At 60.0% G+C, this 228,195-nt stretch carries 218 protein-coding genes, 5 tRNA genes, 1 pseudogene and 1 riboswitch (1 of these 225 only partly in view); of the genes and pseudogenes, 82 read left to right on the top strand and 142 right to left on the bottom strand.

Going from position 1 to position 228,195, the window contains the following annotated elements:
• Both CFBP4996_RS01120 and CFBP4996_RS01115 read right to left on the bottom strand, forming a co-directional pair.
• A protein-coding gene (locus CFBP4996_RS01120) for a carbohydrate ABC transporter permease (RefSeq protein ID WP_004432574.1) crosses the window boundary here: on the bottom strand, positions 1-579 show its 5' portion. 435 nt of this gene lie to the left of the window's left edge; 579 of the gene's 1,014 nt are visible here — the first part of the coding sequence; it begins with the start codon at positions 577-579; its stop codon lies off the left edge, out of view.
• Between the two features lie 105 nt (positions 580-684).
• Positions 685-2,046 carry an ABC transporter substrate-binding protein gene (locus CFBP4996_RS01115; RefSeq protein ID WP_020812904.1) on the bottom strand — a complete coding sequence of 454 codons (1,362 nt, stop codon included), beginning with the start codon at positions 2,044-2,046 and terminating at the stop codon, positions 685-687.
• Positions 2,047-2,320: 274 nt separating this feature from the next.
• On the opposite strand from CFBP4996_RS01115, the gene CFBP4996_RS01110 reads away from it, so the two are divergent.
• Complete coding sequence (locus tag CFBP4996_RS01110; protein WP_080852676.1) at positions 2,321-3,346, top strand: LacI family DNA-binding transcriptional regulator; 1,026 nt, start codon at positions 2,321-2,323, stop codon at positions 3,344-3,346.
• Positions 3,347-3,542: 196 nt separating this feature from the next.
• On the opposite strand, the gene CFBP4996_RS01105 is transcribed toward CFBP4996_RS01110, so the two are convergent.
• From CFBP4996_RS01105 to motA, 29 genes are all read right to left on the bottom strand, one after another.
• Positions 3,543-4,442, bottom strand: a complete 900-nt coding sequence (locus CFBP4996_RS01105; protein ID WP_080852677.1) for a bifunctional methylenetetrahydrofolate dehydrogenase/methenyltetrahydrofolate cyclohydrolase — start codon at positions 4,440-4,442, stop codon at positions 3,543-3,545.
• 77 nt (positions 4,443-4,519) lie between these two features.
• Positions 4,520-6,295: a GumC domain-containing protein gene (locus CFBP4996_RS01100; RefSeq protein WP_080852678.1), complete on the bottom strand. Its 1,776-nt coding sequence runs from the start codon at positions 6,293-6,295 to the stop codon at positions 4,520-4,522.
• Between the two features lie 114 nt (positions 6,296-6,409).
• Positions 6,410-7,084, bottom strand: coding sequence for a WecB/TagA/CpsF family glycosyltransferase (locus tag CFBP4996_RS01095; RefSeq protein WP_080852679.1), 675 nt, complete (start codon positions 7,082-7,084; stop codon positions 6,410-6,412).
• Between the two features lie 201 nt (positions 7,085-7,285).
• Positions 7,286-7,819 carry a flagellar basal body-associated FliL family protein gene (locus tag CFBP4996_RS01090; protein WP_080852680.1) on the bottom strand — a complete coding sequence of 178 codons (534 nt, stop codon included), beginning with the start codon at positions 7,817-7,819 and terminating at the stop codon, positions 7,286-7,288.
• The gene (locus tag CFBP4996_RS01085) at positions 7,819-8,187 is read right to left on the bottom strand and encodes a hypothetical protein (protein ID WP_026363659.1); all 369 of its coding nucleotides are present in this window, start codon (positions 8,185-8,187) and stop codon (positions 7,819-7,821) included. The genes CFBP4996_RS01090 and CFBP4996_RS01085 overlap by 1 nt, the downstream gene beginning before the upstream one ends.
• A 29-nt stretch (positions 8,188-8,216) precedes the next feature.
• Positions 8,217-8,774 (bottom strand): rod-binding protein, encoded by a 558-nt coding sequence (locus CFBP4996_RS01080; protein ID WP_035236043.1) that lies wholly within the window; start codon positions 8,772-8,774, stop codon positions 8,217-8,219.
• A 115-nt stretch (positions 8,775-8,889) separates the two neighbouring features.
• Positions 8,890-9,309 carry a hypothetical protein gene (locus CFBP4996_RS01075; protein WP_004432556.1) on the bottom strand — a complete coding sequence of 140 codons (420 nt, stop codon included), beginning with the start codon at positions 9,307-9,309 and terminating at the stop codon, positions 8,890-8,892.
• Positions 9,310-9,323: 14 nt separating this feature from the next.
• Positions 9,324-10,079: a flagellar biosynthetic protein FliR gene (gene fliR / locus CFBP4996_RS01070; protein ID WP_004432553.1), complete on the bottom strand. Its 756-nt coding sequence runs from the start codon at positions 10,077-10,079 to the stop codon at positions 9,324-9,326.
• Complete coding sequence (flhA, locus tag CFBP4996_RS01065; protein WP_004432552.1) at positions 10,076-12,163, bottom strand: flagellar biosynthesis protein FlhA; 2,088 nt, start codon at positions 12,161-12,163, stop codon at positions 10,076-10,078. Before flhA ends, fliR begins: the two co-directional genes overlap by 4 nt.
• A gap of 157 nt (positions 12,164-12,320) precedes the next feature.
• Positions 12,321-12,587, bottom strand: a complete 267-nt coding sequence (gene fliQ / locus CFBP4996_RS01060) for a flagellar biosynthesis protein FliQ (protein WP_003503352.1) — start codon at positions 12,585-12,587, stop codon at positions 12,321-12,323.
• 48 nt (positions 12,588-12,635) lie between these two features.
• Positions 12,636-13,106: a flagellar hook assembly protein FlgD gene (flgD, locus tag CFBP4996_RS01055; protein ID WP_080852681.1), complete on the bottom strand. Its 471-nt coding sequence runs from the start codon at positions 13,104-13,106 to the stop codon at positions 12,636-12,638.
• Positions 13,097-13,546 (bottom strand): flagellar biosynthesis repressor FlbT, encoded by a 450-nt coding sequence (flbT, locus tag CFBP4996_RS01050; protein ID WP_004432543.1) that lies wholly within the window; start codon positions 13,544-13,546, stop codon positions 13,097-13,099. The genes flgD and flbT overlap by 10 nt, the downstream gene beginning before the upstream one ends.
• Positions 13,543-13,887 (bottom strand): flagellar biosynthesis regulator FlaF, encoded by a 345-nt coding sequence (gene flaF / locus CFBP4996_RS01045; protein ID WP_004432537.1) that lies wholly within the window; start codon positions 13,885-13,887, stop codon positions 13,543-13,545. The genes flbT and flaF overlap by 4 nt, the downstream gene beginning before the upstream one ends.
• A gap of 34 nt (positions 13,888-13,921) precedes the next feature.
• A complete protein-coding gene (locus CFBP4996_RS01040; RefSeq protein ID WP_004432535.1) occupies positions 13,922-15,025 on the bottom strand; it encodes a flagellar hook-associated family protein in 1,104 nt (367 codons plus the stop codon).
• A gap of 3 nt (positions 15,026-15,028) precedes the next feature.
• A complete protein-coding gene (gene flgK, locus CFBP4996_RS01035; RefSeq protein WP_080852682.1) occupies positions 15,029-16,507 on the bottom strand; it encodes a flagellar hook-associated protein FlgK in 1,479 nt (492 codons plus the stop codon).
• 22 nt (positions 16,508-16,529) lie between these two features.
• On the bottom strand, positions 16,530-17,810 hold the full coding sequence (locus tag CFBP4996_RS01030) for a flagellar hook protein FlgE (protein ID WP_080852683.1): 1,281 nt from the start codon (positions 17,808-17,810) through the stop codon (positions 16,530-16,532).
• A 105-nt stretch (positions 17,811-17,915) separates the two neighbouring features.
• Entirely contained in the window at positions 17,916-18,587 is a 672-nt protein-coding gene (locus CFBP4996_RS01025; RefSeq protein ID WP_004432529.1) for a response regulator transcription factor, read from the bottom strand.
• 282 nt (positions 18,588-18,869) lie between these two features.
• Positions 18,870-19,436, bottom strand: a complete 567-nt coding sequence (locus tag CFBP4996_RS01020) for a lytic transglycosylase domain-containing protein (protein ID WP_035236040.1) — start codon at positions 19,434-19,436, stop codon at positions 18,870-18,872.
• On the bottom strand, positions 19,384-20,745 hold the full coding sequence (gene fliK, locus CFBP4996_RS01015) for a flagellar hook-length control protein FliK (RefSeq protein ID WP_080852684.1): 1,362 nt from the start codon (positions 20,743-20,745) through the stop codon (positions 19,384-19,386). The genes CFBP4996_RS01020 and fliK overlap by 53 nt, the downstream gene beginning before the upstream one ends.
• On the bottom strand, positions 20,742-22,019 hold the full coding sequence (motC, locus tag CFBP4996_RS01010; protein ID WP_080852685.1) for a chemotaxis protein MotC: 1,278 nt from the start codon (positions 22,017-22,019) through the stop codon (positions 20,742-20,744). Before motC ends, fliK begins: the two co-directional genes overlap by 4 nt.
• Positions 22,016-23,323: a MotB family protein gene (locus CFBP4996_RS01005; RefSeq protein ID WP_080852686.1), complete on the bottom strand. Its 1,308-nt coding sequence runs from the start codon at positions 23,321-23,323 to the stop codon at positions 22,016-22,018. The genes motC and CFBP4996_RS01005 overlap by 4 nt, the downstream gene beginning before the upstream one ends.
• The gene (locus CFBP4996_RS01000; protein ID WP_080853251.1) at positions 23,320-23,976 is read right to left on the bottom strand and encodes a hypothetical protein; all 657 of its coding nucleotides are present in this window, start codon (positions 23,974-23,976) and stop codon (positions 23,320-23,322) included. The genes CFBP4996_RS01005 and CFBP4996_RS01000 overlap by 4 nt, the downstream gene beginning before the upstream one ends.
• Positions 23,977-24,289: 313 nt before the next feature.
• Positions 24,290-25,582: a flagellin N-terminal helical domain-containing protein gene (locus tag CFBP4996_RS00995; RefSeq protein WP_080852687.1), complete on the bottom strand. Its 1,293-nt coding sequence runs from the start codon at positions 25,580-25,582 to the stop codon at positions 24,290-24,292.
• A gap of 308 nt (positions 25,583-25,890) precedes the next feature.
• Entirely contained in the window at positions 25,891-26,328 is a 438-nt protein-coding gene (locus CFBP4996_RS00990; protein ID WP_004432518.1) for a BspJ family T4SS effector nucleomodulin, read from the bottom strand.
• Between the two features lie 5 nt (positions 26,329-26,333).
• Positions 26,334-27,416 carry a flagellar biosynthesis protein FlhB gene (flhB, locus tag CFBP4996_RS00985; RefSeq protein WP_004432517.1) on the bottom strand — a complete coding sequence of 361 codons (1,083 nt, stop codon included), beginning with the start codon at positions 27,414-27,416 and terminating at the stop codon, positions 26,334-26,336.
• A 128-nt stretch (positions 27,417-27,544) separates the two neighbouring features.
• Positions 27,545-28,588 (bottom strand): flagellar motor switch protein FliG, encoded by a 1,044-nt coding sequence (gene fliG, locus CFBP4996_RS00980; RefSeq protein WP_020811423.1) that lies wholly within the window; start codon positions 28,586-28,588, stop codon positions 27,545-27,547.
• A 27-nt stretch (positions 28,589-28,615) separates the two neighbouring features.
• Positions 28,616-29,155, bottom strand: coding sequence for a flagellar motor switch protein FliN (fliN, locus tag CFBP4996_RS00975; RefSeq protein ID WP_080852688.1), 540 nt, complete (start codon positions 29,153-29,155; stop codon positions 28,616-28,618).
• 64 nt (positions 29,156-29,219) lie between these two features.
• The gene (locus CFBP4996_RS00970; protein ID WP_035263931.1) at positions 29,220-30,179 is read right to left on the bottom strand and encodes a FliM/FliN family flagellar motor switch protein; all 960 of its coding nucleotides are present in this window, start codon (positions 30,177-30,179) and stop codon (positions 29,220-29,222) included.
• On the bottom strand, positions 30,176-31,048 hold the full coding sequence (gene motA, locus CFBP4996_RS00965; RefSeq protein WP_004432509.1) for a flagellar motor stator protein MotA: 873 nt from the start codon (positions 31,046-31,048) through the stop codon (positions 30,176-30,178). The genes CFBP4996_RS00970 and motA overlap by 4 nt, the downstream gene beginning before the upstream one ends.
• Positions 31,049-31,234: 186 nt before the next feature.
• Between motA and CFBP4996_RS00960 the strand changes: the two genes are divergently transcribed.
• The 17 genes and pseudogenes from CFBP4996_RS00960 (at position 31,235) to CFBP4996_RS00880 (ending at position 44,846) form a co-directional block, all read left to right on the top strand.
• On the top strand, positions 31,235-32,014 hold the full coding sequence (locus CFBP4996_RS00960) for a DUF1217 domain-containing protein (RefSeq protein WP_121490281.1): 780 nt from the start codon (positions 31,235-31,237) through the stop codon (positions 32,012-32,014).
• Between the two features lies 1 nt (position 32,015).
• Positions 32,016-32,750, top strand: a complete 735-nt coding sequence (gene flgF / locus CFBP4996_RS00955) for a flagellar basal-body rod protein FlgF (RefSeq protein WP_004432506.1) — start codon at positions 32,016-32,018, stop codon at positions 32,748-32,750.
• Positions 32,751-32,761: 11 nt separating this feature from the next.
• On the top strand, positions 32,762-34,168 hold the full coding sequence (gene fliI / locus CFBP4996_RS00950; protein ID WP_080852689.1) for a flagellar protein export ATPase FliI: 1,407 nt from the start codon (positions 32,762-32,764) through the stop codon (positions 34,166-34,168).
• Positions 34,169-34,210: 42 nt separating this feature from the next.
• Positions 34,211-34,735 carry a hypothetical protein gene (locus CFBP4996_RS00945; protein ID WP_233283552.1) on the top strand — a complete coding sequence of 175 codons (525 nt, stop codon included), beginning with the start codon at positions 34,211-34,213 and terminating at the stop codon, positions 34,733-34,735.
• A gap of 171 nt (positions 34,736-34,906) precedes the next feature.
• A complete protein-coding gene (flgB, locus tag CFBP4996_RS00940; RefSeq protein ID WP_004432502.1) occupies positions 34,907-35,299 on the top strand; it encodes a flagellar basal body rod protein FlgB in 393 nt (130 codons plus the stop codon).
• Positions 35,300-35,302: 3 nt separating this feature from the next.
• On the top strand, positions 35,303-35,722 hold the full coding sequence (gene flgC / locus CFBP4996_RS00935) for a flagellar basal body rod protein FlgC (protein WP_004432501.1): 420 nt from the start codon (positions 35,303-35,305) through the stop codon (positions 35,720-35,722).
• Positions 35,719-36,054, top strand: a complete 336-nt coding sequence (fliE, locus tag CFBP4996_RS00930) for a flagellar hook-basal body complex protein FliE (protein WP_020811276.1) — start codon at positions 35,719-35,721, stop codon at positions 36,052-36,054. Before flgC ends, fliE begins: the two co-directional genes overlap by 4 nt.
• An 18-nt stretch (positions 36,055-36,072) precedes the next feature.
• Positions 36,073-36,861: a flagellar basal-body rod protein FlgG gene (flgG, locus tag CFBP4996_RS00925; RefSeq protein ID WP_004432499.1), complete on the top strand. Its 789-nt coding sequence runs from the start codon at positions 36,073-36,075 to the stop codon at positions 36,859-36,861.
• Between the two features lie 20 nt (positions 36,862-36,881).
• Positions 36,882-37,370, top strand: coding sequence for a flagellar basal body P-ring formation chaperone FlgA (flgA, locus tag CFBP4996_RS00920; RefSeq protein WP_059760559.1), 489 nt, complete (start codon positions 36,882-36,884; stop codon positions 37,368-37,370).
• A gap of 71 nt (positions 37,371-37,441) precedes the next feature.
• A pseudogene (locus tag CFBP4996_RS00915) lies at positions 37,442-38,488 on the top strand (flagellar basal body P-ring protein FlgI); the annotation flags it as partial.
• Positions 38,485-39,021 carry a MotE family protein gene (locus CFBP4996_RS00910; RefSeq protein ID WP_004432496.1) on the top strand — a complete coding sequence of 179 codons (537 nt, stop codon included), beginning with the start codon at positions 38,485-38,487 and terminating at the stop codon, positions 39,019-39,021. The pseudogene CFBP4996_RS00915 and the gene CFBP4996_RS00910, both read left to right, overlap by 4 nt.
• A complete protein-coding gene (gene flgH, locus CFBP4996_RS00905) occupies positions 39,018-39,737 on the top strand; it encodes a flagellar basal body L-ring protein FlgH (RefSeq protein WP_020810646.1) in 720 nt (239 codons plus the stop codon). Before CFBP4996_RS00910 ends, flgH begins: the two co-directional genes overlap by 4 nt.
• Positions 39,738-39,765: 28 nt before the next feature.
• The gene (locus tag CFBP4996_RS00900; RefSeq protein WP_080852691.1) at positions 39,766-40,266 is read left to right on the top strand and encodes a flagellar basal body-associated FliL family protein; all 501 of its coding nucleotides are present in this window, start codon (positions 39,766-39,768) and stop codon (positions 40,264-40,266) included.
• The gene (gene fliP / locus CFBP4996_RS00895) at positions 40,263-41,000 is read left to right on the top strand and encodes a flagellar type III secretion system pore protein FliP (protein WP_004439940.1); all 738 of its coding nucleotides are present in this window, start codon (positions 40,263-40,265) and stop codon (positions 40,998-41,000) included. The genes CFBP4996_RS00900 and fliP overlap by 4 nt, the downstream gene beginning before the upstream one ends.
• A gap of 372 nt (positions 41,001-41,372) precedes the next feature.
• Positions 41,373-42,293 carry a flagellin N-terminal helical domain-containing protein gene (locus CFBP4996_RS00890; protein WP_020810649.1) on the top strand — a complete coding sequence of 307 codons (921 nt, stop codon included), beginning with the start codon at positions 41,373-41,375 and terminating at the stop codon, positions 42,291-42,293.
• A 408-nt stretch (positions 42,294-42,701) separates the two neighbouring features.
• Positions 42,702-43,664, top strand: a complete 963-nt coding sequence (locus tag CFBP4996_RS00885; RefSeq protein WP_020810650.1) for a flagellin N-terminal helical domain-containing protein — start codon at positions 42,702-42,704, stop codon at positions 43,662-43,664.
• 240 nt (positions 43,665-43,904) lie between these two features.
• A complete protein-coding gene (locus CFBP4996_RS00880) occupies positions 43,905-44,846 on the top strand; it encodes a flagellin N-terminal helical domain-containing protein (protein WP_059760551.1) in 942 nt (313 codons plus the stop codon).
• Positions 44,847-45,033: 187 nt separating this feature from the next.
• Here the strand turns inward: CFBP4996_RS00880 and CFBP4996_RS00875 are convergent.
• Positions 45,034-45,108: transfer RNA gene (locus CFBP4996_RS00875), tRNA-Thr, on the bottom strand.
• Between the two features lie 155 nt (positions 45,109-45,263).
• On the opposite strand from CFBP4996_RS00875, the gene CFBP4996_RS00870 reads away from it, so the two are divergent.
• The 10 genes from CFBP4996_RS00870 (at position 45,264) to CFBP4996_RS00825 (ending at position 52,115) form a co-directional block, all read left to right on the top strand.
• On the top strand, positions 45,264-45,530 hold the full coding sequence (locus CFBP4996_RS00870; protein WP_080852692.1) for a hypothetical protein: 267 nt from the start codon (positions 45,264-45,266) through the stop codon (positions 45,528-45,530).
• Positions 45,531-45,633: 103 nt separating this feature from the next.
• Entirely contained in the window at positions 45,634-46,926 is a 1,293-nt protein-coding gene (murA, locus tag CFBP4996_RS00865) for a UDP-N-acetylglucosamine 1-carboxyvinyltransferase (protein ID WP_004432483.1), read from the top strand.
• A gap of 114 nt (positions 46,927-47,040) precedes the next feature.
• Positions 47,041-47,481, top strand: a complete 441-nt coding sequence (locus CFBP4996_RS00860) for a DUF2948 family protein (protein ID WP_004432481.1) — start codon at positions 47,041-47,043, stop codon at positions 47,479-47,481.
• 133 nt (positions 47,482-47,614) lie between these two features.
• Complete coding sequence (gene hisD / locus CFBP4996_RS00855) at positions 47,615-48,913, top strand: histidinol dehydrogenase (protein WP_080852693.1); 1,299 nt, start codon at positions 47,615-47,617, stop codon at positions 48,911-48,913.
• Positions 48,914-48,916: 3 nt separating this feature from the next.
• On the top strand, positions 48,917-49,390 hold the full coding sequence (locus CFBP4996_RS00850) for a UPF0262 family protein (RefSeq protein WP_004432477.1): 474 nt from the start codon (positions 48,917-48,919) through the stop codon (positions 49,388-49,390).
• A 2-nt stretch (positions 49,391-49,392) separates the two neighbouring features.
• Positions 49,393-49,881, top strand: a complete 489-nt coding sequence (locus tag CFBP4996_RS00845; protein WP_004432476.1) for an arsenate-mycothiol transferase ArsC — start codon at positions 49,393-49,395, stop codon at positions 49,879-49,881.
• Between the two features lie 143 nt (positions 49,882-50,024).
• Entirely contained in the window at positions 50,025-50,243 is a 219-nt protein-coding gene (gene infA / locus CFBP4996_RS00840) for a translation initiation factor IF-1 (RefSeq protein WP_003503453.1), read from the top strand.
• 33 nt (positions 50,244-50,276) lie between these two features.
• The gene (locus CFBP4996_RS00835) at positions 50,277-50,900 is read left to right on the top strand and encodes a Maf-like protein (RefSeq protein ID WP_020010410.1); all 624 of its coding nucleotides are present in this window, start codon (positions 50,277-50,279) and stop codon (positions 50,898-50,900) included.
• A 3-nt stretch (positions 50,901-50,903) separates the two neighbouring features.
• Positions 50,904-51,131 (top strand): DNA gyrase inhibitor YacG, encoded by a 228-nt coding sequence (yacG, locus tag CFBP4996_RS00830; RefSeq protein ID WP_065654468.1) that lies wholly within the window; start codon positions 50,904-50,906, stop codon positions 51,129-51,131.
• Between the two features lie 150 nt (positions 51,132-51,281).
• Complete coding sequence (locus tag CFBP4996_RS00825) at positions 51,282-52,115, top strand: DUF6030 family protein (protein ID WP_162935932.1); 834 nt, start codon at positions 51,282-51,284, stop codon at positions 52,113-52,115.
• A 12-nt stretch (positions 52,116-52,127) separates the two neighbouring features.
• Here the strand turns inward: CFBP4996_RS00825 and galE are convergent, their stop codons facing one another.
• The 3 genes from galE to mscL form a co-directional block, all read right to left on the bottom strand.
• A complete protein-coding gene (gene galE / locus CFBP4996_RS00820) occupies positions 52,128-53,159 on the bottom strand; it encodes a UDP-glucose 4-epimerase GalE (protein ID WP_080852694.1) in 1,032 nt (343 codons plus the stop codon).
• 327 nt (positions 53,160-53,486) lie between these two features.
• Positions 53,487-54,653 (bottom strand): pyridoxal phosphate-dependent aminotransferase, encoded by a 1,167-nt coding sequence (locus CFBP4996_RS00815; protein WP_035262781.1) that lies wholly within the window; start codon positions 54,651-54,653, stop codon positions 53,487-53,489.
• Positions 54,654-54,807: 154 nt separating this feature from the next.
• Positions 54,808-55,236: a large conductance mechanosensitive channel protein MscL gene (mscL, locus tag CFBP4996_RS00810; RefSeq protein WP_003522754.1), complete on the bottom strand. Its 429-nt coding sequence runs from the start codon at positions 55,234-55,236 to the stop codon at positions 54,808-54,810.
• A gap of 219 nt (positions 55,237-55,455) precedes the next feature.
• On the opposite strand from mscL, the gene CFBP4996_RS00805 reads away from it, so the two are divergent.
• A complete protein-coding gene (locus CFBP4996_RS00805; protein ID WP_080852695.1) occupies positions 55,456-58,965 on the top strand; it encodes a PAS domain-containing hybrid sensor histidine kinase/response regulator in 3,510 nt (1,169 codons plus the stop codon).
• A 55-nt stretch (positions 58,966-59,020) separates the two neighbouring features.
• Here CFBP4996_RS00805 and CFBP4996_RS00800 read toward each other — a convergent pair whose 3' ends face one another.
• The 13 genes from CFBP4996_RS00800 to CFBP4996_RS00740 form a co-directional block, all read right to left on the bottom strand.
• Positions 59,021-60,868, bottom strand: a complete 1,848-nt coding sequence (locus CFBP4996_RS00800) for a methyl-accepting chemotaxis protein (RefSeq protein WP_003522757.1) — start codon at positions 60,866-60,868, stop codon at positions 59,021-59,023.
• Positions 60,869-61,011: 143 nt separating this feature from the next.
• Positions 61,012-61,713 (bottom strand): transcriptional regulator VisR, encoded by a 702-nt coding sequence (gene visR / locus CFBP4996_RS00795; RefSeq protein WP_003522758.1) that lies wholly within the window; start codon positions 61,711-61,713, stop codon positions 61,012-61,014.
• Positions 61,714-61,766: 53 nt separating this feature from the next.
• The gene (gene visN, locus CFBP4996_RS00790) at positions 61,767-62,498 is read right to left on the bottom strand and encodes a transcriptional regulator VisN (protein WP_035262791.1); all 732 of its coding nucleotides are present in this window, start codon (positions 62,496-62,498) and stop codon (positions 61,767-61,769) included.
• A gap of 370 nt (positions 62,499-62,868) precedes the next feature.
• Positions 62,869-64,551, bottom strand: coding sequence for a flagellar basal-body MS-ring/collar protein FliF (gene fliF, locus CFBP4996_RS00785; protein ID WP_035262795.1), 1,683 nt, complete (start codon positions 64,549-64,551; stop codon positions 62,869-62,871).
• A 129-nt stretch (positions 64,552-64,680) separates the two neighbouring features.
• Positions 64,681-65,064 carry a chemotaxis protein CheT gene (gene cheT, locus CFBP4996_RS00780; RefSeq protein ID WP_035262798.1) on the bottom strand — a complete coding sequence of 128 codons (384 nt, stop codon included), beginning with the start codon at positions 65,062-65,064 and terminating at the stop codon, positions 64,681-64,683.
• Between the two features lie 14 nt (positions 65,065-65,078).
• Positions 65,079-65,624 carry a chemoreceptor glutamine deamidase CheD gene (cheD, locus tag CFBP4996_RS00775; RefSeq protein WP_003522762.1) on the bottom strand — a complete coding sequence of 182 codons (546 nt, stop codon included), beginning with the start codon at positions 65,622-65,624 and terminating at the stop codon, positions 65,079-65,081.
• Entirely contained in the window at positions 65,621-66,010 is a 390-nt protein-coding gene (cheY2, locus tag CFBP4996_RS00770; RefSeq protein WP_003503467.1) for a chemotaxis response regulator CheY2, read from the bottom strand. The genes cheD and cheY2 overlap by 4 nt, the downstream gene beginning before the upstream one ends.
• The gene (gene cheB / locus CFBP4996_RS00765; RefSeq protein ID WP_003522763.1) at positions 66,010-67,065 is read right to left on the bottom strand and encodes a protein-glutamate O-methylesterase CheB; all 1,056 of its coding nucleotides are present in this window, start codon (positions 67,063-67,065) and stop codon (positions 66,010-66,012) included. The genes cheY2 and cheB overlap by 1 nt, the downstream gene beginning before the upstream one ends.
• Complete coding sequence (gene cheR, locus CFBP4996_RS00760; RefSeq protein WP_003522764.1) at positions 67,062-67,970, bottom strand: protein-glutamate O-methyltransferase CheR; 909 nt, start codon at positions 67,968-67,970, stop codon at positions 67,062-67,064. The genes cheB and cheR overlap by 4 nt, the downstream gene beginning before the upstream one ends.
• A 13-nt stretch (positions 67,971-67,983) precedes the next feature.
• Positions 67,984-70,251, bottom strand: coding sequence for a chemotaxis protein CheA (locus CFBP4996_RS00755; RefSeq protein ID WP_080852696.1), 2,268 nt, complete (start codon positions 70,249-70,251; stop codon positions 67,984-67,986).
• 16 nt (positions 70,252-70,267) lie between these two features.
• Positions 70,268-70,633, bottom strand: a complete 366-nt coding sequence (gene cheY1 / locus CFBP4996_RS00750) for a chemotaxis response regulator CheY1 (protein WP_003493773.1) — start codon at positions 70,631-70,633, stop codon at positions 70,268-70,270.
• Complete coding sequence (locus tag CFBP4996_RS00745) at positions 70,630-70,929, bottom strand: STAS domain-containing protein (RefSeq protein WP_003493771.1); 300 nt, start codon at positions 70,927-70,929, stop codon at positions 70,630-70,632. The genes cheY1 and CFBP4996_RS00745 overlap by 4 nt, the downstream gene beginning before the upstream one ends.
• Positions 70,929-72,536 (bottom strand): globin-coupled sensor protein, encoded by a 1,608-nt coding sequence (locus CFBP4996_RS00740; protein WP_432431186.1) that lies wholly within the window; start codon positions 72,534-72,536, stop codon positions 70,929-70,931. The genes CFBP4996_RS00745 and CFBP4996_RS00740 overlap by 1 nt, the downstream gene beginning before the upstream one ends.
• Positions 72,537-73,041: 505 nt before the next feature.
• Here CFBP4996_RS00740 and CFBP4996_RS00735 point away from each other — a divergent pair.
• From CFBP4996_RS00735 to mnhG, 7 genes are all read left to right on the top strand, one after another.
• Entirely contained in the window at positions 73,042-73,419 is a 378-nt protein-coding gene (locus CFBP4996_RS00735; RefSeq protein ID WP_080852698.1) for a hypothetical protein, read from the top strand.
• 106 nt (positions 73,420-73,525) lie between these two features.
• Positions 73,526-76,444, top strand: a complete 2,919-nt coding sequence (locus CFBP4996_RS00730) for a monovalent cation/H+ antiporter subunit A (protein WP_080852699.1) — start codon at positions 73,526-73,528, stop codon at positions 76,442-76,444.
• Positions 76,444-76,779, top strand: a complete 336-nt coding sequence (locus CFBP4996_RS00725; RefSeq protein WP_020810384.1) for a Na+/H+ antiporter subunit C — start codon at positions 76,444-76,446, stop codon at positions 76,777-76,779. The genes CFBP4996_RS00730 and CFBP4996_RS00725 overlap by 1 nt, the downstream gene beginning before the upstream one ends.
• On the top strand, positions 76,776-78,422 hold the full coding sequence (locus CFBP4996_RS00720; protein ID WP_035239397.1) for a monovalent cation/H+ antiporter subunit D: 1,647 nt from the start codon (positions 76,776-76,778) through the stop codon (positions 78,420-78,422). Before CFBP4996_RS00725 ends, CFBP4996_RS00720 begins: the two co-directional genes overlap by 4 nt.
• On the top strand, positions 78,419-78,907 hold the full coding sequence (locus CFBP4996_RS00715; RefSeq protein WP_003522771.1) for a Na+/H+ antiporter subunit E: 489 nt from the start codon (positions 78,419-78,421) through the stop codon (positions 78,905-78,907). The genes CFBP4996_RS00720 and CFBP4996_RS00715 overlap by 4 nt, the downstream gene beginning before the upstream one ends.
• Entirely contained in the window at positions 78,904-79,185 is a 282-nt protein-coding gene (locus CFBP4996_RS00710) for a K+/H+ antiporter subunit F (RefSeq protein ID WP_078051276.1), read from the top strand. Before CFBP4996_RS00715 ends, CFBP4996_RS00710 begins: the two co-directional genes overlap by 4 nt.
• A complete protein-coding gene (gene mnhG, locus CFBP4996_RS00705; RefSeq protein ID WP_080852700.1) occupies positions 79,182-79,526 on the top strand; it encodes a monovalent cation/H(+) antiporter subunit G in 345 nt (114 codons plus the stop codon). The genes CFBP4996_RS00710 and mnhG overlap by 4 nt, the downstream gene beginning before the upstream one ends.
• Position 79,527: 1 nt before the next feature.
• Here mnhG and CFBP4996_RS00700 read toward each other — a convergent pair whose 3' ends face one another.
• Positions 79,528-79,806 carry a hypothetical protein gene (locus tag CFBP4996_RS00700; protein WP_137396223.1) on the bottom strand — a complete coding sequence of 93 codons (279 nt, stop codon included), beginning with the start codon at positions 79,804-79,806 and terminating at the stop codon, positions 79,528-79,530.
• Positions 79,807-79,908: 102 nt separating this feature from the next.
• Here CFBP4996_RS00700 and CFBP4996_RS00695 point away from each other — a divergent pair, with 102 nt between their 5' ends.
• Complete coding sequence (locus CFBP4996_RS00695; protein WP_020810388.1) at positions 79,909-80,169, top strand: helix-turn-helix domain-containing protein; 261 nt, start codon at positions 79,909-79,911, stop codon at positions 80,167-80,169.
• On the opposite strand, the gene CFBP4996_RS00690 is transcribed toward CFBP4996_RS00695, so the two are convergent.
• The 6 genes from CFBP4996_RS00690 to CFBP4996_RS00665 form a co-directional block, all read right to left on the bottom strand.
• Positions 80,170-80,760, bottom strand: coding sequence for an alpha-ketoglutarate-dependent dioxygenase AlkB (locus CFBP4996_RS00690; RefSeq protein WP_080852702.1), 591 nt, complete (start codon positions 80,758-80,760; stop codon positions 80,170-80,172).
• 160 nt (positions 80,761-80,920) lie between these two features.
• A tRNA-Phe gene (locus CFBP4996_RS00685) sits at positions 80,921-80,996 on the bottom strand.
• Positions 80,997-81,234: 238 nt separating this feature from the next.
• Positions 81,235-81,660: a hypothetical protein gene (locus CFBP4996_RS00680; RefSeq protein ID WP_080852703.1), complete on the bottom strand. Its 426-nt coding sequence runs from the start codon at positions 81,658-81,660 to the stop codon at positions 81,235-81,237.
• Between the two features lie 155 nt (positions 81,661-81,815).
• Positions 81,816-84,032, bottom strand: coding sequence for a 3-hydroxyacyl-CoA dehydrogenase NAD-binding domain-containing protein (locus tag CFBP4996_RS00675; protein WP_080852704.1), 2,217 nt, complete (start codon positions 84,030-84,032; stop codon positions 81,816-81,818).
• Between the two features lie 254 nt (positions 84,033-84,286).
• On the bottom strand, positions 84,287-85,495 hold the full coding sequence (locus tag CFBP4996_RS00670) for an acetyl-CoA C-acetyltransferase (RefSeq protein WP_080852706.1): 1,209 nt from the start codon (positions 85,493-85,495) through the stop codon (positions 84,287-84,289).
• Positions 85,496-85,532: 37 nt separating this feature from the next.
• Complete coding sequence (locus CFBP4996_RS00665) at positions 85,533-87,329, bottom strand: acyl-CoA dehydrogenase C-terminal domain-containing protein (RefSeq protein WP_059760512.1); 1,797 nt, start codon at positions 87,327-87,329, stop codon at positions 85,533-85,535.
• Between the two features lie 377 nt (positions 87,330-87,706).
• Between CFBP4996_RS00665 and podJ the strand changes: the two genes are divergently transcribed.
• From podJ to CFBP4996_RS00645, 4 genes are all read left to right on the top strand, one after another.
• Positions 87,707-91,441 carry a cell division protein PodJ gene (podJ, locus tag CFBP4996_RS00660; protein WP_080852707.1) on the top strand — a complete coding sequence of 1,245 codons (3,735 nt, stop codon included), beginning with the start codon at positions 87,707-87,709 and terminating at the stop codon, positions 91,439-91,441.
• A 262-nt stretch (positions 91,442-91,703) separates the two neighbouring features.
• Positions 91,704-92,630 (top strand): sulfite exporter TauE/SafE family protein, encoded by a 927-nt coding sequence (locus CFBP4996_RS00655; RefSeq protein WP_003522786.1) that lies wholly within the window; start codon positions 91,704-91,706, stop codon positions 92,628-92,630.
• A complete protein-coding gene (locus tag CFBP4996_RS00650) occupies positions 92,627-93,454 on the top strand; it encodes a TIGR02186 family protein (protein WP_035265149.1) in 828 nt (275 codons plus the stop codon). Before CFBP4996_RS00655 ends, CFBP4996_RS00650 begins: the two co-directional genes overlap by 4 nt.
• 160 nt (positions 93,455-93,614) lie before the next feature.
• Positions 93,615-94,052 carry a universal stress protein gene (locus CFBP4996_RS00645; RefSeq protein WP_003522788.1) on the top strand — a complete coding sequence of 146 codons (438 nt, stop codon included), beginning with the start codon at positions 93,615-93,617 and terminating at the stop codon, positions 94,050-94,052.
• Between the two features lie 50 nt (positions 94,053-94,102).
• On the opposite strand, the gene pdeM is transcribed toward CFBP4996_RS00645, so the two are convergent.
• Positions 94,103-94,831 carry a ligase-associated DNA damage response endonuclease PdeM gene (gene pdeM, locus CFBP4996_RS00640; RefSeq protein WP_065654494.1) on the bottom strand — a complete coding sequence of 243 codons (729 nt, stop codon included), beginning with the start codon at positions 94,829-94,831 and terminating at the stop codon, positions 94,103-94,105.
• Between the two features lie 34 nt (positions 94,832-94,865).
• Entirely contained in the window at positions 94,866-97,385 is a 2,520-nt protein-coding gene (locus CFBP4996_RS00635; RefSeq protein WP_080852708.1) for a ligase-associated DNA damage response DEXH box helicase, read from the bottom strand.
• A gap of 121 nt (positions 97,386-97,506) precedes the next feature.
• Here CFBP4996_RS00635 and CFBP4996_RS00630 point away from each other — a divergent pair, with 121 nt between their 5' ends.
• Together CFBP4996_RS00630 and CFBP4996_RS00625 are read left to right on the top strand one after the other, a co-directional pair.
• The gene (locus CFBP4996_RS00630) at positions 97,507-98,010 is read left to right on the top strand and encodes an RrF2 family transcriptional regulator (RefSeq protein ID WP_003519926.1); all 504 of its coding nucleotides are present in this window, start codon (positions 97,507-97,509) and stop codon (positions 98,008-98,010) included.
• A 97-nt stretch (positions 98,011-98,107) separates the two neighbouring features.
• Positions 98,108-98,569 (top strand): carboxymuconolactone decarboxylase family protein, encoded by a 462-nt coding sequence (locus CFBP4996_RS00625; protein WP_003493743.1) that lies wholly within the window; start codon positions 98,108-98,110, stop codon positions 98,567-98,569.
• A 26-nt stretch (positions 98,570-98,595) separates the two neighbouring features.
• On the opposite strand, the gene CFBP4996_RS00620 is transcribed toward CFBP4996_RS00625, so the two are convergent.
• From CFBP4996_RS00620 to CFBP4996_RS00610, 3 genes are all read right to left on the bottom strand, one after another.
• Positions 98,596-99,237, bottom strand: a complete 642-nt coding sequence (locus tag CFBP4996_RS00620) for a YitT family protein (protein ID WP_080852709.1) — start codon at positions 99,235-99,237, stop codon at positions 98,596-98,598.
• A 72-nt stretch (positions 99,238-99,309) separates the two neighbouring features.
• A complete protein-coding gene (locus CFBP4996_RS00615; protein ID WP_065654497.1) occupies positions 99,310-99,921 on the bottom strand; it encodes a YitT family protein in 612 nt (203 codons plus the stop codon).
• A 134-nt stretch (positions 99,922-100,055) separates the two neighbouring features.
• Positions 100,056-100,997: a class I SAM-dependent methyltransferase gene (locus CFBP4996_RS00610; RefSeq protein ID WP_162935933.1), complete on the bottom strand. Its 942-nt coding sequence runs from the start codon at positions 100,995-100,997 to the stop codon at positions 100,056-100,058.
• Between the two features lie 168 nt (positions 100,998-101,165).
• On the opposite strand from CFBP4996_RS00610, the gene CFBP4996_RS00605 reads away from it, so the two are divergent.
• Both CFBP4996_RS00605 and CFBP4996_RS00600 read left to right on the top strand, forming a co-directional pair.
• Positions 101,166-101,432 (top strand): DUF6460 domain-containing protein, encoded by a 267-nt coding sequence (locus tag CFBP4996_RS00605; RefSeq protein WP_003493739.1) that lies wholly within the window; start codon positions 101,166-101,168, stop codon positions 101,430-101,432.
• A 1-nt stretch (position 101,433) separates the two neighbouring features.
• Entirely contained in the window at positions 101,434-101,931 is a 498-nt protein-coding gene (locus CFBP4996_RS00600; RefSeq protein ID WP_003519931.1) for a CAP domain-containing protein, read from the top strand.
• A gap of 195 nt (positions 101,932-102,126) precedes the next feature.
• Here CFBP4996_RS00600 and CFBP4996_RS00595 read toward each other — a convergent pair whose 3' ends face one another.
• Both CFBP4996_RS00595 and CFBP4996_RS00590 read right to left on the bottom strand, forming a co-directional pair.
• Entirely contained in the window at positions 102,127-103,218 is a 1,092-nt protein-coding gene (locus tag CFBP4996_RS00595; protein ID WP_080852710.1) for a quinone-dependent dihydroorotate dehydrogenase, read from the bottom strand.
• Positions 103,218-103,571, bottom strand: coding sequence for a DUF952 domain-containing protein (locus CFBP4996_RS00590; protein ID WP_059759483.1), 354 nt, complete (start codon positions 103,569-103,571; stop codon positions 103,218-103,220). Before CFBP4996_RS00590 ends, CFBP4996_RS00595 begins: the two co-directional genes overlap by 1 nt.
• Before the next feature lie 243 nt (positions 103,572-103,814).
• On the opposite strand from CFBP4996_RS00590, the gene CFBP4996_RS00585 reads away from it, so the two are divergent.
• Together CFBP4996_RS00585 and CFBP4996_RS00580 are read left to right on the top strand one after the other, a co-directional pair.
• Complete coding sequence (locus tag CFBP4996_RS00585) at positions 103,815-104,465, top strand: response regulator (RefSeq protein WP_035265127.1); 651 nt, start codon at positions 103,815-103,817, stop codon at positions 104,463-104,465.
• A gap of 112 nt (positions 104,466-104,577) precedes the next feature.
• Entirely contained in the window at positions 104,578-105,228 is a 651-nt protein-coding gene (locus tag CFBP4996_RS00580) for a S24 family peptidase (RefSeq protein WP_003519935.1), read from the top strand.
• Positions 105,229-105,283: 55 nt separating this feature from the next.
• Here the strand turns inward: CFBP4996_RS00580 and CFBP4996_RS00575 are convergent, their stop codons facing one another.
• Positions 105,284-106,036: a polysaccharide deacetylase family protein gene (locus CFBP4996_RS00575; protein WP_080852711.1), complete on the bottom strand. Its 753-nt coding sequence runs from the start codon at positions 106,034-106,036 to the stop codon at positions 105,284-105,286.
• Positions 106,037-106,062: 26 nt separating this feature from the next.
• Positions 106,063-107,358 (bottom strand): Wzy-type polysaccharide biosynthesis protein UppY, encoded by a 1,296-nt coding sequence (gene uppY / locus CFBP4996_RS00570; RefSeq protein WP_080853255.1) that lies wholly within the window; start codon positions 107,356-107,358, stop codon positions 106,063-106,065.
• 287 nt (positions 107,359-107,645) lie between these two features.
• Here uppY and uppX point away from each other — a divergent pair, with 287 nt between their 5' ends.
• Positions 107,646-108,938, top strand: coding sequence for a Wzx-type polysaccharide biosynthesis protein UppX (uppX, locus tag CFBP4996_RS00565; protein ID WP_162935998.1), 1,293 nt, complete (start codon positions 107,646-107,648; stop codon positions 108,936-108,938).
• 37 nt (positions 108,939-108,975) lie between these two features.
• On the opposite strand, the gene CFBP4996_RS00560 is transcribed toward uppX, so the two are convergent.
• Entirely contained in the window at positions 108,976-109,737 is a 762-nt protein-coding gene (locus CFBP4996_RS00560; RefSeq protein ID WP_035265120.1) for a transporter substrate-binding domain-containing protein, read from the bottom strand.
• 170 nt (positions 109,738-109,907) lie between these two features.
• Between CFBP4996_RS00560 and CFBP4996_RS00555 the strand changes: the two genes are divergently transcribed.
• Positions 109,908-111,839, top strand: a complete 1,932-nt coding sequence (locus tag CFBP4996_RS00555) for a glycosyltransferase family 2 protein (protein ID WP_162935935.1) — start codon at positions 109,908-109,910, stop codon at positions 111,837-111,839.
• 212 nt (positions 111,840-112,051) lie between these two features.
• On the opposite strand, the gene CFBP4996_RS00550 is transcribed toward CFBP4996_RS00555, so the two are convergent.
• The 4 genes from CFBP4996_RS00550 to CFBP4996_RS00535 form a co-directional block, all read right to left on the bottom strand.
• Positions 112,052-112,345, bottom strand: a complete 294-nt coding sequence (locus tag CFBP4996_RS00550; RefSeq protein WP_003519942.1) for a hypothetical protein — start codon at positions 112,343-112,345, stop codon at positions 112,052-112,054.
• Between the two features lie 52 nt (positions 112,346-112,397).
• On the bottom strand, positions 112,398-113,123 hold the full coding sequence (aqpZ, locus tag CFBP4996_RS00545) for an aquaporin Z (protein ID WP_080852712.1): 726 nt from the start codon (positions 113,121-113,123) through the stop codon (positions 112,398-112,400).
• Positions 113,124-113,262: 139 nt separating this feature from the next.
• Positions 113,263-113,336: transfer RNA gene (locus tag CFBP4996_RS00540), tRNA-Gly, on the bottom strand.
• Between the two features lie 56 nt (positions 113,337-113,392).
• Positions 113,393-114,490, bottom strand: a complete 1,098-nt coding sequence (locus CFBP4996_RS00535) for a 2'-deoxycytidine 5'-triphosphate deaminase (protein ID WP_080818826.1) — start codon at positions 114,488-114,490, stop codon at positions 113,393-113,395.
• A gap of 73 nt (positions 114,491-114,563) precedes the next feature.
• Positions 114,564-114,642, top strand: a riboswitch (SAM riboswitch).
• Between the two features lie 43 nt (positions 114,643-114,685).
• On the opposite strand from CFBP4996_RS00535, the gene CFBP4996_RS00530 reads away from it, so the two are divergent.
• Positions 114,686-115,870, top strand: a complete 1,185-nt coding sequence (locus CFBP4996_RS00530) for an O-succinylhomoserine sulfhydrylase (RefSeq protein WP_080852713.1) — start codon at positions 114,686-114,688, stop codon at positions 115,868-115,870.
• Between the two features lie 233 nt (positions 115,871-116,103).
• Positions 116,104-116,496, top strand: coding sequence for a Co2+/Mg2+ efflux facilitator ApaG/CorD (gene apaG / locus CFBP4996_RS00525; RefSeq protein WP_003503545.1), 393 nt, complete (start codon positions 116,104-116,106; stop codon positions 116,494-116,496).
• A gap of 49 nt (positions 116,497-116,545) precedes the next feature.
• Here the strand turns inward: apaG and CFBP4996_RS00520 are convergent, their stop codons facing one another.
• From CFBP4996_RS00520 to CFBP4996_RS00510, 3 genes are all read right to left on the bottom strand, one after another.
• Positions 116,546-117,535, bottom strand: coding sequence for an Hsp33 family molecular chaperone (locus CFBP4996_RS00520; protein WP_080852714.1), 990 nt, complete (start codon positions 117,533-117,535; stop codon positions 116,546-116,548).
• A gap of 242 nt (positions 117,536-117,777) precedes the next feature.
• The gene (gene argF, locus CFBP4996_RS00515; RefSeq protein WP_003519982.1) at positions 117,778-118,695 is read right to left on the bottom strand and encodes an ornithine carbamoyltransferase; all 918 of its coding nucleotides are present in this window, start codon (positions 118,693-118,695) and stop codon (positions 117,778-117,780) included.
• A gap of 57 nt (positions 118,696-118,752) precedes the next feature.
• Entirely contained in the window at positions 118,753-119,952 is a 1,200-nt protein-coding gene (locus tag CFBP4996_RS00510) for an aspartate aminotransferase family protein (protein ID WP_080852715.1), read from the bottom strand.
• A gap of 431 nt (positions 119,953-120,383) precedes the next feature.
• Here CFBP4996_RS00510 and CFBP4996_RS00505 point away from each other — a divergent pair, with 431 nt between their 5' ends.
• Positions 120,384-120,917 (top strand): GcrA family cell cycle regulator, encoded by a 534-nt coding sequence (locus CFBP4996_RS00505; RefSeq protein ID WP_003519984.1) that lies wholly within the window; start codon positions 120,384-120,386, stop codon positions 120,915-120,917.
• A 380-nt stretch (positions 120,918-121,297) separates the two neighbouring features.
• Here CFBP4996_RS00505 and phoB read toward each other — a convergent pair whose 3' ends face one another.
• The 7 genes from phoB to phoR all read right to left on the bottom strand — a co-directional run bounded on the left by phoB (position 121,298) and on the right by phoR (position 129,232).
• Positions 121,298-121,981, bottom strand: a complete 684-nt coding sequence (phoB, locus tag CFBP4996_RS00500) for a phosphate regulon transcriptional regulator PhoB (RefSeq protein WP_003493692.1) — start codon at positions 121,979-121,981, stop codon at positions 121,298-121,300.
• A gap of 30 nt (positions 121,982-122,011) precedes the next feature.
• A complete protein-coding gene (phoU, locus tag CFBP4996_RS00495; protein WP_003519985.1) occupies positions 122,012-122,737 on the bottom strand; it encodes a phosphate signaling complex protein PhoU in 726 nt (241 codons plus the stop codon).
• 96 nt (positions 122,738-122,833) lie between these two features.
• Complete coding sequence (pstB, locus tag CFBP4996_RS00490) at positions 122,834-123,649, bottom strand: phosphate ABC transporter ATP-binding protein PstB (protein ID WP_003519986.1); 816 nt, start codon at positions 123,647-123,649, stop codon at positions 122,834-122,836.
• A 14-nt stretch (positions 123,650-123,663) separates the two neighbouring features.
• Positions 123,664-124,986, bottom strand: a complete 1,323-nt coding sequence (pstA, locus tag CFBP4996_RS00485; protein ID WP_080852716.1) for a phosphate ABC transporter permease PstA — start codon at positions 124,984-124,986, stop codon at positions 123,664-123,666.
• The gene (pstC, locus tag CFBP4996_RS00480; RefSeq protein ID WP_003519988.1) at positions 124,983-126,467 is read right to left on the bottom strand and encodes a phosphate ABC transporter permease subunit PstC; all 1,485 of its coding nucleotides are present in this window, start codon (positions 126,465-126,467) and stop codon (positions 124,983-124,985) included. Before pstC ends, pstA begins: the two co-directional genes overlap by 4 nt.
• Positions 126,468-126,730: 263 nt before the next feature.
• On the bottom strand, positions 126,731-127,765 hold the full coding sequence (locus CFBP4996_RS00475) for a substrate-binding domain-containing protein (RefSeq protein WP_035265067.1): 1,035 nt from the start codon (positions 127,763-127,765) through the stop codon (positions 126,731-126,733).
• A gap of 195 nt (positions 127,766-127,960) precedes the next feature.
• Positions 127,961-129,232 carry a phosphate regulon sensor histidine kinase PhoR gene (gene phoR, locus CFBP4996_RS00470; RefSeq protein WP_080852717.1) on the bottom strand — a complete coding sequence of 424 codons (1,272 nt, stop codon included), beginning with the start codon at positions 129,230-129,232 and terminating at the stop codon, positions 127,961-127,963.
• Between the two features lie 233 nt (positions 129,233-129,465).
• Between phoR and ppk2 the strand changes: the two genes are divergently transcribed.
• A complete protein-coding gene (gene ppk2 / locus CFBP4996_RS00465) occupies positions 129,466-130,347 on the top strand; it encodes a polyphosphate kinase 2 (RefSeq protein ID WP_080852718.1) in 882 nt (293 codons plus the stop codon).
• 48 nt (positions 130,348-130,395) lie between these two features.
• On the opposite strand, the gene CFBP4996_RS00460 is transcribed toward ppk2, so the two are convergent.
• Positions 130,396-131,541: a hypothetical protein gene (locus CFBP4996_RS00460; RefSeq protein WP_080852719.1), complete on the bottom strand. Its 1,146-nt coding sequence runs from the start codon at positions 131,539-131,541 to the stop codon at positions 130,396-130,398.
• A gap of 255 nt (positions 131,542-131,796) precedes the next feature.
• On the opposite strand from CFBP4996_RS00460, the gene CFBP4996_RS00455 reads away from it, so the two are divergent.
• From CFBP4996_RS00455 to CFBP4996_RS00440, 4 genes are all read left to right on the top strand, one after another.
• Positions 131,797-132,759 (top strand): NAD(P)H-dependent flavin oxidoreductase, encoded by a 963-nt coding sequence (locus CFBP4996_RS00455; protein ID WP_080852720.1) that lies wholly within the window; start codon positions 131,797-131,799, stop codon positions 132,757-132,759.
• 136 nt (positions 132,760-132,895) lie between these two features.
• Positions 132,896-132,971, top strand: a tRNA-Thr gene (locus CFBP4996_RS00450).
• A gap of 821 nt (positions 132,972-133,792) precedes the next feature.
• Positions 133,793-133,951, top strand: a complete 159-nt coding sequence (locus tag CFBP4996_RS00445; RefSeq protein ID WP_080852721.1) for a YqaE/Pmp3 family membrane protein — start codon at positions 133,793-133,795, stop codon at positions 133,949-133,951.
• A gap of 317 nt (positions 133,952-134,268) precedes the next feature.
• The gene (locus CFBP4996_RS00440; protein WP_003519998.1) at positions 134,269-134,511 is read left to right on the top strand and encodes a DUF982 domain-containing protein; all 243 of its coding nucleotides are present in this window, start codon (positions 134,269-134,271) and stop codon (positions 134,509-134,511) included.
• A gap of 95 nt (positions 134,512-134,606) precedes the next feature.
• On the opposite strand, the gene CFBP4996_RS00435 is transcribed toward CFBP4996_RS00440, so the two are convergent.
• From CFBP4996_RS00435 to CFBP4996_RS00410, 6 genes are all read right to left on the bottom strand, one after another.
• Entirely contained in the window at positions 134,607-134,999 is a 393-nt protein-coding gene (locus CFBP4996_RS00435; protein ID WP_065654852.1) for a PRC-barrel domain-containing protein, read from the bottom strand.
• A gap of 130 nt (positions 135,000-135,129) precedes the next feature.
• Positions 135,130-136,011, bottom strand: a complete 882-nt coding sequence (locus CFBP4996_RS00430) for a helix-turn-helix transcriptional regulator (RefSeq protein WP_020810555.1) — start codon at positions 136,009-136,011, stop codon at positions 135,130-135,132.
• Between the two features lie 109 nt (positions 136,012-136,120).
• Complete coding sequence (locus CFBP4996_RS00425) at positions 136,121-138,292, bottom strand: TonB-dependent siderophore receptor (RefSeq protein ID WP_233283551.1); 2,172 nt, start codon at positions 138,290-138,292, stop codon at positions 136,121-136,123.
• A gap of 197 nt (positions 138,293-138,489) precedes the next feature.
• Positions 138,490-140,166 carry an ABC transporter permease gene (locus CFBP4996_RS00420; RefSeq protein WP_080852723.1) on the bottom strand — a complete coding sequence of 559 codons (1,677 nt, stop codon included), beginning with the start codon at positions 140,164-140,166 and terminating at the stop codon, positions 138,490-138,492.
• 73 nt (positions 140,167-140,239) lie between these two features.
• Positions 140,240-141,256 (bottom strand): extracellular solute-binding protein, encoded by a 1,017-nt coding sequence (locus CFBP4996_RS00415; RefSeq protein ID WP_080852724.1) that lies wholly within the window; start codon positions 141,254-141,256, stop codon positions 140,240-140,242.
• 149 nt (positions 141,257-141,405) lie between these two features.
• The gene (locus tag CFBP4996_RS00410) at positions 141,406-142,461 is read right to left on the bottom strand and encodes an ABC transporter ATP-binding protein (RefSeq protein ID WP_080852725.1); all 1,056 of its coding nucleotides are present in this window, start codon (positions 142,459-142,461) and stop codon (positions 141,406-141,408) included.
• 359 nt (positions 142,462-142,820) lie between these two features.
• On the opposite strand from CFBP4996_RS00410, the gene CFBP4996_RS00405 reads away from it, so the two are divergent.
• The 3 genes from CFBP4996_RS00405 to CFBP4996_RS00395 all read left to right on the top strand — a co-directional run bounded on the left by CFBP4996_RS00405 (position 142,821) and on the right by CFBP4996_RS00395 (position 147,260).
• Positions 142,821-144,533 carry a long-chain fatty acid--CoA ligase gene (locus tag CFBP4996_RS00405; RefSeq protein ID WP_080852726.1) on the top strand — a complete coding sequence of 571 codons (1,713 nt, stop codon included), beginning with the start codon at positions 142,821-142,823 and terminating at the stop codon, positions 144,531-144,533.
• Positions 144,534-144,672: 139 nt separating this feature from the next.
• On the top strand, positions 144,673-146,298 hold the full coding sequence (gene pgi, locus CFBP4996_RS00400; RefSeq protein WP_080852727.1) for a glucose-6-phosphate isomerase: 1,626 nt from the start codon (positions 144,673-144,675) through the stop codon (positions 146,296-146,298).
• Positions 146,299-146,387: 89 nt separating this feature from the next.
• Entirely contained in the window at positions 146,388-147,260 is an 873-nt protein-coding gene (locus tag CFBP4996_RS00395) for a Rossmann-fold NAD(P)-binding domain-containing protein (RefSeq protein ID WP_080852728.1), read from the top strand.
• 15 nt (positions 147,261-147,275) lie between these two features.
• Here CFBP4996_RS00395 and CFBP4996_RS00390 read toward each other — a convergent pair whose 3' ends face one another.
• The 17 genes from CFBP4996_RS00390 to CFBP4996_RS00310 all read right to left on the bottom strand — a co-directional run bounded on the left by CFBP4996_RS00390 (position 147,276) and on the right by CFBP4996_RS00310 (position 166,903).
• Complete coding sequence (locus CFBP4996_RS00390) at positions 147,276-148,004, bottom strand: esterase family protein (protein ID WP_080852729.1); 729 nt, start codon at positions 148,002-148,004, stop codon at positions 147,276-147,278.
• Positions 148,001-148,966: an acetylxylan esterase gene (locus tag CFBP4996_RS00385; protein WP_035219842.1), complete on the bottom strand. Its 966-nt coding sequence runs from the start codon at positions 148,964-148,966 to the stop codon at positions 148,001-148,003. The genes CFBP4996_RS00390 and CFBP4996_RS00385 overlap by 4 nt, the downstream gene beginning before the upstream one ends.
• A 124-nt stretch (positions 148,967-149,090) precedes the next feature.
• Positions 149,091-150,017: a carbohydrate kinase family protein gene (locus tag CFBP4996_RS00380; RefSeq protein WP_080852730.1), complete on the bottom strand. Its 927-nt coding sequence runs from the start codon at positions 150,015-150,017 to the stop codon at positions 149,091-149,093.
• A gap of 100 nt (positions 150,018-150,117) precedes the next feature.
• Positions 150,118-150,816: an orotate phosphoribosyltransferase gene (locus CFBP4996_RS00375; RefSeq protein ID WP_003520012.1), complete on the bottom strand. Its 699-nt coding sequence runs from the start codon at positions 150,814-150,816 to the stop codon at positions 150,118-150,120.
• Positions 150,817-150,983: 167 nt separating this feature from the next.
• The gene (gene pyrC, locus CFBP4996_RS00370) at positions 150,984-152,021 is read right to left on the bottom strand and encodes a dihydroorotase (protein ID WP_080852731.1); all 1,038 of its coding nucleotides are present in this window, start codon (positions 152,019-152,021) and stop codon (positions 150,984-150,986) included.
• Between the two features lie 113 nt (positions 152,022-152,134).
• On the bottom strand, positions 152,135-153,172 hold the full coding sequence (locus CFBP4996_RS00365; protein ID WP_003520015.1) for a 4-hydroxyproline epimerase: 1,038 nt from the start codon (positions 153,170-153,172) through the stop codon (positions 152,135-152,137).
• Positions 153,173-153,300: 128 nt separating this feature from the next.
• Complete coding sequence (locus CFBP4996_RS00360; protein WP_080852732.1) at positions 153,301-154,623, bottom strand: alpha/beta hydrolase; 1,323 nt, start codon at positions 154,621-154,623, stop codon at positions 153,301-153,303.
• Between the two features lie 186 nt (positions 154,624-154,809).
• Positions 154,810-156,306 carry a succinyl-CoA:acetate CoA-transferase ScpC gene (locus CFBP4996_RS00355; protein ID WP_080852733.1) on the bottom strand — a complete coding sequence of 499 codons (1,497 nt, stop codon included), beginning with the start codon at positions 156,304-156,306 and terminating at the stop codon, positions 154,810-154,812.
• Positions 156,307-156,596: 290 nt separating this feature from the next.
• The gene (locus CFBP4996_RS00350) at positions 156,597-157,397 is read right to left on the bottom strand and encodes a phosphodiesterase (protein ID WP_003520021.1); all 801 of its coding nucleotides are present in this window, start codon (positions 157,395-157,397) and stop codon (positions 156,597-156,599) included.
• A gap of 66 nt (positions 157,398-157,463) precedes the next feature.
• A complete protein-coding gene (locus CFBP4996_RS00345; protein ID WP_003503651.1) occupies positions 157,464-158,756 on the bottom strand; it encodes an ABC transporter substrate-binding protein in 1,293 nt (430 codons plus the stop codon).
• 42 nt (positions 158,757-158,798) lie between these two features.
• Entirely contained in the window at positions 158,799-159,620 is an 822-nt protein-coding gene (locus tag CFBP4996_RS00340; RefSeq protein ID WP_003520023.1) for a carbohydrate ABC transporter permease, read from the bottom strand.
• Positions 159,620-160,546: a carbohydrate ABC transporter permease gene (locus CFBP4996_RS00335; RefSeq protein WP_003520025.1), complete on the bottom strand. Its 927-nt coding sequence runs from the start codon at positions 160,544-160,546 to the stop codon at positions 159,620-159,622. Before CFBP4996_RS00335 ends, CFBP4996_RS00340 begins: the two co-directional genes overlap by 1 nt.
• Positions 160,543-161,688, bottom strand: coding sequence for an ABC transporter ATP-binding protein (locus CFBP4996_RS00330; RefSeq protein WP_020811732.1), 1,146 nt, complete (start codon positions 161,686-161,688; stop codon positions 160,543-160,545). Before CFBP4996_RS00330 ends, CFBP4996_RS00335 begins: the two co-directional genes overlap by 4 nt.
• A gap of 216 nt (positions 161,689-161,904) precedes the next feature.
• Positions 161,905-162,717, bottom strand: coding sequence for a class I SAM-dependent methyltransferase (locus CFBP4996_RS00325; RefSeq protein ID WP_080852734.1), 813 nt, complete (start codon positions 162,715-162,717; stop codon positions 161,905-161,907).
• A 174-nt stretch (positions 162,718-162,891) separates the two neighbouring features.
• Positions 162,892-162,968, bottom strand: a tRNA-Arg gene (locus CFBP4996_RS00320).
• Between the two features lie 217 nt (positions 162,969-163,185).
• Positions 163,186-164,604 carry an ATP-binding protein gene (locus tag CFBP4996_RS00315; protein ID WP_162935999.1) on the bottom strand — a complete coding sequence of 473 codons (1,419 nt, stop codon included), beginning with the start codon at positions 164,602-164,604 and terminating at the stop codon, positions 163,186-163,188.
• A 250-nt stretch (positions 164,605-164,854) separates the two neighbouring features.
• On the bottom strand, positions 164,855-166,903 hold the full coding sequence (locus CFBP4996_RS00310; RefSeq protein ID WP_059759392.1) for a methyl-accepting chemotaxis protein: 2,049 nt from the start codon (positions 166,901-166,903) through the stop codon (positions 164,855-164,857).
• Between the two features lie 351 nt (positions 166,904-167,254).
• On the opposite strand from CFBP4996_RS00310, the gene rpmH reads away from it, so the two are divergent.
• Genes rpmH through yihA form a run of 4 tightly spaced genes read left to right on the top strand, consistent with a single transcriptional unit; the run spans position 167,255 to position 170,267 of the window.
• Entirely contained in the window at positions 167,255-167,392 is a 138-nt protein-coding gene (gene rpmH / locus CFBP4996_RS00305) for a 50S ribosomal protein L34 (RefSeq protein ID WP_003493611.1), read from the top strand.
• Between the two features lie 36 nt (positions 167,393-167,428).
• Positions 167,429-167,812, top strand: a complete 384-nt coding sequence (gene rnpA / locus CFBP4996_RS00300; RefSeq protein ID WP_003520031.1) for a ribonuclease P protein component — start codon at positions 167,429-167,431, stop codon at positions 167,810-167,812.
• The gene (gene yidC, locus CFBP4996_RS00295) at positions 167,812-169,617 is read left to right on the top strand and encodes a membrane protein insertase YidC (RefSeq protein ID WP_080852736.1); all 1,806 of its coding nucleotides are present in this window, start codon (positions 167,812-167,814) and stop codon (positions 169,615-169,617) included. Before rnpA ends, yidC begins: the two co-directional genes overlap by 1 nt.
• Positions 169,614-170,267, top strand: a complete 654-nt coding sequence (gene yihA / locus CFBP4996_RS00290; protein WP_035263945.1) for a ribosome biogenesis GTP-binding protein YihA/YsxC — start codon at positions 169,614-169,616, stop codon at positions 170,265-170,267. Before yidC ends, yihA begins: the two co-directional genes overlap by 4 nt.
• Positions 170,268-170,279: 12 nt before the next feature.
• Here yihA and CFBP4996_RS00285 read toward each other — a convergent pair whose 3' ends face one another.
• Positions 170,280-170,657 (bottom strand): hypothetical protein, encoded by a 378-nt coding sequence (locus CFBP4996_RS00285; protein WP_020812283.1) that lies wholly within the window; start codon positions 170,655-170,657, stop codon positions 170,280-170,282.
• Positions 170,658-170,928: 271 nt separating this feature from the next.
• On the opposite strand from CFBP4996_RS00285, the gene argB reads away from it, so the two are divergent.
• A complete protein-coding gene (gene argB, locus CFBP4996_RS00280) occupies positions 170,929-171,813 on the top strand; it encodes an acetylglutamate kinase (RefSeq protein WP_003503698.1) in 885 nt (294 codons plus the stop codon).
• A 49-nt stretch (positions 171,814-171,862) separates the two neighbouring features.
• On the opposite strand, the gene CFBP4996_RS00275 is transcribed toward argB, so the two are convergent.
• On the bottom strand, positions 171,863-172,780 hold the full coding sequence (locus CFBP4996_RS00275; protein WP_031234346.1) for an EamA family transporter: 918 nt from the start codon (positions 172,778-172,780) through the stop codon (positions 171,863-171,865).
• A 106-nt stretch (positions 172,781-172,886) separates the two neighbouring features.
• Here CFBP4996_RS00275 and CFBP4996_RS00270 point away from each other — a divergent pair, with 106 nt between their 5' ends.
• Positions 172,887-173,600, top strand: a complete 714-nt coding sequence (locus CFBP4996_RS00270; RefSeq protein ID WP_035263943.1) for a pyrimidine 5'-nucleotidase — start codon at positions 172,887-172,889, stop codon at positions 173,598-173,600.
• Positions 173,601-173,700: 100 nt separating this feature from the next.
• Positions 173,701-174,318, top strand: a complete 618-nt coding sequence (locus tag CFBP4996_RS00265; RefSeq protein ID WP_035263941.1) for an EF-hand domain-containing protein — start codon at positions 173,701-173,703, stop codon at positions 174,316-174,318.
• Positions 174,319-174,359: 41 nt separating this feature from the next.
• Here CFBP4996_RS00265 and CFBP4996_RS00260 read toward each other — a convergent pair whose 3' ends face one another.
• Together CFBP4996_RS00260 and CFBP4996_RS00255 are read right to left on the bottom strand one after the other, a co-directional pair.
• The gene (locus CFBP4996_RS00260) at positions 174,360-174,617 is read right to left on the bottom strand and encodes a BQ00720 family protein (protein WP_003520040.1); all 258 of its coding nucleotides are present in this window, start codon (positions 174,615-174,617) and stop codon (positions 174,360-174,362) included.
• Between the two features lie 56 nt (positions 174,618-174,673).
• On the bottom strand, positions 174,674-175,099 hold the full coding sequence (locus CFBP4996_RS00255; protein ID WP_080791469.1) for an Hsp20 family protein: 426 nt from the start codon (positions 175,097-175,099) through the stop codon (positions 174,674-174,676).
• Between the two features lie 206 nt (positions 175,100-175,305).
• On the opposite strand from CFBP4996_RS00255, the gene CFBP4996_RS00250 reads away from it, so the two are divergent.
• On the top strand, positions 175,306-176,250 hold the full coding sequence (locus tag CFBP4996_RS00250; protein WP_080852737.1) for a nucleoside hydrolase: 945 nt from the start codon (positions 175,306-175,308) through the stop codon (positions 176,248-176,250).
• 71 nt (positions 176,251-176,321) lie between these two features.
• On the opposite strand, the gene CFBP4996_RS00245 is transcribed toward CFBP4996_RS00250, so the two are convergent.
• On the bottom strand, positions 176,322-178,655 hold the full coding sequence (locus CFBP4996_RS00245; RefSeq protein ID WP_080853259.1) for a methyl-accepting chemotaxis protein: 2,334 nt from the start codon (positions 178,653-178,655) through the stop codon (positions 176,322-176,324).
• Positions 178,656-178,821: 166 nt separating this feature from the next.
• Positions 178,822-179,688 (bottom strand): LOG family protein, encoded by an 867-nt coding sequence (locus CFBP4996_RS00240; protein ID WP_003520044.1) that lies wholly within the window; start codon positions 179,686-179,688, stop codon positions 178,822-178,824.
• Between the two features lie 138 nt (positions 179,689-179,826).
• On the opposite strand from CFBP4996_RS00240, the gene dapD reads away from it, so the two are divergent.
• Genes dapD through CFBP4996_RS00225 form a run of 3 tightly spaced genes read left to right on the top strand, consistent with a single transcriptional unit; the run spans position 179,827 to position 182,473 of the window.
• Entirely contained in the window at positions 179,827-180,681 is an 855-nt protein-coding gene (dapD, locus tag CFBP4996_RS00235) for a 2,3,4,5-tetrahydropyridine-2,6-dicarboxylate N-succinyltransferase (protein ID WP_059759385.1), read from the top strand.
• 15 nt (positions 180,682-180,696) lie between these two features.
• The gene (gene dapE, locus CFBP4996_RS00230; protein ID WP_003520046.1) at positions 180,697-181,893 is read left to right on the top strand and encodes a succinyl-diaminopimelate desuccinylase; all 1,197 of its coding nucleotides are present in this window, start codon (positions 180,697-180,699) and stop codon (positions 181,891-181,893) included.
• Complete coding sequence (locus CFBP4996_RS00225; protein ID WP_003520047.1) at positions 181,877-182,473, top strand: hypothetical protein; 597 nt, start codon at positions 181,877-181,879, stop codon at positions 182,471-182,473. Before dapE ends, CFBP4996_RS00225 begins: the two co-directional genes overlap by 17 nt.
• A 22-nt stretch (positions 182,474-182,495) precedes the next feature.
• On the opposite strand, the gene truA is transcribed toward CFBP4996_RS00225, so the two are convergent.
• From truA to def, 3 genes are read right to left on the bottom strand one after another with little or no spacing between them, the layout of a single operon-like run.
• On the bottom strand, positions 182,496-183,299 hold the full coding sequence (gene truA / locus CFBP4996_RS00220) for a tRNA pseudouridine(38-40) synthase TruA (RefSeq protein WP_080852738.1): 804 nt from the start codon (positions 183,297-183,299) through the stop codon (positions 182,496-182,498).
• Positions 183,299-184,234, bottom strand: a complete 936-nt coding sequence (gene fmt / locus CFBP4996_RS00215; RefSeq protein ID WP_080852739.1) for a methionyl-tRNA formyltransferase — start codon at positions 184,232-184,234, stop codon at positions 183,299-183,301. Before fmt ends, truA begins: the two co-directional genes overlap by 1 nt.
• Positions 184,235-184,279: 45 nt before the next feature.
• A complete protein-coding gene (gene def, locus CFBP4996_RS00210; protein ID WP_003503724.1) occupies positions 184,280-184,792 on the bottom strand; it encodes a peptide deformylase in 513 nt (170 codons plus the stop codon).
• A gap of 148 nt (positions 184,793-184,940) precedes the next feature.
• Between def and CFBP4996_RS00205 the strand changes: the two genes are divergently transcribed.
• Complete coding sequence (locus CFBP4996_RS00205; RefSeq protein WP_162935936.1) at positions 184,941-186,134, top strand: DNA recombination protein RmuC; 1,194 nt, start codon at positions 184,941-184,943, stop codon at positions 186,132-186,134.
• 53 nt (positions 186,135-186,187) lie between these two features.
• Complete coding sequence (locus CFBP4996_RS00200; protein WP_080853260.1) at positions 186,188-187,087, top strand: ribokinase; 900 nt, start codon at positions 186,188-186,190, stop codon at positions 187,085-187,087.
• A gap of 12 nt (positions 187,088-187,099) precedes the next feature.
• Here CFBP4996_RS00200 and trmB read toward each other — a convergent pair whose 3' ends face one another.
• From trmB to sppA, 27 genes are all read right to left on the bottom strand, one after another.
• Positions 187,100-187,798: a tRNA (guanosine(46)-N7)-methyltransferase TrmB gene (gene trmB / locus CFBP4996_RS00195; protein ID WP_080852741.1), complete on the bottom strand. Its 699-nt coding sequence runs from the start codon at positions 187,796-187,798 to the stop codon at positions 187,100-187,102.
• A 171-nt stretch (positions 187,799-187,969) separates the two neighbouring features.
• On the bottom strand, positions 187,970-189,232 hold the full coding sequence (gene metK, locus CFBP4996_RS00190) for a methionine adenosyltransferase (RefSeq protein WP_003520054.1): 1,263 nt from the start codon (positions 189,230-189,232) through the stop codon (positions 187,970-187,972).
• A gap of 190 nt (positions 189,233-189,422) precedes the next feature.
• On the bottom strand, positions 189,423-189,842 hold the full coding sequence (locus CFBP4996_RS00185; protein ID WP_003520055.1) for a helix-turn-helix domain-containing protein: 420 nt from the start codon (positions 189,840-189,842) through the stop codon (positions 189,423-189,425).
• Between the two features lie 133 nt (positions 189,843-189,975).
• Positions 189,976-191,565 carry an apolipoprotein N-acyltransferase gene (lnt, locus tag CFBP4996_RS00180; RefSeq protein WP_080852742.1) on the bottom strand — a complete coding sequence of 530 codons (1,590 nt, stop codon included), beginning with the start codon at positions 191,563-191,565 and terminating at the stop codon, positions 189,976-189,978.
• A gap of 222 nt (positions 191,566-191,787) precedes the next feature.
• A complete protein-coding gene (locus tag CFBP4996_RS00175; RefSeq protein ID WP_080852743.1) occupies positions 191,788-192,933 on the bottom strand; it encodes a hemolysin family protein in 1,146 nt (381 codons plus the stop codon).
• A gap of 15 nt (positions 192,934-192,948) precedes the next feature.
• Positions 192,949-193,455 carry an rRNA maturation RNase YbeY gene (ybeY, locus tag CFBP4996_RS00170; RefSeq protein WP_080852744.1) on the bottom strand — a complete coding sequence of 169 codons (507 nt, stop codon included), beginning with the start codon at positions 193,453-193,455 and terminating at the stop codon, positions 192,949-192,951.
• Positions 193,456-193,464: 9 nt separating this feature from the next.
• Positions 193,465-194,520, bottom strand: a complete 1,056-nt coding sequence (locus CFBP4996_RS00165) for a PhoH family protein (RefSeq protein WP_080818056.1) — start codon at positions 194,518-194,520, stop codon at positions 193,465-193,467.
• Positions 194,521-194,560: 40 nt separating this feature from the next.
• Complete coding sequence (miaB, locus tag CFBP4996_RS00160; protein ID WP_162935937.1) at positions 194,561-195,964, bottom strand: tRNA (N6-isopentenyl adenosine(37)-C2)-methylthiotransferase MiaB; 1,404 nt, start codon at positions 195,962-195,964, stop codon at positions 194,561-194,563.
• A 65-nt stretch (positions 195,965-196,029) separates the two neighbouring features.
• Positions 196,030-196,824: a lyso-ornithine lipid O-acyltransferase gene (olsA, locus tag CFBP4996_RS00155; RefSeq protein WP_059759361.1), complete on the bottom strand. Its 795-nt coding sequence runs from the start codon at positions 196,822-196,824 to the stop codon at positions 196,030-196,032.
• A gap of 30 nt (positions 196,825-196,854) precedes the next feature.
• Positions 196,855-197,283 carry a Fur family transcriptional regulator gene (locus CFBP4996_RS00150; protein ID WP_003503749.1) on the bottom strand — a complete coding sequence of 143 codons (429 nt, stop codon included), beginning with the start codon at positions 197,281-197,283 and terminating at the stop codon, positions 196,855-196,857.
• A gap of 64 nt (positions 197,284-197,347) precedes the next feature.
• Complete coding sequence (locus tag CFBP4996_RS00145; RefSeq protein ID WP_059759360.1) at positions 197,348-197,842, bottom strand: GNAT family N-acetyltransferase; 495 nt, start codon at positions 197,840-197,842, stop codon at positions 197,348-197,350.
• A gap of 52 nt (positions 197,843-197,894) precedes the next feature.
• Positions 197,895-198,563, bottom strand: a complete 669-nt coding sequence (gene tsaB / locus CFBP4996_RS00140; protein ID WP_080852745.1) for a tRNA (adenosine(37)-N6)-threonylcarbamoyltransferase complex dimerization subunit type 1 TsaB — start codon at positions 198,561-198,563, stop codon at positions 197,895-197,897.
• Between the two features lie 21 nt (positions 198,564-198,584).
• Positions 198,585-199,148, bottom strand: a complete 564-nt coding sequence (locus tag CFBP4996_RS00135) for a NifU family protein (RefSeq protein ID WP_020812436.1) — start codon at positions 199,146-199,148, stop codon at positions 198,585-198,587.
• 238 nt (positions 199,149-199,386) lie between these two features.
• On the bottom strand, positions 199,387-199,878 hold the full coding sequence (locus CFBP4996_RS00130) for a universal stress protein (protein WP_035219209.1): 492 nt from the start codon (positions 199,876-199,878) through the stop codon (positions 199,387-199,389).
• A 114-nt stretch (positions 199,879-199,992) separates the two neighbouring features.
• Positions 199,993-201,057: a tryptophan--tRNA ligase gene (trpS, locus tag CFBP4996_RS00125; protein ID WP_080852746.1), complete on the bottom strand. Its 1,065-nt coding sequence runs from the start codon at positions 201,055-201,057 to the stop codon at positions 199,993-199,995.
• A 103-nt stretch (positions 201,058-201,160) separates the two neighbouring features.
• Positions 201,161-201,565 (bottom strand): VOC family protein, encoded by a 405-nt coding sequence (locus CFBP4996_RS00120; protein WP_080852747.1) that lies wholly within the window; start codon positions 201,563-201,565, stop codon positions 201,161-201,163.
• Complete coding sequence (gene murJ, locus CFBP4996_RS00115) at positions 201,565-203,154, bottom strand: murein biosynthesis integral membrane protein MurJ (RefSeq protein ID WP_080852748.1); 1,590 nt, start codon at positions 203,152-203,154, stop codon at positions 201,565-201,567. Before murJ ends, CFBP4996_RS00120 begins: the two co-directional genes overlap by 1 nt.
• A 4-nt stretch (positions 203,155-203,158) precedes the next feature.
• Positions 203,159-205,987 carry a [protein-PII] uridylyltransferase gene (locus CFBP4996_RS00110; RefSeq protein ID WP_080852749.1) on the bottom strand — a complete coding sequence of 943 codons (2,829 nt, stop codon included), beginning with the start codon at positions 205,985-205,987 and terminating at the stop codon, positions 203,159-203,161.
• 96 nt (positions 205,988-206,083) lie between these two features.
• On the bottom strand, positions 206,084-208,735 hold the full coding sequence (gene mutS / locus CFBP4996_RS00105; RefSeq protein WP_080852750.1) for a DNA mismatch repair protein MutS: 2,652 nt from the start codon (positions 208,733-208,735) through the stop codon (positions 206,084-206,086).
• A gap of 190 nt (positions 208,736-208,925) precedes the next feature.
• Positions 208,926-209,807 carry a l-ornithine N(alpha)-acyltransferase gene (olsB, locus tag CFBP4996_RS00100; protein ID WP_080852751.1) on the bottom strand — a complete coding sequence of 294 codons (882 nt, stop codon included), beginning with the start codon at positions 209,805-209,807 and terminating at the stop codon, positions 208,926-208,928.
• Between the two features lie 94 nt (positions 209,808-209,901).
• Entirely contained in the window at positions 209,902-212,148 is a 2,247-nt protein-coding gene (locus tag CFBP4996_RS00095; protein ID WP_080852752.1) for a hybrid sensor histidine kinase/response regulator, read from the bottom strand.
• 55 nt (positions 212,149-212,203) lie between these two features.
• Positions 212,204-212,692 (bottom strand): signal peptidase II, encoded by a 489-nt coding sequence (lspA, locus tag CFBP4996_RS00090; RefSeq protein ID WP_003520075.1) that lies wholly within the window; start codon positions 212,690-212,692, stop codon positions 212,204-212,206.
• Complete coding sequence (locus tag CFBP4996_RS00085; protein WP_080852753.1) at positions 212,692-213,552, bottom strand: TrmH family RNA methyltransferase; 861 nt, start codon at positions 213,550-213,552, stop codon at positions 212,692-212,694. The genes lspA and CFBP4996_RS00085 overlap by 1 nt, the downstream gene beginning before the upstream one ends.
• Entirely contained in the window at positions 213,549-214,682 is a 1,134-nt protein-coding gene (locus tag CFBP4996_RS00080) for a class I SAM-dependent methyltransferase (protein WP_121490304.1), read from the bottom strand. Before CFBP4996_RS00080 ends, CFBP4996_RS00085 begins: the two co-directional genes overlap by 4 nt.
• Before the next feature lie 92 nt (positions 214,683-214,774).
• Positions 214,775-215,116, bottom strand: coding sequence for a LapA family protein (locus tag CFBP4996_RS00075; protein ID WP_162927450.1), 342 nt, complete (start codon positions 215,114-215,116; stop codon positions 214,775-214,777).
• Between the two features lie 62 nt (positions 215,117-215,178).
• Positions 215,179-215,481, bottom strand: a complete 303-nt coding sequence (locus CFBP4996_RS00070; RefSeq protein ID WP_003493505.1) for an integration host factor subunit beta — start codon at positions 215,479-215,481, stop codon at positions 215,179-215,181.
• 26 nt (positions 215,482-215,507) lie between these two features.
• Positions 215,508-216,461, bottom strand: a complete 954-nt coding sequence (sppA, locus tag CFBP4996_RS00065) for a signal peptide peptidase SppA (protein WP_003520081.1) — start codon at positions 216,459-216,461, stop codon at positions 215,508-215,510.
• A gap of 234 nt (positions 216,462-216,695) precedes the next feature.
• Between sppA and lptC the strand changes: the two genes are divergently transcribed.
• The 6 genes from lptC (at position 216,696) to ptsN (ending at position 221,925) form a co-directional block, all read left to right on the top strand.
• On the top strand, positions 216,696-217,361 hold the full coding sequence (gene lptC, locus CFBP4996_RS00060; RefSeq protein ID WP_059759327.1) for an LPS export ABC transporter periplasmic protein LptC: 666 nt from the start codon (positions 216,696-216,698) through the stop codon (positions 217,359-217,361).
• Between the two features lie 13 nt (positions 217,362-217,374).
• The gene (locus CFBP4996_RS00055) at positions 217,375-217,938 is read left to right on the top strand and encodes an LptA/OstA family protein (protein ID WP_003503784.1); all 564 of its coding nucleotides are present in this window, start codon (positions 217,375-217,377) and stop codon (positions 217,936-217,938) included.
• A gap of 9 nt (positions 217,939-217,947) precedes the next feature.
• Positions 217,948-218,757 carry an LPS export ABC transporter ATP-binding protein gene (gene lptB / locus CFBP4996_RS00050; protein WP_003520083.1) on the top strand — a complete coding sequence of 270 codons (810 nt, stop codon included), beginning with the start codon at positions 217,948-217,950 and terminating at the stop codon, positions 218,755-218,757.
• A 266-nt stretch (positions 218,758-219,023) separates the two neighbouring features.
• Positions 219,024-220,574: an RNA polymerase factor sigma-54 gene (gene rpoN, locus CFBP4996_RS00045; RefSeq protein ID WP_080852755.1), complete on the top strand. Its 1,551-nt coding sequence runs from the start codon at positions 219,024-219,026 to the stop codon at positions 220,572-220,574.
• A gap of 234 nt (positions 220,575-220,808) precedes the next feature.
• Positions 220,809-221,381 carry a ribosome hibernation-promoting factor, HPF/YfiA family gene (gene hpf / locus CFBP4996_RS00040; protein ID WP_003520085.1) on the top strand — a complete coding sequence of 191 codons (573 nt, stop codon included), beginning with the start codon at positions 220,809-220,811 and terminating at the stop codon, positions 221,379-221,381.
• An 82-nt stretch (positions 221,382-221,463) separates the two neighbouring features.
• Positions 221,464-221,925 (top strand): PTS IIA-like nitrogen regulatory protein PtsN, encoded by a 462-nt coding sequence (gene ptsN, locus CFBP4996_RS00035; RefSeq protein WP_003503792.1) that lies wholly within the window; start codon positions 221,464-221,466, stop codon positions 221,923-221,925.
• An 81-nt stretch (positions 221,926-222,006) separates the two neighbouring features.
• Here ptsN and grpE read toward each other — a convergent pair whose 3' ends face one another.
• Together grpE and hrcA are read right to left on the bottom strand one after the other, a co-directional pair.
• Complete coding sequence (grpE, locus tag CFBP4996_RS00030; RefSeq protein ID WP_080852756.1) at positions 222,007-222,642, bottom strand: nucleotide exchange factor GrpE; 636 nt, start codon at positions 222,640-222,642, stop codon at positions 222,007-222,009.
• Between the two features lie 112 nt (positions 222,643-222,754).
• On the bottom strand, positions 222,755-223,846 hold the full coding sequence (gene hrcA, locus CFBP4996_RS00025; RefSeq protein WP_020811203.1) for a heat-inducible transcriptional repressor HrcA: 1,092 nt from the start codon (positions 223,844-223,846) through the stop codon (positions 222,755-222,757).
• A 135-nt stretch (positions 223,847-223,981) separates the two neighbouring features.
• Between hrcA and rph the strand changes: the two genes are divergently transcribed.
• The 3 genes from rph to hemW are packed head-to-tail and all read left to right on the top strand — an operon-like array spanning position 223,982 to position 226,565.
• The gene (rph, locus tag CFBP4996_RS00020) at positions 223,982-224,698 is read left to right on the top strand and encodes a ribonuclease PH (RefSeq protein ID WP_003503798.1); all 717 of its coding nucleotides are present in this window, start codon (positions 223,982-223,984) and stop codon (positions 224,696-224,698) included.
• 17 nt (positions 224,699-224,715) lie between these two features.
• Positions 224,716-225,360 (top strand): RdgB/HAM1 family non-canonical purine NTP pyrophosphatase, encoded by a 645-nt coding sequence (rdgB, locus tag CFBP4996_RS00015; RefSeq protein ID WP_080852757.1) that lies wholly within the window; start codon positions 224,716-224,718, stop codon positions 225,358-225,360.
• A 5-nt stretch (positions 225,361-225,365) separates the two neighbouring features.
• The gene (hemW, locus tag CFBP4996_RS00010) at positions 225,366-226,565 is read left to right on the top strand and encodes a radical SAM family heme chaperone HemW (protein WP_059759503.1); all 1,200 of its coding nucleotides are present in this window, start codon (positions 225,366-225,368) and stop codon (positions 226,563-226,565) included.
• A gap of 70 nt (positions 226,566-226,635) precedes the next feature.
• On the opposite strand, the gene dnaA is transcribed toward hemW, so the two are convergent.
• Positions 226,636-228,195: a chromosomal replication initiator protein DnaA gene (gene dnaA, locus CFBP4996_RS00005; protein WP_035236627.1), complete on the bottom strand. Its 1,560-nt coding sequence runs from the start codon at positions 228,193-228,195 to the stop codon at positions 226,636-226,638.

Below are 228,195 nucleotides of genomic sequence, written 5' to 3'. Positions count from 1 at the left end.
GACCTCGGGATTGCCGCCGAAAAACTCGACGATGGCGTTCAAGAGGCCGATCTGCACCTGCCCTTCGGCGCGGTATTCATAGATGAATTTCCAGATGACGGAGGCGCCGACGAAGGAGATCGCCATCGGCATGAAGACGATGGATTTGGCGATGTTGCCCCACCAGATGCGGTCGGTCATGACGGCGATGACGAGGCCGAAGAAGGTGCAGGCGGCCGGCACGACGGCGAGCCAGAGGATATTGTTGAAGATCGACTGGCGGAAACCGGCATCGAAAAACGCCCAGCGATAATTGGCGAGGCCGACGAATTCGCTGCCGGTCCTGTCATAGAAAGACAGGATCAGCGTGGCGATGACGGGGTAGACCAGATAGACCAGCAGGAGGATCAAAGCCGGGCCGATGAACAGCCAGGGCCGGACCGCCGCGCGGCGATTGAGGTTGCGGGATGCCTGCAGCACGTCTCCCGAGCGGACCGGAAAGATCGCCTGAAGCACCTTGTCGGATAGCCAGTAATAGGCAGCGCAGGCAAAGACCCCCGCCACCATCACGCCGATGGCCGAAACGAGTTGTTGAGCCATGTTCCCTCCCTTGATCCTCTCCGCGCCGCGCTGATTTATGCGGTCGTCGGGGCAGCGCCGTTGGTAAGGGCCCGGCAGCAAACCGCCGGGCCTGATCCGATATCTTTACTTCAGGCCGTCCCAGGCCTTCTGGATATCGCTCGCGACCTGATCGGCGGACTTGCCACCGACGAAATCGATCATGCCGGTCCAGAATGCGCCGGCACCGATCTTGCCGGGCATGAGGTCGGAACCATCGAAGCCGAAGCTTGTCGCGGTCGTCAGGATTTCGCCCTGTCGCTTCATCTGCTCATTGGCATAGGCATCGACATTCACACCCTTATAAGGGGTCAGGAAGCTGGACTGAGCCATCCAGACTTCATGGGCGATCGGCGTTTGCAGGAATTCGACGAAAGCCTTGGCAGCCGGCGCTTCCTTGGTGATGGTGACCAGCGTGCCGGCGCCGAGAACCGGCTTGCCGAGGTCAGGCTTGGACGCGTAAGTCGGCATGTAGAAGAAATCCGCATCCGTGCCCACTTTGGTGCCTTCCGGGAAGAAGGACGGAATGAACGACGCCTGATGGTGCAGGTAGCACTTCGGCGGAATGTCGAAGAGGCCCTTGGGGCTGTCGCGGAAATCGGTGGAGGCCACGGCCGCGACGCCGCCGCTCACATATTTTTCGTTCTTGGCGAATTTCCCGAATTCGTTGATCGCTTCGACCACGGCCGGATCGGTGAATTTGACCTCGTTGGTCGTCCATTTCTGGTAGACGTCGAGCGGCTGCGTGCGCAGCATCAGGTCTTCCACCCAGTCCGTCGCCGGCCAGCCGGTTGCCCCGCCGGAACCGAGGCCGATGCACCACGGTGTGCCGCCATCGGCAACGATCTGGTCCGTCAGCTTGAACAGGTCTTCCATGCTCTCGGGCACCTTGTAGCCCGCTTCCTCGAAGTTCTCAGGCACGTACCAGACGAGCGACTTCACGTCCGCCTTGAAGGGGAAGGCGAAATAGGCCTTGTTGCCGTCCTTGCCCTTGTAGCTGCCGAGATCGACCCAGGACTGGCCCGCGCCGTAGTTCTCCTTGACCCAGTCGGCGGTCTTGTCGCCGAGCGGCACGAGGAAGCCCTTGGCGGCCAGATCGGCGAGAAGGCCGGGCTGCGGCAGGATGGCGATATTGGGTGGCGAGCCCGCCTGCGTGTCGATGACGATTTGCTGCTCGTAGTTTTCCGACGAGGAATAACGGACATTCACGCCGGTCGCATCGGCGAAATAGGCGAGCACCGACTGGAACAGGGCCTCGTCTTCACCGCGCCACGGGCCGAAAATCGTCAGCGTCTGGCCTTTCAGATCGGCATGAGCCGCCTTGAAGTCCTCGTAGCTTTTCCAGTTGAACTTGGCGTCGCCGCCGGGTGCAAACTTCAGGTCGGCGGCAAAGGCCGCACCGGACAGCAAAGCCATGACGGCAGCCGTCGCCAAAAGAGTCTTCTGCATGTGATTTACCTCCCATCACATAAAAGGCTCAAAGCGTCCTCTCCAATCAAAGCGCTTTGGCTGCCTATTCATCTCATTGTCATCAAGACGGAGTCAAGAGGCTCTTTCTGCGGAAACGTTGCAGCGCCTTATGAATAGTCATATTTAATTCGGAAGGCGGCTATCCTTTTCGATTGAGAAATGCGGTGGAGGCTGGTAAAAATCTAAAGCGCTTTGGGAATTGAGGAGAGGCTTTGCCGTATTCTCGGGCGCGCGCATGGAGGAAATGAGAGACATGAACCTGAAACAGTTGTCGCAACTGCTTGGCATTTCGCAGACGACCATCAGCAGGGCGCTCAACGGCTATCCGGAAGTCAGCGCCGAAACGCGCCGCCGCGTCATGGAGGCTGCTGAAAAGACGGGATACCGCCCGAATGCGGCAGCGCAACGGCTGGCGACAGGCAAAGTCGGCTCCATCGGGCTTGTCATGCCGATTGGCGAACACCATCGTTCCGACGTGCATTTCGGCGAATTCCTGAGCGGTCTCGGTGAGGAAGCATCGCGCAGCGGCTTTCATCTCGTGATCATGCCGACCGAGCCGGAAAAGGAGCGCGAAGCCCTGCGGGGGCTTGCCGCAAGCGGCAGCGTCGATGGCATCTATCTCGCCTATATGAAGAAGAACGACCCGCGCATCGCCATGATGCAGTCGCTCTCCCTGCCCTTCCTCGTGCATGGCCGCTCCGTCGGCGTGGAAGAGGATTATCCCTATCTCGACGTGGACAACGAGGGCGCGTTCCGTGATGCGACCCAGCTTCTCCTCCAGCTTGGCCACACGCGGATCGGACTTCTGAACGGCCCGGAGGGTTATGATTTCACCTATCGACGCTGTCTCGGGGTGGAAAAGGCGCTTTCGGCAAATGGCCTGACATTGCATGCGAACAACAAGCGACACAGCAGCATGACCGACGAGGAAGGTTATCTCGGCATGGAAGCGTTGCTGTCACGCCCGGAAAAACCGACCGCCATTCTCTGCGCCAGTACCGCGCTTGCGCTCGGCGCGATCCGTTCGCTCAACCAGCGCGGCTTGAAACCCGGCAAGGACATTTCGCTGATCGCCCATGACGACGTGCTGCCGCTTTTGAAGCCCGATAATTTTTCCGTGCCGCTCACCACCACCCGCTCGTCGCTCCGGGCGGCGGGGGTGCGCGTGGGCCAGCGCCTGATCAACCGGATCAAATTCAACCAAACGGAACCCCATCAGGAACTCTGGAAGGCGGAACTTGTGGTGCGCGCTTCGACGGGGCCGGCTCCGAAAACGTAGAGGCTGGCCTCCATCCCCCGGCCATCATACCGGCCTTGAGCCGGTATCCAGCCAGCCCAAGTCCTTGGGCTGAAAAGAGTCGTCTCGCCGCGCAGACGCGCGTCGGCTGGATTCCGGCTCAAGGCCGGAATGACGGAAGTTAGGGCGCAGCGCACAAAAATCGCTGTGCCGTGTAGTTCGATTGAACGCGACAGGCTTAAAACTTCGGCGCGGCCTGTCCCTGCGCGCGATGGGCGGCGATGACGGTGTTGGCCATCAGCATGGCGATCGTCATCGGGCCGACACCGCCGGGTACGGGCGTGATGGCGGCGGCAACGGCGCTCGCCTCCTCATAGGCGACATCGCCCACCAGCTTCGACTTGCCTTCACCTTTTTCCGGCGCGGGGATGCGGTTGATGCCGACATCGATGACGGTCGCGCCCGATTTCACCCAGTCGCCCTTCACCATTGCGGCGCGACCGACCGCCGCGACGAGAATATCCGCCGTCTTGCAGATGCCGGCCAGATCCTTGGTGCGTGAATGCGCCATGGTCACCGTGGCATTGGCATTCAGCAGAAGCTGGCCCATGGGCTTGCCGAACAGGTTCGAGCGGCCGATGACCACGGCGTTGAGGCCGGAAAGGTCTTCGCCATGAATGCCGCGTACCAGAAGCATGGCGCCGGCAGGCGTGCAGGAAATGAGACCGGTGGCGAGATCGCCGGTCGCGAGCTTACCGGCATTCAGCACGCTCAAGCCATCCACATCCTTCTCGGGCAGGATCGACTGGATGATCTCATCGGAATTGAAGTGTTTCGGCAGGGGAAGCTGCACGAGAATGCCGTGAATGGAAGCGTCGGCGTTCAATTCGCCGACCAGCTTGAGGAGTGCGACCTGCGTGGTTTCCTCCGGCAGCGTGTGCTGGATGGAGTTGAAACCGCATTGCTTGGCCATCTTGCTCTTGGAGTTCACGTAAGCGTGGCTGGCCGGATCGTTTCCGACGATGACAACCGCGAGACCGGGCTTCACGCCCTTTTCCGCCTCAAGCGCTTCTGCCGATTTGCGGACCGCCTCCGTTACCGAAGCCGCCTTCGCCTTCCCGTCAATCACAACTGCCATGCGTCCTGCTCCTGCTGGGTTACGTAGGCTCCGTATGGTGCCCCCTTCGCAGGAATGCAAGCGAAAATGCGGCGTTTTCAGGCTGTTTTGCGGTAGTCTTCGCGGCGATCGGCGTAATCGGCAAGACGCTCTCTCAGGAACGCCAGTTCGCGTCGCAATTCCATCAGTTCCTCAGCTTCGGCCTGGGCATGGTCGAAGTCCCCGGCAAGGGCTTCGGCCAGAAGCGGTGGAAGTCCGGAAGAGGCCGGATCAGCACTCCTGACCGTGCGGTTGCCCATCAGGACCTGCCGCACGCGCTCGTCCAGCGGCATGTCGTCGTCGTCATTGACGGCCTCGCCGTAATAATCGGCAAAGCCGTCTTCCTCCGGCTCGATGTTGTCCTCTGCGGCAAGATCCTGCAGATCGTCGAACACAGCCGGCTCGATCGGTTCGAATTCGGAAATCTGCAGAGACTCGACCGACGGCTCGACGGAGGATGGAAGTTGCGCACCCTCTTCGATGAGCAATGCGCCCTCCTCTTCCTCGTCATGGCGACGGTAGCTCAGGAGATAGAGACTGCCCAGCAGGCCGATCAATGCGCCGCCGCCCGCCAGCATGGCGGCCTGCGTCAGATCGCGGGTCAACTCGCCGGGTGCGGCCTTCTTCGCCAAACGGGTTTCGACCGCGGGCGTGGCGGATGCGGAGAGGTCGCGGCGTTCGCTTGCCTCCAGATAGACATTTCGCGCCGTTTCCAGTTCACCCTGCAATCTGGAGAATTCGCCGGGGGCGACACCGAGTTCGTTCAGGCGGCCGAGATACTTCTTTTGCTCGCCATTGGCGGTCGCGATCTCCTGAGAGATACGCTTTTCATCCGCCCGCAGGCCTTCCAGCAATTGCCGCAATGCGGGGGCGGCAAGCGCCTGTGCGGCATCCACCGCATTCTGGGCGGCGATGCGGCGGGGGTGTTTCGGGCCGTAATCGACCGAAACCGCGGCAAGCGCCATGCTGGCGGTCGAATGCTTCTGCCTGATATCCTCAAGCGCCGAAAAACCCACGCCGGCCGGCAAAGGCTTCGCAAAGACATCATTGGGCTTCAGCGCCGAAGCCGCCGTCATATCGGCCTGAATGGACAATTGCTGCCGGGTGGTTCGCGCCAGACTGTCGTTTACGTCGCGCAGCTGCTGTTCGAGTTGCTGCGCCTCGGCCATCACGGCGTCACCGTGGCGCATCTGGAAACCGTTCAGCGCGGCTTCCGCCTCATCGAGCCTTGTCCGCGCCCTCTCCGTCTCGCGCATGGCGGGCGTCATGGTGCCGGCCTTGCCATCGGCGATCACGCGCATCGAAAGATAATCGGTCAGCCGCATGGCGGTTTCCGGCGTTGCGGCCTTGCCGGTCACGATCAGCGTATTTTCATCCGGGGTCAGTTCCAGCCGGATCGCTTCGCCCACCGCACCGTTCAGCGCCTCACGCTCGGACAGCGGACGCGCATCCGCGCCGGTCAGAAGGTCGAAAAGCAGGCCAAGCTCGCCCTGATTGCGAACCCCGACCATATCGGCGGACTTCAGCTTGAGATCGGCGGTTATACGGTCGAGCCCGGAGGGTGAAAGCAGGGTACGACGCGCCATCGCGAGAAAACGGGCAGCATCGGGGGCATCGTAAGCGGTCTGGGAGACCTCGATCCGGGCCTGCGAAACATAACCGCGAAAGCCCGAATCGACGAGCAGAAGCGGAAGGGCAGCCCCGGCAACGGTGGCGGCGGCGATGCAGCCGGACGTCAGGAGACGCCGACAATGTCTGCGCCATTGCGATACGGGCGCAGCGACATCATCCTCGTCAGGGCGGATCGCCATCATGTCCGGATTGTCATCAACCATCTGAAGCCGTCTGCCGCCCTCGGTGCCGCCCGTAACGGGCGACTGTCAAAACCTTACGAGAGGTTAAAGGATCGTGGCAAACAAATGGTTAACGCAACGCCTGCGAGAACGGCCTCAGCTCTTGCCGAGCGCGATGTGCCAGGGTTCGGCGCAGAGGCTGTAGAGCCAGCTCATGTGAAGCTTGCGGAAAATTTCAGGCATGCCGGCCACTTCCGACGACAGGACCTTGAACAGCGGGCCAACCGCGATGGTGACCCGCGCATTCTCGCGGCTGACGGTGCGGTGCAGCCATGTCTCCTGGTTTTCCTTCAACATTCCCGCCAGCAGAACATCCACCTTAACGCCCGATGCATCGCGGTTCAGCATGACGAAATCGTGCCAGGGCGCATGCGCCCGCAACCTGGCAAGAACCTCACCGATCTGCGCGGCATCATCTCCCGCCACACCGATGCGCTTCGGCACGGCCATATAGGTGAGAAGCGCCATCACAAAGGCGACGCCATCGATGGGCGCAGGCAGAGGCTCACCATTATCGCTGCGCGCGGCGGTCCTCATTGCCTTGCCCTGCGGCAGAAGCAGGCAGCTTTCCAGAATTTGCCGGTAGGCGTTGTCCTTGAGCGAAAGCTTCGCCTTCTCGATGGTGAGAAAGGACAGCATCGTGTGCCCTTCACAGGCAGACGCCCTGCCGCTGACCAATTCCAGCGCCCCATTCCAGTCGAGATCACAGACGCGCAGTCCGTGGATATTCCGTTGCGATTCCGGCCGCGCGAAACCTGACGCGAAACTCATTACCAACCCCCAAATGCCAAACCCATCGCCACCGATCCGAGACATGGCCTGCGGGATGGTGGTTCATGGGCTTGTTATACAGGTGCAGGTTGAATTTAGCTTGAAAGCAATCTCTAGAATGCCTGGGGATACGGCAAGAGACAATTAACCAGAAGGATCTCCGCATCCCCTATCCGGCCGACGCCCCTCGCCAGCTGGTCGTCAGTGGCTTGGCGCCGCTTCTTTCCCGGCTTCAGCCTTCTCGCCCTCGACGAGCTTGACCGAGCGGGGCGTGCCATTGCCGTTCTGCTCGCGGATGTCGGCTTTCGACAGATAATCGAGCTGTTCGATCAGCACGTCCTCGACCACCTCGTCATCGAGCCTCTTGTTCAGCCCCTCGCGGATGCGCTGCTTGAAGGCTTCGGGATCGAAGGTGGAAATATTGGATATATTGACCATGGAAGAACCCGCAAGCAGCGTGAACAGTTCATCGGTCATCAGCTGCGTTGCCGGCAGCTCGATCTTCGCCATCTTGGTCTTGTCGACGCGCAGCGAAATACGGCTGAGGAAATAGCCGTTCACCCCGCCATCATTGATGACGGGGATCGTGATGCTTTCGCCCTTGACCAGTTGCAGATTGGCCTTTTTTGCCCCCGCCTCATCCGGCGCGGGCGCCGTCGCCAACTGGACGGAGAAATACACCGCGCCGAGCGTGACGGCGCAAACCCAGACGCCGGTGAGAAGAAGCTTCAACATCAGGAGGCTGCGCCGTACATGAACTGTTCCTGCGAATAGGTGCCGTCCGTATCGGCTTCCTGGATCGCGTTCTTCAAGAGGTCCGCGACCGCGCGGACCGCATTCAGATGCGCCTCGACGCGGCTGGCATTGGTGGCGAGCTTGGACTTGATGCCCTTGACCTGCTCCATGTAACCGGCAGCGATTTCCTCGCGCGGGGTATCGCGGAACAGCATCGTCAGCTCATAGAGGCAACGGCTCTTGTGGGCGTTGGAGACCTTGAAGTCGAACTGGGGGTCCTTACCGATATTGTCGTTCTCGTTGTCGATGATCATCTCAAGGCGGCCGAGAACGGATTGGATACGGTGGTCGTTCGACATAAGGTCCATGCTTGTCTCCTCGTTAGGGTTTTTCATTCTCAAGCCTCGTCCGTTTTCTCATTGGAAACGCCGAGGACCTGCCGCTCGAACTCCGCCACCATCCGAATTGCAGCATTATTGTCTTTTTCATTCATCGATACGTCGGTAATGCCTTTGCTTTCAGCCTTCCGAAGCGCATCCTTGTAAGCCTGTTCCGCGATGCCGACGCCGCCATTTCTGGAAATCGTGTCGGCAAACTGTTCGGCCATCATGCTCTTCCAGATCTCGCCGGCATTGCCCTTGCCGTAGACTTCCTCGCTGTCTTTCGGCAGCATGTTGGCCACGAAGGTCTGGAGCACCGAGGCTTCATATTTGCGGTATGTTTCCGGGATTTCGGTGCGGGCCGCGCGAATATTGGTGTCGCCGAGACCAGCCTTCGAGGAGGCGCCATCCAGCATCTCGACCGCGGCGCCAAAGCCCTTGCCGGCATCGGCAAGGCTGGTTGCGGCAAAAGCCGCCTTGTTCGCCTTGAGTTTTTCCTGGGCGACCTGAACTTCCTGGGGGTCCGCAGCGCGAACCACATCCATCACCAGATCACTTATCACCGATATCGCCACGTCCAGATCTCCCGAGCTGACGAATGGGCGGCACAGAAAGCCGGCGCATCCGCTCAATCAAGAAACATCGCCGGAGACGTCCTCAAAAACGCCCGCGATGCAACAATGGGACAGACTATGGATCGCCAACCTTGCTGGAGGCTGGTGTGTGGGAAACATTCGTAATTTCTAACAAATCATAGATTGCATTATCGTCGGCCTCGCGGTCCTCAAGATCGCGCGCAAGGTGCATCCTGTCCTCCAGCCGGTCAGCCTTGGTCTTTTCCTTCAGCACCTTGTTTTCCTGAAATTGCTGAACGCCTTCAAGCTGGCGGTCCTGGACGACGAGACGGCCGTAGCGGTCCGAATAGTGCCGGGAGAATGTCTGATGCACCGGTTCCATGGAACTCATGGCTTCCAGCACGTTCTCCATGGATTGCGCAACTTCCGCCCGTGTGCGGGTGGTATCAGCCAGTTCCACCTCGGCCATTTTTTCCATGTGCCGCTGGACTGTCACCAGACGCTTGAGTTTGGCCGAGCGCTTGTCCGAAGCCATCGCATTTCCCCCGATCAAAAGCCGATGAAGACCGGCCCGAAACCATCCACGAATTGGCGGATGAGGGCCGCAATCGACAAATAGAGCATGAAAAGACCACCCGCGAGAACGAAGGGTGTCGAGATAAAGAAGACCGGAATCTGCGGCGCGAGCTTGTTGATGAGACCGACCGCGACGTTGAACATCAAGCCGTAAATCACGAAGGGGCTGGCAAGACGCAGCATGATCGAAAAAGAGGCCCTGAGCGTGTCGGTCAGCGTAATCAGCATCTTCTGGCCGCTGATCAGCGCGCCGACCGGCGTGGCGGTGTAGGAATCCACCAGCGCCTTGAGGACGATATGGTGGAAATCGAATATGAACAGCACCAGCAGGCCGCCGAAGGTGATGAAGTTGGATATCTGGTTTTCCTGCACGTCTTCTATGACATCGGCACCGCCCGGCGCACTGAGACCGATGGAAGCGCCGATGAGCGCACCGGTGAACTGGAAACCGAGGGTGTAGAACCGCGCGATCAGGCCATACATCGAACCGATGACGACCTCGGTAAAGATGAGACCGACGACCGTGCCCTGGCTCGCGCCGGAAACTTTCGGATAGATCGTGTCCCACAGCACGGGCAGAAGCGCCATGGACACCGCGACGCACAGAAGCATGCGAATCTGCGGCGAAATGCGCGAGCTTGAAAAGCCTGGCATGGTCATGAAGCATGCGCCGATACGGCAGATGGCAAGGAACAATGCAATGATTGTCCCCTGCGGGTCGGTTATCATGAAATGGCGCCCAGAATCTTGATCTCGAGACCCTTGGCCAGTTCCACATGCGAAAGAACCGGCAGGGTCGCAAAGAGTCGCTCGATAATCATGCGCACATAGGACCGCGTTTCCGGCGAGGTTACAAGGACAAAGGGTAGCCCGCGATCCATGAATTCACGGATAACTTTGGATGCCTGCTCGGAAAACTCCTCGAGATGGCGGGGATCGATGTCGAATTCGACGATTTCGCCCTTCTGGTCGCGCTTCAGCGCCTGGTGGAAGACCATGTCCCACTTGTTGCCGAGGCGCAGGACGCGCAACACGCCATTGTCGGCAAGATCGCCGCAGAGCTGCTGCGACATGCGTACCCGCACATGTTCGACAATCTGTTCCGTCTTGCGCACATGCGGCGCAAGTTCGGCGACCGCTTCGAGAATGAGATGCAGGTTGCGGATCGATACGCGTTCGGCGAGCAGCAGTTTCAGCACCGCCTGCAGGCCGGAATAGGACATGTGCGACGAGCAAATCTCGTCGGCCAGCTTCTTGTATTCGGGATCGAGCCTGTCGATGAGGATTTTGACGTCCTTGTAGGACAGGAGCTGCGGCAGGTTGTTGCGGATGACTTCGCTCAGATGCGTCAGCACCACGGAGACATTGTCGATCGGATGGAAGCCTTCGCGCTTCAGATCCTCGGTGAAGGTTTCGAGAATCGAGACGGCGGGCATGCCGAAAGCGGGTTCGCGGATTTCGTCGCCGGGAATGCTCGGCTTGCGCCCTGCCCCGGTCACGACAAGAACGTCGCCGACGCGCAGGTTGCTGGACGCGATGGTCGTGCCGTGAACGCGGATCTGATAGGCCTTTTCCGGGATCATGATGTCGTCGGAAACCTTGATCTCGGGTACGACGAAACCGTATTGGGTCGCGAATTTCTTGCGCATCTTGCCGACACGGAAGGCCAGTTCCTGATGCGCCCCGAGAAGGCGGGTGGAAACCTGCTTGCCGAGCGCCAGTTCGATCTCGGCCGTCTTCAGCACCTGCTTGACCGAATCCTTTTCCGCCTCGGTGGTCTGGAGAACCTTGTTCTCCTCTTCCTGACGCCGCAGCGCGCTTTCGGCCTCCGCCTGGCGCGGAATATACCAGCTGCCGAAGGCCATGATGCCGCCGAGGAAGATGAAGGGCAGGAAGGGAAGGCCCGGAATGATGGCGAGCAGTCCCATCAGCATGGCCGAGACCATCAGCGCGCGCGGATAACCGCTGAGCTGATTGACGACCGCCTGGTCCGTCGAGCCGGCGGTGCCGCCGCGCGAGACCAGAAGGCCGGCTGCCAGCGATACGATCAGGGCCGGGATCTGCGAGACGATACCGTCACCGACCGAAAGCTTGACGAAAACGTCGGCCGCTTCGCCGATGGGCATGCCGTGGCGGAAATAACCGATGATGATGCCGCCGAAAATATTGATCGCGGTGATGATGAGGCCGGCAATGGCGTCGCCACGCACGAATTTCGAGGCGCCGTCCATCGAACCGAAGAAGGAGCTTTCCTCTTCCAGCTCACGGCGGCGGCGCTGCGCTTCCTTTTCGTCGATGATGCCGGCGGACAAATCCGCATCGATCGACATCTGCTTGCCGGGAATGGCGTCCAGCGTGAAACGCGCGCCGACTTCGGCGATACGCGTCGCACCCTTGGTGATGACGATGAAGTTGACGGTAATCAGGATCAGGAAGACGATCAGACCGATCACGAAATCGCCGGACATGACGAGGCTGGAGAAGCCCGCAATCACGCCGCCCGCCGCCGTCGGCCCTTCATTGCCGTGGGAAAGGATAACGCGTGTCGTCGCGATGTTCAGCGACAGGCGGATCATCGTCGCGATCAGCAGCACGGTCGGGAAGGACGAGAAATCCAGCGGTCGCTGAATCCAGAGCGCCACCATGAGGATGAGGACCGAAAGCGCAATCGAAAAGGCCAGCCCGATATCCACCAGCATGACCGGAATGGGCAGGAAGAGAACGCAGAGGATCGCCACGATGCCCAGTGCGAAACCGATGTCACGCGTGCTCGGACTGACCTTGGGCAGGGAGATGACTGGTGGTTGCGCCATAAATTCGTCCTGTCTCTTCATGAGAAGGGCGACGGAAAAGCCGTCGCACGGTTCCGTAGCAACGGTTTTCGAAAAGCGCACGCAATTCGGCCCGATGCTTTCCGCCTATCCCTAGCGGCTGAAGCTTGCGCGAAGGTGGCATCTGCAGCGGACGGCGTCAGAAGCCGGACTGGATGCGGGAAAAGACGAGATTGGAAAAGAGCGATATCTGCGCGCCCACGAAGGGGGCGGCGACGCCGAGCACGAGCATGATCGTGACGATCTTGGGAACGAAGGTCAGCGTCATTTCCTGAACCTGGGTCAGGGCCTGAATGAAGGCGATGACGACACCGACGATCATGGCGGCGAGAACCGCGGGACCGGCCGCGACGAGAACCGTCCAGACAGCCGCCTGCATGATGTCAAGCGCATCGGCCTCGTTCATCGTCGCATCCTCAATCCGGAAAGGCGGCGTCATGCCGCCTCTTCAATGTCAGGAACCGGTCGCGCTATCCGAATCGGTTCCGTTATCAGATGTACTCGTAATCGGGCCGTTGGAGAAGGTCACGCCGGCCTGCAGCAGCACCTTGTCACCAGCTTCGGTGATGGCGACAACGCCGTCCGAATAGACCTCGACTTCCTTCACCACGCCGGTGACGGTGTCGTCGGCGCTCTTGACCGTCTTGCCGACCAGATCGGAGGCGCGCGTCAGGGCTTCCGCCTGCAGCATGCTCTTCAGATGGGTGTTGGTCTTGATGGTCTGCTCGACCTGCGAGAAGCTTGCGAGCTGCGACATCTGCTCGCCGGCATCCATCGGGCTGGTCGGATCCTGGTTCTTCATCTGGGCGATGAGGAGCTTCAGGAAGCTGTCGTAGTTCAGCGACGCCGCGCTGCTGTCGGAGCTGCTCGCCCCGGCATTGGCCCAGGGATTTGACGCTGCCGAAGTGACTGCATCTACCGCCATGGTGCGATCTCCTTGCGAATCTGTTCGATCGTTGCGGGGGTCATTTCCTGATTGTTGAGGATTTTCTCCTCGATCGGATAGAGACCGCGAATGGCCTTCAGCGCTTCGAAAGCCTTGCCCGAGGCAACCAGCCCGTCGATCCGCTTGAGTTCCGCCAGAACCTCGTCATGCTGGAAGCAGTTCAGCAGCATGCTGACCGACTTGCGGAACATGTTGGTGGACTGTTCGCGCCCTTCCGGGTTGATGAGGATCATCTGCGCGATGAAATAAAGCTGCCTCAGCGGCGTCGTCGCCTGATCGGGCTGCAGAACGTGGTTTTCAAGCAGGAACGTGACATCGTTCAGGAATTCGAGCGCCACCTTGCGATCCACACGCAGAACCGCGCCGTTGATAAAAATCTTTTCGCCCGATTTCAGCGAAATCCGAAGTGTACTTTTCATTTCAGTCCATCCCTGATGATGGTTGTCACGTCAATTATGCCCTGGAAATTCGTCGACTGACGTTTCCGGATCAGTTCGCACTCTTTCAATATCCAGATCGCGATGGAAATCAGATTGGCCCTGAGCTCCATGGCAAGCTGGTTGTCGGGTTGCTTGAGATCTTCAATGAAGCGGATCCAGACCCGTCGAGTGTAAAAAAGCGCTTCGATCGTGTGGCGCTGCGAAGAGGAATCCCTTGCCTCCACCAGAAGGTCGATCGATTTTGTCAACGCCTGCCGCTCGCGATCCTTCGCGTTGGCGACACCATCCTCCATGATTTCGGCGTAGGAAAACTGGTACATTCATGTATCCTTTATCTGCCGCCACCCCTGTTCATCAGAGGTAGTTCACCAGACTCATTTTTTGCAGACGCGACGTGAGGCTGTATGCGATTTCAATCTGCTGCTGCAGCAGATCGAGGCGGGTCTTCGCCTCGTAGGTATCGATCCCCTCAATATCCAGCAGATGCGTTTCGATGATCTTCTTCTGGGCTGCCAGCGAATCATTGGCCTTCGAAACGCGGCTTTCGGAAAGGCCGAGTTGGCTTTGCTGCTGGTTCAGGCCACTGATGGCGGTGCCGATATTGGTCACCGACTTGGTCGCCACCATTTCGCGAACGCCGCTATCCACCTTTTCGTCGAGGAAGGTCATCGCCGTCATCGCCGTCAGTGCAAAATAACGCATGCCCTGCGAATTGCTGTTGCTGGAGGTTTCCACGACCTCGTTCTGGCTGATGCGGCTCGTCATGTTGGTGTCGCTCGCCTTGGAGCCGAAGGTCGTCCAGAAATCGTAGTTCTGGCCGGCCGTCAGGCTGCTATGGGGCGGGTTCGTTACCGTCGTGGTGCCGTTGAACACACCTTCGATATGGGTCATGAAGGCTTCGGCCTGGGTCTTGGACAGGCCGGTGATATCGCCAACCGCCGGCGTCTGCGCCGCCATGAATGCGTTCAGCTCGGTCTCATAGGCTTCCTTCAGGGTAGACCCTTCAGCGAAATAGTCATCGACGGGCTTCACATCCGTATTGATGCCGGAGAACAGAAACTCGCCGTTGACCGCCGTATTGGCGAAGCTGGTGAAATTGTTGAAGGCATTCGAGATGGTTTTGGCGACCGTCGTCAGCGTCGGCGCTTCGCTGCTGGTGTTGGGGACAAGAACCTTCTGAATTTCCTGTGCGGCCTGCGCCATGCCGTCCAGCGCCGTCTGCGAGGATTTGAGGCGTTGCGTTGCAATCGAATTGACGCTGACCAGCGAGGTAATGCGGTCGATATCGCGATTGAGATCGAGGCTGCGGGCGGTGTTGGCGCCCAGCGTCACGCCGAGATCGGCATGCTTGCCCGTCGTCAGCTCGGTATTGAGATTGGTCATCTCGAGCTGAGCCTTGAGGATGGTGCTGCGCATGCTGTTCTGCATCGCCAGCGATGAAATGAATGACGTTTTCATCGTTTACCTCACCATGTCCATCAGGGACTTGAGCATTTCGTCAACGGTCGTCACCAGTTTGGTCGCGGCCTTGTAGGATTGCTCGATATCCATGAGCAGCGACAGTTCCTCGTCCAGGCTGACCGCCGTATTGTTCGAATAGGACGTGGCGGAGCGCTCATAAAGCGCGCTTTTCGCTTCGTTGGCAGAAGTCGCGCCGGAACGTTCCTGTTCGAGCCACCCCATCGAGTTGGTGCCGTATTTCAGGATGCTGGTATTCGTATCGATACGTGTCGACGCGGCAAAATTCATGGGCGCGTCGAAAGCAGTAACATAGCTGCGGATCAGCTCGGAGAAACCGGTTCCCCCCGACGCTGCGGTATTGATCACGTAATCGGTACCGTTGATACCGCCGTCACGCAACAATTCCGGATTGCCACCTTTGGAAATAATTAACGCCGGGTTGACGGTAATGCTGGCCGCGAGCCCGGGAGAGACAATCCCGTCTGCCGGAATGGTCGTCGCCGCCGGCGAGCCGTAGGTGAAGAGACCCGGCATATCCGGCAGGCCGCTGGTCGCGTCGGCCGGCTTTTCCGCAAACATGGTGATGAGGCCGCGGGCGATTTCGTCGAGCTGGCTCTGCATCGTCGGCGCCAGATCGTCACGAATCTGCATCAGGCCCTGAAGCGAGCCCTCAGACGTCGTGTTGCTGCCGCTTCCTGCCTTCAGCGCTACGCCATCGACATAGATTGCGTTGCCCGTGGTCGTCGCATCAAAGCCCGGCTGCGTCTTGAAGGTGACGCTGCGCGGCACGATTTCGAACAGCGTCGCGCCATCCGTCGTATAAAGCGCCACATCGTTGTTGGGACGATTGACGACATTGATGCCGATGATGGAGGAAATATCCTTCAGAAGCGTCTCGCGCTGATCGAGAGCGTCGCTTGGATCGCCGCCGATCGCCGTCTGCGCCTTGACCTCGTTATTGGCTTCCTCGAACTTCGCAAGCAGCCCGTTCAGCTTGTCGACCTGAAGGGCGATTTCCTTGTCGGCGCGCAGACGCATCGCCTGCAATTCGCTCGAGGCCTTGTTCAGGGAACTGGCGACATCGGTGGCCGAGGTGACGGCCGTGGCGGCCAGAGCGGCATCGCTCGGCTTGGCGGCGTAAGCGTCCAGGCTCTTCAGCAGTTCCTTCATATAGGTGGCCGGCGAACTCTCATAATCGTTGCCGCCGAAAATGCTCTTCATTTCCTCAAGACCGGTCAGAACCGTGCTCTGGCCGGAAGCGAGAGAAGAGCTGGAAATCGTCTGCCTGAGAAGACTTTCATTCTGGGCACGGCCGTTGGAGACGATACTCGCTCCAGCCATGGTCGTGCCGAGAATGGCGGTTCGCTTGACGTAGTTAGCATTGCCGACATTGGCAATGTTCTTGGAGGTAACGTCCGTCTGCTTACCTGTATTATTGAAAATCGACTGCGCAGTATTCATTGCTGACGTGAGCGACATTCATCTGTCCTCGTGAGAAGTATTATCTCTTCAGATTGATCAGGACGTCCATCAAATCCGATCCAGTCTGGAAGACTTTCGAATTCGCTGTGTAGATACGCTGGGATTCAATCATGTCGGTGAGTTCGCTGGCGATATCGACGTTCGAGCCTTCCAGCGCGCCCTTCTGGATGTAACCGAAGCTGCCCGACTGCGGGAAGCCGATGGTGACGACACCCGACTCGTTGCTCGGCAGATAGACGTTACCGTTCTGCGGGCTGAGATTGTCGACGCTCGGCACCGTGGCCAGCGCCAGCTGGTAAATGTTGCGGCGACCGCCATCCTGATAGACCGCCGTTACCACGCCATCCTTGCCGATTTCCACATCCTTGATCTGGCTCGGGCCATTGCCGTCCAGAACTGCAGTGCCAGGCGTAAACTTGGTCGAGAACTGCGTCATTTCAGAGAGGTCGATGTTGATCGCCTGCGCCACGCCGCTGACCTGATCATTGATCGTAATCGAATTATCCGAAGTGGTGGTGAGCTTGTTGGTCGCAGGATCGAATGTCAGCGTGACACTTTCCTGAACAAGGTCCGATGCTGGCGTAGCCGTATAGGGGAAACCGCCATTCGTCGACTGATCCTGACGATAAACCGCTACTTCCCAGGTATTGTCGCCGGTCTTGGTATAGTAGAAATCGTAAAGCACCTTAGCGCCACCGCTATCGAATGCCGTAAGCGAGGTCTTATTACCGAACGTCGCAGTTGCGGAGTTGGTGCTTGGAAGCGATGCCGCCGCCACAGCCGTATCGTCACGGTTAAGATTGGCCGGGAAGCTGCCCTGCGTGGAGGGCGATGCCGTCAGGCCGAAATTATTGACGTTGATGGCTTCAAGACCCGTGAAGCCGTTGACGACAGCCGCCGGCGGGTTGGAACCGTAGGGATAACCCATCAGCTGGAAGCCAGCCGCGTTTTCCAGATACCCTTCCGAGTTCTTCACGAAAGAGCCGGCGCGGGTGAGGTAGGGCGTGCCTGCACCGTCCTGAACCACGAAGAAGCCGTTGCCCTGAATGGCAAGGTCGGTGCTCGAGGTGGTGTAGGAGAGGTTGCCCTGCTCCGAAATGCTGTAGCGAACGTTGGACTGCACGCCGCCGGACGCATAGCTGCCCGACGAGGAGGGCAGAACGAGCGAGGAGAACGACGTCGATGCGCGCTTGTAGCCGGTGGTGCTTGCGTTGGCGATGTTGTCGCCCACGGTCCCCAGCTTGTTCGCCTGTGCATTCATGCCGGACACACCGGTTCGCATAGTGCCGAAAATACTCATTCAAAAACCCTCGTGGTCATCTTTCAGGGAGAAGGTAAAGCGTTTGGCTTGCGTGAAGCTGTCGGAAATACCGCGTTTGAAAAAGACCACGCGGGTCAATGAAAATCATTGCCAATCAATGCTGTAGCCGAGGAAACGTTTGGAATCGACCGGATCGTAGCCAAGCTTCTTGCGCAGCTTCTTGCGCAGCTTGCTGATGTGGCTTTCGACGACGTTTTCTTCGACGTCGTCATCGAAGATGCCGTAGATGGCATTGAAAATCTGCGCCTTGGAAACGCGGCGTCCGCGATTGGCGATCAAATATTCGAGGATGCGGCGCTCACGGCGCGGCAAGGGGAACACTTCACCACCCACTTCCGGGTCGCGGCCATCGGAGAAAACCCGGATCGGTCCAGCATCGGTGAAATTCGAGATGACCTGCAATCGGCGACGGATCGCCGCCGCACGTGCAAGAATTTCACGGGGGTGTACCGGCTTGCGCACGACGTCGTCTACGCCGCTGTCGAAAAGCGCCAGCGTCGATTCCAGCGAGGGCTGGTCGCTGACCGCGATCACCGGGGCCGTCGTGCGATCCCTGATCGCCTTCGGCAAAGAAAAGCTCCGGTCGCCCTGGCCGATCAGGAAGGCTTCTACAGCCGCAAGATCGCTTTCCGCCGCCGTCGAGACCCACTCCCCGAATTCGACCGGATCGAAGCCGGTCGAGGGAATGCCCTCACGCCCAAATAGAGATGTATAGCCGTCTTTAACGAGCTCGCGCTCATCAACCACTACGATCATTCGTCCGCCTCCGAATCAGTGTGGTGTTTTCCAATGTGGCATTGGTACGAATCGGGCGATTCAGGGACAACTGTAGGAAATCATCGATAGATATTAATAATTGATTAACCATTTTGTGCCGATTTGATCTATATATAGTGGGCATTAACCATACATGGCACAAAATTTTTGTGTAGAAATTTCAAAATTCCGAAAAAACCGCTTGAAATGCCTTTTTTCGATCAATCTATCGCCACATTTCGAAATACGAGTCCTGCGGCGCCTGAAAACAATTTCAGGTTGTCAACCGTCGCAGAAATTTTTCGCGTTGGCGGTCCATTTCCCGTAGCCCGTCGCCACCAGATTGGCGATGACACGGCAGACATATTTCTTCTGCGCCGGATCATTGTTGGGGCCGGCATGATAGCGGGCGACCGCCATGGTCCAGGTTTCATGCCTGTTGTGAAGGTTGCGCAGGAACATGGCGGCATATTCCACATTGCGGCGCGGATCGAACATTTCCCGCGCGGATGCGAAGTTTTCGCCATGGAAATAATGATTTATCTGCATGCATCCGAGGTCGATCAGCTTGGCGCCGTTGCGCTTCGCCGCCTCAAAAGTGGTCAAAGCCTCCTCTGTGGAGGAGGCAAATACCGGTTTTCCCTCGATATTCATGGCGTTGGGGTCGAGACGCCCCTTGCGGCCCGTTTCGGTCAGCCCCACCGAATAGAGAATTCCCTCCGGCACGCCATATTTGCGGGCCGCCGACTGGATCTCTCTTTCACAGACACCTGACGTTGCCGAAGCGGACGCGTTTTCAGAGGTAGACGCCATTGTCAGCAGAAGAGCGGGCAGAGCCAAGAGCGCCATCCATGCCTTCATTATGCACCCCCAAATTATCACCATTGCCTTGCCGGTCGCCCCGTGCTCCGGACTCGTCACGGTTGCGCCCGGCGGCGGCCTGCTGGCCCTGCTGCTGCGCCTGCTGATTTTGCTGATTGTTGCCTTGTGTGCCCGTTTGGTCACTCTTGTCGGAAGAAGCGATGCTGATGGTGATGTTATCGACCGTCAGACCCTGCGCCTTGAGGCCATCGAGGATGCTCTTGCTGTCTTCCTGGAGCTTTTTATAGGCCGCAACACTCTCCACCGTCATGTGAACGGCAAGCTCGTCACCGGCAAGACGCAGCGACATTGTCACCGATCCAAGCTCGATCGGCGTCATGTGCAGCTTCAGCGTATGGACGACCTTGCCGGTGCTGCTCTGGGCCGCCGCATTGGAGAGCGACGAACCGGGCTGCATGGCGCTCACCCATTCCGGATCGTTGACGATCAGGCCGGTCAGGGCCGACGCGTTGGTCGAGGGCGCCAGGCCGATGAACCGCCGCGAATCGAGAACCGTTATGGTATCGGCCGCCTTGCCGGTGCTTTCGCGTGCATCGAACTCGACACGGCCTTCACGCTGAACGGTGCTCATATCCAGAGCCCGGGCCACGCCTGAGCGCGGAGACGAAAAACGGAATGCCGAGGCATCGCCCTCGTTTTCCGAAGCAGAACCCGCCTCGTTACCGGCCGGTGCGATCCCTGTCGGCATGTCCTTGACCGAATGTTCGACCTTACCCCGGACAGGCTCAGCACGGTCTGATTTCACCGTGTCGGCCTTGCCGGCAATCGCCTGGGCAATTTCCTCAAGCGGTGTCTTGGCCGTCGCCATATCGGCGGCATTGGCCGTCACGAGCTGCAGTTCCGCCAGCTTCGGATCGATCGTATCGTCCGTCACCTCGGCGTCCTTGTCGGCGTCGTCCTTGAGCTTCTTGCCGGGCTTGCCGTTTTCCGGCGTTGTGCGGGCCGTTTTCACGGCGTTTTGAAACTCGGCCACCGTCTCCTGGGCACGACCTTCGCCGGCATGCTCGTTGACGATCACATTGAGAAATGTTGCGGGCCGCTTGACCGGGACATCCATCTTTTCCGCCTCGCCATCGGGCTGCGCCTGCTGTTCTTCAGCCGGGTTCTCGTCCTGCTGATGCCGCGAATGCAGCGCCTGCGGCGGGCGCTCGTCCCGAACCGTGGAAAGCGCATCGCCGAAACTGCCGCCCTTGGCGTCGTCCCTGGCATTGGCGCTGCCGGCGCGCGGATCGGATGGCGGCGCATTCACTATCGCGTTGATGGTTGCGTCGATCATGGTGCCCCCTCGCCTTTCTTCAACAGGCTGTCGATTTCATCGAGCTTGCTGCGACCGCTCGTCACGAGTTGCCGCACGTTGTCGCCCTCATCGTCAGCCTTCTGGGTTTCGACCCGCCATATGCTCCTTGCATCGGCAGCGTTCGCTTCGTTTTCGGGCGCATTCCGCCCGGTGTCCTTCGTGGCCGCAGTGTCGGCCTCGACGCCGGACTGCGGGGAAGGAGGACGAACCACCTGCTCGGCAATCGCTCTTGCCGCGTCCCGCAAGGCCCTGTCCCTATCCGAAAGCTGCGCTTCGGGAATCTGCCCTATTGTCTCGATTGCGCTCACCACATCGGGCGTGCCGATGTTGGAAAGGCTTTCATAGAGATTTGCCTGTACTTCCGGCTCACCCGGCAGCGCAGGAGACAGCGCCTTCGCCCTCAAAGCCGCCATGCGCGCCAGCGAATCCTTGCCGCTGATCGCCGCGAGGCGGGAAAGCCGCAGATAGGCTTCCTTCTGCCTCTCGGTATCCATCATGGCGAAGGTTTCCTGTATCGCCTCCTCGCCGATGGAATCGGCGCGCTTGACCACCAGCGAGACCAGAAGGTCCGCAAACTGGCTGGCATAGGGCGAATGCAGGAAACGCCGCGCATAACGCTGCGCATAATCGACGCCGCGTGCCGCATCGCCATCCTCGACCGCGATGGCGAGCGAACGGCGCAATGCGGCTTCCTCGACGATGGTGCCCGGCGCTTCGAGCCGGGCGATATCGTAAAAACCAAGCGCCGCCAACGGATCGCGCGGGATCGTCACATTGCCGCCGATCAGCGCCAGATAAGCGCCGATCCGCTTGCCGCGATATTCCGGCACCATGGCCGCAATGCTCTGCGCGACCAGCGTTCCCTTGCCGGAGAGGTATTTGCGCAGGATATCGGCAACGCGGCTGTCGAAATTGCCATCCACATCGCGCGCGACCAGCAGTTCCAGCGTGGCCGGATTGCCGCCGCTCATCGCATAGATAAGCGCCGCATCGACATTGCGCGGATCCTTGAAGATCGCCGAAGGCGCGCTCTTCAGCCGCTCATCGATGGTCTGGAGTAGAAACCGCTGCATTTCCGAAGCGGAATGGTCGCCCATGGCGACCGAATCCTGCACGAATTGCAGGGAGCGCAGCATGGCATAGGGCATGAGATTGTCTTGCGACTGCGAAAACGCCCTGCCCGGCTCGGAGCCGAGCCCGCAAAGCGTTGCCGCAAGAAGAAGCCAGCGTTTCGAGGTTTTCGTCACACTCACCCCCGATCGGCCTCAAGCAGAATTTCGATGCGGCGGTTGGCGTCCGCCAAAGGGTCCGCCGGCACCTGCAATCTGCGGTCCGCAAAACCCGAGACCTGCTTTACCCGCTCTTCCGACAGGCCGCCGCGCACCAGCATGTAATAGGCGCTGTGAGCGCGATCCATGGAAAGCCGCCAGTTGTCATTGGCCTCGCCCTTGAACTGCCGCCCGTCGGTATGGCCGCGTATCACCACGCTGCCGCCGCGCTCCTGAAGCAGTTTGCCGATTTTCTCCATGGCCAGAACCATTTCACGCCGGGGAACGGCCGATCCGATGTTGAACATCGGCGTTTCCGTCTGGTCGGAAATGGTGAGCAGCAATCCGCCTTCGGCCGGCGTCACCACCAGACCTTCGGAAAGCTTGCCGGTAATGCCGGATATCTGCTTCTCGATCTTCTCGCGCAGCGTGTCGGCCTTTTCCCAGTCGGCGTCGCTGGCCTTTTGCTCTGCATCGCTCGCCTGGCGCGGCTCGTCCGGCTTTGGCTGCGCGAGCGCTGCCTGCTCGGCGGCATCCGGGCGCTGCTGCGGCACAACGGCGGCGACTTCCATCGGTTTTCCGTCTTCCGCCTTGTCGGCCGGTGTCTCGGACGCCTTGAGCGCGACCGCCTGAGCGTTTTCGGCCGCATCCTCCTGCTTGTTCTCGGCGAGTTGCTGCTGTTCAACCGGTTTCTGCGGCTGATCGGCGCGGGTGATTTTCACCTGCTGGGTCCAGAAATCGGGATCGAACGGATCGCGATAGGCTTCACCGCCGCTTGCGCCCGTCGCCGGGCCGGAATCGGCGGCGCCGCCCTCGCCCTTGGCGCTGACATTGGCCTGCTGGCCCACCTGCTGGGCGATTTCCGCCAGCACGGAATAGGGATTTTCGAAAAAGTCCGCTTCGGAAAAGTTCGACTGTTCACCGGTCTGCGAGGTCAGGTCTTCGCCTGTCGCCGCGGCCGAGCCTTTGGTGACCTTTTCCGCCTGGATGTTGGACTGGTCCTTCTTCTGGACGCCCTCTTCCTTGTCCACCGGCTTTTCCAGCCCCTTGGACGAGGGTTTCTCATCGGACAGCTTGATCGGGTTGAAATAGCTGGCGACCGAGGCCTTGGTTTCCTCATTGGCGGCATTGACCAGCCACATGACGAGGAAGAACGCCATCATCGCCGTCATGAAGTCGGCATAGGCGATTTTCCACGCACCGCCATGGGCGCCGTCATGACCGCCCTTGTGGCGCTTGACGATGATGATCTCGTTTTTACCGTGGTGGTGATTTTCGCCTTCACTCATTTCATCACCTTGCGAAGACTGGACGCCCAGGCGGACATGCGCGTCACGAACACGCTTTCACCCAACTCGACGGAAAGATCGATATCGGTGGTCTCGGTAAATTTCATCGTTTCTTCTTCAAAGCCCGGCTGCGTCTTCAGCCGCTCGAACAAATCTTTCGGGCCTTTCACGACAAGCGTGACCCCTTCTCCGTCCGGCATCGCGCTACGCACCACATCCGCCAGCGCCGAGACCGCCTTGAGCGACAGCTTTTCCGTCAGGACCGGAGCAAGGATATTGGCGGTCTGTTCGCTGAGATTGGCCGCAATCGCGTCGATACCCTCGCGCAGACCATGGGACAGGGAGGCCGCGATTTCTTCGAGGTGCCCCGAACGCAGGGCCTCCAGCTCGGCCGCATGGGCAGCGATCAGCTCTTCCCGCTCCGCCTGCATCTTCTCGGTGATCTCGCGGGTAGCATCTTCGCGGCCGCGGTCATAGGCCGCCTTTTTCTCGCTCTCCACATCGACGGGAGCAAATTCGTCGAAACCGGAAGCGCCATCGGCAAAACCGGACAAGAAATCTGTATCGGCCAACGGGTCGCCGAAGGCCTGCGCCGCCGGTTGCGGTTGCGCTTCACCGAAGTCCTTGAGAAACCGTGCAATGGACGCGCTCATGCCTGCCCCCGGCAAAACAGGAAAAAGGGGCCAGACATGTTTCGTTGCCCGCGCGAATCGCAAAAGCCTCGCCGCATTTCCGGACGGAAAACCGGGATCCACTTTTCCTGGAAATGCTCTAAGCCGTTTGGCGGCACCACCGTCATCCTTGCTACCCTGCCCGTCTCTTCCACGTTTCCCGGCCGGATCACGCCATGCGATCCGCCCCATATTGACCCGACGTTAGGTGTTCAAACTTGTGCGAGGATGAAGGCGGGCTCGATCAGGAAGCCTGCGCCCTTTCATCCCCGCGCGCCCACGCCGGCCAGACCCGTTACTTGAAGAGCTGGAGGATATTTTCCGCATTGGCGTTGGCGATGGAGAGCGCCTGGATGCCGAGCTGCTGCTGCGTTTGCAGCGCCTTCAGCCTGGTCGATTCCTCGTTCATGTCGGCATCGACGAGACGGCCGATGCCCTTGTCGATCACATCCATCAGGCTGGAAACGAAGTTATCCTGCATGCTGATGCGGCTCTGCAGCGAACCCAGGCTGGAAGCCGTGCTGGTCATCGCCTCAAGCTGCCCGTCGACGAAGGACATCATCATGTCGATGGCGTCTGCGTCGGTATAGGTCGTGCCGCCGCCGGCAAAACCGCCCATGGCCGCGGCAACGATATCGAGATTGCCGAGATCGAGGGTGGAGACGGAAAAGCCGAGGGAACGATCGGCGGAAGCCGCTCCGCTGCTGGTATCGTAAAACCAGTCGTTGCTGCTGGTGTCGCGATAGGCGGGAGAAACGGTGATGCCGCCGCTCGACGGATCCGTCCCCGTCACCTTGACCCATACATTTTCGGCAAGGCGGAGATAATTGGCGGTGCCGTCGCTATAGACATTCGGATCCGTATTCGTATCCGTCGTCGCGGCATTCAGCGCGCCGATTTCTGCATCGGTTAGCTTCGGCACGACAAAACCCGCCTCCGTCGCCGTGCCGGCGGTCGTCGACGTCTGGGTGACTTCATATTCCGTCTTGCTGACGAAAACGGCGTTTTTGTCGAGAATACCGAGCTTTCCGCCACTGAGGTCGAAAAGCACGGTGCTGCTGTCGAGCGTGTAGTCAACGGTCGTGACCCCGACATTGCCCGAGCCTGTGCGGGTGAAGGATGCAACGACCTTTTTGGTGATCGATTCTTCAACCGGCGGCGTGCCACCGTTGCTGATACTGGCCTGCAGCCAGTTTTCACCCGAGAAGGAGGCCGATTCGGAGATGCTCTTCAGCTGTTCCTGAAGCTGCTTGATTTCATCCTGAATCTTGCTGCGGTCGGCGCCCACGCCATAGGCGGCAACGAGCTTGGCCTTGATCTGCTTGACGACCTCGATCGTGCTTTCAAGCGCGTCATAGGCGGTGTCGACCTTGGCGGCGCCCAGACCCAAAGCATCCTGCACGGCCGAAAGCGCATTATTGTCGGAGCGCATCGTCGTTGCAATGGACCAGTAGGCCGCGTTGTCCGCCGCAGTCTCGACACGATAGCCGGAGGACACGCGCGCCTGCGTCGTTTCCAGATTCTTGTCGATCATCCGCAGGGTTTGCAGCGCGGCCATTGCCGCCGCATTGGTCAAAATGCTGGTCATGGGGTCCACCCAACTCAAAATTTAAGAAAAAATCCGGCGCTGTGCCGACAACGAGCAGGGGCATCATGCGCATCGGCAATGGCCTGAACCGACCACCGCGACCTGCCGTTCGTTAACAAATCGTTAATGCGATAGGTAACAAACAACGAGACTGATTTGCAAGGCGTTCCTCGCTTTCGCAGCCGGGTTTCGCATAAACCGGCAGGCTTCAGGCAAGCTCGGGTTAAAACGCACCGGAACGAGGCCGTTGCGCCCGCGATTTCGGCGCGCGCAACGGACATGACGGAAATAGGGAGCGGGTAATCCGGTTAAGCCGCTTCGCCCTGACGGGTGGGCACGAATCGGGCAGCCGTCAGGCTTTGACGAAGAAACTCGGTGTTCTCGTCCGGATTTTCGGAAGGGTTCTGAAACGAGACGTGATTGATCTCAATCGCCGCATGTTCGTTGGCGAGCGTCAATCGCGCATAGACCGTGGCGCCCTTCGGCTTCAGTTCGAGATCGAGGACGATCTCCGGCGCGCCTTCCCATTCGAGCTTATATTCGCCGCCGGCGCCGAAATTGATCGTACCGGGATGATAATAAAGCTCCGCAGCCGATGAAACGAGGTCGGCGATACTGCCGTAGCACTCGAATCGGAGCAGCGAAATCAGGTCGGCCGGGTCTAACAATCGAAGTTCGGTGGCGATCGGGTTGATCGCCTCTGCGACGATCATTTCCCGCTGTTCGGAATAGGCGGATTTTTTCATTGGTTTTATTGAACCCGTATTTTCGATGACTTCATGGCGTAAACCCGGTGAACGAGCTCAGCCACAGCCTTGTAAAAGACTGGTGGAATCACACTATCTACCGAGACTTGCGCAAACATGGAGCGTGCAAGCGGCGGGTCTTCAAAAACGGGGATATTGTTTTCTTCCGCAATCTCGCGGATTTTCAATGCGATAAGGTCCTGACCCTTGGCGACAACAACAGGTGCGTCGCCTTCTTCGCGAACATAACGCAGCGCCACCGCAAAGTGTGTCGGGTTGGCGATGACGAGTGTGGCGCGCGGCACGTTGTTGATCATGCGGCGGCGGGCGCGGTCGCGGGCGATGGAGCGCTGGCGGGATTTGACCACGGGGTCGCCCTGCGACTGTTTGTATTCTTCCTTCACCTCATGCTTCGTCATCTTCAGCTGGCTGAACCAGTGGTGGCGCGTCCACAAAACGTCGACGGCGGCAAGCAGCGCGGTCGAAAGCAGAATCACGACCATCATCTTTTTGACGATCTCGACCACCCGGACGAAAATCACCTGCGGATCGGAGAACATCAGATCGATGAGGCTGTAAAAATCGCCACGCAGGGCAAGGAACATGATGACCGAGACGATCATGATCTTGAATACGGATTTGCCGAATTCAACGAAACCCTGCTTGCTGTAGATGCGCGTGAAGCCCTTCGCCGGCGAGACGCGCGACCATTGCGGACGCACCCGCTCAAGCACCGGCGACGGCAGGTTCTGGAAAAACGACGAAGCAAGCCCGAAGACGATGAACATGATCATCGCCGGCATGAGCAGATAGGCCATCGAGGTGCCGAGAAAATACAATAGCGACAGGGCATCCGGCCGGGTGCTGAGGTCCCACTGTTCGGGCTGGCCGAACAGGTCCTTCAATGTGACGCCAAGACGACCGGCGCCATCGGGCAGGAAGAAAACCAGGTAACAGTAAAAGGCAAGCGACGAGGCAAAGATCGGCACTTCGCGGGAAAAGGGAAGATTGCCCTTTTCCGCCGCATCGCGGAGTTTTTTCTCCGTCGGGGCTTCTGTTTTACTGTCCTTGTCCTGATCGTCTGCCAAGGCACGTCCCCGGGATCAAAAAAAGGCCCGCCGATCACGGCAGGCCGTCATTCCCGAAACTAGCGTCCGTGACCGGCCATCGCAATGGCCGCTTTCGCCGTAAGGACGGGTTATCAACCGGCTTCCGCTCAAGCGGCGGCCGGTTGTTCCTCCGCGGAGGCTTCCTTCAGCTGGATCTGGCCGGAATTGGCCAGCCGGATCGCTTCCTGCGCGACGGCGCGGCGTGCAATCGCCACTTCGCGGGTGTTGATCGAGGCCTGCGGCACCGCAAGGTCCGATTCGATCATGCGGCGCTGGCGCGGGCTGATGCTGGAGAGCACGCATTCCTTGATTTCCATCGTGGCGCCGCGCAGCGCCATCGTCAGAACATCGGCCGAAACATCGTTGAGCAGCAGGACGCGGCTGCGCTGCGGCATGAACATGAGGTCGTCGAAGAGGAAGATCTTCGGCTTGACCTTGTTGGCGGCTTCCTTGCTGAGCGTCTCGAGCGAGCTGAGCAGCGTATCGACCTGCGGCTTGTCCAGTTCGTTCATCAGATCGGCAACCTTCGTGGAACCGCCGGCATTGCGCTCGGCTTCGATTTCGTTGATGAGGTTGACCACACGCTTCTCGATGATCTGGGCAGCCGTGGGGCTGACTTCCTTCATGTTGACGGTGCGGTTCATGATATCGGCGCGCTGCTCTTCCGGAATGGTCAGGAGAACCTTCGCACCGAAGGACGAGGGCAGCATGGAGAGAATATAAGCGATGGTCTGCGGATGTTCGCGCAGCAGGAACTTACCGACGAATTCCGGCTCGGCTTCCTGCAGGCGGTCCCAGATCGATGCTTCATAGGCCTGGAAGGCGGCGCGGCGTCCGAGAAGGCTGTCCACCTCTTCAGGGGTCAGGCCTTCTTCGAGAATGCTCTCGATTGCCTTGGCATTGTCCATCAGACCCGTTCCTTCGGTGAACAGGTCCTCGAACTCGGCTACGATCTGGGCAAGCTCATCGGGAGGAATGACGCGCAGGGTCTGGGCCGAGGAAATGATCATCTGCAATTCGTGCTGCGTGAAAAATTTGAGCAGCTTGCCGGCGACGCCCTTGCCCATGGCAAGAAGCACCGCGGCCGCCTTGTCGGCCTGAGACAACGGCTTCCCTGCCAGGGGGTTACCGAAATCCTCGAAGTCCATCATGGTCTTTCCTCTCCGTCCCCACAGGGATCAGGCTTTTCGCGTACTCAGTACTTCAATCAATTTTACGCCGAAGCGCGTATCGTCGTCTTCCAGAACCGTTATTTCACCGCGCGCAATACGGCGGCCATTCACCATGATTTCGACCGGCTCCCCGATCTTGCGGTCGAGTGCGATCGTCGCTCCTTCTTCAAGGCTCATCAGCCCCGAAACGAGCATTCTGCTGGTGCCGAGAACGATCTGGACATCGATCGGGATGTCCATGATCATTTCCATGTTTTCGGACAATCCGCTGCCAAGCGGCGCCTTCACGCCCGCAACCTGCGGGGCGGCGACAAAATCATCCATCCCAAAATCGGCCGTTCCGCCACCGAAAGCGGAAAGGTCGGTATCCGTCGAAACCTCGTCCGTGCTTCCGAAATCGCCGAAGTCGCCGAAATCGGAGAGCGAACCTTCCGCATCCGTCTTGAGGACGCCACGCAGATCGCCGATAGCCTGGTCGAGGTCGCCGCCGTCTTCAAACGACGGCAGCGCCGCATCATCGGTCACAGGTGTTTTCTTCGTAGCCATGCGCTGATTATTCCCTTTGAAACTTGCGTCAACCTGCCCAAATCCCCGAAGGCCGGGCAGGATTTTAACCCATCAAATGTCGTAAGATCTCGTCGTCCGTGCTGACATTGTTCTTCACCCGAACCATGTAGCGGTCGCCGGACTTGCCGAATTCGCAATTATAGAGCTTGGAACCGTTGGCGCTGACCTCGACGCCGATATCGTCCTGCTTCAGAGACTGGAACGGAATGACATCGCCGGCCACCAGCTTCGAGATCGTCCGCAGCGTCAGCGTTTCGAGCTTGATGCGCGCCTCGAGCGTGACCTGCGATCGCTTCACCTGCTCCGAAATCATCTCCATCCATTCCTCCTGTTTCTTCAGCGCCTGGGCTGAAGCCTTTGGGGCAACGATGGAGGTCTTGAGCAGGGGTCGCTGCGGCACGATCAGCGAGAATTCCGACGATACCTTGCCGATATCGATCTTCAGGCGGATGGTCACACCGTAAAGGCCGGCGATCATCTCGTCGAAGGCGCTTTTACCGTTGGAATTGAAGGGCGGATCGATGGCCGCCTCAAAACCGCCCGGCGCGTTGACACCGGAGCGCAGGACACCCGCGATGCGGCCAAGAACCATGGCCGCGAGGTCGAGTTCGATATGGGACAGGCTGCGCTCGTCCGGTTCGCCGATCATGTCCGGCGACGCGCCCAGCATGCGCTCCATGAGCGCGATGACGAAGCCGTTGCCGACCGTCATCATGAAATTGGGGCACCAGTTGCGCAGGGAACAATCGGCAACCGCGACATTGCGCCCGACATTGGCGATGAGGTCGGTCATCAGTCCCGATTCGGAGCCGACATATTCCACGTCGATCGCGATGCCGGTTTCGCTGTGGAAGATATCAGGCAGGAATTCGCTGTAGAGATGGCCGATATCGGAACCGATCTTGGCAATCGTCTTGCGGTCGGACAACCCACCCGTCAATTTTGCGAGAAGGGCGGTGTCGATGGCGGGTGCTTGTTGCGCTGCAGCTTTTGCCATCGTCATGCCGCCTTGTTTTCGCCGCCGGGGTTCATCATCTCCTGCTCGACGGCGTCAATCGACGGCCGCTCGTAGTTGGAGATGGTTTTGCGGCCGTATTCGAGCGCGACCTGCGGCACCGAGCCGTTCATGTAGGCGATCAGCGTCTGCTTGACGATGATGTAGAGGCGATGCTGCTTGGTGCGGACGATCTTGACCTGCGACGCCAGCGGGTTGCAGATCGAATAGGACAGGATGATACCGAGCATGGTGCCGACGAGTGCGGCGCCGATCAGGCCGCCCAGCACTTCCGGCGATTCGTTGATCTTGCCCATGGCCTTGATGACGCCGAGAACCGCCGCGACGATACCGATGGCGGGGAAAGAATCGCCCATGGTGGTGATCGCGTGATAGGGCTTCAGCTTGTCGTTCAGGATGGTCTCGATTTCCTCATCCATCAGCGCCTCGATTTCGTGGCTGCGGGCGTTGCCGATAATGATGAGGCGGACGTAGTCACAGATGAACGAGGTCAGTTCCTTGTTTTTCAGAACCGAGGGCGCGCTCTGGAAGATCGAGGATTCTTCCGGATTGTCGATATGGGCCTCGATCTCGTTGCGCGATTTCGTGCGCAGATCGCGCATCAGCGAATAAAGCACGCCGAGCACGTCGAGATAGTTTCGCTCCTTCGGGACCGAATGCTTGAAGGCCTCGCCGAGCGCCTTGCCCGAATCCTTCACGACCTTCATGGGGTTCGCCATGATGAAGCCGCCGAGACCGGCGCCGCCAATGATCATCAATTCGAACGGCTGAATCAGCACGTCCAGATGACCGCCCATCGCCATATAGCCGCCGATGATGCAGCCGAAGGTGATTATAAGTCCAATTACAATATTCATTGATCGACCACGCCCGAACAGTGTTCCATGCCGCCATGTCTAAAAAATGTGGCTTGCGTGAACCTGTCCGCAAAGCCTCTCCCGCGCTCCCGCCTCCAGCCAGTTTCGCACAAGCAAGCCACGGCACTATGCCGGCAAAGGCGGACGTGCGCCTTGAGATCGGGATCAAACGAGAGCGGCGGTTCAGTGACTTCCACCTACACCAGCTACAGACTGATCAGTCAGGATATCGGCAAATCGCTTGAGCGGGTGTCGGAGCAGCCCGACGTGGCGCGCGAGACCGAATATTACCGCGCGAAGATCGGCGATGTGAAATCCATCGACGACTTCATGGCCGATACGCGCCTTTACAATTACGCGCTGAAGGCCCACGGGCTCGAGGACATGGCCTATGCCAAGGCCTTCATCCGCAAGGTGCTGACGGAAGGCACCTCGGACAAGGACGCCTTCGCCAACAAGCTTTCCGACAGCCGCTATGCGGATTTTGCGAAGTCGCTGGATTTTGCCAGCCTCGGTGCGGCGGCGACCGCCACCGAGGCCGCCAAATCGGGCGTCATCGGCAAATACACCCGCCAGACGCTGGAACAGGAAGCGGGCGACGACAATAACGGCGTCCGGCTCGCCCTTTATTTCGAACGCAAAGCGTCAACCATCACATCCGGCCTCGACTTTCTGGCCGACGATGCGCTCGCGCAGGTGTTTCGCACGGCCTACAACCTTCCCGACGAGTTTGCCGCCGCCGATGTCGACAAACAGGCGGCGCTCATCGAAAAAACCATCGATATCAAGGATCTGCAGGATCCCGAAAAGGTCGGAAAGCTGCTCGAGCGTTTCACCATCATGTGGGAAATGCAAAACCCCTCGACGACCTATGATCCTCTCGCCGTTTTCGGCTCCTCCAGCGGCTACGGCATTTCCCCCGACCTGCTGATCTCCATCAACTCCCTGAAACTCGGAGGCAAATGATATGCAATCCGGACTATACGTCGCCCTGTCCTCGCAGATCGCGCTGGAGCGCCGTCTCACCACCATTTCCGACAATATGGCGAATGTGAACACGGTCGGCTTCCGCGGCTCCGAAGTGAAATTCGACGAAATGGTCGCCAAGAACCACAATGACATGAATGCCCGGGTGGCCTTCGTTTCGCAGGGCAACGACTATCTTTCCACCCGTCAGGGCGCTTTCGAGCAGACCGGCAATTCCTTCGATTTCGCCATCAAGGGCGACGCCTGGTTTTCGCTGGATACGCCCGACGGCCAGATTCTGACCCGCGACGGCCGTTTCACCATGCGTCCGGACGGCGCGCTCATCTCCTCGAACGGTTATCCCGTTCTCGATGCCGGCGGCGGTCCGATCCAGCTCAATCCGAATGGCGGCCCGATCACCGTCGGTCTCGACGGCGCCATCCGGCAGAACGAAAACATCGTCGCTACCCTCGGTATCTTCCAGGCGGATTTCTCGCAAGGGTTCCTGCGTCATCCCAATAGCGGCGTGAAGCCGGTGGCCCAGCCGGTTCCGGTGGTCAACAATCATGAAGTCGGCGTCGTTCAGGGCTATCTCGAACAGTCGAACGTCAACGGCATTTCCCAGATGACCCAGCTCATCCAGGTCAACCGCGCCTTTGAAAGCATCTCCTCGCTGATGCGCGATACCGAATCGACCTTCGGCGAAGGCATCAAGACGCTTGGCGGCGCGCGTTGAGGAACTGAGTAATGACAATGCCGGAATCCATGCTCTCGGCTGACGCCATTTCACCGAAGCTCGCACAGCTCGCCAGCCTTGCCGGGCATTATGCCGATCCGGAGTTTTCGGTGGCGCATGGCGGGCATGTCCGCACCATCGCCGCCGGGCACTATACGGTTTCAGGCCTGTCACGGCATGTGCGGCTCGGAGAATTCGTCGCCCATCGCAGCGCGACCGGCATTCATCTCGGCGAAGTGGTGCGTGTGGAACCGGACATCTGCTATGTCTGCCCCATCGAGCCCGGCGAGCCGATCGGCATTCACGACACCGTCATCCGCAAGGGCGCTTTCCGCGTCTCGCCCGACGACAGCTGGTGCGGACGCACCATCAATGCGCTCGGCGAACCTATCGACGGCCAGGGGCCGCTGGCCTCCGGCATCGAGCGCCGTTCGATTTCCAACAATGCGCCGCCCTCGATGACGCGCAAGCGGGTGGAAACGCCTTTCAAGACCGGTGTGCGGGCAATCGATATCTTCTCGCCGCTTTGCCTCGGCCAGCGCCTCGGCATTTTTGCCGGTTCCGGTGTGGGCAAATCCACGCTGCTGTCGATGCTCGCCAAGGCAGACGCCTTCGACAAGGTGGTGATTGCGCTTGTCGGCGAACGCGGCCGTGAAGTGCGCGAATTCATCGAAGACACGATGGGCGAGAATATGAGCAAGTCCATCGCCGTCGTTGCGACAAGCGATGAAAGCCCGATGCTGCGCAAGATGGCGCCGCTTTCCGCCGTCACCATCGCCGAACATTTTCGCGATCAGGGCGACAATGTCCTTCTCATCATCGACAGCGTGACGCGCTTTGCCCACGCGATCCGCGAAGTGGCGGTCGCTTCGGGAGAGCCTCCGGTGGCGCGCGGCTATCCCGCCTCGGTATTCACCGAACTGCCGCGCCTTCTGGAGCGGGCGGGACCGGGTGCGGAAGGCACCGGCACCATCACCGCCATCGTCTCCATTCTGGTGGATGGCGACAATCACAACGATCCGATTGCCGATTCGACCCGCGGTATTCTCGATGGCCATATCGTGCTCGACCGCAGCCTTGCCGAAGAAGGTCGTTACCCGCCGATCAATCCGCTCGCCTCGATCTCGCGTCTCGCCAAGAAGGCCTGGACACCGGATCAGGAAAAGCTGGTGTCGCGCCTCAAGGCGCTGGTGCATCGCTTCGAGGAAACGCGCGATCTTCGCCTCATCGGCGGTTATCGGCCCGGCACCGATCCTGATCTCGACATGGCGGTGAAGCAGGTTCCGATCATCTATGAAACGCTGAAACAGCTGCCGAGCGAACCGGCGGCGCCGGATGCCTATGCCGATCTGGCGACCGCATTGCGCGGTGGAGCACAGAATGGCCAGCCCCAGGTAAACCCGAGAATGAGAGGCTGACCCGTGAACAAGAAGCGGAACGACACTAGCCACGATGAAGACGTGCTGCCCAGGCCCGTTTTCTTTACGCCTGACCGTATTCTCGCATGGACGGGCATCGGGCTTGCCGCTGCAGCGGCCTTTTTCCCCTGGTACGTGTTTTTCAACGAAGAAAAATTCGGCATGAAGGTGGCGGGCGGCGACCGCACCCGCGATCTGCCCCATACCGGCCCACGGGAAGTCTTCAGCGTTTCGCCAATGGCCATGACCAACCGCAACAAGGAAGACACCCCGCCGCCGGCGGAGCTGCCCGACATGTTGACGACGGCGACCGTGAACGCAGGCGGCAAGGAAAAACAGAACAATCTGGCAGCCGGGATCGAGGATCAGCCTTTCCCCGGCCAGACCTCCTTCCGTCTGCTGCATGTTTCCAACGGGCGCGCCCTGATCGAGGACGGTTCGGGCATGTATATGGTGAGGGTCGGCTCTACCCTGCCGGACAATGCGTTGCTGACGAAGATCGAGCAGCGCAATGGCGAATGGCTGATAGAGACGTCTTCCGGGAAAACCTATCGCCCTGAAAAATAGAAGATCTTTCTCTGGTTCAAAAGGCGCGCCGCATCTGCCGGCGCGCCTTTTTTGTTTTGGGCAGGCCGCATCCATATCCGCGTCTTGCGTCGTTCCGCGCCTTCTCCCCTCTCCGCAAGTCTGACGCAAGATTAGCCCCGTAGGTTCGGGCCATACGAGATGGAGAAGTCTATGCAACCGATTCAACTGTTCGATCTGGCATCCCGCCAAGCGGAATGGCTGAGCGTGCGGCAGGAAGTCGTGGCGACCAACATCGCCAACGCCAACACACCCAAGTTCCGCGCCAAGGATGTCAGCCCTTTCGAAGCGGTCATGCAGGCCACCAGCCAGCAGGTCGGCATGGCGAGGACCAACCCTGCCCACTTCGGCGAGAGCACCCTCAGCGACAATATCGCGGTGCGCGACAACCCGGTCAATAACGAGATCGGCATGCAGGAATCGGGCAATTCGGTCGCGCTTGCGGAAGAAATGACCAAGACCGGCGAGATCAAGCGGCAGTATGAGCTGAACGCCAATCTCGTCAAATCCTTCCATCGCATGATGCTGATGACGGTTAAGAGGTAAGCCATGGATCCCTTGAGTGCGGCGAGCAAGATTGCCGGCAGCGGCCTGGAAGTGCAGTCCACACGACTGCGCATCGTCTCCGAAAACATCGCCAACGCCAGATCGACCGGCGACACCCCCGGCGCCGACCCCTATCGCCGCAAGACCATCACTTTCGGTTCCGAGCTCGACCGCGTCAGCGGCGTGGAGCGCGTAACGGTGAAGAAGCTCGGCGTCGACCGTGGCGATTTCGTCAACGAGTACGATCCCGGCAACCCGGCCGCCGACAGCAACGGCATGGTGAAGATGCCGAACGTCAACATCCTGATCGAAATGGCGGACATGCGCGAAGCAAACCGCAGCTACGACGCCAATCTTCAGGTCATCCGCCAGACACGCGACCTCGTCGCCTCCACAATCGACCTTCTGAAGGCATCGCAATGATCGACGGTATCAAGCAAGTCAGTTCCCTTTCGCTCACCCGCGGCGCAAGCGGCATTTCCTCACTGACGGAAAGCGTTTTCGGCAGCGAGCAGACGACGCCCGCCCAGCAGACGGGCGCAAGCTTCGCCAGCGTTCTCGGCAATATCTCGGTGGATGCGATGAACAATCTTAAGAAGGCGGAAGTCGCTTCCTTCGAAGGCATTCAGGGCAAGGCGAATACGCGTGAAGTGGTCGATGCCATGCTTTCGGCCGAACAGTCGCTGCAGACCGCCATCGCGCTCCGAGACAAGATCGTGTCGGCCTATCTCGACATTACCAAGATGCAGATCTAGCCCAGCAGGAATATTGACATGAGAGCTCTTGCCATCGCTGCCACCGGTATGGACGCCCAGCAGACCAATCTGGAAGTCATCGCCAACAACATCGCCAATATCAACACCACCGGTTACAAGCGCGCGCGTGCGGAGTTCACCGATCTTCTTTACCAGACCGAGCGCATGCAGGGCGTGCCGAACCGCGCTAACCAGGCGATCGTGCCCGAAGGCGCAAATATCGGCCTCGGCGTGCAGACCTCGGCCGTGCGCAACATCCACACCCAGGGCAACCTGATCGAGACGGGCAACAAGCTGGATGTCGCGATTATCGGCCAGGGCTGGTTCCAGATCGAGGCGGCGGACGGTTCGACGCTCTACAGCCGCGCCGGCGCCTTCAACAAGAATGCCGACGGCAATCTGGTGACGATCGATGGCTATAACGTCATTCCGAACATCAATATCCCGACCGACGCGCAGGACATCACCGTTACCCGCACGGGACAGGTGACCGCCCGTATCGGCAATGCCACGGAATTCACCGAACTCGGCCAGCTCACCATCGCCAACTTCGCCAACGAAGCCGGCCTGAAGCCACTTGGCGACAACCTTTTCGCCCAGACGCCGGCCTCCGGCGACGCGGTGATCGGCGTGCCTGACGATCCGAGCTACGGCTACATCAAGCAGTCCTATCTCGAAGGCTCGAACGTCGACGCCGTCAAGGAAATCACCGACCTGATCACGGCGCAGCGCGCCTACGAGATGAATTCCAAGGTCATCACCACTGCTGACGAAATGGCTTCGATTGTCAGCAAGAACCTGAAGTAAGAGCGGAAAGGCAGGCGAACATGAGGTTTGGCCGGAAACATAGCAGCAGCAGAACGGCGCTCGTCCGTATATGCCTTGCGTCTGCCTTTTCACTGGGCGCCCTGACGCCCGCTCTTGCCCAGGCGCCGATGGCGCTGGTTCCCACCCGCACGATCTATCCGGGCGAGACGATCACGCCCGAACAGGTGAAGCCGGTGGAAGTGACCAATCCCAATATTTCCTCGGGTTATGCGAGCGATATCAGCGAAGTGGAAGGCATGATCTCCAAGCAGACCCTGCTTCCCGGACGCACGATCCCCGTTGCCGCCCTGCGCGAACCCTCGCTTGTGGTGCGCGGCACCAGCGTCAAACTCGTCTTCACCATCGGCAACATGACGCTGATGGCTTCGGGAACGCCGATGACCGACGGCTCGCTCGGCGAAATCGTGCGGGTGCGCAACATCGATTCCGGCGTCATCGTCAACGGCACGGTCATGAAGGACGGAACCATTCAGGTGATGGCGAAATGAGAGTGCTTCGTATCCTGGCCGCGGCCATTCTGTTTTCGGCCCAGCCCTTCCTTTCCGTTCCGGCAGTGCACGCGGACACATCCCGCATCAAGGATATCGCATCGCTGCAGGCGGGGCGTGACAACCAGCTGATCGGTTACGGTCTCGTGGTCGGCCTGCAGGGCACGGGCGACAGTCTGCGCTCCTCGCCGTTTACCGAACAATCCATGCGCGCGATGCTGCAGAATCTCGGCATCACCACGCAGGGCGGCCAGTCGAACGCCAAGAACATCGCCGCCGTGATGGTGACGACCAATCTGCCGCCCTTCGCCAGCCCCGGCAGCCGTGTCGACGTGACGGTCAGCTCGCTGGGCGACGCCTCTTCGCTGCGCGGCGGCACGCTCATCATGACCTCGCTTTCCGGCGCTGACGGGCAGATTTACGCGGTCGCCCAGGGTGCGCTGATCGTCAACGGCTTTTCGGCGCAGGGCGATGCCGCGACGCTGACGCAGGGCGTCACCACCTCCGCCCGCGTGCCGAACGGCGCGATCATCGAGCGGGAGCTGCCGTCCAAGTTCAAGGATTCGGTCAATCTGGTCCTTCAGCTGCGCAATCCCGATTTTTCGACGGCGGTGCGCGTCGCCGATGTCGTCAACGCCTTTGCGCGCGCCCGTTATGGCGATCCCATCGCCGAACCGCGCGATTCGCAGGAAATTGCGGTGCAGAAGCCCCGTGTCGCGGATCTCACCCGGCTGATGGCGGAAATCGAAAACCTGACCGTGGAAACGGATACGCCGGCCAAGGTCGTCATTAACGAGCGCACCGGCACGATCGTCATCGGCGCGGATGTGCGCATTTCCCGCGTCGCCGTCAGCTACGGAACGCTGACCGTGCAGGTGACGGAATCGCCGCAGGTCATCCAGCCGGCGCCATTCTCGCGCGGCCAGACGGCCGTGCAGCCGCAGACGGATATCATGGCATTGCAGGAAGGCAGCAAGGTCGCCATCGTCGAAGGGCCTGACCTTCGCACGCTGGTTGCCGGTCTCAACAGCATCGGGCTCAAGGCGGACGGTATCATCGCCATTCTGCAAGGCATCAAATCCGCCGGCGCCCTTCAGGCGGAGCTTGTGCTGCAATGATGGAAACCCGGAAGAACAACGCTTTCCCGAATGGTCTTGTCCGCTTCGCGGCCGTCGCCTCGCTGCTTTTCCTGCTTCCCGCTGCTGGCGCCGAAAGCCAGCAGAACGTGGTTTCGGAACTCAGCACGCAGGATGAAATCCAGAAATTCTGCACCAACATCGCCGATGCGGCCCGCGACCAGCGCTATCTGCTGCAAAAGCAGGAGCTGGAAAAGCTGCAGTCCGACGTCAACGAGCGCATTGCCGTGCTGGAAGACCGCAAGGCGGAATATGAGGATTGGCTGGCCCGCCGCGAACACTTCCTCAATCAGGCGAAAAGCAATCTCGTCGATATCTACAAGACGATGAAGGCCGATGCCGCCGCACCCCAGCTCGAAAAGATGCATGTGGAAATAGCGGCCGCCATCATCATGCAGCTGCCCCCGCGCCAGTCGGGCCTCATCCTTAGCGAGATGGATGCGCAGAAGGCCGCTGTCGTCGCCGGCATCATGTCGCAGGCAACCGATAAAAACACTTCGAAGGATCCTTCATGAGCACGCGTCGTCTTCCGGCCCTCCTCCTGCCGCTCGCCTTGCTTGCCGGCTGCCAGAACAACCAGACCCTGAAGGAAATCGGCAACGCACCCGCGATGAGCCCGATCGGCAGCGGCCTGCAATTCAGCCAGACGCCGCAAATGGGCATGTATCCGAAGCAGCCGAAGCACATGGCGAGCGGCTATTCGCTGTGGAGCGACAGCCAGGGCGCCCTGTTCAAGGATCTGCGCGCCCTCAACATCGGCGACATCCTGACCGTCAACATCCAGATCAACGACAAGGCCGATTTCGACAACGAGACCGAGCGCAACCGCACCAATTCCAGCGGTTTGAACTGGAAGGCGGATGCGCAGGTGTTCGGCTGGAACCCGAAGGCCGATTCCAGCATCAATTACGGTTCAGACACCGACACCCAGGCAAAGGGCAAGACCAAGCGGTCTGAAAAGCTGACGCTGCTGGTGGCCGCCGTGGTGACCGGCATTCTGGAAAACGGCAACCTCATCATCAGCGGTTCGCAGGAAGTGCGCGTGAACCACGAAATCCGCATCCTCAATGTCGGCGGTATCGTCAGGCCGCAGGATGTGGATGCACAGAACATGATCTCCTACGAGCGCATCGCAGAAGCGCGCATCTCCTATGGCGGTCGCGGACGTCTGACGGAAGTGCAGCAGCCCCCGGTCGGGCAACAGGTCGTCGACCTGTTCTCGCCGCTCTGACCTCGGCACACGGGAACGGGACTGACCCATGGAAAACGAACAGGCTGAGGGCAAGAAAAAATCCTCCCCTCTGGTCATGACCATCGCAGGCGTTGCGATCCTCACCCTGCTCGGCGCGGGCGGCGGCTGGCTGGTGGGCGACATGATCGCGCCGAAGATCGCCGGCGCGGAGGCGCATGCCCCGACTGCCGCCGGCGGACATGGCGAGAAAAAGGAAGAGGGGATCGAGAAAATCTCGGCCGAGGCGAACGGCATCGTCCAGCTCGATCCCATTACCACCAACCTCGCCTATCCCTCGACGAACTGGGTGCGGCTGGAAGTGGCGCTGATGTTCAAGGGGCCGGTCGAGGTGGGTCTGGCGGAAGATATCCACCAGGACATCATGGCCTATGTCCGCACCGTTTCCCTTCAGCAGCTGGAAGGGCCGCGCGGCTTTCAATATCTTAAGGATGACATTCAGGAACGAGTTGACCTGCGCTCTCAAGGGCGCGTATCCAAGGTCATGTTCCGGACCTTTGTCATCGAATGATTCGATTTCTTGTAACCATCGCCGTCCTCCTTGCCTTGCCGGGCCTTGCCAATGCCCAGCAATTTCCGTCCGATCTGTTCAACACGCAGATAGACGGCTCCGTCGCGGCATGGATCATCCGCACCTTCGGCCTGTTGACGGTTCTCTCGGTCGCGCCGGGCATCCTGATCATGGTCACGAGCTTTCCGCGCTTCGTGATCGCCTTTTCGATCCTGCGCTCCGGCATGGGACTGGCCTCTACCCCGTCCAACATGATCCTGCTGTCGATGGCGATGTTCATGACCTTCTACGTCATGTCGCCCACCTTCGACAAAGCCTGGACCGACGGCGTCCAGCCGCTTTTGCAGAACCAGATCAACGAACAGCAGGCCGTGCAGCGCATCGCGGAACCCTTCCGCACCTTCATGAACGCCAATACGCGTGACAAGGATCTGAAGCTTTTCGTGGATATCGCCCGCGAGCGCGGCCAGGAAGTGATGACCGACAATGTCGTCGATTACCGCGTGCTCGTTCCGGCCTTCATGCTGTCGGAAATCCGGCGCGGTTTCGAGATCGGTTTCCTGATCATCCTGCCGTTTCTAGTCATCGATCTGATTGTCGCCACCATCACCATGGCGATGGGCATGATGATGCTGCCGCCGACCTCGATTTCCCTACCGTTCAAGATCCTGTTCTTCGTGCTGATCGACGGCTGGAACCTGCTGGTCGGCAGTCTCGTCAGATCGTTCAACTGACGGCCTCTGTGCCTGATTGACACCCGTTAACTCTGTTTTTTAACCCCGCGTGCCCAGACACGCGGGTTTTGCGCGTTTTTACGCTTTGGTTACCAGTTTTTCTGGCGACTTGGTAACTATCTTTTTAAATAAAAAAATTACCATTTAACTAAATCAAAAAGTAACCATAAGTATTTTCCAATATTTCTTGGCCGCCAAATTAATAATTGGGCAATTTTTCGCTGCGAATTTCTTTCTACACGCAGCGGGTTTGGTTTCTGAAACTAAGCATTTCCGAACCGAGTGGCATGAAGCCGAAACGTTGCGACCGGTAATACCAAACCCGGTATGTCCCCACTCCAGTATCTCGTAAAAACAAGGGACACATTTATTATGGCAAGCATTCTCACCAACACCAACGCAATGGCCGCTCTCTCGACCCTGCGTTCCATCGCTTCCGACCTGTCGACCACGCAGGACCGCATTTCTTCCGGCCTGAAGGTTGGTTCGGCTTCGGACAACGCTGCTTACTGGTCGATCGCGACCACCATGCGTTCCGACAACAAGGCTCTCGGCGCAGTATCTGACGCACTGGGCATGGGCGCTGCCAAGGTTGACACCGCATCTGCCGGTATGGAAGCCGCTATCGATGTTGTCACCCAGATCAAGGCCAAGGTCGTTGCCGCAAAGGAAGAAGGCGTCGACAAGACCAAGATTCAGGAAGAAGTTACCCAGCTTCTCGATCAGCTGAAGTCGATCGGCACGGGCGCTTCGTTCAACGGTGAAAACTGGCTCGTTTCCACCGCCAACGCCACCAAGACGGTCGTATCCGGCTTCGTCCGTGACGACAACGGCAATGTCAGCGTCAAGACGACGGACTACGCGCTGGATGCATCGTCCATGCTCTATACCGAAGCGACGCCGGGCACGATCGATGCCAACTCCGGTATCCTGAACGCTACCGGTGCAACCACCACCGTCGGCGCCAAGACCTACACCCAGATTTCCGTTCTCGACCTCAACGTCGGCACCGATGACCTGGACAACGCTCTTTACTCCGTTGAAACGGCCCTGACGAAGATGACCAGCGCCGGCGCCAAGCTCGGCTCGCTGTCTGCACGTATCGACCTGCAGACCGACTTCGCCGACAAGCTGTCCGACTCCATCGAAAAGGGTGTTGGCCGCCTCGTCGACGCCGACATGAACGAAGAGTCCACCAAGCTGAAGGCTCTGCAGACGCAGCAGCAGCTGGCAATTCAGGCTCTGTCGATCGCCAACAGCGACTCGCAGAACATCCTGTCGCTCTTCCGCTAAGAGCTGAACTTCTCATAGCCCTTCGGGGCTGGGGGACCCATTTTCTTCCCACATGCATTCGGGGGCTGACCAAATGCATATCCGGGCAGAAAGCATAAAGGTTCGATAGGCTGAATCGAACCGAATGCACCAGACAGGCCGCATCCCGAATAAGGATGCGGCCTTATCTTTTTTTTAAATATTTCGGGATACGCGCGCGCACGCGCGAGAGTTGTAATTTTGAATTTTCATAATGCTGATTTTCTTTTCCCGCTTATCAATTCATTAACCAAACTGGCGTTACCTAAGCTCATCGAAACGGCGAGCTAACGTTAAAAATCAGCCAGTTAGCAGGCATGATGCTGTGCGCCGTTCCCGGTGAAACCGGAATGTCCCTTCTTTAATCAGCCATTCAAGGGGCACACTACTATGACGAGCATTATTACCAATGTCGCAGCAATGTCTGCGCTCCAGACTCTGCGCACCATCGGCCAGAACATGGAATCCACCCAGGCACGCGTTTCCTCCGGCCTCCGCGTTGGCGAAGCTGCTGACAATGCTGCCTACTGGTCGATCGCGACCACCATGCGCTCCGACAACATGGCGCTTTCCTCGGTTTCCGACGCTCTCGGCCTCGGCGCCGCCAAGGTAGACACCGCTTCTGCCGGCATGGAATCGGCAATCGAAGTCGTTAAGGAAATCAAGGCAAAGCTGGTCACGGCAACTGAAGAAGGCGTCGACCGCACCAAGGTTCAGGAAGAAATCGATCAGCTGCAGAACCAGCTCGTATCGATCGCACAGGGCGCATCCTTCTACGGCGAAAACTGGCTCGTAGGCGCGTCGACCCTCGGCGCTACCACGCCCGGCACGGACCCGGACAAGTCGGTCGTTGCTGGCTTCGTTCGCTCCACCGGCGGTGCCGTTAACGTCACGACCACGAAATACGCCCTCGACAGCACCGCTACCGGCAACACTCTTTTCGGTTCGGTTGACTCCGCAGGCGTCCCCGATACGACCGGCATCCTCGGCACGACCGGAACGTTCACGACCGTCGCCGCCCAGTCCGTCTACACACTGGACATCACCCAGTATGCAGCCGCAGACCGCGCCACCAACATGGCCGAAGCACTGACGCTGGTTGAAAACTCCCTGAAGGCAATGACCAGCGCCGCAGCCAAGCTCGGCTCGCTCTCCATGCGTATCGGCCTGCAGGAAGACTTCGCTTCCAAGCTGTCCGACTCCATCGACAAGGGCATCGGCCGCCTCGTGGACGCTGACATGAACGAAGAGTCCACCCGCCTCAAGGCCCTGCAGACCCAGCAGCAGCTCGGCGTTCAGGCTCTCTCGATCGCCAACAGCAACTCCGAAAGCATCCTGTCGCTCTTCCGTTAATCGAAGACCGAAAGCGAAAAAATCAACCGCGCCGAAAGGCGCGGTTTTTGTTTGTGCAATTGACTGCAAAATTCATAAATTTCTTGATTAAGACTTCATTAACCAAATCACCGCTAAATCAAGCCATCGAAACGACTCGTTAACCAAGACGAAAAAGAGGTTAACAGGCATCACGCCGCGTTGTCGTTTCCGGCGATCCCGGAATGTCCCTTCCCATTTAGCCAGCTCAGAGGGGCAATTATGACAAGTATTCTGACAAACACCGCCGCCATGTCGGCGCTTCAGACCCTGCGTGCGATCAGCGGCCAGCTCGAAGACACCCAATCCAGAGTTTCTTCCGGGCTGCGCGTTAAAACGGCTTCCGACAATGCCGCTTACTGGTCGATCGCGACCACCATGCGTTCGGACAACATGGCCCTTTCCGCGGTTCAGGATGCACTGGGACTGGGTGCCGCGAAGATCGATGTCGCTTATTCCGCAATGGAAAGCGCCGTCGAAGTCGTGAAAGAAATCAAATCGAAAATCGTCGCGGCAACCGAAGAGGGCGTCGACAAGACGAAGATCCAGGAAGAAATCGACCAGCTGAAAAAGCAGCTGGAATCGATTGCGCAGGGCGCATCTTTCAGCGGTGAAAACTGGTTGCTGGGCACCGGCGCAAAGACCGTCGTTTCCGGCTTTGTCCGTGACGGCAGTGGTTCCGTCAACGTTACGAAAACCGACTATACGCTTATCGATACGACGACCGCGACAGAAACACCCAATGTGATTTTTGGACTGACCGGCACGCCCGCAACGCTCGACACCACAAAAGGCATCATCGGAGAGGCCGGCGTAGCCTCGGGCATTTCCGTATGGGACATCGATCTCAAACTTTTCGATAGTGCAACGCCCCCGACCTACACGATCGGCAATCTTCTCACCGATGTCGAAACCGCGTTTCAGTCGCTCAGCAGCGCATCTTCCGCCCTCGGCTCCATCAAGATGCGCATCGGCCTGCAGGAAGACTTCATCTCCAAGCTCACCGACTCCATCGACAGCGGCATCGGCCGCCTGGTGGATGCGGACATGAACGAAGAATCAACACGCCTCAAGGCATTGCAGACACAGCAGCAGCTGGGCATCCAGTCGCTTTCCATCGCCAATACCAGTTCCGAAAATATCCTGTCGCTATTCCGTCAGTAAGCGGCGCCCGATGGCTACGGGCGGTTTCGTCCCGCTCTGGCAGCAACAGAATATTCGGATATGGAAACCGCGCTTCGCAAGGGGCGCGGTTTTCCATTTGCCGCTAACTGCGTGGCGCGCGCATGCATCAAACGCCACAGGCGATCGGTTCAACAACCGCGTAAGCATTTGAAATTTTGGAGAGAAATGGTGCTGCTAGAGAGATTTGAACTCTCGGCCTCTCCCTTACCAAGGGAGTGCTCTACCCCTGAGCTATAGCAGCATCCGGTGCCGAAGCGTTTGCTTCAGCATCAAGCGTGGCGGCCTATTGCCATAGGTTTTTGACGAGCGCAAGTCGCAAAACGATATTCTTCATCAAGCGGGGCAAAAAAGCGTGCCCCCTGTTGAAAAATACATTTTTCAGATATTGCTGAATCTATGAACGAACATCATGACAAACAGGCAAAGGCAGCGGTTTCCGCCGGCGCTTCCGCGGAAGCATCCGCCTCGGTGGCCGATGGCAAGCCGCAGGCGGGGCCCGGCGAAAAGGCGCGACAGCGCGAGGCGGAACGCAAGGCGCGGGCGGCCAAGAAGCTTCGTGAAAATCTTTTAAAGCGCAAACAGCAGGTTCGTGCGCGCCGTGCCGGCGAAGAGGACGAGACGATTGGCCTGCCTGCCGCAAAAACGGACGAATCATCCTCATAGAGAATTCACCAAGCATAAATTGAAACGCCGCGGAAATTCGTCTAAGGACGCGCCTTTCCGCAAGGCACGATAAAGAAAGGCGGGCACAGGCCCGTAGGGACGCATGGATCGCATCAGAATTACGGGTGGCAACAAGCTAAACGGCATCATTCCCATCTCCGGCGCCAAAAACGCCGCCTTGCCGTTGATGATCGCATCGCTTCTGACCAGCGACACGCTGACGCTCGAAAACGTGCCGCATCTGGCGGACGTGGAGCAGCTCATCCGCATTCTCGGCAATCACGGCGTCGATATTTCCGTCAACGGTCGCCGCGAAAGCCAGGGCGAAGCCTATTCCCGCACCGTGCACTTCACCTGCCGCACCATTGTCGATACCACCGCACCTTACGAGCTGGTTTCCAAGATGCGCGCAAGCTTCTGGGTCATCGGTCCGCTTCTGGCGCGTGAGGGCCGCGCCCGCGTTTCCCTGCCCGGCGGCTGCGCCATCGGCACGCGCCCGGTCGACCTGTTCATCGAGGGCCTCGAGGCGCTCGGCGCAACGATGGAGATCGATGGCGGCTACATCAACGCCACAGCGCCCAAGGGCGGCCTGATCGGCGCGGTTTACACCTTCCCGAAAGTTTCCGTCGGCGCGACGCATGTGATGCTGATGGCCGCAAGCCTTGCCCGCGGCACCACCGTCATCCACAATGCCGCCCGCGAACCGGAAGTGGTGGATCTGGCGCAATGCCTGATCGCCATGGGCGCGAAGATCGAAGGCGCCGGCACCTCCACCATCACCATCGAAGGCGTCACCTCGCTTTCCGGCGCGCGCCACCGCGTTCTGCCGGATCGTATCGAGACCGGCACCTATGCCATGGCGGTGGCAATGACCGGCGGCGATGTGGTGCTGGAAGGCACGCGCGCAGCGCTGCTCGACAACGCGCTCGACACGCTCAGACTTGCGGGCGCGACGATCAGTGAGACGGAGACAGGCCTTCGCGTCGTGCGCAACGGCAACGGCATCCAGCCGGTCGATATCGTCACCGAGCCCTTCCCCGGCTTCCCCACCGACCTGCAGGCGCAGTTCATGGCGCTGATGACCCGTTCGCAGGGTGTTTCGCATATCACCGAAACCATCTTTGAAAACCGCTTCATGCATGTGCAGGAACTCGCCCGTCTCGGTGCGAAGATTTCGCTTTCCGGCCAGATGGCCCGCATCGAGGGCGTCTCCCGCCTGAAGGGCGCGCCTGTCATGGCGACCGACCTGCGCGCTTCCGTGTCGCTGGTCATTGCCGGCCTCGTGGCGGAAGGCGAGACCATGGTTTCGCGCGTCTACCACCTCGATCGCGGCTTCGAACGCCTCGAGGAAAAGCTCACCCGCTGCGGTGCGCTGGTCGAACGCGTCAGCGATTGATCCTGTCTTTGCCGCTCATCCGTTTTCTACCCGTTGCAGAGTGGGCCCGGACTGCCTATTTCCAATGTAAGTCATGGAAATAGCGGTCCGCACCGCAGAAGAAGGAAGAAAAAGATGAGCGGCCTGAAATTGCTCGCGCTGGATACTGAAGATCTCTCCGTCATCTCGACGCATATGCAGGACAGTGTCTTCAAGCTGAAGGATGTTGCCTTCGAGCCGAAGCACGGTCAGTTCACGCTTTCCGCCAACCGTTTCGTCTGGGAAAGCACTGACAAAAAGAACCTGCCGCCGGAACGCTGCCGCAGCGTCGTTTTCCTGAAACGCGTCTCGGCCGTCCGCTCGCACGGCATCAACCGCGCCGACAGGGAACAGGTGCTGTCGCTTCTTGCCATCCGCTTCGTGCAGAACGGCGAAGGACCTGATGGAGCCGTGGAATTGACGCTTTCGGGCGGCGGCGCCATCGCGCTCGATGTCGAATGCATCGAGGCGCAATTGACCGATGTGAGCGGCGCCTGGGAAACGGCGGCCAAACCGCACCATCCAGACAGCGAATAAGCACACCGCGCCATTGCAACGGTTGCCTTTCGTCACCGTTTCGATTTATGCCACATACCAGAGCCGCAATTTTTCTGCGGTAAGTTCGTGCACCTCGCGGGATCGCCCGCGGGGACAATGAAAGGGTAATGGCGTGGCAATCTGGCTGGAGCAGGCGTCGGCGGATTTCGAACAGAAATTCGCGGCCTTCCTGACAACCAAGAGAGAAGTTTCCGAAGACGTCAACGCAACCGTTCGCGAGATCATCAACGATGTCCGACATCGCGGCGATGCGGCCCTTGCCCATTATTCCCAGAAATTCGACGGTATCGATTTCACCAAGGTTTCGATGCGTGTCACGGCGGATGAGATCGATGCGGCCTTTGCCGCCGTCGACGGGAGCGTCATCGAGGCGCTTGAACTCGCTGCCCGGCGTATCGAAAAACACCATGCGCGGCAGATGCCGAAGGATGATATTTATGAGGACGATATCGGCGTGGGTCTCGGCTCGCGCTGGACCGCCATCGAGGCCGTGGGCCTTTATGTGCCCGGCGGCACGGCCAGCTATCCAAGCTCGGTGCTGATGAACGCCGTGCCTGCCAGGGTTGCCGGTGTGGAGCGCATCGTCATGGTCGTGCCGGCCAATGGCGGCGCGGTCAATCCGGCGGTGCTGGCTGCGGCGCGTATTGCGGGTGTCGAGGAAATCTATCGCATCGGCGGCGCACAGGCCGTCGCCGCACTTGCCTATGGCACGGAAACCATCGCGCCGGTCGCCAAGATCGTCGGTCCCGGCAATGCATATGTCGCGGCCGCAAAACGCCAGGTCTTCGGTACCGTCGGCATCGACATGATCGCCGGTCCCTCCGAAGTGCTTGTCATTGCCGACAGGGACAATGATCCCGACTGGCTTGCCGCCGATCTTCTGGCGCAGGCGGAGCATGATCGCGGCGCGCAATCCATCCTGATCACCGACGATGCCGAACTCGGCAAGGCCGTTGAAGCCGCTGTCGAGCGGCAATTGAAGCGCCTGTCACGCTCCGAGACGGCGGCGGCAAGCTGGGCCGATTTCGGCGCGGTCATTCTGGTCAAAAAGCTCACCGACGCCATCCCGCTCGCCAACCGCATCGCCGCCGAGCATCTGGAACTTGCCGTCGATGACCCGGATGCGCTGATGGCGCATATCCGCAATGCGGGTGCGATCTTCGTCGGACGCCATACGCCGGAAGTGATCGGCGATTATGTCGGCGGCTCCAACCACGTGCTTCCGACGGCGCGGTCGGCGCGCTTCTCCTCCGGGCTTTCGGTGCTGGATTTCGTCAAGCGCACCTCGATCCTGCGGCTTGGACCGGAGCAGTTGCGACAGCTTGCGCCCGCGGCCATCACCCTTGCCCGGTCCGAGGGACTGGACGCGCATGCGCGTTCCGTCTCCATTCGCCTCAATCCGGAAAGTTAAGCGATGGCTTCAGGCGATTTCCGGCTTTGCGACGTGGTACTGGACGACAGCATCGGCCGGTCCACGCCCGACGTGGAGCATGAACGCGCCGTCGCCATTTTCGACCTGATCGAAGAAAACAGCTTCGAACCCTTCGGCCATGATGGCGGCCCCTATCGGCTGCATATATCGCTGGTCGATGCCAAGCTGGTTTTTTCGATCCGCACCGAAGACGAGAAGGATGTCGCGACCCATATTCTGTCGCTGACGCCGTTCCGCCGCATCATCAAGGATTATTTCCTGATCTGCGAAAGCTATTACGAAGCGATCCGCTCCTCTACGCCGAGCCAGATCGAGGCGATCGACATGGGCCGGCGCGGCATCCACAATGATGGCTCGCAGACCCTGATGGACCGGCTTTCCGGCAAGATCAGGATAGATTTCGACACGGCGCGCCGCCTCTTCACCCTTGTCTGCGTGCTTTATTGGCGGGGTTAGAGATGATCGATCCTGCCGCAGCGCCAAACGAGGGACGAGCGCCGAAATCGGTCCTCTTCATGTGCGGCATGAACTCCATCCGTTCCCCCATGGCGGAGGTCATCGCCAAACGGCTGGTGGCGCCCGGCATCTATATACAGTCCGCCGGCGTGCGGGCCGGCGAGCGCGATCCATTCGTAGATGCGGTGCTGGAAGAACAGGGTTTTTCGCTCGGCAAGCACAAACCGCGCACTCTGGACGAGATCGAGGATGATTTTTTCGATCTGATCATTACATTGACGCCGGAAGCCCATCACGCCGCACTGGAACTGACGCGCTCGAATTCGCTCGACGTGGTCTATTGGCCGACCATGGACCCGACGGTGATCACAGGCACGCGCGAGCAGATTCTCGACGCCTATCGCGAGGTGCGGGACCATCTGGCAAAGCTGATCTCGGAACGACTGCCGAGGCGGCAGCAGCCGGTGGCGGATACGCTTTCAAAAGACTGAAAACTGCCTCGGCCTGTTAAAATCAATCGCGATTTTCAAGCCGATGCTTTAGAGGTTCACAAATGTGCCGGGATTGTGTAGTTTCCGCGCAATTTTCCCGGACTCGATATGTCCGGCACTATCAACAGGAAGAAAACCCTTACATGACAAAAGAAGAAGTCCTTGAATTCCCGGGCATCGTAACCGAATTGCTGCCGAACGCAACATTCCGCGTGAAGCTTGAGAACGACCACGAAATCATCGCCCACACGGCGGGCCGCATGCGCAAGAACCGTATCCGCGTTCTGGCCGGCGACAAGGTGCTGGTCGAAATGACGCCTTACGACCTCACCAAGGGCCGCATCACCTATCGCTTCAAGTAATCCACCTTCCGCATCGGACGCCCGGGCAGCGCAATGACCAATTCAAAACAAAAGCTCGTTCTGGCATCCGGCTCGCCGCGGCGTCTGGAGCTGCTGCATCAGATCGGTATCGAACCGGCACGTCTGATGCCGATGGATATCGACGAGACGCCGGCCAAGCTCGAGCATCCGCGCACGCTCTGCCGCCGTCTGTCATTGCAGAAGGCGGAAGCCGCGCAGGCGGCGCTGAAGAACGAACAGGCGTGGAAAGACGCCTATGTTCTGGGATCCGATACGGTGGTCGCCGTCGGTCGCCGCATCGTCGGCAAGGCCGAATATACGGAAGAGGCCTCGGCGGCGCTGCATCTTCTCTCGGGACGCAGCCATTGGGTCTATACCGGCATCTGCCTCGTGACCCCCGGCGGCAAGATTCGGCAGAAGGTGGCGGAGACCAAGGTGCGCTTCAAGCGCCTCTCCACGCGGGAGATCGAGGCTTACATCGCGTCTGGCCAGTGGCGCGGCAAAGCGGGAGCCTATGGCATCCAGGGCATTGCCGGCGCCTTCGTGCAGAAACTGACCGGCTCCTATACCAATGTCGTCGGCCTGCCGCTTTATGAAACCATGTCGCTTCTTTCCGGAGAAGGATTTGAGGTGACTTCGGGCTGGCTCGAAGGATAGGCCATGGCAAAGTCCCCCACCGAAGGCGCTGGAAACGTCACCCCGCTTCGCAAATCCCAGCCATGCCCGGAATGCGGGCGGCCCTCGACGCGCGAAGACTATCCTTTCTGTTCGGATCGCTGCCGCTCGCTCGATCTCGCCCGCTGGCTGAACGGCTCCTACGCCATTCCGGTTGCGGACGATGAAAGCAGCGCCGGCGGACAGGACGGCGGTAAAAATAACGCCGAATGAGAACCTGCACCGCCGGAAACTTCGGCGGTGAATTGCATAAGATTTTCAGAGCCACCGCTCACACCACATATTCACCGGGTTGCCGACAGCCCGAAAAACCATATCAGAACCGGCTGACGCCTTTTTCCGCCAGCCCCTTAAGGTCTTGCGATGGACGCAGGCTTGCAAAAGAGAGTGAGCCATGGCGCGCTGCTGTTTGCGGTGCTGGCCGTTTGCCTTGCCATAGGCGCGACGGTGCTGCTGGCCAATGACAAGAAGCACCTTAAAAGCCTGCTGGCCTATCTCAATCTGGCGCCCGCCATGCAGTCCGCCACGCCACCGAAGATGAAGCCCGTCAAACGACAGAAACTCGCCGTCCAAAAAGTCTCTCTGCCGCCGCATCTGCTGAAGTTCGAGCAAGTGGGCGACAGAGCATCTTTCGCCCGCGATTTCGTTGTTTCCGGCAAGGAGCTCTGCGACCGTTTTACTGCCGCTGGTTTCTCCAACCCGCAGGGCTGGCACGCGAGCCCGGTCAACATCCGCAATTTCGAATGCATGGCCGATCTTGCGGCAGGAAACGCATCGGACCCGGCCGAGCGGGCATCACTCTTTCTTGAAATCAGGGGGGAAGCCTCGGGAGAAATTCGCTCCGTCCGGATGAAGGCCGTTGCGCCCAAGACACCGGACGGAGCGGCTGTTCTGACGAAGCTCGATGAAGCGCTCGCCATGATCATCGGACAGACACGCTGGGCCGATCTGGCGGACATGCTTGAGCCGGCACGCCGGATGCAGCCCTATCAGGCACAACATTTCGGTATTTCGGTTTCCATAAAACCGGAACCGACGGCGCCGCATCGCCTGAACGTGATTTTGCTCGCAAACGAACAATCGCCGGGATTGAAGCTGACACGCAGTTTCTTTGACCGGGATCGCTGGCTTAGCCCAGCCGCTCCACCGGATCGGCCGGCGCTCTATGCGTCCGTCAAGAAAGACCGTGTCCGGTGAGGCGAAGGCCGCTCAGCCTATTGCAGCCAGCTTGCGCCGCACCGGCGGAATCCTGTCGCTTTGCTGGGCCTGACGTTTGGCCTCCCACTGAAGCGCGGTGCGAACGATTGTCGTCAGATCGTTGAAGCGGGGACGCCAGCCCAGTTCCGACTGGATACGCGACGAATCCGCCACCATCGTCGCAATATCGCCCGCGCGGCGCGGACAATGGATGATCGGAAAATCGCGTTCCGATTCCCGCTGCACCGCCTGCAGGACGTCCAGAACCGAATAACCGACGCCATAACCGCAATTGAGCGTGCGGGTGCCGCCACCGGCGCGCAGATGCGCCATGGCGAGCATATGTGCGTCGATCAGGTCGCTGACGTGAATATAGTCGCGGACGCCGGTGCCATCGGCGGTAGGGTAGTCCGTTCCGTAAACTTCCACTTGGTCGCGGCGACCGGTTGCGGCTTCGCAGGCGACTTTGATGAGATTTGCCACGCCCGTGGGCGAAGGCCCGGCGCGGCCCTGCGGGTCGGCTCCGGCGACGTTGAAATAACGCAGCGCCACATAGTTGAAATCATGCGCCTGCACGACATCGCGCAGCATGATTTCAGAGGCGAGTTTCGACAGGCCGTAGGGGTTTTCCGGGCTGAGGATCGCGGTTTCAGGAACCGGGCCATCAAAGGGCTGGTTTCCATAGACGGCGGCTGTCGAGGAGAAGATGAAATTGCGGATGCCATGGGCGACCGCCGCAGCGACGAGGGCGCGGGTCGTGCCCGTATTGTTTTCGTAATATTCGAGCGGCTGGCTGATCGATTCAGGAACGCTGACAGAGCCCGCGAAGTGGAAAATGGTCTCGATCTGGTTTTCTTCGAAAATCTGGTCCAGCAGGGCGCGGTCCGCCGCATCGCCCAGATAAAAACGCGCCGCCGGCGCAACAGCCCAGCGCGACCCCGTCGAAAGCCGGTCGACAACAACGACCTCTTCCCCGGCATCGAGCAAAGCCCACACCATGTGGCTTCCTATATAACCGGCCCCACCCGTGACCAGAACAGCCATGACACTACTTCCCTGTTTGCTTTTCTTGAGCTCATCAAAGCCAATAATTCTTCATCATTGATTACTTGCACAGCGAATACGCGACCAATCCACCGCCCCATTAAAAAGGTGGCTTACGATTGGTTAGCGCAATGAAGTGCTTTTTATCTATTAGTGAAAATGTTCTCATAAATGGAACAAGGAGCGCATATCACAGAAAATGCCCCACGTCGATGGTTGCGCCGTGGGGTTGCAGTTTTAGGTCTTCGCTGTGATTTTGTTGTCGATTTTCCTACCGCAGCGCGATCCCGGAGCGGCAGGGGAAACCATTGCACGGAAAGCCGACGCTTACCTGCCGAGGATATAGGATGCCAGCCGTTCGGCCGCGTCTTCTATCTGCCTGGGGTTGCGCAGGAAACAGGCGCGAAGAAACAGTTCCCCTCCCGGGCCAAAGGCCGTGCCGGGCGCAAGACCAACCCCGGTCTTGTCGACGATATCGAGCGCCGTCGCCCGGCTGTCCGTCACGCCGTCAATCTTGAGAAAGGCGTAAAGGGCGCCGTCGGGCTTCAGGGTTTCCACACGGTTCGTCGCGATGAGCGCATCGCAGAGAATATCGCGGGATGTCAAAGCACGTTCGTAATTTTCGCGGACGAAACCATCGCCGTGATCGAGGGCGGCGACCGCGCCGCGCTGCATGAATTGCGCCACGCCTGAGGTGGAATATTGAATGAGATTCTCGATCACCTGACCGATAGCCGGCGGGGCGACAAGCCAGCCGACGCGCCAGCCGGTCATGGACCAGTTCTTCGAGAAGGAATTGGCGAAGACGATCTTGTCGTCCGGCTCCATGACGTCGAGGAAGGACGGCGCACGGCTGCCGGAATAGTGATAAAGCGCATAAATCTCGTCGGCGACGATCCACAGATCGTGTTTGCGGGCGAGAGCCAGAACGTCGCGGAGATTGTCGAGCGTCGCCGTCCAGCCGGTCGGGTTGGAGGGCGTATTGATGAAAAGCGCCTTCGTCTTGCCGGTGATCGCGCTTTCCAGCCTGTTGATATCCAGATCCCAACGGCCGTCGCGGAAATCGATACCGACCGGAACCGCCTTCGCACCCGCTACGCCGATGGCGGCCACGATATTCGGCCATGTCGGAGACAGATAGACCATTTCGTCGCCCGGCGAGGTCAGCGCCTGCACGGCAAGCACGATGGCCTGCATGCCGGAACCGGTCGCATAAAAATGCTCCGGCGGCAGCGACGCTGCGAAATGACGTTGATAATAGCGGCTCAGCGCCTGGCGCAATTCGGGAATGCCGCGCTGCCAGGTATAGAAGGTTTCGCCGTTGTTCAGCCCATCGATGGCGGCCTGATTGATGAAGTCCGGGCTCGGCAGATCGCCTTCGCCGACCCACAGCGGCAGGAGATTGTCCCGCCCCCGGGCATAATTCACGACTTCAACAATGCCGCTCTCGGGAGCCGCCAGAGAGCGCGCACTCAGACTGTTCAAAATGGACATTAAAGACACTCCGTTTGGTGCCTTCTTATCGCATCGAACCAGCCATGTGCATGATATTCCGTGAGGCGATCATGGATTTTCTTTATGGGTCATCCCCGGCAGGAGGTCGCCGGCCACATGGGCCGGCACATCAGGCCGGGGACGATGGCGGCAATCAACGCGTCTTCAGCAGATCGCGGATTTCGGTGAGGAGCTTGACGTCTTCCGGCGGCGGTGCTGCTTCCGGCTTTTCCTCGACCTTCTTGCGCTCAACGGAATCACGAAGCTTGTTGACGCCCTTGACCATCAGGAAAATGATCCAGGCCAGGATAAGGAAGTTGATGAGAACCGTCAGAAAATTGCCGTAGGCGAAGACGGCGCCCTGATCGCGTGCGGCGGCGAGCGACGTGGCGTTGACGCTGGAGCTCAGCGGCAGGAAGTAGTTCGAAAAATCGAACCCGCCGAAGATGGCGCCGACAATCGGCATGATGAGATCGTTGACGACGGAGTCGACGATCTTGCTGAAAGCCGCACCGATAATAACACCCACGGCCAGATCCATGACATTGCCGCGGGCAATGAAGGTTTTAAATTCGTTAAGCATTCAGATTGTCCCTCTCTCCTGCTTCGCGAGCTGAAGCTATGTGACTGTCCCTACGGGTCGAACCATATAGGGTCCGGGCTTCATTTGGAATCCGCGGGATTGCATTTATTAGCTTTTTTGCACGCTCACCTTGAACTTTATGCTCAGACCGCGCTCATTCTCAACGGCGCGGAATTCGCCTATGCTTGATATCAGGGAATTCTTGCATGGGGAGGATGCGTGCTTCCTGGGTGGATCATATTCGGTTCGGCCTTCGCTTATGTCCTGCTGCTGTTTGCGGTTGCAAGCTATGGGGACAGGAAGAGCCGCAAAAGAAACGCTCCGAACAAGGGGCGTCCGTTCGTCTATGCGCTCAGCCTGGCGATCTATTGCACCTCCTGGACCTATTTCGGCGGTGTGGGGCTTGCGGCAGACAGGGGGCTGGAATTTCTCGGCATCTATACCGGCCCGATCCTTGCCTTCACCATCGGCATGCCGATCATCCGCCGCATCGTCGAACTGGCGAAAACGGAAAAGCTGACGTCCGTTGCGGATTTCATTGCCGCCCGTTACGGCAAGAACTCCACCGTGGCGATGATCGTCGCCATCATCGCTCTCGTCGGCGCCATTCCCTATATCGCGCTGCAGCTGAAAGCCGTTTCCAGCTCGGTGGCGACGATGGTCGATCCCGGCGATTACGGCATTGGCAGCGGCAATCTTTATTTCCTCGATCTGCCGCTGGTCGTCACCATCGTCATGGCGGGGTTTGCCGTCATGTTCGGCACCCGGCACACCGATGCCACCGAACATCAGGACGGGCTCATTCTGGCGATCTCGATGGAATCGCTGGTCAAGCTCGTCGCCATGTGCACCGTCGGCTTTTATGTGCTCTTCGTGCTCTTCGACGGTCCCGTGCACCTATGGCAGCTCGCCTCCGAGAACGAACAGGCCATGCGGGCCATATCCTATCACACGCCCGTCAGCCGCTGGATCGTGATGACGCTGCTTTCCTGCTTCGCCATCATCCTGCTGCCGCGCCAGTTCCACGTCACCGTGGTTGAAAACCGCACGCCACAAGAGCTGCGCATGGCGGGGTTCCTGCTGCCGCTTTATCTCATCGCGATCAACATCTTCGTGCTGCCGATTGCGCTGGCCGGCATTCTGACGCTCGGCGCCAATGGCGATGCCGACCTCTACGTGCTGCAATTGCCGCTCAATCACCAAATGCCGGTCGTGTCGCTGATCACCTTCATCGGCGGATTTTCGGCGGCGACCGCGATGGTGATCGTCGCTTCGGTCGCGCTATCGATCATGATTTCCAACGATATCGTCATGCCGATCTTCCTGCGGCAGAAGCTGCTGAACCGTTCTCCGCACCGGGACGACTTCGCCAAGACGCTGCTCAACATCCGCAGAACGGCAATCTTTGCGGTGCTGCTTCTGGGCTATGGCTATTATCGCGCCGCCGACAGCGCTACGGGCCTCGCCTCCATCGGCCTTCTCGCATTCGCCGCCATCGCCCAGATGGCCCCTGCTTTGTTCGGCGGGCTGTTCTGGCGGCGCGCCAATGCGCGCGGCGCAATCGCCGGGCTGAGTTCCGGCTTTTTCGTCTGGGCCTATCTGCTGTTCCTGCCGAGCTTCGGCGGGCCGGATAATTCCGAGGTCGCGGCGAATATTCTCGGCTTCCTGTTCTCCGGCAGCACGGTGTTCAATGGGCCTGAAGCCGACCCGTTCGTGAATGCGGTCATTCTCAGCCTGCTGGTCAACAGCCTTGCCTTCGTGCTCGGCTCGCTTTCGCGCAATCCGAGGCCGGTGGAGCGCATCCAGTCCGGCATCTTCGTCAAGCGCCACTCGAAATCGCAATTTGCGACGCGCGGCTGGAAAACCCGTGTCAGCGTCGGCGACCTCAAAAGCGCGGTCGCCCGTTATCTCGGCGAGGAGCGCATGTTGCGGTCACTCGCGACCTATGAAAAGACAGCGGGCAGGAAGCTCAATGACGATCAGCCGGCGGACATGGCGCTGATCCATTTCTCCGAACAGTTGCTGGGCAGCGCCATCGGCTCCTCCTCCGCCCGTCTGGTGCTTTCCATCATTCTTCAGAAGGCGGAAGATACCAGCGCGGACACGGCATGGCTGCTCGATCAGGCAAGCGAGGCCCTGCAATATAATCAGGACATGCTGCAGACCGCGCTCGCCCAGATGGATCAGGGCATTGCGGTTTTCGACAGTTCGCAGCAGCTGACCATCTGGAACCGGCGCTTCCGCACGCTGCTGGATTTGCCCGAGCAATTCGGGCAGGTCGGCGTACCGCTCACGGATATCGTTTCGATGCTGCAGGAACGCGGCGACATGCCTGACGGCGACACGAATGAGCTGATTACCAGCTTCCTGACCATGGACCTGCCCTTCTCGCTGGTGCTGGCGGGCGGCGAGCGCATCATCGAAGTGCGCTCCAACACCATGCCGGACAAGGGCATCGTCGCCACCTTCACCGATATCACCCAGCGTGTGGCGAGCGATCAGGCGCTGAAACAGGCAAACGAGACGCTGGAGCAGCGCGTGGCGGAGCGAACAGTGGAGCTTACCCGCGTCAACCGCGAACTGGCGGAAGCGAGGGCATCCGCCGACGAGGCGAATATCGGCAAGACGCGGTTTTTCGCCGCCGCCGGCCACGATATTCTCCAGCCGCTGAATGCCGCCCGCCTCTATTCCTCCTCGCTGGTCGAACGGCTTGGCGCATCGGGAGAAAGCGATCTCGTCCACAATATCGATTCGGCGCTGGAATCGGTCGAAACCATTCTCGGCGCGGTTCTCGATATTTCCCGTCTCGACACCGGCTCGATGAAGGCGCGCATGACTTCCGTGCCGCTGAATGAACTGCTGAAACGCATCGAAACCGATTTCGCGCCGATGGCGCAGGAAAAGAACCTCGACCTCGTGGTCATCCCGACCTCGCTCACAGTCCGCTCCGACCCCAACCTCCTGCGGCGTCTGATACAGAATCTCGTTTCCAACGCCATCAAATACACGCTGAAGGGCAAGGTGGTCGTCGGTGCGCGCCGTCGGGGCGGCGAAGTGGTCATTCAGGTGACGGATTCCGGTATCGGCATTCCCTCATCCAAGTTTCGCACTGTCTTCAAGGAATTCGCCCGGCTGGACGAGGGTGCGAGAACGGCGTCCGGCCTCGGGCTCGGTCTTTCCATCGTCGACCGGCTGTCGCGCATGCTGCACCATCCGGTCCGGCTGATTTCCACCCCCGGAAAAGGCACAACCTTCCGCATCCACCTGCCGCGCGAGGCGGATCGCCTCGAACCGGCCAAAGTCGATGGCGGGACAATCAGTCCCACAGCCAGCGATCGCCTTCAGGGCGTCCGGGTCCTGTGCATCGACAACGAGCCGAAAATCCTCGAGGGCATGACGCTGCTCTTGACGGGATGGGGCTGTGAGGTTTTACCCGCAGGTTCCGTGGCGACGCTTGAGGAGCCCTTCCTCACTTTGACCGAAGCTCCCGACGTCATCGTCGCCGATTACCATCTGGACGATGGCGACGGCATCAGCGCCATCCGTCTCATCAGGACATTTTACGGCAAGACGATCCCTGCCCTGCTGGTGACGGCGGATCGCAGCCCGGAAGTGCGCAGCGATGCCGAAAAATACGGGATTTCGGTTCAACACAAACCGGTCAAACCGGCAGCGCTGCGGGCCTATATCAACCAGATATCCAGTACTGTGCGGGCAGCGGCCGAATAAAAACTCCCGGACCTTGCGATCCGGGAGCGGTTTTGACCTTCAAAAAACAGACGTATCAGGCCGCCTGATTGTAGCGATCCCTGCCGGTCGCCGAACCCTGCTCCATCTGGAACCGCTGCACCAGATCGAGCAGCGCTTCCACCTCGCCTGACAGTACCCGGCTGGCCGCGCTCGACTGTTCGGCAAGCGCCGCATTCTGCTGCGTCATCTGGTCCATCTGGTTGACGGAGCTGTTGACGTTATGAAGCGCGGAGGACTGGTCCTGCGTCGCCGTCGCGATGGTTTCGACATGCTGGCTGACGGTAACGATCTGCTGGCTGATGGCGGAAAGAACCGTGCCCGCCTCCTGCACCAGCTTCGAACCGGAGCTGACCTCATGCGTCGACTGGTTAATGAGCTGCTTGATCTCGCGGGCCGCGTCGGCGGAGCGCTGGGCAAGCTCGCGCACTTCCTGCGCCACCACGGCAAAACCCTTGCCCGCCTCACCCGCACGCGCCGCCTCGATGCCGGCATTGAGCGCAAGAAGATTGGTCTGGAAGGCGATGTCGTCGATGACCTCGATGATCTGCTCGATCTTGCGCGAGGCGTCTTCGATGCGGCCCATGGCGTCGACGGCGTTGCTGACGACCGAACCGGAGCTGTCGGCGCTCTGCTTGGTGATGCGCACGGCCTCATTGGCCTCCCGCGCCCGCTCAGCCGACGATCTGACAGTAACCGTGATTTCGTCCACGGCGGCGGCGGTTTCTTCCAGCGAGGCGGCCTGATTTTCGGTGCGCTTCGACAGATCGACCGACGACTGCTCGATTTCAAAGCCGCTATGCTGGATGATGAGCGTGCGCTCGCGGATCTGCCCCAGCGCATCGCGCAGATTGAGAAGGGATTCGTTGAAATCCGTGCGCAGACGATCAAGACGACCAGCGAAAGGCGTCTCGATGGTGCGGCTCAGATCGCCGCGCGAGAGCCTGCCGAGGCCGGAAGCAATCTCGCCGACCGCAAATTCGATCTGCCCGTCGAGCTCCTGTTTTTCGGCGTCGTTGCGGTGACGTTCGGACTCGGCTGCGGAGCGTTCCTCAGCGCTTTTGCCCTCAATCGCCAGTTTCTCGATCGCATTCTCACGGAAAATCACCAGCGCGCGGGCAATATTGCCGAATTCATTGGTGTTGGTGGCGTAGGGGATCGGCGTGTCGAGATTGCCGTCCGAAAGGGACTTCACCGCATCGGTCAGCTTGCCAAGCGGCTGAAGCGTGCGCTTGATGACGAAATAGGCCAGCAATCCGACGCCAAGCATGGCGAGCGCGCCGCAGATCAGCATCATGTCGCGCAGGCTGTATATCTGCGCATCGTAGACATCCATGGGAACGCCCACGAACAGGATGCCGACGGTTGCGCCGGTCTTGTTCGTAACCGGCATATAACCGGTCATGTAGCTGGTGCCGAACAGCGTGGCGGTACCAAAATAGGCCTCTCCCTTGGAAACTTTCGGGAAAGCGGGATGATCGGTAGCAAGCTTGGTGCCTGCTGCTCTCTCACCCTTTTCGTTCTTCAGATTGGTGGTCAGGCGAATGAACTCGCCGGCCTTGGCTTCAAAAACAGTAGAGATACCGCCGTTGCCGGCTGCCGTGCGATCGACGAGATCATTGTCACGCATCGTTCCGATGCTGGCGCGACCGACGCTCTTCAACTCGCCATCCACCATTTCGAGGGCAACGCCGCCGACCTTCATCTCATAGAGGATGGCCATGCCGCGCATTGCGCTGTGCGTATCACGCAGCGCGGTAGTGATGATGTTGTCCTTCAAGCGAATGTAGGTCGAAAAACCAACTGCCGCCACGCTGAGCGTGATCAGGCCGATCGTCAAGGCGACGACCTTGCCGGCAACGGACTTAAAGAGCCGGTTGTGCATGAAACAGTTCCCCAAAGCCAAACTTATAAAAGTTCTAGTAGGCAACTGTTAAAAAAACGCGAAGTGTCGATAGCGCCTTTTAGCGGGGCACAAGCCGGGCCGGTGCCTGCCGGCTTATGAAGGACGGGAAAACCCGTCCGCCATCAGTGGATATAGCCGAGCCGGATGGCCTTGGCGATCGCCTGGATGCGGTTGACGGAATCGAGCTTGATCGTCGCCGAACCGAGATAGGCGTTGACGGTGTGCACGGAAAGCCCGAGCTTGACCGCGATTTCTTCGCTGATACGGCCGTCCCCCGCCAGTTGCAGGCAGGCGATTTCCCTCTCGCTCAGCGCCTCTGAAGGCGCCGCCTTGCGCTCGTCCAGCGCCAGCATGTCCACCATGATCTCGCAGCACTTGATGTGCTGTTCGATCACGACCTCATTGTCGAGAACGAGGTTGGTGCCGCAGAAGACGATATAACCGTTGCCGATGGTGCCGAGCCGCACCGGAAGCGCCAGCCCCGCATAGGGCAATGTGTCGTTCTCGATGCGGCGCAGAAGTGCGGGCACATCGGGAAGATCGGCAAAGCCACCGGCATTCTTGTTGCGCCAGATGACCGGCAGGAGCGATGTCTCGATATGATCGAGAAGAATGTCGCCGACCGCGCGGATGAACTGCGCGCTCTGCTCTGCGGCATTCATGCCCCAGTTTTCCAGCTCGCAGGTCAGCTTCTTTTTGTTAGGGAAACCGGAAGCGGCAGCCTTCGTCACCACGAAATTGCGCGCGCCGACCAGCTTCTGCATGGCGACGAGCTTCGGAAAAAGATCCGACCGGCTCGTCACGACAGGGCTGCGGTAAAACATGCCCGTCTGACCTGAACCCTCATTGTCTTTCGTCTGTACCATCCGTCCGACCATTATACGAGGTTGTTGCGCACGGCATAGGCAATTGCCTCCGAGCGGGTTTTCGTCGCGGTTTTACGCATCACGCTTGTAATGTAATTATTGATCGTATTGCGTGAAATGCCAAGGATCATCGCAATTTCATCGCTCGTCTTGCCTTCCGCGATCCAGAACAGGCATTCGAGCTCGCGCTCCGTAAGATCGATATCGCGCACGGTCTTTGCTTCGCTGGCAATGCCGAAGCTGACGCAATAGCCCGTCAGCAGGGCGATTTCGCGCAGCCTTTCCGGCGAAGGCACGGCTTCTTCGGGAAACAGCAGCAGCAGCGAAAGCCGGATGCGTCCCACACAGAAAGACAGCGCCGAATATTGCCGATCTATGCCGTAGGGAACCGAAACATCGTCGGGAAGGAAGAGCAGCCGCGGCTGCAGAAGCGAAAGGCATTTCTCCATTTCGCTCGATCTGTTCTGGCTGTTGGCCAGTTCGATACCAAGCCTGCGGACCAGATCGAAAGGCCAGTCGGAGGTGACGATGAATTTCAGTCCGGTTTCTTCGAGAAGATCATCCCGCGCCAGCAGATAATGCGAGGCGCCAGCGTAGGTTACGAGCAGATCCAGTGCGCCTGCAACGTTACCGGCAGCAGCCGTGGCTGCGACGTTTTTAGCAAGCTGATCGCGCGGCAAGGGCTTACCCATGCCCTCCATAGGCTTGGCAGACAGCCTGCGGATATCAACATCGACTTTCAATCGCCTACGCCCTCTTGCTCCCAGTGGGAGATTATACCTCGGGATGGAATCATTCCATTCGAGAAGCTTACCAAAATGGGACGGCAAGCCCCCGGAGACCGAATCACTTCATTTTATGGAACGGACTGGGATTTGCCATTACCTGACACCAGCCTTTCCACGTATTTCCCTGCTCGTCTATTACTAAAAAAACATACTGAAAAGCTGTTCAATCCATAAACGGCATTCTCAGCCAATTCCCAGCAAACTGTATCGTTGCTGAATTTTTTGTAAACACTGTCCTGAAACGAGATTGCCACGGCTCGCCCGCCAAGCATAGCAAAAAGCCCAAAAACGGAAAAAAGGCCGGGTAAAACCGGCCTTTTCGATATTATGCTGCTTTTTCCACCGCCCATTTGCGCAGGATCTTGGCGGCTCTTTCCTCGCTGATTTCCACCATGCGGGAGAGCCTGCGTTCCGGTCCTTCGCGAACCCGGCGGTTGAATGTGCCCTCGCCATCGCCACCCGCCAGAAGGTCGTCGGTGCTGTCGAAGCCGAAATCCGCCCCGAAACCTTCCATGAGACCGCCTGCGCCCGCATCCATGCCGGGAGAGAAATCCGGCAGTTCGAGACCCGCGGCCTCTTGGCTGAGCTGACCTGCGGCGGCACCGTTGCCGGTCACCGTGCGAACCAGAGGGCGTACACCGAGCCAGACGACAAGGAAGGCGACCGCGACAAAGGCGAGCGAGTTGATGATGCCGGCGGAATTGCGGCTCAGCACTTCCATGATGCCCGGTCCGGTTGCGGCCTCATCCAGCAATTGCGTTTCGAGGAAGTCCATCGCCGTCAGCGAGACGATGTCGCCACGGTCGGAGGAAATGCCCGCCGCCGAGGTGACGATCTTCTGCATTTCGGCAAGATAAGCATCGATCTTCGCCTGATCGGCGGGCTCGCCGACCATCTTGGCGATCCGGCCCTTGTTGACGACGACCGCGACCGAAATCTTCTCGACGGTGTAGCCGTTCTTGACCGTGGCTACCGTCTTGGAATTGATCTCGTAATTGGTCTGCTCTTCCTTCTTGGCAGACTGGTCGGAGGACTGCGGACCGCCGCCACCGCCCTGGGGTGCGGCCTGCGGTACGTTCTGCTCCACGGTCGCGGCCGTATCCGGCTGCGTTTCCTGGGACTTCTGGTCTTCCTTTACCGTGCGCACGGAGCGCTCGACGCGCGATTCCGGATCGTAGACGGTTTCCTGGATCTGGCGGCTGTCAGTATTGAGCTGCGCCGTGACGCTGGAGCGGAAATTGTCCATGCCGAGGAAAGGCGCCAGCGCCTTGTCGATATTGGTTTCGATTTCCTGCTGCACGTTCTGCGCCAGCGTCAGCGAGCGGTTCATGGCGGCATTGGTGACATCGTCGCCGGAAGCGAGAAGCTGGCCGGTCGAATCAAGCAGGGTCACATCGTCGACTTCGAGGCCGGGAACAGCCGAGGCGACGAGGTGACGGATGGAGGCGGACGCCTTGCGGCCGGCCGAAGCACTGGCGCGGATCATGACCGATGCGGTGGGCTTCTGTTCGCCACGGCGGAAATTGCCGACGTCAGGCATGACGATATGGACGCGTGCGGCCGCAATGCCGTCAATCTGCTGGATGGAGCGGCCGATCTCGCCTTCAAGGGCGCGAACGCGCGTTACTTCCTGCATGAAGGAGGTCAGGCCGAGAGAGCCGACATTGTCGAAAAGCTCATAACCGGCATTGGCGCTGTCGGGCAGGCCGCGCTCGGCCAGAAGCAGTCGTGCCTTGCTGGTGAGGCCGACGGGAACCTGAAGGCTGGAACCATCGGTCCCCACCTGAAAGTCCAGACCCGATTCGGCGAGCGCAATGCTGATCTTGTTAAGGTCGCTTTTTTCAAGCCCCACATAGAGGGTCTCGTAAGCGGGACGGTTCACGTAAAGAGCTGCGGCAAGGATGATGGCCATGGACACAACGCCCACGCCGCCCAGCATCAGCAGCCGTGTCTGCCCCAGCGCCGCGACATTCTTCAAGACCTGAGGGATTTGATTTAACAGATTCATTCTGTTCCGCACCGTCATTCATAGAGTCCGAGACCTTTTGGCCCCGTCGTGACAATAGGGTGCGAAGCTTGCGCGAGCGTTGCCTTTCTCCGCATTCCGCGAAGGACGGCAACGCTGGCCGAAATAGTTCTAGAAGAGGTCGAAGTCGCCCGAGGCCTTGTCGAGCGGCTGGGAATGGCCATGGCGGAAGGCCGCGCCGAGCGCCTTCTGCATTTCGGCCAGCTTGACCAGGCTGAGGGCGGTGGAAACATCCACGATCCAGTCTCCCGGGATGGAACCGGTGATGGTATCGATGAATTCCGCAAGGCCGCGGGTTTTCTGGACGGCAAGGTCGATGCCCTGCAGCAGCTTGACGCCTTCACTGGACAATTGACCGCTGGTCACTTCAAGCAATTGCGGCTCGATGCGCTCGATGAGATAGGCGACGTCGTGCAGTTCCGATACCACGCGCATCAGAACGTCCGGCAGGGCTTCTTCGAACGGAGTGGCGGCGGTGTGCTCTGCAAGCTGCATTGGAAACTCCGTGACTAGAAAAATTCGATGTCGTTGGCGACTGGCTTGGGGGCCGGCACCGGACGCGTTTCCATGGCAACCGTCTTCTGGGTTTCCGCGCCGCTGAGCGGATGCTGACGCGCGCGCCCGGAGACCGGCCAGAATTCGATCTTTCGGCCGTGGTCCCCACCCGTGGAGGAGCTTAAGACCGGAATACCTTCATCCTTGAGAAACTGCATGGCGAAGATGGCATTCTGCTCGCCGACGTTGGAGAAGCTGGCAATCGTCTTTGCGCCGCCGAAAACCTTGGCTTCCAACCGGTCGCGCCGCGCCCCCTGCTTCAGGAGGCCGTTGATCAGGAGCTCCATGAGATGCACGCCGTAACGCGTGGCATCTCCGCCGGTCACATTTCCCGTTCCCGGCAGCAGGAAGTGATTCATGCCTCCCAAGCCGGCAACGGGGTCTCTCAGACAGGCAGCCACGCACGAACCGAGTATCGTCGTCAGCACCACATCGGGATCGCTGACGACCTTATACTCGCCCTGAATGATATGTACGCGCTTGGCCGCAGCTTCAATCATTTCAGCGATCCGAAAACCGCCTCGATGGCAGCGCGCATCTTGTCGATCGTGAAGGGCTTGGCCAGCACGTTGTTGGCGCCGAGCTGGGCTGCCTTCTGCACCAGCGCGCGGTCGCCCTGCGCGGTGAGGATGATGAAGGCGGCCTTCTTGGTGGTCGGGTTGGCCCTGACGGCGTGCAGGAAACCGAGACCGTCCATCTTCGGCATGTTGAAGTCGGAAATGACGAGATGATGGGGCTGCTGCTCCATGATCTTCATTCCCTGCTCGCCGTCACCGGCGGCGGTGATCTGCTTGAAGCCGAGCTGTGTCAGCGCATCGCTGAGGAGCAGCCGGCTGGTCACCTGATCGTCGACGATCAGAACTTTGATCTTTTCTGCGAGAGACATTAGTCAGCACCTTCTTTGCGGGCAGTGGTTAGTTTCAGGATTTCTTCGCCGATGGAGGCCAGCGGGAGTTGCTGTTCCACGGCGCCAAGTTCATAGGCCACGCGGGGCATGCCGTAGACGACACATGTTTTTTCGTTCTGTCCGACGGTGCGCGCACCGGCATGACGCATTTTCAACAGCCCGGCTGCGCCATCGCGGCCCATGCCGGTGAGAATGACGCCGACGGCGTTACGGCCGGCAAGCTCGGCCACCGAATCGAACAGCACATCGACGGAGGGGCGATGGCCGTTGACGGGATCGCGTTCGACAAGCCGGCAGCAGGGTGCGGACCTGTTGGCGATCTGCAAATGGCGCTCGCCGCCCGGCGCAAGATAGATCTTGCCGGTCTGCAGACGCGCACCGTCCGTCGCCTCTTCCACCACGGGCGCGCAAATGCGGTTCAGCCGTTCGGCGAAACTCTTGGTGAAGGTCGGCGGCATGTGCTGGGTGATGACGGTCGGCGGGCAATTGGCCGGAAATTTCTGCAGCACGGCGATCAACGCTTCGACACCGCCCGTGGAGGAACCGATGGCCACGACCTTGCGCCCCGCCCGATATTCACTGACCGGGACCGGCTGCGGCGCGGCTGCGGCTTCCGGGCGCGCTGCACGGTAGGCGGCGTGTTGCGAGCGGGCGGCGGCCTTCACCTTGTCGGCCAAATCGCCGAAGGGGCGCGCATCGCCCGGCGCCGGCTTGCCGACACAGTCGAAGGCGCCGATTTCAAGCGCGGCCAGCGAAGCATCCGCGCCGCGATGGGTCAGCGACGAGACCATGATGACCGGCATGGGCCGCAGGCGCATGATCTTTTCGAGAAATTCCAGCCCGTTCATTTCCGGCATCTCGATATCGAGCGTCACGACATCGGGATTGAGCTGCTTGATGGCCGCGCGTGCTTCCATGGCGTTGCCGGCCTGCCCGACCACCTCGACTTCCGGATCGGCCTTGAGGACAGCCGAAATCAGGCCGCGCATGGTGGGGCTATCATCGACGACGAGTACCCGTGCGAGTGCGCTCATGCCTTCCTCCCCGAAGCGTGGCCAGTGAAGCGGTAGGTGGTGATGCCCGTATTGTCGAACAGGTTCTTGGCGTCACCGGAGACGCGTTCGGAATGCCCGATATAAAGATGACCGCCTTCCGGCAGCAGCCCGGCAAAACGCGACCAGATGCGCATCTGCGTCGGCTCGTCGAAATAGATGACGACGTTGCGGCAGAAGATCACGTCGAAATTGCCCTTGAAGGGCCATTGCGTCATCAGGTTCAATTCGTTGAAGGTGATGAGACGCTTGACCTTGTCGTCGATGCGGAACTTGCGGCGACCGCCGGCATCGACTTCCGTGAACCATTGCTTGCGCATGGCGGGAGACACGGTTTCGAGCGCATTGTCGTCATAGACCCCTGCCCGGGCCTGCGCCAAAATCTTCGGGTCGATATCCGTCGCCAGGATTTTGAAATCGTAATCCGCCGCATTCGGGAACATGGCGAGCACGGTAAGCGCGATGGAATAGGGCTCCTGCCCATCCGAACAGGCGGCCGACCAGATGCGGACACGACCGCCGCTCTTCGCCCGGGCGATGAGGCCCGGCAGGACCTCGTCACGCAGATGTTCGAAATGGTGGTTCTCGCGGAAGAAGCGGGTGAAATTCGTCGTCAGATGCGACAGCATTTCGCGCCGCGCCTGCGCGCCATCCGGCGAGGACACCAATGCGCAATATTCGCGGAAACCCGACAGGCCGAGATTGCGGATATGCTTCGACAGGCGGGAATAGACCAGCGACGCCTTGGTGTCGTTGAGGTAGATGCCCGCATCGGCATAGATCATCGCCGCGATTTCCGACAGGTCACGCCGTGTCAGCGGGTATTCGCCGCTGGCAAGAACCTCGTCGGGAGACTGGCGCTGATCGCTGAAATTAAGTGCTGCCATGGATGATCCGCTTTCAACCCGTCGCCGCAAGCGACATTTCCTGCTTCAGGGGCTGTCCGCGCGAGGCGCTGACGATGGCATCGACATCCAGGATGAGCGCAACGCGGCCGTCACCGAGGATGGTGGCGGCGGCAATGCCCGGAACATGGGTATAGTTGGCTTCCAACGACTTGATGACAACCTGACGCTGGCCCTGGATCGCGTCGACCATCAGGGCGCGCTGGCCGCCGCCTTCCGATTCCACCAGAAGGGCGACACCTTCGACCGGATCGGCCTGAGTCGGACGGAAGTTCAGCACGCGGCCGACATCGACCAGCGGGCAGAAGGAGTTGCGGATGGAGATCAGCCGCTGGTTCGCACCGAAGGAATGAATGTTCTTCGCTTCCGGCTGCAGGGTTTCGACGATTGCCGTCAGCGGTACCACCAGCGTCTGGCCGGCAACGGTCACCACCATGCCGTCGAGAACGGCAAGCGTCAGCGGCAGGCTCATGGTGAAGGTCGAACCATGGCCGGGGCGCGAGGAGATGCTGATGCGGCCGCCAAGCGCCTGAATGGAACGCTTGACCACATCCATGCCGACGCCACGGCCGGAAATGTCGGAAATCTTGTCCGCCGTGGAGAAGCCCGGCGCGAAGATCAGATTGTCGATCTCTTCATCGGTCAGGTTCGCATCGGCGGCGATGAGGTCGTTGTCGATTGCCTTCTGGCGAACGCGCTCGCGGTTGATGCCCGCGCCATCGTCCTGAAGCTCGATCAGGATGCGGCCCGAACGGTGCTTGGCCGAAAGCTTGATGGTGCCTTCCGGGTTCTTGCCCGCCGCTTCGCGTTTTTCCGGCGTTTCGATGCCGTGGTCGACGGCATTGCGGATCATATGCGTCAGGGGTTCGGCCAGCTTGTCGATGACCGTCTTGTCGACTTCCGTGTTCTCGCCTTCGGTGACGAGGCGGATCTGCTTGCCGATCATATCGGCGACTTCGCGGACGATACGCGACATGCGCTGGAACACCGGCTTCACCGGCTGCGCGCGGATCGCCATGACGCTGTCCTGGATTTCGCGCGTCAGCTGCTGCAGTTCGTCCAGACCCATATTGACGGCAGACGTGCCGCTCGCATCGTTTTCGATGACGCTCTGCGACAGCATCGCCTGATTGATGACGAGCTCGCCGACGAGGTTGATCAGGCGGTCGACACGGTCGAGGTCCACACGGATGGTCTGGCCGGCGCTGGCATTGGCCGCGGCATTGGCATTCGCCTGGGCCGCAGCAGGCGCTGCCGCCGCTTCACGCTTTTCGATTGCCGCATTGACGCTCTGGGCGATCTGCGTCGTCGCGACGGCCGTTTCGACGGCTGCGGCAACGTAGGACGCTTCAGCCGTGGCGATTTCAACAGCGGGCTGCTCTTCCGCTCCGCTATCGAGGGCCGAAAGATCGAACGGCACCGGGATCATCGGAAGCTCTTCCGCGTCGTCTGCGGCATCCGAAACAACCGGCACGATTTCCAGATCGCAATCCCATTCGGCGAATTCGAAGACGCTGCGGATACCCTCTTCACCCTTGTCGGTCGCGATCGAAACCGTCCAGGAAAGATAGGATGCTTCAGGATCGAGCTTGTCGAGCGAAGGCAGCTCCGACATGTCGCAATTGATGCTCATATCTCCGATGCGTGAAAGATCGCGCAGGAGAAGTGCCGCTTCGTTGCCCTTCGAATAAAGCGACGCATGCGGCTTGAAGGTGATCTGGAAGGACGGCGCTTCCATCAGCGGCGTGGTTTCGTCGGCAAAGTCCGTGAAGGAGAACGGGATCGGCTCGAAGCCGCTCTCATCCGTCGGCTTGGGTGCGACGGGTTGCGGCGCCTTGACGGCGGCCGGCGCTGCCACCGGCGCGGAAACCTGTACGGTTTCGCCGTTTGCCAGCGCTTCCAGTTCCTTGACGAGGCCACGGGTGCGGCTTTCATCGACGCTGCCTCCGTCTCTTGCCGCATTGGTCAGGTCTGCCAGCACATCGGCGGAGCGCAGCATGACTTTCAGAACATCCTGTGTCGGCTCCAGCTTGTTGGAGCGGACGCAGTCGAGGGTCGTTTCAAAAACGTGGGCGAAGGCCACGAGATCATCGAGACCGAAGGCACCCGCCCCGCCCTTGATGGAATGAACGGCACGGAAAACGGCGTTGACGGTTTCCGGATCGCGGTCGCCGTCATTCAATTTAAGAAGCCCCGATTCCAGTTCCGCGAGCTGCTCCTCGCATTCCTGGAAAAAGATTTCCTTGATTTCGTTCATATCCATCGTGAAATGTCCCGTATCAGGCGGTTACGCGTTCAATGGCATCGATGAGTTTCGCAGGGTCGAACGGCTTGACAATCCAGCCTGTCGCACCGGCCTGACGGGCGCGGTTCTTCTTTTCTGCGTCGCTTTCGGTCGTCAGGACGAGGATCGGGATCGCACGATACTTTTCGTTGCGCCGTACACCCTCGATGAAGCCGAAACCGTCGAGACGAGGCATGTTGATGTCCGTCACGATAACATCGGGGTTGCTCTGTTCGAGCACTTCGAGGCCCTCGATGCCGTCTTCGGCCTGAATGGTTTCGAAACCGGCATTGTTAAGGGTGACCAGGAGCATGTTCCTGATCGTCCGGGAATCATCCACGGTAAGAACTTTTTTCTTCACTTTTGCATCTCCTTGGGGAGCAAATGGTCAATATCGACGCCTATCAGTTTCATCGTCTTGTCAAATGCATCGGACACTTTGGCAAAACCGAACCGCTTGCCGTCCTCTTCCCAGGATTTCGCGCCGGCCATCAGAACCTGGGCGCAAAGTGCGCCGATACGCTCAACCTCTGACGCATCGACCGACAAAGGTGCTCCTCTCAGCGTCATCAGCTTGCCGTGCAGGGCCGATGCTTCGTTGAGATCCAGCACCGGTGACAGTTTCAGCGTCGCCTCAGCTGCTTTTCTGGCTGCCATTACATGACTCCCTGACGTCTGAATTGTTGGTAATCCTGGCCGTAATCCGTGCGACTATCCGCACGGGCCATAAATGAAGTGTCCTGCCGGTCCGCACCGGACGCCGCTCTCGCCTGTACCTGACGGGCAATGCGGAATTCGCGGATGGTGCGGCCGAGTTCGAGAATGACGGTTTGAAGCGCGTCAGCCTCGGAGGCGCTCGCGCTGATATCGACGGCGTTCCGGCCGGCCTGCCTTTGCTGCTCGCCGATATCGGCGGCAACCGATTGCAGTTCGCCGGCCTGCTCGGCCGTATGCCGGGAGACTTCCGCGATCATGTCGTTGATGCCCGAGACCTGCCGGACGACACCGCCGATTGCGTCCTGCGTGCGGTTGACCATGCGCACACCGCCCTCGACCTGCGTCTTGGTGGTGCCGACAAGGCTCTTGATCTCCCTTGCAGCATCGGCGGAACGCTGGGCGAGCGCCCGAACCTCCTGCGCGACGACCGCGAAACCACGTCCGCTTTCACCCGCGCGCGCCGCTTCGATGCCGGCATTGAGGGCGAGAAGGTTGGTCTGAAAAGCGATCTCGTCAATCGTGCCGATGATCCTGCCGATCTGTTCGGCGGATTGTTCGATGTCCGACATGGCGTCAATCGCCTCGCCGATAGCCTTGCCGCTTTCGACCGCCGCCTCGCGGGCGCGGGAAACAGCCGTTTCCGTGGCCGATATGCGGGCGCCGTTTTCAGCAACGTTCCCGATCATCGTCTGGATGGCGCGGGAGGTTTCGGCAAGGGCTTCGGCCTGCTGGCGGGAGCGCTCGGCCATGGAGCGTCCCATATCGGCAAAGCGCGCGCCGAGCGCCTCAGCCTCGCCGATGCTGTTTTGCGCCGCGATCAGCGATGCGCCGATCGTTTCCAGAGCCGCATTGAAGGACGCTGCAACATCGCGATAGGCTTCCGGCACATCGCCGCCGATGCGGGCCTGCAAATCGCCTGCGGCAAAGGCCGTCAGCGCCGTGCCCAGCAACTTCGCCGCTTCGGATCGGTCATTGTCGCGCTGTTCCGCCAGTTCGCGGCCATGGCGCAGGCGCAATTCGTTGAAGCGCAGCGAAACGGCGATTTCGGTATCGACCATCACCAGACGGACGACATTCTTGACGGCTTCCGCCAGTTCACGGGTTTTCTTGCGGTTGCCGGGCAGGATGGAGCGCGGCGCATGTTCGGCCACCAGCCCGCCGACGAGATGTTCCAGAACCACCGCGTGGCTGGCGATCTGCCAGCGCGGATCGAGACCCATGCGGCTGGCATTGTCGGAAAGAACCTTTACCCGCTCGGCATAAAGCGCGTCGAAACGCGCATCGGTCAGAACGCTCCAGTGCGAGGATTGCAGATCGTGCAGGCGGTCGAGCTGGTTTTCGCTTTCGAAAGACGGAGAACAGTCCGGCATGGACTGGAAACGGGTCATCACGTCCCGCAGGCCGGCCTTGACGTAAGGCTCGAGCATGCTGCGATAGCTGCGCAGGAAATCGGATTGCGTCTCGTCGAGGCCGGCAAAACGCAACCGTCCCGCCAGGCTTCCGCCTGCCGATCTGCGCGCTTGATCTGATGGCAAATCCTGCCCCAACCGACGTCCCCAACAACATGACGGCCGGTAAAACCCGGCCAAATTGGCCAAGGTTCAGAACGCCAGCACCCTAAGGGGATTTTTGAACGAACATACCCATCGCGGACGATGCGGCATCGACGCCTGCCAGACCTTCTTGAACCAAGAAACGAAAATACCGGATCGGCACCGGTACGGCAGTGCGGCGTCATGCCTGGAAGGGGAGAGAACCCCATTCCGCCGTGGAAATACCATCAATCTTTATGGTTAATTCCTTGCTTGAAAGTTAAGAAACACAGGCGTCGGCGTCAAACGGTAAAATTTGTAAAAGCTTTTAGCCAATGCCGCCCTCACTTTGCCGCAAACGGGCAAAAACGAAAAGGAATCGGACGGTGCGGGCGGTTTTTCCCGCATGCGCGCTGGACAAGCATGTCCGGCTTCCCCTAAAACAAATCAACAGGATATTCGCTCAACGGTGATGCTTTAAAGAGACCTTTACGATCAAGGAGATGCCAACTTGCCATGGATGGAGAAAGGCCGCAGTTCAAGGCGCCATCCGCAAGTGTTGATCGGTCTCGTGGTCGCGAGCCTGCTGGTCATGATCGGCTTTCAGGCGCCGGCCGGCGTCAAGCCCCTTTCCAAAACCAGCCGCCTCGAACGATTGCAGAGCGTCGATCCCGGCCGTTCCCTTTCTCTTCACGAAAAGGATTGCGATAGCGGTAATGATTTCGGCTGCAGGACCGGCGATGCCGGCTCAGGCTTTCGCCTGGACGCGTTTGCGTCACCCGCCCCGAGCCTCAGGGATAATGCCGACGTCTCGCTCGTCGCTGTTGCCATCGTGCCACAAGCTTTCCGAGACTTTGCCAGCGTGGTTCCACGCGCGCCTCCGCATATTATGTATTAGTCATTCCGGCGGTCCTCATCATTCGGTTCATTGCGAACCTTGAGGGATCGGAGTCGTCGGAAACCCGCCGTAGGCTCCCATTCCAGAGAGAAAACCGCCGCCGCATATGACACTTGCAACCATTCTTCCATTCATTGTCGCATTGCCCTTCGTTGGCGCGCTTCTGACGGCCTTCATGCCGCGCGAGGGTGCGGCCGCCGGTCCCGCCTCCGTTGCGGGCGGAGTCGCCCTTTTCGGCCTTGTCAGCAGCATTTTTCTTTATACGAGCGTCAGCGGCGGCGCGGTTCTTAAGTATGATGTGGAATGGCTGCCCCAGCTCGGCCTGAACTTTACCCTGCGGCTGGACGGATTCGCCTGGATTTTCACGATGCTCATTACCGGCATTGGCCTGCTGGTGGTGCTCTACGCGCGTTATTATATGTCGGCCGAAGACCCGATCCCGCGTTTCTTCGCCTTCCTGCTCGCCTTCATGGGCTCGATGCTTGGCGTGGTGCTCTCCGGCAACGTCATCCTGCTGTCGATCTTCTGGGAAATGACCAGCATCTTTTCGTTCCTGCTGATCGGCTACTGGCATCAGAACGCCGGTGCGCGCGACGGCGCCCGCATGGCGCTGACCGTGACCGGCATCGGCGGCTTCAGCCTGCTGGCTGGCCTGCTGATCCTCGGCCATATGGCGGGAAGCTATGACCTCGACAAGATCATCGAGGCCGGTGCGGCCATCCGCGCCCATTCCCTCTATGTACCGGCGCTCATCCTTATTCTCGGCGGCGCGCTGACCAAGAGCGCGCAGTTTCCGTTCCATTTCTGGCTGCCCAACGCCATGGCGGCGCCCACACCCGTTTCCGCCTATCTGCATTCGGCCACCATGGTGAAGGCCGGGGTTTTCCTGCTGGCGCGGTTCTGGCCGGTGCTGGCGGGCACGCCGGAATGGTTCTGGCTGGTGGGCGCGGCCGGCATCATAACCCTGCTGCTCGGCGCCTATTTCGCCATGTTCCAGCAGGACCTCAAGGGTCTGCTCGCCTATTCCACCATCAGCCATCTCGGCCTCATCACCACGCTTCTCAGCCTCGGCAGCCCGCTTGCGGCGGTGGCGGCCATTTTCCACATGGTCAACCACGCCACCTTCAAGGCCTCGCTCTTCATGGCGGCCGGCATCATCGACCATGAAACCGGCACGCGCGACATGCGGCGCTTAAGCGGGCTTTACACCTATATGCCGGCGACCGCGACGCTCGCCATGGCGGCGAGTGCGGCCATGGCCGGGGTGCCCCTGTTCAACGGCTTCCTTTCCAAGGAAATGTTCTTTGCCGAGGCCGTCGAAACCCATGCCGACTCGCTGCTGGACCGGGCGCTGCCCTATGTCGCGACGCTATCGGGCGCATTTGCCGTCGCCTATTCGCTGCGCTTCATCCATACGGTCTTCTTCGGCCCCAAGCCCGTCGATCTGCCGAACCTGCATCCGCACGAGCCGCCGCGCTGGATGCGTTTCCCCATCGAATTCCTCGTCTTCGCCTGCCTGATCGTCGGCATCGTTCCGAGCCTCTCCATCGGCCCGTTCCTGCATTCGGCCGTGCTTTCGGTTCTGGGTGCGCAAACGCCGGTATATAGCCTGTCGATCTGGCACGGTTTCAACCTGCCGCTGATCATGAGTATCGCGGCGCTGATCGGCGGGGTTACGATCTATGCCCTGCTCGGCGGTTATTTCTCGCGCTGCGACGATGGCCCGCCGGTCTTCCGGCATTTGCGGGGACAGCGCATCTTCGAGCGGATTCTCGTCACCGTGTCCTGGAAGTGGGCGCGGTGGCTGGAAAGCACGCTCGGCACCCGGCGTCTGCAGCCGCAGCTGAGGCTTCTTATCCTCGTGGCGCTTCTTGCCGGTTTTTCGCCCCTGTTCCTTTCGGAATTCTCCCTGTCGCTGCCGCGTGTGACGACCTTCGATCCGATCTTCGCCATTCTTTGGCTGATCGGCATGATCGCGGCCATGGGTGCGGCCTGGCAGGCGAAATATCATCGCCTCGCCGCCCTCGTCATGCTGGGCGTCTCGGGCCTCGTCACCTGCCTCACCTTCGTCTGGCTTTCCGCGCCGGATCTGGCCATCACCCAGCTGCTGGTGGAAATCGTCACCACGGTTCTCATCCTGCTCGGCCTCAGATGGCTGCCGAAACGCGTCGAGAAGGTCGACAGCAGCGATGAGCTGCCGGCGCAGCTTCGCCGCGCCCGCGACTTCCTGCTCGCCGCAGGCAGCGGTATCGGCATGTCCGTCATCGCCTATGCCGTGATGACGCTGCCGGTGCCGAACGCGATTGCGACCTATTTCCTCGAACGCGCCTATACCGAAGGCGGCGGCACCAATGTCGTCAACGTCATCCTCGTCGATTTCCGCGGCTTCGACACCTTCGGGGAAATCGCGGTGCTGGCCATCGTGGCGCTCACCGTCTTTGCGCTGCTTCGCCGTTTCCGCCCCGCGCATGAAAGCATCGGGGTGCCGGAACAGCAGCAGATGCAGAACGCCTTCGATGCCGAACGGCCGGACCGCAGCAATGGCGATACGGTTCGCGATTATCTCTATGTGCCATCGATCGTGATGCAGTGGATGTTCCCCGTCATCATCACCTTCTCGATCTTCCTGTTCATGCGCGGCCACGACCTGCCGGGCGGCGGCTTTGCCGCCGGCATCACCATGGCCATCGGCTTCCTGCTGCAATATCTCGCCGGCGGGGCGCGCTGGGCGGAGGACCGCATCCGCATCCTGCCACTGCGCTGGATGGGTTTCGGCCTTTTGATGGCGGCGGCGACGGGTATCGGCTCCTGGTACTTCGGCTACCCGTTCCTGACCTCCTATTTCCAGTATACGGAGATACCCTATATCGGCAAAATGCCGACGGCGTCCGCCCTGCTGTTCGATCTCGGCGTCTTCTCGCTGGTCGTCGGCTCCGTTGTTCTTATCCTGATAGCACTGGCACACCAATCGTTGCGTAACTACCGCGTTCGCACGCCTGAAGCCGCAAAAGCGGAGGACGTGTAATGGAACTCATTCTCGCCATCGGTATCGGCATCATGACCGGCTCCGGCGTTTGGCTGGTGCTGCGCCCGCGCACCTATCAGGTCATCGTCGGGCTTTCGCTGCTGTCTTACGCCGTCAACCTCTTCATCTTTGGCGTCGGCGGCATCAAGACCAATGCGCCGCCGGTGCTGGTCAACGGCGTCGACAGCTCCACGCTCGCCGACCCCGTGCCGCAGGCGCTGGTGCTGACGGCCATCGTCATCGGCTTTGCCACCACCGCATTGTTTCTTGTCGTGCTGCTTGCCGCCCGCGGCCTCACCGGCACCGACCATGTGGACGGGAGGGAGACGAAATGATGTCTTTCCCCTTCCACATCGTCATAGCGCCTATCCTGCTGCCGCTGATTACCGCCGCCCTTCTGCTGTTCTTCGATGAGCGCCAGCGCGTGGCGAAAGCCGCCATCAGCCTCACCTCGACCGTGCTGTTGCTGGTGGTCGCCATATTGCTGTTCCGCGAGGTGAACTCGACGGTCAATACCGAGATCGCCGCCGTGGTGTCGAGCGGTGTCTATCTGCTCGGCAACTGGCCGGCGCCCTTCGGCATCGTGCTCGTCGCCGACCGTCTTTCGGGCCTGATGGTGCTGTTGACGGCGCTGCTTGCCATTCCGTCCCTGATCTATTCGATGGCGAAGTGGCACAGGTCTGGCGCGCATTTCCATTCGCTGTTCCAGATGATGCTGATGGGCGTCAACGGCGCATTCCTCACCGGCGACCTCTTCAATCTCTTCGTCTTCTTCGAAGTGATGCTCGCCGCGTCCTACGGTCTGCTGCTGCACGGTTCCGGCCAGCAACGCGTCAAGGCCGGGCTGCATTATATCGCCATCAACCTCGTCGCGGCCCTGTTCTTCCTGATCGGCGTCAGCCTCATCTACGGCGTTACCGGCACGCTGAACATGGGCGATCTCGCCCATCGCATCGAGGGGCTCAACCCCGATCAGCGCATGCTCTTGGAAACCGGCTCTGCCATCCTCGGCATCGCCTTTCTGGTCAAGGCCGGCATGTGGCCGCTGAATTTCTGGCTGCCTTCCGCTTATGGCGCGGCATCGGCCCCGGTGGGCGGGCTCTTCGCCATCATGAGCAAAGTTGGGATTTATGTCATCGCCCGCCTGTCCTTCCTGCTTTTCGGGCAGACGGCCGGGGAATCGGCCGGTTTCGGCCATGATGCGCTGCTGGTTGGCGGCATCGCTACCATCATCTTCGGCGCCATCGGCGTTCTGGCGTCGCAGGCGCTGGGGCGGCTTGCCGGCTTTTCGGTTCTCGTCTCGTCGGGAACGCTGCTTGCCGCCATGGGCACCGGCAATCCCACGGTTGCGGCCGGCGCGCTTTATTACATGGTCAGTTCCACCCTCACCATCAGCGCGTTCTTCATGTTGATCGAGCTGGTGGAACGCGGACAGGATGCCGGCGCGAACGTTCTTGCCGTGACCATGGAGGCCTATGGCGAGGGCGACGAGGAAGAGGAGGAGGAGGAAGTCGGCGTGACGATGCCCGCCACCATGGCGGTGCTTGGCGCGTGTTTTGCCGCCTGCGGCATTCTTCTGGCCGGCCTGCCACCGCTTTCGGGCTTCATCGCCAAATTCTCGATGCTGACCGCCATCCTCAATCCTTCCGGGCTCGGCGCCAATGACAGCGTTTCCACACTCTCCTGGTGGCTGGTTTTCCTGATCGTCTTTGCCGGTTTCGCCTCGCTGATCTCGATGACGCGCGCTGGTATCCGCACCTTCTGGGCTTCCATCGAAGGCACCGTGCCACGCGTACTCGTCATCGAAATCGCCCCCGTGATGCTGCTGCTCGGCCTGACGCTCGCCATGACCGTGCAGGCAGGACCGGTGATGCGATACATGCAGGAAACGGCGCGTATTCTCGACCTGCCGGCAAGCTATATTCAGGGCGTCATTTCCGCACCCCGAGCGGGAAGCAACCCGGAGGCAGAGCCATGATAAGCCGTGTCCTGCCCTACCCGCTGCTGACGATCTCGCTGATCTTCTTCTGGATGACGATCAACAGCTTTTCGCCGGGGCATCTGCTGCTCGGCACCGGGGTTGCGCTTGTCGCCTCGTGGGCGATGGCGTCGCTCAGGCCGGCCAAGCCGCGCATCCGCAACTGGCACAGGCTGGTGCAGCTCATCCTGATCGTGCTTTACGATATCGTCAGGTCCAATCTCTCGGTCGTGAAGATCATCCTGTTCAAGCGCGAGAGAGACCGCAAATCCGGCTTCCTGGCCGTGCCGCTCGATATTCGCGATCCGATGGCGCTTGCGGTTCTGGCGACGATCCTGACCTCGACGCCGGGAAGCGCATGGCTCGAATATAATTCCAGCCAGGGCACGCTGCTGCTTCACGTTCTCGACGATGTGGATGAGGCGGCCTGGATAAGCCTCATCAAGAACCGTTATGAAAAACTGCTGATGGAGATATTCGAATGAGTTCGATTATCCTTTTCTGGTCCTTTTCGCTGGCGCAGTTCATGCTCGCCATCGCCATGGCGATCTCGGTCTATCGCATCGCCATCGGCCCGCGCGCGCAGGACCGCGTGCTGGGCATGGATACGCTCTATGTCAACGCCATGCTGCTTCTCCTGACCTTCGGCCTGCGCACCGGCAACGACATCTATTTCGAGGCATCGCTGCTGATCGCCATCCTCGGCTTCGTCTCCACCGTCGCCCTTTCCAAATTCCTGATGCGCGGCGAGGTGATCGAATGAGCGAGGCGTACGAATTTCCCCTCTGGGCCGCCATTGCCGTGGCTTTCTTCGTGCTGCTGGGCGCCTCGCTGACGCTGATCGGCACCATCGGCTTTGCCAGGCTCAACAGCTTCTATGAACGCCTGCACGCACCCACACTCGGCACCAGCTGGGGCACCGGCGGCATCGTCATGGCCTCGATCATCTATTTCTCCGTCTCCGGCGACCGCTTCGCCTTCCACGAAATCTTCATCGGCATCTTCATGACGGTGACGACCCCGGTTTCCCTGATGTTGCTCGGGCGGGCCGCGCTTTATCGGGACCGGGCGGAGCAGAATACGGATAATCGGGAGCATCTTTAGGCTAAAGCTCTTTTCGGCGGCGAAGTTCTGCGCGCACTCGTCGCCATTTGCCTTGTTCGAAATTTTGGGAATATCGCCAAGCGCGATCTTCCTCGATGACCACGAATTCCTCGGCAGCATTCCCATATGTCTTGCTTAAGACATCGGCGATGCGCGTTATCTCGGCGCGCGGGACAAGCATGGGCCGCACAGCTTGCTGCCAAATGACATACATAAAAGCGGAAAATCCACACGCTCCAATCACCACGATTGAAAACCAGCTCGATACGGATAGTTCCATGACTGCACTCCATGGCTATTCCGCAAGACTTTATCCCATAATGGGATAATTCCAAATCAGGATTAATCCGTGAGCTCCTAAAATTTCAGGGTTCTGGAGCTCGTGACGAAGTCTACACATACACCCGAGTACCAGCTTCTTGTTGAGATACTGACCGACACGCGGCGAAAAGCGGGCCTCACACAACAGCAGGTCGCAGATCGGTTGGGCAAGCCACAGTCCTATGTCGCAAAGGCCGAAGGCTCTGAAAGACGAATAGACGTCGTTGAATTTGCAAAATTGTCGGCCGCAATGGATCAAGACCCAACCGCGCTTCTTCAACTGTTGCTCACAAGAATGGAGGAACAGGGCGTTCCTCTCTGATCAAGACTGTTTCGGAGCAATGACCTTGCGAAAAGTGAGGGAAATTCGTCTGCCTCGGGCTGTCTTAACTCCATTCACGATATCCGATTTTCGCGCCGGAATTTCATGGGTCCAGCCGTAGCGGCCCGCGTCTCTCAGCAAGACGCCTGAGCGAGGTTGAAGCAAGACGCCGCATATGGCTGACCCACGCAATTCGCGGAAAACCATCTCGCATGTGGATAAAAGGCTTATCGATACGATCCCATCGTCAAAACAGGGCACACAATCGACATGCGCACTGATGCCCTGCCCCGGAATATATTCGTTCGCGATAACCTGATCGGGCAAATCCCGACAATAACCTGTGGTAACTAACCGCTCCGCGAACACGCCAAGCCATGGCGGCAACGGCCCGAGATACGCTTCCGCGGTAATAGCGCGCGCCTTATAGTCGTACCGATAACCGAAATGCTGCACGCGGCGCTTCAGCTCCGTGCTCCACACACCCGCGTCCAGTCTGTGGGCGACGGCGGCCTCCTCCTCTGGAGAGAGAAAGCCGTCAAAATAGACAATGCCAGGCGGTAGAAGAGGTGGGCTTGTGACACGATCCATTTGTGGGCTGCTCTCCAACTGCCTGCAACAGACAGGGTTGGCCTATGGTTATACCGGGCCTGTCAAAAGCATATGATGGCGGTAGCTACTCATCGAAATTTGCCTGCAAATGGACAAGCCGTCCATGCACACAATTCATCAGCAATGCAATTGAGAGAAATGGTGCCCGGAGGCGGATTTGAACCACCGACACGCGGATTTTCAATCCGCTGCTCTACCAACTGAGCTATCCGGGCACTTCAGGTCCTTGAAGAACCTCCGCTTTTGGCGGGCGGGGCTGTTTGGTGCCCCGAAAGTGAGCGGGGTTATAACATCTTGTTCGGACATGGCAAGCGCCATCGCGAAGTTTTTTGACAGTTTTTTCACGGCGCCTGTGGATGGCTTGAAAGTCTGCCCGGCGAAGGCAGGATTGCGGCGGAAAACCCGCTCGCGGGCATCCGCCGGCCAGCGGGCGGCGGCGCGGCAGGGGACGGCTTACGCCCCCTCACTGCGCCGTGCGGCAAGACCAAGCGCGATGGGCACAACGGCCACCAGCGCCGCCATGACGGGCGAGGAGGCGAAGATGCGGCTCGCCAGCGAGGTGACGGCAACGGAGCGCACCACCGTCATCAGGCGCGAATTCTCACGGTCGCGCTCATGCCGGGCGTTGGCGGTTTCATGATGCGACGGGTTGGCGGCGGCTTCCAGCCGTTTGACGTCGCGGCGAATTTTTTCGAGCTGTTTGCGCAGATCATCCAGCTCCGCCCGCAAGGATGATTCCGGCGGGGCGGCGGCCCGCACCCTTCGGGCAGCAGCGGGTTTTGCAGCCTTCTTCTCCACGGCCTCTTCGTCCAGTTCGGCCAGATGGTCATCAAGGTCCGAGGGCTTGTCGAAACCGTGGGATCGCAGTGGTGCTTTCATCGCTGTCTCCTGAGGCGTGCTGAATTGCGGCGGCGGGCGCTTTTGCCCGGTCAGCCTTTTCAACGCCTCAGCCCGGCAAAGGATGCACGGAAAGCAGGGAGACAGGCATAATAAAACAGGCCCCGAAGGGCCTGTTCAATGTCTCACCTGAAGCCTCAGGCCGCCTTGGCGGCGCTGGCATAGGGATCGAAGCGACCGTAGAAGGTTTCGCCCTTGGCGGCCATGTCCTTCAGCAGCGGCGTCGGCTTGAAGCGCGGGCCATAGGTCTCACTGAGCTTCTCGGCGAGCGCCACGAAGTTCTTCACGCCCATGCCGTCGATATAGGACAGCGCGCCGCCGGTATAGGGCGCAAAGCCGAAACCGAGGATGGAGCCGACATCCGCCTCACGCGGATCGGTGACGATGCCTTCTTCCACCGTGCGGGCGGCTTCCAGCGCCACGGTGACGAGGAAGCGCTGTTTCAGCACCTCCATATCCACGTCTTCAGGCTTCTGCTGCGGATAGAGGTCCTTCAGGCCGGGCCAGAGGGATTTCTTGGCGGGCTTTTGCGGATAGTCGTAAAAGCCCTTGGCGTTCTTGCGGCCGAAGCGGCCCTCGCCTTCCACCAGCTTCTTCACCAGCTCCATATGGCGCGGATCGACAGCCTTTTCGCCGAGATCGGCGACGGTGGCTTTCAGGATCTTGTAGGAAAGATCGATGGCCACCTCATCATTCAGCGCCAGCGGGCCGACCGGCATGCCGGCGAATTTCGCGGCATTTTCGATCATGGCGGCGGGTACGCCTTCGATCAGCATATCGTAGCTTTCCGCCATGTAGCGCAGCACGCAGCGATTGACGAAGAAGCCGCGCGTATCATTGACCACAATCGGGGTCTTCTTGATCTTCGCCACATAGTCCAGCGCAACGGCGAGCGCCTTGTCGCCGGTTTCCTTGCCGAGGATCACTTCCGTCAGCATCATCTTCTCGACCGGCGAGAAGAAGTGGATGCCGATGAAATCCGCCGGCCGCTTCGAGTTCTTCGCAAGCCCGGTGATCGGCAAAGTGGAGGTGTTGGAGGCGAAGATCGCGCCTTCAGGCAACACGGCTTCCACGGCCTCGATGACGGCTTTCTTCACGTCGCGGTCTTCGAAGACGGCCTCGATGACGAGATCGGCATCGGAGAGCGCCTTGTAATCCGCCGTCGGGGTGACGAGGTCTAGCAGGGCCGTGCCCTCATCCTGCGTCAGCCTGCCCTTGCCGATGGCGGCCTTGACGCTTTCCTCGCAATGGCCCTTGCCCTTGTCGGCGGCTTCCTGATCGCGATCCACCAGCACAACGGGGATGCCGGCGGCTGCGGTGACATAAGCGACGGCAGCGCCCATGAAGCCCGCGCCGACGACGCCAACCTTCCTGAACTCGGTCTTCGGCTGGTCGGCCGGGCGGCGCGCACCCTTGCCCAGTTCCTGCATGGAAATGAACAGCGAGCGGATCATGCCGAAGGCTTCCTTCGAGCGAAGGATTTCGGTGAAATAACGCTGCTCCACCTTCAATGCGGTATCGAAGGGCAATTGCAGGCCTTCATAGACGCATTTGAGGATGGCGAGGGCGGCCGGATAATTGCCGGCGCTTTCGCGGCGCAGAATGGCCGGTGCTGCGGGCCAGAGCTGGGCTGCGGCGGGCGTCCAGATACCGCCGCCGGGGGCCTTGAAGCCCTTTTCATCCCAGGGTGCGACCGGTTTCAGGCCGTCCTTGATCATCTGCTTTGCGGTTGCAACCAGCTGATCCGGCTCGACCACCTGATGCACCAGACCCACGGCCTTGGCGCGGGCGCCGGTCAGCGACTGGCCGGTGGTCATCATCTGCAGCGCCGATTGCGCATCCGTCAGGCGCGGCACGCGCTGGGTGCCGCCTGCGCCGGGGAAGATGCCGACCTTGACTTCCGGCAGGGCGATCTTGAGGTTCTTGGCGCTGGAGGCGACCCGGCCGTGGCAGGCAAGCGACAGCTCAAACGCGCCGCCCATGCAGGTGCCGTTGATGGCGGAAACCCAGGGCTTGCCGTTGGTCTCGATCTTGCGGAACAGGCCCGTCATGCGGCCGACCAATTCGAACAGCTTTGCCGCCGCCTGATCCGGGTTCTTCGTCTTCTCATCATTGTAGAAGGAGAACATCGACTTGATCATGGAAAGATCGGCGCCGCCGGAAAAGGTGCTCTTGCCTGACGTGAAAACGACACCCTTGACGGCGCTGTCGGCGACAGTCGCGTCAACAATGGCGTTCAGCTCGTCCATCACCTCTGACGTGAAGACGTTCATGGATTTTTCCGGCATATCCCAGGTGACGAGGGCAATGCCGTCTGCGTCCGTCTCGATGGTGAAATTGGTATAAGTGCTCATTTGGGATTCCTCTTCCCTCAAATTTCCCTGCGGTTACGACAGTCCGAGTGCGAGGTCGACACAACCGACCACAAGAACGAGAAACACAATCAAACCCCAGCGCTCTGCCCGGAGCCGCCGGATGTGGACAGGGGAAACGGGGCGGATGGACGCCCCATGATCCTGTGCCATATCCTTTTCCAGATTGTGCCGAGCCAGCTGCTGTTCGATCTCATTCTTGGGCCGCTCGTAAACCTCGCGCCTCATGACCAGCCTTAAACCCGCTCGATAACCGTCGCCGTGCCCATGCCTGCGCCGATGCAGAGCGTGACGAGCGCGGTGTTCAGATCGCGCCGCTCCAGCTCATCCAGCACCGTGCCGAGGATCATCGCGCCGGTTGCACCCAGCGGATGGCCCATGGCGATCGCGCCGCCATTGACGTTCATCCGGTCGTGGTCGATATCGAAGGCCTGCATGTAACGCAGGACCACGGCGGCGAAGGCCTCGTTGAGTTCGAAAAGATCGATATCGGCAAGCTGCATGCCGGTCTTTTTCAGGAGCTTCTCGGTCACATCCACCGGGCCGGTCAGCATCAGCGCCGGGTCGGAGCCGATATTGGCGAAGGCCTTGATGCGGGCGCGGGGCTTAATGCCCATCGCCTCGCCGCCCGCCTTCGAGCCAACCAGCACCGCCGCAGCGCCATCAACGATGCCGGACGAATTGCCGGCGTGATGGACGTAATTGATCCGCTCCACTTCCGGATGCGCCATGATGCCGACGGCTTCGAAGCCGCCCATTTCACCCGGCATCTGGAAGGACGGGTTGAGCGAGGCGAGCGCCTGCATGTCCGTGCCGGGGCGCATGTGCTCGTCACGGTCGAGGATCGTCAGGCCGTTTGAGTCCTTCACCGGAATAACCGACTTGTTGAAATAGCCTTTTTCCCAGGCATGCGCCGCGCGCTTCTGGCTTTCGACGGCATAGGCGTCGACATCGTCACGAGAGAAACCATACTTTGTGGCGATGAGATCGGCCGACACGCCCTGCGGCATGAAGAAGGCCGGGAAGTTGACCGAAGGGTCCATGTACCAGGCGCCGCCCGACATGCCCATGCCGACGCGCGACATGCTTTCGACGCCGCCGGCGATGACGATGTCGTCAGATCCCGCTTTGACCTTGCCGGCCGCGAAATTGATGGCATCGAGACCCGAGGCGCAGAAGCGTGAGATTTGCATGCCTGGCGCCCTGTTCGAATAACCGGCCTCGAAAGCGGCGGCCTTCGGGATCACCGCACCGGCATCCATGACGGGATCGACACAGCCCATGATGATGTCATCGACAGCAGAAGTGTCGAGCCCGTTGCGGTCGCGGATGGCTTCCAGCGTTTTGGCGGCAAGGCGAACGGAAGGCACCTCATGCAGGCTGCCATCCTTCTTGCCGCGTCCGCGCGGGGTGCGGACATGGTCGTAGATAAATACGTCGGTCATTGTTTCTCTCCCTGCGGCGTCAGAAACGCCAGCCTCATCAGAATGCTTCCGCAGCCAGTTCCATCATGGTGTCCGCGCCGGTTTCGATGCGGGCCTTGCGCAGCGCCGTTTCCGGCATGATGCGCTCCATGTAAAACTTCGCCGTGACAAGCTTGGTCTTGAGGTAATCCTCGTCCGAAGCGCTGCCGGCTGCAAGCGCTTCGCTGGCGGCTTTCGCCATGCGCGCCTGCATGTAACCCAGCACCACGATACCGAAGAGATGCATATAGTCGGTCGAGCCGGCACCGGCATTGTCGGGTTTCGCCATGGCGTTCTGCATGAACCACATGGTTGCGGCCTGCAGGTCGTTCAAGCCCTTCTTCAGGCCCTTGGTGTAGAGGCTCAGCTTTTCATCGGCGCGGTTTTCCTCGCAGAAATCGCCGATTTCCTTAAACAGCGCCATCACGGCGCGGCCGCCATTCATGCCGAGCTTGCGGCCCACCAGATCGAGCGCCTGAATGCCGTTGGCGCCCTCATAGATCATGGTGATACGCGCATCGCGGACATATTGGCTCATGCCATGTTCCTCGATGTAGCCGTGGCCGCCGAAGACCTGCTGCGCCATCACGGCATGGTCGAAGCCCTTGTCGGTCAGGACACCTTTCAGGATCGGGGTGACGAGGCCAAGCAGGTCGTCCGCCGCCTGGCGCTGCTTTTCATCGGCGGCGCGGTGGGCAATGTCGGATTGCAGCGCGGTCCACAGAAGGAAGGCGCGGCCGGCCTCGTTATATGCCTTGATGGTCATCAGCGTGCGGCGGATATCGGGATGCACGATGATCGGATCCGCCTTCCTGTCCGGGAACTTGGCGCCGGAGAGTGAGCGGCCCTGAATGCGCTCACGGGCATATTCAACCGCGTTCTGATAGGCGATCTCGCCGACGGAAAGACCCTGAAGGCCGACGCCGAGGCGGGCTTCGTTCATCATCACGAACATGGCCGAAAGGCCCTTGTTCTCAGCGCCCAGCAGATAACCGGTCGCATCATCGTAGTTCATGACGCAGGTGGCGTTGCCGTGAATGCCCATCTTGTGTTCAATGGCGCCGCAGGTGACGCCGTTTCGCTCGCCCGGCGTGCCGTCTTCCTTCACCAGGAACTTCGGCACGATGAAGAGCGAAATGCCCTTGGTGCCTTCCGGCGCGCCTTCGATGCGGGCGATCACCAGATGGACGATATTGTTCGTCATGGAATGTTCGCCGGCGGAGATGAAAATCTTCTGGCCGGAAATTTTGTAGCTGCCGTCAGCCTGCGGCACAGCCTTGGTGCGCAGCATGCCGAGATCGGTGCCGCAATGGGGTTCGGTGAGGTTCATGGTGCCGGACCATGTGCCTTCCACCATCTTCGGCAGATAGGTGTCCTTCTGCTCCTGCGTGCCATGAACCAGAATGGCGGCAATCGCACCCTGCGTCAGACCCGGATACATCATCAGCGACAGGTTGGCCGACGACATATATTCGCCGATGGCGGCGTGCAGCGTATAGGGCAACCCCTGCCCGCCGAATTCCGGCGGAACGGCAAGACCGATCCAGCCGCCCTCGCAATAGGCGTCATAGGCATCCTTGAAACCATCCGGCACGGAAACCGAACCGTCATCGGCGCGCTTGCAACCCTGTTGGTCGCCGGAAAGGTTGAGCGGGAAAAGCCGCTCTTCGGCAAGCTTTGCGGCTTCACCGGTAATGGCCTCGATCATGTCAGGGGTTGCATCCTCGAAGCCGGGCAGGTTGTTATACCGCTCCAGGCCGAGAACGTCGTTCAGGATAAAAAGCGTGTCTTTAACTGGGGCCTTGTAAACAGGCATTACCGATGTTCCTCCGCATCGTGGGCGCCGGCGATAATCCGGCCGATATGGGATGACAATATTTGACGTGCGCGTAAACGTCAAATAAATTTCAGCGGAATATCCCTTCTCCTTTTTCGCGGAATGGACGTCCGGCCCGGCGCAGGGCTGCCGCGTGCCGCAAAAGTTAAAAAATTCCGACCATAGTTAACCACTTCTTTACCACGTTTCGTGAATTCTCCCGACAGAGGTAACTGCTTCGTACTCCGGCGCATTTTCCTCAATGGGGGCGAATACCGGCTCTAGGATTGCTGCATGTTGCGGCGACGGCGTGTCCAGGCAGGCAACGTCGCGACAGATAACCGGGCACGGCGGGCGGAAGCGAAGCGAGCGAAAAGATGAACGGATTGCGATCGAAAACCCAACAGCCAAGCGACAGATCGTCTCTTGATGCGCTCAATCGCACCATTGAAGGCCTTGAAGCCCGTATCGAAGGGCTGATGAGCCAGAAGTTCCCGCGCGACCCCCGGGCCGCGAGCGCTCAGCCCGAAGCGAAAAGCGAGGCTTATGCCGCGCGCGCCGCCGTCACGCCGCCGCAGCTCGATCCCGTCAACGAAATCCGCCAGCGCCAGCGTCTCCTCGAGGCGAGCTTCCAGCGCCCGCAGGAACCCGTCGCCCGCCCGGAACGGACGATTACCAGACCGCTTGCACCGGAATACCGGCCGAGGGACGCGCAGCAGGCAGCGGCCGCTCCCGCACCCCGCGCGCGTTCCATCCCGCCCTATCAGGAACCGCAGCGCAATGACGCGGCCCTGCAGGAAATCGCCCAGGCGCTCGTCAATCTGCGGCATGAGCTGAAGCACGACATTGTCGAGGGCGTTGCCCGCGAAGCGCAGGGACTGCGCACCGAAATCCGCAATATTCGCGCGGTAGCGGAAGACCAGCAGTTCATCGGCGATCTGCGCGACGATATCGCACGGCTGGCCGGCAGCATCGACCAGCTCGGCAATCTGGCATCTCCCGATGCCTACGGGCTGCGCAACGAATTCGAGGACCTGCGTCTCACCATCGACCAGCTTGCGCGCGAAGACAGCGTGCACCGGATCGAAAGCCGCTGGAACAATGTGGAAGACACGCTGCGCGGTTTCGACGCCGGCGCGTTGCAGGATGAGATCGTTTCGCTCGCCTATCGTCTCGATGACATCAAGACCCAGCTCGGCGGCATGAGCAACAATCCGGCCGTGCGCGTGCTCGAAGACAAGCTGATCGCGATTGCCAGCGCCGTGGAGCAGCTCGGCAAGCACATGCAGCCGAACGAAGCGGCCTTTACCGAACAGTTTTCCGGTCTCGACCAGCGGCTGGACGAAATCAGCCGCGCCATTGCCGCAACCGGCACGCGCGCCAATGCGCAGGCAACAGACAATGCGCTGGCGCAGCGTCTGGAGAACCGGCTGAACGGCCTTGCCGAACAGCTCGGCGACATCAACCGCCTTGCCGCCGCAAAACCTGAACCGGCGCTGGACCTCACCGCCCGCCTTGAAGCGCTGGCCGGCAAGATCGACGAACTCAGCACCGCCCGTGACGCCGCCCAGTTGCATGAGCGGCTGGACCAGCTTTCCCTGCTTCTGGAGCGTTCGCAACGCCCCTCGCAACAGGCGGAGCTGACGTCTTTCCTCAGCGATATTTCCCGCAAGATCGATGCGCTGGATCACGGCGCCGTCAATGACGGTCTGGCAGAGCGGCTCGATACGCTCTCGCGCCGCATCGAGGACCTCGATTATCGTTACAGCCAGCCGGCATCGGGCCTCAGCGAAAGCGCCTTCTCGCGTCTGGAAGAGCGGCTCGGCAATATTGCCGCCCGTCTCGACGAGACCGCCCATGCCGCGCCCGCCGACAGCCACGCGCTGGCAAGCCTCGAAAACCAGATCGCCCATCTCTCGACGCTGATCAGCCAGCCGGTGCAGATGCAGGCCGCGGGCATGCCGCCTGAACTCGATGCCCGCATGGCGGCCATCGAAGACTACATGGCGTCCAACGACGAATATATCATCGAAGCAGCCCGGCAGGCGGCCGAGGCCGTTCTCGACGCCTATACCCGTAACAATCTCTCGGCCGGCGCAAACCTCGCCGACATGACGATGCTGACCGATCTTGCGACCGATCTGCGCAATCTCGAAGCCTTGAGCCGCAACACCGAAGAACGCACGCACCGCACATTCGAAGCGCTGCATGAGACGCTGGTGCAGATCGCCGGCCGGCTGGATAACCTCGACAATGCTCCCGTCTACCGCGAAGAGGCCGCGCCCCGCAACGTCACGAAGCCTGTGTCGGCCCCCGCGCACGAAGATGTGCCCATGCCGGCCGCCATCTTCCCGGAAGAGGGTTATATCGCCGAAGAACAGGCCATTCTCGACGCCGACGGGCAAGATGGGGATGCCATCGTGCCTCCCGCTGCGGCGAAGCCCGCGAAGGCGGAAAAAAAGAGCCTGCTTGCCGGCCTGACGAAGCGTTTCAAGACGGGTACGGCAAAGACCGTCAAAGCCGCAGAAGAACCCGTATCGGCCTCCTCCTCCGCCCGCACGCAGGTCGAGCCCGCCCCGTCGCTCGATCCGATCGACGTTCTGCCGGCGGGTCAGGAGAACGAACTTCTGGAGCCGGGTTCGGGTGCGCCCGATATCAAGAAAATCCTCGAGCGCGTGCGCGCCAGCCAGGTGGCCGCCAGCGGCAAGGCCGCAGACGCCGAAGGACGGACGGATTTCATTGCCGCCGCCCGTCGTGCGGCGCAGGCCGCCGCCATGGAAACATCGCCGGAGAAGCTCGATACCGGCAAGAAGGGCCGCAAGGCAGAGGCATCGGGGCTCTCGCGCTATCGCCGCCCGCTGCTGCTCGGCATCGGCGCCATTCTTCTGGCGATGATGGCCATGCCGCTCGTCAAGACGCTGATCGGCGGCGCGGAAGCCCCGGCTCCGGTCATCGAGCAGAAGCAGGACAATGGCCCGGTCTCCGCGCTTCCCGAAGCGGGCGACAAGGCCGTGACCATTCCGTCCGATCTCGCCATCGATCCGGAACAGGCCGCATCCGCCGACAGCATCGAAAACACCGCACCGGCGGAAAACACCATCGATCCCCGCACCGTCGGCGGCGCACCGCTGCCTGACGAGCCGCCGGTTGCCGACGTTCCTGCCGTGGATGCGGCAAATTCCGGCACCGTTGCGCAGAACGAACCTTCGGCTCCGGCGCAGGTCGCAGCCACGGCTGCTCCCGCCCAGGACGCCATCGCCGTTCCCGCCGGCACCGAGCCGGCATCGCTTGCCGAAGCGGCCGCCAAGGGCGACACGCAGGCGCTGTTCGAGATCGCAGCGCGCTACACCGATGGCCGCGGCGTGGCCGCCGACCGCACCGAGGCGGCAAAATGGTACAAGCTCGCCGCTGATCGTGGCCTTGCACCCGCGCAATATCGTCTCGCCAATCTCTACGAGAAGGCGAACGGCGTCGAACGCAACCTTCCCGAAGCCAAGCGCTATTACACGCTGGCCGCGGAACAGGGCAATGCTGGCGCCATGCACAATCTCGCCGTCCTGCTTGCTTCCGATGCGGCCGGTCAGCCGGATTTCGCCGCCGCCGCGCAATGGTTCATCAAGGCTTCCGACCTCGGCGTTCGTGACAGCCAGTTCAACCTCGCCATTCTCTATGCGCGCGGCAGCGGCGTGAAGCAGGACATCGAGGAATCCTACAAGTGGTTCGCCATCGCCGCCAGGGATGGCGACGCCGACGCCGCCCAGAAGCGCGACGAAGTGGCAGGGGCCTTGAACCCGCAGCAGCTTCAGAGCGCAAAGGCCAAGGTGGACGCCTGGAAGGTCAAGCCGCTTTCGGAAGATGCAAACAGCGTCAACCCGCCCGAGGAATGGGCCGGCAAGGAAGGCGTGAAAACTGCTTCCGTGGACATGGAAAAGGCGATCCGCAACATTCAGGCGATCCTGAACAAGAACGGTTTCGATGCCGGCCAGCCTGACGGCAAGCTCGGCAAGAACACCGTGACGGCCATCAAGGACTTCCAGAAGTCCGTGGGCCAGACGCCGGACGGCCGCATTACCAACGAGCTGGTGACCGCGCTTCTCGCCCGCAACAAATAAACATTCGAGAACCGACTAAGCGGCCCTTGGCCGCTTTCGCTCAGCCCGGCGCAGGAATGTGGCCGGCTGCCGACACACGGCCGCTATCTTTCCAAATTATCAACGTATTTACCGTTGAATGTTGACAGGTCAGGCCCTCGCGGGCATGACGGATGAAGGCTGGGCATGCCCGGTCTTTTCAGACAGAAAGTGTAAATCGCGGCGCGGCCCCCTCACCCGGATAAGCCCTGCCGCCCGGAACCATTTGCCCGAGGTCCGAGCCGTGACTGTCTATCTGCCGATCGCAGAACTGTCGGTGAATATTTTCATCATTCTCGGCATGGGCGCGGCCGTCGGTTTTCTTTCCGGCATGTTCGGCGTGGGCGGCGGCTTTCTGATTACCCCGCTTCTGATCTTCTACAATATTCCGCCTGTGGTGGCCGTGGCGACGGGTGCAAACCAGGTGGTCGCCTCCTCCGTGTCAGGCTCGATCACGCATTTCCGGCGCGGTACGCTCGACGTCAAGCTCGGTAGCGTGCTGCTTGTGGGCGGTCTGGTGGGGGCGACGGTCGGCGTGTGGATATTCTCCTTCCTGCGCAGCATCGGCCAGCTCGATCTCATCGTCTCGCTGCTCTATGTCATCCTGCTCGGCACCGTCGGCGGGCTGATGCTGAAGGAAAGCATTTCGGCGCTCCGCCGCGCCGCCCGCAACGAAACCGTGACGCTGCGCCGGCCGGGCCATCACAACTGGGTGCACCGCCTGCCGCTGAAAATGCGGTTCAAGAAATCGAAGATCTATCTCAGCATCATTCCCATCGTCACGCTGGGTTTCGGCATCGGCATCCTCACCTCGATCATGGGTGTGGGCGGCGGCTTCATCATGGTACCGGCGATGATCTATCTCTTACGCATCCCCACCAGCGTGGTTGTCGGCACCTCGCTGTTCCAGATCATTTTCGTAACCGCCTATACGACCGTGGTTCAGGCGGCGACCAACTATTCCGTCGATGTGGTGCTGGCCTTCATCCTGATGGTGGCGGGCGTCATCGGCGCGCAATATGGCGTGCGCGTCGGCCAGAAACTGCGCGGCGAACAGCTGCGCGCCCTGCTGGCGCTTCTCGTTCTCGCTGTTGCGCTTCGCCTTGCCGTATCGCTGGTGGTGCGCCCGGAAGACCTGTTTTCGGTGGCCGTCGGGGGGTTAGGTTATTGACCCGCCATTTGCTGCTTGCCGCCCTTGCGCTGGCCTCATGTCTCACCTTCGGGCAGACCGCTTCGGCCCAGACACCGCCGCTTGCCCTGCCGCCCGGCCCGCAGCAGCGATCCCTGCTGGAAAATATCGAAATCGGCGCATCGACGACCGAAATTCCCATTGCTTCCGATTTTCGCGGTGCGGATTTCACGCTTTTCGGCGCGCTGAACAATACCGACCAGTTGCTGCTCGCCATCGGGCAATACGACATCGTCGTGACGCTCGAGGGACCGAGCGACTATATGACCGTGCGCAAGAAGGAACGCGTTGCAGGCATCTGGATCAATACCAGCGCCATCACCTTCACACCGCTGCCGGAATCCTATTCCATGGCCAGCACGCGCAATATCAGCGATGTCGCTTCGCCCGGAACGCTTCGCGCCATGGGGCTTGGCGTCGACCATCTGTCACTGAAAAGCGCGGTCTTTTCCGGCGTGCCCGACAATGTCTTCGATTTTCAGGAAGCCTATCGGCGTCTGAAGCTTTCCAGCGGCATCTATCGTAATGACACGACCGGGGTGCGGCTGGAACGCACCGGCCTGTTCTGGGCGACCCTGCGCCTGCCGGCCAACGTGCCGAACGGTGTGCACACCGCCCGCGCCTATCTCTTCAAGAGCGGCAAATTCATCGCCCAGCGCGAACTGAAACTGCGCGTCGTCAAGACCGGCATGGAACAGGCGATCACCGACGCCGCGCATCAGACGCCGCTTGCCTATGGCGCGCTCTGCGTTCTGCTTGCCGTCGTGACCGGCTGGGGCGCCAGCATCATCTTCCGCAAGGACTGATCGGTTTTCATCCCGCAAAAGAGAGCGTCTGCCGCCCCCTGTCGGCAAAGATAGCATTCGCTTCCGCCATCGGTTTGCAGTAAAATTCAAGGCGTTACAATCATGCATGCAGCTCAAGGCGGCATGTGCGGTTGTGACCGGGATGAAAAGGAGAAATGTCATGTTCAAGCACATTCTCATTCCCACCGATGGCTCGCCGCTGGCGCAGATCGCAATCGACCAAGGGTTCGCTCTCGCCAAGGAGGCAGGCGCAAAGGTGACCGTCGTGACGGTATCGGAACCCTTTCATGTGATTGCCAGCGATGTCGAGGACATTGCCGCCATTGCCGAAGAAGAATTCCACCGCTGCGAGGAAGCGGAACATCTGCTGAGGGATACGCAGGCGCAGGCCACTTCCATGGGGCTGGATTGCGAAGCGCTGCTGGCGCGGGCGGGAAGGCCCGACGAGGCGATCATCGAAGCCGCCAACAGGAGCGGCTGCGACCTCATCGCCATGGCCTCGCACCGGCGCAGGAGCTTCGTGGAAATGCTGCTCGGCAGCGTCACGGCCAAGGTGCTGAAGAATTCGAAGATACCGGTGCTGGTCTACCGGCAATAGAGCATTTCCAGTAAATGCTGCGTAAGCGGTTTTACGTCCGGAAAATACGCTCAGCCGAGAAGATTTGAAAACCGCACCGAATAGATGCGGTCCCTCCCCATCAGATGCGCGACGAGAGCGGCATGATCGAACAGGCCGCGCATGGCCTTGTGCCGCAAATCCAGCCCGCCGCTCATCACCCCGAAAGCCGGCATCAACAGACGCGAACCGTCGGTGGCGAAACAGGGCCGCCGCACCGTCTTTTCGCGGCGGCGAACCGTGGCGGAGGGATGCAGATGCCCGGCGATTTCGCCGGCGGCATCGCCCGGTTTCGGCTCGTGGCGGAAGACGAGAGTACCGTAAAACATCTCGTCCACCGAAGAGCCCGGCAGATCGACCGTGCCGTCGGGATCGTGATTGCCGTTGATCCATATCCATTCGCGGCCACGGGCCATGTCGCGGATGAGCTCGCGCAACGGCAGTGGCAGATGCTCGGAACCGACGCGATCATGGAAATTATCGCCAAGGCTGACCACGATCTTCGGATCGTAACGGCTGACGAGGGAGGACAGAATTTTAAGCGTGGCGATGGTGTCGTATGGCGGCAGCATGCGCCCGCGCCTTGCAAAAGCCGCGCCCTTTTCCAGATGCAGATCGGAGACGACGAGCAGCGACAGGTCCGGCAGGTAAAGCCCGCCCAAAGGATCGCACCAGGCGGCGACGCCATTGATGGCGGTTTCGCTGCCGAGGCATTCGAAGCCATTGGAAAACCTGTCGCTCAATGTCAGCCGGCTCAGCACTTTTGCCTTTGTTCCTTCATTCCGCTCAGATATTTCAGGACATGGCCTCGGCGATCAGCTCGTCGGCGGCCTCGGCCAGCACATCGTCCATCGCCTCACCCGCCACCGTCTCACGGCCGATTTCCAGCATGACGGGAACGGCAAGCGGCGAGACATGTTCCAGCGCGCGGTGGGTGGTGTGGCCCTTGATTCGCTTCAGCATATCGCCAAGACGGCCAATGTCCAAAAGTCCCGCCGCGGCATCGCGCCGCGTCGCTTCCATCAGGATATGATCCGGTTCATGGCTGCGAAGAACGTCATAAATAAGATCGGCGGAGACCGTGACCTGACGACCAGTCTTTTCCTTGCCGGGATGGCGGCGTTCGATCAGCCCGGAAATGACGGCGCAATTGCGGAAGGTGCGCTTCAGCATGAAGGATTCGTCCAGCCACGCCTCCAGATCGTCGCCCAGCATGTCCTCGTCCAGCAGGTCTGCAAGCGACAGGCGGCGGGATTTCAGCCGCCTGCCGATATCCTCCATGGCCCAGATGGCGAGCGAATAGTCGGTGGCGACAAAGCCCATGGGCTTTGCGCCCGCCCGCTCCAGCCGGCGCGTCAAAAGCATGCCGAGCGTCTGGTGCGCCAAGCGCCCCTCGAAGGGATACATGACCATGAAGAAGCGCTTGCGGAAGGGGAAGGTCTCGACCAGCAGCTCGTCGCGCTTGGGAATGATCGACTTTTCCTTCTGGATCGCCAGCCAGTCGCGCACCTGATCCGGGAGGGCATGCCAGCGCGCCGGGTCTGCCAGCATGGAGCGCACCTGATCCGCGAGGTAGGTGGAGAGCGGAAACTTGCCGCCGGCATAGGAGGGTATCTTCGGGTCCATGGAGAAGGCCTGGGAGACCAGGCATTCATTCTCCCTGATACCCTCGAAGCGCAGCACCTTGCCCGCGAAGAGGAAGGTATCGCCCTGCACCAGCTGCTCGAGGAAATATTCCTCGACCTTGCCGAGCGACATGCCGCCGCGCCCGACCGTGCCCTTGGCATTGCGCTTGACCATGCGGACATTGAGTTCCGCCGCCTCGACGATGGTGCCGAGGTTCAGGCGATATTGCTGCGCGACCGCCGGATTGGAGACGCGCCAGCGACCGTCCTTCATCTGCCGGATGCGGGCGTAACGCTCATAGGTGCGCAGCGCGTAACCGCCGGTGGCGGTGAAATCCACCACCCTATCGAAGGTAGTCCGCGGCAGGTCGGCATAGGGCGAGGCGCTGGTTACTTCGCGATAGAGATCATCCGCATCGAAGGGCTCGGCGCAGGCCATGCCGAGCACATGCTGGGCGAGAACATCAAGCGCGCCCTCGGCAATCGGCGGCGTGTCCTGCGCGCCGATGTAGTTGGCATCCAGCGCGGCGCGGCACTCCATCACCTCGAAACGGTTGGCGGGAACGAGGATCGCCTTTGACGGCTCATCCATGCGGTGATTGGCGCGGCCAATGCGCTGAGCCAGACGACTTGCGCCCTTCGGCGCGCCGACATGCACGACGAGATCGACATCGCCCCAGTCTATGCCGAGATCGAGCGTGGAGGTGGCGACGACGGCGCGCAATTTGTTTTCCGCCATGGCCGCTTCCACCCTGCGGCGCTGGCCGGCATCCAGCGAGCCGTGATGCAGCGCAATCGGCAGATTGTCGTCATTGATGGTCCAGAGTTCCTGGAAGATCAGCTCCGCCTGCGAGCGGGTGTTGACGAAGATCAGCGTCGTCTGATGGTCCTTCAGCGCGGCATATAGATCCTTCATGGCGTAACGCGCCGAATGGCCGGACCATGGGATGCGCTCTTCCGTGCTCAGGATGGAGATATCCGGCTTTGCCCCGCCTTCGACGGTGATCAGGCCGGCGGGCGGCTCAGCCTGTCCCTGCGGCGCGAGGTAACGGCGCAAATCCATCGGCTCCGCCACCGTGGCAGAAAGGCCAATGAAGCGCACATCGGGTGCGTGCCGGCGCACCCGGGCCAGCGCCAGCGACAGCAGATGGCCGCGTTTGGAGGTGACGAGCGAATGCAGCTCGTCGAGCACCACATATTTCAGATCGCGGAAAAAGCGCTCGGCTTCCTTGTTGGCGAGCAGCAGCGAGACCTGTTCCGGCGTCGTCAGCAGAATATCCGGCGGCTTCACCTTCTGGCGCTGGCGTTTGCCCTGCGGCGTATCGCCGGTGCGGGTCTCAATGGAAATCGGCAGGCCCATTTCGGAGACGGGTCTGGTGAGGTTGCGTTCGATATCCACCGCCAGCGCCTTGAGCGGCGAGATATAGAGCGTGTGCACGCCGACGAAGCCCGAGCCTGCCTGCACCTTGCCGCGTTCCGCCAGAGCGGTGAGCGAGGCCATGAAGCCGCCCAGCGTCTTGCCGGCGCCTGTCGGCGCGATCAGCAGCATGTTTTCACCGCCGCGTGCGCGCGCCATCAGCTCCAATTGATGCGCGCGCGGAGACCACCCCTTTTCGGCAAACCATTTCTGGAATGGAAGGGGCAAAGCGCCGACATGCGTGCCGGAAATGGGAGACTCGGTGTGTTTCACGTCTTCAAGGTAGTGAAAAACCTGCAAAAAAGAAGGGCGGAACGGGACCGCTTGACAGAAAGCATAATCGCGGATAAATTTTATCCATGATGCTGAAGCAAACCGCACAGGGACAAGTCGGATGAAACTCGGCGACGGCGTGGAACAGGCCATTCACAGCGTGGGCATGCTGGCGGGACTTTCCGAAGGCGGCGTGCTGTCGGCAGCGGCGCTGGCGGAATTTCACGGCGTTTCCACGAGCTATCTGCTGAAGCATCTCCAGTCGCTGTCCAATGCCGGGATTGTCGCCACCGTGCCGGGGCCGAAGGGTGGTTATCGTCTGGCCCGGGCGACCGACAGGATCACGCTGCTGGATATCGTGCTGGCTGTCGAAGGCCCGCAGCCTGCCTTCCGCTGCGCGGAAATCCGCCAGCGTGGGCCGAACCCCTTGCCGGGGCGTTATTTCACCAAGCCCTGCGGCATCAATGCCGCGATGCTGAAAGCGGAAAAGGCCTATCGGGCCGAACTCGCCAAGACCACCATCGCCGACATTCTGGGCGACCTCGCCGCCAATGACGATGGCGGGATTGCTGCGCGAGGCTGCGCCTTTCTGGAGCTGAACGAGCGTAAAACAGCGACGCGCTGATACAGCCACACCTTAACCAACCCAATGCCGGTCAGCCCGACAGCTTTCCGGATCGATAACGCATGACTTCAAACAGACCCAACCAATGGAGAGACCCATGAAAACCCGTATCAACTATGCCAAAGCATCGCCCGAAGCCTTCAAGGCAGTCATGGCTCTGGAGAATTATGTCCAGGGCAGCGGGCTTGAGCGCCGTTTCGTTCACCTCATCAAGCTGCGCGCCTCGATCATCAACGGCTGCGCTTTCTGTGTGGATATGCATGTGAAGGAAAGCCGCCATGACGGGCTTTCCGAGCAATGGATCAACCTGATGAGCGTGTGGCGGGAATCCCCCGTTTATACCCAGCAGGAACGGGCGCTGCTCGGCTGGGTGGACGCGGTGACGAAGATTGCCGAAACCGGCGCCCCGGATGACGCCTTCGAGGCGCTGAAGGCGCATTTTTCCGATGAGGAGATCGTGAAGATCACCGTCGCCATCGGCGCGATCAACACCTGGAACCGCATCGCCGTCGGTTTCCGCTCGCAGCATCCGGTCGATGCGGCTGCGAAGGCGGCGTGACCTCTTAAACCCGAAACGGGCGGCCGCTACATGGCGATGTAGCGGTCGTTCCTGTGATTGATGGCGAGCGTGAGGTTCATGACCAGCGCGCCGAGGATGGAGCAGATGATGACGAAAGGTGTGGCCACGAAGAACGAGCAGGCCAGCACCATGCCGTCAAAGGCGAGCTGCACGAGGCCCGCGCGCCAGCCGAAACGATCCTGAAGATAAAGCGCGAGGATACCAAAACCGCCGAGACTGGTGCGATGACGGAACAGCGCCAGCATGCCGGCCGCGACGGTCAATCCGCCAAAGAGAGCCGCAGCAACCGGATTGATGCTCTGAAAGGCGAAAAAGCCGGGCATATATTCCGACAGCAGCGCCGTCATGGCGATGGCGCAGAAGGTCTTGACCGTGAAGGCAAGGCCGAGGCGACGGAAGGCGAGATAATAAAACGGCAGATTGACGAGGAAGAACACCGCGCCGAAGCTGAAGCCGGTGGAATAATGCGCCAGAAAGGCAAGGCCGACGGTGCCACCGGTGAGCAGGCCCGCGGCGGAAAGCAGTGTCACACCGAGCGAGACGAGCATGCTGCCGGCCAGAACGCCCTGAGCATCCTCCAGCAGCGAATGACGATCGGGCGCAGAAGCCCAGATATTCAAGCGCCTGCGCGCAGTCGTATCGTCCATACCCCATTCCCCTGTCTTTCGGCCCCTGCCGAGCTATTGCGCCGAAGCGCGACAGATTTCAACCGCTGTCGCTCAGCGCACGACGATATATCTGTCCGAACGGTGATTGATGGCCAGAAACATGTTGAGCACGAAAGCGCCGACAATCGAATAAACAACGGTCGCCGGATCGATGACGAGGAAGGCGCAGAGCATCACGAAGGCATCGAAGGCGAGCTGGATGAGACCAGCGCGGACGCCAAAGCGATCCTGAATATAGATGGCGAGAATGCCGATACCGCCGAGGCTGGCGCGGTGACGATAGAGCGCCAGCAAGCCGTAACCCAGAAGCAGACCGCCAAGCAGCGCCGCCCAGAGCGGGTTGATGCTGTCGATCACCATCCAGCGCGCTTCCACTTCCGTCAACACAGAAACAAGGCCGATGGCGATGAAGGTCTTGAAGGAGAAGGCAAGACCGAGGCGTCGGAAGGACAGGTAATAAAACGGCAGATTGACGAGGAAGAACAGGAGGCCGAAGCTGATACCGAAGGCATAATGAAGCAGGAAGGCGACGCCGGCGGTGCCGCCGGTCAGAAGGCCGACCTTGTTCAGAAGATAAAAGCCGAGCGCCGAGACGATGGCGCCGGTGACGATGCCCTGCACGTCTTCCACCGGCGCATGCTTGGCCGGATCGGAACTCCACATGCCGTAAACGCTTCTCGTTCTGCTCACGCTTTTTTCCTCAGCTTCAGGCATATTTTGCACTGCAAAAAACATCTGAGCAAGATGGATACGTAAGGAAGCCTGACCTATCGCGAAAATGGCAAGAAACGGAATGTTCAGGCTTTGGCACGGGCAAGAAAAAGAATGCCGGAAAGGGGTTTTCCGGCATCCTTGCGAATGGTGGTTTTGCGGATTTCGATGAGGGAAAAGCCCGTCCGCTCAAGAAGCTCGGTCACGTAGCTCTTCGAATGGGCGTAACGAAGGGATTCCCGCAGCACGAAACCGTCTTCCTCCCCCGCATCCTCCACCGAAAAGGCAAAAAAGCCTGAAGGCGCAAGCAGGGCGGAAACGAGCGGCATGACGGTTTCGAGACTGCCGAGATACATCATCACATCGGCGGCGGCCACAAGGCCGGCGCGGTGCTGCGCAAGCGTGGAGGTGAAGAGCCCCGAGGCCTCCGGCTCCAGCGAAAGATCGGCCTGATCCAGATGATCGTAAAGCCCCTTTTCCTCCGCCTTGGCCAGCATGTTCTGGGAAATATCGAAACCTTCCAGCCGGTTTGCGAAGGTGCGGATTTCAACGCCAAGGAGACCGGTGCCGCAGCCAATATCGACAATGGTGTCGAAGACGCTGCCTTTCGCCGCCTTGCCGATCAGTTCGGCCAGCTTTTGCGGCACGCTGTAATCCAGCTTTTCCACGAGCGAGGTTTCGAAACGGTCGGCATAATCGTCGAAGAGCCCTTCCACATAGCGGCTCGGCGGTTGCTCAGGCGTTTCGGCGGCGCCGAGAACCGCGAGTTTCAGCTCGGCTGCAAACAGTCCTTCGGTGTCCAGCTCGGCGACTTTCCCGTAGGCCGCCACGGCTTTTTCAGTTTCGCCCGCTTTTTCGTGATATTCCCCGAAGCGAAACCAGCCCGCCGTCCACCGCGGCGCAAGCTCCAGCGCCTGTTCCATGAGTTCGGCGGCGGCGGGAAAGTCACCGCTCTCCGCCAGCATGCGGGCATAGTCCGCCCGGCGGTCGGCAATGACGTCACCGGAAGAAAACTGGTTTGGGGCCATTCAAGATTCCTGAGAAGATGTCGGCTGTCATTTATCAAGCCATAAAAAAACTCAAGTCCTATTTCATGGCGGCCTCGTGGAATTGGCGAATTTGACGCGATATAGTGCGGCGAAACTTGCATCGAAGCGTCGTGCTTCATATGTCAGGACAAAACAGGAGACGTGCTGATGGCCGGTGAGGTCAACAAAATGCTGGGTGACACGGTGGCCCGTACCGTGGTGAAGCTGCTGGTGGTTTCATTGCTCGTCGGCTTTCTGATGGCGATCTTCGGATTGACGCCATGGAACATCATCTACGGCGCGCGCGATTTCGTGGTCGACCTGTGGCGCAGCGGTTTCCATGCGCTGGGCGCAATCGGTGACTATCTGATCCTCGGGGCAACGATCGTCATTCCGGTTTTCATCATCCTGCGCCTCCTGAGCTACCGCCGCTGACATGACCCACTCCACGTTTCAAACGCTTTCACGGCGCGGCTTCGTGTTGCTTTCCGCCGGCTCCGTTCTTTCCGCCTGCGTTTCCATGCCCACCAACAAGGGCATGCCCTCCGGCACCCGCGACGAGACGGCGGCGGCGCTTCCCATGGTCAACGATCTGCGCCGCTCCAAGGGGCTTTCGCCGCTTGCCATCAATGGCGCGGCAAGCGGTGCTGCCGCCTATCAGGCCGGCCGCATGGTCAAGGCGCAGAAGATGGCGCATCTTATCGGCCTGACCGACAGTTTCCTGATCCGCATGAAAGACGGTAATGTGCCGCTTCCGGCAGCGGAAAACGTGGCTGCCGGGCAGGACAGCGTCGAGCGGGTGGTGAAGGCCTGGATCGGCTCACAACATCACCTCGAAAACATGCTCGGGCCCTATAACGGCCTCGGCGTCGCGGTCGCCTATGACGCGGCCAGCCGCAACCGGCCCTATTGGGCGATGGTGCTCTGCGCCTGAGAGTGGTTGCGGACTAGGGCCACCCTCGCGACCCTCATTCCTGTGCTTGTCACAGGAATCCAGCCGACGCGCGTCTGCGCGGCGAGAGGACTCTTCTCAGCCCAAGGACTTGGGCTGGCTGGATCCCTGTGACAAGCACAGGGATGAGGAAGGAGAGCCCCTGAGGACGCGCTGCCGACCGTCCAAGGTCTGCGCTCAGCCGAGCTTGCGATCCGCCCAGCGGTCCACCGCGCTGTCGCGCAGGTCGCGAATGGACTGTACGCCCTCGCGGGCGACCAGCTTCGACAGGCCCTTGACGATGGCCGAGGGCAGGCCGGGGCCTTCATAGACCATGCAGGAATAGAGCTGCACGAGATCGGCCCCTGCCCTTATCTTTTCCAAAGCGGTCTCTGCGGATGACACACCGCCGACGCCGATGATCGGCAGGTTGCCGCCGACGCGGCGGCGCATCTTGGCGAGAGCCGTGGTGGAAAGCTCGAAGAGCGGCTTGCCCGAGAGACCGCCTGCCTCGCCCTTGTGCGGGCCCGGCCTCAGGCCTTCGCGGGAAAGCGTGGTGTTCGAAACGATCAGGCCATCGAGATCATGGGCGAGCGCCTCTTCCGCAACATCGTCCAGCCCCTCTTCGGTCAGATCGGGCGCGATCTTGAGAAAGACCGGGATGCGTTTGCCGAAGCGTTCGGCTTCCACTTTCCGGCGTTCCAGCACGGCGGCGAGAAGGGCGGCAAGGCTTTCGCGTGCCTGAAGATCGCGCAGGCCGGGCGTGTTGGGCGAGGAAATATTGACGGTGAAATAGGATGCGACCGAATAAAAAGCCTCGATGCCTTGCACATAGTCGGCGATGCGGTCTTCGCTATCCTTGTTGGCGCCGATATTGACACCGACGATACCGCGCAGCTTTGCCTGCTTCAGACGCTCCAGCGCAGCCGCATGGCCTTCATTGTTGAAGCCGAGGCGATTGATGACACCCTCATCCTCGACCAGACGGAAGATACGCGGCCTGGGATTGCCGGATTGCGCCTTGGGCGTGACGGTGCCGATTTCGGTAAAGCCGAAACCGAGCCTCAGAAGCGGCCCCGGCACTTCCGCATTCTTGTCGTAACCCGCCGCCATGCCGAGCGGATTGGGGAAAACGAGGCCAGCCACCGTCTGTTGCAGAAGCGGATCATGCGGCACCATGCAGGTGGGCAGGAAGCCGCTTTTCAGCGCCGCAATGGACAGGCCATGCGCCTTTTCCGGATCGACCAGAAACAGGCCCTTGCGGCCAATCGAGGAAAATAATCCGCTCATCACAAAATCTCCGGGAACTGGTGCTGGCCATCGTGGCCGAGCGAAAGCGGCGTTTCCCAAAGCACGGCGGTCAAGGGAAGAGGCGCATAAAGATGCGGGAAAAGATCGCCGCCTCTGGAGGGTTCATAAACCAGCTTGTCGCCGAGGGCCGCGCCGTCGACCGCGATCAGAAGCAGATCGACCTGGCCGGAAAAATGCCGTGCGGCGGTCTCCGCCGCCTGTTTTGCCGTTGAAAAATGAATGAAGCCGTCAGTCAGGTCGATGGCCGCACCTTCGAAGACGCCCTTCGCCTTTGCCGCGCTCCATAACGTCTCCGGCACGATTTTATAGATGATCGCGGGCGTTTCCTGCATAGGGCTCTCCAAGGCTTTCCACTCAGCGGGATTTGCCGCAAAGCTCGAAGATTGTCCACAGTTTCCACGGCATTTTTATTGCGGAGAGCCTGAAAGACCGCCTGTCCACAAGCTTTTCCTTGTAATGCGGGACCGATTGGCGCAACCTTTCGCGGAGGGGCCGGACGTGTTTCGACCACCGGCAAATGGGAGTGAGCCAGTATCAGAAAAAGAACCGCATAACGCCCTTGGGAGGGGGCCAGAATGTCGGAACTTGTCATTATCATAGCAGATGACCACCCGCTTTTTCGCGGCGCCCTGAAACAGGCCGTATCCGGCCTCGACGGGCAACAGAGCATTATTGAAGCCGGGGATTTCGAGGCCGCCCGAAGTGCAGCCGCAGCGCGCAACGACGCCGATCTCATGCTTCTCGACCTCGCAATGCCGGGGGTCAGCGGATTTTCAGGCCTGATGGCGCTCCGAGCTGAATTCTCCAGCCTGCCGATCGTCATCGTTTCGGCAACGGACGATGCGACCACCGTGCGCCGCTCCATCGAACTCGGTGCTTCCGGTTTCATTTCCAAATCCTCCGGTATCGACGATATCAGGGACGGCATCCGCGCGGTTCTGGAAGGCGATGTCTGGATACCGGCGGGTCATCAGGGCGACAAGGAACAGGATCCTGACGTGGCGGATCTCATCGGCAGGCTCAGAACGCTGACGCCGCAGCAAAGCCGGGTTCTGGGCATGCTGGCCGAAGGGCTGCTGAACAAGCAGATCGCCTATGAGCTCAATGTTTCCGAAGCCACCATCAAGGCGCATGTCTCCGCGATCCTGCTGAAGCTCAAGGTCGACAGCCGCACCCAGGCGGTGATCCAGCTCGCCAAGATAAATACATCGGCCATGGTGGCGTAGAAAAGGATTTTATTCCTTTCCTTGCTTTACTCCTGACCGGATATGGTCTAGATTCCGGTCAGTAAACGACAGGAGCTTTTCCGCTATCGGCTCCACTTGCGGGCTTTCTATCATGCTGTCACACGAGACGATCTGGAGCGCCATCGATACGCTTGCCGAACGCCACCAGCTAACGCCTTCGGCATTGGCGAAGCGCGCCGGCCTCGATCCCACCTCGTTCAATAAATCGAAACGTTTCGGGCCGGATGGCCGCAAACGCTGGCCTTCGACGGAATCCGTCTCCAAGGTGCTGGAGGCGACGGGGGCAAGCGTCGACCAGTTTTTCGGTTATGCTTTCGGCAGGGCGCAGACCATGCAGCCTTCCGGCGCCGACAACGCCATTCCCCTGCTCGGTTTCGCGCAGGCGGGCTCCGGCGGTTTTTTCGACGATGGCGGTTTTCCGGCGGGTCAGGGCTGGGATGTGGTGGAGTTCCCCTCCTCTCCCGAGCGCAGGCAGGGCGTCTATGCGCTGGAGGTGCAGGGCGAGAGCATGATGCCGCTATACCGTGACGGCGACATTCTCATCGTTGAGCCCGGCGCACAGGTGCGGCGCGGCGACCGTGTGGTGCTGAAAAGCCGCGACGGCGAAGTGATGGCCAAGGTGCTGGCGCGGCAAAGCCCGAAAAACATCGAGCTTCTTTCGCTCAACCCGGAACATCCGAACCGCAGCTTCGACATGGCCGATGTGGAATGGATCGCCCGCATCATCTGGGCCAGCCAATAACCCGCAACTGCGTTTTCCGCGGTATCGACCGGGTACGCGCGCTGAGAATATTCCTTTAAAGACCGAGTGTCCTTGCGGCGGCATCGACCGTCATGATCTTCGCACCGCCCGACACCGCCCTGCGGACGAGACCCTGAAATCTGCCTTCCGGACAACCGTAAAAGCTCGGCGTCTGCGAAACATCATGGGTGAAGATGATGAGCCAGCCGCCTTTTTGCAGAACATCCTCCAGCCAGCCATCGGCGGCGTCGAGGTAGTTTTGATCCGAACGCAACTCGACTGCGGCAAGATTATGCGGGTCGACACTGCCACGGTTGATCCCCGGCATGATGCCGCGCGCCGTCCTGAACCGGCGTCGCAGCAGCGGCTGCATGACCGGTGAAGCCATGCCGAAGGGAACGGAGAAATTGCGCCCGTGGCGGCTTGTATCGAACGAGCCGAGCACGCGGTCATTGCGATCGAGATCCTCCTCCAGCCCCCGTCGGGAAAAGCTCGAGAGTTTGCGATGGGAAAAGGTGTGGCAGGCAAGCTCATGGCCGGCCGCCGCCAGTTCCGAGCAGCCTTTCGCGGAAATCATCTGCTGCTGTTCATCGTCTTGGTCGATAAACACGCCGGCGATGTAAAACGTGCCGCAAACACCCTCGCTTTCCAGAATGCGCGCACCCGCCGTCCAGGCGCTTGCCGGCACATCGTCGAATGTGAAGGACACGATCGGTTCGGATGTTTCGATCCGCACCGCCGGTCCCGGGAAATAGCGCACCAGCCGGTTATTGATCCGGTCGGTAAAAGTCCCGATTTTTTGCGTCATACAAAGCCCCCCGGCCTGTCTGCAAATTACTGTCCCTCTTCGAGTATGTCGTAAGCCTGATGCCTCAAACAATAGATTGCGATTAGAAGAGAAGACCAGATAGGCCCGGTTCCGGTAAAGAAATTACTCTCTAAACACGAAGAAAGTAACGCATACACCCAAATTCTCGCAAAAAGTCGGGTCAGGCCCGGATCCGTGCCCTTATCCACCGCCGTGCGGAAATCATTCGCGGGTATGATGACCAGCCAGATGACGGTGAGAATGAAGGCCGGCAGGCCGCCGTTCAGCAGACTTTCAATATAGCCATTATGGGCATGGAAGGCCGTTACCGCCCAGGTGCCGGCAATATCGGCCTGTGACAGAAGCCGGTCGCTCGTCCAGAATGCCTGGAACCCCTGCCCGAAGATCGGCGATTGCGCGAAAGTGTCGAAGGATAGCCGCCATATGTCCGTCCGCCCGGTGAAGGTGGAATCGATGCCCAGGCCTTCGACGAAGTTCTGTATACTCGGAAAATAGGTGGAGCCGACCGCGGATATGTTGATGAAGGCCAGAAGACCGCCAATCATCAGCAGGGTGCGGTGAGCATGCCTTTCCATGATCCAGATCAGCGCCACGGTGACGGGCAGCAGCATGGCCGCGGTTTTTCCGTTGGTCTTCCAGAGGAAGAACCCTGCCAGCAGCGTGATGGCGATGCCGCCCAGCGTCGACCAGGCGTTGCGCAGGTAAAGCCCGATCATGAAGAGAATGATCATCGCCGGAGCGGCGGCGTTCTTGTGATTGAAGATACCGCGCCAGTCACCCGCCAGCGCTTTTTCATCGAGATCATAGGGCTGATGGATCGAGCGCGAGCTAAGGAAGATCACCCCCAGATAACACAGCGCCAAGAGAATGATGGCGAAGATGGCCATCATCCGGTCGAACTGCCGCCGGTCGCGCGGCATGACGACAAGGACGCTGGTGATGAAGCACAGAAGCGCCGTGAAGATCAGACGTTGCAGCGACGTGCCGGGCTGGGTTCCAACCACCGAGCATATCGCCAGCCAGAAGAACAGCAGCAGAATGGGCAGCCGCGGCCGCAGCAGAAGCCCCGTCAGCCGGTGGCGCAGCGCAAAAACGCCGAGGATCAATGCGATCACGAGGCCGGTCAGCTGGTTTGCGGCGGCGTGCGGCACCGGCGGTGCTGCGAGATTTTCGAAAGGCGCGACGGAAATCCAGATATAGAGCATGGTGGCGACGAAAAAAAACGCGTCGCGCCGGCTGCCGGCAAGGGATATGGCGCTGCCTTGCGCAGAGACGGGCTGCGTATCAGCCAAACGCGGCATGTTCGCCTGCATCGAAAATGGATAGTCGGATCATTGGCCTGCCTTGTGACGAACAACGAAACCCTTCTGAAACAGGGCCATGTCCAAATAACCATAAACAGTCATTATCATCATTATTATGCAATTGCTTTAACCCTCTCTTACCTCAAGAGGGATAAGACAGGATAAACTGCCATTCATTCGGGTCGCGGACTTTCACTTTATTGGACGGTTGCGGCTTTTTCAGTTCGCCAGATTTTAAAAAGCAGCGCAGTCATTTTTGAATTCGCCCGGCAATGCCGGAAAACATGGAGAATGAGGTGTCGTTCAATACGCCGCGGCTCGGCCATCTAGTCAGACTGGGATTGACCTACATGGCATCCGGCGGAGCGCTCCTCATGTCCAGCGCCGCCCAGCTTCTGACCTTCGCGCTGCTTGCCCGCCATCTCGGTGTCGAACAATTCGCGCTTTACGCCTCCATCACGGCCGTCACCAATCTTGGCGTCCAGATCTGCGGCATCGGTTCGCAGGAATCGCTGATCCGCCGTGTCGCGCAGGATCGCAGCATGTTTCCCGTCATGCTAGGCCACAGCTATCTCTTGAGCGCCGCGACAGGCGTGGTGCTGACCATCATCGGCATGGTGACGATCCCGGTATTTTTCCCGACCTCGGAAACATTGCTGCACACGCTGATCACCACCTTCCTGATCCTGTTCACGAACCTCGTTCTTCTGAAAGTCATCTCGCTTTCCACGCAGAGCTTCATCGCCCATTCCGACTTCGCCTCCGCCAACAAGCTGGAAGTGATGTTTGCCGTCGCCCGCACCATTGCCGCGGTGGTCGCCTGCCTCATCTTCAAGGTGGAAACCGTAGAGGCCTGGGCGTTGTGGAACCTTGCGGCCCACACCATTGCAGCCATGATCTCAGTCAAGGCGATAGCGAGACTCGGCAGCCCGGTGTTCCGCATCGTGCGTGAGGAAATCCGCATCGGCGTCCTGTTTTCCACCCAGTTCCTGTTCAAGGCCGTGCGCGGCAATGCCGATATTCTCGTTCTCGGCGCCATTGCCAGCGCCGAGGTGCTGGGCAGCTATTCCATCGCCCGGCGCATTCTCGACAGCTCCTATCTCTCCGTCGAGGCCCTCAACCGGCTGATCTATCCGGGTTCGGCTTCCGCCGCTCTGCAGGGCATCAGCAAGACCATAGAACGCGCCTATAACGTGCTGAAGGCCGCACTTTTCATCGCGACCGGCAGTGCGCTCGTCATTTTCATCATCGCGCCCTTCCTGCCGATCTTGTTCGGCGATGAATATGTTTCGCTGCCCATCATTACCCGCGTGCTTTGCTGGGCGGTTCTGCCCATGGCCGTTGCCGCCACCGCGCTCGAGGCGCTCGGCGCATCCGGACGGCAGGATATTCGCGCGAAGATCTGGAACAGCGGCAACCTCATCGGCTCCGTCGTCGTCGCTTTCTTCACCTGGTCATTCAGCATTTCGGGAACGATCGGCAGCTATTTCATGGTGGAAACCGCCATCGCCGCCGCCGTATGGATCGCGCTGCTGCGCCTGCGCCGCAATGAAGAGGTTTTCGCGCCAGCAAAATAGGAGCTGGCGCAGGAACCGATCCGGTGGCCGGCTCTCCCTAATAGAGCCCATAAGGGAAATAACGCCGGTAGATTTCTTCCAGCCGGCCGTTGCGGGAAAGGGCCGCCAGCGCCTGATCGAAAGCCGGAACAAGCACGTTGTCGGGATCGACGGTCATGATCGACAGGCCTTCACCGAGAAACCTGTCGGACATATAGGGACCGCCGAAGAGTGCGCAGCAGCCTTCGGAAGCGCTTCCCGAAACCCAGAAAGGCAGGCGCAGACCATCGGCGAAGATGGCATCCACCTTGCCTTTCTTCAGCGCGTCATACATCGGCTCGTAGCCATCGAAGCCCTCGGCCGCGGCCTTTGGAAAGAACGCCTTCAGCATCTGTTCGTGCCGCGAGCCGGCAACCACACCCACCTTCTTTCCCGAAAGCGCATCGGCACCGGAGCCGGTGAATTTCGCCGCCTTGTTCACCGCAAGACGGGCGGGCATCAGGAGATAGGGCCGCGAGAAGGTAAAACTCTTGCGCAGGTCGGCAGTGGTGGCGAGGCCGGAAATCACCGCTTCGCCCTCGCCCATTTCCAGAGCAGCCTCCAGCTCGTCAAACGGCAGCGCCTGCACCTGGCATTTGCTTTCGACCTTCAGCTGGGCGCAGATTTCACGCACCAGATCGACATGGAAACCCGCAAGCCGGCCTTCCTGATCGGTAAAATTGAAGGGCGGGAAATCGACCGACATCAGAAATCTGATGCGGGGAACGGAAGAAAGATCGCCGCCCGGAAACCGCTCCTGCGCATCGAACAGCACCGGCATCCGGTTCCCGTCCGACAGGCCTTCCGCACGTACATCGCTAAAAAAACCAGTAAATTGTAAAGCGAAAGCTAAAGTAAATCCGAGACTTATATTCCGCGTTACATTCGTCATTCTCATCTATACTATCCGTGACAGGAAGTGGGGCGTTACCATGACGGCGGCGGCGATGCATGGATTATTTTAGGCAATATACACGAGATTCGTTTTGCACGACGCCGGCGACACGAAAAATTACATTTTCCCACGCCAGTGAAAATCCTCTTTCAACCGTTCCCGAACGGGACCAGGCCGGACAGGCCCGCTTTCTCTCTTCGCTGGGATTGGGCAGGCCCTATATCGAGGCATTCGAACAACGGGCTCTGGAAAATGGCTCGACTTTGGAGGACGAATTGCTGGCAAGCGGTCTCGTCACGACGGATGCCTATTTCGGTGCTTTCGCCAGATTCCTGCGGTTGCCGTTTCTCCCGGAAATCGGGCCGGACCGGGTGATGGACTTGAACAGACTGGACACTCAGCTCTCCGAGCCGAGGTTCCTGCGGCTGACACCATTGAACGGCACACCGACGCTGCTGATCGTGCCGGAACTGGCGCGGATGGCGTCGCTGAAAAACATGCTGGATCAACGTCCGCGTCTTCTCGACGAATTTGCCGTGACAACACCGCAGGCCATGCGCAGCGCAATCTGGAAAGCGGGCGAGGCCCGCCGCTCGGCGGAAACCCAGCAGCGGCTTTTCAACACGGCGCCGCACCATTCTGCCAGGATCACGCTTCACGGCCAGCAGGGTTTTTGCAGCGGCGTTCTCCTTACCCTGCTCATTTTGTCGCTGCTGTTTTATACGGAAGCGGCATTTACGTATCTGCATGTCACCCTGACGATGCTTTACCTTTTGACCCTGCTTTTCAGGCTGTTCGCGCTCGTCCATCTACCCTTGGAAAAGGACACCACCTTGCCTCTTCGGCAGGAAAACGAATTGCCTGTCTATACCGTTCTGGTGGCGCTTTACCGGGAGGAGGCCGTCATCGGGCAGCTCATCGGCGCATTGGAACGTCTGGACTGGCCCAAATCCCGGCTGGACATCAAGCTTGTCTGCGAGGCAGACGACGGCGCGACGATCGAGGCGATCCAGCGGATGAATCCCGGTCCGCATATGGAGGTCGTCAGGGTGCCGCCTTCCCTGCCGCGCACCAAACCAAAGGCCCTCACTTACGCGCTTTCCGGCGCGCGTGGCGCATTCGTTGTGGTCTATGATGCCGAGGACCGGCCCCATCCGCAGCAATTGCGCGAAGCCTATGCCACCTTCCGCAACGAGCCGGACGAGGTGGCCTGCCTGCAGGCGCCGCTTATCATCAGCAATGCCTCTTCCTCCTGGCTCAGCGCCTGTTTCGCACTGGAATATTCCGGCCTCTTCCGCTGCATGTTACCTGCCCTCGCCGCACACGGCTTGCCGTTGCCGCTTGGCGGCACCTCCAATCATTTCCGGACCGCCGTGCTGCGGAAGGCCGGCGCCTGGGACCCCTATAATGTAACTGAGGATGCCGATCTCGGCCTCCGGCTGCATCGGCTGGGTTATCGTTGCGGCGTCATCCGGCGACAGACGCTGGAGGATGCGCCGACCTCACTACCCGTGTGGCTGAACCAGCGAACACGCTGGTACAAGGGCTGGCTGCAAAGCTGGCTGGTGATGACCCGCGCGCCCTTTGCGACCGCGCGTGACATGGGATGGCTTGCCTATGTGGTCTTTCAACTGCTGATCGGCGGCATGCTTCTGTCGTCGCTGGCGCACCCCCTGCTCTTCGTTTCGCTCGCATTCATGACCATCGCCCTCCGGGAAAATGGCGCGGACCTGCTGCTCACCTGGCAGGGTCTTCTGTTTTTTATCGATGTGCTGAATATCGTCGGAAGCTACACGATCTTCGTGCTGATGGGCCGCAGCAGAATGATCGCCTATGAAAGAAGGCATGTCGGAAGGCGGTGGCTGGCGATGCCCGCATATTGGCTGATGCTGTCAATCGCGGCCTGGCGGGCCGTGGTGGAACTCAAAACCAAACCCTTCGAATGGAACAAGACGCCACACGCGCCGGTCGCCAAAAATACCTCATGATCCGGCATCTTCGGCAGAGCCAAAACAGTCCTGATACTTCTTTCGACCAGCCGCGGCAGCGGCTCATAGCTTCAGTCACATTGCTGCTGCCAGCAAAGCCACTTCACACTTTCCACTACCGCCGTCATCGATAACAGGAGCCAGTGCCTTGCCGAACGAAGCTCCTCCTTCGGCAAGGTCCGTCATTTCATCCTGAAGGCGACCGAACCGCTCTACTTGGTAACGAGCTTGTTCTTGATCAGGCCGACGATGATCTGCACGATCAGACCGCCGACGCCGCCGCCAACGAGCTGGCCGGCGAGAGCGCCTATATCCACGCCGCCGGCTGCCGCATCGCCCGCCGCGCCGAGCAGCGAACCGAGCACGGTTCCGCCGCCGAGACCACCGATGGCGCCGGCGATCAGATTGCCGAGCGAACCAAGATCGGAGTCCTTCACTATCTTTCCGCCTGCCGTGCCGCCTACCGCACCGCCGACGATCTGGGCCAATATCGAAGCAAGATCCATGTCATCCTCCTCAGTCGTTTCCCCGACCATTCGAGGAAACAAAGCCTCTTATTCATGTCTGCGCCGGTTGAACCGAACCGGCATGGCCGGCCTTCTCTTCCTCGCCGAAGATTTTCCAGATCACGGCCCCGATGGCGCCGCCGAGGATCGGAGCGAGCCAGAACAGCCAGAGCTGCTGCAGCGCCCATCCGCCAACGAACAATGCCTGTCCCGTGGAGCGGGCCGGATTGACGGATGTGTTGGTGACTGGAATGGAAATCAGATGAATAAGGGTAAGGGCAAGACCGATGGCGATCGGCGCGAAGCCGGCAGGAACCCTGCCGTGCGTTGAGCCCAGAATGACGATCAGGAAAAACGCCGTCAGGATGACTTCGATCAGCAGCGCCGATACGAGAGAATATCCGCCCGGCGAATGTTCACCATAACCATTGGCGGCAAAACCGCCGATTTCAGCCCCCGCCTTGCCGGTGAGGATGACATAAAGCGCCGCAGCCGCGACGATCGCCCCCAGAACCTGCGCCACTATGTAAGGCACGAGGTTTGACGCCGGGAATTTACCGGCAACGGTGAGGCCGACTGAAACGGCCGGATTGAAATGACCGCCCGAAATGCCGCCAACCGCATAGGCCATGGTCAGAACCGTCAGACCAAAAGCGAAAGCGACACCAAGGAAGCCAATGCCGAGTTCAGGAAAGCCAGCGGCAAAAACCGCACTGCCGCACCCTCCGAACACGAGCCAAAAGGTTCCCAGAAATTCCGAAAGAAGTTTGCGACTCATAACACTTCCCCTATGTTACGACTGCATCAACTATTACGTGCAATTTAATCGTAGTCAAGCTAAATTGCATATTCGCGCAACGACCGAGACGATGGTGGCTAAACGTGGCACAGGAAGAGTTTCAGACGCCTTGAAAAACTGGAGCGGGTGAAGGGAATCGAACCCTCGTATTCAGCTTGGGAAGCTGCTGCTCTACCATTGAGCTACACCCGCGCCGCGCATAAGACATCGGATAGTTCGCAGCGGGTGTCAAGCACCCGCCGGGTTGGTTATTCGGCTCGAAAATGCTTGGAGAGCTTCAGCCCCTGCGCCTGATAATTGGAGCCGAGGCCGGTGCCATAGAGGCCTTCCGGTTTCTGCAACATGTGCTCGTAAACCAGCCGGCCGACGATCTGGCCGTGTTCGAGGATGAAGGGAACCTCGTGGCTGCGGACTTCGAGCACGGCGCGGCTGCCGGTGCCGCCCGCCTGCGCATGGCCGAAGCCGGGATCGAAGAAGCCGGCGTAGTGCACGCGGAATTCGCCCACCAATGGGTCGAAGGGTGTCATTTCAGCCGCATAGAGCGGCGGAACGTGGACTGCTTCGCGCGAGACGAGAATATAGAATTCATCCGGGTCGAGGATCAGTTCCGCGCGGCCGCGCGCGTAGAGTGGCTCCCAGAAATCGAGAACGTCATGCTGGGCCTTCTTGTCGACATCCACCACCGCCGTATGATGTTTGCCGCGATAACCGATCAGTCCGTTTTCACCGAAACCCTTGAGGTCGATCGAGAGTGCGATGCCGCCGCCGGTCACGTTGGGCGTGTCGCTGGCAACCAGCGTTTCCGTCTCGTGCAGCTTCAGCAGTTCACTTTCGTTGAGCAGCGAATGGCCGATGCGGAAGCGGATCTGCGACAGGCGCGAGCCGCGTCGTACCACGATTGGGAAGGTGCGCGGGCTGATTTCCAGATAGAGCGGGCCGGCATAACCGGCCGGTATCTTGTCGAATTCCTGCGCGCTATCAGTCATGACGCGGGTGAAAATATCGAGACGGCCGGTCGAGCTTTTCGGATTGGCCGAGGCCGACATGTCCGCCGGCAGCGCAAGGCTCTCCATCAAGGGAACGATATAGACACAACCGGTTTCCAGCACCGCGCCCTGGGTAAGGTCGATCTCGTGCAGGCTGAGACGATTGAGCTTGTCGATGACGCGGTTTCCGGGGCCGGGCATGAAACTGGCGCGCACACGATAGGCCTTCGAGCCGAGCCTGAGATCGAGGCTGGCGGGCTGCACCTGATCAGCATCGAGATCGGCCTCGCTCTTCAGCTTGCCGCCGGCAAACAGCGCCTTGATTGCGCCATCCGCCAAAATGCCCGTGGTTCTCGTCATGGTCATCATTCCTTTTTACGGCGACAAAACCAAAAGGAAAGCATTGACGCAAGCCGGTAACGGCAGTATGGCAAGCTTATCCCGTGGTGATTTGGCCGGTCGGCTTGCAGCCACGTTAAACAAGTGGCTAAAAAGACCGGGTGCTAGGAACCGGTCTGCTTTTGCGGCCGGTTTTTTTGTTTTGAAGGTGATCACATGAGCAATAAATGGCGCCCGGCAACCCAGCTCGTTCACGGCGGTACGCTACGCTCCCCTTACGGTGAAACGTCGGAAGCGATCTATCTGACCCAGGGTTTCGTCTATGAAAACTCCGAAGCCGCCGAAGCGCGCTTCAAGGGTGAAACGGATGGGTTCATCTACGCCCGCTATGCGAGCCCCACCAACGACATGTTCGAAAAACGCATGTGCCTGCTGGAAGGCGCTGAAGACGCCCGCGCACTTGCGTCGGGCATGGCCGCCGTCACCGCCGCCATCATGTGCCAACTGCGCGCCGGCGACCATATCGTTGCGGCCCGCGCCCTCTTCGGCTCCTGCCGCTGGGTGGTCGAAACGCTTGCGCCGAAATACGGGATCGAATGCACGCTGATCGACGGTCGCGATCTCGGAAACTGGGAAAAGGCGATCCAGCCGAACACCAAGCTGTTCTTCCTCGAAAGCCCGACCAATCCGACGCTTGAAATCATCGATATTGCCGGCGTGGCAAAGCTCGCCAACCAGATCGGTGCCAAGGTGGTGGTCGACAACGTCTTCGCCACACCGCTTTTCCAGAAGCCACTCGAACTCGGCGCCCATATCGTCGTTTATTCGGCCACCAAACATATTGACGGCCAGGGCCGCTGCCTTGGCGGCGTGATCCTTTCCGACAAGAAGTGGATCGAGGAAGAGCTGCAGGATTATTTCCGCCATACCGGCCCGGCCATGTCGCCTTTCAATGCCTGGACGCTTCTGAAAGGCATCGAGACCCTGCCGCTGCGCGTCAAACAGCAAACGGCCAATGCCGGCAAAATCGCCGATTTTCTCGCCGATAGCGGCAAGGTCGCCAAGGTCATCTATCCCGGCCGCGCCGATCACCCGCAGGCCGATATCATCGCGCGGCAGATGTCCGGCGGCTCGACGCTTGTGGCTTTCGAGCTGAAGGGCGGCAAGGAAGCGGCCTTCAAGCTGCAGAACGCGCTTCAGATCGTCAAGATTTCCAACAATCTCGGTGACGCCAAGAGCCTCATCACCCATCCCGGCACGACGACGCACAAGAACCTCACCGACGAGGCGCGTGCCGAACTCGGCATTTCCGGCGGCACCCTGCGCCTTTCCTGCGGCATCGAGGATACCGACGATCTGCTGGAGGATCTGGCAAAGGGTCTGGCGGCCGTTTCGGCCTGAAAATTCAATCCGCAAAGCGCCATGGCCTGACTGCGTGTCGGGCCATGGTTCGCCTGCACGGTCTAAAAAGACCGCATCAGGCAACCAATATTTACCTTTCCCGTTATCCCTAACGGTGGAAAACAGCGCAACAGGAGACGCCTCCTGCCCGTCAAGTCATTCATTTTCTTGACGATAGCCAGAGCCTATAGTGTAGGATGCGGCGGCAGGCATAATATCGAGGTGTGGCGCGTATGTATCGTGCTCTGACAAGGGATATCGAGGTAACGGTCGATCCGTATTATCTCGAGGAACAATCCGACCCGGATGACGATCGTTACGTCTGGGGCTACAAAGTCGTGATCGCGAACAATTCCGATATCCCGGTTACCCTCGTCAATCGCTATTGGCACATCACCGACCAGAACGGACAGGTGGATGAGGTCTATGGACCGGGCGTCGTGGGTGAGAAGCCGCATCTGAAACCGGGCGACAGCTACGAATATTCTTCCGGCTGCCCGCTGGACACACCTTCCGGCCTGATGTTCGGCCATTATGAAATGGAAACGGAAAATGGCGAGGTGTTCAACGTCACCATACCCGCCTTTTCGCTGGATTCACCCGGCCTGATGCGGGTTCTGAACTGACATTCACCCGGCAATGAAAAAGCCGCGCCCTTCAGGACGCGGCTTTCATTCAGGCATTCTCAAATTCGCTGACATCGTAGCGATAGGTGGTGGAGCAGAACTCGCAGGTCACGGCAATGGCGCCGTCTTCCTCGCTTGCCTCGATCTCCTCGGCGGTGAAGCCGGACAGCACGCCCTTGATCTTGTCCCGCGAGCAACTGCAACGGTCGAAAACCGCCTGCGGATCATAGATGCGCACACCGCTCTCATGGAAAAGCCGGAAGAGAAGACGTTCCACCGGCACCTGCGGATCGGTCAGCTCGTCGGTATCCACCGTGTTCAGCAGCGTTACCGCTTCGGTCCAGGCATCGTCTTCCAGCACCTCGTGACCGCCCTCGTCTCCATCGCCGCCATGCAGGTCGCGCATGCGCAGCCGCTCAGGCGCCTGCGGCAGGAACTGCGCGATAACGCCGCCCGCACGCCAGCCATGACGCGGCTTGCCTTCGCCATCACGGTCGAAGAACTCGGCAACGCCCAGCCGCACGCGGGTGGGCAGCTGTTCCGACTGGCGGAAATAAACCCCGGCAATGTCTTCCAGCGAGGAGCCATCGAGCGGCACGATACCCTGATAAGGCTGCATGCCCGCACCCTGATCGATCGTGAAGGCCAGAATGCCGTTGCCGAGCAATTGCTCCGGCGACGTCGCCCCGGCCGCAATCGCCTCCGCCAGCCGCTCCTCATCGAAACGGGCATAAGCGCGCATGCTTTCCGGCGCGGTGAAATCCGCAACCAGCAGGTCGACCGGGCCGTCACCCTTCGTCTGGACGGTCAGCTTGCCGGAAAACTTGAGCGACGTGCCGATCAGCGCCGTCAGAACGGTCGCTTCCGCCAGCAGGCGGGCGACCGCCGGGGGATAGTCGTGCCGTTCGAGAATGGCATTCAGCAGCGGACCCACCTGCACGGCGCGGCCGCGCACATCCAGACCTTCGACCTGAAAGGGCACAACCTTGTCGTCGCCAGCAAAATCGAGATCGTCCAGTTCAACCGTTACATCTGCCATGTCATACTCCCTGGCGCAGCCGTGGCGCCGCTACCGTCCAAAAGTCCGGCTTTTAAAATGTGCTTTTTTCGCTTGTCGCACAGAGACCCGGGAAGAGAAACCGCTTCCGGGGAAAAACGTGCAAATCGTGATGATGGCCCGCCAGCAAAACCGACGAGCCTCTTCGAAGTCCCACAGATGGTAATCTATGCGCGCAAGTTCAAGCACCCGGCGTGACGCGTGTCAGGCCGGGCGATTGCTCATCAGATGACGCCCATGCACCATGCGATGATGGACTTCTGCGCGTGGAGGCGGTTTTCCGCCTCGTCGAAGACGACGGATTGCGGACCGTCGATCACGGCATCCGTCACTTCCTCACCGCGATGCGCTGGCAGGCAATGCATGAACAGCGCGTCTTTTTCCGCCTTGGCCATCAGGGCTTCATTCACCTGATAGGGCTGAAAGATGTTGTGGCCGCGCGCCTTGTGTTCCTGGTTCATGGACACCCAGGTATCGGTGACGACGCAATCAGCACCCGCAACGGCCTTGTCGGCGTCGTGGCACAGCATGATCTCGCCGCCATTGTTGCGCGCCCAGTTCAGGAACTTGTCATGCGGTTCGGAGCCCATCGGCACGGCCATCGTCATGCGGTAACCGAAGCGCGCCGAGCCTTCGACGAAGGAATGCAGGACGTTATTGCCGTCACCCGTCCAGGCAATGGTCTTGCCTTTGACCGGGCCGCGATGTTCCTCGAAGGTCATGATATCCGCCATGATCTGGCAGGGATGCGTATCATCCGTCAGGGCGTTGATGACCGGCACGGTCGCGTGTTCGGCAAGCTCCAGCAGGCGCGAATGATCCGTCGTGCGGATCATGATGGCATCGACGTAACGTGACAGCACCTTGGCCGTATCGCCGATCGTTTCGGCGCGACCGAGCTGCATTTCCGTACCGGAGAGGAAAAGCGTCTCGCCGCCGAGCTGGCGCATGCCGACATCGAAGGAGACGCGGGTGCGGGTGGAAGGCTTTTCGAAGATCATAGCCAGCATCTTGCCGGCAAGCGGCTTTTCCGCCGTTCCGGCCTTGGTGGCGGCCTTGCGTGCGCGGGCATCGTCGAGAATTGCCCGCAGGTCCTGCGAGCTGACGGCCGACAGGTCGAGAAAATGTTTAGGTGAAGCCATTTCAAACTGTCCCATGCTCGCGAGCCTCGGGGAAGAGGCCCGCCCTTTATTGTTTCCTCAGGCGATTTTTGCCTGTTTCGCTGTCAGGGAAGCGGCGGCCGCTTCCACGCGTGACAGACCCTCACGGGCCTCTTCCGCGGTGGTGACGAGCGGCGGCAGGAGACGGATGACGTTGTCGCCCGCCGGCACGCCCAGCAGATGCTCGGCGCGCATGGCCTGCAACAGCTCGCCCGATGGAACCTTGGCCTTGATGCCGAGAAGCAGGCCTTCGCCACGGATTTCCTCGATAACATCAGGATAACGATCCTTCAGCGAAGCAAGGCCCTGGCGGAAGACCAGCGCGACATCACGGACCTTTTCCAGAAAGCCCTCGGAGAGGACGACATCGAGCACGGCATTGCCAACAGCCATGGCCAGCGGGTTGCCGCCATAGGTGGTGCCATGCACGCCCGCCGTCATGCCGGAAGCGGCATCCGCCGTCGCAAGGCAGGCACCGAGCGGGAAACCGCCGCCGATACCCTTGGCAACCGCCATGATATCCGGTGCAACGCCCGTCTGCTCATAGGCAAAGAGCTTGCCCGTACGGCCAACGCCGGTCTGGACCTCGTCGAAAATCAGTAGCATGCCATGCTCATCGCAGAGCGACCGCAGCAGCTGCAGGAATTCCTTGGCTGGCGCACGGATGCCGCCCTCACCCTGAATGGGCTCGATCAGAAGCGCGGCCGTCTCGGCCGTGATCGCGGCTTTCAGCGCATCGACGTCACCGAAGGGCACCTGGTCGAAACCTTCGACCTTGGGACCGAAACCTTCGAGATATTTCTGCTGGCCGCCGGCGGCAATCGTCGCCAGCGTGCGGCCATGGAAGGCACCTTCGAAAGTGATAATCCGGAATTTTTCCGGATGCCCCTTGGAATAATGATAACGACGCGCGGTCTTGATCGCGCATTCCAGCGCTTCCGCGCCGGAATTGGTGAAGAAGACCTTGTCTGCGAATGTCGCTTCCGTCAGGCGCTTTGCAAGCTTTTCCTGGCCCGGCACTTCATAAAGGTTCGAGACGTGCCAGACCTTCTCGGCCTGGGTCTTGATCGCCTCCACGAGGTGCGGATGGGCATGGCCCAGCGAGTTGACCGCGACGCCGGCTGCAAAATCCAGATATCGTTCGCCGCTTTCCGTGAACAGCCAGACGCCCTCGCCTCGCTCGAAGCGCAGGGGGGCTCTTGCAAACGTATCGAACAATGGCGCGGCGGCTTCGGCCATGGCTGTATCACTCCTTGCGCGGATGCGCTGTCAGACGGTTGTCAATAGGCTTCCGGGGTTATCCCTTGCCTGAAAATCAAAAATGCCGCCTCGCGGCGGCAGGGGCACTATTGTCACTTCGCCTGCCGATGTCAACAAAAGTCCGCGTTTCCCGGGCTTCTCAAGCCCTAGTAGGTGGCGGCGGACGAGGCCCAAGGTGTTGCCTTTCAGACTCAACTCGCCAGCAAGTTGGGGAAAACCGGAAAATCGATTCGAGATGATTCCCGCGACTCTTGCCACGGAGTCTGCGTGGCACTAGGTTAATCGCTAATTACTAGACTGCATTGCGGCGGAACTAGTCACCAAAAATCAGGCAGAAACCACGCTCGCGGCACGCCCGCGAGGCGGAGAGGGATTCTGCCGACATTATACGCGACAAGCGGAGAAGCGGCATGAACTGGACAGACGAACGGGTCGAAAAACTCAAGAAATTGTGGTCCGAGGGGCTTAGCGCCAGCCAGATAGCAGCACAGCTGGGCGGTGTAAGCCGCAATGCCGTCATCGGCAAGGTCCATCGCCTCAACCTGCCGGGACGCGTGAAGGCCGGCGGCCCGGTCACGTCGGCGCGTTCCGCGCCCAAGCGCACCGCCGCCCCTGCCCCGCGCGCGACGAATTTCGCGACCCGCGTCAGCGCAGCACCTGCACGCGCCTTGAACCGCTCGAGCGCGGCAACGGCGCTGCACGAGGAGATCGATATCGAGACCGCCGAAGTTCTCGATTACGTTCCCTCCAAAAATGTCGTGACACCGATTTCCCGCCGCCTGACGCTGACGGAACTGACGGAGCGCACCTGCAAGTGGCCGGTCGGCGATCCGCTGAAGGATGATTTTCATTTCTGCGGTTGTGAAGCACTGGAATCTTCGCCCTATTGCAAGTTCCATGCAAAGCTCGCCTACCAGCCGGTAAGCGAGCGTCGCAAGGCTTGAGTGTTGCGGCACGCATTCGACACTCAAAAACTACGGGCCTTCGGGCCCGTTTTTTTATGCAAAACTCAAGGTGGTTCCGGAATAGAGCGCACGCTGTCTAAGAGGCGCTCCCAATCCCTGTTCTCGCGCATTCTCCGGATGTAAAACCGCGATGCGCCCTTGCGGCAAATGCTCTGAATTCGTCGGCGACGCGCCGCGCCCTTCCTCCTGTCAGGTTTCACGGCGCAATCCGGCTTTCAGCAGACCGTCTGTCATCTTCAAAAGAACAAGGATACGCGTTAGCGGAAGGTTCAAAATCGAAAGGCCCGACACCGTTCCGGTCTCGGGCCTTCTAATTTTTGGGGAATTTATCCCGAGTGAAACCATCGGTTTCGGTTTTCTCAGGCTTCCATTGAATATCCGGCGCCGCGCACGGTGCGGATGACATCCTGCATATGCGAAAAATTGAGCGCTTTGCGCAGGCGTCCGACATGCACGTCGACGGTGCGCTCATCCACATAGATATCGTGACCCCAGACGCCATCCAGCAATTGCGAGCGGGAAAACACCCGGCCGGGAGAGGTCATCAGGAATTCCAGCAGGCGGAACTCCGTCGGGCCGAGGCGCACTTCGCGGCTCTTGCGGTGAACGCGATGGGTCTCGCGATCCAGTTCGATATCGCCGCATTTCAGCACCGAAGACAAAACCTCGGGGCGGGCCCGGCGCAGCATTGCCTTGACGCGGGCCATGAGTTCCGGTGTCGAGAACGGCTTGACGACATAGTCGTCAGCGCCGGTGGCGAGGCCGCGAACCCTTTCGCTTTCCTCGCCGCGCGCCGTCAGCATGATGATGGGCAGGCGCTCGGTTTCCGGCCGCATCCTGAGCCGACGGCACAGTTCGATACCGGAAACGCCGGGAAGCATCCAATCCAGGATAAGAAGGTCCGGAATACGTTCCTGCAGCCTGATTTCTGCTTCGTCTCCACGGGGTATCGTGTCGACGTCATATCCCTCAGCCTCGAGATTGTAACGAAGCAGGACGCTCAGCGCTTCCTCGTCTTCCACAACTGCAATCTTGGGCACCATATACTAACTCCGCAAGCCGCTGCCTGTCTGTTACTCGGTCACCGAACCGAGGGTGTTGGAACTGTCGTCCTTCGGACGCTCACCTTCCGGCTGGCTGCCGGTGGTCATGTAGTAGATCGTCTCGGCGATATTGGTGGCGTGGTCGCCGATACGCTCGATGTTCTTGGCGCAGAACAGAAGATGCGTGCAGGTGGTGATATTGCGCGGATCTTCCATCATGTAGGTCAAAAGCTCACGGAAGAGCGACGTGTACATGGCGTCGATTTCCTCGTCGCGCTCGCGAATGGCATTGGCCTTCTCGGCGGAACGCGTGGAGTAGACGTCCAGCACTTCCTTGAGCTGTACCAGCGCCAGTTCCGACAGATGCTCGATGCCGCGGGCGAGCTTGCGCGGCACGCCGGTGCCGGCTACCGCGATGACGCGCTTGGCGGTGTTCTTGCCAAGGTCGCCGACGCGCTCGAGGTCAGCTGCAATACGCAGGGTGCCGATGATCTCGCGAAGGTCGGCCGCCATCGGCTGGCGTTTGGCGATGGTGACGATGGCCTTGTCGCCGATCTCACGCTCGGCGTGGTCGAGGATCGCATCGTCGGAAATGACCTTCTGGGCGAGCGCAGCATCGGAATTGACGAGCGCACGCACGGCATCGGCGCACATCTGCTCCGCAAGACCGCCCATTTCAGCGATGCGGCGCGTCAGAAACTTCAATTCATCGTCATAAACGGAAACGATGTGCGAATGGGTCGTTGTCTGTGTCATGGTCTAGTCCTCCGGCTTGGCCTGCATGCGCGTACCCGGAAGCGGGCACGGCAGAAGCACCAGTCTTGTTCGGTTTCGATAAAGCGCCGGCCGGGATCAGCCGAAGCGGCCCATGATGTAATCCTGCGTGCGCTGGTCGTCCGGATTGGTGAACATCTTGTCGGTTTCGTTTTCCTCGACAAGATGACCAAGATGGAACATGGCCGTGCGCTGGGAAACACGCGCCGCCTGCTGCATGGAGTGCGTGACGATGACGATGGTGTAATTGGTGCGCAGCTCGTGGATCAGTTCCTCGACCTTTGCGGTCGCGATCGGGTCGAGAGCCGAGCAGGGCTCGTCCATCAGGATCACTTCCGGGCTGACGGCAACTGCGCGTGCGATGCACAGACGCTGCTGCTGACCGCCGGAAAGACCGGTGCCGGATTCGTGCAGACGATCCTTCACCTCGTTCCAGAGACCCGCCTTCTGCAGGCTCTGCTCGACGATCTGGTCCATATCCGCCTTGTTGCGGGCGAGACCATGGATGCGCGGACCGTAGGAAATGTTTTCGTAGATCGACTTCGGGAAGGGGTTCGGCTTCTGGAACACCATGCCGACGCGAGCGCGCAATTCCACGACGTCAATCGCCTGGTCGTAGATATCGTCGGTGTCGAGCGTGATCTTGCCGGTGACCCGGCAACCGTCGATCGTGTCGTTCATACGGTTCAGGGTACGCAGGAAGGTGGATTTGCCGCAACCGGACGGGCCGATAAGCGCGGTCACCGTATTTTCCCGAACGTTGAGGTTCACGTCGTAAAGCGCGCGCTTTTCGCCGTAATAAACCGAAACGTCCTTGCCGATCATCTTGTATGAGACTTCATTCATTTTCTTGTCCAGCGCCTTTTCAACTGCTGCTTCCGACAACATGTTCATTGCTCAAGCTCCCTCTACCAGCGCCGTTCGAAGCGGCGACGCAACAGGATTGCGCCAACATTCATGACGATGAGGAACAGAAGCAGGATGATGATAGCGCCGGATGTCCTTTCGACAAAGGCGCGCTCGGCTTCGTTCGCCCACATGTAAATCTGCACCGGCAGGGCCGTGGACGGATCCATCGGCGTTGTCGGGTAATTCGCAACGAATGCCACCATGCCGATCAAAAGCAGCGGCGCCGTTTCGCCCAGCGCGTGGGCGAGACCGATGATGGTGCCGGTCAGAATGCCGGGCATAGCGAGCGGCAGCACATGGTGGAAGATCGTCTGCATCTTGGAAGCGCCGAGGCCGAGGGCTGCGGCGCGGATAGACGGCGGCACGGCCTTCAGGGCAGCGCGCGTCGCGATGATGATCGTCGGCAGGGTCATCAGCGTCAGGACGAGGCCGCCGACCAGCGAGGCCGAGCGCGGAAAGCCCATGAAGTTAATGAAGACCGAGAGGCCGAGCAGACCGTAAACAATCGAAGGAACGGCCGCGAGATTGTTGATATTCACCTCGATAAGATCCGTCAGACGGTTCTTCGGGGCGAATTCCTCGAGATAGATGGAGGCCGCGACGCCAATCGGCAATGACAGCACCAGCACGATCAGCATCATGTAGAAGGAGCCGATCAACGCCACACCCACACCTGCCGCTTCCGGACGGCTTGACGCGCCGTTGACGAAGATGCCGGTATTGAAATGTTTGCCGAGCTGGCCGCTTTCGGCGAGCTGGTTCATCCAGCCGAGCTGCTGGTTCGAGATACGGCGATTGGCTTCATCCGCCTTCAGGTCGACCTGGCCCTTGAAGGCGCTGTCGACATCGCCCGACGCCAGCAGCGTGACGGTGCGCGTGGTGCCGATGACGGCGGGATCAGCGACGACGATGTCGCGAAGCTGCGTGCGCACGCTGTCGGAAATCAGGAGGTTGACGGCGCGAAGGCCGGCGCGGTCCGTCGGTGCAACGCCAAGGACCTTGGCGACCGCATTGCGGGCGATGACGGGATAATTGGCCGTCATCAACTTCGCCGGATTGGTGGCGCGCTCATTTTTCGGATCGATGATCTGTTCGGAGAACTCGACCGGAACGGTGATCATCGTCTGCTGGAAGGCGGTGTAACCCTTGGAAACCACCGAGAAAAGCAGCAGGAAGAGAAAGATAAGGCCGAAGGAAATCGCTGCCATGCCGTAGGCACGGAAGCGGCGTTCGGCGGCATAGCGGCGCTTGATGCCGATATCACGGCGCGTGGCCTTGTTGACGGCGCTCGCGCCGGCTGCCGGAGAGACGATGTCGGTCATTCATATTGCTCCCGGTATTTGCGCACGATGTAAAGCGCGTAGATATTCAGGCAAAGCGTGATGGCGAAAAGCGTGATGCCGAGTGCAAAGGCAACCAGCGTCTGCGGCGAGGTGAATTCAAGGTCGCCGGTAAGCTGGCTGACGATCTTGACCGTCACCGTGGTCATGGGTTCGAAGGGATTGAGCTGCAGACGGGCGGCAACACCGGCCGCAAGAACCACGATCATGGTTTCGCCGATGGCGCGCGACGCCGTCATCAGCACGGCGCCGACGATACCGGGAAGAGCGGCCGGAATAATGACCCTCTTGATCGTCTCGGAACGCGTGGCGCCAAGGCCGAGCGAACCGTCACGCAGCGAGCGCGGCACAGCGGTGATGATGTCATCCGACAGCGACGACACATAGGGGATCAGCATGATGCCCATGACGAAGCCGGCGGTGATGACGCTCTGCGCCTGGATGAAGTTGGCGTAGTTGCCCGTCGCCAGACCGTTGATCTGCGTGGAAATGTCTCTGAGGAAAGGACCGACCGTCGTGAGCGCGAAGAAGCCGTAAACGATGGTGGGAATGCCGGCGAGCACTTCAAGCAGCGGCTTTGCCATGGAGCGGAAGCGCGGCGAGGCATATTCCGCCATGTAGATCGCCGAGAAGAGGCCGACCGGAACCGCAACCAGCATGGCGACCAGGCCGATATAAAGCGTGCCGGCGAGCAGCGGGATCAGGCCGAACTGGCCGGAGGAGTCGGTGGCGCCTGCCGCCGCAAAACGCGGATCCCAGACCGTTCCGAAGAAGAACTGGTGCGCCGGGACCATGGTGAAGAACTGGATCGCCTCGGTCAGCATCGACAGGACGATGCCGATGGTCGTGAGGATGGCGATGGACGAGGCGACGAGCAGGGCCGCGAGAATGACTTTCTCGACCTGGTTGCGCGCCCGGAAACGCGGCGCGATCGCGCGCAGCGCATAGGCGCCGCCGCCGAGCGCAGCCAGCAGCACGACGGCGATCATCGCGATACGGCTGGTGGAGGTCATGCTGTTGAGCGTGTGGGCGGCATCGACCATGAACCGCTCGGGATCGCCGGCGATTGCAACACCCTTCGATGCCAGAAGCGGCCGGACCGCAGCCGTGTCCGCCTCGACCTGCGCGGTTTCCTCCGGCGTCAGCCGCTGGAGGCCACGGGCGATGGAGGTCACCATACCGTAGGTCAGGCTCTGCTGCGCTTCGGATTGCGCCCGGACATCCTCGGGGAAACTACCGCGCACCGCCGAGGTGACGAGCAATGGGCTGACAATGAGCCAGGCACAGAGAATGAACGCCGCGGGCAGCACCGCCCAGACGACCGCGTAGGAACCGTGATAACCGGCACGGGAATGCATGCTGGAGGGGCGACCGCCAGACAAGGCAACGGCACGGCGGCTGCCGAGCAGATAGCTGCCGATGCCGATGAGCGCCAGTATCAGCAAAAGGATCGATGTGTTCATTAGAGTTCCCTCGGCGTGCCTCAAGAGCACGGTGCGATATCGGGCAAATCAAAAAGTCATCAAAACGAGACCGCTGGACCATCCCATGATGCCTGCCGCCTGACTGTATCAAAGTCCGGCAAGCGTCAAGGTTGATACATCCTATCCATCTGTAATCCATCGACAATCATGTGGATGGCGATGGTTAGGAACTGTCAACCGCGGACGACCGCCCAAGCGAAGCCGAATGAGGGGCACGGCAAAGCCGCACCCCTCTTTCTTCATTACATCGTGGAGCCAGCCGAGAACTTCGAGCGGATTTCTTCGCGCTCTGCGTCCGGAGCAGCAACCAGGCCGTAGTTGGCGAGCGGGGAATCCGGGCCGATCATCTCGTCGGAAACGAAGAACTCGACATATTCCTTAAGGCCCGGGATAACGCCCAGGTGAGCCTTCTTCACGTAGAAGAACAGCGGGCGGGAAACCGGGTACTTGCCGCTGGCAACGGTTTCGGTGGACGGAACGACGCCCGAAACGGTCGCGACCTTCAGACGGTCAGCGTTGTTTTCATAGAAAGCGAGGCCGAAAACGCCGAGGCCGGTCTTGTTGGCGTCGATACGGGCGAGCGTTTCGGTGTAGTCGCCGTCGATGTCGACTGCAGCGCCGTCCTTGCGGACTGCAACGCACTTGGCAGCAGCCTGCTTGGCGTCGGTGACGATCTTCTTGATGGCGTCGGTGGCGCCGGCTTCCTTGCAGCCGTCAGCCATGATCTTCTCTTCGAAGACTTCGCGCGTGCCGTGCTTGGAGCCCGGGATGTAAGCGGCGATAGCGACGTCCGGCAGTTCCTTGTTGATTTCCGACCACTTCTTGTAGGGGTTGGCAACGAGCTTGCCGTCCTTGACGATTTCAGCGGCGAGAGCGAGGTAAAGGTCCTTCGGCTCGAGCTTGATGTCCTTGTTGGACGAGTCCATCGCAAAGACGATACCGTCGTAGCCGATCTTCACTTCCTGAACGTCGGCAACGCCAGCAGCCTTACAGGCGGCCAGTTCGTCGCTCTTGATCTTGCGCGAAGCGTTGGCAATGTCGATGGTGCCTTCGCCGACGCCCGAGCAGAACGCCTTCAGACCGCCACCCGTGCCGCCGGACTCAACAACCGGAGCCTTGAAGTTCGGGAAGGTTTCGGCAAAGGTCTCGGCAACGATCTTGGCGTAGGGCAGAACCGTGGAGGAACCGGCAACCTGGATCTGGTCGCGAGCAGCGGCGGCGCCAGCGAAGGCGACAGAAGCCACCAGAGCTGCTGCGGAAAATTTAACGATGTTCATTTGTCTCTCCCGTCGTGGGCTTTGTTGTGGACGCAGCCGATAGCGACACTCGCTCTTAGCTTGCGCTCGGCGACCTTTTCTTAACCACCGTAGCCCCATCCTTTTATGTCACTTTGACGAAAGATTTGTGACAATCTAAGATATTGATTTTATTTAGAAATATCCACGACATTAAAAGCAGATGCATATTTTATGTCAGAATCTCACGGTGAAGTCCGTGCCGCTGCCCAATTCCGATTTAATGATGAGGCGGGCGCGGTGGCGGGTGAGGATGTGCTTGACGATGGCAAGCCCGAGACCCGTGCCCTTTTTCGAGCGGCTGTCGGCGACGCTGACACGATAAAAACGCTCCGTCAGGCGCGGCACATGTTCGGCGGGAATGCCCGGCCCCTTGTCGATGACGCTCACCTCCACCGGCTTGCCGGGTTCGGCCCGCAGCCAGACATCCACGACCTTGCCTTCCTGGCCGTATTTGCAAGCATTTTCAACAAGGTTCTGGAATACCTGCACCAGCTCGTCGCGGTCCCCCTGCACCTCTGCCGGCCGGTCGGGCAGATGCAGCGTGATGGTCACATCCAGCTCGTCGGCAAGCGGCAGCAGAGTATCGCGCACATGGCCGATGACGGGAACGAGATCGACCTTCTGGTCGGGCGCGATGTTGGCCCGCAATTCCAGCCGCGACAGGGACATGAGATCGTCCACCAGCCTGCTCATGCGGGTTGCCTGATCCAGCATGATGGCAAGGAAACGTTCCTGCGCCTTCGGGTCGTTGCGCGCCGGCCCCTGCATGGTTTCGATGAAACCGCGGAGCGAAGCGAGCGGTGTACGCAATTCATGGCTGGCATTGGCGACGAAGTCGCTGCGCATGCGGTCGATGCGGCGAAGCTCCGAGACGTCGCGGAACGACAGGATGTAGAATGGCGGGCCTGCCCCCTCTCCCACATCCGCACGGGCGATGCGGACGATGAAGACCCGTTCGGAAGGGAAGCGCTCCGAATGTTCGACCTGGTTGGGCTGGCCGGTGGTGATGGTTTCGCGAATGACATCCAAGAGGCCGGGGGAGCGCAGCCGAGCGGAAATATGCGCCCCGGCGGGCAACTGGCCGAAGGCGCGCTCGGCCGCGCCGTTCTGAAACAGCACGCTGGCGTTCCTGTCGAGAATGAAAACGGGGGTATCCAGAACCGCGAGGCTCGCCCTTACGCCGGAAATGACGCTTTCGCCGGGCACTTCTTGCTCATCTGCCTCCGCAACCGGGCTCCCGTCTTTTGCTGAAGCCGCCGCCGGCCCCTCCCGAGCGGCGAGGATGGCAATGACGGCGCAAAGCCACAGGGCGGCGGGCATATAGGGCGTGTTGAGCTCCGCAACGGCCACGATGGCGAGCATGCTGACGATGAGAACGGGCAACCAATTTCGGCCGAGCTTCCTTCCCAAACGCCTTAATCCACCATCGCCTTCCATGACTGCCATTTCAGCCTGCTCTTTCCACTTTCATCTGACAGCGCATCGAAATCTCATAGGCCAGCTTCATGACAGAGATTCATCATCGCGCATTTTCCACAACGTATATGCGCAAAATCGACGCCGCAATCGCTGCCGCCGCCGCACCCCGGTCAAGCGGTCCTGTTTCACTTGAATTCTGGCAATGGATGTGAACTCATTGGCGTCGAGTTGCCTTTACACAACAACAGCCGGAGGAAACCATGGGCGAAGAAACGAAGAAGCGGACGGTCGATATCACCATAGGCGGCAAACTGCGCAGCTTCGACATCGACGATCCGGTTCTTCCTGACTGGGTTGAGGAAAAGAAACTTTCCGCAGGCGATTTTCCCTATGACAAGAAGATGAAGCGGGAGGACTACGACAGCGCCCTCGAGGCGCTGCAGGTGGAGCTGGTCAAGGTGCAGTTCTGGCTGCAGGCTACCGGCAAAAGGGTCATGGCGGTTTTCGAGGGCCGCGATGCGGCCGGCAAGGGCGGCGCGATCTTCGCGACCCGCGCCTATCTCAACCCCCGCTATGCCCGCGTGGTGGCGCTGACCAAACCAACGGAAACCGAACGCGGCCAATGGTATTTCCAGCGCTACATCTCGCATTTTCCGACCGCCGGCGAATTCGTTCTCTTCGACCGCTCGTGGTATAACCGCGCCGGGGTAGAGCCGGTCATGGGTTTCTGCACGCCGGAGGAACACAAGCGCTTCCTCAAGGAAACGCCGCGTCTGGAAAAGATGCTGGTCCATGAGGACGTTCATCTGTTCAAATTCTGGCTCGACATCGGCCGCGAAACGCAGATCGAACGCTTCCATGACCGCCGCCACAGCCCGCTGAAATGCTGGAAGCTTTCGGATATGGACATAGCGGCGCTGACGAAATGGGACGACTACACGCAAAAACGCGACGAAATGCTGGAAAAGACCCACACCGACGCCGCCCCCTGGACGGTGGTGCGCGCCAACGACAAGCGCCGCGCGCGGGTGAACCTCATCCGCCACATTCTTCTTGCGCTCGACTATGAGGGCAAGGACAAAAAGGCAATCGGCGAAATCGACGACAAGATTTTGGGATCGGGGCCGGATTTTCTCAAATAGAACCGGAAGACGCTGACAGGCGCCTCCATTCGAGACGCCTGTTTTCCCTTACTGGCCCGGCAGAATGCGCACGGAATAAAGATTGACCGGGCGGCCGCTGCCATCGATGTCGCTGTTGATGAAGATCCTGCCCGGCGCATTGGGAGCGAGAGATCGTTCGAATGTCGTGTTCAGCAGCATGTCCGCGCGCTCCGCCGTGGCGGTGAAGCGGTGGCGGGAGCAATCGCCCAATGTCGCGAAATCGCAGGCGACGGACACCTGGGTCTGCCGGTCGCTGGAGGATTGCAGCGTGATCGAAATGGTGGAAGACTTGCCCGCCATATCCCGCATCACCTCCACCGGAACCTCGACGCTGACGGCGCCATCCTGCGAGACACTTCTCGAGGTCACCTTTATCGCCTTGCCGGCGGGTGTGGCGATGTTTTCGACATTGGCGCGCGGGCCGGCCGAAACACCGGAACTGCCACGCTCCGCATTGAAGACTTCCACCCAGTCATCGGAAAAACCACGGCCGGCGGAAAGGCTCGGCGCGGGCTCAGTCCCGTTGAAATCCTCCGCCTGCACCTGCGCCGGCGGATTGGGCACGCTGGTATCGCGCTGCTCCGGCGACAGCAGGAGGCCGGAGGAATAGACCCACCAGGCACCAAAACCGATAAAGGCCAGAAGCGTCACGTAGATGAAAAGCCGGGCGAAAAGCCCGCGGCGCTTGCGGCGGCCAACCGCGCCTTCCGGCCGGAAGGCAAGCGAAGCATCGCCCGCGCGGGAGCTTCTCTTCGGCGGCTTGCCATTGCGCTGCCCCGCACTCAGCGGCGCCGGAGCAGCGGCGCCGCCGGGCCGCACATCGCGCGTTTCACCACGCAACTCCGGCTCAACACCCATATCGCCGTGATGGGGCGGCTGCGAAACGGGATCGACGGAGTGATCGTCCTGCGCCGGACTTTCCGGTGCGGGCGGGCGCAATTGCTGCTCCACCCTGTCCAGAAGCCGGTTGCGCTCTTCATTCTCGATCTGGTGGATCAGGCCTTCAAGCCGCTGGCGCTGCTGGGAGACAACCTGCGGATCGTCTATGCCCTGCTTGCGCAGGCCCGCTTCCAGTGCCTGGCGGGAGGATTGGTAAATCCGTGCACGAACTTCGGCGTTCGATCTGTCCGATTTTTCCAGAGCATTTCTGATTGCCGTTTCCAGTCCGCTCACGACCGATCCTTGTTCTATTGCGCTTTGCAAAAAATATGCGGCGCTGCGCCATGGGTTCACGATTCGGTAACGGCTATACCGCCCCTCCGCAAGCATCGTTTGTGATAAAGACCGGATTGCCTTGGGGAAAATCAATTCATTGTGGCGCTACGAACGCAGATTCGAGAGGCGAATGCCACGCTGTTTTCGCTTTCAATCTGCTGCTGAACACGATATTGACTTACGTGCGCGTAAACGTAATTCGTGGGAGGAGACATGCTACCGTCCGTGCTGAAAGACAATCTGCGTCTTCCGGTCATAGCATCACCGCTATTCATCATTTCACATCCGCAACTGACGCTGGCGCAGTGCAAGGCCGGCGTCATCGGCGCTTTCCCGGCGCTCAATGCGCGGCCCGAAAGCCAGCTCGACGAATGGCTGGCAATGATCACCGAGGAGCTTGACGCTCACAACCAGGCCAATCCCGAACACCCGGCGGCGCCCTTCGCGGTCAACCAGATCGTGCACATGTCCAACCGGCGGCTGGAGCACGATCTCGGCCTTTGCGTGAAATACAAGGTGCCGGTGGTGATTTCTTCGCTTGGCGCGGTGCCCGAGGTCAATGCGGCCGTGCATTCCTATGGCGGCATCGTGCTGCATGACGTCATCAACGACCGCCATGCCCGCTCCGCCATTCGCAAGGGCGCGGATGGGCTTATCGCGGTGGCGACGGGTGCGGGCGGACATGCGGGCACGCTTTCGCCCTTCGCCCTCGTGCAGGAAATCCGCGAATGGTTCGACGGCCCGCTGCTGCTGGCCGGCGCCATCGCCAATGGCGGCTCCATTCTCGCGGCGCAGGCCATGGGCGCGGACATGGCCTATATCGGCTCCCCCTTCATCGCCACCGAGGAGGCGCGCGCTTCCGAAGGCTACAAGCAGGCGATTGTCGAAGCGCAGGCCAAGGATATCGTCTATTCGAACTACTTCACGGGCGTACACGGCAACTACCTGAAAAGCTCGATCGTCGCCTCCGGCATGGATCCCGACAATCTGCCCGAAGCCGATCCTTCGAAAATGGACTTCGAAACGGTCTCCGGCGGCGCCAAGGCCTGGAAAGACATATGGGGTGCAGGGCAAGGCATCGGCGCCGTCAAGGCGGTGGAACCGGTGGCGGCGCTCGTCGATCGTCTGGCAAATGAATATGAAACGGCCAAAAAGCGCATCTGCGGGAAAGGCTGAAGGCTCCGGTAAACAATGGACAGGCAAAGCTTTTTGCGGAAATTTCAAAACCAGCACATTCAAGGCTTGAAATCCGTCAGCATTGCCTGTATCAGCCCGCCATGAAGCTGATCCGCAACAAACGGGTCACAATCGGGCCGCTTTAGCTCAGTTGGTAGAGCACGTCATTCGTAATGACGGGGTCACGTGTTCGAGTCACGTAAGCGGCACCATTTTCCCAAATCCCAATCAACTCCAAAATTGCCAGTCATTGCTTTGGGCGGCTTTGCCCTGAGCTGCGCAACATGGAGCGTCGTCGCAACGTGATGGCCCTCGATATGACATCTCCATCTTGCCGCTGAATTGAACCGCCGGTTGCTTGTTCAGGTCCGGTTAAGAGCGCTTGCCTCAGGGTATTCGCCAATGGAACCGCGGACTTCATCACGCGTTTGAGTCCGTTATTGGGAGCAGAAATCATGAAGCTATTGAGCGCAGCAATTTGTCTGGTGTCGCTAGGCGTTCTGACCGGATGCGTCGATGATCCCGGCTATCGCACGGGGGGCTACTATACGACCGGTGTGTACTATCGATCCTATGACCGCGACCGTTACTACCGGGATTACGACCGCCGTTACTGGGGAGAACGAAGAGAGTGGCGGGATCGACGCGACAGGGACCGGGGCCAGGACCGGAGCGTAAGCGAATGGCGCAATCGGCCACAGCCGCCACAGCCCCGGACGGAGCCTAGCAGCGGAGGTCGCCGCGATGTACGCAACGCACCGGTCATATTGCCAAATGGTCGGGCAATTTATCCGGACTGACCGAAGCGATTGGCTTTCTCAGCCCTATCATAGATTTTGATAGTCTGTGTTTTCCCTTGTATTATCAAGGCGGCGGTGTTTTTGCGGCTACGGCGAACTCACCGCCCAGGCTTTTGCGACCTCCGAAAATTAAACCCGGCGCCTGTTAGTCACCGTAAAAGACGGTCACTTGAAACCAAACCGCCCACCACACGTTCTCCGGCAGGTCATAAATAACTGGAAAGCCTGTCATCGTGGACGTCATTCGTATCCTGATCGCCATCATCCTTCCGCCCGTCGGCGTGTTTCTTCAGGTTGGGTTCGGCCTGCATTTCTGGCTGAATATTCTCCTGACGCTGTGCGGTTATGTTCCCGGCATTATCCACGCGATCTGGGTGATCCTGCGGAGGTGACATCCACTCTCACCGGCGATGGGACGTCCGCAACATTTTAGTACGTTATTAAATTCTCATTGGCTGCTGGAACCTCGTCTTCTCCCTCACGTTATGGTGATGACACCAGCCAAGGAGAAAATCATGAACCAGATCATCTACATCGTCGGCCTCGTCGTCATCGTTCTGGCGATCCTGTCGTTTTTCGGCTTCCGCTGATCCCCGTTGTCAATTCGATCGCTTGCGCATATCCTAAGCAGCAGTGACACACGGCTGCGTTCATGGGTTGCTTCGCTGTCGGGTGTATTTCGGGATCGCGTTGCTCTGGGAGGTGCACGATGAAGAACGAGAGATGGACAGAGCCTGTCGAGGTCAATCTCGAGGCGAATGGCAAGAGTGTCATCGCCGGCCCCTTCGAAGCGTTGACATTATTGACCGAAGGCTGGCCCAAAATTGGCGGATTGAGCTTCGTGAGAGCGAGAAGCGCCTGCCGTGCCGCCCTTGACGGACGTAAATCGCCCGAAGAAGCACGAAAGTGCTTCACCGACGCGGTTTCCGAGATGCAGAAAAACCCGCATTGACGCACCCAAAAGAAAACGGCTCCTGAAAAGGAGCCGTTCTTTTATTTGCGACGCTTTCGGTGATCAAACAGCCGGAAGCGCTTTTTCTCTGGGCCTTACATCCAATAGGGTGCGACCCCATAATAATCATAGACCTTGCTGTCCTTGGCGTTCAGTAGGTCGTTATCATCGAGATTGGCGAAGTGCGGCGCATTTTCGATCTCTTCCTTGGTGAGATCGATGCGGTAGCCGTCGAGTTCTTCGTCATAATGCAGCTTTTCCCAAGGCAGCGGATAATAGTCGTCACCGATGCCGAGGAAGCCGCCAAAGCTCAAGACCGCATAGGCCACGCGCCCGCCGCGCTTTTCCAGAATGATGCGCTGGATCGAGCCGATATGCTTGCTGTCGGCGCCGTAGACGCGCGTGCCTTCCACCTTGTCGCTGGCGATCAGGCTCGGCGTATCCTTGACATAGGGGTCCTGTCCGGCGCGGGGTTCCTGATGCATCATGTGCCTTTCCTCCTTGATTTTCCTCGTTTGTGTCACGTCCGGTAAACCCCTCGACGGACAATTCGTTCCGCGGCGTTCCAGGCGCTTCGGCGGGAATTTTTTTGAAGGAGAATGGAACGAAAACGCGTCTTTATTGGCGGATTTTCTGCCAGACGGAGGGAGAAACACCGACCATCTTGCGAAAGACGCGGGAGAAATGCGCCTGATCCGAAAACCCGGCAGCAATGGCGATGTCGGTCAGCGCCATGTCGGTCCGCATCATCAGTTCCTTGACGCGATCGATGCGCGCCTGCATCTGCCATTGGTGGGGCGGCACGCCGGTGGAGGCCTTGAAGGCGTGGCTGAAATGCGATTGCGACAGGTTGGTGAGTTCCGCCAGCTCCTCCAGCCGGATCGACCGCAGGCAATGTTCGCGGATGTAGTCCGTCGCCGCCCTCAACTGCCAGGCGGCGAGCTTGCTGCGTTTTTTGACCGGCTCCCGTTTCACTTTCAGGAAATCCGTCAATAGCGCCAGCACGAGGCTTTCGCCATAAAGGTCATGCAGCGGATCGGGATTATCGCATTCGGCGGCAATCAGTCGCGCCAGCGCCAGCAGGCGCTCATCCTCGAACATCAGATGCGGATCGAGCAGGCTGTGCGGATCGAAGCCCTGCACCAGCCGGGCACCCAGCAATCCCGCATCGAAATGCAGATCGAGGTGGCGTACGAAGGAGACGTTGCTCAGTTCGGCATGCACATCCAGATCGGCGGGCACGAAGGAAATCCGGTTCGCCTTTGACGAACCGTAATTGTCGCGGCGGCAGCGGTTCATCATGAACCGCCCGTCATCCGTCCCGTCCATATCCAGCAGGAAAACGAAGCGCGGATCCTTGCCGACATAACGGCCGCCCGCCTTCGGGGCGCAACGCACATCCCAGAGATCGGCGACGATGCCGTTCCAGACCCGCGAGCGCGGCCCGCCGATGACGGCAAAACCCTCGATCTCATTTTCCATCCGCACGCGGAAAGCCATGGCCTCTCGATCCCGCAGGGCGCCATGGCGCCACTATAAACATGATAAATCTATTCATGTTTATAGTGGCAAACTGCTTTCCCCGCAACTGCCGGCCTTCGGCCAAGCCTTACCACTTCTTGGAAAGCTTGAAGGTGACGGTGCGGCTATCGCCCCAGCCGCAGACGGAGACGCCGGCGCAGCTCTTCACATATTCCTTGTCGAAGACATTGGCGACGTTGATCGATGCGGTCCAGTCGTTCTTCTCGTAGCGGATTGCGGCGTCGAAGACGGCGGCATCCGGCACGCGCAGCGTATTTGCCGCATCCGCCCAGGATTTGCCCTGATACCGCACGCCGCCGCCGAGGCTCAGGCCTTCCAGCGCGTCTGTGGTAAAGGCATAGTCCAGCCACAGCGAGGCGGTGTGGGCGGGCACGATCCATGGCGATTTGCCGATAAGGTTCGGATTGGCGTCGCGGGTAATCTCCAGATCCGTATAGGAATAGGAGGCGAGCGCCTTCCAGTTCTCGCTGAGATTGGCCTTGGCCTCCAGCTCGAAGCCGGTGGATTCCACCTGCCCGAACTGACCGCTCGTGGTGACCCCGCCGGCCGTATAGGAAACGATGGCATTGTCCTTGACCAGCTTGAAGACGGAAGCCGTGATGCTGCCATCGAAGAAGGTCGGCTCATATTTGATACCGGCCTCGAACTGGTGTCCCTCTTCCGGCGAAGCGGGAGTGCCATCCGCAAGCGTATCGATGAGCGGATTGAAGAAAGTGGCGGCCGAGACATAGGGTGTCAGCCCATTGTCGAATTCATAGGCGAGACCGGCGCGGCCGCTCAACGCATCGTCATTCGAGCGGCGGGAGAGGCCCGCAGGCAGCCTGTTGTTCAGTTCCGTATCGACATAGTCGTAACGGCCATTCAGCGTGACCAGCCAGCCATCGCCGAAGCGCAACTGGTCCTGCGCGTAGATGCCGATCTGCTGCTGGGTCACGATATTGTCGGCATAAACGAAATTCGTTCCCTGCGTCGAGCCATAGACCGGGTTGAGCGCACCGATTGCATTCGATCCGCAGCAGGCCTGCACCTGGTCCAGCCGGTAATATTTATAGTCGAGACCGAAGAGCAGCGAATGGTTGACCGCGCCGGTATCGAACTGGCCTTCGACCCGGTTGTCCACGCCGAAACTGTCGACTTTCGACACGCCATCGTAACCGAAGCGGGTCAACATATAGTCGTTGGTGGTGGCATCGAGGATCGGCTGGCCGTTTGCATCTGTATTGGCCCAGCCGCCGGCATAGGGTCCGGTTTCGTGCTTGTAGAGGTGACCATAACGGGCGTTCTGGCTGATCTTCCAGCCATTGTCGAATTCATGGCTGACCTCGTAACCCACCATGGACTGGTAGACGCGACCATTGTCGATATCCGGCTCGCCATAAAAGGCCTTGCGGTCGAGCTTACCGAAGGGCGCGTCGACCACCGTGCCGACATAGGGCAGGAAACCGTTGCCGATATGAACCTGATCGAGCGCCGAGAAATAGCCGTAGAGCGTGGCGCTTGTCTGCGCGTCCGGCTCGAAGGTGATCTGCGGCATGATGAAACCGCGCAAATCCTCGGAATAATCGGTGTAATTGTCGCCGCCGGAGACCTTGCCGGTGACGCGGTATTTCCACACGCCTTCACCATCGACCTTGTCGCCGAGATCGAAGCCGAAGAAGGCATTGCCGAAATTATTGATGCCGATTTCCGTTTCACGCACCGGCTCATCCTGCGTGCGCTTGCGGACCATTTGCACGATACCGCCGGGATTGGCGCCACCATAAAGCACCGAGGCGGGGCCTTTCAGAACTTCCACGCGCTCCAGACCGTAGGCATCCATCTGGAAACCGCCGAAACCGTAGCTGAACAGGTTCAGACCATCCAGAAACACGCCGGTCTGGGTGGCCTGAAAACCGCGAATATAAATCCAGTCCGTATCCGGGTCCGTGCCGAAGGGCTCCGCCGTCACACCGGGGGTGTAACGCAGCACCTCGTCGATTTTCGTCACCGCGCCACGGTCATCCATTTCCTGGCGGCCGACGACCGATACGGATTGCGGAATATCCCTGGTTTCCGTCTCGGTTTTCGAACCGGTCGCGCTTTTCTTCGCGACATAACCCCGGACCGGACCTGTCGCGTTTTCCGCGCCCTGCCCTTCAACGGTAATCTGCTGCAGAACGGTCGTGTCCTGCGCGTGGCCCATCGCTGGCGCCAGCAAAACAACGGCGGCCGTGCCCAAAGCCAGACGGCTCAAAAACATCCCATGCAAATTTTTCAAGATATGCCCCGAAACAGATCGCGGCCGATGTCCAAATCCGACAGGCCGCGGCACCTCAATTAAGCTGAGTATTTACATCAGGATTAAGGCAGGATGCTTGTCGTTTTCTGGCGGGATTTGAAGCTTATTGGCCTCTCGCACAGTTTTACGCCCGTCATTTATCGGACAGGGCTTCGATATCAGCCCTTGCGCCGGCCGATCCTTGCAAGCTGCATGACCGGAAGCATGCCGATGACGACGATTGCCAGCGCTGCGATTGCCGCTTCCTCATAGGTGCCGCGCGCCGCTTCGCCATAAAGATGGGTAGCGAAGGTTTCGAAATTCAGCGGCCTCAACAGAAGCGTGGCGGGAAGCTCCTTGACGCAATCGACGAAGATCAGCAGCGCCGCCGCCGCAAGCGACGCCTTGGATAGCGGCAGATGAATCTGGCGGAATGTCTGCGTCGCGGATCGCCCGAGCGTTCGCGAGGCGTGATCGAAGGATTGCGGTATGCGGCTGAGGCCGGCATCCACACCGCCCGCCGCAATGGTGAGGAAACGCGCCGAATAGGCATAGATCAGCGCGGCACCGCTGCCGATGAAGATGAGGCCGGTAGAGATGCCGAACCAGTCACGCATGGTCTGGTCGACAAACCGGTCGAAGCCGCCAAGCGCGATCAGCACGCCGATGGCGATGACCGTGCCGGGGGCCGCATATCCGACCGTCGAAAGCCGGTAGGACCAGAGCGATAGACGCCCCGGTGCAAGGCGCATGGCGTAAGCAACCGCAAGGCCGAGGATAAGGGTGATAACCGTCGCCAGTCCGGCAAAGACGATGGTGTTCAGAGCTTCATCGGCAAAGCGGGCGGAGAGGCCGCTGAAACGGAACCGTTTCCATGCCTCGATGACGAGATAGCTGGCCGGCGCCACAAAGCCGATCAGGACCGGCAGGCCGCCGAGTACGAAAGCGGCCCAGCCCTTCAGGCCGTTGAGTCGCAGCGGCTCCAGTTCCCTGCTTTTCTGCGCCGAAACCGCATAACGCTGCTTGCGCCGCGCCCAGCGCTCAAGCGCCACGAGGGCGACAACGATGAACAGCATGGAGAGCGCGATCTGCGCCGCACCCGGCAGGTCGGATTTCGTAACCCAGGTGGTGTAGACGGAAACGGTGAGCGTGCGGACGCCGAGGAATTCCGATGCGCCTATATCGTTGAGCGCTTCCATCAGGGCAAGGCTGATGCCGACCGCAATCGCCGGCCTCGCCAGCGGCACCGCGACCTTGAAAAAAGCTGCGCGTCTGGAAACGCCGAGCGTGCGCGCCGCTTCCAGCAGGTTGCCCGCCTGCGTCAGGAACATGGCGCGCACGGGAATATAGACATAGGGAAACAGCACGAAGCCGAGAAGGACGATGCAGCCCGTCATGGACCTTATGTCCGACAGACGAAATTCGCGCGGGCTGGAATAACCGAGCAGCCAGCGGATCGCACCCTGTACCGGTCCGATCGGATGCAGAATATCCAGATAGGCGTAAGCGACGATATAGGTGGGCATGGCCAGCGGCAGCAGCAGCGCCCATTCCAATATTTTGCGGCCGGGAAAATCATAGGCGGTGACCAGCCAGGCGGCATAGGTTCCGACGACACCGGCCAGCAGCCCGACACCGGCGAGAAGGATCGCCGTATCCGGAAGCGCCGTCCAGAGCACGGTCGAGCCGAGATGCACCCACAGGCCTTCGGAACCCTGCAACGCCTGCGAGACAAGCGCCAGAACCGGCACCATGGCGCCGCAAACCGCCAGCACGGAGAGGCACAGCCACCAGAAGGAGGATGAAAACCTGGCTCGGGCACGAGGTGTCAGTGGCTGGATGGCGTCTGGATTCATGTGCTTTCAGAAAATACGCGGAAAGGCGCCCGCAGATGCGAACGCCTTCCACCATGTTATCGCTGATTGGCCTTTACTTGTCGAAACCGACCTTGTCGACCAGCTCGCTCGCCTGCTTGCGATGCGAGACGATTTCCGTCAGCGGCTTGTTATCGATCTTCAGCGTGCCGAAGGAAGCGATGATCTCGTTGAGAGCCGCACCCTGCTTGACCGGATATTCGTAGTTGGCTTCAGCATAGATCTTCTGGGCTTCGTCGGAGACGAGATATTCCAGCAGCTTGACGGCTTCCGTCTTGTTCGGAGCATTCTTGGCCACAGCCGCGCCACTGATATTGACCTGCGTGCCGCCATTCTTGAAGGTCGGAAGAACGACCTTGATGGCGTCGCCCCACTTCACCTGCTCCTCGCCGCCCTTGCCCGAGCGCATCAGGCCGACATAATAGGAGTTGGCGATGCCGATATCGCAAATGCCGCCGAGGATGTCCTTGGCAACGTCGCGGTCGCCGCCGCCTGCCTTGCGGGCCAGGTTTTCCTTGACGCCGGCAAGCCACTTCTCGGTGTCCGCCGCGCCGTAATGGGCGATGTAATCGGCAAAGAGCGCCGTGTTATAGGGGTGCTGGCCGGCGCGAATGCAGACCTTGCCCTTCCACTTCGCATCCGCCAGATCTTCATAGTTGAAGGAGGCGAGATCGACATCCTTCGCCGCATAAAGAACGCGGGCGCGCATGGAGAGCGCGAACCAATGACCCTTGGCGTCGCGAAGTTCAGCCGGGATAGCCTTGGTCAAGGTTTCGGATTCGACCGCCTGGGTGACGCCCTTTTCAGCGAGATCGACGAGGTTGCCGGCATCCACCGTCATCAGAACGTCGGCAGGCGAGCTTGCGCCCTCGCTCAGAACGCGCTCGGCAAGACCGTCCTTCAGGAACACGGTGTTGACCTTGACGCCGCTTGAGGCGGTGAAGGATTCCAGAAGCGGCTGGATCAGGCCCGGTTCGCGGGTGGTGTAGATGTTGAGTTCCGCAGCGCTGGCCGTTCCGGCTGCAAAGGCAACCGTGCTGGCAAGCAGGGCAAATCTGGTAAATTTCGTCATGTTTTGTCTCCCTCTCCGATAGCGGCAATATAGAGGGAGCAGACATCATACCTGATGACCCAAATCAAGTTTTATTTCTCTGTTTTTCGGGCGGATTCGATCACCAAGAGTTGAAAATGGAGCGGAAACAAACATACAAATCCACTCACTCAACTTGCAGTAAATATCAGCACTCCCTTGGGATCGATACCGAAGCGCACCGCCGTCGTCCGGGCGGGTGTGCGCTGCATCGTCCTGACACGCAGATCGGCCGACAATCCGGGCACGGCTATGCCAAGCTGCTCGATCTCCCCGAGGAACACACGGCTCGATATTTCGCCGGCAATTCCTTCTTTCGCCGCACCGTCCTCGATGATCGAAATCGCATTTGGGCGAACATAGGCAATGGCGGCGAGACCGTCAGGCAGATCGGACGCGTCGCCCAGAAGCCCGAGCGGCGTTTCGACGCGACCCTGTCTTACCCGGCCTTCGATCTTGTTGAAGGCGCAGAAAAAATCGGCGGCATAACGGGTTTTGGGATGATCGTGGATTTCGTAACCCGTGCCGCTCTGCACGATGCGCCCACGCTGCATCAGAACCACACGGTCGCCTGCGGAAAGCGCCTCTTCCGGATCATGCGTCACCATGATCGCCGTCGTGCCCAGTTGCCGCAACAGGCCGAGCGTTTCCTCGCGCACGCTGTCGCGCAATCCCCTGTCCAGATTGGAAAATGGTTCGTCCATCAGGAGCAGGCCGGGCTGTGGGGCAAGCGCGCGGGCGAGCGCCACACGCTGCTGCTCGCCGCCCGAAAGCGTATGCGGATAACGTTTCGCCAGTTCCTGCAGGTGAACATGTTCGATCATCTCGGCAGCGCGGCGGCGGGCTTCCACCTTAGGCAAAGACCGAAGACCGAACATGACATTCTGCTCGACGGTCAGATGCGGAAACAGCGCATAATCCTGAAAGACAAAACCGATATTGCGCTTTTCCGGCTCGACGAAAACAGCGGGGCCGGCAACGACAGCGCCGTTCAGGGAAACGCTGCCATGGTCCGGTGTCTCCACACCCGCCACGATGCGTAGCAAGGTCGATTTTCCACAGCCGGAGCGTCCCACCAGACAAATGATTTCGCCGCGTTCGACGGAAAGATCGATATCGGACAGCACTTCCGTATCGCCGAATCTTTTCCCGACCGATTTCAGTTCAAGCGCTGCCCTGCCTGCCATTTCCAATCCTGCCCTGCTTTGCGAATTATGTTGATCGCTCAAATCAGGATTAAAGTCAAAAAAGCCGGGCAAAATGCTTTTCCCTTCACGAGTTGGCGAGATGTGCGGCAGCAATATTGACGTTTACGTTAGAGTTAAATAGGCTTTGCCGACGAGATGGACGTCAAGGGATTACGCGTCTATCATTCGTCACCGGGGAGCGAGAGGAGCGGTCGATCCGGTGACGCCACAGGGAGTTCCCTCAACCCGGCCAATTGAGCCGGCTGAATGCGGGAGCTTCGTGAACATCAGGCAGCCGAAAGCGCCTTTCACGCGTTTCAAGGAATGCGCGGCGCGACAAAGACTCTGGGAGGAGAAGCATGAGTGAACTGTCCCTGGGACACCCGGAAAACGTCAGCGCAGAGAAGCGCTGGCTGGCATCCTATCCGCCGGGCGTACCTTCCGAAATTCCCGCATCCGCCCATGCCTCCCTTGTCGAACTTCTCGAAAAGAGCTGTGCGCAATTTGCCGAACGCAAGGCCTTTTCCAGCATGGGAAAGTCCCTGAGCTATCGGGAACTGGACGCTGAAACCCGCGCGGTCGCTGCCTGGCTGCAATCCAGAGGGCTGGAAAAAGGCGACCGGGTTGCCGTGATGATGCCGAATATCCTGCAAAATCCCGTCGCCGTATACGGGATCCTGCGGGCGGGCATGATCGTGGTCAATGTCAATCCGCTCTACACCCCGCGCGAGCTGGAACATCAGCTCAAGGATTCCGGCGCAAAGGCGATCTTCGTTCTGGAAAACTTCGCCCATGTGGCCCAGCAGGCGGTGCCGAAAACCGCGGTGCGGCATGTGGTCGTCGCGGCGATGGGCGATCTCCTCGGCCTGAAGGGACATATCGTCAATCTGGTGGTTCGCAAGGTCAAGAAACTGGTGCCCGCCTACGCCATTCCCGGTTCCATCAGCTTCAAGGCGATGCTGAAGGAAGGTCAGGGATTTTCGCTGAAGCCGGTCAGCCTCACGGCGCAGGACATCGCCTTCCTGCAATATACCGGCGGCACAACCGGCGTATCCAAGGGTGCGGTTCTCACCCATGCCAATCTTCTGGCCAACAAGCTTCAGATCAGCCTGTGGCTGGACGCCGCCTTCAACGGCCGAAAGGACCGTCCGGAAGTTCTCAACTTCATCTGCGCGCTGCCGCTCTGCCACATCTTCGCATTGACGGTGAATTCGCTGATGGGCATTGCGCTCGGCGGTCATAATCTGCTCATCGCCAATCCGCGTGATATTCCCGGCTTCGTGAAGGAGCTGACGCATTATCAGCCGCATATTTTCCCCGGCATCAACACACTTTTCAACGCGCTGATGAATAATGAGGATTTCCGCAAGCTCGATCTGTCGTCGCTTATTCTGGTTCTCGGTGGCGGCATGGCGGTGCAAAGGCCCGTTGCGGAGCGCTGGCTTTCGATCGTCGGCTGCCCGATTGCCGAAGGTTACGGTCTTTCCGAGACATCGCCCGTTGCAACGGTCAATCGTCTCGATTCGACGGAATTCAGCGGCACCATCGGTCTGCCGATTTCCTCGACGGAAATCGATATTCGCGACGAGGACGGCAACAGTCTGCCAACAGGCGAAGTCGGCGAGATCTGCATTCGCGGGCCGCAGGTCATGGCCGGCTATTGGCAGCGGCCGGATGAAACCGCAAAAGCCATGACCGCCGACGGCTTCTTCCGTTCCGGCGACATGGGTTTCATGGACGAGCGCGGTTACACCAAGATCGTCGACCGCAAGAAGGACATGATCCTCGTTTCCGGTTTCAACGTCTATCCGAACGAAGTAGAGGAAGTGGCCGCCAGCCATCCGGGCGTGCTGGAATGCGCCGCAATCGGTGTTCCGGATGAACATTCCGGCGAAACCGTCAAGCTTTTCGTGGTCAAGAAGGACCAGTCGCTCACGGAAGCGGAGCTCAAGGCCTTCTGCGCCAAGAACCTGACGAACTACAAAAGGCCGAAAATCATCGAGTTCCGCACCGAGTTGCCGAAATCGAATGTCGGCAAAATCTTGCGGCGCGAATTGCGCAATCTGAACTGATTGTCTCGCGCAATGGGGAGAGCCGGGCGACCGGCTCTTTCTTTCGCCCCGGCCCTTTTCTTTTATCAAAGTCGCCTTGATTTGGCCGCCTGAAAAAGAATAGTTTCCTCATCCTTCCACGGAAGCCGAGGAGCACAAGATGCAGGCCACCATCGAAAAACTGAAAGCAACGGCGAGCAGCACAGCCGCAACCGATCTTCGCGCCGCCTTTGCGGCCGACGACAAGAGATTCAGCCGTTTCAGCGCGAAATTCGATGACCTGCTGATGGACTATTCCAAATGCGCCGTGAACGAAGAGATCGTCACGCTTCTCGAACAGCTCGCACGCGAAGGCGGCGTCGAGGCCAAGCGCGAGGAGATGTTCTCCGGCAAGGCAATCAACTTCACCGAAGACCGCGCCGTGCTGCATACTGCGCTGCGCAACCGTTCCAATACGCCGGTTCTCGTGGACGGCAAGGACGTGATGCCTGACGTAAACGCCGTTCTTACCGCCATGGGCAAGTTTGCCGATGCGATCCGTTCCGGTTCGCTGAAGGGTGCGACCGGCAAGAAGATCACCGACGTCATCAATATCGGCATTGGCGGTTCCGATCTCGGCCCTGTCATGGCGACGCTGGCGCTTGCGCCTTTCCATGACGGCCCGCGTGCGCATTTCGTCTCGAACATCGATGGCGCTCATATCGCCGACACGCTGAAGCTCGTCGACCCGGAAACCTCGCTGTTCATCGTCGCGTCGAAGACCTTCACCACAATCGAGACCATGACGAATGCCGCCACCGCGCGCCGCTTCATCGCCGAAAAGCTGGGTGAAAGCGCCGTCAAGCATCACTTCGCCGCCGTTTCCACCGCACTGGAAAAGGTTGCCGCCTTCGGCATCGAAAGCGACCGCATCTTCGGTTTCTGGGACTGGGTTGGCGGACGTTATTCGATCTGGTCGGCCATCGGCCTGCCGCTGATGATCGCCATCGGGCCGGATAATTTCGGCAAGTTCCTGGATGGTGCACATGCCATGGACAGGCACTTCCGCGAAGCGCCTATCCGTGAAAACCTGCCGATGCTGCTCGGCCTCATCGGCTTTTATAACCGCAACGTGCTGAATTATCCGACCCGCGCGATCCTGCCCTACGACCAGCGGCTCTCACGTTTCCCGGCCTATCTGCAGCAGCTTGACATGGAGTCGAACGGCAAGGGTGTGACCATCGACGGCACGCCCGTCGAAGGCCAGTCCGGCCCGGTCGTCTGGGGCGAACCCGGCACCAACGGCCAGCACGCCTTCTACCAGCTCATCCACCAGGGCACGAGCGTCATTCCGGCCGAATTCATGATCGCCGCCAACGGTTTTGAGCCCGAACTGCGCCACCAGCACCAGCTTCTCATCGCCAATTGCCTGGCGCAATCGGAAGCGCTGATGAAGGGCCGCACGCTCGCCGAAGCGAAAGCCCAGCTCACCTCCAAGGGCATGGAAGACAAACTCGCCGATTTCATCGCGCCGCATCGCGTCTTCACCGGCAACCGCCCCTCCATCACCTTCGTCTACGACAAGCTGACGCCGTTCGCGCTTGGCCGTCTGATCGCGCTCTACGAGCACCGCGTTTTCGTCGAAGGCGTGCTGTTCCGCATCAACTCCTTCGACCAGTGGGGCGTGGAGCTTGGCAAGGAACTGGCGACCGGCCTGCTTCCCGTCGTTGAAGGCAAGGAAAGTGCAGCCGGCCATGACAGCTCGACGCAGGGGCTGGTGAAGGCGCTGTCGGGACTGGCGGGATAAACCCCACACGCCGCAATTTACGAAAGCCGGAAGGTGACTTCCGGCTTTTTTCAATGCAGCGTTAATCGAATGTCGTTTTGGAGGCGTATATGCCGTTCCGGCAGGGTAAAGACTTTCTGGAGTTTCACGACCTGAGTGCGGACGCGATCTTCTCGATCATCGACCGCGCGGGCGCTCTGACCGAGGACTGGTCAAAGGCCACGATGCCACAGACGCTCAAGGGAAAACGCGTCGGGCTGATCGTTGATGACACCGGCTGGCGCAATACCGCAGCCTTCGATCTTGGTATTCAGACGATGGGCGGCATTTGCATTGCCGTTCCGATCAGCTTTAACGGCCGCGAAGACATTGCCGATCTGGCGGGTTATCTCGACAACTGGTTCGATCTGCTGATCGTCCGCACGAAAGAACTCTCGACACTCCGGGCGCTTGCAGCCGAGATGCGCGCGCCAGTCATCAATGCGAGGACGAAGTCCAATCATCCATGTGAAACGCTTGGCGATTTGGCCTATGTGAGAAGCGTAAGAGGCCGAATAGATGGCCTCAAAATCCTCGGTGTGGCACCGGATGCCAACATTTTACGCTCATGGGTCGAAGCCTCGATTTCCCTGCCCGTTCAGGTCACGCAGGTTTACCCCGATCAATGGCATGTCACTGATGCCGCGCTCGTCAATCCGAACTTCCGGGCAAGCCCGGACATGGCAGAGTTGCTGGACGCGGATGTGGTCATTACCGATTCCTGGCCCACCGGCGCGGATCATCATCTGATGGATTATTATCGCATATCCGCATCCCTTCTCGACAGGATGCGGCCCGATGCGATCTTTTTGCCCTGCCCGCCAGTCGCGCGTGGTCACGAGGTGACGGCGGACGCCATGGCGCACCCCGCCTGCCAGAGCCGGGCAGCGAAGGCATTTCTTCTGCATGCCCAGAATGCCCTGATGGAGTTTCTTCTCGCCTGAAACCCGGCCCAGGTCTCAAATATAAAGCGCCGCCATCTTGCGCCACGCGCCCGCCCGGTGGGCGCGGCCATCCCAGACATGCATGCGATGCCCCACATGCTTCTCCGATAGAACCCGGCTCAGATGATGGTTGTTGTCCAGGAACGGGTCGGCATCGCCGATGGTGAAGACCATGTCGATGCGGCGCAGGCTATCCAGCCGCCACGGGCAGGCGAGGCCCGGCAGGAAATGGCTCGGCATGTGGAAATAGATGTCGTCGTCGTAATAGCCATCGAACAGATCGCCGAAGGATTCCACCTTCATCGTCAGGTCATAACGGCCGGAAAAGGCGACGAGTTTGCGAAAAAGATGCGGGTGGCGAAAAACGAGACTGGCGGCCTGAAACGCACCCAGACTGCAACCCTGCACGATCGTATCGCTATTCGGGTTTTTCTCGGCCATCAGCGGCAGCACTTCGTTCAGAATATAGTCTTCGAAGGCGGCATGGCGGCGAATGCGATCGGCGGGATGATGCCCGGCCGCGTAGAAGGTCTCTCTGGCCAGCCCCTCTATGCAATAGAGCTGAAGGTGCCCCGCCTCCAGCTTGTCGGCCAGACTGCCGACAAGACCCAGTTCCTCATATTCGAAGAAACGCCCGTCGCGGGTGGGAAACATCAGCACCTTGGCGCCGGAATGTCCGAATATTAACAGCTCCATGTCGCGATGGAGCCTTTGACTATACCAGCGGAGATATTCGCGTTTCATGGCACCTTGAAAAACCGTCTGACCTTGTCCTTATGGACCGCATCTTGCGATGCGCTGTCAGGGTAATCGAAATGCCCGGCGTCGAGGATGAATATTTCATTAAATTTTGATTTTGGCAGCGCATTGGCCACCGCGAACTGACAGGGCGGCGCCACCGCCGGGTCGAAAAGCGCGGGTGCGACCAGCATCGGCACTTTTATGCGGGTGGCGGCACAGGCGGCATCGAACAGGCGCAGCGTCTCAAGCAGGTTGGCATGGGTCTTCTGATAGGTCTGAACCGCATCCGCGCTGCCGACGGTCGGCAACGTCAGCCAGAACGGCCGGTGTCCGAATGTCGGTACGACGAGATGGCCGCGGTCTATGCGCTCGTCGAAAGGGATGGCCAGGGCACCGATGCCGCCGCCGAAACTGATGCCACTGTAACCCACCTGCCCTTCCAGCCATGGATAGAGGCTGATGAGCGTGGAAACGGCAACCCACAGATCGTCGACGCAGCCGCCGATGATGTAATCGTCTTTCCTGTCGATGTTATAGAGAACATGGAGCGCCGGGTCGGACGAGATCGGCGGACAGGCGCTCAACGAAAGCCCGCGAAAACAGGGAAACAGCACGGCCGTTTCTTCCACCGGTACGTCGAAATCGGGTTCCCCTCGCCCGCCATAGCCATGGCCGACTACGAGGCCGCGACGCACCTGCCCTTCGCGCGGTAAAAGCAGCCACCCGCCGATGCGAAAACCGCCGGTGGAGGTGTAGGTCATATCGAGAACATGCCAGCGCGGGTCGCTGAGCCTGCTTTTTCGCAGCACCGGCCGGGGATCCGTGGCGAGCGCGCGGCGATAGCGCTTTTTCCAGAAATCATCGAAGCCCGGCGGCGCTTCGGGCGGGGTAATGGCCAGCAGCTGCTCGCGCTGCATGCCATAGGTCGGGTCGAAATCGAAAGGATGGGACTTGGGAACGCTCATGCGATGCTTGTTTCGTGAAAAAACAGCGGACACAAGCTTCATAATATCGAAATAACGGTTTTTTACGGTTCTAAAGCCGGGAAGAGTGTTGAACCACCTTTTCAAAATGGTTCAACCGCGCTCATCACAAACCGATTTCATGCGCAAAGGGCGGATTCGCGCCCGCCCGCGAAACCGTCACAGCAGCAGCTTTCGCGCCCAGCGCCAGAGCCTTCCTGATCTGCTCTTCCGTCAACGAGGCAACCTGCGCCTTGGTCAGAAGGCCCTGCATTTTCAGTGAGGCGAGAATGCCGGCATCGAAGGTATCGCCTGCGCCGACAGTGTCGACCACTTCCACCCGCTCGGAGGCCACTTCAACCTTCAGATTGGCGCTATACCCCACCGCGCCCTTGGCGCCACGGGTGACGACGACCAGTTTCGCACCATGGTGCAGCCAGTGGCGGGCAAGCGTGTCCTCATCGCCTTCCAGACCGAACCAGGCAAGGTCCTCATCCGAGAATTTCACGATATCCGACATGGCCGCCATGCGGCGAATGCGGGCCATGTGGGACTGCTTGTCCTTGATGAAGCCGGGGCGGATATTCGGATCGAGCGAGATGACGCGGCTTTCATGCTCGCGCGTCATCAGCGCCTCATAGGTGCTGCCGCAGGGCTCCGGGATGAGGCTGATCGCGCCGAAATGCAGCGCCTCGCAATCGGCGCCCAGCGCCGGAAGCTCCGCCTCGGTAATCATCCGGCCGGCGGTGTTTTCGTCGTAGAAGGCATAGGTCGCATGGCCATCCACCAGCTTCACGAAGGCGATGGTGGTCGGCCGCGAAAGGGTGGCGCAATAGCTGAAGTCGACGTTGCTGGCGCGCAGGGTTTCGCGCAGGATATCGCCCATCATGTCATCGGAAAGACCCGTGAAGAAGGCGGATGGAACACCGAGACGCCCCAGCGCAATCGCCGTGTTGAAGACCGCTCCGCCTGCATAGGGGGCAAAACCCGCCTCACCCAGCGTCGTCTGCCGGGGCAGCATGTCGATCAGGGCTTCACCACAACACAGGATCATTACGGTCCTCCTCAAAACAGCAAATCAAATGGACTTAAATCGATTTAGACGAAGATCGATCGGAAGGCCAGCCGCAAAACCGGGCTGGCCGCATCCGAAATTAAGATTGCGGCAATTCGCTGACACCGCCGCGTTTTGCCGACCATGGCAGCGGGTTATCGAGGAAGGCTTCGACCTCGGAGAGGGTCTTTTCGTCGAACAGTTTTTCAGCCCGGGCAACCGCCAGAACATCGCGCCAGGTGGTCAGGTAATGCAGCTTGACATTGCCGTTGGCGAAGCGCGCTTCAGCCTCTTCGAAGATGCCGTAATAAAACAGCGCGATACCGTGATCGACGATGCCGCCCGCCGCACGGATGGCGTCGATGAAGGTGAACATCGAGCCGCCGGCCGTCGTCAGATCCTCGATGACGAGAACGCGGGCGCCTTCCGGCATATGGCCTTCGATCTGGGCGTTGCGGCCATGACCTTTCGGTTTCTTGCGGCAATAGATCATCGGCAAGCCGAGGCGCTCGGCAAGGAAAGCGGCAAAGGGAATGCCCGCCGTTTCACCGCCTGCCACACAGTCGAACTTCTCGAAACCGGCCTCGCGCATCACCGCTGCCGCCGCAAAATCCATCGCTGCCGAGCGGATGCGCGGGAAGGAGATGAGCTTGCGCATATCGATGTAAACCGGGCTCTTCATGCCCGAAGCGAAGGTGTAGGGGCTTTCGGAATTGAAGTGGACCGCCTTGATTTCCCACAACATCTTCGCAACCAGTTCCGCAACGACGGCGCGGTCAGTGAATGTGAAATGGTTCATAGGCGTTCTCCTTTTTCGGCCTTGGTTTATCGCTCCGAAAACCCGGATCGGTTTTCGGAAAGCACAACATCTCGGTTCAGCATTGCAGGTATCCGCAGGCGGCACAGAAGGGCGAATGCCTGGGGACCATAACAAAACCGCCGGCAGTGCCGGCGGTTACTAAAAAATCAACTCACATCCCAATGGAGCGGGAACATCGGATCGAACACGGTGACCGGCCCGGCGCCCGTCTCGATTTTTTCAGGAAAGGTCACCGCTTCCTCGCGCTTGACCAGCGTGATGGTCTCTTCGTTTGGGGCCAGCCCGTACCAGGCCGGGCCGTTGAGCGAAGCGAAGGCTTCCAGCCTGTCGAGGGCGTTTTCATCCTCGAAGACATGGGCGAGACAGCTCATGGTGTTGATCGAGGTATAGATGCCGGCGCAGCCGCAGGCGCATTCCTTCAGCGGGTCCACATGCGGAGCGGAATCCGTGCCGAGGAAGAAGCGTGCATCGCCCGATGTCGCGGCAGCCCGCAGCGCCAGCCGGTGCTCCTCGCGCTTGGCGACGGGCAGGCAATAATAATGCGGCTTGATACCGCCGACGAGAATGGCGTTGCGGTTGATGATGAGGTGATGGGTGGTGATGGAGCCGGCGATGTTGGCCTTGGACGACTTGATGTAATCCACGCCATCGCGGGTGGTGATGTGCTCCATCGTCACCTTGAGTTCCGGCAGGCGCTGGCGCAGAGGCTCCAGAACCGTATCGATGAACACCTTCTCACGGTCGAAAATATCGACTTCCGGCGTCGTCACCTCACCATGCACGCAGAGCGGCAGGCCGATCTTCGCCATGCGCTCCAGAACCGGCATGGCCTTGTTGAAATCGCGCACACCGCCATGGGAATTGGTGGTCGCACCCGCCGGGTAGAGCTTTACGGCGGTGATGAGGCCGCTTTTTTTGCCCTCTTCCACATCGTCGGCCTGCGTGTCCTCGGTCAGATAGAGGGTCATCAGCGGCTCGAAACGGTCACCCGCCGGAATTGCCTTGACGATGCGTTCGCGGTAGGCGCGGGCATCGGCCGTGGTGACGACCGGCGGCACCAGGTTCGGCATGATGATGGCGCGGGCGAAATGGCGGCTCGTATCCCCGATCACCCCTTCCAGCATTGCCCCATCACGCAGGTGCAGGTGCCAGTCATCAGGGCGGCGCAGGGTGAGCGACTTCATCGGGATACCTCGGAGCATGACGGAATTGGCGCCCGCTTAGCATCTTTTGCCGCGGGAAAACAGCCGCCAAAGTTCATCGGGCGGCTGTAAATGTCATTTTTTTAAAACATGCCTCAGATGTTGCCCGCTTCCGGCCCCCAGACATCGGTCATGGCGAAACCATCTGCCAGCGGATCAAACGGATCGAGACCCACCTGATGCAGCCCGAAGGTGAAGCCGCGCCCGGCAATGGTGGGGATGACAGCCGGGCGGCCTGCCACCTCGGTGACGGCGGAAAGGCCGACATCGAATTCCGAACCGATGATCGAGCGGGATTTATACTCGTCTCCCACCTTCACCTTGCCGCGCGCATAAAGCGTGGCGAGATTGGCGGAGTTGCCGGTGCCGCAGGGGGAGCGATCCGCCCGGCCCGGCCACATGGTGGTGCAGGTGCGGATGGAACCATCCGCATCCACATCGCGGAACATGACATAGGCAACGCCGGAAATGGCCGGGATTTCCGGATGAACGACGGTCATTTCACGGTTGACCAGATCTTTCAGGATCATGCCCGCTGAGACCAGTTTTGCCGCATTGGCCTTTTCGATCGTCAGGCCGATCTGGCGGACATCGACAAGCGCATAAAAGATGCCGCCATAGGAAATATCCATCGTCACCCTGCCCCATTCGGGCGTGTCGATGCTGACATCCAGCTCATGCACGAAGGACGGCACCATGGTCAGCTTGACCTTTTCGCAACGGCCGTCGCGGCAGGTGGCCGTGGCCTTGACCAGACCGGCCGCCGTTTCGAGGATGATGACGGTTTCCGGCTCCTGCATTTCCACCATGCCGCTTTCCAGAAGCGCCGTCGTCGCGCAGATGGAATTGGACCCGGAGCTGGCATGCGCCTGATCCGGCTGAAGAATGACGAAAGCGGCGTGCGCATCCGGGTGCTTCGGCGGCAGGAGAAGATTGACCGACCCCATCGGCGTGCCGCGTGGCTCCAGCGTCAGAAAGCGGCGAAGCGCCTCACCCTGCGGATCGGTATTCATCCAGTGAAGCTGTTCGGCCACCGTGTTGCCGGGAATTTTCGGCGCGCCGCCGGTGACGACACGGCCGATTTCGCCTTCGCAATGAACATCGAGAAGCTGGAGGGTGCGTTTCCAACGCATGGGGTCTACTCCGGAAGTTAAGCTGCTGACCGGACCATATAGATAAAAATACAAGCTGTATACAAATCTGCGAAGGCGAGATGGTGAAAATCGCTTACGGTTTCACCATCTCGCTCTTGATCTTTGATCTATCGGTTACGGCACTCTGCCCGGTTTCGATTGGCGGCCGCCTCGCAATTCACTCTCGATGACTGAACAGCCTGATCGTCCACCACGGAACCGGCCGTATCGCCCACCGATCCGACGGTATTTTCCACGGAACGGCCGAGCCGTTCCACCTGCCTGCCGTAATTTTCACGCGTGCGCGGATCGAAGACCGCAATCGGCGCGCTGACCACGACGCTGGCCGCCGTCCCAACGGTTTGCGCAGCGCCGATGCTGACGGCACCCAGCGCCTCACCCAGACCGACATCGGAATCCGTCACCGTCTGCCCGGCGATAAGGCGGTCGCCGATAAGCCGGACAACCTCGGGGCTTTCGGCAAATTTTCCATGGTTCAGGCGGTCGCCGGATTGCAGCTTGGTCAAATCCAGAACGGTGATGCCGGCTTTTTCAAGCTCGCTGCGATAGGGCTCGACCGATGGGTCGATCTGGCCGAGACGATCGACATTGCCGGAAATGCGGCGCGACAGGCTGAGAGCCCTATCATCCTGCGAAACGAACAAAGTGAATTTCGGCGGGGTTTTGCCGAGGCTTGCGAACTGCCGGCTGAACACGTCGACATCGAGATCGGGTGCGGCCAGAATGACATTGCTGATCTTCGGGTCGACGCGGCCATTGCGGATGGCCATCTGGCGCAGCGCCTCCACCGCAAGCCAGGTGCCCATGGAGTGGGCCATGACGGTGACCTCGCCGATGGACTTGTCCTTCGCGAGGCGGGTCAGCATCTCTTCCAGCGCATCGCGCGAGTAGTTGGTGCTTTCCTTGTCGTAATTATAGTCGAAAATGCTCGCCCGCGACGGCCAGGTGAAGACCACCGGCACGACATCCGTGCCGGAATCATGAACGATCTGGGCGAAACGATAGACGGATTCTTCGTAACGGTTATTGAAACCATGCACGAAGACCAGCACGCGGCGGTCCTTCTGGATATGTTTGCCGATCCAGCTTCGTGTCTCGGCTTCGGAGCGAATGGGCTCCACCGCCACCGTTGTAAAATCCTTCAGCGGGTTCGGCGGCAGTTTCTTCGGCCATTGCACCTGCCCGACCTTGCGGTTGGCATTGGGCGGAATGGAAACCGTCACCGCATCCACCTTCAGACCCGTTCCACGCTCGCCGCCAAAAAGCACGGCGGCGTTTTCCGATGGCGCGCGGGTGGTGGCGACCAGAAGATTGACCGGTGTGGTTCCCGCCACGGTCTGCCCCGTCGGCGTCATGACCCCAATCGGACGCCCCCCGCAGCCGGCGAGCAGGGCGACAATGGCGATCATGGCCACGAAGCGAATGGGCATCACGTTACTCTCCTACAACCCAGAGGTAGCCGGACAGCAGCCGGGGGAGAGGATTTTCTACCGGAGGCGGAACAGACGCGCCAGCAACCACAGCACAGGAGCGGACAATTTCCGCTCCTGTGTGTCCAAACGGACCCAATTGCGCGGCTTTCACACCGGCAACGGGGCGCCTTCTAAAATGCAGGCCTATTTCTGCGGCAGCATCGTGCCCCTTTCCCGCAGAGCCGCATGCCAGGAGAGCGCTTCTTCGATGAGATGCGGCGTATGCCCGCCCCGCGCCACTGCCCGCCGGTAATAGTCCATCAGCGCATCGCGATAATCAGGATGCACGCAGTTCGCGATGATGACCGCCGCGCGCTCGCGAGGCGCCAGCCCACGCAGATCGGCAAGCCCGATTTCGGTGACGAGAATATCGACATCATGTTCGGTATGATCGACATGGCTGACCATGGGCACGACGCTTGAAATGGCACCGCCCTTGGCGATCGATTTGGTGACGAAGATGGACATGTAGGCGTTGCGGGCGAAATCCCCCGAACCGCCGATGCCGTTCATCATGTGCGTTCCGCCGACATGGGTGGAATTGACGTTTCCGTAGATATCGAATTCCAGCGCCGTGTTGATGCCGATAATGCCGAGGCGGCGGATGACTTCCGGGTGGTTGCTGACCTCCTGTGGCCGCAGGATAAGCCTGCTCTTATATTCCGCCAGTCGCGGCATCACCTGCTCGTTCATGGCGGAAGACAGCGTGATCGATGAACCGGAGGCGAAGGTGAGCTTGCCCGCATCAAACAGTTCGAAAGTCGAATCCTGCAGGACCTCCGAATACATTTTGAGATCGTGAAACGGCGTATCGATGAAACCGTGCATCACGGCATTGGCAATGGTGCCGATGCCGGCCTGAAGCGGCTGGAGCTCATGGGTCATGCGGCCGCGACGCACCTCGTTCAACAGGAACTCGGTGAGATGGCCGGCAATGGCCTTGGTCTCGTCATCCGGCGGCAACACCGTCGAAAAACTGTCGCTCTTGTCACTCAACACAATGGCGGCGATCTTTTCCGGCGGCACCGGAATGAACGGCAGACCGACACGGCTATCCGTCGCCACCACCGGAATGGGCATGCGAGTCGGGCGTCTGGCGGGAATGAAGATGTCGTGCAACCCCTCCAGCACCTCGGGCTGCGACAGGTTGATTTCAACGATCACCTTGTCGGCCAGAATGGCGAAGCTTGCGGAATTGCCGACGGAAGTGGTTGGCACGATGCCGCCTTCCGCCGTGATCGCCACAGCCTCGACAATGGCGATATCGACCCCGTGGATCTGACCGCCGCGCAATTGCTCGACCGTTTCGGAAAGGTGCTGATCGATGAACATCACCTTGCCGTCATTGATCGCCCTGCGCAAAGCCGGATCGGACTGGAACGGCATGCGGCGCGCCAGCATGCCCGCCTCCACCATGGTCTTGTCGAGATCGTTGCCGAGCGAGGCGCCGGTCATCAGGGTGATTTTCATGGGGTTCGTCTTGGCGCGCTCGGCCAGCGCCAGCGGCACCGCCTTCGCTTCGCCGGCGCGCGTAAAGCCGCTCATGCCCACCGTCATGCCGTCCTGAATGAGACTGGCAGCCTCTTCGGCGCTGACGATCCTGTTCAAGAGGGACGCGTTGCGGATACGCTTTTCAAGCATGCAATTCTCCATGATCTGTCATCACGATGGCACGGCATTCGGCTGGCCACCTTTCGGCGACTATGGCCTGCAGTTTCATCGATGAAACTGACATAGATCAAGGGTGCGCACGGAACCATGGTTTCGACGCATCACATCCCGTTCAACAAACCAGAAGTGGCGCATCCCCGCGACAGGCCACGGGTGTCTTCTCACCACCGTAGGCTTGCAATCGTCAAAACCTCTCCCTCACCACCGCCAACAGGCGACGAGGCGAAGGTCATCTCCGTGCAACACGGAAACGTCCGGTGTCAGGGACCTTCGCAGACAGGCGCCTGACCGAGCACGACCTGCCCCACTTCCGCATCATAGGCACGCAGACCGAATGCGCCCAGGCTTATGACCCGGTAGCAGGGATTGCCGCCCGTCCACAGCGGATCGACAACATCGATATCGGTGATGAAACGGTGCGCGCAGGCCTGACCGGAACTGTAGGCGATGCCTTCGGCGGTCGTACCTGCCATCGGCACATGGATATGGCCAAAAATGATATGACGTATACCGGCCGGATGAGCGGCGAGACGGCGCATGACAGCACCGTCATCATGCATGCCGATATGTTCGAAATGGCGGATGCCGCAATCCATCGGCGGGTGATGAATGAACACCGTCACCGGCAGGTCGCCCGCGCTTTCCAGCGCACTCTCCAGCCATGCCAGACGATCCGCACCATATATGCCGCCGATCACATCGGCCTCATGGCTGTCGAGAAACAGCAGCCGGCCGAATTCGGTATCGATGAAGGACTGGATATAGCCGTTATCGTCACGCGGCTGCTCCGGAAAAGCCGCGACGAATTCCGGGCGGCGGTCGTGATTGCCGAGCATCAACTGAACGGGGATCGAGACGGGCGCGAGAATATCGCGCAGCAGCTCATAGGCTTCCGGCTCGCCGTAATTGCAAAGATCACCCGTCATCACAAGAAGATCGGCGTCGGCGTGTTTTTCGACAATATCGGCCACCGCCGCGCGCAGCTGCTTTTCCGGGTCGACGCCGTTTACAGCAATGCCGGGGGGTACGAGATGGGTGTCGGTGATCTGGATGATCTTCATAACAGGTCTTTCTGCGCAAAATGGCTGCGGGAACGGATTTCCCCGCAGCCTTTTCGATGGTTTTGCTTATTTCAGCAGGGCGTTGGTCTGCTCGACGATCTGCTTGAGACCGGCTTCCGGCGTCACCTCACCGCGCATGACGGTGCCGATGATGTCGCGCTGGGTGCGCCAGATGCGGACGGAATCGCCACCCGGATAACCGGCCCAGGGCAGAGAACGGTCAGCCTGAAGCGAAGCGGTCTTCACATTCGGGTTCTCGACATAATAAGGAGCGAGGAAGTCCGGGCCGGTGGCCAGCTTGTTGGTCGGCAGGTAACCGGTGATGCGAACGATGGTGTTCTGCGCTTCCGGACCGGTGATCCACTTCAGGTACTTCCAGGCGGCGTCCTGCTTGGCCTTTTCCTGGGTCAGGATAACTGCCGAGTTGCCGCCGGTCGGAACGCCGCCCTTTTCCTTGTTGTCGAGCGGGAAGGTCGCGGTCTTCAGCTTGAAGCGGTCGCCGACCAGACCCTGGATCGTCTGAACATGGGCAGGCGTCGAGAAGATGAAACCGGTGAGGCCTGCACCGAACTGCTGGCGCGACTGATCCCAGTCGAGCAGGTTCTGGCCGCCTTCGGTGACGAACTGACGGGTCATCTTCAGGGCGTTGAGGCCGATCTCGTTGTCGAAGCCAACGGTCTTGGCCTTCTCGTCAACGAGCTTGCCGCCCTGTTCGACGATGAGCGCCTGCCACAACCAGTCATCCGGCCAGCCGTTGATGTCGTAGCTCATGCCGGCGAACTTGGGGTCGAGAGCCTTGATCTTCTTTGCGAGAGCAATGAGTTCCGCAAAGGTCGTCGGCATTTTGTCCGGATCGCCGCCAGCCTTGGTGACGAGGTCGGAGTTGATGTAGATGATCGGCGAGGAGGCGTTGACCGGCAGGCCATACTGCTTGCCGTCGATCTGGCCGAGTGCAGCCATCTTCGGGCTGTAGTTCTTGTCGAGGAAGGCCTGACCGCCTTCAGCCTGAATGAACGGGCCGAGATCGGTGATCTGGTTGCGCGGTGCAAGCGTGTGAACGAGTTCCGCCGTCAGGTTGTAACCCGAGAAATAAACATCCGGCAGATTGCCCGTTACGGCGGAGCGCAGAACCTGCTGCTGGCCTTCATTATAACCGGCGGCCGGAGCGAGGAAGTTGATCTTCACATCCGGGTTCTTCTTCATGAATTCATCGGCCAGCGGCTGATGGAACTTGGTGAAGCCCGGCAGGTTGTAGAGAACGTTGAGCGTGATTTCATTGGCCAGAACCGGCTGAGCGAGGCCCGCAAAAGCCATGCCGAGAGCCAGACCGCCCATCACAGCGCGTCGGTTGAGTTTCATGTCAGTCTCCAGAGAGGTTGGGAGGAGGAAATCTGAACGGCGTCACTTGACGCCGGTCATGGTAATACCGGCGATGAAGTGCCGCCGTGCGAGGAGGAAGCACAGCACCATCGGCGCGGTAATCAGTGTGGCGCCCGCCATCAGCGCACCGTAATTCGCGCCGGATTCGACATCGGCGAAGAGCATCATGCCAAGCGGCGGCGGGGCGAGATTGGTGTCGGAGACCACGATCATCGGCCAATAAAGGTCGTTCCAGTGGGCAACGAGCGAAAAGATCGAGAAAGCGGCGAGCGAAGGCAGCGATCCGCGAAGGACCAGTCCCCAGCAAATCTCCATTTCCGAGAACCCGTCCATGCGGGCAGCCTCGATGATTTCATTCGGATAGCTGCGGAAGGACTGATTGAACAGGAAGATGGCGAAGACCGAAAGGAAGAACGGCATCATCATCGCGAAATAGGTATTCAGAAGCTCCGTCTTGGCGAGACCGACAAAGAGCGGGAGGGCGAGCGCCTGAATGGGAACGCAGAGCGCCGCAATGACGAGGCCCAGCAGCAGCTTGCGGCCCGGGAACCGGAGCTTTGCCAGCGCATAGGCAGCCGGAACCGACGTCAGGATCTGCACGACGAGAATGCCGACGCAGACGATGACGCCGTTGAGCATGAAACGCGCCATCGGCACCTGACCCGCCGCCCGGGCATAATTATCCACAGCGTCGAATTTCTGCGGGATCGGCCAAAGCGAGACATCGAAAATCTCTGCCGGTGAGCGGATCGAGGTCAACACCATCCAGTAGAACGGCAGGAGCATCACGAAAGCGCCAAGGGCAAGCACGAGATGTGGGAGATATTTGCGGAGTGCGGCCATCAGTAGTGCACCTTCCGGTCCATGTGCAGCGTCTGGCCGATAGACAGGACCAGCACGATCGCGAGGAAGATAATCGTCAACGCGGCGGCGTAACCGGTGTTCGAATATTCGAAACCTTCGAGATAGAGATCGAACAGCAGGGTTTCCGATCCGAAGCGGCCCTTGGTGAGCACAGCCACCGTCTCGAACACCTTGAAGGCCGAGATGGAGGTGGTGACCACCACGAACATGGTCGTCGGCCCAAGCATCGGCCAAGTCACGGTCAGGAAGCGGTCGATCGGGTTCTTGGCGCCATCCAGCCGCGCCGCCTCGTGCAGATCCTTCGAAATGGCGGTGAGGCCCGCGAGGAACAGCACCATGTTGAAACCCAGGATCTGCCAGACGCCCATCAGCGCCATGGTGGGAATGAGGAGGACGGGATTGGAGAGGAAGGCGACCGGCTCAAAGCCCAGCCATTTGATCGCCGCATTCACCGGACCGAGCGAGGGATGCAGCAGGAACTGCCACACGGTCGCCATGGCGACAAGGGTTGCGGTGACGGGGAGGAAATAAGCCACCTCCCAGAAAGCCCGGCTGCGCTTGCGGTTATAAACGAGCAAAGCCACGCCGAGCGCCAGAAACACACCGAAGGGAATGACGATGAGCGCATAGATGGCGGTATTGGCCAGAGAGCGCAGGAAGACAGGATCCTGAAACGCCTTGACGAAGTTTCCAAGGCCGACAAAGCGGGTGGAGAGCGAACCGAGTTGGTAATCGGTGACGGAAAAACCGGCCAGAACGAGCATCGGAACGATATAGATCGCCAGAAGCAGCAGGCTTGCGGGGGCAGCGAACATCAGGCCGCGCCAGATCATCCGCCGGTCCGCCTTTGACAGCCGCGGGCGAGCCTTCGCGCGCGCGGCCGTGGAAAAATCGACCGCCGTCATGCCGGCACCCGTTCACGCACCGTCACCTTGCGACGCAGGCCATCGGCCGCGAAAAGATGCGCGCGTTCCGGCGCAAAGCCGAGATTCATCACGCCATTCATATCCGCGCCCACGGCATCGCCGGCGCCCTGACGCAGTGTGATGGCGACCGTCTCGTCGCTCAGCAGGCGGCAGCTCACGAAGCGGTCGGCGCCGTGGGTTTCGCTACGCACCACGCGCACGGCAAAACCTTCTTCGCCCGGGCGCAAATCTTCTGCACGAAGGCCGAGCGTCGCCGGGCCGGCATCGCGGCCCACACCCTCGATTCCGAGATCGCGCCCAAAGGCCGTGACTTTACCCTGCGCGTCGATTTCGACCGGCAGCAGGTTGATCGATGGCGTGCCGATGAAACGCGCGACCGTCAGCGTCGCGGGCTTGCGGTAAAGCTCGTCCGGCGTACCAAGCTGCTCAATGCGGCCTTCCGACATCAATGCGATGCGGTCGGACATGGTCATGGCTTCGATCTGGTCATGGGTGACATAGATGAAGGTCGCCCCCAGCCGACGGTGCAGTCCGGCCAGTTCCTCACGCATATGGGCGCGAAGCTTCGCATCGAGGTTGGAGAGCGGCTCGTCCATCAGGAAGGCGGCGGGCGAACGCACCAGCGCCCGGGCCAGCGCCACGCGCTGGCGCTGGCCGCCGGAAAGCTGCGCCGGCTTGCGATCCAGCAGATGCGCGATCTGTAGCGTCTCGGCCGCCTGTTCGACAGCGGCGTCGATCTGGCTCAGCGTTTCCGCCGGGGCCGCAAACCGTCCGACCAGCGGCAGGCGCGCGGCAAAGGGCAGACGCCGCATCCTGAGCGGCGTGGCAATGTTCTGGCGCACGCTCATATGCGGATAAAGGGCATAGGACTGGAAAACCATCGCCAGATTGCGATCGCTCGGATCAACCTCAGTCACATCCTGATCGCCGATGGAGACCGAACCGCGATCCGGTGTTTCCAGACCCGCAATGATACGCAGAAGCGTGGACTTGCCGCAGCCCGACATGCCGACGAGAGACAAAAACTCTCCGGGACGGATGGAGAGATCGATCTCTTTCAGAACATCGTCAGCCCCGAAGCCTTTGCCGATGCCCGAAAGTTCAAGTGATTGTGGCGTCATTCTGCGCTCCTTTTCTGGAGCGCATATGCTTATATTGTATGACAATATGACGAAGGTTTGCGGAAAGTTCGATGACACTCGAAAGCCCGATAATCTCGGACTATCGGAAAACCCGTTGGTATAGGCCTCCACCCAAAACCACTAATATTTAGGGGGTATTGCTCAAATATTCCCCGCAGGCATTTATAGACTGAGAACCGGGTCGGCGGCGCCGGTTTAAACGGCGGCGAGAATCACATGCGCCTGAGTTTTCGCGGCAACCGCGCCACCGCCATGCCGCGCTTCAATGGCAGCGGCGGCGCAATCTGTCGCGGTGTCGAGCCCTCCCGGTGCTCTCGCCTCAATTTCCGTCCGAAGCACGGTTCCCTGACAATAAGCCATGGCCGGAATGCGCGGTGAAGAGGCGCGGCTCTGCGCGGTCACCGTTTCAATCGTTACGCGGGAAAAACCGGCCTCCTCCAGCTCGCGGCGAATGAGTGCCGTGTCATGATAACCGTGCGGGGTACGGGCCATGAAGCGCGGCGGATCGTCGGGGAACAGGCGCGCCAGGGCGTTCGTCACGTCATCCGCGAAGTGATTTTCCTCGATGCGATCCCATACATTGAATAAATAATGTCCGCCGGGCTTCAATACCCGCTTTGCCTCGCGATAAGCCGACAAGCGGTCATTAAAGAACATCGCGCCGAACTGGCAGAAAACGAGATCGAACACAGCGTTTTCAAAAGGCAGCGTCTGGGCATCCACCTGCTGCCATTTTATGCGGCGATCCGGCGCCTGTTGCGACGCCGCAAAATCGAGCATCGGCTGGTTGAGGTCGGTTACCACATAGTTTGCCGCGGGCAATAATCGGGAAGCCAATTCGCGCGTGACGGCGCCGGTGCCTGCGGCGATTTCCAGAATATCAATCGGCATCAAGGCCGCCGCCCGACGCGCCAGATCGGCGGCGAATGGCGCAAAAATCAGCGGCACCATATAGCGGTCGTAATTTTCCGGAATCGAACCCGCAAACACCTTGTCCGCTTCCAACATGGCTTCCACCCCGGGGACATCTGATGACGGGGTGACTTTAGCACATATTCGGGACGTTCGGAATTCACGCGGTCCTGCGGAGCGTCGAAGCATGCGCCTGAACGGACTTGCCGATACCAGCCATATCGCGCGTGAAGGCGATTGTTTCAGGACTTCATTTTATGGAAAGAGAAATGGCGCACCCGAAGAGATTCGAACTCCTGACCCCCAGATTCGTAGTCTGGTGCTCTATCCAGCTGAGCTACGGGTGCGTGCCGTTCCGGTCGTTTCCGGTGGCGTGGCGATCCTCTAAAACGTCCTCATTCCGAATGCAAGCGATTTCGCTTCGAAATTGTCATTTTTCCGCAGCAATTCATTTATCTCGTTGATTATATTGGAAATTCCATGCGGATCATTTTCCACGGGCCAGATACCATGTCCGTTTGGGCGAGGAGAATGATTGCGCGAGCCGGCTGCAAAGCAGCTTTTTCAGGCGGTTCTGGCCGCCTGTACGGAGGCGGCGCGGTCGGCGATCTCGATACGGAACTGCGTGCCGGGACCGGGCTTTTCGACGAGCGCGATCGTGCCTCCATGGGCAAGCACAAGTTCGCGGGCAATGACCAGCCCGAGGCCCGTGCCGCCGGAGCGGGCCGAACCCCTGAAAGCGGAAAACAGGTTCTCCTTGGCCTTGCGCGGCATGCCCGGTCCATTGTCGTCGATGACGATGCTGACGACGCTGCCGGACCTCTGGGCCGAGATGGAGAGATGCCGAAGCGCGGCATTCGCGGTATCCGATTGCAGGGCCTGAACGGCATTGCGACAGAGATTGTGGATGACCCGGAAAAGCTGCTCGGAATCCGCATCGACCGTGAGGTCGGATGGCACGCTGTCCTGAAACTCGATGCCGCTATCCGGATCGAGCGCCAGAATATCGCGCACATCCCGCACCAGAAGGCTCAACTGCACCATCTTGCGTTTCGGTGCGCCTTCGGTCGCCTGGCCATAGGCCAGAACTTCGCCGGTATAGGCCACGGCGCGGTCGATGGTGCGCAGCAGTTTCGGCGCGAAGCTCCTGACCATCGGATCCTTGGCATCCACCAGACGGTCCGACATGAGTTGCGCGGAAGACAGGATGTTGCGCATGTCGTGATTGATCTTGGAGACCGCGAGGCCGAGATCTACGAGGTTCTTCTGCTGGCGCAGGGTTTTCTGCAGTTCGGTCTGCATATCGGCGAGGTGGCGGCCCGCAACCGCCAGTTCGTCTGCCCCCTGCTCGGGGACGAAAATCCGCTCGGGATTGCCCGGATCCTCCGAGAAGTTCTGCATGCCGAGCGTCAGCCGGCGTATGGGCCGGATCATGATGCGGTTGATGGAGATGAAGATCAGGCCTGCGGTGATCAGCGACAGGACGATGGAAATCAGGAAAACGTTGCGGGCATAGGCAAGCATTGCCGCCCGCAGCTTGTTTTCGCCGAGCACCAGTTCGATGATCGTGTCGCTGTCGCCGACGACATCGAAGACGCGGATGACGCGGTTGCCGCCGAACAGCAGGGTGGAAAAGGCGTCCCGCACCGCCGCCACCTGCGAAACGTCGGAAAGGTCATATTGCTCATCGACGCCAGGCGGCGTTTCCGCCACGGCGAGCAGGCGTGAGGTGCCGTCCTTGCGCAGCGCGATAAGCTTCGCCCCTGTCGCCATCAGCGTGTCGTTCTGCACGCTTCGCGGCAGTTCGGCCTGCAGGCCGTCGATGACAGCGCCGGCGGCCGCAGCCGTGTTCAGACGGTCGCGCAACCATGAAAGACGCATATTGGCGACGGAAGGCACGAAGATCAGCACTTCGGCGATCATCACGAAGATGACCGTGAGCAGCAGCAGCCGTCCCGAAAGACCGGCGGTCAATCCCGGCATGCAATGCACCGGATCGTCTTGCGTGCGGTCCAAGCTGTCTACGCCTTTAGAAAACACCGGGCCATGATCCTGTATGCGCGCCGCTGCTTGCGTGGAACGGCTCGGTTTATATGCAGCGATGATAATAGGACCTAATGGATATTTTTCCAATGCGCTGCAAAATAAAGGTTTTCATCGCCGGAAAAACAAACGCCGCCCGGCAGGGGCGGCGTTCGAAGGTAAGCCGGTTTTGAAGCGAACCGCTGGTCGCCTAGAACTCCTGCCAGTCACCATGCGCGGGTGCCGCCGCAGGCTGGGCATTGAGGGCGCGGCTGACGCTGTTCATCAACTTGCGGGCCGGAGACGCCACCGCCGGCGTCCTGCCGGAGACCGCCACCGGTCCGGCGGAGACCGTCATCGGCCTCGCGGGCTGCTCGATGCGGGGGCTGCGCTGCACATTCTCCGCGCCGACGTTGAAGCGCGCCACGAGCGTCACGAGATGGTCCGCCTCGCTGCTCAGCTTGTGGGTTGCGGCCGAGGTCTCCTCCACCATGGCGGCGTTGCGCTGCGTTACCTGATCCATCTGGTTGATGGCGGTATTCACCTCATGCAGGCCGGTGGACTGTTCCCTGGCGGCCGTGGCGATCGAATGGATGTGCTCGTTGATTGCCAGAACGCGTGTCTCGATCTCGCTCAGTGCGCCGCCGGTTCTCTGCACCAGCGATACGCCACGCCCGACCTCCTCGCCGGATTTGGTGATCAGCGCCTTGATGTCCTTCGCGGCCGTTGCGGATCGTTGCGCAAGTTCTCGCACTTCCTGAGCGACGACGGCAAAGCCCTTGCCCGCTTCACCCGCACGGGCGGCTTCCACGCCGGCATTCAGCGCCAGCAGGTTGGTCTGGAAGGCGATTTCATCGATGACATTGATGATCTGGCTGATTTCGCGCGAGGCGTGCTCGATGCGATCCATGGCGGACACGGCATCGCGCACGACATTGGCGGACTCTTCCGTCTTCTGCTTCGTTTCGGCAACCATGGCGCTGGCTTCCTGCGCACGGTCGGTCGAGTTGCGAACAACGGCGGTAATCTCATCCAGAGCGGCGGAGGTTTCCTCCAGCGCCGCCGCCTGCTGTTCCGTCCGCTTCGACAGGTCATCGGCCGCCGAGCGCAATTCGTTCGCGTTGCCGCTGATGCCTTCCGTGCTGCCACGCACTTCGCGCATCGTCTCGCGCAGCTTGGTCAGCGTCTGGTTGACGTTCCCCTGGAGTTCGGCAAAGACGCCGCGGAACTCGCCATCCATTCTCTCCGTCAGATCGCCCCGCGCAAGGCCTTCGATGACGCGGCTGGTCTCGGATACGCCATTATGGACGCCGGTGAGGAGCGAATTGATCGTCGCGGCGAAACGATTGAGGTTGTCGTCGCCATAGTCCTTGTTGATGCGGCGACTGAAATCGCCCTGGGCCGCAGCGTCGACGACGATGGCCATGCCGGCCTGCAGATCGTCGCTCTTGGCGCGCATGGCGGCTTCCTGCGCATTCATGCGGCGCACTTCGCTGCCGTTCTTCTTGAAGACCTCGACGGCCGCAGCCATTTCGCCGATTTCGTCGTTGCGGCCGAGATAGGGGACGTCCGCGTCGAGATTTCCATCGGCCACGGCATTCATCACCTGCGAAACCCTGCGGATCGGCGCGCTGAGCTGCCGCGTTCCGATGTAGAGGCCGAAGGCGGCTCCCGCGCCGACACCTGCAACCGTCACCGCGACGATCACCCAGAATATGGCGGTGCTGAAAGAATCGACTCCCGCCTTCACGACTTCGAGCTCGGCAAGGTCGTTTTTCACGACACCATCGATCTCCGCCTGATAGGCCTTGCGGTTGGCGCGGTTCGCCTCGTTATTGCCCTGCTGGCTGGCCGCCTGCGGCCCGTTTTCCTTCGCCAGTCGCACGGTTTCCAGACGGAAAGTACGGAATTCCTTGGACCGGCCGACAAGCTTGTCGAAGCTCGCCTGCTGTTCCGCCGGCACGAGCGGCGCCCAGCTGGCAATGAGCTTTTCCATGGCGTCGAGGTTTTTGACCATGCCGTCGGCAAAGGGGGTGGCTGCCGCCACATCGGCTGCCGCGTAGACACCGCGTGCCTCCATGACGACTGCCGTTACCAGACGGTTGAGCGCCTCGCCCTTGTAAGCCCTCTCGGCGGTTTCCTCGAAATGATGCGACCGAACCCGGAATTCGTTGATCGCATAGATGGACAGCCCGCCAATGGTACAGGCCACAAGGCTCATCAGCCCGACAAGTAGATTGATACGACCGCGAATTCTCAACTTCGTTCCCCCAACAAAAACCAGCCGCGCGATGAAAATGGGAAGCTGGCATAACTTTTCGCGTCACAAGATTTATCAATGCTGCGTTAAGAAAGAATTTCAGATTTTATCGATTGCGCGCCGGAATCGGCCTCTATCGGCAGTCGGCGAAGGAGATGGCGGTGCGTTTTCCGCAAAAGGTGAAGCGCGAAAACCCCTTCGGCAATTGACTTTGCTCGGCCTATGCCCTTATAAGCCGCGCACGCTCGGCCATTGAAAGCTCGCCCAGGCGGGGTTAGCCGTGCAAAAAACGAAACGCTCTTGCAAATTATTGCAAATTCAAGAAGGGCCGCACACCGCGGTATTAAATAAATGTCGAAGCGTACTTACCAACCGTCCAAGCTTGTCCGCAAGCGTCGCCATGGCTTCCGCGCCCGTATGGCTACCGCCGGCGGCCGCAAGGTTCTCGCAGCCCGCCGTGCGCGCGGCCGCGCTCGTCTTTCGGCTTAATTGCCGCCTCTGTGACCCGGTGAAAGTCGCGGGCACATGAGTAAGACAGGAAAACTGCCCGGCCGGCTTAAAAACCGGTCGGATTTCCTTGCCGTTCAGGCAGGAGAAAAACGGCGGGGAGGCACCTTTCTTCTGGAAGTGCTTGACCGGAAAGCCCCGGAAACCGAGCCTCGCGTCGGTTTTACCGTAACGAAAAGACAAGGCAACGCGGTCGAGCGAAATCGCATGCGCCGCCGTCTCAAGGAAGCCGTCAGGCTTTCTGCCGGATTCGCAATGAAGCCCGGTCATGACTATGTGATTGTCGCCCGCAGGGACGTGCTCGATACGGCCTTCCCGAAACTTCAGTCTCTCCTTAACGAGCGAATTGAAGGAACGGCGAAACCGAAACGGTCCCAGGAGACCCGCTCCAGGAAAGAATGATGGAAAAGAACCGTAATTACTTCATCGCGATAGCCCTTTCGGTTGTCATCGTCCTCGCCTGGCAATTCCTTTACATGAATCCGCGTATCGAGCAGCAGCGCCGCGCCGAAGAGGCCCGCCAGGCGCAGCAGCAGCAGACGACGCAGCAACAGCAGCCGGCGCCGGGCGCCGCACCAGGTGCTGCCGTTGAAGGCGCACCGCCCGCCTCCTCACCGCAGACTGCCGCCACAGCGACCCGCGAAGAGTCGATTGCAAGAACCCAGCGCGTGGCCATCGAGACCAACGCCATCGCCGGCTCGATCAACCTGACCGGCGCCCGCTTCGATGACATCCGGCTCAAGGACTACCATGAGACCGTCGATGACTCGAGCCCGATCATCACGCTGTTCTCGCCCTCCGACACCAAGGATGGCTATTTCACCGAACTCGGTTACGTTGCAGCACAGGAAGTCGGCGGCGTTCCCGGCCCGACCACTGTCTGGACGCTGGCAAGCGGCGACAAGCTGACGGAAACCACCCCGGTCACCCTCACCTACACCAATTCCAAGGGCGTGATTTTCTCCCGCACGGTTTCGATCGACGAGCATTACATGATCTCGGTCGCCGACAAGGTGGAAAACCCCGGACAGGCGGCGATCTCCTTTGCCACCTATGGCCGTGTGACGCGCAACAACAAGCCCGCAGTTCCCCCGGTCTTCGTCATCCATGAAGGTTTCCTCGGCGTCTCGGGCAAAGACGGCAGCCTGACGGAAGAAAAGTACAAGGACGTCGAAGAAGCACCGGTAACGGTTGCCAAGGCGACCGGCGGCTGGCTCGGCATCACCGACAAATATTGGGCCGCGGCCATCGTTCCGCCGCAGACGACGCCGTTCGAAACCCGTTATTCGCACATCACTGGCAATCAGCCGAGCTATCAGGCCGATTTCAAGAGCGACCCGCTGACGGTCGAGCCCGGCCAGTCGATCGAGCTGAAGAGCCTCGTTTTCGCTGGCGCCAAGGAAGTGCCGCTGGTCGACCGTTACGAGACGACCTACGCCATTCCGAAGTTCGACCTTCTGATCGACTGGGGCTGGTTCTACTTCATCACCAAGCCGATGTTCAAACTGATGGATTTCTTCTTCCGTTATTTTGGCAATTTCGGCGTGGCGATCCTGCTCACCACCATCGTCGTCAAGGCTCTCTTCTTCCCGCTCGCCAGCAAGCAATATGCTTCCATGGCGAACATGAAGCGCGTGCAGCCGAAGATGGAAGAGTTGAAGGCCAAGCATGGCGATGACCGCATGGCCATGCAGCAGGCGATGATGCAGCTCTACAAGGAAGAGAAGATCAATCCTGTTGCCGGCTGCTGGCCGATGCTTTTGCAGATCCCGGTCTTCTTCGCGCTCTACAAGGTCATCTACGTCACCATCGAAATGCGGCATGCGCCGTTCTTCGGCTGGATTCACGACCTTTCCGCGCCGGATCCGACGTCGCTGTTCAACCTCTTCGGCCTTCTGCCCTATGATGTTCCGCACTTCCTGATGATCGGTGTCTGGCCGCTTGTCATGGGCATCACCATGTTCCTGCAGATGCGCATGAACCCGACGCCGCCCGATCCGACGCAGGCGATGATCTTCAACTGGATGCCGCTGATCTTCACCTTCATGCTGGCCTCCTTCCCGGCAGGTCTGGTCATCTACTGGGCATGGAACAATACGCTCTCCATCACCCAGCAGGCCGTCATCATGAAGCGCCAGGGCGCCAAGATCGAGCTGTTCGACAACATCAAGGGGCTGTTCAAGCGAAAGCCGGTGCAATCGAAATGAGTGAGACCGGCACGGCAACCGAAAAGCCCCTGTTCGGGCGACCCTGGATTTTCATTCGCGGCGTTCCCGCGATGAAATTCCTGCCGCCCGAAGGCCCGCCGGAGATTGCCTTCGCCGGCCGCTCGAATGTCGGCAAGTCCTCGCTTATCAATGCGCTGGTGGGCCACAAGGGGCTTGCCCGCACGTCCAATACGCCCGGACGCACGCAGGAACTGAACTATTTCGTTCCGGATGGTTATTCCGGCGAAGCGGGCGATCTGCCGCCGATGGCGCTGGTCGACATGCCCGGTTACGGTTATGCGCAGGCCCCGAAGGATCAGGTCGATGCCTGGACGAAGCTCGTCTTCGATTATCTGCGCGGCCGTGCGACGCTGAAGCGCGTTTACGTGCTGATCGATTCTCGCCACGGCGTGAAAAAGAACGACGAGGAAGTTCTGACCCTGCTCGACAAGGCGGCCGTTTCCTATCAGATCGTGCTGACGAAAACGGACAAGATCAAGGATGCCGGCGTTCCGCGTCTGATCGGCGAAACGCTGGAGAAAATCCGCAAGCGTCCCGCCGCCTATCCGGAAGTTCTCGCCACATCCTCGGAAAAATCATTCGGGCTGGATAGCCTGCGGGCCGAGATCGTCAGAACGATCTCTCTTTGAGAGGCACGCCTCTCAGGCGATGGTGAAAAGCAGAACGGCGGTCCAGAGCGTCGCCGTCAACGCCAGAAGGCGCCAGAAGCGCACGGAATGCCAGACCTCCGAAAGCATGGCTGCGAACATGCTGCCACCCCGCAGCGGCTGGCCCCTGAATGGCAGGCCGGAGCGGCTTGGGTCCCGTTCAAGCAGCGCGGCGACGGTCGCGTTTTCGCGATATTCGGTTTCCGCCAGATTGTCCCGCCAGCGCCTGACCATGGCCGCGAACTGGCGGTCGCGTTTGACGCGCTTGGCAAGTTCCGCCATGCTTTCCGGCGGCAGGGCACCCAGCACATATTCGCCCGCAAGGACTTCATCCCGCAAACCGCTTTGCTTGTCTCGATCGGGTGCCGTCATGTGGTCTCTCGCTCCTCGGTCGTTCAGGTCAGCATCGCTCCCGCGGCGCGCGACATCCCATGTCGCCCTGAATTAACCCCTCCCCTTTCCCCTGCAAGGCTGGTCCCATTGGGCCTTTATGTCAATCTCATTACGGGGCCGGGACAGCCAAAAAAAAGAAATTTGACCGCTGCCGACACAATAAGGCCAGGAGGTTATTTCATCCGTCAAAGACTTGCTTTAGAGCGGTGACAGGCTTTCAACGGCCGCAACCACAGACCGAGGTTTTTAGATGACGTCTTCCGAAAGCGAAACTCAGGCGCGGCTGCTCGCACAGGCTCTGCCTTTCATGCAGAAATACGAGAACAAGACCATCGTGGTGAAATATGGCGGTCACGCCATGGGGGATTCCACGCTCGGCAAGGCTTTCGCGGAAGACATCGCCCTTTTGAAGCAATCGGGCATTAACCCCATCGTCGTACATGGCGGCGGCCCGCAGATCGGCGCGATGCTGACCAAGATGGGCATCGAATCGAAATTCGAGGGCGGCCTGCGCGTCACCGACGCCAAGACGGTCGAGATCGTCGAAATGGTTCTGGCCGGCTCGATCAACAAGGAAATCGTCGCCCTCATCAACCAGACGGGCGAATGGGCGATCGGCCTGTGCGGCAAGGACGGCAACATGGTCTTCGCCGAAAAGGCGAAAAAGACCGTCATCGATCCTGACAGCAATATCGAACGTGTGCTCGATCTCGGCTTCGTCGGCGAAGTCACGGAAGTCGACCGCACCCTGCTCGACCTGCTCGCCAAGTCGGAAATGATCCCGGTCATCGCCCCGGTCGCGCCTGGCCGCGATGGTGCCACGTACAATATCAACGCCGACACCTTCGCCGGCGCGATTGCGGGTGCGCTTCACGCCTCGCGTCTGCTATTTCTCACCGACGTTCCCGGCGTTCTCGACAAGAACAAGGAACTTATCAAGGAACTCACCGTCTCGCAGGCGCGTGCGCTCATCAAGGACGGCACGATTTCCGGCGGTATGATCCCGAAGGTCGAGACCTGCATCGACGCCATCAAGGCCGGTGTTCAGGGCGTGGTGATCCTCAACGGCAAGACGCCGCATTCCGTGCTTCTGGAAATCTTCACGGAAGGCGCCGGCACGCTCATCGTGCCCTGATAGGTTTCAGGTGGCGGACGGCAAGCCTGTCCGCCACAACAACTGGCATTCAGCCGAATGCCAGAAGCGACAGCACGCCCACGACAATCAGCAGGCAGCCGGACAGTTCGAGCCGGTTGATCTTTTCCTTGAAGAAAAGCACGGTCGAGGCAAAGGCGAAAAGCATCTCCACCTGCGCCAACGCCTTCACCACGGCGGCCTGCTGCAGGGTCATCGCCGTAAACCAGCCGAACGAGGCCGTAGCGCCCACGAAACCGACCGCAAGTGACGGTTTCCACACCCTGGCGATGCGCCGCAACTCTTCCCGCTCGCGCCAGACGATCCACAGGAACATCGACACCGTCTGCATGACGATGACGACAACGAGGGTAAAGCCTGCCTGCATCATCGCGTCCGGAGCGGGAAGGCTCGGCGCAAGCGCAAGCGAGGCCGATCGGTAAGCAACCGATGACAGGCCGAAGAATGCGCCTGAGGCAAGGCCGATACCCGCCGTCCGGCTGAAGATCGACGTGAAGAAGGAAGCGGGCGTGACTTCCGTGCGTGCCACCGAAATCAGCATGACGCCGGCGACCGAGATGGCGATGGCCGCCAATGTGCCGCCATTGACGCTTTCCCCGATGAAAATAAGCGCGAACAGCGCTGCCTGCGCCGGTTCTGTGCGGGAATAGGCCGTTCCAACCGCGAAGTTGCGGAAGGAGAACAGGTGCACCAGCAGGAAGGTGGCGGCAATCTGCGCCATGGCGCCGACCGTCGCCCACACGGCAAAGGACGTGTTGGGCACCGGCAGAGGGCGACCGAGCCCGAAATGCAGGAAAGCAAGATAGGCGAGAGCGAAAGGCATGCCGAACACGAAGCGCACGAAGGTCGCGCCCGTGGTGCCCATCATGCCCTTGAGGTGCTTCTGCAGGGTCGAGCGCAGGTTCTGCAAGAACGCGCTTGCGAAAGTGATGCCTATCCAGAGTTCCATGGCTTTGGCGGTATCATGCACCGGAGGCCCCAGCCAAGCCCGATTTTCTGATCAATCGTCGTCTTTTCGATTTTCTTCGGCCTTCGAAACGGGCATAAAGCAGCCCATGGACACAAAGCCGAAAAACCTGCCCGAAGCCGCCGATTTCGACCATGTGAGCGAATGGGTCTTCGATCTCGACAACACGCTCTATCCGCATCACATCAATCTGTTTTCGCAGATCGACCGTAACATGACGGCCTATGTGGCGGAGCTTCTGAAGCTCGATCCCGACGAGGCCCGGGCGCTGCAGAAACGCTATTATCACGACCACGGCACGACGCTTCAGGGCCTGATGATCCACTACGGCATCAGCCCGGACGAGTTTCTGGAACGCGCCCATGCCATCGATTATTCGGCGCTGAAGCCGCATCCGGAACTCGGCGAGGCAATCAAGGCTTTGCCGGGCCGCAAATTCATCCTTACCAATGGCAGCGTCAAACATGCGCAGGCGGCGGCCGGTGCGCTCGGCATTCTCGATCACTTCGAGGATATTTTCGATATCGTCGCCGCGGGCTATCTGCCGAAACCGGCCAGCGCGACCTATGAGAAGTTCGCGGCGCTTGCGAAACTCGACACGCAAAAAGCCGCCATGTTCGAGGATTTACCCCGCAATCTCGCGGCGCCCAAGGCGCTCGGCATGAAGACCGTTCTGCTCGTCCCCGCCAATCTTGAGGGCATCATCATGGAACGCTGGGAAATCCCCGCCGTTACGGATGCGCATATCGACTACATCACCGACGACCTAACCGGTTTCCTGACGAAAACCATCGCAGGCTGAGCAGCGAACATTACCGAAGCTTCATGCACCTTACGGATGTTTAAGTGGTGAGGCGCATTGGACGTCACTATCTTCTCTTCAGGGACACCAAAGAAAGGTAATGACGATGACCACACGAAAAATCGCCCTGTCTGCTCTTGGCGCAGCCCTTTTGATCGGCACGGCCGCAACGGCAAGCTTTGCCGCCCCGCCCGCTCCGGGCAAAGGCCATGGCGAGCGCATGCCGATCCGCCAAGAAGCGGCCTTCGTTCACCTGCTGAAGGTGGCTGACAGCAACAAGGACGGCAAGATTTCCAAGGAGGAATTCGCCGCCCGTCAGGACGCGCTCTTCACCGAGATCGACAAGGACAAAGACGGCTCGATCACGCCGAAGGAAATGCGTGAGTATCGCCAGGCGAAGATGGAAGCTTTCCGCGCCGCCAATCCGCGCCCCGAGCGTGAGGACGCCAAAGCCGAAGACGGCAAAGGCCCCGAGGGCAAGCGCGCCGAAAGACATGCCGAGCGCGAACATGGCGGCCGTTTCGGCCATCAGGGCTGGGGCAAGCATGGCGGCAAGGGCGCAGGTTTCGCGCTGATCCGCTGGGCCGATACCGACGAGAACGGTCAGGTCAGCAAGGCCGAATTCACCGCCGCCGGCGAAAAGATGTTCGAACGGCTGGACAAGAACAAGGACGGCGTCATTTCCATCGACGACATGCCGGACCGCCCGTTCCTTTAACCCGCTAAAGAAAAAGCCCGCTCAAAAGCGGGCTTTTTTCTTCAATGCAGGCTGACGGTCTGGAGATCGTCTTCGGCAGCCTTGAAAAACGTACTGGACCGGTTGTCCGTCAGGAGGATCGGCGTACCATCTGCACCGAACAGCGCCCAAAGGTCCAATTGCGGATCGAGATCGGGCGCTTCCGGGAAACAGCGGCTGACGTCTTCCGCGCGGATTTTGCGGATATATCCCACTTCTCCTTCGCCGATATGGGCGAGCTGGGATTGGGTGAGACGCGCATGCGCTTCTTTCAACAGCATATTTCAGCCTCCTTCTTCACGCCGAGCGATTCGTGTCGGATTCCGGCGTTCACGTTCTACTCTGAGACGGAAATATTAATTTTCTTCACCACGTTTGAAATTTCCGGCCGGACCAGATCGATGGAAAGAAGGCCGTTGCGCAGGCGCGCTTCCCTGACCTGCATGCCATCGGCAAGCACGAAAACCCGCTGGAACTGGCGCGCCGCGATGCCGCGATAGAGAAAATCGCGTTTCTCCTGTTCCTGCTGGCGTCCGCGAATGACGAGCTGGTTATCGGCCGTTGTCACATCCAGATCGTCCTGCGAAAAACCGGCAACTGCGATGGTGATGCGCAGACGTTCCGGCACATCGTCACTGCCCGGCAGGCGCTCGATATTATAGGGAGGATAGCCGTCATTGGCCTTCGCCATGCGCTCCAGCGTTTTTTCCATGGCATCAAAACCCAGCAAAAGCGGGTGGGTGAATGGCGTCATGCGGCTCATGTCTCTTTTGTCCTTGCAACCAAGCGACGTTTCGCGGTCCCGCTTCCGGCAACCTCGCCGGTCAATCACACCGGCCCCTGCAATATGGGAAGCACAACCGCAATACGCAAGACGCGGCGACGAGCAAAGGGGACACCGGGGAATGAGGCTTGACAAGTGAGCACCCGCCGCTCGAAAAAAGCGCTCATCTCAACGGCGGGCAAGACATGGCAGAACGCAGAAAAATCATTATCGACACCGATCCGGGCCAGGACGACGCGGCGGCAATCATGCTCGCCTTCGCAAGCCCGGAGGAAATCGACATTCTCGGATTGTGCGCCGTCGCCGGCAACGTTCCGCTGAAGCTGACCAGTCGCAACATCCGCATCATCAGCGAATTGTGCGGCCGCACCGATATCCCCGTCTATGAGGGCGCCGAGAAGCCGCTGGTGCGCAAGCCCATCACCGCCGAGCACGTTCACGGCAGCACCGGCCTCGACGGCCCGGTTCTCGATGAGCCGACCATGGAAGCGCAAAAGCAGCATGCGGTCGATTTCATCATCGAAACGCTGATGCGGGAACCCGCCGGCACCGTAACGCTCTGCACGCTCGGCGCGCTGACCAATGTGGCGCTGGCGCTCCTGAAGGCGCCTGAGATCGCCGACCGCGTCAAGGAACTGGTGATGATGGGCGGCGGCTTCTTCGAGGGCGGCAACATCACCCCGGCGGCGGAATTCAACATCTATGTCGACCCGCAGGCCGCCGATATCGTCTTCCGCTCCGGTATGCCGATCGTCATGATGCCGCTCGATGTGACCCATCAGTTGCTGACGACCAAGGCTCGGGTCAGCCGCATTCGCGACATTGGCACGCGGCCGGCCATCGCCATGGCGGAAATGCTGGAATTCTTCGAGCGTTTCGACATCGAAAAATACGGCTCGGACGGCGGCCCGCTGCATGATCCGACCGTCATTGCCTATCTCGTCAAACCCGAACTGTTTCAGGGTCGCGAGTGCAACGTCGAAATCGAGGTCCATTCGGAACTCACCATGGGCATGACCGTGGTGGACTGGTGGAATGTTACCGAACGGCCCTCCAATGCCCGCGTGATGCGCAATGTGGATGCCGACGGCTTCTTCGAATTGCTGACGGAACGTTTCGCCCGTCTGTGACGGAGTACGAACACGAAAAAGGGCCGCTGGTATCACCAGCGGCCCTTTTTATTTGAAGCCGGAAAGGCTTGTCAGAACTCCGTCCAGTCATCCTGCGCCAAAGCGTTTGCGCCGCTGGTTCTCGGACGGGCGCGGGGCGCGGCCGGGCGACCCGATGCCTGCGCCGGAGCGGCGGATGCGCGCATTGCCGCCGCCGTGGCGCGCAACTGCTGGCTGGAATGGCCGCCGGAAACGGAGAAACCGGCAACGAGCGACTTCAGCGTTTCGGCCTCGCTGTTCAGTGTTACGCTCGCAGCGGTAGTTTCTTCCACCATCGCCGCATTCTGCTGGGTAACCTGATCCATCTGGGTGACGGCGGAATTGATCTCCTTCAGACCGACTGCCTGCTCGCTGGCGGAAGCGGAAATCTGCCGTATCAGCTGGTTGATCTGCAGAACCTGATCGGCGATCTTTTTCATCGTCTCACCGGCTTTGCCAACCAGCTGGACGCCCTCGCCCACCTGCATGGCCGAGGTGTTGATGAGACCCTTGATCTCCTTGGCGGCGGTGGCGGACCGCTGCGCCAGTTCGCGCACTTCCTGTGCGACGACGGCAAAGCCCTTGCCGGCATCACCGGCGCGGGCGGCTTCCACGCCCGCATTCAGCGCCAGAAGGTTGGTCTGGAAGGCGATCTCGTCGATAACCCCGATAATGCGCGAGATTTCGGCCGAGGATTGCGCGATTCCTTCCATGGAATTCACGGCCTGTTGTACGACCTCACCCGACTTGCCCGCATCGTCGCAGGCATGGCTGACGGCTCCGGCCGCCTCGGCGGCGTTTTCCGCGCTGGAATTAACCTGCGCGGTCAGCTCATTGAGAGCGGCAGCGGTTTCTTCCAGGCTTGCGGCCTGCTGCTCCGTGCGATGCGAAAGATCGCTGGCGGCGCGGGTGATCTCGCCCGTGCCGTTGCCGATGCTGACGACGGTTGCGTTGACGGTGGAAACGGTTTCCTCGAGGCTCGCAAGCGCCGAGTTGAAGTCCTCGCGCAGCTTCGCATATTCGCCGGGGAACTCGTCCTCGATACGGTAGGTGAGATTGCCCTGCGAAAGCGCATTGAGGCCAGCACCCAGCACGCCGACAATGTGCTGCTGCATCCGGCTGTTTTCAATACGCTCGGATTCCGAGCGCTGGCGCGCCGTTTCCGCGTGACCACGCTGGGCCTCGGCTTCGGCCTCCATCTCGCGGATGCCGGCAAGCTTCGCGCGGAAACCTTCAAGCGCAGTAGCCACGGCACCCGTCTCATCCCGGCGTTCCTGTCCGGAAACCGGCACATCGTAGCGACCGTCGCTCAGCGTCCTGACGTCGGAAACCAGCGAGGCAAGCGGATTGCGGACGAAATAACGCACGGCGAAATAAAGCGCGGTGATGACGGCGGCGAGAATGACGATCGCGCCGATGATCATCATGTAGGTCTGTTCCTGAACCGGTGCGTTCAAGGCCTGATGGGGAATATCCACCAGCACCACCCAGGTCGCGTTGAGGCCGGGAACGGCGAAGGGATAAACGAGACGGTTATAGGGCGCGTCGGTATCGAGGCCGAGATTTTCGATGAGGTCCTGCTTGCCGGAGGTGATTGCCGCCTGAACGGTGCTTGCACCGTCTCCATCATAGGCTTTCATGTTCTGCGCGGGTGTCGGCGGCACCAGCCACTGGCCGCCCTGCGAAACGAGCGTCACGCGGCCGGTCTCGAACGGATGCAGCGCCTGCAGCTTCTGCGACAGCGAGGCCAGTGAGATATCGACACCCGCCACACCGATCATCTTGCCGTCCGACATGACCGGATAGGCAAGCGAGGTCATGGTTGTGGGTACTTCCGTGCCTTCGGCGAGATAGGGCTGGGTAATGGCGCCCTTGCCGGATTTGGAGGCGAGCGCATACCATTCCGCCGCATAGTCGTTCTTGAAGGTCGAGAACTGGATGTCGCCCTTCTGGGTCTTCGACCAGTAGGGTGCGAAGGCGCCGTTTTCATTGGTGCCGAGATCGAGCCTGTCGGCGATCTCCTTGCTCTGTCCGTCGAAAAGGCCAAGCTGCTCGCAGAACCAGCTTCCGAAAGCGAAGGTGTTCTGCTCGACATTGGCCTTGAGGATGTTGACGATACCGGGGCGATCCATCGATTTCGCCTGATGCGCACGGCCGATGACGCCGGCCATGGAGCGCGCGGCGCTGCCGAGTTCACCGACATCGGCGGCGATGACATTGGCGATGGCGCGCGCTTCGGTATTGGCCTGATCCATGGTCAGCGCGTGCACGCGCTCACTCGTCTGGGAAATGAGGAAGGAATTCGATGCAACGAGAACCGTGGTGATGGCGCAGCCGGTTACGAGGATCAGCTTGGTCGCAAGCGACTTCACTTGGAAATTGAACATTTTGGCCTCGATCAAATCGCCCGCCCGAAAAGGCTGACGTCAACGGATGATAAATCTCCGTCATGGAGGCCCGTCCTCAGGGGACAGTGCGCTGCAGCGCGACGGGGCAAAATTAGAAGAAGATTGCTAATTAAGCCCTAAAATTACTTCGTCACGCCAAGCATAATCAGTGTTCGTAGTGGGCCGAGATGATTTTCCATGCATCGTCGGCTGTTTCGGCAAAATGAAGAAGATTCATATCTTCAGGTGCGATGGTACCGAAATCCGCCAGGAATTCGAAATTGATCACCGATCGCCAGAATTTCTCACCGAACAGGATGAGCGGAATGGGCTCCATGCGTTTCGTCTGGATGAGCGTCAAGGCCTCGAAAAGTTCGTCCAGCGTGCCGAAACCGCCGGGGAAGATCACCACCGCCTTCGCCCGCATCAGGAAATGCATCTTGCGAATGGCGAAATAGTGGAAGTTGAAGCTCAGCTCCGGCGTCACATAGGGGTTCGGCGCCTGCTCGTGCGGCAGGACGATGTTGAGGCCGATGGACGGGCCGCCGGCATCGGCAGCGCCGCGATTGCCCGCTTCCATGACACCGGGACCGCCGCCGGTGACCACGACATATTCGAGGTGGTCGGATTTCGCGGCATAGTCGGTGCAGAGGCGGGCAAATTTACGCGCCTCCTCGTAATAGACCGAGGATTGTTCCAGATTGCGCTTCTGCGTCTCGTTGCGCGCCGCCCAGGCCTCGCCGCCGGGTTCGGGAATGCGGGCGCCGCCGAACATGACGACAGTGGATTTGATGCCGCGCTCGGTCAGCGCCATTTCCGTCTTCAGCAGTTCCAATTGAAGCCTGACGGGGCGCAATTCCTCGCGGCAGAGAAAATCCATGTCCACATAGGCGAGGCGATAGGACGGGGAATCCGACTGCGGTGTTTTTTGAACGACCTCGGCCTGCTGCTTGTCCACGGCACTGCGCTTCAACGGGTCCCATACCCCGTCCTTGCGCCGCAACTTGCCGTTTTTCAGTCGTGTCATTTCCATGCCTTTCGTCTGACGCGCCAAATCACCCAAATCACATTGACGCCTTTCCAACACTCCCTTAGATCAAATGACCAAAGCCTTCCAGCGGCGCGGGACCATCCGTGACCACGAACACCACGCGACTTTAAGGAATTTTCCATGAGCCTTACGGATCTCACCTCCCTCGAAACCATCATCGAAACCGCCTTCGACAACCGCGATGGTGTGAACGTATCGACGAAGGGCGAGGTTCGCGACGCCGTGGACACATCTCTTCAACTTCTCGATAGCGGCAAGGCACGCGTGGCCGAAAAGCAGGCTGACGGAAACTGGAAGGTGAACCAGTGGCTGAAAAAGGCCGTTCTTCTCTCCTTCCGCCTGAACGACATGGAAATCGTCACCGGCGGACCGGGCGAATCCACCTGGTGGGACAAGGTGCCGTCGAAGTTCGAAAACTGGGGTGAAAACCAGTTCCGCGCCGCCGGTTTCCGCGCCGTGCCAAACGCCGTCGTGCGCCGCTCCGCCTATGTCGCCAAGAACGTGGTGCTGATGCCCTCCTTCGTCAATCTCGGCGCCTATGTCGATGAAGGCACGATGGTCGACACCTGGGCAACCGTCGGCTCCTGCGCGCAGATCGGCAAGAATGTGCACCTCTCCGGCGGCGTCGGCATCGGCGGCGTTCTGGAGCCCTTGCAGGCGGGCCCAACAATCATCGAGGACAATTGCTTCATCGGCGCCCGTTCGGAAGTCGTCGAAGGCTGCATCGTGCGTGAAGGTGCGGTTCTCGGCATGGGCGTCTTCATCGGCAAGTCCACCAAGATCGTCGACCGCGCCACCGGCGAGATCACCTATGGCGAAGTGCCGCCCTATTCCGTCGTCGTTGCCGGCACCATGCCGGGCAAGCCTTTCCCGAACGGCGAGCCGGGCCCGAGCCTCTATTGCGCCGTCATCGTCAAGCGCGTCGATGAAAAGACCCGCTCCAAGACCGGCATCAACGAGCTTCTGCGCGACTGATATAAAGCGACTGCCATGACCACGACCGATCCCGTTGCCAATCTCGCCGCCCTCATCCGTTGCCCTTCGGTGACGCCTGCGGAAGGCGGCGCGCTTTCCCTGCTCGACACCCTGCTTTCGCCGCTTGGTTTCCAGGTGGACAGGATGGTGGCGAGCGAGGCGGGAACGCCTGACGTGGAGAACCTTTACGCCCGGCTCGGCACCGAAGGTCCGCATCTGATGTTTGCGGGCCATACGGATGTCGTTCCGGTGGGCGACGAGGCCGCATGGAGCCATCCGCCCTTTGCGGCCGAAATCGCAGGCGGCGAAATGTTCGGTCGCGGTGCGGTGGACATGAAGGGCGGCATCGCCTGTTTCGTTGCCGCCATTGCCCGCCATATCGAAAAACACGGCAAACCGCAGGGCTCCGTTTCTTTCCTGATTACAGGCGATGAGGAAGGCCCGTCGATCAACGGTACCTCCAAGCTGCTGGAATGGGCGGCCGCCAAGGGCGAGACATGGGACGCCTGCGTGGTGGGCGAGCCGACCAATCCCGACCAGCTTGGCGACATGATCAAGATCGGCCGCCGGGGATCGCTTTCGGGCCGCATCACGGTCCATGGCGTGCAGGGACATGCCGCCTATCCGCATCTCGCCGACAATCCCATTCGCGGTCTGCTGCAACTCACCCATGCGCTGATGCATCCGCCCTTCGATCATGGCACCGACAATTTCCAGCCCTCCAATCTGGAAGTAACGACAGTCGATACCGGCAATGCCGCCACCAATGTAATCCCGGCGCGGGCGACGGCCTCCTTCAACATCCGTTTCAACGATACGTGGACTGCAGAGAGCCTGCGCGCGGAAATCGTCCGCCGCCTCGATGCCGCCGCAGCAGAAGGCGAGCTTCGCCCCGACCGTGCGCCGGTGAAATACGATATCGTCTGGGCCGACCGCCCGGCCCATGTCTTTCTTACCCGGAACAATGCCCTCATCTCGTCGCTTTCCGGCGCGGTGGAAGCCGTGACGGGCAAGGAACCCAAGCTTTCGACCACCGGCGGCACCTCGGATGCGCGCTTCATCAAGGATTATTGCCCGGTGGTGGAATTCGGCCTCGTCGGGCAGACCATGCATATGGTCGATGAGCGTGTGGCGGTTGCCGATCTCGAGACGCTGACGCGCATTTACGAGACCTTTATCGAACGCTGGTTCGCCCATGCCGACGGCAAGTGAAATAAGGCTTTATCTGACGGGCCTGTGGCTTCTGCTGCTCGGCGACCATAATGGCGCGCGTTATCTGGACCTCTCCGAGCGCGGCATGTGGCGATCCTTCTATTCCGCCCTCTGGTGCCTGCCGGCCATGTTGGTTTCCTGGCTGTGGCTGCGCGCCGCCTTCCTCGCCAGCTATCCGCCGGGCACCGGAACGGGCTTCATCTTCTTCTTCCGTCTGGCGATGGTCGAGGCCATCTGCTGGATCGTGCCGCTGCTGTTGATCGGCATGCTGCTCTTTGCCTTCGGCGCACGGGAAAAATTCGCGCCGCTCGTCACCACGATGAACTGGCTGTCCCTGCCATTTTCCTACGCCTATGCGGTTCTGATCCTGATCGCATTCTTCCTGCCGCCCTTGCAGGGGTTGATCGCCATTCTCTGGTTGGCGCTGCTTCTGTCGCTGGTCTTCGCCTTCTCGCGAATTGTGCGGTTCTTCATCCGCGACCAGTCGCTACTCGTCTCGGCCATCGTCATGACGCTGCTGGTGCCCGGCATGCTTCTATCGGAAGCGCTGCAGCGTTTTCTCGGCGTTTATCCGGCCTGAGAACCGGCCTGGGTTTTAGCGGTCAGTCTGCGTCCTCAGCCATATCGGCTTCAGGGTACCTGCGACGCGGCGGAATGACGTCGGGATAATCGACCTGCATGAAATAGAGACCGTCCGGCGGTGCGACCGGGCCGCAGGCCTTGCGATCCCGCGCCTCCAGTGCGGCGCGCACATCCTCGGGCGTCATCGTGCCTTCGCCCGCCAGTTTCAGCGTGCCCGCGAAAGAGCGAATCTGGTTATGCAAGAAGCTCTGCGCGGTCGCACGTATCTCGATGAGATCGCCGGTGCGCGTCACATCCAGCCGGTCGAGCGTGCGCACCGGGCTGTTCGCCTGACAATGCACGGAGCGGAAGGTCGTGAAATCATGCCGGCCGACAAGCATCTGGGCGGCTTCATGCATGCGCTCATGGTCCATGTCCTTCGACACCCACCATGCCCGCTTGTGCTCCAGCGCCAGCCGGGCCTTGCGGCAGATGATGCGGTAGAGATAGTGCCGACGAAGGGCGGAAAACCGGGCGTCGAAATCCTCGGTCACGGAGGCGGTATCGAGGACGGCCACGGCTTCGCCCGCCATGGCGAGATGCGCATTGAGAGCGTTGCGAAGCTTGTATGGCTCCCAGTCTCGGGAAAGATCGACGTGGACGACCTGCCCGACGGCATGCACGCCGGAATCGGTGCGGCCGGCGCCGCGAATGGAGACGCTCTCTCCCGTCAACGAGCGAACCGCAGCCTCCAGCGCACCCTGAACCGAGGGGCCGTTATCCTGTCTCTGCCAGCCATAATAAGGCGTGCCGTCATATTCGACGGTCATGCGGAAACGTGGCATCAGCCGAGCCTCGTTGTGGTCGGAACCGGTGTGCCGCGCACGAAATCGGCCGCCGACATCGGCTTACCGCCCGCCTTCTGCAGACGGGTGAGCCGCACGGCGCCGCTGCCGCAGGCAATGGTAAGGGCGTCATCGAGCGCCGCGCCCGCTTCTCCCATGCCGCTTGCCAGTTCGGAGGCCAGAACCTTCACGCGTTCCGCCTTGCCGCCGATGTCCATTTCCAGCCATGCGCCGGGAAACGGCGAAAGGCCGCGAATGTGATTATGCACATCCTGCGCCGGCCTCGAAAAATCGATGCGGGTCTCGCCCTTGTCGATCTTCGCGGCATAGAGCACGCCTTCTTCCGCCTGCGTGACGAGCGGCAGGTCGCCGGATTCCAGCTTGTCCATAGCCTGCCGCATCAGCCGCGCGCCGGCCAGCATCAGGCTGTCGTGCAATTCTCCCGCGGTCATGTTCTCATCGATCGCGACCTTGGCGGTCAGCGCGACGGGGCCGGTATCGAGCCCCTTTTCCATTTTCATGACCATCATGCCGGTCTCGGCATCGCCGGCCATGATCGCCCGCTGAATGGGGGCAGCGCCGCGCCAGCGCGGCAGCAGCGAGGCATGGCCGTTATAACAGCCAAGGCGCGTGCCGCTGAGGATCGCTTCCGGCAGCAGCAGACCGTAAGCCACCACAACCGCGACATCGGCATTGAAATCCCGCAACTGCTGGCGGTCCTCCTCTGCCTTGAAGTTCACCGGCGTCAGCACAGGCAGGCCCAACAATTCGGCGGCCTGATGCACCGGTGACTTCTGCAGATCGAGGCCACGACGGCCGCCGGGGCGCGGCGGTTGGGTATAGACCGCAACGATCTCGTGGCCGGCCTCCACCAGTGCACGCAGGGTGGGAACGGAAAAATCCGGCGTACCCATAAAAATGATGCGAAGAGCCATCGTCGCCCCCTGCCCTGTCGTCCATTCCGGTCCAGAGAGGACCGATCAGATCTTTGCGCGGGCCGCTTTCGTGAATTTCTTGATGACCATGTCGCGCTTCAGCCGCGAAATATGGTCGATGAAGAGAACGCCGTTCAGGTGATCGATCTCATGCTGCAGGCAGGTGGCGAGCAGGCCATCCGCCTCGACCGTCTGCTGCTTGCCGTCACGGCCGACATATTGCACCGTGAGCGACGCGGGACGCTCGACCTCGGCGTAATAATCGGGGATGGAGAGGCAGCCCTCCTCATAGGTCGAGACATCGTCCGACACTTTGAGGATTTCCGGATTGATGAAGACGATCGGGGTCTTTTCCTCGCCTTCACGCGCAACGTCGATCACCAGCATGCGGCGCGCCACGCCGATCTGAATGGCGGCGAGGCCGATACCCGGCGCATCATACATGGTTTCCAGCATGTCGTCGGCAAGACGCAGCACCTCGGCATCCACCTTTTCGATGGGCTTCGATTGCTGGCGCAGCACGGGATCTGGCAAAATGATAAGCGGTTTGATGGTCATGGCTTCCCATAACGTATCTCTTGCGCGGAGGAAATAAAAAACACGAGGTTCAAACCGCCTCCGGCATCCGCCCCGCCCGACTCATTTCCGCCGCAGGAATGTTCTTGTTTTGATCTTCCGAATCACAAGAAATCTGCTAGATTTAATCATGAGCATCGATTTCTCCGTTCTCCTCGATCCCGCGCTACGGGCCGGCTCCGTCGACATCAGCTTCGGCGCGCTGCTCGCGGCCCTGGTTTTCGGTCTGGTCACCACCTGGCTGGTGACGGCGAGCCGTGGGAAAAAAGCGGGAGCCGACGGCGAAATCTCCGATCTCCTCAAAACACAGTCCGAACTGCATGGCCGCATTGCCGCCATGGCGGAAACGCTCGGCACCCGCCAGACCGAGATGAGCCAGACGCTGAACCAGCGCCTCGACGGCATGTCGCAGCGCCTTGGCGAAACACTGACGGAGCAGACCCGGTCGACGCATGAGAATCTGAGCCGCCTGCAGGAGCGCCTCGCGGTCATCGACGCCGCGCAGGGCAATATTCAGGATCTAGCCAAGGACGTCGTCGGGCTGCAGGCCATCCTTTCCAACAAGCAGACGCGCGGCGCCTTCGGACAGGCCCGCATGGAGACGCTGATTGCCGATGCGCTTCCGGCCGGGGCCTTCCAGTTGCAGCCGACGCTTTCGAACGGTTATCGGCCGGACTGCACCATCAAGATGCCCAACAATGCTCCGCCGCTCGTCATTGACGCCAAGTTTCCGCTGGAGGCATGGAACGCCATCAAGGCGGACGAAACACCCGAAACCAAACGCGCCGCCGTGCAGCAGTTCCGCCGCGATATGGAAGTGCATATTCGCGATGTGGCCGAGAAATACCTCATCCGCGGCGAGACGCAGGATACGGCCTTCATCTTCGTGCCGTCCGAATCGATCTTCGCCGATATCCACCAGCATTTCGAATATCTGGTGCAACGCGCCCACCGCGCCCGTGTCGTCATCGTTTCGCCATCGCTGCTGATGCTGTCGGTACAGGTCATCCAGTCCGTACTCAAGGATCAGCGCATGCGCGAGCAGGCACATCTCATTCAGGGTGAAGTTGCATTGCTCATGGACGATGTGCGGCGGCTGGACGACCGGACGCGCAAGCTGCAGGCCCATTTTGGATTGGCCCAAAAAGATATCGACATGATGCTGATCTCCTCCGACAAGGTGCTGGCGCGCGGCCAGAAAATCGAAGGTCTCGATTTTTCACCGACGGAAAAAGAGACTTCGCATGGGGAAATCGAGCAGGCTCGACGCTTTGCCGAGAACAGGGCGGGAACGGCAAAGTTGCGGGTGGTTGACGACGAGTGATCCGCTCGGGCAAAGTCGCCACCTTGCTTGAATTCTATACGGATACGCCCTCCATGATTACTGTTTTCGGCTCCATCAACATGGACCTCGTCGCCACCGCCAAACGCCTGCCGAAGCCAGGTGAAACCGTGACGGGCGAGACCTTCTCCACGGCCGCCGGCGGCAAGGGAGCCAACCAGGCGTTGGCCGCACGGCGTGCGGGCGCCACGGTCAAGATGGCAGGGGCTGCGGGCGATGACACCTTTGCCGCGCCGGCGCTGACATTGTTGCGCGACGCCGGCACCGATCTCTCACTGGTGAAGACCACGCCCGGCCCTACGGGGACGGCAGTGATCCTTATCGGCGAAGGCGGGGAAAACATGATCTCGGTCATTCCCGCCGCCAACGGTGAAGTTTCCGCATCCGACGCCGCGAAAGCCCTGGCGGAAATGTCGGCGGGCGATATTTTGATGCTACAGTTCGAGATACCCGCGTCCGCTATCGAAGCGGCGCTGACGGCTGCGAAGGCAAAGCGCGTCACCACCGTCATCAATACTGCGCCACTGACCGCCGATGGGCCCCGCCTTGCGGGCCTTGCCGATATCGTCATCGCCAACGAAACCGAGTTCGAATTGTTGATCGGAAAGAGCGGCCTTTCCGGTTCTGAGCGGGAAACCGAACTGAAAGCCCTGCATGACAGGACCGACCAGACATTGATCGTGACGCTTGGTGCCGATGGCGTGATCGCCATGCGCAACAGCAAGGTTTTCCGGGCTTCCGGCCTCAAGATCGAACCGGTCGATACGGTCGGTGCCGGCGACACCTTCTGCGGTTATCTCGCCGCGAGCCTCGATCAGGGTATGGATTTCGAAAGGGCGCTGAAGCGCGCCGCCGTGGCAGGTTCGCTCGCCTGCACCCGCGCCGGCGCCCAGCCTTCCATTCCGCTTGCCGCGGAAGTGGATGCGGCACTCTAAGGGATCAGCCGCTCAACGACGAATGAAGGTGAGATAGGCCGAGCTGCGGCCTTCTCTTTTCGCTTTGTTCTCATAACGCGTGCCCGGCCAGTTGGCGTAGGGCGTGCGCCAGTCATCAGCGCTCGTCGCTGTCCATTCGAAACCGCCATGGCGGGCGCAATGCTGCAGCGTCCAGTTGACGTAGGTATCGATATCGGAAGCGAAGCAGAACTTTCCGCCGGGTTTCAGCACACGATGGAAGCGGGCAAGGTTGACGTCTGAAACGAAACGACGCTTCCAGTGCTTCTTCTTCGGCCACGGGTCAGGATAGAGAAGGTCGATATGATCGATCGATCCCTCGGGCAGCCAGTCCAGCAATTGCGTCGCATCATCGTCGTAAAGGCGGGTATTCATCAACTCGCGTTCGCGCACGGCGGCGAGCAGCTTGGCCATGGAATTGACGAAGGGTTCCACGCCGATGAAACCCGTCTCCGGGTTTTCAACCGCGCGGTGGGCGAGATGCTCGCCGCCGCCAAAACCGATCTCCAGACGGATCGACCGCACATCCGCGGGGAAAAGAGCGGCGAGATTTTGCGGCGGGGCGCTTTCCAGATCGATTTTCAGCAAAGGCAGCAGGTTCTCGATTGTATCGACCTGCTGATTGCGCAGGGGCTTGCCCTTGCGTCTGCCAAAAAACGCTTCCGTCGCGCGCGAACGCCGTTCTTCCGTCATCTCATACTCTCAAGAACAAATAGACTTAACCCGCACAGCGCCACATGAGGCACTGTGCGGGTTACAAAAGGTGCAGACGGTATCTCTCAATCGCCGTCAAATAACAAGCGCGATATCCAGTTGACGCATTTTCCGGACGTAAAACCGCTACGCAATTTTACTGGAAATGCTTCAAGCGCTCAAAGCTTCCTTGAGCGGCTTCACCAGATCGAGCTTCTCCCAGGAGAAGGAGCCGTCACGGCCGGCCTTGCGGCCAAAATGACCGTAGGAAGACGTCTTGGCGTAGATCGGCTTGTTGAGATCGAGATGACGGCGAATGCCCGACGGCGAAAGGTCCATGACCTTGCGGATCGCGGCCTCGACCTGGTCTTCGCTGACCTTGCCGGTGCCATGCAGATCGACATAGATCGACAGCGGCTGGGCGATGCCGATTGCGTAGGAAATCTGGATCGTGCAGCGTTCGGCAAGGCCGGCAGCCACGACGTTCTTGGCGAGATAACGGGCGGCATAGGCGGCGGAACGGTCGACCTTGGTCGTGTCCTTGCCGGAGAATGCACCGCCGCCATGGGGCGCAGCGCCGCCATAGGTGTCGACAATGATCTTGCGGCCCGTCAGGCCGGCGTCACCATCGGGACCGCCGATGACGAACTTGCCGGTCGGGTTGATATACCACTGGCAATCGTCAGCGATCTTCAGGTCGCCCAGAGCTTCGCGGATATAGGGCTCGACAACAGCGCGAACCTTCTTCGAATCCCAGCTTGCATCGAGATGCTGCGTGGACAGAACGATGGATACGGCTTCCGCCGCCTTGCCGTCGACGTAACGAACCGTGACCTGGCTCTTGGCGTCGGGGCCGAGCTTTGCCGCTTCGCCTTCACCGCTTTTACGGGCGGTGGCGAGGAGCTGCAGGATACGGTGGGAATAATAGATCGGAGCCGGCATGAGGTCCGGCGTTTCCTTGCAGGCGTAACCGAACATGATGCCCTGGTCGCCGGCGCCCTCGTCGCCCTGCTTGTCGGAGGCGTTGTCCACGCCCTGCGCGATGTCAGCCGACTGCGGATGCAGGAGAACGTCGATCTTGGCGGTCTTCCAGTGGAAACCATCCTGCTCGTAGCCGATGTCGCGGATCGCCTTGCGGGCGGCGGACTTGAACTTCGACGGGTTGATGACCGGATGGCCAGCGGCGTCCTTGAGGACCTTGCCGTCCTTGTCCTTCTTCAGAAGCGTATCGGGAACCCGAACCTCACCGGCGATAACAACGCGGTTGGTCGTCGCAAGCGTTTCGCATGCGATGCGCACGGTCCAGGGATCAACGCCCGTCTTGGACGCTTCACGATAGATGAGATCCACGATTTCATCGGAAATACGATCACAAACCTTGTCCGGATGACCCTCGGCCACGGACTCGCTGGTGAACAGATAATTGGCACGCATGCGGGATTCCCCTCAAAGAACGGTCTTGGAGTTTGTTAGTCATTTCGGCCACGAAAAACAAGGACACAACCACATAAATATATCTTTATGTGAGAATTCCTTTCTAACCGGGCACAAAAAAACGGTCCTTGCGGACCGTTGAGTGCCCGGCATCCCGTGCCGGAAATTTTCTGCGTCGCGCGGGCTGCGCTTACTCGGCGTCACCCTCGGCGGCGAGCGCCTTGACGAGATCGACGAGACGGCGGCGAACCTTCGGATCGGCGATCTTCACGAAGGCGCGGTTCAGCTGCAGACCTTCAGCCGAGGACAGAAAGTCGACCACGTAATTTGAGCTCGACGCCTCCGCCATACCGGGTGTGCCGCCAGCCTGATCGCCGGGTGCATCTTCGAAAAAAAAGGAAACGGGCACATTGAGGATCGCGGAAATATTCTGGAGGCGACTGGCGCCAACGCGGTTCGTGCCTTTTTCATATTTCTGGATTTGCTGAAAGGTAATTCCGAGACTTTCACCCAGCTTCTCCTGGCTCATTCCGAGCATGGTTCTGCGAAGGCGAATTCGGCTTCCGACATGAATGTCGATGGGGTTAGGCTTTTTCTTATTCTCGGTCATCATGCGGTCCTGACACTCGGAAAGGGTTGATATCTCGCTTCATTACTATTCGAAGAAATGAGTCGGCAATTCGACAGCGTCTAAACTTGTTTTACGACTGACGTATTCACTATGCAATTACAGGGGTTCCCGGTCAATTCTGGCGCCGAGCGAAACTCAAGGCGGGAAATACCGCAACGATCATCAAGATAGAAAAAATCAACCAGAAATACGTCCGATGTGTGTCGTAAGTAAATGCGTCGTTTAACCCACCACTCAAAGTGGCGTCAACAATTCCCACCCGACCGTAATCGAGCCCTGCAATAATGCGGCCATAGGGATCTATGACGGCGGAAATTCCGGTATTGGCACCGCGAATCACCGGCACGCCTGTCTCAACGGCCCGGACTCTCGCCTGCAGAAAATGCTGATAGGGGCCGGGCGTGTCGCCGAACCAGCCATCATTGGTCACATTCAGGATGGCGGCCGAGCCGGCCAGCCCCGGCGTCATCTCACCCGGGAAAATGATCTCGTAACAGATGAGAGGATAGAAGGTTTTGCCCGAAGGAAGCGTGAGCGGCGTGCGCGAGGAAGCGGCGGAAAAGCCCCCCGGCAGGGCGATGACATTGTCGATGCCGAATTCCCGCAGGATGCCTTCAAAGGGAACATATTCGCCAAAGGGGGTCAGATGCACCTTGTCGGTCGCACCGATGATCTCGCCCTGGCTGTCGATCGCATAGACCGAATTGTAATAACGCTGCGGGCGGCCTGCCCCCTGATCTTCCATTCTGACGGCGCCGGTGAACAGTACCTGTCCATCCTCGAGCGTTTTGGCGATTTCCGCCAGAGCATCCGGGTTTTGCGTCAGAATGAACGGCACGGAGGTTTCCGGCCAGACGATGATATCAGGGCGCTTTTTCCCTTCGCCGGGCGGCAGAGCAGAGAGCCGTAGATGCTCGCCAAAAATCTCCGCCCTGTCTGCGTTCAACATCTTGCGTGACTGATCGATGGAAGGCTGCACGATCCGAACGGTCAGCGCGTCTGCAGGCACCTCCGCCGGCGTCTGGAGACGGTAGAAGCCATAACCGAAATGGCCGGCCAGCAGCAGCCCCGCCACGGCGAGACCCGACCACATGCCTTTTTTCGTGCCTATCAGCGCGGGCGAGGCGAAGATGAAAACCGCAAGCGTCGTTATGCTGAAAAGACCAAGCAGATGTGCCGACTGCATCATGATCGGGATGGGCATGATGCCGTAGCCGATGGCATTCCAGGGAAAGCCGGTGGCCAGGAAGCTGCGCAGCCATTCTGAAAAGCCGAATGCGGCAGCAAGTGCAGCGATACGGCCGAGGCCCTCCGACCAGAGGAGATTGGCTGCGGCAACCGCAAAACCGTAAAACAACGCCAGAAAAGCGGGAAGGCCAAGAATGGCGAGCGGCAGCGCCCAGGCGAATTCATCGGCCTCCAGCAGGAGAGCATTGCCAAGCCACCACAGGCCCGCGACGAAGTAACCGAGCCCGAAACACCAGCCGATGCCGAAGGCCGGCAGAATGCGGCTGAAGAGGCCGCCGCCCGGTTTTCCGGTGCAGCCATCCACGAGCCAGACAAGCAGGGTGAAAGACAAAAACAGCGCCGCGAAAAAGCCGCATGGAGGCAAAGCGAGCGCCCCGACCGCACCTGCGGCAATCGCCATAACTGCGCGGCTCATGCCGCCGGCCAGCATTACCCTGCCTGCAAGACGCTCCATGCCATCTCCGTTTATGCGCGTCCGGAAAAGCCCGCCGCCGACAAGGCCGCGCCACGGAATTTCCCCTCAGACCCGACGTAAAGGAAAAAAGATTCGCAGTCCACAGGAGGCATGGCGACCGAGGCGCCATGTGTTCTTTTCGACGCCGAACACGGGCATTCATATCTGTCGGATTGATATGTCGAAAGGTGGAAGCCACGGGGAAAACCCCGTCGACCTTCCCTAATCGGCGTTCTGCTGGTGCGTGATAAGGCGGATATCCGGCGCAGGCAGCGCAATCACCTCATTGGCGCCCGCTTCGCCCGGAGCGCGATCGTCCTCACCTTCAGAGCCGTGATCACGGACGATACGAACGCCCTTGATACGCCTGCTATCGGCATCGAGGATCTGGAACTCGAAACCGGGCACGGCCCGGACCACCTCGCCCTTGGCCGGAATGCGACCTAGCGCGAAGAAGATGAGACCGCCGAGCGTATCGATTTCCTCCAGATGTTCACGAACATCGAATTCCGGCCCGATCGCCTCGGCGAGTTCGGTGAGTTCCGCGCGTGCATCCGCGACAAGCACATCGGCGGAAAGACGGGAGAACATCGCCTCGTCCTTGTCGTGCTCGTCATCGATGTCACCCACGACCATCTCGACGATATCCTCGTGGCTGACGAGACCGTCGGTGCCGCCATATTCATCGATCACCAGCGCAAGCTGGGTTCTCTGAGCCTGCATCGTCTTCAAGAGGTCGGAGGCCAGCATGGAGGGCGGTGCGAAAAGAATTTTGCGCACCAGCCCGGCAGCGGCGACCGTCTGCTCCAGATCGACACGTGCCAGGTCGAAATTCGGCCGCGGTGAACGCGGCGCCTTCACCTCACCGTAAGCGACGCTTCGCGAACCGGCCCGGCGCTTGTTGCGGGCCTGCTTGGCGACATAGGCCAGCAGATCGCGAATGTGGATCATGCCCTTCGGATTATCCAGCGTCTCGTCATAGACCGGCATGCGGGAACGCCCGGTTTCCTCGAAGAGGATCAGCGCATCGCCGATCGTCATATTCTCATCGAGACCGTCGATGTCCACACGCGGGATCATGATATCTTCGACCCGAACCTCGCGGAAACGCAGGATATTGTTCAGCATCGCCCGTTCTTCGGGCGAAAAGGCCGCACCGATTTCGGTGTCGTCCATCAGCGCGTCGGTCAAATCCTCGCGCAGGCGCTCGCCCTGTGACGGTTTCAGCAACCGCGCGATGCGCGACCAGATCGTCGATCTCGGCTTTGCAGTGAAGTCTTGACGTAAGTGACTACTGCCCTCCTCCGAAGAGGACTGCTCGCCGTTTTCTCTGCCCTCATTGGCAGGTCGTGCAGAATGTTCGTTCATGGCTCCAGACAATATTTAAAGCGGTTCCTGACCCGCGTAAGGATCAGATAGGCCAAGCACCGCCAAAATGCGAGTCTCAAGCGACTCCATTTCTTCCGCTTCTTCCTCGTCCATGTGGTCGTAACCGAACAAATGCAGGAACCCATGAACGAGCAGATGGGTCAGATGATCCCCGAAACTCTTCTCAAGTTCAAGGGCCTCGCGTTCAACCGTCTCGCGCGCGATGACGATATCGCCCAGCATGGGGCCCGGCATTCCGCCCGGCTCCAGCGGAAAAGCGGGGAAAGACAGGACATTGGTTGCCTTGTCCTTGTCGCGCCACTCAGCGTTGATTTCGCGAATATTTTCGTCGTCGGTGAAGACCAGCGACAGTTCCACCGGCATTTTCGGGAAAGGTTGGTCCTCTTCCCGCTTCAGGAAATCGACCGCTGTATCCAGCACCCTGGTGGCAAAGGCAGCCAAGTCCTCTTCCCAGGACCAGCCTTCGGCCTCGACGCTGATTTGAATATCCAGAGCTGTCATTGCTTTACGTCAGTTGCCCTTCACGAGGCTTTCATCCGGCACGGCCGTGTGGGACTCATAGGCCCGGACGATGCGCGCCACCATCGGATGACGCACGACATCGACATCCTTGAAGCGCACGACGGACACGCCTTCCACATCGCCAAGGATTTGCAGGGCCTCGACAAGACCGGATTTCACGCCGCGGGGCAAATCCACCTGGCTCGGGTCACCCGTCACGATCATGCGGCCGTTCTCGCCAAGGCGGGTCAGGAACATCTTCATCTGCATGGTCGTGGTATTCTGGGCTTCGTCCAGAATGACGGCGGCGTTGGCCAGCGTGCGGCCACGCATGAAGGCCAGTGGCGCGATTTCGATGACGCCCGCCTGAATGGCGCGCTCCACCTTGTCGCCCGGCATCATGTCATAAAGCGCGTCATAAAGCGGACGCAGATAAGGATCGACCTTTTCCTTCATGTCGCCCGGCAGGAAGCCCAGGCGCTCACCCGCTTCGACGGCGGGGCGCGACAGGATGATGCGGTCAACCGCGCCGCGCTCCAGAAGCTGCGCCGCATGAGCGACGGCAAGATAGGTCTTGCCGGTACCGGCGGGGCCGACACCGAAAACCAGTTCAGATTGCTCCAGTGCCCGCATGTAGACGTCCTGCGTCGGCGTGCGGGCAGCGATGGTCTTCTTGCGGGTGGAAATCTGCGCCATGGAAATCTTTGCCTTGCGTTCCATCGTCGGCAAGGTCAGCTGGTCGTCTGCGGCCATGGCCATGCGGATCGCGCCCTCCACGTCGGAAACCTCGGCGGTTCCGCCCTTGAGCAGCCGTTCATAAAGGAAATCCAGCGCCCGACGAGCCTGATTGGTGGCAACGACATCGCCGGTGATGGCGACGGAATTGCCGCGCGGGCGAGCGTCGATATTGAGGCGCTGTTCCAGAAGCTTCAGGTTCTGATCGAACTGACCGAATAGCTCTCCCGCTATCCTGTTATTCTCGAACGTGAGGACGAAATGATTGGCGTCGGTCGCGGCTTGGCGTGGCTGGCGCGATGAATTTGATACCAATTCGTGTGCGTTCAAGCGGTCAGGCTCCTGTCCCAATCAGTGTCGGCTCCTCACTCTAACTCCCTGCCACCTCGGCAAACAAGCTGTTTGGACCCGTTGCGGTGATTCGTACATTAACAATGTCACCGATTTTCAAAGTCTTTGCATCAAGATTCACGGATTGCAGCCATGGAGAGCGACCTATCAACTGCTCAGGCATGCGGCCGGGCTTTTCCAGCAGCACATCCATGGTTTTTCCGACCAGCGATTCCGCAAATTCCTTCTGCTGCCGCAGCAACAGGGCCTGCAATCTTTCCAGCCGCTCGGCCTTCACCTCTTCCGCAACCTGATCGGTGAGATCGGCTCCCGGCGTGCCGGGACGGGTGGAATATTTGAACGAGAAGGCCTGCGCATATTTCACCGTCTCGACCATCGCCATCGTATCTTCGAAATCGCGATCCGTCTCACCGGGGAAACCGACAATAAAGTCTCCCGACATGGCAATATCAGGGCGGGCGGCGCGGATTTTTTCGATAAGCTGGATATATTCCTCCCCCGTATGGCGACGGTTCATCGCTTTCAGAATGCGGTCCGAACCGGATTGCACCGGCAGATGCAGATAGGGCATCAGGAGGCGCAGATCGCGATGCGCGCCGATCAGGCGCTCGTCCATGTCGCGCGGATGGCTGGTGGTGTAGCGAAGCCGTGCAAGGCCCGGAATTTCCGCCAGCCGGTAAAGCAGTTCGGCCAGACCCCATTTCTCGCCCCTCGGGCCTTCGCCCTGCCAGGCATTCACATTCTGGCCGAGCAGTGTGATTTCGCGCACGCCTGCATCGACGAGCTTCATCGCCTCATCGACGATCTGGCGCACGGGGCGGGAGACTTCCGAACCGCGCGTATAGGGCACGACACAGAAGGTACAGAACTTGTCGCAACCTTCCTGCACCGTCAGAAACGCGGTAACGCCGCGCGTCCTCAGCGTGGATTTTTCGGCCACCGGCAGATGCTCGAACTTGTCTTCGACCGCATATTCGGTTTCGATGACACGCTCGCCGCCACGCACCCGCTTCAGGGCATCCGGCAGGCGATGATAGGTCTGCGGGCCGATGACGACATCGACTGCGGGCGCACGGCGAAGGATTTCCTCGCCTTCCGCCTGCGCAACGCATCCGGCAACGCCAATCATGAATTCGCGGCCCTGTTCTTCGCGCGATTTTTTCATATCGCGCAGGCGGCCGAGCGCCGAATAGACCTTTTCAGCCGCCTTTTCGCGGATATGACAGGTGTTCAGCAGAACCAGATCCGCCTCGCCCATATCCTCCGTCTGAACATAGCCGTCCTTCGCCAGCGCATCGCTCATACGGACGGAATCGTAGACGTTCATCTGACAGCCGTAGGTCTTGATGAAGACCTTCCGGCTGTTAGAGCCCTCGCGGGCGATCATGGGTGGGGCGTCGAGGCCAAGCGTTTCCTGGGTCATGGCGGCTATCTAGTGTTTTTCACGGCCAGATTAAACAGAAAAATGCCGGAAAAGCTACGATCTCGCTAATTCCGCCAGCCGCCGCGCAGGCTGAAGGCCAGCATGGAGCGGATGGAGGCGGCGATATCGGTCGCCAGGCGCTTGCGGTTATCCGTGCTGTGAAACGGAACGCTGTCACCGAATGTCACGTCGACATCGATGGCGCCGGCCCTGATGATGCCGAGCAGATGCGGCACGAGCGTGATGCTGCCCGGCCAGGCGGCGATGACGCGATGGTAACGCCCCATGGCCATGCCCTGCACCCTAGTATAGGCGATGGCGACCGGCTGCACATAAACCAGCTTGCCCGGCACCTGTTCAGCGGCGGTGGAGGCCGCACCGAACAGCGAGGATTTGACGGCAAGCATGCGGTTGCCGTCCGAAGTGGTGCCTTCCGGAAACAAAACGACGATCTCGCCATCGGCCATGCGGCTGGCGATCTCGCTCACCTGCGCGCCGGTGCTGCGTTTCTGCTCACGCTGCACGAAGATGCTTTTCTGCAGCCGGGCAAGCCAGCCGAACACCGGCCAGTCCCTCACCTCCGTCTTGGCGATGAACACCACGTCGGCAATGCTGCCCAAAACGAGGATGTCCTTCCACGAGGCGTGATTGACCGCCAGCATCAGCGGCTTTGCGCGCTCCACATCGCCATGCACATGCACACGGATGCCGAGAACATGGCAGGCGATGCGGTGCCAGAGGCGCGGAATGCGACGGCGAAGCCGCCAGTCGAAGGCAAGGCCCAGCAGTTGAAGCGGCAGCAAGACGAGCGTGACGATCAGCAGAACGACCGCAATATAGGCTGTCCGCAGCCACATCATGAGAAAAACGCCCGCTTGTTCACCGGCGTCTCAGTGTTCGCCGGGCTTCAACGGCACGCCGTAAAGTTCCAGCCGGTGATCCACGAGCTTGAAGCCGTGTTCCCGGGCGATCTTTTCCTGAAGGGCCTCGATCTCGGCCGAATGAAATTCGATGACCACGCCGTTCTTCAGGTCGATCAGGTGATCGTGATGTTCCTCGGGCACGGTCTCGTAGCGCGAACGGCCGTCACGAAAATCGTGACGCTCGATGATGCCGGCATCCTCGAACAGCTTCACCGTTCTGTAGACGGTGGAAATCGAGATGCGCGGATCCACGGCGGAGGAACGGCGGTAAAGCTCCTCGACATCGGGATGGTCGGCTGACTCCTGAAGGACGCGGGCGATGACACGGCGTTGATCCGTCATCCGCATGCCGCGTTCGGCACAAAGCTCCTCCAGCGTTTTCGAAAGGTCTGTCACGTCTTCTGGCCTTTTGAGAATTCCGGTTTGCGGCTTGCGCCGAAAAAATGCCTGTCGCAGGGAACTAGCGAAGATCGCGGCGCATGACAAGCGCCGTCGACTTCGTTCCATCCTTTGCGGTGTAATAGGCCTTGCGTTCCGCGACGGTTTTGAAGCCTAGCTTCCTGTAAAGCCCCAGCGCGGAGGCATTATTATTATCCACCTCAAGGAACATGGTTTCGGCGCCGCGCATCATCGCCTCGCGGATGGCCGACTGCATCAGACGCCAGCCGAGACCGGCGCGTGCGAACTTGTCGGCCACGGCAACGGTCAGGATTTCCGCTTCGCCCGCCACTTCCCGCGCCAGCACGAAACCGCCGAGCGGCTTGCTGAAAAAAGCGTTGGTCTGGCGAGCGACAGCACCGAAAACAGCCCCTTGCGTCAGCAGCCCGGAAAACTCCCCGTCGTTCCAAGGGCGCGGAAAGCGCAGCGCATGCAACTCCGCCACCGCAGCGCAATCCTCATGCTGCATCGGCACGATCTCGAAATAGGGCTTCCAGCTCAGGTATTCGTCAAACATAGCAAGAATCGGGCATCACAGGAATCATTCGCACAGGCTGACGAATGCCCTATCAGGCAACGCCCTGACGTGCCAGCGCAAAACCGGTTTGCGGCCGGGCATCCGGCCCACGCAGATAAAGCGGCGCGGGTTTCGGTTGGCCAGCCGGCTTGCGCGCAGCAGCACGCGCGACCGAGGTGATCGGGAAGTGATCCGGTCCCGAACCCGCCTCCAGCCCCGCCAAAAGCGGCGCGGCTGAACCGATAACGGCGCCGTCGAAACCGGTAGTGACCGTTTTGGCGTCGTCCAGAGACAGAAGCGCAGCATCGCGCAGCGGCGATCCATCCGCACCGAATGTCTGGAGATAGGCTTCGCCGCGCTTGGCATCCAGCCCGACGGCCACGGGCCGGCCGGGATTTGCAAGCAGATGATGAAGCGCTAGCGTTTCAAGCGTGGTGACGCCCACGGCCTCGACGCCGAGCGACAGGGCAAAGCCGCGCGCGGCGGCAACCCCGACGCGGATACCGGTGAAAGACCCCGGCCCGATGGTCACGGCAATGCGTTCGACATTCTGGAGCGGCAGTTGCGCCTGCTCCAGAGCACCATCGATGACGGCCATCAGCCTTTCGGCATGGCCCTTGCCGATTGTTTCGCACACTTCGCCGAGTACCCTGTCGGAGGCGCTGTCATAAACGCAGGCGGAACAATCCACACCTGACGTGTCGAGTGCTAGAACAATCATCGCGTGGCCTGGCTTACAATGTCATACCGCTTCGACTTCGCGCACTTCCGGCACGAAATGGCGAAGCAAATTCTGAACGCCATGCTTCAGCGTGGCGGTGGAGGACGGGCAACCCGAGCAGGCGCCCTTCATGTTGAGGAACACGGTACCATCGCGGAAACCGCGGAAGGTGATGTCGCCACCGTCCTGCGCCACGGCGGGACGGACGCGGGTATCCAGCAACTCCTTGATGGTGGCGACGATGGTTTCGTCACCCTCTTCGAAGAACTCGCCCTCCTCATCCGACACTTCGGCCGCAACGGCCGTACCCATGATCGGGCGGCCGGACATGAAGTGTTCCATGATCGAGCCCAGAATAGCAGGCTTCAGGTGCTGCCATTCCGCGCCGTCCTTGGTGACGGTGATGAAATCGAAACCGAAATAAACGCCGGTCACACCCGGAATGGTGAAGAGGCGCTCCGCCAGCGGCGAAGCCTGCGCCTGCGACGGGTTGAGAAACTCTGCCGTGCCGCTTTCCAGCACCACCTTGCCCGGCAGGAACTTCAACGTCGTGGGGTTCGGCGTGGCTTCCGTCTGAATGAACATCGTCTGTCTCCTTCGAGGTCGCCGTTCACGCCCCGTAATTTAAAGCGCGTCGCCTTCACGACCACGCGCTTTAAATTTTTTGCTACGCATGTCTTTATCCCAAAACCGGTTCCCACTTTTGGGAGACATGCTTTAGAATTCTTCCAAAAAATACGCCCGGCGAAGCTGCACTTCAAGCCCTGACATGATAATTACATTCAAGAAATCGTCAGCCCCTAAATCTTGTCCGGGACCCGGATCAGCAGAGCGCGTCGATTTCCTCGTCCGACAGCGTATCCGGCAGCACGGTGACCGGAATGGGAAAGGCTGCACCGCGTCCGGCGATGGAGGACACCAGCGGTCCCGGCCCTTCCTTCGTGGAGCCTGCTGCCAGAACGAGAATGGCGATATCGCGGTCTTCCTCGACCAGCCCATGGATCTGCTCGGTGGCGCTGCCTTCGCGAATGACCGACTCCGGCTCGATACCGATGGTCTCGCGCACCTTCTGGGCGATCTTGGCAAGCGTGGCTTCCGCCTCCTCACGCGCCTCGGCCCGCATGATCTGTTCGACACCCAGCCATTGCTGGAAATCCCCTTCCGGGATCATGTAAAGCAGGACCAGTCCGCCATTGGAGTTCTTGGCGCGACGGCCGGCATAGTGCACGGCCCTTTCGCATTCCGGTGTGTCATCGATAACGGCGAGAAATTTGCGACGATGCCCTTCCAGACGCGACAGCCGTTTTGAAACCATTCCGCACTCCCTAAGTCCGCCGTGATCCGAAAAACCGCCCGACGGTTCGGGCGGAGATTATATCAAATCACGGCAGGCGCAAACCGCCTGCCGTCGTTCGCAGGCGGCCTGTGCTCAGCGCAGGAAGCCGATGATATCGCGCACCTCGTTCATCGTCTTCTCAGCGATCGCGCGAGCCCGCTCGCCGCCCTGACTGAGAATGGCGTCGATATGGGTCGGGTCATCGAGAAGGCGGCGCATCTCGTTGTTGACGGGGGCAAGAACATTGACGGCAAGCTCGACGAGGGCCGGCTTGAAGGCCGAGAACTGCTGTCCACCGAATTCGGAAAGAACATCAGCCTTGGTCCTGTCGGACAGCGCGGCATAGATGCCGACGAGGTTTTCGGCCTCGGGGCGACCCTTCAGGCCTTCCACTTCGCTCGGCAGCGCGTCCGGGTCTGTCTTTGCCTTCTTGATCTTCTTCGAGATCGCGTCGACATCATCCATCAGGTTGATGCGCGACAGATCGGAAGGGTCGGACTTCGACATCTTCTTGGTGCCGTCCTTCAACGACATCACGCGCGGCGCCGGGCCGCCGATCAACGGCTCCACCATCGGGAAATAGGCATGCACCGGCTCATCGCCGACTGTGATATCGAGCCCGAGACCCGCCTTGCGGATATGGTCGCCGAAATCGATATTGAATTTCTGGGCGATATCGCGGGCAAGTTCCAGATGCTGTTTCTGGTCGTCTCCAACAGGAACATGCGTGGCGCGATAGACGAGAATGTCGGCAGCCATCAGGCTCGGATAGGCAAGCAGGCCGAGCGACACCTGCTCGGCATTCTTGCCGGACTTGTCCTTGAACTGCGTCATGCGTTCCATCCAGCCGATGCGCGCCACGCAGTTGAACACCCATGCGAGTTCCGCATGCTGCGGCACGGCCGACTGGTTGAAGACGATATGTTTCACGGGATCGATGCCCGCGGCGATGAAGGCGGCCGCAATCGAGCGGGTCTGCGCCTTCAGGTCCGAGTGAACGAGCTGGGCGGTGATGGCATGCATGTCGACGACGCAATAGATGCAGTCGTTATCTTCCTGCAGCGCCACGAATTTGCGGATCGCGCCGAGATAATTGCCGAGATGCAGATTGCCGGTCGGCTGGACGCCCGAGAAAACCAGCGGCTTGAATGCGTTCATTGTCGTCCTCGAAAAGGCTTGTGGAGGGCCCCGCCCCATGGTTGGAATTGCACGCGCGCTTATGCACCCGCAGCCCCCAGCAATCAAGCGGTTTCAGGGCATGTCAGCCGCGCGGTTCCAGAAGATCCCAGCGATTTCCATAGGGATCGGCAAAGACCGCAACGGAGCCGTAAACCTCGTGACGCGGTTCTTCCAGAAAGCGCACGCCGCGGGCCAGCATCGTCTCATAATCGCGTTGGAAATTGTCAGTATGCAGGAAAAATCCGACACGGCCGCCCGTCTGGTTGCCGATGGCAAGCCTCTGCGGTTCACCATCCGCCTGGGCAAGCAGCAGGGCGCCGCCCTCGGTGCCTTGCGGCTTCACCACCAGCCACCGCTTGCCGTCGCCAAGTGGCTGATCGGAAAGGCATTCGAACCCGAGAATGTCGCAATAAAACGCCCTCGCCCGATCGTAATCGTCCACGACAAGCGTGACGAGCGCGATGCGGCGGTTTTCGGCAAAGGACATCAGCCCGCCTCCGTTTCGACGTTCTTCTTGCCGCGCTTGCGGATGGCTCGCTTGACCATGCCGATATCGGCACCGCCGGAAACGAAAGCGAGCACGAAATAAACCAGCATGGCCGCGAAGACGAGAGCCATGATGGTGCCCGCACGCACGAAAATGGACGAGGCGGAAGACAGTTCGAAAGTCAACCAGGTCAGCGCATAGTGCACGAAACCGGCCATCAACGCCGCAGCCAGCAGCAAACGCGGAATGCGGGTGAGCAGCGGAATATCCACCTGCCAGTCACCGCGCCATAAAAGCATGCCGAACAGCAGGGCAGCATTGACCCAGCCGGCGGTGATTTCGGCAATGGCGATGCCCGGGCCCCCAAGACGCGGAAACAGTGTCAGCGCCAGGGAGACGTTCACGACGACGGAAATCGCCGCGAAGATCATTGGCGTGCGGGTATCCTCGCGGGCGAAAAAGCCGGGAATGAATGCCTTGATCAACACAAAAGCCGGCAGGCCTAGACCATAAATGCCAAGGATTTGCGCGACGGTGACGGTGGCCGAAGGCGAGAAGTTGCCACGTTCATAAAGAAAACGAACGATAGGCTCCGCCATGACGAGAAGTGCTGCGGCAGCCGGCAATGTCAGGAACAGCACGAACTCGACCGAGCGGTTCTGCAGGCTCCCGGCCTCCACCATATGCCCGCCGCGCAACGCCCGCGCCAATTCCGGCAGAAGCACGGTGGCCACCGCGATGCCGACCACGCCGAGCGGCAGCTGGTAAATCCGGTCCGCATAGGCAAGCGACGAGATCACGCCTTCGCCGGCAGAGGCGATATTGGTGTTGATCAGCAGATTGATCTGGGTGATGCCGCCGGTAATCGCTGCCGGCAGGGCAAGAACCAGAAGGCGCTGCACATTCTTCGTCAGCCGGGGCCTGCGGAAACCGATCCGCATGCCGGCATTACGCACGGCGATCCAGACGATGGCAAGCTGCACCAGACCGGCCGCCATCACGCCCCAGGAGAGCGCGTAACCTACCTGAAGCGGATCGTAATTTTTCCACCAGGCCAAAGCGAGTACGCCGATGAGGATGATGTTGAGGAAAACGGGAGCAATTGCGGCTGCGAAATAACGATGCAGCGAGTTCAGCATGCCGCCCATCATTGCCGCCAGAGACATGCAGGCGAGATAGGGGAACATGATGGTGGCGAGATGGACGGTGTTGTCGAATTTCACCGGGTCTTCCAGAAAGCCCGGCGCGATCACCGTGCGCACGATGAACGGCATCGACAGTTCCATCAGGATCGTCAAGGCCAGAAGCACGGTGAACAGGACGCCGAAGACTTCCTCGGAAAAGCGCCTTGCGCCCTCCATGCCGTTCGCCTCGATTTCCTTGGCGAAAAGCGGCACGAAAGCCGAGTTGAACGCGCCTTCGGCAAACAGCCGCCGGAAGGTATTGGGGAAACGGAAAGCGGCATTGAAGGCATCCGCCACCGGGCCGGTGCCGACGGCGGCTGCCATCAGGGTTTCTCGCAGGAAGCCGAAAATGCGGCTGCCGAGCGTGGCGGTGCCGACGGTGGCGAACTTACCGATCAGGCTCATGATCTCAAGCCTTTGCCGTGCGCGCGGCCGGCAGGGCCGCCACGTCTGGGTGGGCGATGATGCCGTTCGGCATACGGTCTCGCAATTCGTCTTCCTGCTCGCTCATCACCGCCTTCAGGCGCGTGGCGATGCTGGCCTGCCGGTTGTCGTTCGTCACCTTCTGGCCGAAGAGATCAGTCACATAGAAGGTATCGATGACCTTTTCGCCGAAGGTGGTGATGCGGGCGGAATGAATATCGAGCGACAGGTCGGCGATCACAGCCGTCATGTCAGCCAGAAGTCCGGGCCGGTCGAGGCATTCGACTTCGATAACGGTGAACTTGTTGGACAAACCATTCGAGATGGTGACGGAAGGGGGAATGGTGAAGGCGCTTTTCTTCTTGCGGCTTTTGGTGCGGGTGGCAATCATTTCCGGCAGGCGCTGCTTGCCGGACAGAACCTCCTCGATGAGCTTGCCGACATTGTTGCCGCGCCGCGTCTCGTCCTCATCGATCGGAAATTCGCGGTTGATGAGGATCGTATCCAGCGCCCGCCCATCGGACGTCGTGAAGATTTGCGCATCGGCGATATTGGCGCCGGCCGCCGCACAGGCGCCGGTGATGATGGACAGCAGACGCGGATGGTCCGGCGCCAGCACGGTAATTTCGGTGATGGCATGGAAGGAATGGGTGCGCACCATGGTCGACAGCGCTTTTTCCTGCTTGTCGGCTTCACGGATGAAGCGGGTATGGCGTATCTGGTCTTCAAGCGCCACCGTCAGCAGATAGGGCTCATAATGCAGCTTGGTATATTTGCGCCGCGCCTTCTGGCCCCAGTCTTCGAGCGCGTCGTAGAGCGCCTGCCGGGCGATCTGCGCGCGCTCCTTGCGGGAGACCTCCGAGAAGCCGCCTGACAGCAGCAGTTCGGTCTCGTAATAAAGCGAACGCAGCAGCTGCCCCTTCCACCCGTTCCAGACACCCGGACCAACGGCGCGGATATCGCAGACCGTCAGGATGAGCAGCATCTTCAGCCGCTCCATGGACTGCACCTTGTCGGCAAAATCGGTGATGGTCTTGCGGTCATGCAGATCGCGCGTCTGGGCGACCATGGACATCAGCAGATGCTGCTCGATCAGCCAGACCACCGTTTCGGTCTGCTTGCCGGTGAGGCGAAAACGCTGGCAGAGCTTGCGGGCGACACGCGCGCCGGCAATCGAGTGATCCTCCTGCCGGCCCTTTGCCACATCGTGCAACAGAACGGCGACATAAAGCGCCTCGCGTTCCTCGACGCTCGGCATCAGCTGGTTGGCGAGCGGGTGGGCATCGACGGCCGTTCCCTTGTCCACTTCCGACAGAACGCCGACGGAGCGGATCAGATGCTCATCCACCGTATAGTGGTGATACATGTTGAACTGCATCATCGCGACGATCTTGCCGAATTCGGGGATGAACTTGCCGAGCACGCCGGCCTCGTTCATGCGGCGCAGCGTCAGGGCCGGATCGCGCCGCGACGTCAGGATCGACAGGAAAAGCCGGTTTGCCTCTTCGTTTTCCCGCAGCTCGTCATTGATGAGCGACAGCGAACGTGTGACGACACGCAGCGCATCGGGATGCAGTTCCAGATTGTTGATATCGGCAATGTGGAACAGCCGGATCAGATTGACCGGATCGTTCTTGAAGACATCAGGCTTGGCGAGCGCAATGCGGCCGCGATCCTCGACGAATTCCACCGAGCCGGGAATCTTGCGTACACGGTGGGCGAAGCGGCTGAGAACGCCGGAAAGACCCGGCACATCCTTCGCCTGCCGGTCTTCCAGTGCTGCGCAGACGATGCGGGTCAGATCGCCGACATCCTTCGCCACGAGGAAATAATGCTTCATGAAGCGTTCGACGGCGGAAAGGCCGGGGCGCGGCTGATAACCGAGCGCATCGGCGATTTCGCGCTGAATGTCGAAGGAAAGGCGCTCTTCCGCCTTGTTGGTGATGAAATGCATCTGGCAACGGACGGCCCAGAGAAAATCATCAGCCTTTTCGAACAGCCTGAGTTCGCGCCGCGACAGGACGCCGAGCTTCACCAGATCGGCCGTATCGCGGACGTGATAATAATATTTGGCGATCCAGAAAAGCGTGTGCAGGTCGCGCAACCCGCCCTTGCCTTCCTTGACGTTCGGCTCCACCAGATAACGCGTATCGCCCGCCTTGCGGTGGCGCTGGTCGCGCTCGGCGAGCTTTGCGGCGATGAATTCCGGACCGGTGCCGGTGACTACTTCCGACTCGAAGCGTTTTTCGAGATCGTCGGTCAGGGATTTTTTACCGCAGATCGCCCGCACTTCCAGAATGGCGGTGCGGATCGTCATATCGGATTTGGACAGGCGGATGCATTCATCCACCGTGCGTGTGGCGTGGCCGACCTTGAAACCGAGGTCCCAGAGGAGATAGAGCACGAACTCCACGGCCTTGTGCATGTCAGGCGTGTTCTTGGCCGGCAGCAGGAACAGAAGGTCGATATCCGATCCCGGCGCCAACGTACCGCGACCATAACCGCCGACTGCGGCAACCGCGATCTGCGGCGTATCTTTCGGATAGACATATTGGCAGGCGAGATCATAGAGGATTTCGATCAGCCGATCCTGAAGCCAGGAGATGCGTCTGGCGCAATCGATGCCGCTACCATCGGCTTTCAGTAGTTCCCTGGCCTTTTCCCGGCCTTCCGTGCTGGCCTTTCGAAAGATCGGCAGCAGATCGGAGCGAATATCGGCAATGCGTTTGCCGTCTTCCTTGAAGATGATGTCGCATTCGCGCTTCAGCGCCGATACATCGAGAATGTCGGAAAAATCCAGGTCCTTGATGGCCATCTATGCCGGTATCCATGTCCTGTGGGAAATCCCACCACTTGCGATGGGAGTGTCCTATAGCGAGTTTTAAAGGCGATGGACAGGCAATCTATCCCTTCAAGCCTTGCCAAGTTCTTTCTTCAACGCATAGAGCGCGTCCAATGCCTCACGCGGCGTCATTTCGTCGGGGTTGAAGCCTTTCAGAGCTTCCTCCAGCTTCGATGGTCCGGCCTTGCGGGTTTCCTCGCGGCGAACCGCGATCTGGAACAGCGGCAGATCGTCGATCAACTGGCTGGCCGGGTTCTTGCGGTCGGCATCTTCGAGCTTCGTCAGCACCTCACGGGCGCGCTCCACCACCGAGGCAGGCAGCCCCGCAAGCCGGGCCACCTGAATGCCATACGAACGATCCGCAGCGCCCGGTCCGACCTCGTGCAGGAAGATGACGTCACCTTCCCACTCCTTCACCCGCATCGTGGCATTGGAAAGGCGGCCGAGTTTTTCCGACAGCACGGTCAATTCGTGGAAATGGGTGGCGAAGAGACCACGGCAGCGATTGACCTCGTGCAGATGCTCCACCGCCGCCCAGGCGATGGAAAGACCGTCAAAAGTCGCGGTGCCACGGCCGATCTCGTCCAGAATGACCAGCGAACGATCCGTCGCCTGATTGAGGATGGCGGCGGTTTCCACCATTTCCACCATGAAGGTCGAGCGGCCGCGCGCCAGATCGTCGGAAGCGCCAACGCGGGAAAACAGCCGGTCGACGACGCCGATATGGGCGGCTTCCGCCGGAACGAAGGAACCGATCTGCGCGAGGATGGCGATCAGCGCATTCTGACGCAGGAAGGTCGACTTGCCACCCATATTCGGGCCGGTGAGCAGCCATATCGCGCCGTTCTTGCCGTCGTTGACGGCCGACAGATCGCAATTATTGGCGATGAAGGGCCCGGCAGACTGCCGCCGCAACGCCTGCTCCACCACCGGATGCCGCCCGCCCTTGATCGCAAAGGTCATGGAAGCATCGACGATCGGCCGGCAATAGGCCTGTTCGGTGGCGAGATAGGCAAGGCTCGAGGCGACATCGATCACCGCAAGCGCCAGTGCGCCGGCCTTGATCGCTTCCGCCTGCTGCACCACGGCCTTGACCATGCGCTCGAAAGCTTCCAGTTCCATGGTCAAAGCCTGCGCAGCGGCATTGGCGATGCGGCTTTCGAGATCGGCAAGCTCGGTGGTGGTGAAGCGCATGGCGCCCGCCATGGTCTGGCGATGGATAAAGCGCGCCTTGGCCTCGTCCGTCGCTGTCATCACATCGGCATTGCCCGCCGTCACCTCGATGAAATAACCCAGCACATTGTTGTGCTTGATCTTGAGCGACTTGATGCCGGTCTCATCGGCATATTTCAGTTGCAGACCCGCAATCACCCGGCGCGACTGGTCGCGCAGCGCCCGCACCTCATCGAGTTCGGGATTGGCGCCTTCACGCAGGAAACCGCCGTCACGTTTCAGAAGCGGCAGATCGTCGGCAAGCATCGAGCCGAGCATGGCTTCGAGACCGCTCGGCAGGGCTTTCAAATCCGCGAGCGCCGCCGCCAGCTCATCCGGCAACAACCCGTCATCGAGAATGGCCGCTATTTTTTCGGCGGAGACCAATCCCAGCCGGATGGCACCGAGATCGCGTGGCCCACCGCGCTCCAGCGCCAGACGCGAAAGCGCGCGCGGCATATCGGCGACATGTTTCAGCGCATCGCGCAGGCCGTCGCACAGCGAGACGTCATCGATGAGATAAGCCACGGCATCGAGGCGGGCGTTGATCCTTTCCGGGTCGGTCAAGGGCGACATCAGCCGCTCGGCCAGAAGCCGTGCACCGCCGCCTGTTACCGTGCGGTTCAAGGCGTGCAGCAGCGATCCGTCCCTTTCGCCTGATAGCGTCTTCACCAGCTCCAGATTGGCGCGGGTGGCGGGATCGATGAAAACGGTCGAAGCGGCGCTTTCGCGCTCCGGCGCACCAAGCGGCGGGCGCTCGGCGATCTGGGTCTTTTCGACATAGGCGACGGCAGCGGCGGCGGCCGCCATTTCCACCCGCGAAAAGGTGCCGAAACCATCCAGTGTCGAAACATTGAAGTAACGGGCGATGCGCCCTTCCGCCGTGGCGCTGTCGAAGAGGATCGCCGGCTGCGGCACTGCTACGCGGCCAAGCACATCGAATACCGGCCGCAGTTCCTCGTCATGGAACAGGCTGTCGGCAACGATCAGCTCGCGCGGATCGATGCGCCAGATATCGGCCAGAAGCCGTGTCAGCGTGGTTTCCGCCAGACGGAAAACGCCGGTGGAAATATCGATCCAGGCGAGCGCAAACTGCGCCTCGGCACTGCCGCGAATACGGGCAAGCGCCATCAGATAGTTGGATTCCGTCGGCGACAGCAGTTTTTCTTCGGTCAGCGTGCCGGGGGTAACGAGCCGCACCACATCACGCTTGACCACGGATTTCGATCCGCGCTTCTTGGCTTCCGCCGGATCTTCCACCTGCTCGCAGACGGCGACGCGATAACCGCGCAGGATGAGTTTCTGCAGATAATCATCCGCCGCGTGGACGGGAACGCCGCACATGGGGATATCGTGCCCCATATGCTGGCCGCGTTTCGTCAGCGTAATGCCCAAAGCGCGGGAGGCTTCGACCGCATCGTCGAAGAACAATTCGTAAAAATCGCCCATGCGGTAGAACAGCAGCGAACCGGGATTGTTCGCCTTGATCTCGATATATTGCTCCATCATCGGAGTGGCCGTCGCGCGGCTCTCTTCCGAGATCAGGGAAGCGGTTGTCAGAACGTCCGTCAATGGCCTGCCGATGTCATATCGTGTTGCGGAAAAGGAGCGCCGACACTAGCGGCAATCTCCACCTCAACACAACACGCGCGGGGACGCTGCCCACAAGAACATCCCGCCCGGCTGCGCCAAAACCCGGTCAGCCGTTGATGCGCTCGGCCTCGCCGCCATAGTAGCTGATGTAACGACCGGCGATGGACGAAACCGGCAGGACTACGAGGACGTCTGTGGTATTGAAGGCATGGTCCACGACCGCGCCGGAGCCAAACATGGCGCCAAGGCGCATATAGCCCTTGATCAGCGGCGGCATGGCGTTCAGCGCCTTGCGGGCGTTGAGCGCCTCTGCCGGAACGAGGTCCATCTCATGATAAAGCTCGGGAAGAGCGGAGGCTTCCCACTCGCCCTTGGCCACGCAATTATGATGCAGGAAAGACAGGGCAAGCGCGTGGGCTTCCGGCTGCACGCCGGGGAAGGAGGCGCAGCCGATCATGGCATCCATGCGGTGTTTCACGGCATAGGCCCAGTTGCCCTGCCACAGAAGCTCGACGGTGCGCTTGGTGCGATATTCGGGCAGCACGCAGGAACGGCCAAGCTCCATGAAGCGCTTGCCCGGATGGCGCGCAACGAGACCGGCGATGTCGAATTCGCTGGCGGAATAAAAACCGTTATTGGCAAGCGCGATTTCCTGCCGCAGCAGGCGATAGGTGCCGACGATCTGGTCTTCGCTGTCGCCTTCGATCGCCTTGTCGAGCACGAGCAGATGGTCGCAGACGCTGTCCCAGGCATCGATGTCGCGCTTGCGACGCATGGCTTCCGCGGGAAGCCGCGCCTTCATTTCCTCGACGAAAACCCGGTAACGCACGGATTGCGCGGCATCGATCTCGCGTTCATTTCTGGCGAGCCGTGTTTCCAGTGTGCCGATACGGCCGAAAAGACCCTCACTGTCCTGAGCTGCATCGGGACGAGGATTAATGACAACATTGTTTTCACAAATGTCGTGATTGAGGATTTCGGCAACCATGGGGAATCGCTCCGCCACCAAAGAATTTTCCTGTCATAAATCACTAATTGACGACAGAATAGTGACAAAATGCCGCCAGCGCGAGTCTGTCAAGTTATGATAGCGACAGGCGTTTCGCCTCCAGCAGACGGCGAATTTCCTCAACCAGCCGTCGCGGGTCGGCAGGCTTGGTCAAAACCGCACCGACACCGGCCCCAAGCAGGATTTCGGCGGTCGCGTCACTCGCATCTGCGCTGAGCACGATGACGGGAATATTTCTTTCGCCCTTCAGCGTATGGAGAAGGTCGGGAAGCACATTGAGCCCCTCGCCGCCTGGCATGTTGAGATCGGAGACGATGAGGTCAGGCAAGCGGGATGCGCCCGGCTCCACAGATTGCCGCAACGCCTCAAAATCCTCGACAGCGCGGACGATATAGCCGCTTTTTTCCAGAACGGCGCGGATGATGCGCTGATTGACGGCATCGTCTTCGGCCACGAGTATCTCGATACCGCTCGCCCCTTCCGCCACCCGTGAGGAAAATCCCACATCCGGGTGGTTGTCGTTGATGGCGTCGCGCCTCTCAATGCCGCGCAGACGACCGCACAGGACGTCGATCAGGGATTTTTCCCGCAATGGCCGGATCAACCAGGCGTCGAAGGCCACATGCATGGTCGACGGCCGCTCTTCGGGGCTGACCAGCAGCGTGCGGCGGACATTCTGTTGCGGCCAATCCTTCAGGGCTTCCCTGAACAGCGGCGAAATGCGCCGGTCGACGATGATGTCGGTGAGGTCGGCCGCTCGCGTGGCAGAACCCTTCCTCAGCTTTTCCAGATCCTCAGGCTGATGGATGAGAGTGCATTGACCGCCGAAAGCCTCGATCGCCTCCATCGTCACCGCCGCTGCCACGCCCTTCGGTGCGATGAGCAGGACATTTGTATGCCGCAGGCAATGACGCCTTGCCGGATCCGCCATTTCGGCAGGGGCGCCCGCCGGGCGAAACGCCAGTTTGAAAGTGCTGCCCTTGCCCTTGCGGCTGGAAACCGTGAGGCGGCCGCCGAATTCCCGCACGATACGGGCGGAAATCGCAAGTCCAAGGCCCGTGCCGGCGCTTCGCTGCGACAACGGGCCCGCCTGCTCGAATTCCCCGAAAATACGGGCCTGTTCCGCCCGGCTCATGCCCGGGCCGGTATCCTCGACGGCAATGTGCAATTCGTCGTCGGCCATGCGCGCCCGGATGACGACGCCGCCTTCCTGCGTGAATTTCACGGCATTGCCGAGGAGATTGAAGAGGACCTGACGTAGCCTCGCCGGGTCGAAATCGAGATGATCGGGCACATTCGGCGCAACGAAGGAGGTGATTTCTATGCCTTTTTCATGGGCGCGATGGGCCAGCATCTCGACGATGCTCTCGATCAACCGGCGCAGGTTTTCCGCGCGCGGGTTGAGCCTGAAGCGGCCGGCCTCCATGGTCGAATAATCCAGCAGATCCTCGACAAGCTGCACCAGCGACTGGCCAGATTGCCGCATGCCATCGAGATAATTTCGCTGCTCCTCGTTGAGCCTCGTCTGCGACAGAAGATGGTTCATGCCGAGCATGCCGGAAAGCGGCAGGCGGATTTCATGACTTACGGTGGCAAGCAGCCTCGCCTTTTCGGCATCGGCCTTTTCGGCACGCAGGCGGGCGTCCTCGCGCTCGCCGAGCGCAAGCCGCTCCTCGGTCACGTCTCTGGCGATGCTACTGATGAGAAGACGGCTGCTTGCCAGATCGCGGGTCACGACATCATGCCAGGAAAAGATGCGCTGACCGAACGGGGTCGCGATCTCCACATCATAGGCATGGACCTTGTCGCCCGGACGGAAAGCGATGCCGATTTCCTCGCAGCTCAGCCCTTCGGGCGCCGCACAGCCGGTCATTTCGCGAAAGACCCGGTTCGCTTCGACAATGCGCCGGTTCATGTCGCGGATCACGACGATATCGCCCATGAATTCCTGCATCTCGGCAATCAGCGAGCGGTTTTGCGTTTGCCGCAGCCTAAGATCGGAATCCGCAGCCCGCGCAGTGGGCTGATGGAAAGATTCATCAAAGAGCGCATAGAGCAGGACACCGACGAGCACGGCGCCAAAGAAGGTCGCCAGCGCAACTGTAACCGCATAAGGCACAGCAAGCGCGATCAGGGCTGCGGAAAAAGCCCCGACCGATAACGACGCGGCGACATAGAGCGCAATCGACCTGGTATCGGTCGCATGTTCTTCATCCGCATGGCGCGTTGTTGCCTCGACACGATCCGCCGGCTGCGCCGCCGTGGTGGCCAGGCCCAGCTCATCTGAAACTTTTTGCCGAAGTCTTGCCAGTTCGCTCATAGGCAACCGCTACCACGGCAGCGGTTTTGATATGTTTGGCTGAAACCCTAAAATTTTACTTTTTAGCCGTCCGGGCGTGCAAAAACTCGTCGAGAATGACGCAGGCTGCGCCGATGGTTATGAAACTGTCAGCCAGATTGAAGACCGCGAAGGACCATGTCTGCGTATGAAACAGGATATAGTCGATGACATGTCCATAAAAAAAACGGTCGAGCAGATTGCCGGCAGCACCCGCGATGATGAAGGCGAAACCGAGATGGGCAAAGGTGCGGTCCGCCGCCGTCTTGCGCCACAGCCACAAGACGAAGACCACGATGACGAGCCGCATGCTGACGATGAACCAGCCGTGCATATCCTCCAGCATCGAAAAGGCCACGCCGAGATTGTAGGTGCGATAAAGCGCCAGGAACGGGGCAACGGGAACCATCTCCTGCAGCGGCAGATAGGCTTCGACCAGCTGCTTGACGATCTGGTCCAGCACCAGTGCGGCGACGATCAGCGCAAAGGCAGGGCCGAATTTCGAGAACAAAGCCGCTTTGGCCATTACGTCACCGGTGCGAGTTCGAGGAGATGTCGCCGCGCCTCAAACAGCATGACGGCAGTTGCGATGGCGAGATTAAGGCTGTCGGCGCGGCCCTGCTGGGGAATGCGCGCCAGCTGGTCGGCCTTGCCGGCGAGTTCCGGCGGCAGGCCGGATTGCTCATTGCCCATCAAGAGCACGACCGGCTTTCCGGCATAGTCGATCTTTCGATAATCCACCGAGCCGGCGAGATGGGTGGCGACGACGCTGACCTGCGCCGATTTTTTCCAGGACAGGAATTCCTCGACCGAAGCGCGGGCGACGGGCGTGGCGAAGACCGACCCCATGGTGGCACGCACCGTTTCCAGCGAAAACGGATCGGTGCAGTCGCCGACAAGAATGACGCCCGAAGCACCCGCCGCATCAGCCGTGCGGATGATGGTGCCGAGATTGCCGGGATCACGAACCCGGTCGAGCGCGATATAGGTCTCACCCTTTTCCGGGCAGATATCCTTCAGCGGCTTCCATTTCTGTTCGAAAATGCCGACGACCATCTGCGGATTGTCGCGGCGGGTGATCGAGGCGATAATCTTTTCGCTGACTTCGAGCACCAGACCGCCCGATGCGACCGTCTTCACCGCCGCCTGCTCCACCAGCGGCTTGCCCTTGGCGGCCTTGGCATAAACCAGCGTCTTGATCGTCCAGCCCAGTTCGAGCGCGTCGATGACCAGCTTCAGGCCTTCCGCCATGAAGGTGCCGGTCTCTTCCCTGCCCTTTTTCTGTGTGAGCGCCTTGATATCCTTGATGATGGGATTGGCAAGGCTGGTCACTTCCTTGACCTGGCCAACCCGGCGCGTGGTGTTTTCGCGCATATCTTTCATCATTTCGGCTCCCAGCGGCTGAATAGCGATGTGGAAAGCACACGGCCCGGCGTCTTGCCGTCAAGCCCGGCCTCGCGAATGACGAGTTCGCCGGACGCGACAACGCCACCGGTGCCGCGCATGGTTTCACGCATCAGCTCATGCATCGAATAGAAGCTGGCCCTGATGGAATAGGCCGTCAGCACAAGGCCGAGCGCCTTGGGCGACAGGATTTCCCGGCAGATATCCAGCATCAGCGGCAGATGATCGAATAATTGCCAGACCTCGCCATGCGTGCCACGGCCGAATTTCGGCGGATCGGTGAGGATGATATCGTAGCTATTGCCGCGGCGCTCCTCACGCTGGATGAACTTCATCGCGTCTTCACAAATCCAGCGGATCGGTGCCTGTTCGAGCCCGGCAAGCGCCTGGTTCTCCTTTGCCCAGCCGATCGCTTTCTTGGAAGCATCGACATGGGTAACTTCGGCGCCCGCAGCCGCCGCGACCAGCGAAGCGACGCCGGTATAACCGAACAGGTTCAGCACTTTCAGCGGCCGGTCGGCGGTCTCGACGGCGTTTTTCAGCCATTCCCAATGGACGATCTGTTCCGGAAAGACACCAACGTGGCGGAAAGCGGTGAAACGGCCAAGAAAGTCGACCCCGAGCAGGGATAATGGCCAGGTTTCGCCAAGCGCCGCCTTTGGAAAACGCCAGCGGCCCATGCCGTCCTCATCTGTATCGCCGGTGAAAATGGCGTCGGCATTCTGCCATACGCGGTCGGGAACCGACGGTTGCCACAGCGCCTGCGCCTCGGGACGGACGACGCGATATTCGCCGTATTGTTCGAGCTTCAGGCCGTTACCGCTGTCGATCAGGTGAAAATCGCCAGCACCGCTCGATTCCAGAATAACCGGAACCTGTTCAGCGGGACGGTCGCCGGTGCGGGGCTTGAGCGGTCGCGCAGGCACCTGCTCAACGGCTGTCGCCGGAGTAACCTTTTCCCTCGGCGCAGGTTTTGGCGCGCTGCGGACAGCGTCCGGCTCGCGCTTTTTCGGTGCCACTTCCGCCCGCCGTGCCGGCTTTGCGGCATGAACCTGTTTTTTCTCGCTCCCGGCACGTGCACGATTGCCCGGCCGGCTGTCTTTTTTCTTCAATGGAAATCTTTCCGCTTCTGCCCGCGTCTTATGGCGCAGCAAATAGCATTCCATGCGCCGCTCGCCTAGAGCCGGAACGAATGTCGGCTACATCACTTTGCCGGGAGTTGTCCGGCATTTGGAAGGTGACCTGTCGCAGCGGCTTTCTGCCGGTTCGCCTCATCATGCCAGCGAACGGCTTCCTTCGCCTCGATACGGGCGCGTTTGCGATGTTTGCCCTGGGCGAACCATGTAGCCGCCGATCCCAGCAGCACACCGAAAATGACTGCCAGAAACAGGAATACGAAAAACGGCGCGGTGAAGGACAGAACGCCATCTTCCGGTCGGAACGGATTTAACGCCAGCGTCACGGCCTGACGATTGGCAACGCACAGGATGACGAGAATAATCGCCAGCGGAAGCAGGATGATGAGGTTGATGATTTTTTTCGACATCCGAGAATACTCCATCGCTGCGGGGCTCCGCTAGCTCCGTTTCCGGCGCGGGCTGAGGACGATCAATCGTCCTCTTCGTCACCCATGCCGGGGTTCAGGCGCTCGCGCAGTTCCTTGCCCGTCTTGAAGAAAGGCACCCATTTTTCCTCGACGAAAACCGACTCACCCGTGCGCGGGTTCCGACCGGAACGCGACGGACGGTTTTTCACCGAAAATGCGCCGAAACCACGAAGCTCGACACGATTTCCTGCCGCCAGGGCGTCGGTGATTTCATCCAGCACCGCATTGACGATGTTTTCCACGTCACGGTGATAAAGGTGCGGGTTACGCGCAGCAACGATCTGCACCAGTTCAGACTTGATCACGGTTGCCCCCTGAAAGAATTGGATTTTTAACGCGGCTCAACCTGCCAAACGGAAACAAGACCGTCAAGAAACAACTTGTCCGTACCGAGCTGGCCGGGGCCTGCGAAGGGAATTAAATCGTCATATCCCAGAAACTTCGCTATTTGCGCAACACTGAAAAGCGCAAAAGGCGAGCGGGATGACGGGGCGCGCCATTCGACGATCGGCAAATCCTTGGCAACACCGCGTGTTTCGAAATAGCTGCGAATTTCCTTTTCGCCGCCCAGCGTATCGACCAGCTTGTTGGCGAGCGCCTGCCTGCCGGTGAAAATCGATCCATCCGCCAGTTTCAGCACGTCTTCGCGCGGCAGCTTGCGGCGATCGGCCACAAGGTCGACAAACCAGCCATAGCTGTCCATCACCATGGCGCGGATCATCGTCTTCGCCTCCTCCGGCGCCTCGTGGAACGGCGAAGGCTCCGCCTTCATCGGCGACGACTTGATTTCCTGCAGCGAAACGCCGAGCTTTTCCATCAACTGGCCAAGCTGGGGGTACTGGAAGATCACGCCGATCGAGCCGGTGATCGAGGTCTCGCCAGCGACGATGACATCGCCTGCCGATGCGATCATATAACCTGCAGAAGCGGCGAGCGTGCGCACATCCGAGACAACCGGCTTCTTTTCCGCCACGCCTCGAATGGCCTTGAAGATGCGCTCACCGCCATAGGTGGTGCCGCCCGGCGAGGAAATTGACACGATCAGCCCTTTGACATTCTCGCTCTTGGCGATCTTGTCGAGCCGCTCGAGAAGTTCGGTATTGTCGGTGATCAGGCCGGAGACCTCGACGCGGGCAATATGGGGCTTCGCACTTTGCTGCGGTCCATCCCATAAAAACCGGTAAAGACCGAAAGCACCGGCGACAAGCAGGAGAACGGCGGCAATCCGCCAGAAAGTCAGCTTGCGGCGCAACCGCCTGCGATCCGCTATCGCCATATTGTCCATAAAAACCTCTGTCATCCGCTTTTGCGCTTCAGGCCATATGGTTCTTCTAACGCGAAGCCGCAAGGAAACAATAAGGAAACCAGAATTACGATAAAATTCGCATTTCCCTTGCACCTCTCCAGACAAAAACCATATTGGCAGGACAAAGCACTCATGCCAAAGACATTTAGATAGAGACACAAGCTTCGATTGTGCGCCAGAATGGCGCCCTAGAAGTATTCCGGACCCACTCTTATGCTCGAAAGACTCCGCGAACCCGCGCCAGCATTTTCGCTGCCCAATGACCAGAACGGCGCCTATGACACCGCGCTGCGGCATTCTGCGCGCGTAAAGCGGCTGAAAATCATTCTGCCGCTCGGCGCGGCAATCATTTCGCTCGCCTTCATCGCCGTTTCGGTTATCCGAACCTGGGCGCCCGACGAGGTCTCTCTTGAGAGCGCACGAATTGAAGACGGCAAGATCGTGATGGAAAAACCCGCTGTTGCCGGCCGCAACGAGAAGGGGATCGATTATTCCATGAACGCCGACCGTGCGTTGCAGGACATCGCCAACCCCAATCTCATGACGCTTGAGAAGGTTCTGGCGGCAGTGCCGGTAAACGACAGCGTCGCGCAGGTGATCGCCCAGGAAGGCATTTTCGACCGGGCGACCAACAAGCTGAAGATGACCGCCCCTTTTGACATCAATCTCAGCAATGGCATACAAGCGAAGTTCCAGTCTGCGGATGTCGATCTGAAGGCTGGGAAAATGAGCAGCCAGGAGCCGGTTTCGATCAAAACAAACGACGGCTCGATTGTTGCGCAATCGATTGACATCGCCGATAATGGCAAGACAATTACATTTTCGGGGCAGGTACGGGCACGTATCGCTGCATCCAATATCAAGAATGAAGGCAAGTGAGAGCCCGGTCCAGATGATGCAAATTTCCCGTCCCGTTTCCCTTGGCAAATCCGCCGGCCTTGCAGCCGCAGGTCTTGTTTTTTCGTGTCTTGCAACTGTGGCTTTCGCCCAGAACACCACCAGCAACATGCAGGGCGTCAAGCTCTCCGGCGACCAGCCTATCGCGATTGAAAGCGATCAGCTCGAGATTCGCGATCAGGAGCGCAAGGCCTATTTCACCGGCAATGTGAAAGTGGTGCAGGGAACGACCACCCTTCAGGCCGGCAAGATGACCGTGAATTACAAGGGCGAGGGTTCTTCGCTCACCAGCGGCGACGCCAATATCGAAAAAATCTTCGTCGACAATAATGTCTATCTGACGTCCGAGACCCAGAAGGCGACGGCCGATCACGGCGAATTCGACATGGCGGCGCAGACCTTCATTCTGACCGGCAAGCAGGTCGTGCTGTCCGAAGGCACGAATGTGTTCACCGGCTGCAAGCTCACCGTTCTGATGAATACGGGACAGGCCAAGCTGGAAAGCTGCGGCGGCCCTGTCCGGATCATGCTCGATCCGAAATCGCAGAAAAAACAGTAGTCTTTCCTCGTGAAGATACCCTCGATCTCAAAGATATTCGGCGGCGGGCGCAGCCGATCCGCGGACGCGGCCTCGCCGGCGGACAAGACCCCCTATCAGGGCACGCTGATCGCGCATGGCCTGACGAAGACCTATAATACGCGCCGTGTCGTCAACGGGGTTTCGCTGGTCGTGCGCCGAGGCGAGGCCGTGGGACTGCTCGGCCCGAACGGTGCAGGCAAAACCACCTGTTTTTACATGATCACGGGCCTGGTGCCCGTGGATACCGGCAAGATCGCCATCAACGGCAACGATGTCACCACCATGCCGATGTATCGACGCGCACGTCTCGGCGTCGGTTATCTGCCGCAGGAAGCATCGATCTTCCGGGGATTGACGGTTGAGGAAAACATCCGCGCCGTGCTGGAAGTGCATGAGCCGGACGCTGCCAAGCGCAACCGCAAGCTCGATGAGCTGCTGGAAGAGTTTCATATCGCCCAACTGCGAAAGTCGCCTGCCGTGGCGCTTTCAGGTGGTGAGCGGCGGCGTCTGGAAATCGCGCGCGCACTCGCGACCGATCCGACCTTCATGCTGCTCGACGAGCCTTTCGCGGGCGTCGATCCGATTTCGGTCAGCGATATTCAGAATCTGGTGAGACACCTGACTGCGCGCGGCATCGGCGTTCTCGTGACCGACCACAATGTCCGTGAAACGCTCGGTCTTATCGACCGCGCATACATCATCCATGCCGGCGAGGTTCTGACGCATGGACGTCCGGACGATATCGTCAACAATCCGGATGTACGCCGCCTCTATCTCGGCAATAATTTCAGCCTTTGAGACCTGGAGCGGGATAGCGAAAAGTGTGTGCGGTTTTCGCTTGAAATCCCGCTCTAATTATATGATCTAGATCGTGATTTAAGATTTCAGGTAGTTTCGGCCTAAAATCATCATGATCGGCACGCGAAAGATTCTTCATCCCGCCCCGCCCTGACGCTTGACCAAACAAGATAAAAAAGCAATTTTTGGGCCAAGTTCCGTCGTCTCAGTAAAATTTCTGGAAAATCAGGCGACGGAGAAGCTGTAAGGGGAGTTTCGCGTCCGCCATGGCATTGTCTGCCAGCCTTTTGCTGCGTCAAAACCAGTCTCTCGTGATGACACCGCAACTGATGCAGTCCATCCAGCTGCTTCAGATGACTCATTTCGAGCTGACGCAGTTCATCGCGCAGGAGGTGGAGCGCAATCCACTGCTGGAAATTGCGGCAAACGATGGCGATTTGAGCAGCGATGCCCCGGCAGAGACCGAGAGTTTCGGTGACGCAGACGGCGAAGGCTCGGAGAGATCCGCCACGGTGACGCCCGACAGCGACGACTGGTATGGCGACCGCGCCGCAAATCTCGGCGAGCAACTGGACACCAGCTTCGAAAATGTCTTTCCCGACGATGCCGAGCCCAGAAAAGCCGATGCGCCCGAACTGGCCGGCCAATGGAAATCCATGCCCGGCCAGGAGTCGGGGGAAAGTTACGATCTCGACGATTTCGTCGCGGCCAGACAGAGCCTCAGCGACCATCTCAATCAGCAACTGCCGCTCGCCATATCCGCCGCCGAGGACCGGATGATCGCCGATGCGCTGATCGGCCAGCTTGACGAGACCGGCTATATTGCGGCGGATGCCGTCGACGACGTCGCCGAACGGCTGGGCGCGGCCCCGTCGGCGGTCGAGCACGTTCTGAAGACGCTTCAGGGCTTCGACCCACCGGGTGTATTTTCCCGCTCCTTAAGCGAATGTCTCGCAATCCAGCTTGCCCAGAAGGATCGGCTCGACCCGGCCATGCGGGCTTTCGTCGACAATCTGGAACTTCTGGCGAAACGCGACTTCGCCTCCCTTAAAAAAATCTGCGGCGTCGATGAGGAAGACCTCCTCGACATGCTGGCGGAAATCCGCACGCTCAATCCCCGCCCCGGCGCGGGTTACGATTCGATGGTTTCGGAGACCATCGTTCCCGACATTATCGTTCGCCCCTCCTCCACCGGCGGCTGGCTGGTGGAAATCAATCCCGAGACGCTGCCGCGCGTGCTTATCAACCAGAGTTATTTCGCCGAGGTGTCGAAACATAAGGCGCGTGCAGGCGAGGATCAGGATTTTCTGACTGAGTGCATGCAGACGGCGCATTGGCTGACCCGCAGCCTCGATCAGCGCGCCCGGACAATCATGAAGGTGGCGACGGAAATCGTGCGCCAGCAGGACGCCTTTCTCGTCAATGGCGTAGATCATCTGCGCCCGCTGAACCTCAAGACGGTGGCCGACGCCATCAAGATGCACGAATCCACCGTCAGCCGGGTGACATCGAAAAAATACATGCTGACGCCGCGCGGTCTGTTCGAACTGAAATATTTCTTCAGCGTGTCGATCAGCGCCGTGGAAGGCGGAGACAGCCATTCGGCGGAAGCGGTGCGCCACCGCATCAAGGCCATGATCGCGCAGGAGGCCGCCGAGGCGGTTCTTTCAGACGATGATATCGTCGACAATCTGAAAAAGAGCGGCATCGATATCGCCCGCCGCACCGTCGCCAAATATCGCGAGGCGATGAACATCCCCTCCTCCGTGCAAAGGCGCCGGGAAAAGAAGGCGATGGCCAAGCTGTCCGCCTTCTGAGGGGCGGCCGCGATCACGTTTATGGCGGTTTTTTGCCGCACCATTGACTCTTGCCACGGCAAGGGCTAGAAGCCCGCCGCACACGTAAGCAAGGTCGTTTGTAACGGATTCATCTCCACCGTCCATGGGCGTAAAATTCGAATGAGGGCTTTTTAAGGTCTTCGAAACGCTTGGATGCGCGCGCGGCTTGACGTAAGCTGGTACTCGCAAATCACTACAAAAAGGAAAATTTCCATGAGTGTGCGTGTATCTGGTAAACATATGGAGATCGGTGAATCTTTCCGTCAGCGGATCGAGGACAATATAGGTCTGGCGGTTACCAAATACTTCGATGGGGGGTATTCAGGCCAGGTGACCGTGGAGAAGTCCGGATCGCGTTTTGCCGCGGACTGCAAGCTGCATCTCGATACCGGCGTTGTATTGCATGCGGCGGGTCAGGCAAATGATCCGCAGGCGAGCTTCGATGCCGCCGCAGAGCGGATCGAGAAGCGCCTGCGCCGCTACAAGCGCAAGCTTAAGGACCACCACAATGGTGCGAATGGCGTGTCGCAGGAAATCGCCTATACGGTGATGGATGCTATTCCCGATGAGGACCACGAGGTTCCTGAAGATTACGCACCCACCATCGTAGCGGAGAGTTCGAAACAGATTAAGACAATGTCCGTCGCCAGCGCCGTGATGGCGCTCGACATGACGGACGAACCGGTTCTGCTGTTCCGCAGCCCGGGCAAGGAATATCTCAACATCGTTTACCGGCGTCATGACGGCAATATTGGCTGGATCGACGCGGAAACGATCAAGAGCTGAACAGTCTGACAAGACGTGGGAGGCAGAGCGTGAAAGTGCATCTGCCTCCTGCATCGTCTCGATGGCATGAAGGAAAAAGAGAATGGCGTTGGCAGATTTGCTGCAACAAGATGCGATTATTCCCGCCCTCAAGGTGAATTCCAAAAAGCAGTTGCTTCAGGAGCTGGCCGCAAAGGCAGCCAGAATTACCGGAGTCTCGGAACGGGAAGTTTTCGACGTCATCCTCCAGCGTGAGAAACTCGGCTCCACCGGTGTGGGCCACGGCATCGCCATTCCGCATGGCAAGCTCAACAGCATCCATCAGATCACCGGCGTCTTCGCACGCCTTGAAACACCGGTCGATTTCGAAGCGCTGGACGACCAGCCGGTCGATCTGGTTTTCCTGCTGCTCGCGCCCGAGGGCGCCGGCGCGGATCACCTGAAGGCATTGTCCAGAATTGCACGCGCCCTGCGCGACCCTGAACTGGTCGCCAAGCTGCGCGCCACCGATTCCGACACTGCAATCTACGCTTTTCTCAATCAGGAGCAGGCGACCGCGGCCTGATCGCGGGCTAACTCTCTCAGTTTAGCGGCAATAAAAAACGCGCCCTGAAGGCGCGTTTTTTATGACGTAAGGATAGATGCCTTACGCGTCTTTTTCATTGAGAGACGAGGTGCCCGGCTCGGCCGATGCGGCAACTTCCGCCTTCGGGCCGCCCTTGGCGACGCCGACCATTGCCGGGCGCAGGACGCGGTCGCCGATGGTGAAACCGGCCTGAACCACCTGCAGCACGGTATTGTTCGGAACCGCCGGATTCGGAATTTCGAACATGGCCTGATGGAAATTCGGGTCGAACTTTTGGCCCTCGGCATCGATCTTCTTCACGCCGTGGCGTTCCAGCGTCGACAGCATCGAACGTTCCGTCATCTCGACGCCTTCGATCAAGCCGTTGAGACCGGCTTCGCCATTGGTCTTGAGTTCATCGGGAATGGCTTCAAGCGCGCGGCGAAGATTATCGGAAACGGCGAGCATATCGCGCGCGAAACCAGCGAGCGAATAGGCTTTCGCATCCTTGACATCGCGCTCCGTGCGACGGCGAAGATTGTCCATTTCGGCCGCAAGGCGCAGGAACTTGTCACGCAGGTCGGCATTTTCAGCCTTCAGCAGCTCGACCGGATCGGGTTCGGCAGCGTCAATCGGCTCTTCCCCGGCGAGCGCGGGTTCGACAAACTCTTCGGCGACGTCCGCGTCAGGTCCGGGCTTTTTTGTATCGTCGGTCATGACGTTCTCCAGATTTGAATATGTTGGTTGCGCCCGATATCGAGCTTTGACGGGCAAAAATCAAGGCTTGCGGCGAAAAGCTTGCCGCATTCCCTGACCTTGCCGGTCTGTCCTATCTCTGCTTGCGGGAAAGGCGAGCCATGATCTGCGCCGTATAGTCCACCATCGGCACGATACGGGCGTAGTTCAGCCGGGTCGGGCCAATGACGCCGACCGCACCCACGACACGATTGTCCTCATCGCGATAGGGCGCGACGATCAGCGACGAACCGGACAGCGAAAACAGCTTGTTTTCCGAGCCGATGAAAATCCTGACCCCCGAGCCGCTTTCCGCGAGATTGAGGATCTCGATGAGATTTTCCTTGCGCTCCAGGTCGTCGAACAGCAGGCGCACCCGATCGATATCTTCCTCACCGGCGAGACCTTCAAGCAGGTTGGAGCGACCGCGAACGATGAGACGGCCGAGCTTGCCCTCCTCATTGTCTCCCGCCCATACCGCCAGACCGCGCTCCACGAGGTCCTGCGCCAATATGCCGAGTTCCGATTGCAGCTCCGCCCGCTGCGTCTGAAACTGACCGCGCAACTCATGCAGCGTCTGACCGGAGAGATGGGCATTGATGAAATTCGCCGCTTCGGTCAATTGCGACGAAGAGATGCCAGCCGGCAATTCGATGATGCGGTTTTCGACCTGATTGTGGTCGCCCACCAGCACGGCGAGCGCCTTGGTGGGCTCCAGCCTTATGAATTCGACATGCTTGAGGATGACGTCGTTCTTCGCCGTCAATACGAGGCCCGCGCCGCGCGACATGCCGGACAACATGCGGCTAGCCTCCGTCAACAGGCCTTCCAGCGATTGCTCGTGGCCGGCGACCGGCCCGATCTGACGGTCGATAGTCGCCCTTTCCTCGGCGGGCAGATCACCCACCTGCATGAAGGCGTCAACAAAGAAGCGCAGCCCCGTCTGGGTCGGCAGGCGACCGGCGCTGATATGCGGCGAATAGATGAGGCCGAGCTCTTCGAGATCGCTCATGACGTTGCGAACGGAGGCGGGTGAAAGCGACATCGGCAACAGCCGCGACAGGCTGCGCGATCCGAGCGGCTCGCCCGTATCGAGATAACCTTCGACGATGCGCCGGAAAATTTCCCGAGACCGTTCATCCAGCAGCGATGCCTGATCTTTTGATAGCGGTGCGGAAAAACCCATTTCGTCCGTTCTTTGTCGTTCAAACCAGCTCGCATCAATATAATGCGTTGCAACGCCGCGGCAAAATGGAAATTGGCTTTGCAAAAGCCCGGGCCTCGCCTTAGAAGGCAGGGACCAACATGGAGAGTGGATCATATGCGGCCTTCAGGCAGAAAAACCGACCAGATGCGCAAGGTTTCCTTCGAGCGCAATTTCTCGAAACATGCCGAAGGTTCCTGTCTCGTGAAATTCGGCGACACGCATGTGCTCGTCACCGCAAGCCTTGAAGAAAAGACGCCGCCGTGGCTGCGCAACAGCGGCAAGGGCTGGGTCACCGCCGAATATGGCATGCTGCCGCGCTCCACCCATGAGCGCATGAAGCGCGAGGCCGCTTCCGGCAAGCAGGGCGGCCGCACGCAGGAAATCCAGCGCCTCATCGGCCGTTCGCTGCGCGCCGTCGTCGATTTGCAGGCGCTCGGCGAGCGCCAGATCAGCATCGACTGCGACGTGATCCAGGCTGATGGTGGCACCCGCACCGCCTCCATCACCGGCGCATGGATTGCCCTGCATGACTGCCTGAAATGGATGGAAACCCGCAACATGATCAAGGTCGAGAAGGTTCTGAAGGACCATATCGCCGCGATCTCCTGCGGCATCTTCGCAAACCAGCCGGTGATCGATCTCGATTATCTCGAAGATTCCTCCGCCGAGACCGATGCAAATTTCGTCATCACCGGCTCCGGCGGCATCGTCGAGGTTCAGGGCACGGCGGAAGGCGCGCCCTTCTCCGAGGAAGAATTCCTGACGCTGCTCGGTCTCGCCAAGGCCGGTTGCAGCGAACTGGTCGCCCTTCAGAAACAGGCGATCGCCTGAGCCGACAGGAAAGCACCATGCGCAAGCTCGATACCAGAACGATCGTCGTCGCCAGCCATAACAAGGGCAAGATCGCCGAAATCGCCGATCTGATCGGGCCTTTCGGCTTTTCCGCCAAATCGGCGGCGGAGCTGAATTTCGAAGAGCCGGATGAGACGGGTGCGACCTTCGAGGAAAATGCCGCCATCAAGGCGCTTGCCTCCGCGAAGGCATCCGGCCTTCCGGCTTTGTCCGACGATTCCGGTCTGGTCATCGATGCGCTGGATGGTGCGCCGGGCGTCTATACCGCCAATTGGGCGGAAACGGCCGATGGCACGCGCGACTTCGCCATGGCAATGCAGAAGGTCGAGGATGCGCTGGCCGAGCGTGGCGCATCGAAGCCGGAAGACCGCACCGGCCGCTTCGTCAGCGTGCTGTGCCTGGCCTGGCCGGATGGGCATCTCGAATATTTCCGCGGCGAGGTGGAAGGCACGGTGGTGTGGCCGCCGCGCGGAACGAGCGGTTTCGGTTACGATCCGGTCTTCAAACCGGAAGGATACGACACCACATTCGGCGAGATGAGCGCGGATGAAAAACACGGCTGGAAACATGGCGACGCCTTCGCGCTTTCGCACCGTGCCCGGGCGTTTAAAAAATTCGTAGAAACCTGCCTGGAGGCATGAACCCGATGGTCGGGGAGCATCAACTTTCTGCCCCCGGCGCGTCGCTTCTGCCGGATACGGGCGATCCCGGTTTCGGGATCTATCTGCATTGGCCCTTCTGTGCGGCCAAATGTCCCTATTGCGATTTCAATAGCCATGTCCGCCACCGGCCGGTGGATCAGGAACGGTTTACGGCGGCCTTTCTCCGTGAAATGGAGCATATGCGGACGCTGAGCGGCCCGCGTGTCGTAACCAGCATCTTCATGGGCGGCGGCACGCCATCGCTAATGGACCCGCAGACGGTCGCGGCACTTCTCGATGGCGTCTCGCGCTTCTGGCATGTGCCAGATGGTATCGAGATCACCATGGAAGCCAATCCTTCCAGCGTCGAGGCAGAGCGTTTTCGCGGTTACCGGGCTGCGGGCGTCAACCGCGTCTCGCTCGGCGTGCAGGCGCTGAACGACCGCGACCTGAAGTTCCTCGGCCGCCTGCATGATGTTGCCGATGCCTTGAAAGCCATCCGGCTGGCGCGGGAGATTTTTCCGCGCATGTCCTTCGATCTCATCTATGCCCGCCCGAACCAGACGGTGGCCGAATGGGACGCCGAGCTGAAAGAGGCTGTCTCCTACGCTGTCGACCATCTGTCGCTCTATCAGCTGACCATCGAGGAAGGCACGCCCTTCTACGGGCTGCACAAGGCCGGCAAGCTGATCGTGCCGGATGGCGAACATTCGGCCGTGCTTTATGAGGCGACGCAGGAAATCACCGAGCGTTACGGCATGCCGGCCTATGAGGTTTCCAACCATGCCCGGCCCGGCGCTGAAAGCCGCCACAACCTGACCTACTGGCGTTATGGCGATTATGCCGGCATCGGCCCCGGCGCGCATGGACGCCTGACGAGAGGCGCTTCCAAGCTCGCAACCGCCACCGAGCGCCACCCGGAAAACTGGCTCGAAACCGTTGAGCGGGAAGGCCACGGCATGGTCGATCAGGAACTGCTTGGCGTCGATGAACAGGCCGATGAATTGCTGCTGATGGGACTTCGCCTGCGCGAAGGCATCGATCTCGCCCGCTGGAGCGACCTTTCCGGCCGCGATCTCGACCCGGAGAAGGAGGAATTCCTCCTCCAGCACGGTTTCGTGGAGAGGCTCGGCAATTCCCGCCTGCGCTGCACGCCGTCCGGCATGCTTATTCTGGACGCGGTGGTGGCCGATCTCGCCTGCTGACGCCGGCCTCCACCCCAGCTTTAGCCCAATAAACAAGACGACAAAAAAAGCGGCCCGAAGGCCGCTTTTTTCATGCGTTGTTTTCGTTGATCAGGCGTTTCAACAGCTCAACCTCATGGCCGAGCTTGGTGTCGCCGGAAATCAGTTCCTCGATCTTGCGCACGGCATGCAGAACCGTGGTGTGATCGCGACCGCCGAAACGGCGACCGATCTCGGGGAAGGAACGCGGCGTCAGCATCTTTGCCAGATACATGGCGATCTGGCGCGGCTTGACGATGACGCGGGTGCGGCGGTTGGACACCAGCTCCTGTCGCGACACATTATAGTGCTTGGCGACGATGCGCTGAATATCCTCGATGCGTACACGCTTGGCCTCACCCGTCCCGACGAGATGCGACAGCAGCTCATCGACACGATCAACCGAGAGGTTCGGCTCGAAGGAGCGACGGAACATCAGCTGGTTGAAGGCGCCTTCCAGTTCGCGTCCGCTTGCCGTCACGCTCTTGGCCACATGGGTCAGGATTTCATCCGAAATCTCGAAGGACGGATCGTCCTGACGTGCCGAGCCGAGACGGCGGTTGAGCATTTCATAGCGCATGTCGTAGTCGGGACCTTCGATCTCGATGGCCATGCCGCCCTGAAGACGGGAACGGACACGCGGATCGAGCGATTCCAGCTCCCACGGCGCACGGTCAGCCGCAACCACGACCTGCTTGGCGCTGTCGAGCAGCATGTTGAGCAGGTGGCAGAATTCGTGCTGGATCATCTTGCCCTGCAGGAACTGCATGTCATCGATGACGAGCAGGTCGATATTGCGCAGCGTGTCCTTCAGCGTCAGCGCGTCATTGTCGCGGATCGCGGTTGCGAAACGCCACATGAAATATTCGGCCGTCAGATAGACGACGCGCGGATTGCGCGGGCTGTCGATGGCGGCATTGGCGATTGCCTGCAGAAGATGCGTCTTGCCGAGGCCGACACCCGCATGGATGAAGAGCGGGTTGAAGCGCACGGCGCCGGCACCGGCTTCGGCGATCGTCTTTGCCGCCGCAAGCGCGACGCGGTTGGACGAGCCTTCGACAAAGGTATCGAAGGTGAAACGTGTGTCGAGCGGCGAACCGAACAACGGCCCGGAACCGCCCTGACGCAGGGTCGCCTGCGAAGCCGCAGGCTGTGCGGCAGGCGTCGCGGGCTGCGACGGAATGAAGGACTTGTTACGCTGAACCGCGCCGACTTCCGGAACGGGCTGCGCCCTTTCCTCGGTCTGAGCCGGACGGACCGGGCGGCTGGCCGAGCGGACCAGAATCTCCACCTTCAGCACATCCGGATCCTCGCTCTGGACGAGGTTCGTGATCAGATCCATATAACGGTTGTTGATCCAGGACTTCAGAAAGGTCGTCGGAACGGTAAAACGGACGACGCTTTTCGAAACGGAATGGAGTTTGAGCCGTGCAAACCAGCTTGCATAGACCTCCGGACCAACCTGTGCCTTGAGCCGCGCGCTAAAACGTTCAAACAGCGCATCGTGCGTCATTGCCGATTTGTCCCCTGCCGCATCTGAGCAAGCTGCATCACGCGTCTTTGGTGCGCGGTCCCCATCAGCCACCGCACCCATCGCCAAATTCAATTGCAT

Source organism: Agrobacterium leguminum (genome assembly GCF_005144435.2).
GTDB lineage: Bacteria > Pseudomonadota > Alphaproteobacteria > Rhizobiales > Rhizobiaceae > Agrobacterium > Agrobacterium leguminum.
The sequence above is the reverse complement of the archived record's forward strand: the minus strand, read 5'-3'. Positions and strand labels throughout refer to the sequence as shown.

Excerpts from the sequence above, each read along its gene's own strand:
- CFBP4996_RS01115 (WP_020812904.1), bottom strand. The coding sequence starts at position 2,046 with ATGCAGAAGACTCTTTTGGCGACGGCTGCCGTCATGGCTTTGCTGTCC.
- CFBP4996_RS01110 (WP_080852676.1), top strand. The coding sequence starts at position 2,321 with ATGAACCTGAAACAGTTGTCGCAACTGCTTGGCATTTCGCAGACGACC.
- CFBP4996_RS01105 (WP_080852677.1), bottom strand. The coding sequence starts at position 4,442 with ATGGCAGTTGTGATTGACGGGAAGGCGAAGGCGGCTTCGGTAACGGAG.
- CFBP4996_RS01100 (WP_080852678.1), bottom strand. The coding sequence starts at position 6,295 with ATGGTTGATGACAATCCGGACATGATGGCGATCCGCCCTGACGAGGAT.
- CFBP4996_RS01095 (WP_080852679.1), bottom strand. The coding sequence starts at position 7,084 with ATGAGTTTCGCGTCAGGTTTCGCGCGGCCGGAATCGCAACGGAATATC.
- CFBP4996_RS01090 (WP_080852680.1), bottom strand. The coding sequence starts at position 7,819 with ATGTTGAAGCTTCTTCTCACCGGCGTCTGGGTTTGCGCCGTCACGCTC.
- CFBP4996_RS01085 (WP_026363659.1), bottom strand. The coding sequence starts at position 8,187 with ATGGACCTTATGTCGAACGACCACCGTATCCAATCCGTTCTCGGCCGC.
- CFBP4996_RS01075 (WP_004432556.1), bottom strand. The coding sequence starts at position 9,309 with ATGGCTTCGGACAAGCGCTCGGCCAAACTCAAGCGTCTGGTGACAGTC.
- fliR (WP_004432553.1), bottom strand. The coding sequence starts at position 10,079 with ATGATAACCGACCCGCAGGGGACAATCATTGCATTGTTCCTTGCCATC.
- flhA (WP_004432552.1), bottom strand. The coding sequence starts at position 12,163 with ATGGCGCAACCACCAGTCATCTCCCTGCCCAAGGTCAGTCCGAGCACG.
- fliQ (WP_003503352.1), bottom strand. The coding sequence starts at position 12,587 with ATGAACGAGGCCGATGCGCTTGACATCATGCAGGCGGCTGTCTGGACG.
- flgD (WP_080852681.1), bottom strand. The coding sequence starts at position 13,106 with ATGGCGGTAGATGCAGTCACTTCGGCAGCGTCAAATCCCTGGGCCAAT.
- flbT (WP_004432543.1), bottom strand. The coding sequence starts at position 13,546 with ATGAAAAGTACACTTCGGATTTCGCTGAAATCGGGCGAAAAGATTTTT.
- flaF (WP_004432537.1), bottom strand. The coding sequence starts at position 13,887 with ATGTACCAGTTTTCCTACGCCGAAATCATGGAGGATGGTGTCGCCAAC.
- CFBP4996_RS01040 (WP_004432535.1), bottom strand. The coding sequence starts at position 15,025 with ATGAAAACGTCATTCATTTCATCGCTGGCGATGCAGAACAGCATGCGC.
- flgK (WP_080852682.1), bottom strand. The coding sequence starts at position 16,507 with ATGTCGCTCACGTCAGCAATGAATACTGCGCAGTCGATTTTCAATAAT.
- CFBP4996_RS01030 (WP_080852683.1), bottom strand. The coding sequence starts at position 17,810 with ATGAGTATTTTCGGCACTATGCGAACCGGTGTGTCCGGCATGAATGCA.
- CFBP4996_RS01025 (WP_004432529.1), bottom strand. The coding sequence starts at position 18,587 with ATGATCGTAGTGGTTGATGAGCGCGAGCTCGTTAAAGACGGCTATACA.
- CFBP4996_RS01020 (WP_035236040.1), bottom strand. The coding sequence starts at position 19,436 with ATGGCGCTCTTGGCTCTGCCCGCTCTTCTGCTGACAATGGCGTCTACC.
- fliK (WP_080852684.1), bottom strand. The coding sequence starts at position 20,745 with ATGATCGACGCAACCATCAACGCGATAGTGAATGCGCCGCCATCCGAT.
- CFBP4996_RS01005 (WP_080852686.1), bottom strand. The coding sequence starts at position 23,323 with ATGAGTGAAGGCGAAAATCACCACCACGGTAAAAACGAGATCATCATC.
- CFBP4996_RS01000 (WP_080853251.1), bottom strand. The coding sequence starts at position 23,976 with ATGAGCGCGTCCATTGCACGGTTTCTCAAGGACTTCGGTGAAGCGCAA.
- CFBP4996_RS00995 (WP_080852687.1), bottom strand. The coding sequence starts at position 25,582 with ATGACCAGCATTTTGACCAATGCGGCGGCAATGGCCGCGCTGCAAACC.
- CFBP4996_RS00990 (WP_004432518.1), bottom strand. The coding sequence starts at position 26,328 with ATGAAAAAATCCGCCTATTCCGAACAGCGGGAAATGATCGTCGCAGAG.
- fliG (WP_020811423.1), bottom strand. The coding sequence starts at position 28,588 with ATGATGGACTTCGAGGATTTCGGTAACCCCCTGGCAGGGAAGCCGTTG.
- fliN (WP_080852688.1), bottom strand. The coding sequence starts at position 29,155 with ATGGCTACGAAGAAAACACCTGTGACCGATGATGCGGCGCTGCCGTCG.
- CFBP4996_RS00970 (WP_035263931.1), bottom strand. The coding sequence starts at position 30,179 with ATGACGATGGCAAAAGCTGCAGCGCAACAAGCACCCGCCATCGACACC.
- motA (WP_004432509.1), bottom strand. The coding sequence starts at position 31,048 with ATGAATATTGTAATTGGACTTATAATCACCTTCGGCTGCATCATCGGC.
- flgF (WP_004432506.1), top strand. The coding sequence starts at position 32,016 with ATGCAATCCGGACTATACGTCGCCCTGTCCTCGCAGATCGCGCTGGAG.
- fliI (WP_080852689.1), top strand. The coding sequence starts at position 32,762 with ATGACAATGCCGGAATCCATGCTCTCGGCTGACGCCATTTCACCGAAG.
- flgB (WP_004432502.1), top strand. The coding sequence starts at position 34,907 with ATGCAACCGATTCAACTGTTCGATCTGGCATCCCGCCAAGCGGAATGG.
- flgC (WP_004432501.1), top strand. The coding sequence starts at position 35,303 with ATGGATCCCTTGAGTGCGGCGAGCAAGATTGCCGGCAGCGGCCTGGAA.
- fliE (WP_020811276.1), top strand. The coding sequence starts at position 35,719 with ATGATCGACGGTATCAAGCAAGTCAGTTCCCTTTCGCTCACCCGCGGC.
- flgG (WP_004432499.1), top strand. The coding sequence starts at position 36,073 with ATGAGAGCTCTTGCCATCGCTGCCACCGGTATGGACGCCCAGCAGACC.
- flgA (WP_059760559.1), top strand. The coding sequence starts at position 36,882 with ATGAGGTTTGGCCGGAAACATAGCAGCAGCAGAACGGCGCTCGTCCGT.
- CFBP4996_RS00910 (WP_004432496.1), top strand. The coding sequence starts at position 38,485 with ATGATGGAAACCCGGAAGAACAACGCTTTCCCGAATGGTCTTGTCCGC.
- flgH (WP_020810646.1), top strand. The coding sequence starts at position 39,018 with ATGAGCACGCGTCGTCTTCCGGCCCTCCTCCTGCCGCTCGCCTTGCTT.
- CFBP4996_RS00900 (WP_080852691.1), top strand. The coding sequence starts at position 39,766 with ATGGAAAACGAACAGGCTGAGGGCAAGAAAAAATCCTCCCCTCTGGTC.
- fliP (WP_004439940.1), top strand. The coding sequence starts at position 40,263 with ATGATTCGATTTCTTGTAACCATCGCCGTCCTCCTTGCCTTGCCGGGC.
- CFBP4996_RS00890 (WP_020810649.1), top strand. The coding sequence starts at position 41,373 with ATGGCAAGCATTCTCACCAACACCAACGCAATGGCCGCTCTCTCGACC.
- CFBP4996_RS00885 (WP_020810650.1), top strand. The coding sequence starts at position 42,702 with ATGACGAGCATTATTACCAATGTCGCAGCAATGTCTGCGCTCCAGACT.
- CFBP4996_RS00880 (WP_059760551.1), top strand. The coding sequence starts at position 43,905 with ATGACAAGTATTCTGACAAACACCGCCGCCATGTCGGCGCTTCAGACC.
- CFBP4996_RS00870 (WP_080852692.1), top strand. The coding sequence starts at position 45,264 with ATGAACGAACATCATGACAAACAGGCAAAGGCAGCGGTTTCCGCCGGC.
- murA (WP_004432483.1), top strand. The coding sequence starts at position 45,634 with ATGGATCGCATCAGAATTACGGGTGGCAACAAGCTAAACGGCATCATT.
- CFBP4996_RS00860 (WP_004432481.1), top strand. The coding sequence starts at position 47,041 with ATGAGCGGCCTGAAATTGCTCGCGCTGGATACTGAAGATCTCTCCGTC.
- CFBP4996_RS00850 (WP_004432477.1), top strand. The coding sequence starts at position 48,917 with ATGGCTTCAGGCGATTTCCGGCTTTGCGACGTGGTACTGGACGACAGC.
- CFBP4996_RS00845 (WP_004432476.1), top strand. The coding sequence starts at position 49,393 with ATGATCGATCCTGCCGCAGCGCCAAACGAGGGACGAGCGCCGAAATCG.
- infA (WP_003503453.1), top strand. The coding sequence starts at position 50,025 with ATGACAAAAGAAGAAGTCCTTGAATTCCCGGGCATCGTAACCGAATTG.
- CFBP4996_RS00835 (WP_020010410.1), top strand. The coding sequence starts at position 50,277 with ATGACCAATTCAAAACAAAAGCTCGTTCTGGCATCCGGCTCGCCGCGG.
- yacG (WP_065654468.1), top strand. The coding sequence starts at position 50,904 with ATGGCAAAGTCCCCCACCGAAGGCGCTGGAAACGTCACCCCGCTTCGC.
- CFBP4996_RS00825 (WP_162935932.1), top strand. The coding sequence starts at position 51,282 with ATGGACGCAGGCTTGCAAAAGAGAGTGAGCCATGGCGCGCTGCTGTTT.
- galE (WP_080852694.1), bottom strand. The coding sequence starts at position 53,159 with ATGGCTGTTCTGGTCACGGGTGGGGCCGGTTATATAGGAAGCCACATG.
- CFBP4996_RS00815 (WP_035262781.1), bottom strand. The coding sequence starts at position 54,653 with ATGTCCATTTTGAACAGTCTGAGTGCGCGCTCTCTGGCGGCTCCCGAG.
- mscL (WP_003522754.1), bottom strand. The coding sequence starts at position 55,236 with ATGCTTAACGAATTTAAAACCTTCATTGCCCGCGGCAATGTCATGGAT.
- CFBP4996_RS00800 (WP_003522757.1), bottom strand. The coding sequence starts at position 60,868 with ATGCACAACCGGCTCTTTAAGTCCGTTGCCGGCAAGGTCGTCGCCTTG.
- visR (WP_003522758.1), bottom strand. The coding sequence starts at position 61,713 with ATGTTTTACCGCAGCCCTGTCGTGACGAGCCGGTCGGATCTTTTTCCG.
- fliF (WP_035262795.1), bottom strand. The coding sequence starts at position 64,551 with ATGAATCTGTTAAATCAAATCCCTCAGGTCTTGAAGAATGTCGCGGCG.
- cheT (WP_035262798.1), bottom strand. The coding sequence starts at position 65,064 with ATGCAGCTTGCAGAGCACACCGCCGCCACTCCGTTCGAAGAAGCCCTG.
- cheD (WP_003522762.1), bottom strand. The coding sequence starts at position 65,624 with ATGATTGAAGCTGCGGCCAAGCGCGTACATATCATTCAGGGCGAGTAT.
- cheY2 (WP_003503467.1), bottom strand. The coding sequence starts at position 66,010 with ATGTCTCTCGCAGAAAAGATCAAAGTTCTGATCGTCGACGATCAGGTG.
- cheB (WP_003522763.1), bottom strand. The coding sequence starts at position 67,065 with ATGAGCGCACTCGCACGGGTACTCGTCGTCGATGATAGCCCCACCATG.
- cheR (WP_003522764.1), bottom strand. The coding sequence starts at position 67,970 with ATGGCAGCACTTAATTTCAGCGATCAGCGCCAGTCTCCCGACGAGGTT.
- CFBP4996_RS00755 (WP_080852696.1), bottom strand. The coding sequence starts at position 70,251 with ATGGATATGAACGAAATCAAGGAAATCTTTTTCCAGGAATGCGAGGAG.
- CFBP4996_RS00745 (WP_003493771.1), bottom strand. The coding sequence starts at position 70,929 with ATGGCAGCCAGAAAAGCAGCTGAGGCGACGCTGAAACTGTCACCGGTG.
- CFBP4996_RS00735 (WP_080852698.1), top strand. The coding sequence starts at position 73,042 with ATGGAGAAAGGCCGCAGTTCAAGGCGCCATCCGCAAGTGTTGATCGGT.
- CFBP4996_RS00730 (WP_080852699.1), top strand. The coding sequence starts at position 73,526 with ATGACACTTGCAACCATTCTTCCATTCATTGTCGCATTGCCCTTCGTT.
- CFBP4996_RS00725 (WP_020810384.1), top strand. The coding sequence starts at position 76,444 with ATGGAACTCATTCTCGCCATCGGTATCGGCATCATGACCGGCTCCGGC.
- CFBP4996_RS00720 (WP_035239397.1), top strand. The coding sequence starts at position 76,776 with ATGATGTCTTTCCCCTTCCACATCGTCATAGCGCCTATCCTGCTGCCG.
- CFBP4996_RS00715 (WP_003522771.1), top strand. The coding sequence starts at position 78,419 with ATGATAAGCCGTGTCCTGCCCTACCCGCTGCTGACGATCTCGCTGATC.
- CFBP4996_RS00710 (WP_078051276.1), top strand. The coding sequence starts at position 78,904 with ATGAGTTCGATTATCCTTTTCTGGTCCTTTTCGCTGGCGCAGTTCATG.
- mnhG (WP_080852700.1), top strand. The coding sequence starts at position 79,182 with ATGAGCGAGGCGTACGAATTTCCCCTCTGGGCCGCCATTGCCGTGGCT.
- CFBP4996_RS00700 (WP_137396223.1), bottom strand. The coding sequence starts at position 79,806 with ATGGAACTATCCGTATCGAGCTGGTTTTCAATCGTGGTGATTGGAGCG.
- CFBP4996_RS00690 (WP_080852702.1), bottom strand. The coding sequence starts at position 80,760 with ATGGATCGTGTCACAAGCCCACCTCTTCTACCGCCTGGCATTGTCTAT.
- CFBP4996_RS00680 (WP_080852703.1), bottom strand. The coding sequence starts at position 81,660 with ATGAAAGCACCACTGCGATCCCACGGTTTCGACAAGCCCTCGGACCTT.
- CFBP4996_RS00675 (WP_080852704.1), bottom strand. The coding sequence starts at position 84,032 with ATGAGCACTTATACCAATTTCACCATCGAGACGGACGCAGACGGCATT.
- CFBP4996_RS00670 (WP_080852706.1), bottom strand. The coding sequence starts at position 85,495 with ATGACCGACGTATTTATCTACGACCATGTCCGCACCCCGCGCGGACGC.
- CFBP4996_RS00665 (WP_059760512.1), bottom strand. The coding sequence starts at position 87,329 with ATGCCTGTTTACAAGGCCCCAGTTAAAGACACGCTTTTTATCCTGAAC.
- podJ (WP_080852707.1), top strand. The coding sequence starts at position 87,707 with ATGAACGGATTGCGATCGAAAACCCAACAGCCAAGCGACAGATCGTCT.
- CFBP4996_RS00645 (WP_003522788.1), top strand. The coding sequence starts at position 93,615 with ATGTTCAAGCACATTCTCATTCCCACCGATGGCTCGCCGCTGGCGCAG.
- CFBP4996_RS00630 (WP_003519926.1), top strand. The coding sequence starts at position 97,507 with ATGAAACTCGGCGACGGCGTGGAACAGGCCATTCACAGCGTGGGCATG.
- CFBP4996_RS00625 (WP_003493743.1), top strand. The coding sequence starts at position 98,108 with ATGAAAACCCGTATCAACTATGCCAAAGCATCGCCCGAAGCCTTCAAG.
- CFBP4996_RS00620 (WP_080852709.1), bottom strand. The coding sequence starts at position 99,237 with ATGGACGATACGACTGCGCGCAGGCGCTTGAATATCTGGGCTTCTGCG.
- CFBP4996_RS00615 (WP_065654497.1), bottom strand. The coding sequence starts at position 99,921 with ATGTGGAGTTCCGATCCGGCCAAGCATGCGCCGGTGGAAGACGTGCAG.
- CFBP4996_RS00610 (WP_162935933.1), bottom strand. The coding sequence starts at position 100,997 with ATGGCCCCAAACCAGTTTTCTTCCGGTGACGTCATTGCCGACCGCCGG.
- CFBP4996_RS00605 (WP_003493739.1), top strand. The coding sequence starts at position 101,166 with ATGGCCGGTGAGGTCAACAAAATGCTGGGTGACACGGTGGCCCGTACC.
- CFBP4996_RS00600 (WP_003519931.1), top strand. The coding sequence starts at position 101,434 with ATGACCCACTCCACGTTTCAAACGCTTTCACGGCGCGGCTTCGTGTTG.
- CFBP4996_RS00595 (WP_080852710.1), bottom strand. The coding sequence starts at position 103,218 with ATGAGCGGATTATTTTCCTCGATTGGCCGCAAGGGCCTGTTTCTGGTC.
- CFBP4996_RS00590 (WP_059759483.1), bottom strand. The coding sequence starts at position 103,571 with ATGCAGGAAACGCCCGCGATCATCTATAAAATCGTGCCGGAGACGTTA.
- CFBP4996_RS00585 (WP_035265127.1), top strand. The coding sequence starts at position 103,815 with ATGTCGGAACTTGTCATTATCATAGCAGATGACCACCCGCTTTTTCGC.
- CFBP4996_RS00580 (WP_003519935.1), top strand. The coding sequence starts at position 104,578 with ATGCTGTCACACGAGACGATCTGGAGCGCCATCGATACGCTTGCCGAA.
- CFBP4996_RS00575 (WP_080852711.1), bottom strand. The coding sequence starts at position 106,036 with ATGACGCAAAAAATCGGGACTTTTACCGACCGGATCAATAACCGGCTG.
- uppY (WP_080853255.1), bottom strand. The coding sequence starts at position 107,358 with ATGCCGCGTTTGGCTGATACGCAGCCCGTCTCTGCGCAAGGCAGCGCC.
- uppX (WP_162935998.1), top strand. The coding sequence starts at position 107,646 with ATGGAGAATGAGGTGTCGTTCAATACGCCGCGGCTCGGCCATCTAGTC.
- CFBP4996_RS00560 (WP_035265120.1), bottom strand. The coding sequence starts at position 109,737 with ATGCCGGTGCTGTTCGATGCGCAGGAGCGGTTTCCGGGCGGCGATCTT.
- CFBP4996_RS00555 (WP_162935935.1), top strand. The coding sequence starts at position 109,908 with ATGGATTATTTTAGGCAATATACACGAGATTCGTTTTGCACGACGCCG.
- CFBP4996_RS00550 (WP_003519942.1), bottom strand. The coding sequence starts at position 112,345 with ATGGATCTTGCTTCGATATTGGCCCAGATCGTCGGCGGTGCGGTAGGC.
- aqpZ (WP_080852712.1), bottom strand. The coding sequence starts at position 113,123 with ATGAGTCGCAAACTTCTTTCGGAATTTCTGGGAACCTTTTGGCTCGTG.
- CFBP4996_RS00535 (WP_080818826.1), bottom strand. The coding sequence starts at position 114,490 with ATGACGAGAACCACGGGCATTTTGGCGGATGGCGCAATCAAGGCGCTG.
- CFBP4996_RS00530 (WP_080852713.1), top strand. The coding sequence starts at position 114,686 with ATGAGCAATAAATGGCGCCCGGCAACCCAGCTCGTTCACGGCGGTACG.
- apaG (WP_003503545.1), top strand. The coding sequence starts at position 116,104 with ATGTATCGTGCTCTGACAAGGGATATCGAGGTAACGGTCGATCCGTAT.
- CFBP4996_RS00520 (WP_080852714.1), bottom strand. The coding sequence starts at position 117,535 with ATGGCAGATGTAACGGTTGAACTGGACGATCTCGATTTTGCTGGCGAC.
- argF (WP_003519982.1), bottom strand. The coding sequence starts at position 118,695 with ATGGCTTCACCTAAACATTTTCTCGACCTGTCGGCCGTCAGCTCGCAG.
- CFBP4996_RS00510 (WP_080852715.1), bottom strand. The coding sequence starts at position 119,952 with ATGGCCGAAGCCGCCGCGCCATTGTTCGATACGTTTGCAAGAGCCCCC.
- CFBP4996_RS00505 (WP_003519984.1), top strand. The coding sequence starts at position 120,384 with ATGAACTGGACAGACGAACGGGTCGAAAAACTCAAGAAATTGTGGTCC.
- phoB (WP_003493692.1), bottom strand. The coding sequence starts at position 121,981 with ATGGTGCCCAAGATTGCAGTTGTGGAAGACGAGGAAGCGCTGAGCGTC.
- phoU (WP_003519985.1), bottom strand. The coding sequence starts at position 122,737 with ATGACACAGACAACGACCCATTCGCACATCGTTTCCGTTTATGACGAT.
- pstB (WP_003519986.1), bottom strand. The coding sequence starts at position 123,649 with ATGAACATGTTGTCGGAAGCAGCAGTTGAAAAGGCGCTGGACAAGAAA.
- pstA (WP_080852716.1), bottom strand. The coding sequence starts at position 124,986 with ATGACCGACATCGTCTCTCCGGCAGCCGGCGCGAGCGCCGTCAACAAG.
- pstC (WP_003519988.1), bottom strand. The coding sequence starts at position 126,467 with ATGAACACATCGATCCTTTTGCTGATACTGGCGCTCATCGGCATCGGC.
- CFBP4996_RS00475 (WP_035265067.1), bottom strand. The coding sequence starts at position 127,765 with ATGAACATCGTTAAATTTTCCGCAGCAGCTCTGGTGGCTTCTGTCGCC.
- phoR (WP_080852717.1), bottom strand. The coding sequence starts at position 129,232 with ATGGCAGTCATGGAAGGCGATGGTGGATTAAGGCGTTTGGGAAGGAAG.
- ppk2 (WP_080852718.1), top strand. The coding sequence starts at position 129,466 with ATGGGCGAAGAAACGAAGAAGCGGACGGTCGATATCACCATAGGCGGC.
- CFBP4996_RS00455 (WP_080852720.1), top strand. The coding sequence starts at position 131,797 with ATGCTACCGTCCGTGCTGAAAGACAATCTGCGTCTTCCGGTCATAGCA.
- CFBP4996_RS00440 (WP_003519998.1), top strand. The coding sequence starts at position 134,269 with ATGAAGAACGAGAGATGGACAGAGCCTGTCGAGGTCAATCTCGAGGCG.
- CFBP4996_RS00435 (WP_065654852.1), bottom strand. The coding sequence starts at position 134,999 with ATGATGCATCAGGAACCCCGCGCCGGACAGGACCCCTATGTCAAGGAT.
- CFBP4996_RS00430 (WP_020810555.1), bottom strand. The coding sequence starts at position 136,011 with ATGGCTTTCCGCGTGCGGATGGAAAATGAGATCGAGGGTTTTGCCGTC.
- CFBP4996_RS00425 (WP_233283551.1), bottom strand. The coding sequence starts at position 138,292 with ATGTTTTTGAGCCGTCTGGCTTTGGGCACGGCCGCCGTTGTTTTGCTG.
- CFBP4996_RS00420 (WP_080852723.1), bottom strand. The coding sequence starts at position 140,166 with ATGAATCCAGACGCCATCCAGCCACTGACACCTCGTGCCCGAGCCAGG.
- CFBP4996_RS00415 (WP_080852724.1), bottom strand. The coding sequence starts at position 141,256 with ATGACGAAATTTACCAGATTTGCCCTGCTTGCCAGCACGGTTGCCTTT.
- CFBP4996_RS00410 (WP_080852725.1), bottom strand. The coding sequence starts at position 142,461 with ATGGCAGGCAGGGCAGCGCTTGAACTGAAATCGGTCGGGAAAAGATTC.
- CFBP4996_RS00405 (WP_080852726.1), top strand. The coding sequence starts at position 142,821 with ATGAGTGAACTGTCCCTGGGACACCCGGAAAACGTCAGCGCAGAGAAG.
- pgi (WP_080852727.1), top strand. The coding sequence starts at position 144,673 with ATGCAGGCCACCATCGAAAAACTGAAAGCAACGGCGAGCAGCACAGCC.
- CFBP4996_RS00395 (WP_080852728.1), top strand. The coding sequence starts at position 146,388 with ATGCCGTTCCGGCAGGGTAAAGACTTTCTGGAGTTTCACGACCTGAGT.
- CFBP4996_RS00390 (WP_080852729.1), bottom strand. The coding sequence starts at position 148,004 with ATGAAACGCGAATATCTCCGCTGGTATAGTCAAAGGCTCCATCGCGAC.
- CFBP4996_RS00385 (WP_035219842.1), bottom strand. The coding sequence starts at position 148,966 with ATGAGCGTTCCCAAGTCCCATCCTTTCGATTTCGACCCGACCTATGGC.
- CFBP4996_RS00380 (WP_080852730.1), bottom strand. The coding sequence starts at position 150,017 with ATGATCCTGTGTTGTGGTGAAGCCCTGATCGACATGCTGCCCCGGCAG.
- CFBP4996_RS00375 (WP_003520012.1), bottom strand. The coding sequence starts at position 150,816 with ATGAACCATTTCACATTCACTGACCGCGCCGTCGTTGCGGAACTGGTT.
- pyrC (WP_080852731.1), bottom strand. The coding sequence starts at position 152,021 with ATGAAGTCGCTCACCCTGCGCCGCCCTGATGACTGGCACCTGCACCTG.
- CFBP4996_RS00365 (WP_003520015.1), bottom strand. The coding sequence starts at position 153,172 with ATGCGTTGGAAACGCACCCTCCAGCTTCTCGATGTTCATTGCGAAGGC.
- CFBP4996_RS00360 (WP_080852732.1), bottom strand. The coding sequence starts at position 154,623 with ATGCCCATTCGCTTCGTGGCCATGATCGCCATTGTCGCCCTGCTCGCC.
- CFBP4996_RS00355 (WP_080852733.1), bottom strand. The coding sequence starts at position 156,306 with ATGCTTGAAAAGCGTATCCGCAACGCGTCCCTCTTGAACAGGATCGTC.
- CFBP4996_RS00350 (WP_003520021.1), bottom strand. The coding sequence starts at position 157,397 with ATGAAGATCATCCAGATCACCGACACCCATCTCGTACCCCCCGGCATT.
- CFBP4996_RS00345 (WP_003503651.1), bottom strand. The coding sequence starts at position 158,756 with ATGAAACTCAACCGACGCGCTGTGATGGGCGGTCTGGCTCTCGGCATG.
- CFBP4996_RS00340 (WP_003520023.1), bottom strand. The coding sequence starts at position 159,620 with ATGGCCGCACTCCGCAAATATCTCCCACATCTCGTGCTTGCCCTTGGC.
- CFBP4996_RS00335 (WP_003520025.1), bottom strand. The coding sequence starts at position 160,546 with ATGACGGCGGTCGATTTTTCCACGGCCGCGCGCGCGAAGGCTCGCCCG.
- CFBP4996_RS00330 (WP_020811732.1), bottom strand. The coding sequence starts at position 161,688 with ATGACGCCACAATCACTTGAACTTTCGGGCATCGGCAAAGGCTTCGGG.
- CFBP4996_RS00325 (WP_080852734.1), bottom strand. The coding sequence starts at position 162,717 with ATGTTGGAAGCGGACAAGGTGTTTGCGGGTTCGATTCCGGAAAATTAC.
- CFBP4996_RS00315 (WP_162935999.1), bottom strand. The coding sequence starts at position 164,604 with ATGCCGGGATTGACCGCCGGTCTTTCGGGACGGCTGCTGCTGCTCACG.
- rpmH (WP_003493611.1), top strand. The coding sequence starts at position 167,255 with ATGTCGAAGCGTACTTACCAACCGTCCAAGCTTGTCCGCAAGCGTCGC.
- rnpA (WP_003520031.1), top strand. The coding sequence starts at position 167,429 with ATGAGTAAGACAGGAAAACTGCCCGGCCGGCTTAAAAACCGGTCGGAT.
- yidC (WP_080852736.1), top strand. The coding sequence starts at position 167,812 with ATGGAAAAGAACCGTAATTACTTCATCGCGATAGCCCTTTCGGTTGTC.
- yihA (WP_035263945.1), top strand. The coding sequence starts at position 169,614 with ATGAGTGAGACCGGCACGGCAACCGAAAAGCCCCTGTTCGGGCGACCC.
- CFBP4996_RS00285 (WP_020812283.1), bottom strand. The coding sequence starts at position 170,657 with ATGACGGCACCCGATCGAGACAAGCAAAGCGGTTTGCGGGATGAAGTC.
- argB (WP_003503698.1), top strand. The coding sequence starts at position 170,929 with ATGACGTCTTCCGAAAGCGAAACTCAGGCGCGGCTGCTCGCACAGGCT.
- CFBP4996_RS00275 (WP_031234346.1), bottom strand. The coding sequence starts at position 172,780 with ATGGAACTCTGGATAGGCATCACTTTCGCAAGCGCGTTCTTGCAGAAC.
- CFBP4996_RS00270 (WP_035263943.1), top strand. The coding sequence starts at position 172,887 with ATGGACACAAAGCCGAAAAACCTGCCCGAAGCCGCCGATTTCGACCAT.
- CFBP4996_RS00265 (WP_035263941.1), top strand. The coding sequence starts at position 173,701 with ATGACGATGACCACACGAAAAATCGCCCTGTCTGCTCTTGGCGCAGCC.
- CFBP4996_RS00260 (WP_003520040.1), bottom strand. The coding sequence starts at position 174,617 with ATGCTGTTGAAAGAAGCGCATGCGCGTCTCACCCAATCCCAGCTCGCC.
- CFBP4996_RS00255 (WP_080791469.1), bottom strand. The coding sequence starts at position 175,099 with ATGAGCCGCATGACGCCATTCACCCACCCGCTTTTGCTGGGTTTTGAT.
- CFBP4996_RS00250 (WP_080852737.1), top strand. The coding sequence starts at position 175,306 with ATGGCAGAACGCAGAAAAATCATTATCGACACCGATCCGGGCCAGGAC.
- CFBP4996_RS00245 (WP_080853259.1), bottom strand. The coding sequence starts at position 178,655 with ATGTTCAATTTCCAAGTGAAGTCGCTTGCGACCAAGCTGATCCTCGTA.
- CFBP4996_RS00240 (WP_003520044.1), bottom strand. The coding sequence starts at position 179,688 with ATGGAAATGACACGACTGAAAAACGGCAAGTTGCGGCGCAAGGACGGG.
- dapD (WP_059759385.1), top strand. The coding sequence starts at position 179,827 with ATGAGCCTTACGGATCTCACCTCCCTCGAAACCATCATCGAAACCGCC.
- dapE (WP_003520046.1), top strand. The coding sequence starts at position 180,697 with ATGACCACGACCGATCCCGTTGCCAATCTCGCCGCCCTCATCCGTTGC.
- CFBP4996_RS00225 (WP_003520047.1), top strand. The coding sequence starts at position 181,877 with ATGCCGACGGCAAGTGAAATAAGGCTTTATCTGACGGGCCTGTGGCTT.
- truA (WP_080852738.1), bottom strand. The coding sequence starts at position 183,299 with ATGCCACGTTTCCGCATGACCGTCGAATATGACGGCACGCCTTATTAT.
- fmt (WP_080852739.1), bottom strand. The coding sequence starts at position 184,234 with ATGGCTCTTCGCATCATTTTTATGGGTACGCCGGATTTTTCCGTTCCC.
- def (WP_003503724.1), bottom strand. The coding sequence starts at position 184,792 with ATGACCATCAAACCGCTTATCATTTTGCCAGATCCCGTGCTGCGCCAG.
- CFBP4996_RS00205 (WP_162935936.1), top strand. The coding sequence starts at position 184,941 with ATGAGCATCGATTTCTCCGTTCTCCTCGATCCCGCGCTACGGGCCGGC.
- CFBP4996_RS00200 (WP_080853260.1), top strand. The coding sequence starts at position 186,188 with ATGATTACTGTTTTCGGCTCCATCAACATGGACCTCGTCGCCACCGCC.
- trmB (WP_080852741.1), bottom strand. The coding sequence starts at position 187,798 with ATGACGGAAGAACGGCGTTCGCGCGCGACGGAAGCGTTTTTTGGCAGA.
- metK (WP_003520054.1), bottom strand. The coding sequence starts at position 189,232 with ATGCGTGCCAATTATCTGTTCACCAGCGAGTCCGTGGCCGAGGGTCAT.
- CFBP4996_RS00185 (WP_003520055.1), bottom strand. The coding sequence starts at position 189,842 with ATGACCGAGAATAAGAAAAAGCCTAACCCCATCGACATTCATGTCGGA.
- lnt (WP_080852742.1), bottom strand. The coding sequence starts at position 191,565 with ATGGAGCGTCTTGCAGGCAGGGTAATGCTGGCCGGCGGCATGAGCCGC.
- CFBP4996_RS00175 (WP_080852743.1), bottom strand. The coding sequence starts at position 192,933 with ATGAACGAACATTCTGCACGACCTGCCAATGAGGGCAGAGAAAACGGC.
- ybeY (WP_080852744.1), bottom strand. The coding sequence starts at position 193,455 with ATGACAGCTCTGGATATTCAAATCAGCGTCGAGGCCGAAGGCTGGTCC.
- miaB (WP_162935937.1), bottom strand. The coding sequence starts at position 195,964 with ATGACCCAGGAAACGCTTGGCCTCGACGCCCCACCCATGATCGCCCGC.
- olsA (WP_059759361.1), bottom strand. The coding sequence starts at position 196,824 with ATGATGTGGCTGCGGACAGCCTATATTGCGGTCGTTCTGCTGATCGTC.
- CFBP4996_RS00145 (WP_059759360.1), bottom strand. The coding sequence starts at position 197,842 with ATGTTTGACGAATACCTGAGCTGGAAGCCCTATTTCGAGATCGTGCCG.
- tsaB (WP_080852745.1), bottom strand. The coding sequence starts at position 198,563 with ATGATTGTTCTAGCACTCGACACGTCAGGTGTGGATTGTTCCGCCTGC.
- CFBP4996_RS00135 (WP_020812436.1), bottom strand. The coding sequence starts at position 199,148 with ATGTTCATTCAGACGGAAGCCACGCCGAACCCCACGACGTTGAAGTTC.
- CFBP4996_RS00130 (WP_035219209.1), bottom strand. The coding sequence starts at position 199,878 with ATGGTTTCAAAACGGCTGTCGCGTCTGGAAGGGCATCGTCGCAAATTT.
- trpS (WP_080852746.1), bottom strand. The coding sequence starts at position 201,057 with ATGAACGCATTCAAGCCGCTGGTTTTCTCGGGCGTCCAGCCGACCGGC.
- CFBP4996_RS00120 (WP_080852747.1), bottom strand. The coding sequence starts at position 201,565 with ATGTCCTTTGCCGAAAACCGCCGCATCGCGCTCGTCACGCTTGTCGTG.
- murJ (WP_080852748.1), bottom strand. The coding sequence starts at position 203,154 with ATGAGCCTGATCGGTAAGTTCGCCACCGTCGGCACCGCCACGCTCGGC.
- CFBP4996_RS00110 (WP_080852749.1), bottom strand. The coding sequence starts at position 205,987 with ATGGCCATCAAGGACCTGGATTTTTCCGACATTCTCGATGTATCGGCG.
- mutS (WP_080852750.1), bottom strand. The coding sequence starts at position 208,735 with ATGATGGAGCAATATATCGAGATCAAGGCGAACAATCCCGGTTCGCTG.
- olsB (WP_080852751.1), bottom strand. The coding sequence starts at position 209,807 with ATGGTTGCCGAAATCCTCAATCACGACATTTGTGAAAACAATGTTGTC.
- CFBP4996_RS00095 (WP_080852752.1), bottom strand. The coding sequence starts at position 212,148 with ATGAGCGAACTGGCAAGACTTCGGCAAAAAGTTTCAGATGAGCTGGGC.
- lspA (WP_003520075.1), bottom strand. The coding sequence starts at position 212,692 with ATGGCCAAAGCGGCTTTGTTCTCGAAATTCGGCCCTGCCTTTGCGCTG.
- CFBP4996_RS00085 (WP_080852753.1), bottom strand. The coding sequence starts at position 213,552 with ATGATGAAAGATATGCGCGAAAACACCACGCGCCGGGTTGGCCAGGTC.
- CFBP4996_RS00075 (WP_162927450.1), bottom strand. The coding sequence starts at position 215,116 with ATGTCGAAAAAAATCATCAACCTCATCATCCTGCTTCCGCTGGCGATT.
- sppA (WP_003520081.1), bottom strand. The coding sequence starts at position 216,461 with ATGGACAATATGGCGATAGCGGATCGCAGGCGGTTGCGCCGCAAGCTG.
- lptC (WP_059759327.1), top strand. The coding sequence starts at position 216,696 with ATGCTCGAAAGACTCCGCGAACCCGCGCCAGCATTTTCGCTGCCCAAT.
- CFBP4996_RS00055 (WP_003503784.1), top strand. The coding sequence starts at position 217,375 with ATGATGCAAATTTCCCGTCCCGTTTCCCTTGGCAAATCCGCCGGCCTT.
- rpoN (WP_080852755.1), top strand. The coding sequence starts at position 219,024 with ATGGCATTGTCTGCCAGCCTTTTGCTGCGTCAAAACCAGTCTCTCGTG.
- hpf (WP_003520085.1), top strand. The coding sequence starts at position 220,809 with ATGAGTGTGCGTGTATCTGGTAAACATATGGAGATCGGTGAATCTTTC.
- ptsN (WP_003503792.1), top strand. The coding sequence starts at position 221,464 with ATGGCGTTGGCAGATTTGCTGCAACAAGATGCGATTATTCCCGCCCTC.
- grpE (WP_080852756.1), bottom strand. The coding sequence starts at position 222,642 with ATGACCGACGATACAAAAAAGCCCGGACCTGACGCGGACGTCGCCGAA.
- hrcA (WP_020811203.1), bottom strand. The coding sequence starts at position 223,846 with ATGGGTTTTTCCGCACCGCTATCAAAAGATCAGGCATCGCTGCTGGAT.
- rph (WP_003503798.1), top strand. The coding sequence starts at position 223,982 with ATGCGGCCTTCAGGCAGAAAAACCGACCAGATGCGCAAGGTTTCCTTC.
- rdgB (WP_080852757.1), top strand. The coding sequence starts at position 224,716 with ATGCGCAAGCTCGATACCAGAACGATCGTCGTCGCCAGCCATAACAAG.
- hemW (WP_059759503.1), top strand. The coding sequence starts at position 225,366 with ATGGTCGGGGAGCATCAACTTTCTGCCCCCGGCGCGTCGCTTCTGCCG.
- dnaA (WP_035236627.1), bottom strand. The coding sequence starts at position 228,195 with ATGCAATTGAATTTGGCGATGGGTGCGGTGGCTGATGGGGACCGCGCA.